Here is a 230686-nt window from a genome sequence, read left to right on the forward strand (position 1 = left end):
CTTCCAAATCATTGGCGATCCGCTAGCGGATCAGTTCGTTTTGCTGGGAATGCTGATTGAAAAGATGCGCCGTTCGCTTGCGGTCATCCACATAAGGGACACTGATCTCGGATTGCAGATCATCGACGATACCGTCCGCGGCAGAATCGAATGGGATGGCAGCGACGATTCACGTATGCCATGTGTCGTCATAGACGGTCGCCGCGTTGAGTGGGACGAGCTCGGGCACATGCTGATGACATTTGAAGGGTGGCAGTTTAAGCTTGAAGTGCACGATCCGAGTGACGAGATGTGAGGTCTGATTGGCGGCTTCATGTAAGCACCGAAAACGTAAGCTGGAGCGACACCGTCGAAAACAGGGGAAAAGGGTGTGCGCTAAGAAAACTCGGCGTGACAACGACTTTCCCCAAAAGCTGGCCCATCATGAACTATCGCGTCAGCTACGAGCACAACTTGGAAAGCGCGCCCTACGATTACATCGCCCGTGTTCCGTCACGGGCGGTCGAAGAGGTTCCCGCGAATCTTCCGGCCGCCCTGCTTCCCGAGTACGTCACCGATTTCATCCTGAAACACTCCACGCGCATCGGCAAACTCCGGCATCTGCGAATTCGCTAACTCCATGCTGTCCCTCGATCCCGACATGGAGGTCGCCGAGAGCAGGGCGTTCAGAGTCATGATGACGAGAATGGCTTATTTCCTGTACGGCGAGGCCGATGTCAGGGCACCCTCGCCTATAATGCCAACACTGATAGTGATTTCGCGAAGGAGCCCTACTTTATGAGTCGAACACACGGGCGATACTCGGGACCTCGAGACAAAGGTCAGCGCCAATCGCGCCAACCTTCAAACACGACATCCCACCGATCAAACAAGCCGTACGTAAAAGCTCCATCTACGCGAGACCCGGCCCAGACGGCATCCATTTTCAAAACTCGTTCGTTTAAGTTGTTGGTAGATGCCGTGGGTGAGGAGAACGTCGCGCTGGGCCTCGATTCCAACTTAACACGCGTGGCTGAGCTGCTAAACGGCGAGAGATTTACGCCCGAGACAGCCTTTCACATCGAAACCACGCTTGGGCTACAGGATGGATTTTTCGATCAGCCCAATCCTGTCCTCTCGCCTGAGACGATTGCTCGCTTAAAGTCGCCGCTTGATTTCATTCACGCGAACGCTGAACCGGAATTTGCGTACGAGCAAGTATTGAAGTCAGCGCCTGCCACACAGGTGAATCACCGCCCTACCCTTACCGATAGTTTGCCCAGAGAGCCTGAGATGCCAAAGAAGACAATTGTCGCCTCGCCAAGGGCCGTCGCGAAAAGCAACACCACAGCGGTGAAGCCTACCACGACAACCCCACCGCAACCGACACCTGCGAAAGTCAAAGCGTCTTCTAAATCAGGGGCTCAGCAAGCGTTGCCTTTGAACGACGTCGCAGCTTTGGAAAAAATCCGCCGCGCTAATCTGCACGTGCTGACGACCCGCAAAGGATCGAAGGTGCGGCTCGGCGTAGTAATGGACATTAGCGCTTCCAACATGGCCAATCGTTATTATGGACAGAAACGTTTAGACGATGCCGAAGCAAACCGGTTCACCGAACGCCTTGGTTTGCCGACTGGCTGGCTGGACATTCCGCGCACGGTAACGGACATCCCCGAGTCCGTGTCGGATTTGCTCGCCAATCCGTTCTCTTCCCATGCATCCGCTCAGCAAAAGACGCCGCCCGCGAGTGAGTTAAAAGCACCGGTCGCGAAGAAGCCTACGGTTACGAAGACAAAAACTATGGGTGCTCGACTCGCCCTACCCCCTGATGCAGATGCCACAGGCGGTCCAACAGATCTTGCCGCCCAGACGCATGCGGTCATTGAGCAACAAGCTGAAGCACTCCTGTCCACGGACGATGCGTCAATTCGGAAACCCGCCCATAACGACGTTTCGTTCCCTGCCGCCCGTCAGCAGTTGGAGCCGGCCTTCGGGACGCAAGTCATCATGGAACCGCCCTCCCTCACTTCAGCAACAAGCTTGGACGATTTGCTCGGTATTGCACCGATAGCAGAGGCGCTGATAAAGACGCTCGCGGGTAAAGCACGCACTGGTCGCCTAGACGAAATGAAAGCCTTACAACTACTGCAACAAATCGTGTCGCTCTGATTAGAAATAATGCGGCCATTGACATCATCGGCCGGACGTTCGGTTGGCTCCCCATTTTTCGCATGCCGATTGCCAACTCTGCCTCGCTGCAGAGCGCATGGAGCGGTCGATCATTTCCAGTGGAGAACGATCGTCGTCCTCCCGCCGCGAGGCTCGGCACGAAATTGTCCTTGTTTCGGTATGCTGCATGGACCACGCGTGTGCACAAGGCGCATGTCTCATCCCTAGCAGATGGGCCAATAACAGGGTTCGGAAAGCGCCTGAGCATAGCGCAGCTACCGTGCTATCGAGGACGGCAGTCGCCGGCTACAAGCAAGTCGAACGCTTCGCGCGCGTCTTTGAGCTCCTGCATCGCTGCCGAGAAACGGGCTAACTCAAGGAGCGATGGCTGCTGAGCATCGTGCTCGCAATAGCGGCGCTCTAATGCGGCGGACGCGGCCTGCACCTCGCGCGCTGCCCCGGCTACTCGTTCAAGTGCCTGAGCTTCCGGTGAGCGCCGACGTTCAGTATTAGGTTCTTCGCGTTCTAACGGGACCATGGTTTCTTGAAGTAGTCGTCCATGAAGATTATCGGCAACATGTCAGTAACAGACTACAGGACGACTATCGCTCGAAGTCACTGGCCGTCAGTTTCAAAGAGTCGGTCTTGGCTCGCATTGCTCTGCGCACTGCCAACGCAAAGATGCGGTTGCGTCCGTCTGCGAATGCCTTGCGCACACGAGCTTCGTTGGCATCCGGTGGCAGCCAAAAGAACTGTTCCAATGCATCTCGCGTTAGCAAACAACGAACTTCTCGACCGCCGACGAAAATCGGAAACTCGACCGCGGCCCCATCGGTGGCGAGGACAATTTCGGCAACGCTTAATGTGTCCATCTTTCACCCCTGCTTCATTCGCTGAAAAACCGGCCCTCGCGGAAATGAGGTCCATTTTGGCCTCGCCGCGTCGGATTTAACAAGAAACCTAGGTGCTTTGCAATTCAATGAGAAGAACTGTTGGTCCACACAGCGCATTTTGCCATTAATGACCCGCCTGTGAGCCCCCAGAGAATGCATCTCACGGTTCGCGCGGGGGAGTTTCGCTCAAATACGGCAAAGCCGTCGCGACCGGATAAGCGGCTGTGCTGGGAGAGCCGTCCGGAGGCGCCGGTCGCCCACGACGAGCAGATCTCTGTCTAAGCATGCCGGATTTCGCGCGGCGAACGCCGACCACCAACTCAAGTTGTTTGAACTACTGTCCGCTGCAGCCCTCTTATTTGTCATCCACCGACGGAGGCGCGATTGAACCGAATAAAGGTTGGCACCCGGGTAAAGCTGACCAAAAACCGTATCCTGCAGCTGGAGAGCAGCTCTGCGAAGCGATACCGAGAGCGCGTGGGAACAGTTATCGGCTATCGCCCTGGTGCTGCTGGCCCGCTTGTCGAGTTGGACGCTGATGAGGAAAGGCGTAGCGAGATACTGCAGGATGTCGCGCACGCATACTTGGAGGTCTTGCAGGCACAGCTGTGTCAAAAGTCTTGGCCGTCATGAAGCGTGGTCATCCCTAGCCTGCCAATGGTTGGTACGAAGATATGAACAATTTGAAGCAAACAGACCTCGGTACACCTCGCAAAGGCCGACGGATGCGATGAGCAGCTACTCACATACTGCTCACTTGCTCGAACGTGATTCGTGCCTCATACGTAAGTTAAGCCGACATCGCCGCTGCGACGCGAGGCCGAAATTAGAAGGCGTATGATCGGCGGCGATTTCCAATAAAGAGCGACCTGCCATGGCTGAAGTGAGTTGGTTTAACCAGATAGACCGCGAGTGGGCAGCACTAAGACGGCACGACCCGGCTCTCGACATCGAGAAGTTTTATCGACATGTCTTGTCGGCCTATAAGGCTGGATTTGCACCTTTTGAATCCATCGCGTCTACTGCGAATGCGTTGCTGGTGTCGGCACTCCCAGGCGCGGTATATCTCGGGCGCAAGATGCTGGACCAAGTGGGCGTCGACAAACATCCGGCCTTGCGAGTCGCGTACGCGCTATCGCTGCTCAGTGGCACCGGCGGCGAGGCCGACTACGCACTGGGTCATCGCGTGTTGACGGATGTGCTGAAGGACGAACACGCTCCGGACAAATTAAAGGGCCTAGCTGCTGCCGCTCTTGGAGACAGCGCGCGATTGGGACGCGGAGAAGAAGTTGACCTTGAGCTTGCCAAAGCTCAATACGAGATAGCATTTGAATTCGGCATACGAGATGCCGCCCACACCCTCGGGCTTTACTGGGAGCACTGTTGGAGCGGCGCGGCACCCGGCGACGTTCTACCGGACCTGACCCGCGCAGTGCAGTGGTACAAACGCGGTGGCGCAGCTAGTCCGAGGTGCGTGGCCCGACTTGAATCCCTGGGCACCAAGTAGCGCGGCGGATTCACGGGCTGCGGACCTATTCATCGTCGCCCGTGAAGACCAGCGCCGAGAGCGACAGCTTCCCAGAGTCGAAGTAGGCTGATGGACGTGAGATTTGGTCATGATGCTATTCCTTGGTTCCGCTGAACCGTGCGTGGATGACGTTGTTTCCACTTAGCCCCACGCGAGTTCGCTTGCAAGAGAGATCTCGGTGCTCCCGAAATAACAGCAGCCCAATTCTGAACACCGTCAGCGTGACGGCGACGACTGAAGCGACCAGCACCGTTGTGTGTGGCGCATCGGTTCGGTTGTCCAGCGCTTGTTGCTTTTCCTGTTCGGCCTTTTCTTGTTTCGCCGTAAGCGCCTCAGGAGGGCCGTTGTAGATTTGTGTACGGACGCGAGAGATGATGTCGCGTCAGTGTCCTCATCCTGTACGGGCACCCGCGGTCAATCGATGAACTTTGGGCTTGGCAAGAAGGCTCACCGCTTTGCAGCGACGTTCCATGGCAGCAATTCGTCGACGCGATTAATAGGATGATCGGCAATGCGGCTGAGCACGTGGCACAGATAAGCGCGCGGTTCGATGTCGTTCAGTTTGCAGGTCGCAATGAGCGAATACATTGCCGCCGCGCGATCACCCCCGCTGTCCGACCCAGCGAAGAGGAAATTGCGGCGACCGAGGGCGACACAGCGCAACGCATTTTCAGCTACGTTGTTGTCTATTTCCACGGTCCCATCGCTGCAATACAGCTTCAGCGCGTCCCACTGATTCAAGGAGTAGTTGATTGCCTTGGCCGTTTCCGATTTGCGCGACAAGGTTTGGAGCTTTGCTCGAAGCCAGGCTTCATGGATGTCGAGCAAAGGTTGTGCTTTCTCCTGGCGCACGCGTAAGCGTTCTTCGGGAGGCTTGCCGCGAATGCCTGCTTCGATGGCATAGAGTTCGCCGATTCGCTTGAGCGCTTCGGTGGTCGTTTCCGACGGTGTTCGCTCGTGGATTTCGTAGAATTTGCGTCTCGCGTGAGCATGACATGCCGCCTCGCGAACATGACCGCCTTCTAGCGTCGCGTGATATCCGGCGTAAGCATCAGCCTGAAGAATGCCTTTGAAGTTACGCAGATGTTGCTCGGGGTGTTCTCCTCGTCTATTTGGCGAGTATCCGAACCACGCAGCGGGTGGCTCCAACGACCCGGATCGGCTGTCATCGCGCACATAGACCCAAAGCCGTGCAGTCCTCGTTTTTTTATGCCCCGGTGCGAGCACGGGGATCGGCGTGTCGTCTGCATGCAGCTTGGCGCTACTCATCGTATAGCGTCGCAGCGCCTGGACCAGCGGATCAAGCAATGCCTCGCACATGCCTACCCACCGGCCCATGCTCGCGGTGTCGAGCGTGACATTCTCGCGCGCCGCGATGGCCGATTGCCGGTAAAGCGGTAAGTGATCGCCGTACTTGCCAACCAGCATATCGGCCAACAAACTCGGATGGGCAATGCCGCGTTGGATGGGTTGGCTCGGCGCTGCAGGCTGTACGATGCAACGACAGCATGTACAGATCTTCTTGCGACGAATCGTACGGATGACTTTGAAGGTGGCCATGATGCGCCCGAGTTGCTCGGAGACATCTTCGCCCAGCGGCTGCATCTCGGCGCCACACTTGGGGCACGCGAGATCGGGCTCGAGAACGTTCTCTTCGCGCTGCAAGTGGTCAGGGAAGGGTTCACGCGGGGCACGCTCGCGCGGCGTCGAGCTGCTTTTATCGCTGTTCTGAGGTTGAGCCCGAGCCGCGAGCATCTCGGCGGCGCCTCGGCTTGCGCTCAGATCCTCCAGGCGAGTCTCAAGCTCTTCAATGACTCGGCCCAGCTTCTCGGACTTACTGCCGAATTGCATGCGCTTGTACTTATCGATCTGCGCCTTGAGCTTCTCGATTTCCAGATCGCGCTCAGCCATGTCCTGTTGCATTTGCGAGATCGACGCGCGTGCCTCAAGCAACATGGCTTTGAGTGCATCGACATCATCAGGGAGATCGGCGCCGTTCGACATAGGCGCAGTTTACGAGTATGCCGCGCGGTTTACAACATCGACAACGGGGCGGTGCGACGGGGCTGTCTCCAATCGATGCCTTCAAGGAGCATCGACAGTTGTGCGGCGCTCAGATGGACTTTGCCGCTGTGGGCCTGCGGCCAGACGAAACGGCCACGTTCGAGCCGCCTGGCCAGCAGCCAGAGCCCGTCCTCGGTTGCCCAAAGGATCTTCACCAGGTCGCCGCGGCGGCCTCGAAAGATGAAAACGTTGCCGCCCAGCGGGTTCTCCTCAAGCGCCGTCTGCACCTTTGCGCAAAGCCCCTGAAACCCGCATCGCATATCGGTGACGCCCGCCGCCAGCCAGATGCGTGTGCCTGCCGGAAGGCTGATCACGATCGTAGGCTCCCCAACACGGTTCGCAACGTATCGGCATCGACCACGCCGTCGACTCTGACCACGCAACGGCCAATATGAATCTCGATCGTACCGGCAGGAGCTACCGGCTTTACGCCCTCCGACTCCGCCGGCAATGTCGGCGCAACGACCGCCGGCGCTTCATTCAACACAACAACCGGAATGAGCGCAGCAGACTCAGTCTGCTGCCGGGCTCGATATCGCCGTCGCCATGCGAACAGCATGTTCGCATTGATCCCGTGCTCTCGCGCCAGCTTTGCAACTGACACCCCTGGCTCGCAGGCGGCCGCGGCGAGGCGCTCTCGAAGCACGGGGTCGTAGTTTGGGCGCCCCTTTCGGCTGCCCGCCTTCTTCTCTTCGGACTGTGACAAAGTGATGCCCATCAAATTGGAATGATGGACACCACTTTGATGTCGCTCCGAGTCACCGTCTATGACGGTCTATTCGAGGCCCTTACGTTTCGCCTCGTTCTCTTTTGCCTTCACGCCGCGCTGGTGGTAGTCCTTTCGGTCGTAAAAGTATTCGGCCTTTGAGGTGCGAAATTTCAATACGACGAGATAGGCGCTTAGCATCACACCAAGAATGAGGGTCAACGCGAGTGCGTACTCGATCGCCGTATAAACTGGTCCCGACAACAAAGCCCCTTGGGTGTTTGGCTTTACGAGTAGTTCCGGAAAAACCTTCGCGAGAATGGCCGGGACCGAAAAGCAAAACGCAAAGATAGCGGTGCGATCGATGTCTTGTTTGAGAGCTTTCACGCGCAGCTTGAACTTCTTATCATCGAACAAGGGACTGTCAAGGTTTTTGAGATCCAGTCCGTTCAACGTTGTGTTGATCCATGCCAACAGGCTGCCGATCACAAGGGCCGCGATTGTCAGACACGCGAAGAGTAGCTGGTCATCTCTGTCCGAAAATCTAAAATATATGCCGATCCACACGGCACCTCGCAGTGCGCCGTACCATATCGCCGTCATCACCAACGAACCGAGAATGATGCGTGCCTTGCTCGGCTTCTGCCAGTGCTCGGGAAACTCTTTTTTGACTACATTTTTCATTTTTTTCCTGGCCGTTGTGCCGGCGTGGCCGGCTTTTCCGGTTCGTCTATCGGACTTCAGCCCAGGTAAGTTAGCCGTGCCTCAGATGGGGTCTGGCGAAATCTTCCAACGCTTGGATCGCAGTCAGTATGTCGTTCGTCAATTTGTTATCTGCCGAGTTGCGAGTTCCGAAAACTTCCGATCTGACCTTTTTCGAGAACTCACGGTCAACTTTAAAATTCTCACCTTCACTTACGCAGTTGTCGATATAGCTTTCGATCGCCGCGTAGAGGATGGACACGCAACACGACAACTGCTGTGTCGCTTCGCGCGCATCCGCTCCCCAAATTGCTTCCACTTCAAGGCTGCGAGTATCGAACTCTTTTAAAGACGTGGCGACATGCGACCAACGATGTTTGAATACATGGTTCCAGGCATTCGCTTCGTCCTTCGTGGACGGATTGACGCCGCCCTGCTTATATCCTGCCGGGAATTCCGCTGCGACCACGAGCGAAGCGCGACAGTTGAACAGAGCCTCTCGAAGTGAATAGGAGGCACGCATCAGCGCTAGTGCAGCCTCGAATTTGGTTCTTCCGCCAAGCTCGCGGAGCCAGTTATTCAGCCCCTTTCGAGCGACGAGCGCCGTGATAACCCCCGCTACCGCGAGCGCCACATCCTTGACCATGCCCACGACTAGGCCAATCTCAACTAGTGCCATGACAACTCATCAATAGTCTCTTTTCCTGTGTGCCGGCACTGACCAGCGCTTCCGACCACACTCCGCGGAGACCCGAAGGCAAGCGGTCGAGGCCGCTGATCCCTTGGGCGTGTTAAACGGCTATCTCCGCCAGTGCCTTATCCATGCTAAAAATTTTTGTCGAACCGGATGCTGTGACCACCGCAAACGCCTTGGTTTGGGCGTAGGTGCCGTGAGATCGTTGCTCGTTGTCCCATTCCGTTGTTACATCAACTGCATGTTCAGCCGGCCATGCCGTCGCCGCGCAGTAACGCCCATAGATATCCAGCACGTCCGACCTTTCAGGCTCCGAGAGCCGAGTGCCTGGCGGAGTAGCTTCCCGCACCTTGCTAAAGTGTTCTTTCGCGGCCTTGAGTGTCCCGAAAACAGTGCCGCTCGAGACCGTCACTTGCTTTGCCATTTCGACCCCAATCTACTGTGACATGATAATTGCGGCCCGGTCGGCCGTTACCCTTTCCGTGCTCAGTTGTCGATGATCTCGACCACTTGGTCGAGATCACGATGCAGGCCCTTTTGGTAAGTCTGCCAGGCTCGACGTCCAGCGTGTCGGCATCAGTGACCGAAGTTTTTCGACGTAGACGATCATTTCATCAAGCCACTCGACAAGTTCGGAGAATCGCACTTCATGCTCGGCAATGCGGAGTCGGTCGATGGTTCTGACAGTCTGACCAGGTTGCGTCGGATCGTTGAGTGCGAATTCCGCGCCCGTTGGTTGGATCATGTAGGGCAGATCATCGGTCAACTCGTCGGTGATCAGTCGCTCCTCTATGTGCTGCATTGTGTCACGCATGACCTTGAGCCTGTCCTTCACCGCTTTCGTGGCGAAAACAGGTTTGCAAGAGTTAATCACCGCGCGAGCTTCGGGCGACAGTTCAACACACCGGCGAAACCGAACAAATGCACGCACTGCTAGGTAAACGCCGGTGATACACGACTCGAACCGCGCGATGCTACGGTAGATCTCGCCGAGGTGCATCGCGCGGCTCGCTCGGAAGGCGCCACGAAGGTGCTGTGCAGCAGCTAGATAGTCCTCCCGCGCGGAAAACACACAGCGAACAAACGTCGAGGAGAGCGTGATGACCTTCGTGGAGTCCGAAAAATGACCAACGACGAGCTGGGCTCCCCAGTATCCGAGAAAGGGATTCGTGGGTGCGGGTACATCCGGGATGCTGAACTCGATGATCATGGTCAGGGCGTTGAAGAAGTGGCCAATGCGTTTGCCTTGTTTCGCGCGCGCGAAAACCAAATCACGCGGACGCCACATGCCGGCAAAATGTACTTCGACATATTTGCGTTTCCTATGCAATACCAAAGTCAGGCATTGCTTTGTTGAAGAGTACAGGCTCTGACGAATTCCCTGCCCAATACAGTGGTTCTGACATATTTGTGATTTTCAGGACCACCGTGGGTCTGTCCGAGACTGATGCAGCCGAGCCGAGCAAGAAGAGAAAGCGCCAAGGTGACTTCCTCAGTCGGTTCCGGAAGATCTTTTCCCTGAATGGAAATCGTTCCGTACTCCACGCGCTCAGGAAGCCGACCGGTGTACACGCCGAGGTTCTGTGACCCGCTGAAATCTAGCGAATAGATTTTCTCTAACACTATTGCCTCAGGAGCGGAAAGTTGCTCAAGAATTCCAATATAGGCGCGATGCATACCGACGTGGCTCGCCGAATTGGCGGCATTGACCAGCAAGTTTGCCCACAGCTCCCTCAATTCTGCGACGTCTTCAAGCGACGCCGCTTCAAGAAGTGGGATTGCAAATTTAAGAGGTACGTCGCGGGTCGGTTTCTGAATGCCAAGAAGGGCTAACTTCTGATCAGCGCGCGTCATCAAGTCGAGTTGATTTGACCACCGATAAAAGAGAAGTCTATCGTGAACAATTCCGGATACAGTGTCCAACGGTGCACCGATGAAACGTGACAAAAATGCACCCAGCTTTTCCACTGCCTGCACAGTGATCGCAGTTGTCTTGGCAACTTCTTGTGTCGCCTTCGCTACTTCTGTTGTCGTATCCATTGGGCTTGTTAAAGTTGTAATCAAAAAACAATAAATATCGAAGACGTCTTATCTACAACGGCAAATTTCTCCCGTCTCAGCTTTCTGACGCCGCGCTGCGGAAATCCTTGTGAACATCATCTAATACCGTCTTTTGCTCTGTCATTCATAAGACGCTGCCGATTCGCTCTATGGTCCCGAACTGGACCTCGAATACGTGCTCCTGATCTAACGGCACTTCAATTGGTAGAGAGGGCAATCCGTGATCACGCATCCAAGCGAATCGATGACGACCGTCCGTGAAGATCGGCACACCGTCCTCGTCCAGCGACAATACCGGTACATCCACGAAGGTTGCTCCCTCTAACCACCGACCAAACTTCGCGTATCGATCGCCATGCAGTGAGCCACGGCCAGTTTCGCCAACATACTCCTCGCTGTCACGCCATGCGATGTCGAGTGCAGCGATAGAAATCCAGACCAAGGCGTCGGGCTCTACGTCGTTCCATCCGTCGCCCAAGGTGTGTCGTCGCCACACCGGCGCCTCCAGCCATCTCATCCAACCTCCGAGGCTTTTCCTAGCTCAGCCGCATCGCCTACGATCCGCTCAAACGTCTCTTGCCCAAGTTCATCAACGGTCGTCACCAGGTCAAACATTCGAGTGTCCCACATGGCGAACGCTTCGCTGCAAGCATGATACGGGTTGATGGGCTCGGCACCCGATTTCAGCGCCTCGGAGTACGCATCGTCTGCTGCGCGGGAAACGGCTAGATATTCACGAACATTTTGCATGCTCTTTTCCCGAGCCGTCTACTGGACCGCCGGAGGTGTCCAACCCGCCCTCAGCGCCAAGATCTGCCACTGCGGCTCTTGCTCCTCGGACATCTGCTTGCAGTAGGTCCAGATTTGAACGATTCTTTCTGCAAACTGCTTTCGTTGCAGGTCGTGTCCGGCCTTGAAGTTGGCCGCCAGAGTGAGGAGTCGATTTTTCCCACTTAGCTTCGGGCCAAAGAGTGAACGTATGTGACTAGCGAGACCGGCGGCCGCCGTCTTCAATTTTTCGTCCTCTGAATCGATCGCAATCTGCCCCAATTTATTGAGGGTAGACGTGATCGACGCTTCCGCATCCATGATTTTCATCATGTCGGCGTATTCTTTTTTGTCATCCGTTTTGCTCATGGATTTTTCCCTGTCGCGCGACCGAGGCCGCTTTTCCGTTACGTTACATTACGTTTTCCAGCCAGTCGCGATATATCCAAGCCTGATTCGGCTGGTCTGTCGCAGATCTAGCGTTGCTTACCTCTTGCTCGAACGCAACCACAACTTCATCGTTACCTTCGTCCCAAACGACCTTACCCTGAAGTCCGAGCGGGCTTGCTTCGTCGTCGCCCAGCATGGATTCATGGCGGACGACTCTTACAGCCATTCCTTTCATGGAAGCAACACGCTTCATCGTCTTTCCGATCCGTGCTTGCTAGGTGCATCGCTAGCGGCGAGTAGCGCGTGGAACGCAGCATCGAAGCCAGGAATATCGCTCGAAATGCTCAGAAGTGCGTCGCTTGCGTGCGCTTCGTACCAGCTGACAGACTTCGTTGCGCCCTCGTAGAAGCTCGCGTTTCCGATTCGAACTGTTCTACTGAGTTTGAATTTCCACTCGCTGGTTCGGGTCCGCGCTGAACTCTCGCCGTTTGAGCAGTGGGTCCCCGGACGACAAGCAATAGAACTCGATCTCTGCCTCCCCGCAACCGCCGTGCAGGGCACATTCACTAGATTGCTCATGTTGCAGCAATATCTCCTTGCCTTGTGATGAGCAAAAGCTGTTCGCTTCCTTCAGCGCTTGGCCCTTTGCCGAAGCAGGTCCGCCCAACGGGACGCGGGTAGAAATCGTGTAAGTGTCCGGCTCAATCTTTATCGGTCCCGTATCTGTGCAGCCGGCCAGCAGGAATGCGAAGCTGAACAACGCAAAAACTTTTGTGAGCACATGGACATCTTTCGCTCTTGGACTTCTGGCACGCCAGATCGGTTTTTTCTATATCTAAAAGGGCCGCTAGACTAGCCCGCCAACACACCGCGCAGCGGGGACGCTGCTGCGGTGAAGGCATATTGGTTCCTTCCCATCGCAAAATCGACCGGCGTCGTTACCGCGGCCGGTTCCTCCGGCTGGCGCGGTTCGAGGAAGGAGCGTCACCTGGCGTCGGTGTCAACCGACCATCCAACCAATCATAGAGTTCTTGCAACGAGCTCAGCGTAATGCCAATCGTCTCACCCTGCGAATCCCTCCCACGCGCAAGTAGCTCAAGCGAGGTCACGGCGCCTTGAGACACCGTTGTAAGCAGCCAATCGACGTACGTCTTGAAGTCGGCTTTGCTGATGGCGCGTGCGGGCGGCGGCGGTGCGGTCGCAAAAAACTCCTGCGCGAACGCATCGACGCTCACTTCGTTCGTGTTATCGACGTTCACTTGTACCAGCCCACATCCGGAACCGAGAACCTGCTGATTGCAAATCCGATGGCGGTAAATGTCGGTGCGCAATTTCGCGCTGGAACTGTCCCGCCACGCGATGAAATGGCAGCGATCGTGGAGTGCTCGCATGGGAGGATTGGAAGCTAATCCCTTGCACAATTCGAGTACTCTGTCACGTTTCTTTGCCTCGGTGGATAATTGGCGCTCGCTACTCTTGAACTCAACCAACGAGAAGAAGTGGTAGTTCGTCAGTAGTTGATCGGCGAGTGCGCTCCGATCTTGGCCATCGAGAGGAAAGCGCTGAAACGCGTAGCCTTGCTGCGACGCCACATCGTAGAGTGTCTCACCGAATAGTTTGATGACAGAGTCTTCATGTTGCATCCCGCTTGTTTTCCTCTAGTCCGTCTGGTTTCGCAAGAGTATATTTCGTCTATTTTTTCCGAGGTCAAACCTCAGAGCTGGTCGAAGCAGCGCTAGGAAAAAACAGCGTGACTTTCGAGCCCTCGTAAAAATTCAACGCCATGACGACTGCACAGCTCGGATCGGGGTTCTCGCGGTACCTATATAAGAACACTCCTGGGTTTTCCCCGAGTGGCTCTATATCCGCCACGGTTTGGTCAATCATGCATTCGACCGAATGGGCGAAATCGTTGTCGTCCTTGTCGGCTGCGTCGAGGCCAATAATGAAATGAGGGATCGCTTGGACGGTTCCGACCCAGTGCCGGTCGAAGTGGCGGAAGTAGAGCGCCCTCCCCATCAGTTCAAGGCAGCCCTGAACTCTCGGCATATCGACCGGCACAGCTATGGTTCTGTCGGTCGTGTCGGCGGCCAAATTTTCAAGGTACACGGCAACCTGTCGCTCAAGCATCCGATTCATCAGGGCGGGTTTGCGCTCTATTCCCGACATCACTTTCTTGCTGAAATGCGCGTGTGCGATCTTATTGTTTGCGGCATTCATGACGAGCACGAGCCGTAGGTATTCGTCATCAGTTGACTTTACCGTGTTGTGTTTCTCGCACGATGGAACCGTAATCAACGACTTACGAAGGTCCGTGCCAGGCGGCAAATGTTTTACCTCCGGAAAGAAGCACCGCGGGGGTACGTGTTCGTCTGTCGTGGGCGCCGAGTCACAGGCATAACAGGTAGACAAAGCACTGGCAAACATACAAATCTCCGATTCCTGTTGCGATTCTCGACGTTTGTCATCGCGTTTTGCTACGGTAAGGTCTCGCTCGCCGCGTTTTCCCCGTGCTGCCCGCGCGCAGCGCGCGAGCGCTTTTCCGGTTCCTTGCTATTCGGCCGGCAACGTCGCCAATGCGACCAATTTTACCGCGAGGGAAATCGCCGCATTGACTGCCGTGGTTTCGAAGGCGGTCAACGGCAAATCGGCGGCCTCCACTTCGGTGATGTTTCGCAAGCCGTGCGTACGGACGTGCCGGCCGAGTGCGGCCCACGACCCGCCAGCGGCAAAGGCTTCCGGGACGACGTCATACAGCAGTTCGGCGGCAGCGCCAAGCGCGCGGCATTCCTGGTCGCGACGCGTGCCGGCTGCGAGCGCGGGTGAAAGGCGCAGGTCAAAGCCATGGTTCTTCAGGCGCATGAGTGCGCTTTGGATAATGTCGACTTGCATGGTGTGTCTCTTTGGTTCGGAGGATAAGTCTTCCAACGTTGCGCCGTGATCGGCAATATTTCGCGGTTTTCCTGATCGCCAGCGCGGGGGTGCCGCTACTTCTTGGCCACTCCCTGCGCCGTAGCGGCCTTCGCCTTTAACTGCTGCGCGGCGCTGCCAATGCGCCGTTGTACGTCTTGCGGCTGCTCGTAGTACCAGCCCCAAGCTGTAGCCCAATCATCAAATTCCCGTACGCCTGCTGCGGAGTACGCCAAGTTCCGGGTCAAGAGATCGGCCATCCGCTCTCCAAAGGCTCGCTGACTGTCCTCGTCAATCGCGCACAAACGGTCTATCTCGCCGCGGGCTTGCTGAGTCGTGGTAAATCTCCCGGAGGTCGCAACGCCGTCCCGGAGCACCATGTAACACCCATCTCTCATTCCGACTGAGTATTCATGATCGGGCATCATGCGGCCGCCGTATTCAACTTCGCTGCATAGCCCTGCCACGCAGCGATGGTCCACTGGCGTTCCCCTAAGCGCGTGAGTGCATATGTGCCCATCTGTGATTTCCTGTTCGCCGGTATCACCGGCTTTTCCGCGTTCAATAGGCCGGATTAGGCACAAGCCAACCGATGTCGAAGCGATGACCGTTCTGAATTGCTTGATCCACGTACGACTTTACAGTCCCAATCGCCGTGTGAATCGCGGCAAGGACGGTGCTCTCGTACGACAGGGAGGTGATGTACGGCGACATCTGATCGGGTGTCCGGGCGCGATGGCTGGTTTCGAAGCTGTACGGCCGGCCTTCCGCGATATCGGTTCGTTCCACCTTGATGCCAAGCGGATACCCCTGCGCTGTAGTTGTGAGCAGCGTCAACTTCACTTCGAACACCAGTCGAGACGACTCAACGCCGGCGAGGCTCGCTAGATCGCTCCGCAAAAATTCAAGCGCATCCGCGATCGAGGTGTCGATACGGCCTAGTTGTACTGCGGGCACTTTGTTTTCTATTGCCGACATTGCCTGCTTTCCCTACACAGTGATAACGAGATCGGTGTACTTCGACAGATGACCATCCGACGTGACCAACCGCAACGGCTCCGACAATGCCTGCGCAACCAGAAGCCGGTCAAACGGGTCGCGATGAATGTCAGGCAGATTGCGAACCAATGCAGCGTGAACGGCCCGCACCGGCAGCTCCATGAATCCGCTGGCTTCAATCTCCGAGACAAGCATGTCGACGTCGGCCTCAAGCTTGCCGAGCCCGACCTTGATCGAAGCCTCCCAGATGCTCGCGCTGCTTACATATACTTCGTCAGCTTCCAGAATCAGCTTGCGCGCCGCTTTGGTCAGCTTGCGATCATCCATGACCGACCAGAGATAGACGTGTGTATCGAGAAGCAGGCGCATCAACGACCCTCGAATGCCGCAATCACATCGTCGGGGAGCGGGGCATCGAAATCGTCCGCGATACGGACCTTGCCCTTGAGACCGCCGAAACGGCGCGTGACCTTCGCCCGCTCCATCGGCACCAGTCGGGCGGCCGGCTTGCCGGCCTTAGCGATGACGATCTCCTCACCGCTCGCTGCGGCATCCACCAGCCGCGAAAACTGGGTTTTCGCCTCGTGAATATTGACTGTCTGCATAATCGCTCCTAGTGGACTAAGCCCATATTAGTCCACTAAGCCACGCTGGTCAAGTGGCAGGCTCCCGCCACATGAATTACGGCAGAGAAGCGCTATTGTTTGAATTTTTGCCCCGACCCGGAATGCGCACGCATGCTCAGCGTATTCCGAGGAAGTTTGAGGCTATCGGGCTCAAAACGCGCGTGTGCAACCCGTGCCAGTTCGTGCCCTCGGAAAATGATGAAATTACAGACGTAAAAAACCCCGCCTCCTGGAGTCTGAAGGCGGGCTGTGGATTGCGGCTCGATTACATGTCCGGCGATGGGCTTTCCAGCTTCCCAGCTGGGACATGTTCCTCGCCATCGACTTCGGCCAAGTGCGGCTCATCGTTCATGCTTACTTCGCAGACAATGATCTGCCCGGGAATCTCACCAAGGTTTCACGCTGGAACTTTACGAACGCTGTTTTCTGATCCGCGCTCATCGGAGAGAGCTCTCACGCAGATGGCGGCGAGCGAAGGAGCGACTGACGACCCAACCAGTCCGGCGCTATTCGTGACGGCCACAGGGGCAGCACCACGGATCGATACCCGTGAGCGAACAACCGCCCGAGGCCTCAATTTCTTCCCACGCGGCATTCAGTTCCTCGGCCGTCGCATAGTCGTGTGACTTCGCAATTTCGATCGCAAGCCCTTGATACTCTAACTCGACCTCATCAAGCCTCGCGTCGACCATCCCTGAAAAACGCTTCACGAAAAGTTCGTAGACCTGTCCGCAGCCTCTGTTTGCCTCATCGGCCATCGCACTGATCCACTCCGTGAGACCTTCGCGCGTACGCAGCTTCAGGAGTTTCAGGCGTACGGCCTTGAACCCGGTCTCCCACTCGCACGTGAGTTGTGGAACGTCAGCCACTAATCGCGGCAGCTCCAGATTCTCGCGCGCGGCGACCTCGCCGCAACGCCTTGCCAATTTGAACGCCCATCCAAGGTTCCGTTCTGCGCCCTTCTCGTTGCCGGCCACCACGCTGACCCTGTGGTGCGCCCAGTAGACTCTCGCCTCGAGAGCAATCGAGTACATTTCGCCAGCCATTGGGTTACTCCATCATCTCGTATTTTTGCCGCTCGAGCGTTCGTGCATATGTCCTTCTCATGTCGCGATTCCTCTGCTATTTAACACTGCCCGGGGCGTACCTGACTTTGTGCGATTGTCGCGACGATACGTGCCGCAGATCGACCAAGACTGCGCATTCTGGCTCGCCGGTTGACCGATCAATGTGTAGCGCTGATCAGACCGTTTTCAGTTCTCAGTTCCTTCAGCTCTTCGATGATCGCCATGGTCCGCTTTGCCCGGGCCTCGTAATCACTCTTTTGCTGCGCATCGCGCTGAAACTTTAGGAACGCCGCTTTCTGGTCAGCGTTCATCGGCGAGATCCGCTTCAATGTATTGTCTATCGATTGCGACGCTTGGGTCGTTGGGTTGTATGCCTGTTGAACTGAACTGATGATCGCAAACGACACTGACGACGTGACCTGATCCGCCATCACATCCATCAACTGGTTGTAGATCTGGATCGCGTCGTTCTGGTTCAGGCCGGTAAGCTCCATCATCATCCGCTGCATGTTTACACCCAAAACATTGACGAACTGCTGCTGAGTCGAAGTCAAGGCCGTCCCAGTGTTGTAGTCGTAGATAATGGACCCGGACTGAATCGTCGTAATGATGTTGCCCGGCTGACTGGATGTACCACCGGGTGCTGCCGGCTGTACACCCGCGAGCTGATCGATCAGATACCGGCGGATCCCCTGATAGGTAAAGCTGGTCTGCGTCACCTGCTGGCAGCCCTCATCATTGGCCTGGAAGTCGTTGCATAGATAGACCTGCCTGGGCTTGGCTGGATCGAACCCTTCCTTAAGGTCTTCCCAGGTCAATGACGCCGGAAATACCTTGTCGTCAATTGGCGATTTCGAAACCGGACTGTTGTTGGTGTCGGGACGCACCTCAGTTCCGAACAGGCTCATGATTAGTTCCATGCCCGGTTCCTGCCCGCCGAGCGCACCAAGGTCCATCGTGTTTGCTGCCCCCGTCGCGAACATCGTATTGAAAAACGTGTTTCGGTACCCAGTCGTATCGTTTTGCATCGCACCGCGATTGACGTTTGGACCGCCGGAGAAGGCCGCATTCAGTCCGGCGTACATATCCGTGTACCAGCCCTTCGCCACGGCAGCCTGGTTTTCGACGTCCTTTGCAAACGACCCACCCACTTCACCATCGAGGCCGGTCGCGCTGATCGCGCTTCCGATAACGGCCTTGCTTACCGCACATGAATTGATCTGCCCGTTGTTTAGCATGTCCGCATAGTGCTTCATGGCAGCCATAATTGAGTAGCAGTCGTCGCAGACGGCCTTGATTGCCAACTGCATGAGGTATCCAGGTGCTGCCTGAATAATGCTGCGCACGAGCGACTCGAGCTGCGCGCCGGATAACATTGAAAAGCTGCCAAAAAATGCGTCGATGCCTGAACAGCCAGCCGCAAGCCGCGGCGGATCGATGTGCACAAGCTGGTAGTTTTGCACCGGGGCGCGCATGTAATAGGACGGCCCATATACACCCATGCCATTCTGTCCAGTGATCGCCCCACCAGCTGACGAGTTCCACATCGAGTTCAGCGACGAATTTACGTCCGCGTGGACAGCGGAGCAAAAGAAAGAGAGAAGCCCTGCAGCTACAAGAATAGTGCGCCGAAGTTTCATTACTGGTGCTCCCCTGTACCCTGAACTACGCTTGGCATACGGCGGCCAACCGCTTCCCGCATTAGCTTGACGAGCTCCGCTGGGTCATCGGTGTTGGCGGCTGCAGCCTCGTTCTTCATCCTATCCAGATCCGCCGGACTGATGATTCCCCGCTTTTCAAGTTGCGCGGCATCCATCAAGTCCCGCGGAACCAGTTGGGCGTCGATCGCGGCCTCGACGATCTTGCGCTGCAGCTCATCCTGCGCCATTGCGCCGTGCGCCACGATCATCACCGTCGAAGGCGGTACAACGAGCACCACCGCCGGCGTCAATTTCAGTTCGAACGACCGGAACGTGCCGTGATTGCGGTCGACCACCATTGCCTCAGGCCGCATCCCCTGCAACGGCGCCCCGTCTTCGGAGATGTACCTAACGGGGAAGTGGTATTTGTCAGTAAGTGCCTTCACAGTCGGCAACTCGTCCTGACAGAAACCGCACCGCGAATCGAAGAAGAACCACAGGCCTGCGTGTGCGGACAGATCGGTCAGGATCTCTTCCCGAGCGCGATCGACGTGCCATAGCGCGTTGCTGCGCGCGGCCGCCGCTGTCGGGAACCTGACTTCTTCGTTGAGGTATGGATCCTCTGCAGCCACTTTCGAACCGACGTCGGCGAAGTTCTGGCTCATGTCGAGCATCATTCGCTGAGCCCACATGTACGCCTGCAGGTTCTCCTCGGTCGGGTGGTTCATCGCGTTCAGCTTCAGTATTTGCATCTTTTGGCTCAGCCACTCGACTGAAAAAGGCTCCGGACTCGACGGCGCTGACGCGGGCGCCGGAGCTGCCGGGACCGGGGCAACCGCGACATGGCTTGCCGGCGCAACCTCTACTACATCGGCCGGCGCCGGCGCGCGGCCGTCGTCGTAAAAAAACCATCCCTGGCTCTTTCCCTCGTAGAAACCGTCTGCCCGCGCGGCTGGCCCCGCGAGGATTCCTCCCGCCACGGACAGTGCGACACAGACCAGAATCTTTCGCGTTCGACTTGGCGACATTGGTGATTGACCATTAAATCAACAATCTGAATACGGTTATAGTAACTCTGTTGAGAGACTGTTTTTTATCCGCATTTCCTGGATACGGCCTGATCGTTGCGTTTCAGGGGCCGACTCTTTCATGCCAACGGGGTTCTACACATGTCAAAAATCCTCCGCGTCGCGCTCGGACTCATGGTCGCTTCGCTCCTGATGAATGCTTCCTTTGTCCCACTGTTCCGGCACATCGTCGTTGACTCTGCGGCGGCTGTGTTTGTGGAAGCGATCCGGGCCTTATCGACGAACATCGCCCAAAGTACCGGCGCTGAAACACTCATCCCAATTACGGTGACCCTGTTCTACGTCGGACTCGCCCTGCTCATCGTTGAGGCGGCGCACATGGCCGTTTCGTCAACGGGCCAATATGTCCGCCACGTTGTGTCGTCCGTGCACTCGCGGGTCTTCCCGGGAAGGTCGATGTAATGCTTTGCGCACGTTCTTGACACTCTGAAAAATCATGCGACTGCCGATTTTCTGGACACGTTGGCTCGTCTTCGTAGCCGTCCTGTTTGCCGGGACGCCTGCCGCATTCGCGCAGTCTGACGCCGACGTCGGCGCCTGTTTTATCGCATCGGGAGCGAAATACAGCATTGACTCGCGCCTGTTGTGGGCCATTGCAGAGACGGAATCGAGCGGTCGCCCCGACGCGAGGAATCTCGGCCATTTTTCGCGTACGGGCACGATTGATATTGGCCTTATGCAGATAAATTCGTCCTGGCTGCCGACACTCGCACGTTTTGGCATTACGCGCGATCGCTTGCTCGACGATCCCTGCCTGAATATCGATGTCGGGGCGTGGATTCTGGCGCGAACCATCCGGCAGCAGGGTGCTAGCTGGAACGCCGTCGGTGCATACAACAGCGCCTGCACCCAACTCAAGGGGGAAGCCTGTACCGACGCCCGCCAGGAGTACGTGCGCAAGGTCTGGAGCTGGTACCAGGGTACCCCTCCCCCTCGCCTGGGTTCGGTACGACGACCTTCACAGCCAAACTCCGGGCCTCGGCAGCCAGCGGGCGCGGCTCCGGGCACCGTCATTGTTTTTACTACTGAGGACGGAACCGAATGAAGACGGTCATCTCCTATGCGGCCGGCGCCGCGCTGGTTGGATGGGTCACCTATGTCATGGTGTCTACAGACCCTGCGGTACGTGTCAGCCGAACCTGCATGCCTCTGGGCGCGAGCGTACGACTATTTGGTGCGGTAATAGGGATGCTCGATGAAGATACCGGACGCGATGTGCGTGACGACGCTTTGCCCATGATCGAGGCATGCCGCTCATCGGTCTGGTCGTGGGCTTACGACGGAAAGCCCCTGCCCCGGTTCAACGACGTCGATCCGGTCTTTGGGGACTATCGACCACGCGGCAGCACGACGGTAGACACGACCGCCCAGGATCCGCAGCCTTTGGCGACCGACCACCGCCATCGCGGTGGCGACACCTCCGCAGCCTCCGGAACCGCGGCGCAGGGAAGTGCCGACGACGGAGACAAGCTGTGAATGCGCCAGACGTGGTCGCAGCCACGCAACCTGACTTCGCGTCGTTGCTAGTCTCGTCCACCGGCTTTCTTCATAACGGTCTCGACCGGTTTATCAGCACCTCGAGCGGTGATGGGAAGCTCGTCGAGTTTCTGAACTATCTGTTTCCGACCGCTTGCCGGGAGGGTGCGTCCGACATCCACATGCGACATCACCAAAACGGCTTTCAGGTGCGAATTCGAACCGACGGCGTGCTTCGCGAGCGGTTCCTTCTGAATAGCAACGCAGCGCGGGAGATCAACGTCAAGATCCGTTCGCGCTGCAACCTCGAGGTATCCGACACTGAGTCACCGCTCGACGGGAAGTTCACTGTCGCCGTCGACGGACGCCGCGTGGATATCCGGGTCTCCATTCTCCCAAGTGACCTTGGACAGTCGATTGTCTGCCGGATTCTTGACGAGGCCAACGCTGCGAGAAAGATTGCAGACATCTGGATGCCGTCCAAGCTTCGTGCAGCGCTGATGGAAGCGCTCGAGGAAGAAGAAGGTCTCATCCTCAACGTCGGTCCGACCGGTTCCGGCAAGACGACAACCTTATATGCCTGCCTCGATCATCTAAACGAGCCGGACATCCACATCATGACCGCCGAGGACCCGATCGAATACACGCTCAGAGGAGCTACACAGATCGCCGTCACCGCTCACCGTACTTTCGCCAGGATTCTACGAGCGATGTTGCGTCAGGATTTTGAAGCCGGACTAATAGGCGAAATCCGCGATGGAGAAACCGCCGGCGTGACGCTGACCGCTGCAAACACGGGGCACCTGATGCTGTCCACGCTTCACACGCGCAATGCGCTTTCAACGATCACCCGCTTCCTCGACCTGGGCGTCAAAGCATATGAAATCGCAGACGCGATTCGTCTCGTCACCGCCCAGCGTCTTCCGCGCATGTTGTGCCCGAACTGTTCGACCCTGCACGTACCGACCGACGAACAGATCAAGAGGATAAAGACGAAGCATGGCGGCTCCCGTATTGAATTCGACCGTCCCTTCTATGCGGCGAACCCAAGCGGCTGTGAACATTGCAGGGATGGCTACAAAGGGCGGATTCCGATCATGGAGATGCTCGTCGGCACCGATTCGCTACGTGTGGCCATCGAACGTGGTGATCGCGAAGCGATGCGCGAAGAGGCGTTCGCGCAACCACAATACGCGCCCCTTCTCCAGGCCGGAATCGACATGAGCTCGCAGCGGCTTGTCGACTTCAGGACAGCACTTAAATTCGCCCAGTGAGCATTCCATGGCAAACCGACGACACTTTCTCCTTTCGGTCGCCTCCACGGGAATCGCCAGCCTGACTGGCATCGGCGCTCGGCCGGTCAACGCACGGGCCGTTGATGTCGACGGAACCGTTCCTGGCCTTCCAACCAGTTCGAGCCTCGTGGGCCAGGACAACGGCAAGATCAACATCAAGCCCTATCTCGAAATAGGCGACTTTGCAGAAGACCGCAACAGGGTGTTCTTGTTCTTTCTTTACACCTGCCCATTCTGCGCCCAATACGCAGAGTCATTCGAGGCATGGGGTAGAACGATTCCCAAACCGGTACTCTTTGTCCCGGTCCCGCTGATGATCGATGATCCAACGGACCTGTCTGCCGCAGCGGCATATTACGTCGCACGCAGTCTCATCCCCGATCGAATGGCCGAGTTCGAGGCACGTGCGTATGACCTCGGACAACGACGCGATCCGATGCCCACCGCCAAGGATTTTCCTCAGATTCTCTACGGCATGGGTCTGCGACGCGACGTGGTTCTTTCCGCGTTGCATTCGCCCGAAACGCGGGACCGACTGCTGCGGGCGGCCGCGCTCGCGCGCCGGTATCGTGTAAGCGCCACTCCAGATTTTGGCGTCGGCGGCCGCTACACGACCAACGCGAACTACACGGGCGGGAACTATGGAACGCTCGTCCAGCTGCTCAACGGCCTGATCTCCATGGCAATGAACTCATGAGCCGCCGCGACTTCCTCGCCGGGTGTATCGCGGCGCTTCTCGCGCCGGTGACAGCACCCACTTCAGCAAGCGCAGCGCCGACTCCGATGAAACTCGACGGCGCTGCGCATAGCCTCCAGGTTCAGCTCGACACGAGCGCGCTCAAGTACATCGTAGATGAACCGTCCCTGGGCAGGACTCCCCTCTGGTTCATCCTGGACTCAGGATGCGACATTTGCAGGAATGCCTTTTCTGACCTGCGCACCCATGCGGCCATTCACGATCGCACTCTCTCATCGTTTGAGCTTCGGTTCGTGCCCGTGGGCGACACGCCTGACTCTGCCGCGGCAGCCGCTCGCGCGTTTGCGGCCAACAGCATGGAAGGTTTCTTCGTTCAAAGCTGGAGCGTTCCCGTCACTCCGCTCGCGAAGCACGCGCAACACGAAAACACCTTGGCCACGCGGTCGCTACCCGGCTACCCCGCGTTCGTTATCGAAGATCAACCTGTCAAACTAGGATACGGCGGATGGGCAGAATTTGCCGAATGGCTTGCGCCCTGATCGCCTCCTGCGCGCTGTCCTCGCATGTTGAAGCGATATCGCGCGAGCAACCGCAAACGCCACAAGCAGATTCGCACGCAGCTGCCGCGGACTCAGCAAGCGCGCCCTGGGAGTTCACGCCGGGCCCGACGCCAGCGCGGTGCGACAGTTGGCAGGTTCGTAGCCCCTTCCGCGCTGCGTTCCTATCCACGCTCTCGCTAAGCGCCTGGCCCCTGCATTTTGGCGCATGCACGCCCGTATCCTCCATTGCCGAGGACGGGTGGACTCCAGCAACGCTTCGACTCGTTTTTCCGCATGCGAAGAACGCATTTATTCACCTCAGGATAATTATTTACCTCATGGAGATTTTGCTACTCTGGCGAATCATCAAGCCATTGCGGGCAATACGGAATTTGCGCGGGAGCAGATCTTGAGGGGCTTTTACAAACAGGCAAATGCGCGGATGAAGCACATGCAGCGCGCCATTTCGTCATCCAGTCGCAACCTCCTCGCGGCGGTCGCGACAACATGGCTGCTCGGAGGGTGCGCGCCGGAGCATGCGCCCGAGCCGTATGTCGCCAAACGCGGCTGGCTGGGCGTTGAAACGCGTTCGACCGGTTCAGATTACGCGAGCCTCGGTACGGCGCAGGAGCCCGTTATCACGGCTCAACCCGTCAAACCGGTTCCGCCGGATGGGTGGGAGATCGATCAGCCCGAACCCATGGTTGTTTCCGCGCCGCTCGATCTTGACGACGAGCCCGTGCTCAAGACAGCACCGATAGTCACCAAACACAGTCGTTCGCGGCACAAGGTGAAGCCGGCGCTGACGAAATCCGTCGCGCCGCTTTGTCGTCCATCAAATTCCAGGAGTGCACCGTGATCGAGCGCGACATCCCTCAGATGATCGATAACCCACCGCAGATCGTGTTCTGGGAGACCGACGACCTGTTGCCCGTGCTGCTCGCAATGGGCTTCGGCGTAATTATGAACGGCTTCACGACCTCCGTTCTCGCCGGACTTGCGCTCAGCGTCGTCTACATACGCTACAAGCGCAACATGCTGCCGGGCACACTTCACCACATGGGTTACTGGTACGGCCTCATGTCTCTCAACAGAATCTTTACCAATGGGCTGGCCAGGGAATTCATCCAATGAAGATGCCTCGCCTCTTTCAAACCTGGGACGGCACGCGCAACGCGAACTACTGGCTCGCCGCCTCGATTGGCGGGCTCGTTCTGGCCAACCTGGTGCTCACATTCAAGATCGCGTCTATGCATGAGCGACTCGTGGAACAGCCGCCCAACATGACTGCCGAATACTCCGTTGCCTGGGATAGTGCGTCATCCAACTTCTATGAGTCGTGGGGTCTGTACGTCGCGAGTGCCGTTGGATCGGTGACGCCGCAAACCGCACATTTCGTCGCGGACCATCTGGCATTCATCGTTGATGCGACGATTTACCCGGCTGTGCGCGACCAGATCTATGCGATCGCCGATGATCCGGCGTACACGACGAGCGGCGCCTTGAACGTATTCGTCCCTCATAACACGGCCTGGGAGGCGTCCACCCACAAGGTGTTCATCGAAGGAACGCTCAACACGACTGCGTATAAGAGCACGGCTCAACCCGTGGCTCAACTACCTGTTACCTACGAGTTGACCATGCACATGGTTGCGGGTCTGCCGAAAATCACGGGTTTCACTTCGTACGTGGGTCCCGCCCGCACTCTGCAATGGCAGAAAACTCATCCGGCAGCTACGTCGAACACAACAGTCAGAGATCGTCTGCATCCCAATATCGCACCTCAGGCCGATGACATCCGGGGCGCTCTTGAAAGCGGACAGGGTCGCGTAAATCCGACCGAAGGCCCAGGCACCGCGCCAAGTCACCGTACCGGCACTAACGCGGGTATCTCCCAGCCGGTTCCGGCAGGTGGGCTTCCGGCGGCTAGTCGCGACTCGGGGCCTGCACCTGCGTTACCCGTCACGCCGACTGGGCGCGATCCTGCCAACGAATCAACCGGAAGCCTATAAGGGATCGACCGTGCATACGCTATCCCCATCTATCAAGCAGCCTGTCGGTCGTCGGCGCATAAGGAGCTTCCGGCGCGTGCCCGTGGCCCGGGCCATCGCCTTGCTCACTATCGCTCTCGCCGCGACCTCCGCTACAGTATTCGCGCAGGACAGTGGCGTTGTGCAGAACGTTCACATCGAGATGGATCCACCGGCCGGGACAACACCTGACATGTCTGCCCAACCCGCCGCCGCTACGGCTGCGGTGCAGCCACGCCAGGCCGCAGTCGCTCCGGGCAATCAGACGTTGCCGCCCATACTCACGCGAGCCGACATCTCCCGGCTTGTGAATTCCCTCAAGAGCGGCCAAACGAGCGACGCGCCGACCTACGGCCTCGGTCCTGGCGAAGAAGTCGTGCAGAGTCCAGCGCGGGCCGCCCCGACGGTTCCGACAGTCAATCTCCCGCCGCAAACCCCGCGCGTTGTGCCACATGGGCACTTTCCTGCACCGCCAAATCCGACGGTGGATCAGATGCCGGGGGAGGACCCTGCCGTACTGCACGTACGGCACGGCGTGACCGCGGACTTTCAGGTCTCAAGCACGCAGCCAAACATGGTGGTAACGCCCTTCACGACCCCGAAGGTCATCGCCAAGAAAGTTGGGGGTGAGGATCCTTCAGGCTCACGGGTCCTGGGTACGGATGTTTTCTTTTCGCCGAAGGAAGAGACCACCGTTTTCGTAAAGGATGCTGCGGTAGCAAACTCGCCCGTTGTGTCCCTTCACCTGCTGCCCGCGAAGATCGCCGGCCGTTCCGTCACGCTTGTACTCGATGGCGCCATTCCCGAGAGAAGCAACATCCCTCAATCCGCAGGCGAAGACTCGAGCTATGTTGGTGGCATCACGGCCGCCATGAAACAGGCGGTACTTGGCCAGATACCGGACGGCTACACGCAGGCGCCGCTCGATGCGCCGATGGCCATCTCGGGACCCATCAAGGCCAGCCCTGTCGGCCGGTATGCAGGCTCTGACGCAGACATTTATCGATACCGCCTGACCAACGCAGGAACGGAATCCGTCACGCTGTCTGAAGAGGCGTTTGGCAGCGAGCACGTGCTTGCGGTCACCATCTTTCCGAACCTCGCGGTGCGCCCAGGCGAAACCACGGATGTGTTCATCATGTTCGCCAAACAGGTGATGTGATCATGTTCGACCAGCTCAAACGCAACTGGGCGCTGATGACGCCTGCCCGCCAGAAGCGCGCTGTTGTAGTCGGCACGATCCTCGCGTTCGGTGCGGGCGCGTGGATATTCAGCGTCAAGACGACGCCTCCGAAGCCGCCCAGCGACAAACTCAGCGTGAACGTGGTTGCCCCACCTCAGCGGAATACGGATCTTACCGATGTTAATGCGACCGTTACGGCGATCCAGCGTCAGCTATTGGACATGGACCATCGCCTCCAGTCGCAACAGAATGAGACGGAGCACCGGTTCAGCGCGCTCGAGACGCAGCAACGCGACAATCCCACCAGTTCAGGCGGTCCTGGAGCGTTGACGCACGGCCAGAGCGCGGGCGCTGCTGGAACGAATTCCCAGCTTCCGACTCCAGGAAGCGGCGACGGAATTTCACCTCCTGGATCATCGCCGTTTCCTGGCTCCGGGCAGCCTCGTCTGAACAGCCCATTGCCCGGCGCTGGGCCCGTCGCAGCCTCGCCGATCAGCCCGCCACATGGCAACGGTGATGGCGCGACCGGCTCGAACGACGATCAGCCGGACGGCATTGAAGTCGTGGGGGACACGACCGACACTCCGGCCGCCTCTTCGTCTGCGAGCGGGGCCAGCGTGTCGAAATCCGGAAACACAAAGGCTACTGACGGCCCGCAGATGTTCCTGCCGATGGGAAGCATCACGAGCGGCCTCGCAATCAACGGCGGAGATTTTCCGACGACCCGGGCATCACAGCGAGATCCGGTCCCGATGCTCATTCGGCTCGACAAAGACGCCATCCTCCCCGGCAAGCAACGCGCGTCCGTCAAGGATTGCTTCCTCATGGTCTCCGGGACAGGAGACCTGTCTACTGCCCGGGCCAATCTGCGAGCCGAACGTATGTCTTGCGTACTGAAGGGGGGGCGCGTTGTCGAAGTGGCTGTTGACGGTTACGTCGTCGGTGAAGACGGGAAACCGGGCCTGCGCGGAACCCTTGATGCCAAAGACGGCGCCTTCATTGCAAACGCCATTCGCGTCGCGCTGATAGGTTCGGTCGGCGAAGGCGTTGCGACCTATGTCGCAACCGAAGCATCGGACATCCATAGCAGTGGTGTGAATGTCCAACTTGGAAGCAACAGTAACAACGGCCAGCAAATAGCTGCTCCGATCGGTCAAGCCTTCGCGAACGCCGCCCAGCACTACACCGACCTTGCAAAGGAGATTGTCCCCGTCGTCGAAATCAATCCCCTGCGACAGGTCGATGTGATCCTAACCAAAGGCGTAAGCCTTCCCATTTAAGGACGAAGCGTGCGCTTCCAATCAATTTTGGCCGCCGCGTTGACGGCGACGGCACTGTCCGGCTGTGCATCGATGTTCGGCATCGGCTCCTCTTCACCGTCCTGCCCGGGCGGTCAGGGAATAGGGTGCGTATCCGCGCGCGAAGCTTATTCGATGTCTAACAACCCTGCGGCCGTCGAGGCGGCCGAAGCCAAGGGCTCAGGCAAGGACGTACGCCAAGGTCTCCTTGACCCGCAACCGGTGTCAGCCATTCAGGTCAGCCTGCCCGAACCCGTCCAGCAGTCTATGCCCGTGATGGAACCGGCAAAAATCATGCGACTGTGGATCAACACGTGGCAGGACGATCAGCAGCAACTCCATTTCCCAAGCATCGTCTTCATCGAAGTGACGCCCCGCCGCTGGTCCATTGGCAATAACTCGAACACCTCTCAGGCGAAGACGCTCGTGCCCTACCGGATCGACCCGAGCCCGAATACGGGCGCAGTACTCGTGACCTCTGGGCCTGGTGGAAGCCGGCCTACCCCCGCACGCCCTGTTGCTCGTGCGCAGTCACAGAGTCAGTTGCCAACTACCAACACGAGTAACTGATTTTTAGAAATCTCATAACATACTATTAAATCACAAGGCGATTATCAATTATCATTCGAACCACTTTGAACCTTGCACGGAGCCGAGATGGCCAATCTGAAGGAACGCTGGGCAGATCCGAAATCCCGCAAAAAGCTGTTACTGCAGATTGTCGTAATTCTCGCGGTGTGCCTGGTGGCAGTCCACGCGTTCGCCGGCAGCGACTCGACTTTCGATACGGTCGTCCAGTGGTTGACAGGCGTTCTCAGTGGTTCGGGCGGGAAAATGCTGGCCCTGTTGGGGATTGCGATCGCACTGATTTCTGCGGTTGCCCGCGGGTCGCTCGGCGGCGTGCTGCTGGGTCTCGGCATCACGCTAACCGCTATCTACGGCCCGACCATTCTCACTGGCATGTTCTCGGCCATCTTCTAGCTAGTCCTCGTGACGGATTGCTCCCCGCAATCCGGTCTCTTAACCGCCCATCGGGCGGTTTTTTTTTACCTGAGATTTACCCTTAGTCACAAATAATTATCGTATTGCGATTGGTGATACGCTCGACAAACACATTCGGCAACCTTGACTCAAACTGGACTTCTGATGGGTGCTACCGACCGTATAACTGAAATGCTTGATCGCAACCGACCGGGAGACGCTTTTACCTGTCTTGCTGCCGACGACAATATGTTCTTCTTCGAAGAGGGTGCGCTCGGCGCACTTCTACAGGGTGACTTCATTACTGGTGCGGACATCAACATCCAGAAGATGCTTGAGAACGTGCTCGGCGAACATTACCCGCCTGGCACGTTCATTCAGGACATCCAGATGGCTGTCCCGGATCTGGACGACCAGCTTTCCCCGTACCGGGAAGCGCGTGTACATAGCCCATACGGCAACCGCGTAGCAAAAGTCGCGTGCGATGATCGCGCAAATTTTATCGCTGCTGCTGCCCACCAGCGACTCGCACCGACCTTGACCACACGCGTGCTCGATGCCCGCCACTATGTGGCAATGAAGATCCCGACGCGAGGCATACCCTTCCCCAAGGCATCCGAGATAGCAGAGTTCCGCGAGCTGCGTGACCGCGTGCAGGCGATGTACGAGGCAGCGAAGCTTCCTGTCGAGCCGATCGGTCCCGACGAGTATCTGGCAGTCCTGCGTCGCTACTTCGACATGTATGGAAAGTGGAATCGCTCGTACGATGAAGATAAAACCATTCGTGATCAGATCTTCACTCCCAGCCAGCGTATCAAACAGCTGAAGTCTACGATTCGTGCCGACTCTCCAACCAGCGCGGGGCACGTCCATATCGGATTGATGACGACGGCGAAATACCCCAAAAAAGCCAGCCTGTATCTCATGGACCTGCTGCGCGGAACGCCCGATGGAACCGGCACGCAAATCAGCATGCCATTTGTTCTAACCACAACCGTCCACGTCCCTGAGCAAAGCAAAAAGATTGGTGGAGTGCGAACAAAGTCAGTGCTCATAACTCAGCAGGCGTTCGGCCCCCTACTCAAGTGGGTGCCGCTTCTTGCCGCGAAGAAAAAAGGTTTCGATACTCTGATATCGGCGCTCGACTCCGGGGCCAATGCCGTTGAAGTCAATACCACGCTCGCGCTCTTTAATCGCTCAGCGCGGGATATCAATCGTATGGCGGCGCGACTCAAGTCGTATTTTTCTGGGAAGGACATGCAGATGTCCCTCGAAAAACACATCACGTGGCCGAATTTCTACAACACCCTACCTCTATGCCCTAGCGCTAGGAGCATTGAACGAACGCGCCGGTTCTTCACGATGGGTTCGGTCCATGCGGCGCAGTTCCTGCCCGTGATCGACGAGTGGCGAGGTTACGGTAACGCGATGCTTCTGACCACTCGCCGCGGCCGCCCGTTTGGCTATGACCTTTTTCACGGTCGTAACTCGAACTTCAACTGGCTGCTGACGGCCGACGCCGGCGCGGGAAAGTCGTTTGCCGTGCAGCGCATGTTGCAGGATTACCTCGCGCTCGGCGCGATCGTTCGGATTCTGGACATCCGTCGTTCACACGGAAAGTTCACCAAGGCTCATCACGGCGACTACATCGAATTTACGGACAAGACCCGCGATAGCCTCAACCCTTTTACGAACGTCACTGACATTGACGAAAGTATCGGCGTGCTGCAGGCCCTCCTCTGCAAGATGGCCAATCCGAACGAGCCCACCCGTTCGTCTGAGGCCGTCCGGATCATGTCCTCTATCAAGAGCGTGTGGGCATCGTACGGGCCCGCCATGGAGGTCACTCAGGTCTACCAGTACCTCATGAACCAGGCAAATGACGAAATCAGCCGTGAACTTGCACGCAAGCTCTACCCGTTCACCACTGAAGGTCCTTACGGCGCATGGTTCTCTGGCCCGAACACGCTGCATGCCGACGCGCAGCTGGTCACATTCGAGCTTTTCGAACTGCGATCGCAACCTCACCTGCAACAGGTCATCCAGCAGCTGCTGATGATCCGCTGCGAACAGGACATGTATGCGACGAAGGGGAGCGCGCAGCAAAAAATCCTCGTGATTGAGGAAGGCGGCGACATCATGCCCGACGAACCCTTCGCTCGCTTCATCGCCCAGCTGTACGCGAAGGTCCGCAAAGAAACCGGGTCGATTGGGTTGATTCTTCAGAACCTCACGCAGCTCTACAACAGTCCGCATGGCCCGACCATCGCCGGCACTGCCGCGACGAAATTCATCATGCAGCAGGCATCTGAGTCCATCAACCTGGCTCGCAAAAACGGGTGGATGGATATCGGCGAAGCGGAGGCCGACCTGCTGCGCAGTGTTCACACTATCAAGGGTCGCGGTGGATATTCCGAGATCTACTTCCGGACCGAGAGCGGCTCGGGGATCGCAAGACTTGTTGAATCGCGATTTAACCAGGTGCTCTTCTCATCGGAAGGCGCCGAGAAACACGTGATCCTCGCCGCAGCAGACCGCGGCGACGACGTCATCGAAGCTGTTCATGAATTCATTCGCGGAGAAAGCGCATGAGCGAGAGCTCGCCTAGCCCCGACGTGCCTCAGAACCCGCCCCGGTCCGAACCTACCCTCGGCACGCCGACGTCGAACGATACCCAGCGTGCCCACGACGGTCCCATCGATTCGCGGGCGTCGGGTACGGGCGCCATCGCTGATACCGCGGCTGCGGCCGCCCCATCGGTGCGCGCTGGTCTTTGGGGCATGCTCCGGCTGGTCGCGACCGTCGCGCTGGTATGTACAGGTTTGCTGTTTGGAGGCCGCGCGCTGGTCGCACATATGCCGTCCATTTCGCCACTCGCCTGGTTCAAGTCCTCGACGCCAAATACGGGAAGTGCCACCTGCTACCGCACGATTGATATGAGTCGCCTTACGTCGCTGATGGTGGCAGACCTCTTGACCCGCTCCAACGGAAAATCTGCCGCTGAGGCGCAGGTTTTCTACCGTAGCCAGCTGCAGAAAATGGATGCGACTATCAGCGCGCTTGCCGATAGCTGCCTCTTGGTCCGTCGGGAGGCCATTGTCGCTGCGCCTGCGGGAATTGACGTTAGCGCGCAGGTAGCCGGCGAGCTCGGTCTTGACTGGTCGCGTGCGCAGAAAATCGTTGCGCCCGACGCGCTCCCCGGCGCGACGCCGGCTGCCGCACCGGATAGCGCCACAAGCTCCGTCGGGAGCAATCCCACAAGTCCCTCCATTGGAAGCCCGGCACTTGATAACTAGATTGCCCGCCCGTAACGCTACGCTCATTGCGGCAATACTGGCGTTCGTTCCAGTCGCACTCTTTGGGGCGCGGCCGTCCGCCGATCTGCTGCACCGTCACGGCTACATATTTTTCGACCGTGAAGAAACCGGTTGCCTTCCGTGGGAATGGTACTGGGGAAGCATCGATACAGGTGTGATCCGGCGCGGGGATCTCGTCACCTTCCGAAACGAACAGGCATCCCTGTTTCCGCGGGGTGCACTCATGACCAAGATTGTTGCCGGTGTGCCCGGTGACACGGTGGTGATCGGTCAAGGGGTCATCAGCATTAACGGCCAGATCCTTGGCACGCTCGCGCGGGGTGCGCAGCACTTCTTCAAGCCCGTCAACACGTGGGACACCCGGTACCGCATCCCTGCCGGCCAGTACTTCGTGTTCGGATCCGAATACCGTTCATATGACTCCCGTTACTGGGGACCGATTCGTCATGATCAAATCGTCACTAAAGATACGTTGCTGGATTAGGCAAATCTCAGCGCTGCTCGCTGGAGTCACAGTCATTGCGCAGCTCGCACATGCGCAGTCCGCGGTGACCGGCGCGAACATTCGCGCCGGCGTAGGGGCGACCAGCAACGTTCTGGCGATCGTCCGTGAACAGAACCAGCAGATCCGAGCCGGCGCGCTCAAGGCGCAGTCCGTGTTCGGAGGTCCGACGACGCATGACAACGGGAAAAATCCGGCGACCGAAGCGGTTCTCAAAGCCAAGACTGCGGTCTTCATTTCGATGTCAATGCCCGATCGTGAACTCTCAGCCCTGCTGGACGAAGGCCGCGGGCGGCGTGACGTTGTGTTCTTTCTGCGTGGTCTGGAAGGCAACAACGGGCGCAAGACCAACGAACACATCAAGGCCGTGACGGACTTCAAAAATCGCCTACGCGAGGGCCAGCCTGTCGTTGCAGTTCTTCCCCAGGCATTCGCAAGGTGGGACGTGACGCGAGTGCCCGTCGTGATGCACGAATCAGTTGTTGATCACAAGTGGTATCGCGTCGACGGAGCAATCTCCATCGAATCTGCAACCCGCGATATCGACGCCGGCGTTAAATCTCGCGCTACCGGTATGACGTGGCCCGTGAGCGAGCAGGATCTCGCCGACGTATTCCGCGACCGCATGCAGCACTACGACTGGAAGGCATGGCAAGGTCGAACGGCTGCAAACATGAAGCGCCAGATGAATCTGGGGACCCCGCTTCCGCTCGCACAGCGTGACACACGGTATACCGTTGACCTGAGCGTCACGTTCCCTCAAGACATCCGAGACCAGAAAGGCAATCTGATCATAGCCAAGGGGACACGCTACAACCCACTCGCCAAGTCGGGACTGCCTGGAAGTGCGATTGTCATTATCGACCCAGCCGACGAGCGACAAATCGCGATGGCCCGCACATGGATGCAGCGCTACCCCCACGGACGGTTGCTCGTCACGCACTTCGACGAGGAGGGCCTGAGCACGCTTGTTCAGCAAACCGGGATCAAGCCCATGATGCTCGACAAGATTATTGTCAAGCGCTTCCAGCTCCAGGCCGCTCCAAGTCTGCTGACGGCTGAAAACGGCTTGCTTGTCGTGCAGACGTTCTCACCCCGAGTCGAAGGAGGCATGTAGGCCATGACGCACTTTCTCCGGCTTCTCGCGTTCGTCATCCCATTCTTGCTGCATCCGGCCAGCGTCCAGGCGCAAAGCGTCGCCATGGGTTGCAACGTTGCGTCTCCTTCAGACCTTTACACGAACTTTTGTTACGACTCAATGTTCCCGTTAGTCATAGCGGGCGTAGACGTCATTCCGCCAAACGATGTTGACGCGCCTTATGATGCCGTCCGCCAGACAATCTGCTGGTGCGATGGACCGTTTGATATCCAGATTCCCGGATACCCAGAGGGCACGTGGGTACCTATTTCTGTTATTGAGACCACACGCTCGCCCGGATGCTCGCCGATGCTCGGAGGCCTGAATCTCGGGAGCACACTAGGTGCCGGTCGACGCACGGGTGGCTCCGGAGGAACAGCAGAGTCCGGGTCATTGGCCGAAGGCGGCTTTCGGCAATTCAACCTCTACGACTTCCCTCTGTCCTCTATATTCGCGACCATAGTTGGATCGGGAAGTGCCGATCTCGGAATAAGCGATGACTCGTATATGTCGTCGCTGTTTCTTCCTTTCTGGGACGACGAAGCACTTTCTAATCTGCTGTTTCCTGAAGCGGCTGCTTTCGAAAATCCTGTCGCGATGATCGCCGCGCCGCTTGATTGCGCGGCGGAAATGGCATCGGGCCTCGCAAGTATTGCCGGCGCCGCCGACGACGCAATGTTCTGGTGGATGGGGTGCTGGGGAGCGACATACCCGCTAACCGGCAACTTCGGCAACAAGGACGTCACTACCGGATCGTCGCTTGTTGCTGCCAAGGTCATGTACACGATGAATGCCATGGCAAGGTACGGCGCCGTCAATTCGAAGTACGGCATGACGACTGTCGGGGAAGCGGTGGTGAGCGGCGCCTGCAGTCCCGTTCCTATGCCCGTCATGAACAAGAGCGAATTCAAGATGACGATGATGTTCCCGGTCAGCGAGGCCGGTAACTCGGTCGGGACTGACAGCGATCCTTCCTTGAACGCAGGCTCGATCAATCCGGTCTCGTTCCTTGAAAACCGGTGTGCCCACAGTGTTGGTTCATCTGAATACCTCTGGGGGTTGGGTCGAAAGGTGCCCGGAACCGGTGAGGACGAAGCGTATCTCGTTTGGCGATGGGTAGACCATTGCGAAGAGTGACGGTGACAACAAAGGACATCACATGCGAAAAAAGCTAATCTGGGTGACGCTATTTTCCGGCCTGCCAGTCGCGGCAACACCGGAAAGCGCGGTAGCACAGGTATCAGACGGGTTTTCGGCCGCCGCCGGCGCGTCCGCGTCTGTGACGTCGCAGGCGAGCGGAGCGGGTCAACTGGTCTCCTCCGCCGGTAGCACTCCGGGGAGTACTACCGGTCTTGTCGGCAGCTCGCTGGGCGGTGCGAACGCTGGCAGTACCGGAATGACGAACGCGCCACTCACTTCACCGTATACATCGCAGCAGGAAACAAGTGCCATGCAAAGCGGCGCGGTAAGCGCGGCGAATGCGCTCTCATCCATGGGCCTCCCCGCTGGTTCAACCGTTACACCATGCGCAGCCTGGATTCAGGCCATGCAATCATATGCGACGTCCTACTCCAATGGGGGAGCGGTCAACCCCAAGGCCGCTCAACAGTCATTTCCGAGCATGGCCCAGCTCTGCGCGCCCGCCTCCGATGGCAGCGGCGGAGGTGGTGGTGGGGGGGCATCGGACGGCGCTGACGGTGCAGGTGGTAGCGACGGAGGAAGTGGTGATGGCGACTGAAATGACGGCGATCCAAACGAAGCGGAGATCAGCCCTCTTCACGATTGTCACTCTCCTTGCCATTCCCGCAGGCGCTCGCGCGCAGCTCGCACCCTTTAGCCTCTTCGACAACGGTGAGAAGCGCGCGTACAACCTCTATCGTGCAGCTGCTGCCGGCAGCAACGCCGCTTTCGAAGAGTTGCGTCAACGCGGCAACAACGGGGATCGCTGGGCAGCGTTCCAGTTCGGGTACCTGCACCACGTTGGCAAGGCGCCTGGTGTCGGCAAAGATCTAGCGATTGCGATGAAGGCTTACGGTATCGCGTGCCGCACTGCCGCGGACAAGACGGCCATCACTGGAAACACCCTCGCGGCCTACAACATGGGCCTCATCTACCTGTACGGGGACAATGGCATCTCACCCGACCCCGCGACCGCAGTGAAATGGTTCACCGCGTCGGCAGGGGATGATCAGCACGCGTTTGTCCCGGCTGCCATGAATCTTGCAAACGTCTACGAGCATGGATACCTGAACGTTCAACGAGACCTCGACGAAGCCGCTCGCTGGTACCGCGCTGCGGCCGCGGGCCAGGAGCCCTATGCACTTTACAAGTTTGGCCTTTGCCTGTTGCGTGGGATTGGGATGCAAGCCAACCAGGTCGAAGCGAACCTCAAGCTCACAGCCGCAGCGGATCTGTGGAGCCGGGAGGCGATGTACACCTTGGCCGTTATCCAGAGTTCAGATCCCAACTCTCTGCTCGATCGAAACCCTGTCACTGCAGCACGGTGGCTTCTGATTGCTTCCGAGGGCTACCCTTCGTACGCCCGCGCTGCCCAGGCTGCGATGAATGGGCTCAACCCGAACCAGCAGGATACCGCCCGGCAGAGCGCCCGCTTGTGGTTACAAAGTCACGCCCGTGTGCCGGAACGGGTCGACTATCGGGCGCCCATGAATACTGAACCAAAGTACGGCCTCGGGACCGTTCCTTCCTGACCGGATCGGCCCGCAGGCAAGGCTTTTCCCATAACTCACTGCCGCGCCATACACGATGCGACATACCGGCCACGATACGCGTCTATCGCCTGATCACCCGATCGACGACTTCCTGCGCTCGATCGCCCGTTATGTCCGGGCCACAACGTTCGGCGTTCCGCGGATCATTGTCGACACAGCCGGCAACGTCAGACTCGACGTCCATACGACAGAAACGGTCGCGGACCTCGCCTCACGCGTTGAGCGCTCGCTGCCTCCTCACTCAAGCTGTCTTGAGCACGGGCTGGCTCGCATCATCGCGGTTCGGGACGCGTCCCGGAACCTCAATGCTGTCGCCCGCGAGGCCCTGATCCACTACGCCTGCGCCGGAGACAACGCCCTCGAGAAGATGGAGCTCGCCTGCTCACGACTTCCACGCGAGAACGGGGCATAGCCGGGCTCGCCGTTAGAACCCTGGAGCAAATACACAAATGGAAAAGATCGAAATCTCCGGCCATGTCAGCCTGGATTCTGGCACGGGCCAGTTGACGCAGCGTACATCGATGCGTCCGCCCGGTGTACTGCACGTGGCACTTGGCCGGCTACCCCGGTCGGCGTGGACAGGTCAGTCGCCGGAGCTGGCCCGGGCATGGCTTCAATGTCCACGCGTAAGAGCGATGACCATGCGACACGCCTTCGCGTATAGCTGCGACGCGGACGATCTGATGATGAACATGTGGCTCATTCTCACGGAGAAGCTGCTCGCGAACCTCGACGAGCCCGCAAACGTGTACTCCCTCGTGTTTGCGACGGCGGAGAACTGTGCTCGCACCTTGCGCAACGCGCAGCGGGAAGTATTATTGGACGACGGTGATGATGAGGACCACTCAGATGCGGTAAGCCGCATCCCGGACGAGGCCACGATCGCCTCACCCGCGACGGGCAATCATGTCGAGATCAGCCTCGATCAGGAAAGCGCAAAGCGCGCGCTGGCCGAAAAAATCAAACGATTGGGCTGGCCTCAGGCGATTCCTCGCAGTGATTCCGGTTATCGTCGCGCCGGACGACCACTTGGTTCGAGAAATAAAATTGACCCGTATAATTCGCGAAAATCCTCAGGCGATTCCACCATGAAAACGCAACTGTCCCCCTACCTGACTACCGAGAAACCCCGCTTCATTGACGAAGCGCACTCGATTGAAATCGAGCGGGAGATGGCCGACGCGAAGACTTCCCCAGACCCGGCCGTTCGGGAGCTCCAACCGACCGCCCGCGAATTGCTGGAGATTCGCCTCGAGCTCGGCATGACGAACCGAAGTTTCGCACAGGCCCTCGAGGCGTCGACGACCGTGGTGTCCGCGCTGCTCTCCGGTAACGTATATCGGCACGAACAGGCGCAGGGTCTGCTCGCGCGTGCGCAGGCCCTTCGCGCCCAGTTACTCAAAAAGCGGGATACTGCCTTTCTGATCACGAATGACATGCAAACGATCGTTCAGAATTGGCGCAAGCGCCTGCGACTCAAGTCATCGCCCGAAAAGGCGGCTCGAGAGATTGCGGTCCTGTGCACTGCGAATATGCCCGAAGGCCAGGCCGTTAGTGAGTCGACGATGTACCGCTGGTGGCAGCAGAATCGCAAACCGGTTGACCTGGAAACGCTGGTCTCAATCCACCGGGTTGTGCTGCAGCTTGAGAAGCAGGGCACAAACTCAGGTAAGGCGCGCGGCGGCTAAGATCGGCGCCGCCGGCGCTCATCGTTGTCATGCGCCGCCACGCGGCGCGTCGCGCAGGATCTGATAGCACACACCGACGACCAGCACGCCATCTATCACACCTTGCCTGATGGCCTCGTCCATATCTTCAAAGGTATAGGAAAGCTTCGAGCGCGTGGCCATGTAGGCTTTCACGTCGGCCGTGCGGCACATTACCTTGTTACCCGGGCTATCATCATCGGCGGCAAGTTCGCGGTGCACGAGCTCCCCTTTCGATATTCCCGTCCATAGCATCGAACGGACAGCTTTTGAGAGGGTGCGTGGCGACAAGGATTGCTTGCCCGACGTCGACGCCGGCGCCGGGTCGGCAGAAGGGGGGGCTGAATTCTCGCCATCCTGCGTTACATTTTCTCCATTATCAACGGGCGCCGATAGCGACTCAGATGAATCCGGTGCTGGGTCAGCCCCGGGGCTTGACTCGCCGATATCCGGTTCGTCCCACGGTGTTTCCTCGTCGTCCCAAGGCGTGCCGCCGTCGCCGCTGTCAGAATTCACTTCCGAAGTCGACTTCCCGTCGGCTGGCGCCGAGGGCGCCGTTGACTCCTTCGCACGCCGAATCGCCTCCTGCGCTTGAAGAGCGGCGCCAAGCGGGTCGAACCCACCGGGCATTTCCTCGCCTGCATCCCCCGCGGGTGCCGAGTCAGTAACTTCAGGCTGAAGTTCAGCACCGAGCGCAAGATCAGCGATAGTGGTGCGATCGGCGCCTCCCGCCTTGCGAACGCCGCCCATACCCAGCCTCGACTTGCCGATTACGGGCACCTTGTCGAAATCCGCTAACTGGCCGAGCGCAGGGAAAAGGGTGTCGGCCCTGATGACAATGACCGAGCCCAACCGGAACGCCGGCGCGCCCCGCTCTTCTCCGCTTTTAGGCACCTTGCGCTCGCGGTCCGCCCAGTAGCTTTTCGCCGCGAAAAACTGGACGTTATAGAGTGCCGTCGAGGGACTGCGTTCGCGATCCGTGAACAGCACGCCACGATCGTTGAAAAGCATCAACACCTTTTTCGAGACCGCGGATACGTCGTTCCTGAGTTCCTGAATGGTGTTGGTGACACGCGCTTCGGCGCTGACAGCGTCAATGAAATCCTTCTCGACGAGGTAGACAAGATTCGCGCCACTAGCCGGGTCGCGATACTTGAAGCCGATGTTCCCGGAGCCCGTTCGACCGTTGATCGTGCCAACGCGCGTCAGAACGGATTCGACCGCCTTCCAGAGATCCTTGCCTTCAATTGTTTCAACAAACTGGCTCTCGCCGCCCAGCTCGCCTTTTGCCGCCGCAGCATTCAGGCCCGCTTCGCGCTTGGACGAGAGAACATCCGCTCGGATCAGCAGCTCGAGCATCGCGTGATTGCGATCGGACAGGACCTCGAACCCATCGAGAGTGGGCATGTCCTGGGGATGGTGGTAATGCCCAACTACAAGCGATAGCGTATCGCGGTCATCGTCAGGCAGATCCCAGAATTCCGGCATCCGCGCGAGTATGCGCGAGCCCGTCAGATCGTGGTCACGACGGCAACCGGTCAGCGCACCACTGTCATCGTACTCGTAGCATTCGATCTTCCCGATATCGTGCGCGAGTCCCACCAGGGCGATAAGCGGGTCGGCGCCGTCGAACTGATACGCTGGTTCTTTGAGCTTTAACGTGATTTTGAAGTCAGGCAGCTTGATTGTGCCGTTGTAGGTGTGCGACGGAGCCAGCTTCACCATGTACCAGCAAACCAGCAGGCTATGAACGAGCAGATTGCGACCGCCGTGGCCTCCTGGAACGTGGGTCGCTGGCAGCGCGCGGTGTTGTGCCATGACCCGCTCCAGCGCGTACATGAGCCTGCTGTGCTCCGGCGCACTCGAGTCGAAATGCGTGTGCCACTGATTCAGGAAGCCGGTTGAACCGTCTTCGCTAATCTCGCGGACTGCCGCGACGTCATGCTCTGCAAGCGACTTGTCGTCGCGCGGCAACTCGCCGAGATGAATCGGTATGGGTCCGATCGTAATGCTGACACCCCGCTCGATCCTTCCCTTCAGCGCTTTTTGCACCTGGCGCCTGTCGAACCAGATCGAATACGTGGTGACCGCCGAGCCTGCGGCAATACCGGCTGCAACGGAAACGATGACTGCGAGAGAATATTCCCAGCCCATCGTCGCGCCGTGCAACACCATATCTCTCAAGCTCCAGCCGGCGTGCCACAGCGTCAGCAGACACCACCAGAAGATCGAGACAAACGCGGTAGCCTTGATGATGGGCTGCTGACGCGATATCACGGCTTATCCATCCAGTAGAAGTACTTGCACTCGGGGAAATGAGTGCAACCGGCATATGGGCGGTCACTCGCGCGCGCGGAGCGGAGTGTGAGCTTACCTTTCTGGCAACCCGGACACGTTGATCCGATAGGTCCGCCGGTTACTTTCGCCGGCGTCGACGATGCGGGTTTTTCCGCGACGGCGACGGTTCCGGACTTCGCCAACGTCTCGGTGGCTCCTGTCGGAGGTTTTGGCCGAGCCGGCGGCAAGGTCAGCCGTTCGACCTCAGAACGGGTTGCTTTTCCCGCGACGTCGGCCGTTCTGACGCCCGGCTTGCCGTTATCGTCGGGCAACGTCGCCTTGCACGTCGGGTAGGCCGTACAACCCCAGAAGGGGCCGTTTGCGCCTTTTCGTTGCATGAGCGCTTTGCCGCACTTTGGGCACGGAAATGTGACCCCCTTCGCTGTCGCGGTCACTTTCCCCGGTGCCTCACGGGATGTCCGTGCCTCGCCCGGCCGCCCGTCAGCGTCCGGAAGAGTCGTCTTGCACTTGGGGTAACCGCTGCAGCCCCAGAAAGCCCCATTCTGGGTTGTGCGCCTGATCATGGGCTTGCGGCAAGTCGGACAAGCGAAGGTCTCGCCGGTTGGTGAAGTCGAAGTAGGCGCGGCCTGCTGCGCGCCGGGTTTGCCATCGACGTCCTGACGGGTTGCCGAACACGCGGGGAAGCCTGTGCATCCCCAGAAATGGCCCCTGTTTCCCTTTGCCTCGCGCCGCATCATGGGCTTGCCGCATGCTTCACACGTTGCGGCGGGCGGTACCTGTAGACTACGGTTGACGATATCGACCGTCAGGCGTTTGATTCCATCGAGAAATTCCGACCCCTTCGCCTGCCCCTCCTCGATACGCTTCAGGTGCGCCTCCCAATCTCCCGTGAGCTCCGGCGAAAGCAGCACTTTTGCATCAAGCCGTGTGAGCAGCGCCTTCAGCTCGAAGGCCTTTGCTGTGGGAACGAGGTTGCGCTGCTCTCTCGTCATGTACTGCTCCTCGAGCAGTTTCTCGATCGTCGCCGCACGCGTGGCCGGAGTGCCCAGTCCTTTCTTGGCCATCGCTTCGCGCAGCGCATCGTCAGCCACGTCCTTTCCTGCATGCTCCATGGCGGAGAGTAGCGTTGCCTCGTTGAACCGAGGTGGCGCCTTTGTTTCTCCCTTGCTGATTTTCATGGACTCGGTCTTGCCTCGCTCACCTGCGCCCAGTGCTGGTAGCTTGGCCTCCGCGTCGCCGTCGGTACCCTTCTTGGCCTTCTTCGCAGGGGCGTCCCCATACACGGCTTGCCATCCCTGTGCGACAAGCACTTTGCCGCGTGCGACGAATCGGTCATCGCCAATCCACGCTGTACGCAGCGTCACTGCGAATTCCGCATCTGGATGAAAGACGGCGAGCAGTCGCCTTGCAACCAGATCGTAGATTTTCGCCTCGTCTGCCGACAAACCCTGTGGATTGGATCCAGTGGGAACGATGGCAAAGTGGTCGGAGATCTTGCTGTTATCAAAGACCTTTTTTGTCGGCCTGATCCACCCGTTATCGAGCACCCGCCGCGCAGCTTCTGCATATCCTTGCGTCGCAAGGGCCTCGACGGTCCGGGTTACAGTCGGCACATAGTCTTCCGGTAACGCCTGCGAATCCGTGCGAGGATAGGTCAGAACCTTGTGGGTCTGATAGAGGGCCTGCGCGATTTTCAGCGTGTTGTGAGCAGAGAGGCCAAAACGTTGGTTCGCTTCGCGTTGCAACGTTGTCAGGTCGAAGAGCACCGGTGCGGCCGAGCGGCTTGGAGTTGTGTGTTCTTCGATTCGATCCGGATTGCGTCCAGTGCAGCGGGACAGAATCGCCTCCGCCTTTCCCCGTTCCCACAACCTCTCTGCCGGCGCGCCAGGCTTAACCAATTCCGCAGGGCAGTGCCACGTTGCGTCATACGCTCCGGCCGCAAGCGTGAAACGCGCCTGAACCTCGAAGTATTCTTGTGCCACAAAAGCGCGGATCGCTTCTTCGCGCGCCACGACGATCATGAGGGTCGGCGTCTGCACCCTGCCAGCAGTGGTTTGCTCGCCGCGTATACGCGAACAGCTGCGGGTGACATTGATCCCAACGATCCAGTCGCTCTCATTGCGCTTTCGGGCAGCGTCGGCGAGTGGCCGCATCTGCGCGTCACTGCGCAGGTTTTTGCTGGCCTGGAGAATGGCTCCAGGCGTCATTGACTGAAGCCACATCCGCTTTAGCGTTTTGGATGTGCGAGCGTATTCCACAATCAGCCGGAATATCTCCTCTCCTTCGCGACCAGCGTCACACGCATTGATCACCGTGTCGACATCCGGTCGCTTCATCAGCGTAATCAGCTTGTTCAACTGGTTCTGCGCCTTATCCCGGACCTCGAACGCAAAGCGTTCCGGAATGACCGGGAGCTGGCTCGCAATTTCGGGTGGCGCAGTCAGCCCCAGAAGGTGCCCGACCGCATTGGAGATCACCAGGGAGTCGTTTTCCCAATGGTCCCCGACAACCCGTACATTGAGCGCCTTGGCGATGTCCTTCGCGACCGACGGCTTCTCCGCGATGATCAGGGATTTCATGGCTTACTCCCCAAGAATCATCTTCCGGTCTTCTGGATTATCACGGCACATTTGCTGGTGTTCTGCGGAAAGGGTCGCCCACAGAGGATGGCTTTCGAGGTCTAGCGTCGCTACGTCAACTTCGCGTTTTGCTGGCGTCACTCCAGTGGTCGTTGACGCTTCTGACGCAGTGGAAGTCGGCGCCGCGGGAGTTTGCTTCGCGGGGCGTTCTGCGCGCTTCGCACCGCGCTTGAAGCGCTGATGCATCTCGATCATCCAGGATGGGTATTTGTCTACGGGACCCCCGATATAAACGATGTCGATCGCAGTCGGCAGTGATGGTTCCATGATCTGAATGAACGGAACGCGGCGCACCTTAGGCTTACCGTCGACCAGTTCACCTTCGATCTCGACAGGCTTTACCCGGTATTTGCCCTCGGCGTAGATCATGTCGCCGGGCTTGATGTACGAAGCAACTGTCTCGGCGAGCTTCCCATAGTATTTGACGGGAATCACGTTTTCCTCCTCGGTGTCCTGTCGCAAAAGAATCGTACAGGCCCCAGACTGAACGACCTCGCCACCCGGATCCACTTCCGTCTTTCGAACGCTGATGCCCACCACCATGCCTGCAATCTTCACCTGATTGCACGCATTGCTCGCGCGGTAGCCGCTACCGTAGGGGCGGAAGTCTTTGTCCTCAGGCGCGCGTTCTGGAACGACCTTCTCAAACGCGCTTTTGTTCGGTAGCTCGAGGACGTTCGGCCGTTCAAACGAACGGGCGTACACGCGAAGGCCCGGCTCTCCGCTCTCTTCCGTGTGAGATTGAACCTGGCAGATCATCTTTACCGCCTCACGCACCTTGAACGGTCTCGGTAGCCGGATTCCGGGTGGCACCGTCACGGGAACGAGGAGATTCAGGTTATTCGTCAGCTGAATCCAGATCGTTGCTCCCTCGAGCGAATGAATGTGACCCGTGAGGTAGACAACGTTCTTGAAGCCCCGGAAGTACTGGTGTTTTGCAGGTACTGACCGTGCGGCAACAGACAGTAATGTGATGGACTTTTCGGTCATGGAAAGCTCCCATTTGAGGAACTCCCATCCTAGTTTAAAATCTCCGCAAGAAATAATTTTGGCCAGACTACGAAAAATTTGCCGAAGATTCCGGCTTTTGGCCTGCTAGAACCTACCAGGCGGAACCTGCAACAGATTTTAGAAAGCAATTGTGAGATTTTCGTAAATTGAGTATATAAGTGATCGACCTCACAAGTGATCGACCTCAACTTTTACTTTCGTCCCCAGGACATAAAACATGGATCACCCTTACCTCGAGAAGCAGCGTCAACTCATCGTCCAGGTCAAGACGATGATGGCTCGCCATAACATTGATGCCCGAAGACTCTCGGAGATTCTTGGACTGTCCTACTCGCACGTGGTAGGTATTCTTGCTGGAGACCGATGGCTAGGAGGAGGAGACAAAAGCAATGTAGAGAAGTTTGCCAAGTTCCTTGGAGTGCCAGTCCTGACAATCCTGGTCTGGTGCAATTACATCACTGCGCAAGACTGCGTGGTCTCTCACGGCGTAAAGGAATCTCTGGCCTTAGCGCTTAGAAAGCTGGAACTCGATCCATCTGCAAACGTTCTTGTGCCCAGCCCTGATGACTGGAACGAAACACCAGAAAGCGTTCAATTGGCCTTCGTGATGATGTACGAACTGTACGCGAAGCGGACTCTGCTCGAGCACGCACACATGGAGCTGCCGGAGAACGCTTTTAATAAACCGATCCCGAAGCCCTAATAACTGCGTGTCCATTGCCCGTCGCGCGAAACTACGGCCGCCCGGTAGTCGTATGACCGAACAGTAGAGGCGGCCCGCTGTATTCCGCATACAGACACTAGACGACTGGATCGACCCGTTGCAAGACCACTTCAGTGCCGGCCACGCAGACGGCACAGAGACAGAGGTCTGGCCTAATTCATCCCATCAGTTGATTGACAAGGTCTTTCATACTGATTGGGGTCCGCCCTATCGCTCATACGTGATGTAAAAGCCGTGGATGTAAATACTTCGAATTGAAAGCATTGCGTTCATGTCGCCAACACTGAAACCGCCTTCTCCATCCCAGCCGACCAAGACACTACGCGAGCTGCTTGCCTACAACGTACGGGCTTGTCGCGTCGCAGCGGGTGTCTCACAGGAACAGCTTGGTTTCGCTGCAAACCTCGACCGCACATTTATCAGTCAGGTGGAGCGAGCTCGAATCAATGTCTCGATCGACAACATAGAGAAGATCGCAATCGCGCTGAACGTCGACGCGGCCACGCTGCTCCAGCGCCCTGAGGCCATTTCGCGAGCTCGCAAAGCGTCGGAACACGGTTAGTCGCAGTGTGCTATTGGACTGCGGCGTGCTCCAGAATGATGTGTCAGTACGGTTGCGTAGGCATCCAGTGCTCGCAGACGGTGACGAAGCGGGGAGCCGTTGACAAGGGTGAGGTCGGAGGTGATGCTGACCGGAACTCGCACCCCAGACTGCCCACCCCTAACCCCGCCCACAGGCGGGGAAGTCCTTGCCGCCGGACGGGCTCGGTGGCTGGCATCGAACAGCTATGCCAGCCACATGCCCTTGAGCGTCAATGGTCAGATGGGCGCGTCAATGGTTCGCTGCGCCGGACGTTCCGTCCGCCATTGACCCGCCCATCTGACCATGAAAGGTGAATGCAGCTGACGAGAAAAAGCCCGCGTCTCGGGGAGATCGCGGGCATTGTGTTGTGGTGGTAAGGCTGTCGCCTACGCTCCGGAAATTGCAGCATCAAGTACTGCTGGCGTGATGTCCATCAGCTCCAATCTACGACAGATCTCTGCATAGTCTGGGTCGACCTTCATACTCGTGAGTCCCCTGTCCTGCAACTCATGGAAAGCCTGATACCCGCTGTCCCGTCGCTGGATCAGGAGCCCTTCTGCATTGCGGGAAACAACTACCACACCGCCGACTGCTGAGGTACGGTAGAAGATTCCGTAGATCTCATCCGTCAGTGGGAATCGCCCTTCCGAAGGTTCAAAGAAGCAGTAATATCGCTGCAGTGCGAGTAGCCAGGGGGTGTCGGCCGGCGCTTGCAGCATACAGATCCGACTGAGTGCGCCTCCTGAGACGCGAAACCCTTTTGACTCGAGTGCACGACAGCGCTCCGCAAGCTCGAGCGCGTCGCGTCTGCTCTCGGCAGGATCGCTGTGCGAGTAATGCTCGATCTGCCTGCCCTTCCAGAACACGTACCCTTGATGATCACGAGTCAGATGCTCTATGCCGTGAAACCAGTGACGCGTGGTTGCATACGCTCCCGAAATTACCGAGCTATGGAGCTTTTCGAAAAGATCCCTGCCCGCCTCGTTCAACGCACCGTTTACCGCCTGTTCGACGAGTTTGAGGTCTCTCGCCTCCAACGTGTCGCCATCGCGGGTTCGCTGAAGAATCTCGATTGCTTTGTCTGCAACTTCAACCTGTACGCTTTCCATCATTCGATCTCCTGAAAGTAAGTCCGCGGCTGCGGACAATGAACTGAGCCCAGGAGATGTGAGGACAAAAAAAACCGCGCTTCGAAAGGAAGCGCGGTTCGTGGTTTGCAATCGCTAGGTTCCGTCACTCTCGGCTGCATCGGTAAGATCCGACCATTCCTTCGCAAGATGTGCGATCGGATCATCTGGCTCGTCGACCATCTCACCATCCGCGACGCGAATCAGCAAATGTCCCTCGCCGAGCATTGCGCCCGGGTCGTACTCCATGCGACACCCTGCCGCTGCGAGCTCCTGCGCGATTGCTTCCCGGCGATCGATCGCATCGACTCGTGATGCGGTGGCTTTTGATGGATGAGGTGAAGCGTCCGCCGCTCTCCTGGCAACCAGGGCAGCGGTGCTGCGCACGAAATGGTGCGAATCATCTAACAGCGCGCGCTGTGCATCGGCGTTGCAACGCGTGAAGAGCAGATCTGCGACAAGGGCGCGGGCGCCCCAATCCAGACCATGGAGATGCGTTGGCGAGATCTCGGGCAACAGTGCCAAGTGCCTTACTTCCATTTCACGCAGCTCGTACAGCTTCTCGACGAACTCCGCTGGCATGCTGCCCTTTCTAGGGTATCGGTCGCGCAGCGCCTGGGACGAAAGCACTACGTCTGAGTTCAACCCTCCGTCGACCGAACCTGCTATTACAATCGCTACCCCGCTCGCCCGAATGTTCGTTTCGCTGCTCATTGAGAAATCTCCTTGTGTAAGCCCGTGCTACCGGGCGATGAACTAAGCACAAGGAATGTCGCGACAAAGAAAAGTCGCGTTGAGTTTTTTGTGGCGGCGCATATCCGAACGCCATGTATATGATTGCGCTCACGCACGCTGGACGAACCTGTCTGGTATGGCGGAAAGGCGGGCGACCGGAGCGCTTCTACGGAGAAAAACAGATATGCTTGAAGGTGTAATGTGGTTGTTCATCAACCTCGTGCTTCCAGTCATCGCACCCATTTTGGGTATGTGGCTGGAAATCGTGTCCGCGCGTAACATTCGGGACGACGCTGAGAGGTTGGACGCGCTCAGAAGACGCCGGATCGTCATGCTGTTCAAGGACGGGCAGCTTGGATGGGTCGGCCTGCTGATGTGCTTTGCGGCCGTCTCCGATACACTCGACGGCATCAGAAAGCATGGACTGCCCAATTGGGCACCGGTGGTTTTCGTTGCGTTGCTCGGACTGGTTTACACGAGCGGGTATTTCGCGACGAAAGGTGCGGTGGATACGGCTGACGCGCTGGACGGCTTTGCCTGGCGGACTTTCGCCAAGGACTATCCGACCGCGTTTTATACTATAATATTCACTGTGTTTTCTGCCGCATTATTTGGTTACGCCCACTTCTGGGCTCAATGAGGATCCGACTATGACTACCATCGCACATCGCCTTTTTCCTCGCGCGCATGGCAAGGAAGCCATGTTGTCGCTGTCCGCAGTCATTGCCGGCGCCGTCGGGTCCATAGCAACGATCGTCTTGATCGTCGGCGACGCCCTGAAGCTCTGGCACTAAAACCGCGTCGCAGCCCCTATGGGTTGCTAAGCCAAGCTATACCAAAAAGCCGCCCCATGCACGGGGTGGCTTTTTTTTGTCGTACACCTCGATACCGCGCTGATAAAGCCATTTGGGGCTGTCTTCAGGATCCGGACGAAGACGTACGTCAGCCGCCCGCAAAGCCTTACTGGGGAAAGATCAGACCTTCCACAGAAACGGGAATCATGTCGCCAGCACGTGCGAAGTTAAGTCTTTGATTTCATTGATTGTGCACCGCAGCCATCGTACGAAAAAAATCCGAATCGTGAAGTCATCCCCGCAACAACATCCTTTTCCTTGGAGTCGCGACCTTCGAAACAAGCCGAGAACACTTTGCGCCTTGCGTTTCGCCAGACCAACGATAGACACGCTGCGCATCGCCTATACTGTATATCCATACAGCTTTTGTGATGCAGAATCATGTCGCTCAAAATCGAGGATTTCGAGCCCGTCTCCAATGGAGACCTGCGTGATCTATGGCGGATTTGTCGCGATCCAGCCCTTCGTCGGCTAATCCTAGAGGTGGTGCGCTACCGGCGCGTCATAGATAGAGCGCATGCTGAGGCCCTGGAAATTCATTACGGCCTGGAAGCAAATAACCAGGGGAAAATTGTTGGTGCTGCGAAGTCGCTATTAGCTCGCCTACAAGACGAGCACGTCCGACTCGGATCACAAGGTGGCATCATGATCAAATTGCCGACGGATGGTCAATATGCCGGTAAGCGTTGGTGAACCAAGGATGTGCCGCACAACCGTAGCTCTACAGGAGCGATTCGTTCACCTCAGACTTCGGTTTCGGGCGCCGCGGTGGAATCGGCGCCGGCGCGGCGGCCATCTCGTTAGCGGGAAACAGGTTTAGGAACGAACGCGCCTCGTCCGTTGTGCGGCAGCCAAGCCAGTCTTGGTATTGCTCAGGCCGCAAGATGATCACCGATCGCTTCTCGGCCCCCGGCTTATGAAAGCGCCGCATGAGCGCATGGTTCTCGGCATTGACGGTAAGCATCGTTTCTCAATAGCGGTAACCGTTACCAGGAGCCGTCCAACCGAAGCGCAATAGTGCGGTCCGGCGGCGCATCGGCATACGAAGCGTCGGCCTGTCTGGTCCACTGCGCCCCTTCATAAGACGGCCATCGCCGCGCCGTCGTGATCGGCGCTTAACGACCCGGAAGAGACCTTCAGGTCGATTCGAAGCAGCCACTCAAATTGCCGACGCAACACGCGAAGTTAAAACTCGCTTCGGTAAGCAAAAAGCCCCGGAAGCCCACCGGTCATTACGAACAGGATATTTTGACCGGCAACGTAGTTTCCGGAGGTGGCGCTTTCCACGAGACCCGCGAAGGCCTTTCCACCATATACGGGATCAAGCAACAGGCCTTCCGTCGATGCCAGCAGGCGAACAGCGGCGCGCATGCTGTCGGTTGGGATTCCGTAGCCGGATCCGAGTTGCGCTTCGTCAATCGAGATCGCAGTGCTATCAACGCGCAGATCTGTACCTATGAGTCGAGCGGTTTGATTTGCTTTATCGAGTGTGGCGGAATGAGCCTGTTCGGCCCGCCCATATACAGTGAACGCAGTGATAAGCGACGGATTCAAGTTCAATGCGACAAACCCGGCGACGAGCCCAGCGTGCATTCCGCCGCTTCCGTTGGGAACGACGATGCGATCGAAGACCAAACCAACTGCGTTCGATTGGGCCATGATTTCAGCCGCGCAATCCGCATACCCCAAACAGCCGACGGGACTTGAGCCGCCGAGCGGGCATACATACACGTTTCGACCTTGCGCTCGCAGCTCGTTCGCGCGTTCTTCGGCGAATTGCAATGCGTTTGCCGAACCCGGCAAATCATGCACGCGCGCATCAAACAGGCTATCAAGCAGGATATTGCCGTTGTCGATATAGTCGGTGTCGAAACGCGGCACCGCTCTAGTCAGAACAAGTTCGCAATTGAGACCGACACGTGCCGCTGCCGCGGCCGTCAGGCGGGCGTGGTTCGACTGTCTTGCCCCGACAGTGATTATCGTGTCCGCGCCGCTTGCGATTGCTTCCCCGATCAGGAACTCGAGCTTTCGCAACTTGTTACCGCCGCCGCCTAAGCCGTTCAAATCCTCTCTCTTAACGAAAATGTTGATGCCACCAAGGCGGGCACTCAGGCGAGGAAGGTGCTGGATGGGGGTCGGCCCCTCAAGAAGAATACGACGCGGGAATTTCGAAAGATCAAGCTGGGATATTGATGCGATGGTCATTGGCTTCGGCGATTGGATGAATTCCACAGCGCGATTACTCGCGGTCGTATCTGCACTGACTCTAATGATATCGGAAGAGCCGTGGCGTTTGAGTATGGGCGCGCAACGATCGCGAGCCCCCTCTTCGATCCGATGGTCAACGATTTACGCAGCGACGCCGAACGGCCGCTAGTGGCCGATCGGCGCCTGATGCCAGTAGCATAGATTGACCGGATCGCACGCGGCCACGATCGGCAACACGCGACCCGCAACAGTCAGTCGCATTTTCAGAGAGCGGACACTCAGCGAGCGCGCCCAATCGTGTGCCCTACACCAAGACGCCAGCATGAACAGCAACAAAGAAGCACGCGCGGCAAGTTCGAGGGTTCACAGCGGGGGGCGATTCAGGGCGACCCAATGCTGAACAGACGGCCTTTGCCACTGATGCGCAGCGTAGTCAGCCAACCTTCCCGGTACCGTATCACCATTCAGAACGAGCCGGTTCAGCATGAGAGCAAGCTCTGCGTCTGCGATGCACCACTCGCCGAAGAGGTTTGGCGAGTGGTCGGTAAGCAATAGCTCGCAAGCAGAAAACAGTTTTCCTGCAGCCGTACGTGCTGCAGCAGATAGGGGCGCCGCGGAAGCGCCGTAAAATACCACCTCAGTGGAGCGCTCTTGCCGGATGGGCATGAGATCGCTTCGCAGCCACGCTTGGACTTGGCGTGCGCGAGCGCGACTGATCGCATCTTTTGGGTATAACAAGGTGCCCGGAAAGACCTCGTCGAGATACTCAGTTATTGCTGACGACTCGGACAAAGCGAAACTGCCGTGAATCAGCGCAGGTACACGCTGCGTGAGCGAACTCGCTGCATACCCAGGTTCGAGGTTTGCATTGTTGGCCAGGTCGATGGTTACAAGCTCAAACGACAATCCCTTTTCGTGAAGTGCCACGAAGGCCGACATCGCATATGGACTTGCGAATTGAGTATCGGCGTAGAGACGCAGATTCGTCGATGGCAAAGTGGGCTCCTGTTTGTTTACGCAAAGAAAACGATTTTTAACGATCTGGGTGACTGTGTCGAACGTCTCAAAGTGGCCGTACCTCGCCTGTAAAAGGATGTATTGGCTCCGCCCCGCCCCGTCGACTAGTCGTCGTTCAGACGCGCATACAGTTGGAAATTTCCCGGTGTGCCACGGACCATGCGAAACGAGCGAAGCAGCCCCTCGTGCCGATACCGGCATTTCTGCAGTACGCGTGCTGAACTCACGTTCGTCTCGAGGACAGTTCCTTGAACTCGGACGAATCCGAATGCCGAGAACGACCATTGCGTTACGCTTGAACATACCGCACTCGCAATTCCTTTTCCCCAATAGTCGGGCGCGAGATCGTAAGCGATTTCCGCAGTACGGTTGACATCGGAGACGGTGTGAAACCCTATCGTGCCGATCAGTTCGCCAGAAACGTCACTGATGATCGCCAGCCGCCTGATTGAGGTCGGCAATTCAGAATCAAGCGCGTCAAACATGGGAAGAAGGTCATTTTCTGACTGTAGGTTCCAGCTAGTGTGTCGAACAACATCGTGATTCGACAGATACGCGTACCAAAACGGCAAATCACGTCGTTCGAGCTGACGAAGCGAGAGACCAGGATAGCCGGACGGAGGAGCGCTTAGAATTTTCATTGTGTTGTGTACCCGGAGTAGGCGGTGCGCACAAAGCCTGGAGCCGCTGGCGGCACTCTGCGAGAGATTCTAGCCGATCATCCTTTTTCAAATGGCCAATCAGATTTGTCGACAATCCTGGCCGCCGCTCCCAAGGTCCGAAAGTGGCCGGTCCTTGCCGGATGGCGGTCGGCGCTTCCCGACCCTGAACTGCCCTTCGATATGCTCCGGAACGGACACTCGCTCGATGTTTCTCTTCCCCTGCGTCTTCGGCACTACGCCGATGGGATGCCTGCTCATACAGACTGCTCCGGCGCGGCGCCTCGACCCCGATACTTCATCACGCGCTGAAACATATCGCTGGGAGTAGCGTCGAGAATGGGCGACTTTGAGCTTTTGCGAGGGCGTCATGCAAACCGATGTTGTCGAACTACCGGTCCTGTACTTCGGAACTCCCGTGGCATTAATTTCCAGTGTGAATCCCGACGGCGCGACCAACCTGAGTCCCATTTCGTCATACTGGGCGCTATCGGACACAATCATGATCGGGTTGAGTACAGCAGGCCGATGCTATAGCAATATTCTCCAGCGCCCGGAAGCGGTGCTCAACTTGCCCGATGCTTCATTGTGGAAGAACGTCGAGGCCATTGCGGCGACCACGGGCTCCGAAGTTGTGCCGGACAACAAAAAACAGATGGGCTATCGATTTGAGCGTGACAAGTTTCGATGCGCAGATTTGAATACGAAAGCAAGTGAATGTATCGTGCCCGATCGGGTTGCGGAATGTCCGATTCAGATCGAAGCGAGGGTTGTTCGCATGCACAGGATTGGGAGCGACGATGATGCTATGGTTGCCGCAGAATTGAAGGCTCTGCGAATCCATGTTCATACTGAGCTGCTGGCGCCAACCCGCCGGATCGATGTGGAACGATGGAAACCATTGCATTATGTATTTCGACACTACTACGCGTTGGGCGGCTGTCTCGGCACGAATTTTAGGGCGTAACAGACCAGATCCCGAGGCGTTGTCGAGGTCTGACCGTAGATAGCCGGTCGCACGCAGGTATGGCCGCACGCGTAGTTGTTGCCACCGATTGTCAACGAAGTAGGCATGGACGCCGAACATCTCAAACTGGCCGGTCGCTGTCGAATTCACGACGAGTCAGTTGCAATCGGATCGACTTTGGCTGCCGAAAGCGGGCAGCCAGCCCGATTGACCCCAGAAGACGCGTTCATTAAACTGAGATCCCTTTCGCGCCTTGCGCACAAGCGGACCTGTCATGCCTAGCCTCGCAACTCTCGGACTCTTTTCAGCGGCCTGTCTCGCGCTCACTATGACTCCCGGTCCGGATATGCTGCTCATAGCGTCGAGAAGCGTTACTCAAGGACGATCTGCTGGTTTCGCATCGCTTGCCGGGATTCAGGTTGGGACTTATTGCCACGCTATGCTGGCTGCGTTTGGCCTGTCCCAGTTATTCCTCGCGGTTCCCGTCGCCTATGATGTCGTCCGGTTCGCGGGTGCCGTCTATCTGCTCTATCTCGCATGGAAGACCCTCCGCGCGTCCCCCATGCCGATCTCACCTACCGCTGGCGGTACCCGTTCTCCTGTTGGGAAGATATTCGGGCAGGGATTGCTAACCAATCTGCTGAATCCGAAGATGGCATTGTTCGTCCTTGCACTCTTCCCGCAATTTTTGCGTCCGCAAGATGGCCCAGTGGCCTTTCAGATTTTGACACTCGCCACCGTGCTCAACTTCATCGGTCTGATCGTGAACGGAGCGGTCATACTTTCTGCAAGTCAACTTAGCCGCCGGTGGGCGGCTCGACGCCGTCCGTCTCGAACCCCGCAATACCTGCTTGCTTCGGTTTTCGCTGGATTGGCGGCGAGACTTGCTGTCGCCAGCCAGAACTGAACATCCCATGGAAAGGCAGGCGTCGTTACAAAATTGTCGGCGATCTAGGACTTTCGATCGAACGGCTCAAATTGGCCGCGCTGAGACGGATACACAGTTCAGGCTGTGCCGGTTCGGGCTGCCGTTTCAGGCGAGAAGCCGCGACTTTTGAATAGCTGCTCTGATGCATCGTTCCCAACGGTGATCATCGCGCAGCATTCGAGATAACCGAGCGCCCCGAGCGACAACAGTGCTGCGTCCACCAACCTTCCACCGTCACCCGTTCGTTTGTACGAAGGTGCGGTCGCCACCACGGCAATTACTGGACAGCCATACGGTTTGTAATTGCAAACGAGGCATGCGGATCGAAGACCGTCAGTTTCTTCAATCGCCCACGATGCCGCCGGAATCCATTCCCCGTACCGACCGGCGACAATCGCGGTTGCCTTTGATTCGTATCGGGTCATAGCCTGACCAGCATCATCGATTGTTCCGAGAAACGCGCCAAAAAGAAGCGCGCCTAGCGAGGGTACGTCTTCCCGCGTTACGTTGCGAAGATTGGCAGGTATCACGCCCGCGCCAGACTTGGCCAACAGCGTCCGCTTCCAGAGTCGCGCGTTGCGCCCAGGTGTCTCATCCGGCATGCCGTGTCCTTCTCATCAACAGGAAAGCCTCATTGTTCGCGAAACGGAGATCGATTGTCGACTATGAAGGCTGCTTATTCGAGTGTCTCTTGCTGGCCGAACCCTACCTCATGCAATCAGCATGCTCGGCGTGTCAGATACTAAACCATTCGATTCTCGGGAGGTGCCGGCGACAGGCGCTGCATGATTGATTCGACGGCTTGCTCGACCGAAACCTTTGCGGTGTCGACGACGAGGTGCACTGCCTCCCATGGTTCGTATTGACGTTCAAGCACGCTCTTCCATGTCGGCAACTGAAAGCCTGGGATATCAGCCTTTCGCCCCTCGACCCTGTGACGGTGCATCGCGACGTCCGAACAAATCAACTCGATCTCGAAAATCTGCACACCTGCATCAAACGCCACATTTCTCCAGGCGCTACGCGTAATGTGCAAGGAATTGACCGAGTCCGCGACGACGGTCAACCCGAGCCGTAAGTTATCGCCCGCAACGGCATATGCGGCTAGGTAGCCGGCAGGTCCAATGTCCGCCTGCCCGTCCCCAGACGCGATGAATGCCTGTTCCAACGTGTCGATACGCAGATAAACTGCGGCGAGCTTGCGTGCGAGTGTTTGCGCTACCGTTGTCTTTCCGGTTCCCGGTAGTCCTCCGAAGGCAATCAACATCCCAATGCTCCCTGAGCGATTTGTGTCTAATTGTCGCGGATTCCGGAGGCGACCTTGACTGGTCGATGTTGGCCGCGTAGCTCCGCACCGCCTTGGACGTACATCGACCTTTCCGCACATTTTAGATGGCCCGAAAGCAACGGTTGTTTCCTTTGATCAGTGTTGAACTGTGCCTCATCAACATTCAGGGGGCCGTCGGAGCGTCACGACGTTTCCACTGGCCATAGCCTGCTGCATCTGAAGCTCTCTTCGTAGAGCTTCGTTGACTGAAGCCAGCGTGCGCACTTGCTGCCGCCAGCCTTCGATCTCGATTCGCAGTTCCTTGATCTTCCTCCGCTCTAGCTCCAGGACAGTGAGCAGGTCGTCAGGATGCCGGCGCGGGGGCTTGCCTGCCAGCCCCCGCACCTCTTGCGCGAAGTCGGGGTACTTGTTGTGAAGTAGAGCAGCTGATACGCCCGCCTCTCTAGCCACTGCGGCAATCGATGGCGTTGCACCCGTGGCCTGAAGGCGCCCAAGCGCTGCGCGCAGTTCGAGTGCGGTCTGTTGACGGTTTCGCTGCCTGGGCGTGTCGCCCGATTCACTCTTTGATGTTTGCTTTGTACCCATCCGGGTCGCCATAAAGTTTCACTCCTAGATCGCTCAACACCTCTCTAGACTTCCGCAGATCGCGCTGAACACGGCACATCGCTCCGGCGCCGAGATCATTCGCCTCGGTCAGGAGCTCCTCCTGATGCGCGTAGATCTCCGACCATGCCAGTGCGAACGCGCTATCGATGACCGCGTCGTTGCAGGACGTACAACGTGTGGGCTCGTACAACCCTTGGCCACCGCACCCTTCGTCCTGCGCCAGGCACCACGAGTGACCGGTGCTTCGGATGCTAATCCAATCAGCGGTCTCTTCGATGAGCGCCTTCCGGTTTGGATAGTTGTGTGCGCGTATCGCTGCAATCCGTCGGCCGCCGCCACCTGAGAGCGGCACGTCTTCGCTCATCCACCCTTGGATAAGTTCGACCTTGTGGGTGTCGATTTCTTCGAGCAACTCGTCGTAGAGCGTCTCGTCCTGCATCGGGTTTGCGGCGTAGAGCTGTGTCATCTCAATGCTGGAATGCTTGAACTGCTCCTTAAGGAACAACAGGTTGCCGAGGCGATGACGCACGAACGTCCACGCATATACCCGCCGCAGTTGATGCGGCGCGAGCGCCCAGTCAATGCCAGCCGAACGGGCAAATACACGCATGCACCCGCGGCAGGCGACTCCTGAGATCGCCCGCACGGAGTCGTCATGGCTCCCACGCCCCAAAAACAGTCGCCGACGGTCGGCCCGGGCTTCGCTGATACGCCTCAGCCGGTCGTGTCGATCCGAGGGACATGTGTCGGCTTCCCATAAGGCAAGGCGCTGCTCCAGCAGCCGTCGTAGCGGCGCAGACCAGCGCTCCATGACTTGCAGAATCCGATGGCCGATCGAAGGCATCAGATACTGGACTCGGCCCTTCTTCGTCTTGTGCTCGATGCTGACGACCCAGTGGTACGTGATGCCGTCCTTGTGCTCCGTGCTTCCTGCGCCAAGCTCGATACCTACGATCTCCTCACATCGCATCCCTGTCAAGACTCCGAGCATGAAGAAACAGGCGTGACGCAGCAATATAACCTCAGGATCCTTGTACGCGGATCGCATCCCCGTGTCACGCTCGTCGAGCAACACATCAGCGCGATCGAGCAGCCGCTCGGCATGCAAATACAGCGTCTGTAGAACAAGTGGCGGAATCAATGGCGTCTTGCCGGACTGGCGAGCCGCCTTCCCAGTCCAGCCAGCCACGGCAGCAGCTGACAACCCTGGCCAAGGTGGAAAAGCAAGGCGGTCCGCGTGCTGGTCGCCAAAGCGGTAAAGAAGCTCAACGGCTAGTAAGTTATGGGCGAGAGTCCCAGCCTTCACTCGGTCGACCGTCTTCCGCTCATGCACGAAGTTCGACAGATGGATCTGCTGCACCTGCGACAGCGAAAGTATCCCGAGTCGCTCCAAGTAGCCGAAAAAGACCGCGAGATGCCATACGCTTGAGGCCATGGTTCTAGCAGTCGGTCTCGGCCGTCCAGGCAAACCGACGCGCCAGTACCGGTAGATCACCGCCTTGCTTACCTCACGGAAGTCTGCTGGCACGCACGACCAGTCAATACGCTTGTGGCTTGGAGTCACGTTCGATTGCGTAAAGAATGGCCACAGCTCCCATACATCGTCGCCGAAGCGGCTCAGCGCATGCCGTTCGCCCGAGTCGTCGATCACTTCGCTAATGATAATCGAAGCACAGGGCTCGCTGCCCGTCTCACCGATGCTGAGAGGCTGCTGGGTCAGGACAGACAAGTCTCTACGTGCCATCAACAACCCCCGCCTCATTTGCCGCGCCGCGGCGGCGCCAAAACTTCAGCGGATCGCATCGTGCCCATTCCTTTGCTTCGCGCACCAGTGCGTGATCGAACTTGTCCAGTGTGAAGGAGTCGATCTGGGTCATTACCGACGCGAAGTGTTCGGTCCAGTCACGAGATCGAAGCGACTGTCTCTCGCCGTCCAGGAACCAGTAGAAGCTGAAGAGCCGGTGCAGGTCCTCTCTTGAACCTACGATCGCGTAGCTCCGACAGCCGAAGCAGCTCAAGAAGTCCATGCAGTGCGTGCCGTCCCTGGGTGCCCGGTCGCCGTGCCTGCTGTCCTTGCAGCGGCCGACTGGCGTTCGCTCGAAATCTTCCCCGGGAGCGCGAGTTCCGGCGCTCTTGCACTCAGTATCCGTGTCTGCCGTCCGATACGCGTCAGGCAGTGCCTCGCCCACGATCGTCGCGTTGGCACGCATCTCTGGTGTCACAGCTAGATAGCTCTGGTCCGCGACCTTCGGGTCGTGCCCCATGATCGCGGACACCGTGAAGAGGTCACCGTTGCTCAGCCGCCAAAGTCGGTTCTCCATGGTCTTACGCAGCCGCGACATCGTGAGCTCCAGCGGCTTGCCGTCGTCCCCTACGAGGCTGTGTCGTTGGACGAATCCGTGAATGTTGTATTTCAGCGCGGGCTCGGTGAGTCGGGTCAGTTTGCCGCGATGGGCCATGGCTTGTGCTCGGTATAGCCATACTGCGTCCCTGAGTTCGGGCGGAGCAACCGCTGCCAGTGGTTCATTGCGCTTCAATAGATACTCTAACAATGCCACGCCATCCATGGGAATCGATCTCGGCGCCAGGTCGGTTCGTGTGTAGCGCAATGACTTGATCTGAGTGGCATTTCCGCGTCGCTTGAAGGTCTCGAGAAGGCGCATTCGCGGCATGAACGGATGCGGCTTCAAGCAATCGCGCCGGAGCTCGAGCAACGGCGTCGTGTTCAGCCCCGTTCGAAGTGCCAACGCGAGCGCATAAACTGCCAGCATCTGGCCATCGGACGCTCCGAATGAGCCGGTGTGCGCGGCCACAATGTCGGTGCGTAGTGCGTCGGCAAGCCGGGCTCGTTCGCCCGACGAAAGGGGAGCTTGCCCCTGCTTGACACGGTTGATACCAGGAAACGGATTGCGGGGGAAAACGGCCGTTCCGGCGGGAATCAAGCCGCGGTCCATTAGCCCCAGTAGCACCGACTTGGTCATTGCGTACACGTTCTTCTGCGAGGACTGGCCCAACCTTGGGTGCTCCCGCAGCCAAGTGACGAAAAGTTCGATGTGCCGCAGATCGACATCGAGTGGACCATCCCGGAAGCCCGAACTGGTGAGGAACTCGAAGAAGTATGCAAGACCGCCTTTGGCGTAGGACACCACCGTACTAGCCGCGACGGACTTACCCCGCAAGAAGACCCTCAATTGCTGAGCGCAAGCCCACACCCAGGCATCAATGCCATGGCCCAGCCAGCGGCCCAAATCGATGACTCCTGCGCCGGATGGGTTCTTTGGGACGACAATCACGACGTTCAGTTCTTCGGAGCGGTCCGGCTCCGTCCATACGATTACCGGAGCGGCTGCCTTGAAACTCTTGCGCTTGCCTGCCATGTCATGCCACCTGGCCGGAAAAGAGGGCGTCCAGTTCCTCTTCATGCTGCAAGACGAGTTGCGCGTCGAGCTGATTGACAAGGTGCAGGTACACCGATGTTGTGGTGACGCTGCTATGCCCCATCCGGTCACGAACATACAGCAGAGGTTCTCCGGCAAAACCCATCTTCCTGAGTCGCATCAGGGTGTAGGTACCGAAGGTGTGACGCAGCATATGCGGCCGCACCCGAAATCCAACCCGCCGTTCCAGCGCAGCAAAGATGTCGGTAAATGAGGTGTCGCCGTACTGTTGACCGCTCTCCGTGAGGAAGAGTGACGATTGCCGGTGGCTGGCGTTGAGCACGCGTTCGCGCTTCTGTCGATGGCGCGCCGCATACCACCACAGATCGTCCATCAGGCGGTACGGCACGTCGATATCGCGTGGCTTATTGTACTTGAGCTTCATATCGGTCGGACTCAACGAGATACGAATCATGCGACCCGGTGTAAGGTCACGGCGCCTGGACGGATTGAAGACGTACTTCAGCGGAAAGGTTCGGCACTCGACCTGCCGCAGGCCGCTGCGCACCATGAGTTCGAACATCAGCTTGTGCGTTTCGTTGTTGAGCGCGCGCATGCAGACCGCGACCTGTTCAGCGGTCAGGAATTTTATGGAGGCTCGCTTCTGGGGGAGAAGCGCGCTCGGCGTGACGGCCCGGCCCTCCGAGATATCGACATGTGCCAGAAGCCCGGGCGCACGCGACGTCGAAACGCACAGGTATCGGAAGGGCAGCGCTTCGATGTGCCCGTGTCCGAGTGCCCATTGGTAGAACCGAACAATCAGACGCAATCGAGAATTGACAGTGTTTGAGTCCAGACCAAGTTCGCCCTTCGACCAGTCGCGGTACCAGTCCACCACGCTTGGCATGCTGAGCGCTGGCGGAGCGCGCCAATCAAGTCCATTCGCGGAGATGAAGGCAAAAAAGTCATAGAGGTCACGGCCGTACTTGGTCCATGTGAGAGGGCTTTGTACGCGCCCTGTCGTGGTCAACACGTCCCAGAGAAACGTTTGGGCAGGCTCGACAGCGGTGCCATCGTCATTTATGAGTAGCGGAAAGCCAGCGAACGAGCGCCCCTGCACCACGCAGTGATGGTCGGCGAGGACGAGCCTCACAGACCGCGCTCCTTCAGGACGGTCGCAGCGCGTCTGAACCCGTAGCCTGTGAGGTGCATCGTAAGGTCCACGGCGCCGCCACCGCCACACTGCGCACGACTGCCCCAAAACTTGGGGCCAGTCAACAATAGTTCGAACTCACGCCCTCGGACATTGGCATGCCAACGTCGCGTGGCAGCGTCCTTGGCCGGCACGAAGGAGGCGTCAGGCTTCGCGTGTTCTGCAAGGATGCGAAGCACCGTAGCAGCGTCGAGTTGACGCCACCGCTGCAGAGTCAAGTTATCCACAGGCATTGCCCCTCCCCCGGACCCCTTCCCGCTACTCGCCTCGATGAGGCAATAGGGAAAGGCAAAACCACTTTACACCAAACGGTTCCGCCAGGTAACTGTTTGCACCCCTAAGAACATCGAAAACGACAACGAAGGGCCGTCTGGATCGTTCCAAGCGCGCCACAGGCCGGCGAGAGCGAGTGGCTGGCCAGAGCCCAAGCCGATCCGCCAGCGCACCGGCGATCCGGTCTCGTAGTTCGGCTCGTAAAAACTGCGACACGGGATCAGGCAGAGCTGGAGATTCTTCCATGCTCCGCTGAAGCTGCGCTTCTCCCCGATCGACTCAGCGCGTGCATTCATCGTGTCGAAAAGCTTCACACCCTTGGGAATGTGCTTGCGCGGCACAATGCCGAAGGTGGCAGGATCGGTCAGCCGCTTACCGCCGTCCATGCGCAGGATGGGCGCCGCGTAGTCTTTCCACGTCTCAGGTGGATAATCAAAGGTCGGACGCGGAAATTCGCTGAATGCCTCGAAATCGATTTCTTTAGATGGATCGTAGTTTGCGCACATGGGCCACCTCCTGCCTTAATGATAGCGCTGAGTTAGGCCGTTTTTCGGAGAGACATCATGGACCCGACAGACCTTCCGGACGCAACCCTCGACTGCTGGGTCGAACGAGCGGAACTGCTCCGTTTAAACCCGCGCGCGTCCGCGGCCGATATCGACAGCATTTCCCACTGGCCGCGATACACACTGAATCCTGAATTGGCGGAGCCAATCATCGAGCGCGCACAGATCGTCATCGATGAGATCGATGATCCGGGGCGCGGAATTGTTTTTTTTGCATGCCGGCCGCATGCCGAGCCAGTTTCGATCTTCGTAGACCACCGCGAGTTCCATGGCGATACCTACCTCGACGCGGCCATGATCTGCTACATCGCGTCGGTCTTTGGGCCAGAAGTTGAATATCAACTGCTCTGGGATGACGGAACATCGCGCTATGAGCCGTATGAATAGATTCGCAGCAGGCTTTGTGGCAAGAAGATTGGTTGATTCGCCGCCGCGCGCGGCAGGGAGATAAGCATGACGCACGAAGAATTCGGGGCACACGTCGCCATGTTGCTGCGTGATCAGCCGCGCGGTACAACTGCAGATCTGACTGACTTTGCGGTTGCCTACTGGGACGGCGAGCGAGTGCGCTACGTGTTCCTTCACGAAGACGGCCAAGACGCGCTCGACGAAGAATTCGACCTGACTGATTATCTACTCGATCAGTGGGAAGCAGACTTCGCTGTCTGGTTCGCGGAACCGCGGTATTCGTTGCGCCCAGAGTTGCTTCATTGGCTCAAGGCTGGCGCATAGGCACGCTTCCGATGCGGCCTCCGTGCAACTCGGTTATAGATCGGATCGCTATTACGGGTACCTTCAGGATTTGGTCTTTTTCATACGATAGCAGCAGTGCACTGCTGCATTGTTGGCAGGCAATGGTCGGAAACCTGCGGGATGCCCTGCGCCAACCAGACGGGCCGCATTTCTGTGCCAGTGGTTTGTTTCGGAACGCGAATGAGGCACATAGCGCGTCGGGCACGCGCTTTTCGACGAGACGGAAAAGACCGCCACAAATGAAAACGCCCCTGAAACTCGTGGACTATCAGGGGCATTACGTCACACGTCACTTCGTTATTGCGTCAAACCCGACCCATCTGCACCATTATCTTGCGACTCAGGAATCGCCCGTTCGGCCCAACAGCCAGGCGGCCATCGCGCAGCTTCTTATAGCGGCGCTGGTGCCCCGCGAACATGCTTTGGTCCACCGCGCTCAACTCTTTTTCCGACTCGACCTCGACCGCTATCTCGGTGTGCAGAATCGCGGCAGCTCGCGTGATGGCACGCGCCAGCAGCTCGCTGGTTGACGCTGATACCAGGAGCGGGGAATTGAAAGTCACCGATTTTGCGCGACAGCTTCTCGCGATAGAAAGTACGAGTTTGGCCTGGTCGCGGAACGAGGCGCGATCGCTGATCTCCAGGTGCGTGGCAGGAAGGTGCACGCGCAGCTCGCGCCCATACACGGACGAAATCAGCATCGACGCGCCTCGACGCAGCCGCGTGTACATGCTCCAAATCGCAATTGGCAGAAGGCCAACAAGGACAATTACGAATCCGCTTGTTGGATGCAGATAGAAAGCAACGGCGACAGCCGACGCAGCGCACAGGACGACCACCGGCGCGTTGTAGCGCGCGAGAAGGATGAACATGGCGCGCTGCAGCCGCGTCGAGAAAAACCAGTTTGCGACAGGTCCTGTCAGGTCGTACCCAATCTTCAAAATATGCGCAGCGAGCGATGCCAACGCCAATCCAACTGACCGAAGGCAGTCCTGCGCGTACGACGTCCCTAGTGCCATTTCATTTTCCTCATTTCGTCAACAAAAAACCCGAGTAACGCTCGTCGGTATATCGGCACGCCGACTGGAATTCTTTAGCTCAACAGGCGAGCACGATTGCCTGCCACGCTCGCGGAGCGGATGGCGCCCAGTGCGCCGCCGAGATGGCTCTGGCTAGTTTTGGTGCGCCAGGCGCCGAGACCGATCCCCTCCCGATGTATCTGACGGGTAACGGAACCGGCCTGACATCGTGCCTTGCGTCGGCATTCTCGACGCTCGACACTTCACGCGCTATGCTTGGCCTTTATGCTGGTCGCTGAGATAACAGCAGTCTTACCTTTCTGCTAACGGCATACACTATGACGCGCATGATTCAAATAAGTCCGGGCGTTGCGTTCGCCGCCGTCGTGCTTTCCCCGGAATGGAACGGTATTGCGACCGGCGACTTTAGGCCCGCTCCAGCTCAGGCAAGCAACTCAGCACCCGCAGGTGCCTCGACGATGGTCAGCACGATGGACTCGACCCGCGATATCGAGCAACTCGACTTGCTCTAGTCGCCAATCGGAATTGCGCATCGCGATAGCGTTAGGCCTCAGTCCTATGCGAATCGGTATAAGCCGCGCGCTAATCCCAACAACAGATGACAGATACTGATGCCGACGCCTATGAGTTACCAACCCTGCCCCGCTATCGCTCGTGGGCAGAACGCGAAGCGGCACAACGTGCGACACGAGACGCTGAGCGTGATGAGCTCGCCCAACGCATTCAAGCGTCCCGCGCCAGTCAGAACAGATATGAGCGAGAAGGCTCTCAACGCAGGCAACTCGCCGACATCCAGGTATTCCGCGCCCTGATGTTGGACGTCCTCGAACACCCACTCGCCAAAACGAAATCGCCTCGATCAGGCTCATTTGCTTCGTTCAAAAGCGTCTGCTCGCTGATTAAGCAACGTAGCGGCGAGGATCCAAGTTTTCTGTCGCCGGGCTTGAGTCAAAGCCTGCCATTCTTCTACAAAATGGTATCGACACCCGCCGCCTGGATCGCGATCGCGGATCGGCTCGCCGACCATACAAGGGCCGGCCTCACGCGGGAAATGACGGCGCTCGGACCCTTCGCGGGATTGAGAGTCAGTATCCGTTCCATACTGGTGAATACGGGCATCCAGAACGTCGTTCAGCTACGTGGTGCAATCGCCTCCAGCTCGATCGTCCTCGAACACGACATTTCGAGCAATGGATTAACGCGCCGACGCTGGGGCGAATTGCTCAAATGGCTCGACCGGCAACCGTAGTTAAAGCGGCGACCAGGGAGGTCGCCAAGAAACGGACGAAATCGCACGCCACGCGTCTATTAGGGGGCGTTTGACGAGAGGGGCGATAAAGTACCTGAGCGGCGCGTCACAACACCGACCAGAAATAGGCGAGATGGGCGATGGGGCCGCCGGTCTCCGCGGCTATCGGCGGCGGATGCATTTCGCCGATGTGCTTCTCGAAGACGAAACCGACGGGAGAGAAGACGACGCGCTCAATGTAGGCGATTCGTACCCCGCCCGGACGCTTTTTGGCCTGCTCGTAGCGCTGGCGGACCTGATCCATCAGATGTGTGCGTACCTGATCACGATCGCGCAAATCAACGCGCTTCGCGGTGTCCATTGAGAACGTGATGTCCTGTTCTTTCTCCGCGGCCGACTTCATCACGGCGTTGACCGCGGTCTCCAGATTCAATGGATCGAATCCGACTGTCAAGGCGCCTCGCTTCTCATCTAACGCATCTGCGCGAAGCCATCCCGGAAACTGTTTCTCCACCGATGTCCGTGCGATATGGAATGCCTCGTCGTCGCGATAACCGAGCTGGTACAAGCGCTCGCGTAGCTGTTCAAGGTCCAGCGACATCGGGGGCCGTTCAGCCTCCGGCTGATCCAGCGCGCTCTTGAGCGAGGCGTGGGTCCGAAATCCTAGCCCGAAGGCCAGTGCTTCAGACAGGTGGGACGATTTAACTCGGGGAAATCCGTCGACAAGGGCGCGTTTCAGCGCATCAAGTGACGGCGCACTAAGAAGAGGGGCAGTCATACGGCACTCCAAGCTATTCGATCGACGGTTCCCGATTACACATCGATCCGGAATGGAGTCCGCTCGATTACATGGAAGCTTGGTCTGCTTTAACCCGGGAACAGGTTCGGCCCAGACGCCACCGAAGATATTAAACGACCGAGGTGGGCGAAGCAAGCCTGTCTAGGGGGCCCCGCGGATTCGCGGCTATCTTATCGGTCGCCATATGCAGCGCGTCGCACGCCGTCTTCGCGATCTTTCCTAGCAGCTTGCGTTCGACCCCCGACCCGCGTAGACCTCACAAATTCCGCCACCGTTGCGACGGTAAATCTGTCACTCGCTACGATGCGATTTTGGCCCTTCTGCCTGGTCACGGTTCCCAACGCGGTGAACCAACAACTCCATTCTCAATGGCTTGCGCAATGCAAACAACGATAGTTGGCAACTGGTCCCGACACGCCTCAATTTTCTCGAGGACCCTTCGTTTGTCATCCGCATCAAGCCGGATACGGCTCATTCCCAATGCAAGGACAAACTCCGAGAGCGCCTCGCCCATTTGGTCTTTCGCTCCTTCGATAATCTTGAGCAACAAGTCGCACAACTGATTGCTAAAGCTCTCGGTGTGCGTGGCCACGTAGATCAGCTCGTCACCGCTACTTGCCCTCAATATTGCCGCCTGGATAACACCGTCATTGAAGCGAGCAAAATTGTCTGGTGAGAGAACCCTGCGCTCATACTCGCTGCAGCGAAGTCGGTCCGGACCTTCTGAATGACGAAGGTTATCCCTATGAATCAAAGCCGGCAAGGCGCTGCTTTGCTGGACTGCTTCGTATGAGCTTATCTAATCGGCGGCTCGCTTCAACAATTGCTTGCAGACGGGTTTCCCGCAGTTGTCGGTCGTGCTCGTTCACGATAACCGTAAGTGCTTCGACCAGAGGTTGCGGAAAAAGCCACTCACCCGAATCGCGACCATGATCGAGTAGATCTGAAACTTGACGCTCGACGCTATCGAGAAATTTGATTTCAAGCAGGCCGTGTCCCGCTTGCGTTAGAAATCCAGTTAGTAGTGTCACTTGAGCCAGGCAATGGGCCGACGCACGATTCCCGGCCCCATGTCGGATCGTTTCGAGCGCCAGCCGAAACTGAAGACTAATCTGATTGACGGAAGACTGATCCATCGGCAGGAACAAAGCTTTCAGGTGCCTCGACATCGCGGGCATCGGTTTTTCCTTTTTTCGTTTCTTCGACGTTGCCATCCGTAAGTCCAATTTTCTTTGTCGAGAAGCAGGCCGTCGACGCGTTCCTGCAGTTACTCCACGGAGAGCGCCAGTGCATTCAAAAATAAAAACAAGCTTTCCAAGATTACATCAATGGATCCGTTGCTACATGTAGCACGGACACAGTGAGGTTGTTGTACGGCTAGCGTACGTCTCCTGAAGGCCCCTGGACTTGAAGGCTTCGACCGTCCTTCGATTACTTGCCGCCCTTCGCAACCAGTGCTCGGCGATACTGGTCATTGTCGAGAAGCAGGTGGTCTACGCGCTCCTGCAGCTGTTTTACGTGCCGACGCAAGGCGTCCGCCTCGGCGGTCGCCTGCAGGTGAACGGAGTCGTTTTGGAGTTTTAGGAACTGCTCAGTCCCGCGTAGTTGCTCCGCGACTTTCGCCAACGCTCTCGCGCCGCTCGACGACTCAGCGATCGTGGCATGCAACTCTACAAGCAGATGCGCGATGCGCGTCTCGGCGATCGATGCGTGCGCTTCTGCCTGACCTAGTTCGCGCCTGAGCCGTCCGTTGTCTTCCTCGAGGCGGCGCACGCGTGCGTGTGCGTCCTCCAAAGCCGTCTGGGTCAATCTCGCGTGAATCGCCTCGTCGCCTGCCGGCATCGTGCTGGGTCCGTCGCTAGGCGACGGCCTGGTCGCCAACAGTTGGGCGAGCAGCTCGTGCACGGGTCCAAGTGCGTCCCGGACAACCGGCTCCACCGCGCGACGCAGCGTGTGCACGTCGAAACTCGGTGCCTCAGAATTGTCGCCGGCGGGCAACGTACCCGGCGTCAGTGCCTGCGCGCGATCGATCGCCTTCTGAATCGTAGTCGTTCCTGGACGACGTGTGACAACAGTGACGCCCAATAAACGGACGTAGGTCGACACGCCATACAGCCTTCCGGTGACGAGGCGGATCTCGTCAATCACCGCGTCCAGAAAGCGCGCGTTGTCCTGCGGAAACTGCCGGTCATAACGCTCGATCCCGCTCATGATCAAGCGCAGTTGCGTATCGTCCCATTGAATGCGCGGGCGGCCCACCGTTACTCCTGCCGCTCGATGCCGGCTGCATCGAAGGTCGATGTTGCATTGCCGAGATTCAGCGCCTCGTCGGTCTGGAGTTTGGCCAACATGGCTTGCGGTATCTCGATGCCGAACGACCGCGCCTTCTTCGCGAAATACTTGAGCTGCCCTGCCAGGCCTGCACTCTCGTCGGATAGGTTGCTGTACAGCGGCTCATCGTCGTCGCTGTCGTCAAAATCGATCACCATGAAGTGGTACTGCAATCGAGCGTCCCAGCCCATCTGGACTGTCACAGGGCGATCGGCAATGGTGGTTTTCAGAGAACGTTGGGTCATGGGAATAACTGATTTTCGGTTCCGGATAGGTCATCTGCCGTGTTCACTCGGTGCCCTCGCCCTTCGGCATTTCGCCCGTGCGAAGCAGATTCGCGAAGCGCCGGTCGATGTCGTTCGGCCTCCAACGCATACGCAGTCGTGCCAGTGGTCGTGGCCAACGGTTAAAGACCAGACGATCGAGAAAATACGTGGCCAGCTCTGCGTGCTCCGTGCAGTAGTTCCACGCTCGCACTGCCCGCGTCGCATGAAACTGGATCATCGCTTCCAGATGCGCGTGTTCTTCTCGAAACGCCTGCGTCAGCGGTTCCCCTGACCGGAGCGACTCCGCACGCACCTTCTGCCCCACCCGAAAAACCTTGTCGACCTCCTCGAAGGACCCGAGTGCACGTTCGAACGCGCGATGCGTCATCTGGCACTGGAAAAGATGGCTGTACAGCCGCACATCAATGTCGGATACCTGCCCGATCATTGGCGTGTAGAGGGCGGTCACGTTAGGGCGCTTCTCTATAGGTGTCGGCACAGCGTGGGTTGCCGCTCTTATCCGTCACGGCCCACTTGTCCAGATACCCGGTGAACGCCAGCTGCGCCGCCGTTAGCTGCTGAACTTCGGGAAGCACCATTGCGCCGCCCTGGGCAATCTGATAGAAGGGGTGACACACGATGCTGTTCATCGTCCCCGCCCCGCCCGTCCGATCACGTCGCGGGTGTACTGTGCAGCGAGATCCGCCTGCAACTCTGTCCACTTGCCGAGCAAGGTCGGATCGTGCAGCAGAAAAAGTGGGCGCGTCATCCAGTTCGGCCGCATTTCACCATCCTCCCGGCTCCAGCCCGTTTCGAACACGCGCAGATCCTCGTCCTCACTGATTCCCTCGTTGACCAGGTCTTCGAACGAGTTCAGATTGAACAGAGACGGTTCGTCGTCAGGCTCCCGACCGAGAAGGACAATGGCCTTGTGCAACAGATATTTCGCCTCCGCCCGCGAGCCCGCCAGGATGAAAGCGTGCACGCTTTCACCTTCGATCGTCTCCCACACAATCCGGTAAAGCCGGCTGCGACAGTCCGCGCTGAGTATCGATAGGCTCACGACTTCCCCTTTAAAAAAGACTGCCCTGCCGCGGATCGCGCGCAGGCGGCTTCGACGCCTTCGCCGGCCGCGCCGACACGCGCAGCTGCCTGACGCGCCGCAGATGCGCGACAAGCTGGACCGACATGCCCTCGGCCGTCAGCGTCAGGCTGAAGTGGCCGGTTTCGCCGGGCGCACCCGCGCCCGGATTGTTCGCTATGGCGCGCAGCGACGGGTGCAGTGCTTGGCGCCGAGCACGGGAGATCAGCTGCGCGCGGCTCATGCCGGGCCAGCAGTCAGCGACGAACCGCTTGACCACTGGCGGCAACGACTCGGGAGCGAGTTCCAGCGGCAGGGCCAGCACCATGAGTTCAAGCGTATTGGCCATGTTTTTCGCCGCGTGTGGGCGAGACGACGGAGTCGCTAGCGAATCTGGATGTCATGGTTGCCACGTACGATCAGAACGTCCGGTTTGATATCGCCCAGTTCCAGCAAGTGCGAGGCAGGCAAGATCTCAATGTCCTTGACCGTCATGTGATCGGGAATCTTTCCGTCGAGCGAGACCAGCGCCTCGAGTTCGACCTGCTCGTCGGAGACCACTGTGCCGATGCCAATATCGAGGCGCTGGTCCTGGGCGTCCCGATCGAAGTACCTGAAGGTGCTAGTTACCTTCAGATGAGCGGTATAGGTCACATGGATGACCAATACACCGTCGGTGAAGTCGACCGCCGAAAAGTATCTCGCCGCAATCCTGGTGTCCGGCAGCGCGATGCGCTGCAATGACCACTGGGCCCTGTCCTGCTCAAAATCGTAGGGCGAGGAGGCGTACACCCCGAAGGACAGCTTTTCGGCCAACTGCTCGCGCGTAATCTGCTCAAGCGCCTGCGTCAGCCCAATCGGGTCACCCTCCCCCAGCAGCTCCCCGACACGCCGGCAGGCGTACCGCGCCGTGTGCTGCTGGAATGCGCCTAGCGCCTCCGTTAGATCCTTGACGACCACGATTCGCGCTGACTGCGCACCATAGCGTTGCCAGTCGCCGTCGGCCGAGACAGCCAATACCTTCGTGTTCTGCTGCTCGGCCCAGCGCTCCAGCGTGAGCAGCGCAATTGCGTCGGGGAACTCGTGCTTCTTGTCGCCGCTGGCCGAGAACGGAGGCTTCGCGTCGAAGTAGCGCAGCATCACCTCGTCAAGGCTTACGTGCTCGCCCGAACGCAGCACGTCGGCGCCGGTTTGCCCGATCCAGTCCTGCAGGCGCTGATGCGCGACACTATCGGCCGTCGCAGGGGCCGCAACTGCATCCAGCAATGTGTCGACGACGCTTCCGCCCTCGAGCTGCTCGAGCAGTCCGGCGTTACGTGCGAGCCGAACCGCCCGCTGTAGTGCACCCTGCGCTTCTTTCGCTGCAGCCAGCAGATGCGCCTCGACTTCGCGGGCGATGACATCCGGCAACAGCACCCGGATCGCGCCGTCGTGGAACTGCGCGACCCGCCGGAGAAGACCGGTTTCAAGGCGAAGCTGCTGTGCGTCGAACACCGAGGTGTCGAGGACGATGGCTTCGAAGTCGCCTTGCTGGATGTCATCCTGCATCGCCTGGTCCATGGAAGCGTCGCTATCGGTCGTAGAGGGTGTGGCAAGTGTGCCACGTTGATGGGTATTTTTAAACCGATAAAAATACTCCTTATTTCCTCTACTGAACATTACCCCTAGAATGTTCAGTAGCTATGAATTGCATCGGCAAGAGTTATATATTGCAACTAACGATCGGCAAAACTTCACTCCACGTCCAACACCGCTGCCAGTGCGGAACGCTCACTAAAATTTGCTAATCAAGATCGGTTCGGGCAAGCGCGGAGCCGTTGGCGGATTGCTCCGAACGGTGCGATGGGTCGGCAGCCTTGGGAGCAATGTTGGTGTTGTGGGTAATACTGGACTGGTTACTGCTCGCGGGTGTGGCAAGACGGGGTTGAAGGCGGATAAAAGATCGACAGATAGTTAGTTGCATTAACGATTTTCATCGTTGAACCACCGCTAGGGATTGATGCCTGGCGTTTCGAGGTAACAGCCAACGCCCTCTTTGGTCGAATCCGACAGCTGCGAGCTATCGCGTTTTAATATACGTGGCGTGCAACCCAGGATGCAGATCGCGCAGCGCCTTGCGCCGATCGACCAGGTCATGCTGGCTACTCTGTCGTTTGAAGTCAAGGATCTGCGGCAGAAGACGCGTCGCCCGTTCTGGAGACGTTTGTCGTGACGGTTGTGCTTCACGAATCCGCGACGCCAAGGCTGCCTTTTCGACGTTGTAAACGCCAGGCGCTGACGGAGTGCTCCGCTTGGCGCGAACCACTTGCGATTCGTTGACGTACACGCTCGACCTTATGGAATCAGTCCTCGCCTTCGCCGGTGGCCAACCAATCGTCGGCAGACACGGATGTCCGTCCGCGGTGTCCGTTTTCGATCGTCACGATCAGTTGTGCGGCCGTGCCACGCAGACGGCCCTCTCCGAGGAACCGGGACTCGATGTGCCCGCGTTTCATCGACAAGGCCACGACCACGTCGTCTGCAACGGCGCTAAGGCGGTATTCGTCGTCTTCAATGCATTCGAAAAATCGCCACTGCACACTCGAGATCCCCGGTAGGACGAATTTCAGATGAGGAGTCGAGATCTGATCGCCGTCTCGCAATGATAGGAGTCCCTCTGGAGCGCGCGACCGGTCAGCCGAGTGCAGCGAGAGTATGACGGCACTATTCAGTACCACCATCGTGCGGAGGTGAAGGGCTGCGTAGGCCTCGACTGGTCCCAGTCGCACATATGTGCTTTCGCGATGAGGAAATGACACGTTATAAAGCGCCGATGGACAAGGCGAAAAATAATAAGCTCCCGCACCGATCTTTGAAAGCCATCGCCGCTATCGCCCGATGGCTCGGGTGTGAGCCGAGACGTTCGCCCCCCGGTCGCGTTGATGCTCCTGGTTCCGACGATCTGTATGCGCCGGCGACCGCCGCAAAACGAACCGCTTCCCAAAGCAAGGGCGGTCTACACCGATGAGTTACCCAGTATGCATCGCGCGGTTTTCCTAGATCGGGTGATCGGGCAGCCACATCAACGCACCGTCGCCCTGATTCCCCGCAATGGCAGTTCAACTCCTACCGTCCTCATCGATAGCAACACAACCCGGTTGCCAATGCTCTGGATTGCGCAGTGTGTTGAACCAGCTCTGCACGTCACCTTCGAACAGCACGATCACGCCACCCGGCCGACATAGCCATTTTCTTCGCGCCAACGGCGAGCAACAGCAATGAGTTTCATAAGTCTTTTCCTACTCGTGGTCCCGAAGATCGGCCAACGACTTTTCGAGTGTATCCACTGCGTCCAAATGCAGTTGCACGAGGGCGTCATTTAACGGCTCGCCTGACGGCATTTTGCGCGACTCGGCTGAGTCACGTAGCACGTTAATCGCAGCCCTCAGTGCGAGTGCTGGGGTCAATTTGGACATGGTTTGCTTTTCCGGCGAGTGGTCAGTCGACTTTGACGACTTCGAGCTCGTACTCTGCGATCCAGTCGGAACCCGCACCACCGTCGCTGGTCACGACGCCGTTATCGAGTTGGTTGCGGATCTGTTCCTCAAACTCCTCGAGCGAGGAGCATTCCATTTCTTCGAGTTCCGCATCCGAAACTTCAATCCTGATGATCACGTGGCTCTCCTATGCGCCGGCTCGACCGGCTTTTCCTGTCTCTCAGTACATCGTGATCTGGCCTGTCGAGGGATCAATCACAGCGACGCTGTCGAACGACTGGCCGGATACCTCTTGCTGATAGAAGATGGTGCCCGCCAAATCTTTGAATTTCTGTTCCCAAGGATCTTGTAGATCCGCGTCGGCTGATTGGTCCGACGAACGTGGACATCATATCCGGGCGGAAGCATGCGCCTAAGTCGCATCGTGATGAGTCAATTCTAACAACCCTCGGTACGCGTCAGCTTCTTTCGCTGGTACCGCTTGACCCATTTTCTCGTTTCTGCCGATCTGTTGTCGGGTAAGGCCCCATCGCTCCGCGAGCTGGGTCTGAGACATCACAACCTTTTTGCGCACGGCTTGCACGTCTTGGGGTGCACTCAGGATACGGGCTTTTTCGTACTTCAGCGGTCCGGAAAGCCTTGTCCGATAGGGCCTCTCTCCCACTATGTGTACCGATCACCAACGCTGCCGGAGCTCATGACGACAAGTCGTTGATTTTATTGATTGTGCAGTGCGGCTAACGTACGATTTATTCCGTTTCCTGACGGCACCCCTTATTGGTCGATTGACGTTGTCTTCCAAACCTCGTTTGCTAGTCGAACAAGCATATCTTGGCGATCTTCTATTGCCTTCGCATCCCATGTGTCGAATGCCGCAAGCTTTTCGTTGATTCGGGTGATCGATGTGTTCTGCCCGACCTTACTGAGGCCAGCAAGGCTGCGGGTAAGATAGTTACCAGACTCTTGGTAGATTGCCTTTTTCGCCGCGAAGAAATCGTTGCTAGCCACTATGTTGATAGGTTTTTCAAGCAAGGTAAGGTTGCCAAGCTTCGCTGTGTAGAGGTGATACCCTTGGTCAGGATTTGCTTTGGTCCACGACTCGATCAGTTCCGCTGCCGGCGTTTGAGGCAGGATATGTTCTATCTCCAGGCCAATGTATGGTGCCAAGCTCTGCGGACCTTTCGTCCCCTGGAAGGCCATCTCAACATACTGCGTAACCTTAGCAACGAGGTAGCGGGACCTATATTGCTGCATGGAATGAAGTGTGAAGCGCTTCAGCGCGTCGTTAAGCTCGGCCGCCTTGCTTTGCATGTTGGTCTCGAAACGCTCAGCGACGAACGAATTCAATCCCGCCTTCTGGGAAGCCAGGTCCGTGACGGCACAAATTGCCCGAAGCTCGTCCGCCCATAACGAAAAGCTGCGTTCAAGATCCTTTGTAGGCGTCTTCGTGAAGATGTAGTAGAACAGAAAGCTTTCAAGCTGTTTGACGAAGTGGTCAAACAGTGCCTTGGGGAGACCAGATGCCGCAAGCAGCAGCACATAGTGCAAGCTGAAGGCGCCGCCTGTGAGCCGCTTCAGATTCTCCATGGGCACGCTTGGCTTGCGGTCATTGCCTTGGCCGTTGCTGAACGCAATGTAGTTCTCCACGCTGACGATGACTTTCCGCACGAAGTCAAATGGCTGCGCTGCGTAGCCACACAGGCCAGCATTCTCTTTATCGACAAACCAGTCATAGATTTCGTCCTCGCGCACTACGGCATCATTGCGGGAATTCTTGATAACATAGTTCGCCATGAGGAAGTAGCGAAGGAACCGAAGGGGCTTTTCCTTTGCCTGCTCCAACGGCTTTGTTATCTTCTTCCACTCGTCTTTAAGGCGCGTGAACTCGTCCTGTCTGACCTGGGTAAACAGAAGGTTCTTGAGGAGGTCCATCGGGTTGAGACCGACGCCTCGCTCATTAATCGTCTCGAAAATCTTCAGCGCGCTACTGACATCAGTTGAGATCTGAATGAAGACGACATTGTTTGCCAGGTATCCCCAATACTTTTTGAGTTCCGCGGTGTCTGGGTAGTTGTCTTTTAGATAGTTGTAGATAGTGCTATAGGCACCTATCAAGTTCTCTAGCGAGCCGAAGCTTGGGATCGTAGAGGCTTGGATTGCGGCCCTGACTGTTTGCGGGTCCGCGTCCATTTCCACGAGCTTGTGCATCACATCGCCTGCATGCTCATATCTAGGCTCAAGCTTGAGCTTTGTGCGTATGTCACCCTTCGTATCGGTATAGCTCATCGATACGAGATTGGTAAGCAGTTGTTTGTATTGCCCGTCCGGTCTGAACAAATTCTTGAGCGCGCAGAGCAGCAGGAAAAAGGTGGTAAGCCGCTGCTGTCCGTCGATAACCTCGTAGTGGTCTACCTCGTGGCTCGGTGACACCAGTACGGTCCCCACGAAATACGGACGCGACAACCCAGCGTCGATCTGCTCGTTGATGTCGTCGAGCAACTGTGTGACTTCCTTGTCGGTCCAAACATACTCGCGCTGATAGTCGGGAACGATGTAATAGGTGTCTCTGAAAGCGGTGTTTATAGTGTGCTGTTGGTTCTCAATGCGTGCCATGGTTCTTTATTCTGTCAAAGTGTCTGTGTGTTTGCGGGATGCTATAGCAACAATATTTTCCAAATTGGCCGCAATCAGATACCGTGGCTTGTTCCGCTGCACTTGGGGTAGCTTCAGAACTCGGAAATTAAAGCACGGTAACACAGCTTGGTTGAGCAGATGAAGCAGGTGGCCGCCGCGCTCGCAGGCAATCTGATTTAGCCAGCCAGAGCGCAATCGTCAAGACGTGATGCCGTTAGGCGCTCGGCCACGCGGGGCGGCGTCGACGAGATGCCTGCCGCTAAAAAGCGTCAGTGAAAAGGGAAGCGAACTCGAACGCCCTCCTCACGCATCAGCGCCGAAGTGCACCGCTACAAATCCAACCTAAGCAGTCGCTCCTGCGCCGGCGAGCCACGTAGGCTTTCGCGCAACCATGGCCTGATTTGAACTTCATCGGGTGGCTGAGTAGTTGTAGTCACAATGTACTGAAACAAAGCCGGCCCTGGGGCCTCCAATCCTTTGGCTAGAGCGAATAATCGGTGGTAGACGCTCAAACCGAGATCGGCTTCTCGTGGGCTATCGTGCAGCAAAAAGGCCGGAAGTCGAGTGCCGCCTTCAATGCTCATGCACATTACGGCCAGATCGAATGCGATGACCTTGAGTGAATCAATCGCCGCGGTCGAGCGTTCCCCTCCCAACTCCACGACCAGCTTCAACCCGTTGCCATCGAGAGAGACCTTGCCGTGCGCCATGGGGCCGACAATTTCACGGATCACCCCATCAAAGAAACGTGACAGTCGGTCAAATACTTCGCGCTGCGCCTCCCGGAACGTGCCCGTCAACTCTCGCTTCTCTTCCACCTCCGCCGCATGGGAACCGGCTTGCGCCTCTTCGAGGTCTAGCTCGCTCAACATTCCGTCGAGACGCTTCACATCGTCAATAACTCGACGCGCCTTGAACCAAGCACCGGAACGGGCATCGTGGAAGCGCTGGGCTGCCCTGACTCGTGCACGCTGTGCGTCCCGAGCTACACGCGCCGGCACCAAAGCCTGCAACGTTGATGCGACACTGTCGTTTATTTCCTTACGGCGCCGCTCTTCGGTGGCGATCTCGTCGATATGGCACTGACGCCGATCGCGAATTGCCTGGAGGTCGGGCAGTTTGTGAGACATCCCACAGCCCTCGGCGAGCGCACGGTCAATCGGGACTTCGCAAAAGGGGCAGATGGGCGTCGCTGACTTGGCGACTTGGGCGGAGATGCCCGGCATTTCTCCCCTCATCCGCCGCACCAGCATATCGATCTCTGGAAGTTGAGCTTGTGCTACCGCCAGGTGTTGTTCGAGAGCAGAGACAAGTTGGCGTTGCTCGTCGTACTCCGCACGGAGCGCTTCCAGGTCACCCGCGTCCCAGGACGGGCTCACTCTTGCCAGCCGCGCCACGTTCTGCGTCGCTGCCTTGCGCAACGCCTCGATCGAAAGCCGTCCCTTCGGAAGATCGTCTGGACTCAGCCCCACAGCAGTCGCGACCTCAGCGCGGAGTCGATCACTCGCCCATTTTCGGCGGGCAACATCTTGGCTAGAGGCCTTGTAACGCTCATCAAGCGCAGATATCTCGGCCCGCAGTTGCAGCTCCTCGGCAACGATGGCACCGACAAAGGCCCGCAACGCGTCTAGGTGCTTTGCGGCCGACATCGAGCGTGTCGGCGATCCCGAATCGGAATCCGCGGATCGCCACTCCAACACACGGTCGAAACGGCACTCCTGGTCGCGCGTGAGCAATGCCAATGCAACGCGCCAGGCGTCGAGCCGATGCTCGCCTGGAATCAGCGCGGCGACGCCTGGGGTCACGATCTGCCGCTCGACGACTTCGAGCAATGGCTCGATCCCGGTTGCAGGTATGTTCCCCGCCAATAGCTCCTCTGGCGACGCGTCGGGAACAGCGTAGTGAGGCCGGCCTGCACCGAGCGGCCTCAGTATTCCCCAAAGTGCACCATCTACCAGCACTTCGGCAGACACCCACCCTTCAGGAAGGGCTGTGGCGATCCGCAATCGCTGCTCGTCCGGAGCGTAGCGGTCCTCGCCCAGACAGAACCGTAGTAGGCGGCAGAACAGCGTCTTGCCACTGCCATGCCCCAGGTAGTCCGTGTCGCCGCTATTTGATTGGTCACTGGGATCCGGGGACCAGATGATGTTGAGACCCGGCCGCAGCTCGATATCCCGGAGGCGCGTGTCCGAATCACTCCAGATTGTGAGCCGGCGTACCCATAGCCGAGGCTGGGTACGGCCGGACTCCGGCTGAACCGTCAGCGCAGCATGGCCGAACAGGTCAGGCTGCCTTGGCATCAACAAACTCCCGAAGATCAGATGGCAGTGACAGAAGCATGGAGTCGGCACCGCGCGCGCGGAGCATGCGGACAGCCATCGCTGCACGACCGTCGGGCCACCCAGCCGTCTCGAACTCGCCCAACGTCACCCCAGGCCCCCAAGTTCTGGCGACAGCGTCCTCGATCAGTCCACCGCTTCCCCGCAGCTGGGTAACGGCGCGGCCCCAAGCCCCATCGGTTTGCGGCCCGAGCTGCGCTACACCTGCCGGCAACGCTTGGGCTTCAGCTCCCACGAGGCGCAACCATTGTCGCCCTTCATCGGCAGCGAGCAATGGCATCATCAGACGAGGCTCCATGCACATGAACGCGATCAGGCGCACTTCCCGCGCGGGGATCGGCTTCCCCAATGTCTTGAGCACGGCAACCAAGCTGGCCAGTTCGTCATTTGATCGATCGGTGCCGTATCGAGCCCAGGCGCCGTCCGGAAGCGCCGCCATCTCGACGCTGGAAGTCGCAAATGGCGCAGCTTCGATCGGCGCGTGCACCACGAAATCAGTGTCGAACAGTGGCAAACTCGAATCCGCTGGCTGCTTGCCGACGCGCGGCTTCCGCTCAACAGCTGCGGACACTATGCGCCGCTCGGCCTCTAGCTTCGCTCGGTCGTGGTTCAGTGCGAGTAGTCGCTTGAGCACGTCCTTGCGCGCGGATGGGGTGATGGTGTAACGGACGCGGTCGTTTTCAGGGAGAGTTTCTACTTCGACGAAGTCGTGACTGAGAACAATGTCCGTCCAGCCGTAGGCGTCGCGCACGGCGGTGTCAAGCTGCACATGCAGCCGACGCAGTTCAAGCAGGCCTTCATAGCCGGCCTGGGCAACGGACTCGGGCTTCTTGCTGACCTTGACCACCATCGCTAGATTCAGGTCACGAGCGTGGAAGAGGTTGTAGATGTCGGTAAGTCCTAACCACAACTCCTGCATCAACGCACGGCGGTGTTCGTGATAATGCTCGCCGATCACGGCCAGCTCGGGCTGAGCGACCTGCCAAAGGTCGCCGGGGACGGCGAAAGTTTCGAAACAGTCCGACGGCGAGTAGCGCAGCCGTGTTTCCAACGCCCCGCTGTACTTGCGAGCCCAGACGTCGTGCAGGGTGGATTGCACGACCGCGTAGAGGTCCCACCGATCCGTAGTGAAGACGTATAGCGCGTCCGAGAAAACGCGGTCCGACGGTGACGCGGAGAAGTTGAGATGCTTCGTTGTGCGCGCTGCTACAAAGCACCGCTCAAGGCCATTCAGTCGGCTATATAGACCGGTAGCCCGCTCAGCGTACTGCCACCAACGCTCGCGACGCGACGCGCGCTTGTCGCTGGCCCTGACGGGCTTAACTAACTGCTCGACGCGCTCGAAGGCCGCACCAAAAGTCCTCGCCTTGTCCTCGGACCAGTCGAAGAAATTAATGATTTGTCTACCGGGTGACTGGTCGGGGCTATTGTTAATCTCTTGCCCATTGATGATCGGCCTGATGACCTCGGCCGTACGGCCGTTCGATTTGATCAACGAAGCAGCTTCGGTTGGAGTCAGAAGAAAGCCGTCCCCAAGGAAGATGGTTCCTTGGAACATCGTCTGTTCGTTTTGGGCAAGACCGACTGGATCGCCGGCGTCCTGCGCGTCCTCCAGAAATGCGTTTATGTGGGAGACGGGCTTGCCGTCCAGGAATCGCTGCGCCTGCCAGTTTCCCTTGTTGATCGATAGTAGAGACACGACCAATTTCGCTCGCCCTGGCCATTTAATACCGCGCACAGCGAAGTTAATCACGCCGCCTCCTGCGACGACTTGCTCCAGGCCATCCTTTCGAACGTCGCCATCCTTGATCGAGTTGGTTGTCAAGAACGCCATGAATCCACCCGGGCGCAAAAGATTGAAGATCCGTCGAACGAAATAGACGACCAAGTCGCTCAGTCCGGCCGGGTCAAACTGCCATTTCACATATTCGCAGAACGGGTGCCCATAACTCCCGCTCAGGTCCTGGCCGCCAAGATACGGCGGGTTGCCAAGGATGCAGTCAAATCCCCCCCGAGAAATCACCTCGGGAAATTCCAGAAACCAATGAAAGAACCGCTTTCGCTCCGCCATCGCCCAAGCAAGCGCCGCGGGGTGATCCAACGGCTTTCGCTCGCCTCGCCAGTACCGACGAAACTCGGCCTCGGTGACATGCTGTCCCGGCCGATCGACCTCCTTGGGCATATAGAACTGTGCAATCGGAATCGCCGCCAATTGCTCCATCAGCATCGCGTCAGCGGACTGCGTAAGGTCCACAAAGCGCTGCTTCTTGTCCTCGATCTGCTCAGGCGTTTGCTCAGGCAGTGCGTCTAGCGCATGCCAAGCCTCCAGCGCTTCGCCAAGCTGACGCTCGATCTCTGGCGAAAACTTCAGCGTCGTCTGGCCTGTGCGCTCGGCCTTGTTTCGCTTGCGCAGTGCGGCCGCAAGGTTTTTATCATCGCCTGGCATCGTAACGAAAGCCTCGTCAGGTACGCCGCGTTCGATGTCCTCACGACGTGCGTAACCCACGATAGCATTGCCGCACTTGATGCGATGGTCCAGAAAGTTCAGCGGCTCGCCGGGGTTATGCGCCTCCAGCCACAGCGCCACCTTGCACAGCTCCACCGCTAGAGGGTTCAAATCCACCCCATAGATGCAATGGCGGATTACGTCGCGGATGGCTGTGCGGAAGGCGCTGGGCGATGGCTGGTCTTCACCGGTGCGGACAATCGCCAGCTCAATAGCGATGCGCCGCGCAGAAGCCAGCAGGATGTGCCCAGAGCCGCAGGCCACGTCGACCACGCGCAGATCGAGCAGCGCCTCGGCGGGGTTCCTCTCCTTCAACTTTTGCGCGATCAGGTAGTCAAGGGAGTGCTTGATGAGTGGCTGAACCAGCTCGTCGGGTGTGTAGTGCGACCCGGTATTGGCACGCTCGTCTCCTTTGCGGAAATGAAACTCGGTGCGCGGACCATCGTGCATGAAGGTGGGTTCGTATTCGAGCAGCCCCTCGTAAACGGAACCAAATTCCTCGACATTGAGAGCGCCATAGTTGACACGGATAAGCTGGCCATTGTCGGGATGGGTATAAAGATTGAGCGCGCGCAGCGCGGTGAGCAGCACGTCGTTGCCCAGCGTACAGCTTGCCAACGGCCCGATGGCTTGCGGACTGAAAAGGTCACCGGCCAGAGGGGCCAGGCCAATTTTCGAGCCGGGGCCACCAGCTTCGAATAGACGAAACGTGCCGAACAGTGCGGGCCAGAGGTCAGCATGGCGGCGGTCGGCAAGGTGACGCTTCTCGCTCATTCGGCGGAGGCGCATGAGACTGTAAAACTGCTCATACAGATTGCGGTGCCTAGGGTTCGCGTTGGAGGGAAAAACGAGCCCCCGCTCCTCGATCACCATCAGGAACAGCAGTCGGTAGATTAGGCGCAGCAGATGCTTGTAGAAATCCTCCGCGCTCAGCCGGCTACCGGCAATTTCCTGGCGAAGCGCTTCGTTGTCGCGGTGCTGCAAGAAGCCGTTTGCCAACCCCGTGATAGCCTGTTCCACCGCCTTGCTCAGCCCCTCGCGAATACGCGAGCCAGCGTCGAGTGAGTCCTGATGATAGCGCTCGATCCAGCTCTGCGCCGCGTCGTCGCGGCTAGCGGGCAGTCGCGAAGCGTGCAGCAGCCGGTACAGCAAGGCGAAGTCGGCAAACAGCCCGTCCGTGAAGATGCGGTCAAGGTCGAACTCAAGGTAGGTGAGCTTGATCAGACGTGAGCTATCGCGAAGCAAGCGCAATATCCGGCCATTGGTGACCAGGCCGTAAAGCTCGTCGGATAGATTCAGGTACTCCTGCACCATCGCATGTGCCGACATACGCAAAGCACCGCTGCGCTGCTCGGCCTTACGGTCCAAGCCCGCGAGGTCGCGGTAGCCGCTGATGTGCACCACCGTCTGGCCGCGATTGGCCACACGGTGCGACAGCGGATAACTCTTTCCGTTGACCTCACTGCTCTTGGCTTGGTAGTCGAGCTGATAGCCCAGGAGGCCGAGCAAGGGCAGCACCCATTGCTGGCGAGTCTCTGTGGTGGCAAGGCTGCCTTCACGCAGAGACTCCAGCTTGCGTTGAAATATGCGCCAGTAGTCTTGAGCATCGGCCCAGGCTCGGGCGATCTCGTCTTTGACCTTGTTGGTGCCATCGAGGCCGAAATCGGCAGGACGTTGACCCGCCAAATCGTCGAGGCGGTCGAGGATGTCGGGCGAGAGGATTGCACCTTCGATGCGGATGCTGGGGTAGATCATTGTGGTCCCTCCGGCAGCAACACATATACACCCAGTAAATCCATCGGAAGCACGGGGTACACGACCTGAAAGCGCTGCTTTTCCATGAGAGAGCTAAAGCGCTCGTGCGCGTCTACGAGGCGCTTCGATTGTTGCTCGGCGACTTGCTCGAACGCGTCGCCCAGTTGAGCAAGCAGCATGAGCTCGTTGTCCAGAAAGCTGGCACGGGCTTGAGGCGACAGGTCGGACGATGCGGCAGCTTCGGTGATCAACGTCTTGGCGGCCGCGTGATCCAAGTATTCGCGCTGCTCCTGCGGCGTGCCACGCCAGCCCCATAGCAGCATCTCTTCCGCCACAATCTGTTGGTGGCTCTTCGTCTGCTCGATGACATTGCGACAGCGGAACAGCAGCAAGGTAGTCTTGGTTTGTACAGTGCGAGTGCGGATTACAGCAGCTCGTGCCGCTCGCTTGTCTTGACGGTTAACCGTGTTAGCCATCACTGCCTGGCAAAGCTGCTCCACGAAGCGGTGATTGCGACCGATGTAGTGGAAGCCCTCGGGCGTGGGCGATTGGAAGCTGGCCAACAGGGTTTCGCCGGCAGGGAGCAGCTCGCGCAGTTGCGCCGGCATGTTCGCTGTAACGACCCGGTAGCCTTTGCCCTGCGGCACCATTTGCACGCCCAGCAGGTTGTTGAGTACGCTGGTCACGAACGACTCCACGGCCTTAGGGTCGCCGATCGCTTCGTCAACCTCGCGAAGATCGGCCTCGATCTCGTGCGCTTTGATCGCGTGCTGAGCGAAGATGCTACGCGACGCTTTCTCACGGGCGGCGGCTTGGTCCAGCTTGTGGGTGACGGCGGCCTTGGCCGTGGCGGCCTCCTCGAAGTCGCTGAAGTCAAACAGAACGCCCTGCGCGTTTCGCTGGGTGCTGATCGTCCGCCTGGGGTTGAGCAGCAGCGCCTGCGTAATGGTGTCGATGATGCTTTGCGAGTCCTCCGGAAACGGCACGTTGATACCGGTGGCACGCTTGATTTCCTTCACTTTGCGTAACAAGACATCTAGCACGACGCCATCGATCGGGTTGTCGGCGCCGTAGAGCATGCACGCCTTGACGATAGGTGCCTGTTGGCCAAAACGATCAACACGCCCCTCTCGCTGTTCGAGCCGGTTCGGATTCCACGGCAAGTCGTAGTGCAGGACGGCTGTGAACTGCTCCTGCAGATTGATGCCTTCGCTGAGACAGTCTGTGGCGATCAGGACCCGCAGCTTTGAGCGCCCCATTTCTTCAATGCGCTGCCTGCGCAGGTCGTCGGGGAGTTCGCTGGTGATGACTTGGATATCGAGTCTGGGGTACTTCTTGCGCAGCGCGGGGGCTAGCCACTCACCAACGTACTGCGCGGTGGCTATGTAGCGACAGAAGATGACCGGGCACAGCGCCGGTGATTCTGCAAGCCACTCGCTGATTTGACGCTCAGTGGTGGCAAGCTTTTGATCATGCGTACTTCCTGCCAACTCGCCAAGGCGCTGGGCAAAGTCGCGCAGCTGCCGGCGCTGGTGCTCCGACCAGTCCACGCGCTCGATGACCTGCGTCGGCGCGTTATCCCCCTCGTGGCCAAACTCGGTGTCACCGACAGGATTCAGGATGTCTTCCTGTTCAGCCTTGGCGTCATCGGCTATCGCGGCCTTGGCGAGACCCGACATGCGCGTGTTGAGCATCTCCACGCCCGCAGCAGGGCTGGACATCACGCCGCGAAGCAGTGCGAGTGCGGTCCAGTACTGCACCCGTTGCTCGCGCTTGCCCTCGGCAGGGGCGATGAGCTTACGCGAGAACTCAATGAGTTCATTGAACAGCGCCGCGTATCCAGGCGCCAGCGGATAGTTCAGTTCGAACGCGTCACGCTGCGGGAATGGCGTGTCCTCGCCCAGCCACTTTTCAACGTCGCCGCGCTTGCGCTGAACAAAGTGCTTGGCCAGCTCTCGCCGCTGCACCTGGCTGGCGGACGGGAGGTCCATGGTTTCAAATTCGGGCCGGATGAGACCCAGTAATGACTGGAATTCCTCGGCCTTGCCGCTGTGCGGGGTTGCGGTGAGAAGGATAAGCTGCTGATTCGGCTTGCGCGCAATTCGGCTGACGAGGTGATAGCGCTGCTGCTGGCTAGCCGAGGCGCCGGCCGGGCGAGCGCAAGTGTGCGCCTCATCGACGATGACCAGCTCCGGACATTGCTCGATGAATACATCGCGCCGCGTATCGGACTTGATGAAGTCAATACTGATGACCTGGTAGGGGTAATAGTCGTAGACACTGGTGTCGCCATGGATCTGCCGATCGAGTCGGGCCTGGGTGTTGGAGCGGATAATCACTGCCTCGATGTCTAGCTTGGCGCGGATTTCAGCCTGCCACTGCTCGCACAGGTGAGGCAGACAGATCACAGCAAAGCGCCTGATTTTGCGGCGTTCGATCAGTTCGCGGACGATTAGAAGTGATTCAATCGTCTTGCCGACGCCCACATCATCCGCAATCAATAAGCGAGTAGGCTCCTCCCGCAAGGCCATGACGAGCGGAACCATCTGGTACGACCGCGGCCGAAACGACAATTTCGCTAGGCACCTGAACGGGCCGGCGCCATTTCGAAACGCCAGGCGCGCGGCGTCATAGAGGACCCGGGCGGTGGAGAAGTCACCCAGATCTTCGGAGGTTGGCGGGGCGAAGCGGGCGTCAGATGGCTGGTCACCGCCTAGCGGAAGGTAGAGGCCGGTGATCTCGTCATCCGAGCCACCTAAGGGTCTCAGGATGAGTAGGTCTTCCTCGTCGGAAGGCAGCACTACCCAGTCGCGTCCGCGCAACGACACCAGCTTTCCAGGTTGGAGTGAGACGGTCATCTGACCTTCTTGAAAATGTCCGGCCGAGCCGCGACTTTGGCGGCAAGGTCGTCCTTATAGTAATAGACCCAGACCTCATCCCCTTTGGCTATGATCGCCTGCCGCTTGGCGGCATCGTCAGCCTGAACGGTAGCATCGTCGTGAGGGGTACCATCACAGAATACCCAGACGCGTGGCTCGTAGTGGAAGTCAGGCTGCACATAAATACCATCGACCCGCTTCTGTGCTGCATCGGGCAGGCGCAGGCCATGGCCATACAGATGCTCGATGAATTTGCGCTCCGTCGACGAGCTCGGATCCAGGTGCTTCAGCATGCTTTGGTAGTGCTCTTCGTAGCTGCCGTATCCTGAATTGGCCTGAATCTCGAGGGTACAAGCGGCCAACTTCGACAGCGCATCCTTGATGAGGTGGCGGTCGATGATCTGATGATCGCGCTGATTGTAGTAACTCAGCAGATCGTCGTAGGACGCCGGCCCGAGGTACTTGGGGTCGTCAAAACGGCATAGGTTTCTAGCGAGGTTAACTACGGTCTGGAAGGCACTCACGTCCTCAACAAAACGTGAAAGTATGCCGAGACTGCCTTCAGCGGCCTCATAGAGCAAGATATTCGGCGCGCTGGGCTCACCGATTGCAATAACACCGATTTCGCTTGACTCGACTTGAAAGACTTGTTCGATGGCCCGTTTGAGAGCGTACTGAAGCGTTACCACACCTTCCGACTTCAGACCTAGAGCCTGAATCGGAACTATGTAGAGAGCGTCCGCCAAATTTGATGTCCAAAGCTTGACACGTCGAAACTCTTCCCGGCTTTGTGCCTCATCTTCGGGCATTGAGCTACGCCACTCGCCTGTAGTCAGGCCAATCGGAAACCCATCTGCCTGCTGAGCGCGCCACTTTTCGTTGACATGCACGAGACGCGCCGCAGGAACGTAAATGAGGTTCATCAACGGTTCACCATTAGCCTTGATCGCTGCCCGCTTGACGCGGTCTGTGTTGCCACCGTCGATGCTAAAGTAGGTTTGAATTGCGAAACCACGGGAGGTGCGCTCCTCTTCCTCGCACGAAATTCGGTCCACCTCCTCGGCGCGCGACTCGGCCATCTCCATAAGGTGATGGAGATGGATTTTGTTAGCGTTGTCTGACAGGCTCACGCCCGAGAATGGACAATGTTCGAGTTGCAGTTGCTCGCCCGTTAAGAAATATCCCGCCTTCGTGCTGACCTTCGCCTCGATAAGCACCGAGTCTGCGTCCTGCACAACCAGTTGTGAAACGCGGTACTTTCGGCCGCGGTGATAGATGATGTTGAGCGGGCCAAATTCTCTCAGTGCAATGGATCGCGGACGCGAGATGAATTCACCGGACGTGTCCGTAGTAGGAAGGAATACACGGATCGGTAGGCGCGTGAAGTTGTAGCCCGGCAGAAAACCCTCGGAAGCTAGGTATCGATATGGGTAGAACTCAGAAAGCTCCGAGGAGCCGCCGCCCTGGTTGCGGAGGAGATCCAACTGGCGGGTGGCCTGATCCTGGCTGCGCTTGTACTTTCGGTACTCGTCGCTGCTGAGACCAAGCGTGCCGCTCTGGATCTTTTGGGTCGCTCTGTCCAGCGTCGTTCGCGCGGAGCGGTAAAGCGCCCGCCAACGGTCAATTGATTTGTCCAGATGCGCAGCAAGGCCGGTCAGTGTCTGTTCGATCCAAGTGTCGTTAAACCAATGCCCGGCCCGTGCTTCTAGATCCGCAGAGATATCCTTAATGGCGCGCTGAAACGTTGCACGCAAGCGATCACGCGTGGCCGGACCAAGTTCCAGGCCGGCATACATTGAAGGGAGCAACGGCAATTCACGCTGCTCTTCGTCGATAAAGCGGGTGACCGAGGGGCGATTGCCAGCATGGTTTTCGAGCCCGGGAAGACCTACTTCGGAGATCGCCAGTGCATTGAGGTGAGTTTGAAGCAGTTCGCGATTTGCGAGGTCGAGCCGCGGCGGCTGAACAGCACCAGCCACAAGATCCTGCTGATGCTGGAAATAGTGACGATCGTGTGGTGAATATGTCGAACAGTACGTGAAAATCAGCGCCCCCTGTCCTCCGCGGCCAGCGCGCCCGGCACGTTGCGCATAGTTGGCGGGGTTCGGTGGCGCATTACGAAGGTGGACGACGCTCAAACCACCGATATCGATCCCAAGCTCCATCGTTGGTGAACAGTACAGCGCACTGATCGATTGGCTTCGAATGCGTGAATCGTCCAGCACCTTCTTGTTTTGATCCAGATACCAGTCGGCTCGGAACCGATCTTCCCGGTCGCGGCGCTCGTCGACTCCGAGCTGACCTGTATGGTCCTCAGCGCGAAGCCGTTTTGCGCGAGCGAAGTTGCGCTGGTATAGGCCCTGGAAGAACAGATTCGGCTGTGGCGCTTGGCCCTTGTAACTGCGCCTCTTGATAAGATCAGCCTTGACCGTCTTCAAATCGCCAGCCAGCCAGACGAGCTTTTCGATCCGCAAGCGGTAGAGCTGCACATTGTCGCTCGTCTCGCCCTTGCCATGCTGCGAAACAAGGTAGTCTGCACCTTCCAGTTTCTGCATCAGAAGCCGAATGAAGGCAATGTAGTGATCACCGCGGAGATCGACGTCAATGCTCTGCTGTTTGATGAACAGCTTGATAAATTTACCTAGGCCGCTAGCGGGACCCATGCTCTTGGACGACACCTTTGCACCGCGATGCAACGTCTCGAAGCGCATGTAGAACGGTTCACGAATGTTTTCATTCGGGTCGAGTGTCCACGGTAATCTAAGTCGCTCGCGAAACAGCTTCTCGTTCTCACGGATCTTGGCTTGCGTCAGGTAGTTTTCACTGTGGACAGCATATTCGAGGCGGAAAAAGTCGAGGATGGTCGCTATGAATGCCGCTCGATCCCCCGGTGAAAGTTCGTCCAACACGGGTACCTTGTCCCAGTACTTGTCGTTGTCTGCAACCTCGGGAAGGTCTGTGTACCCGATGTTGAGCAGAGCACATTGCTCAAGATTCGGTAACACGATTCGCCAGCTCCGGCGCAAGTCCGCCAATGCGCGGTACAACAAATACGTCTGAAAGGCCTCCTCATAGCTTCGCCTAACGTGAGCGAGCTCCGGCTCCTCGTTTTTATTGGCGTACTCAACGAACGGGAGTCCGAGCGCTTCAAAGACCGCTGCCCCCAAACGCTCGAAGGTGAGGCCCTTTTCTCCGGCTCGCGACAAAGCCTGATAAATACCAGCTCGCAGGCGAATCACCTCGACGAAGTCGTTAAAGTGTCCCGCTTGCAGTGCGGCGTCCTGCCGGTTATCAGTGAAGCTGATCAGCTTCTGATCGCGGACGGCATATCCCGCATCGCTGAGCCTGTTGAGAATCGAGAACGTTGTTATCGTGGTAGAGGTACTGCGCCCCTCGCTGCCCAACTTGGTGAGCTTCGTTCCTTCGTTCGTTTTGGTGTCGTAGAACACACCAGCGGTGGGGTCGAATAGCAGTGGGGCTCGCATGAACCATCCCCACCACCGCAGCGGCTCTGTTTCTGAGCAACGACCTGTTTCATCGAAGCCCAATCGAACCGGAAACTGCGCCCGTTTGCGCGTGTCGGGTGCCGTCTTACTGCGGTTCAGCCAAGAGTCTGGCAAGAAGGCTAGGTCATCGCGTTCGTCCCAGACGTCGTCGCCGACGATCAAGTATCCATCACTCGCGACCTCGTCGTCCTCCGACGATGCTCGGAACTCCCTTGGTTCAAGCCGATCGCCAACCCGCGTGACACAGATGAAGGCATACCCACTGATACGGCTAAAAACGTTCGGATAGATTGGCTTTTTCTCCTTCTCGTCGACCTTATAGACGCCAGGTTCCAGCGTGATGAAACGATGCTCGTCCTGATCAAGTGTTGTGTATACCGAACCCGTCTGAGAAATGAACTGATGCAACTTAAACGGAAGCACCGTATAGCGCTGTCCGTCGGCTTGCAGTCCCTCATTGACGTTGCTAATCCACTGCAAGAGCGAACTAACCGCTGATCCTGCCTCCACAGGCGACACATCCGCATCTTGTACCAACTCGTCGACAACCTCTGAAATCCGTCTAGGCTGACCTCGAACCAAATCGGCACCAACCTCGGCAAGCGCTACTTTGTTCTCAAGCCAGACAGCCAAAGGATGGCTTTTCAATGAGGCAAGCGGCGCGCCGACGTCTAGCGGCCCAGCGATGGCTTGAGCGAGTCGTTCTCTATCCGGTATCTCTCCACTCGGGGCCAGCGATCGTGCAAGCGACTCACCAATGATTTGCGACGGTTCGAATGTGCGGCCGAAGAGCTGAGTAGCGACCGCTGCGATGCGGCTCTTCTGGCTCGCGACGCTACCGCCCGATGCCATCGTTGCTGAGGTGCCGATGCACACAGCGCGACGTTCACATTGAGCCTGAATTCGGCGAATGAGCATCGCGACGTCGGCACCTTGCCGGCCGCGATAGGTGTGGAGTTCATCGAAGACCAGGAATCGCAGGTTGGCGTAGATACCGTCCCGGATTGGCCTCTCGGCAGTGCGAGTCAGCAGCAGCTCCAGCATCATGTAGTTTGTGAGCAGAACCTGTGGCGGGTGCTCACGCATCGCGCTGCGCGTGTTCTCGTTTTCCTGACCTGTATATTGACCAAACGAAATCGGGAACGGCCTGCCGGTACTCTTTATGTAGTTCTGCTCATAACGCTTAAATTCCTCGAATTGCGAATTGATGAGAGCATTCATCGGGTAGACGACAACAGCGCACACCCCGCTTTCGCTTGGCCGCTCAAGAAGATCGTGGAATATCGATCCGATGTAGGTCAGCGATTTGCCGGATCCGGTTCCGGACGTAACGATAAAGTCCTTACCCTTGCTACCCAGCTCAATGGCATCGAGCTGATGTTTGTACAAAAGGTAATCCTTGAAGATATCGGACAAGGCAGGGTGCAGCGCACCCTTTGCCGCCTGCTCGGCGACACTACCGACCATCTGAAAAGCCGGATTAAATTGGAGCAGCGGCTCCGGCCACAGTCGTCCGTCCGAAAGCTTCGATTCGACCTCAGACAGGATCTGTGGATCCTGTATGTTCAGGAAGCTGCGGATATAGCTCGCATAGTCGGAAATGATTTGACCATGTGTCTCAAGAACGTGCATGCGGTGCCCCTAGTTTATTCGCGTGTAGAGCGCTAACCATTCGTGAATGATTCTTCATTCGATCGTCAGATCGTAGTTTTTGGCGAACATCAACCAACGCGACCAAGAAGTTGATCGATGATATCGCTCGCTTGACGCTGCCGCAGCGCCCTCGCCTCGCGCTGCTCGAGTTCATCGCCTTCGCCGATTTCGAACCTTGCCACCGACACTGGGCCGTCCTTGCGATAACCCTCGATCTTGTCGTCGTGCGAGAAGCGATTGCGCAGAATCGACAGCGCCGACTGAATCACGGCACCATGCTTGCCATCGCGCTCAATACGAAAACTTTCCGCAACAGCAACGAGGCCCTCGGGTGCATGTTCGATGCAATAGATGAGATCGTGGGCATCCTTGCGTTCGTTGCGCTGATCGAAAGCAAAAGCCTTCAGGCAGGTAAAACTGACGAGATTGGCATGCTTGACCTTCTCGGTCGCGATGCCGTTATCGCCCAGAAGTTCGGCCTGGATCTCGGTTACTTGGTGAAGGTCGAAAACGATGGACGAATGCGGGATGTTCAGCGCTGAAATCGTGCCCTCGGTGGGCAGCGCCTGAACCTTGCCGCCGGCGATATCGGGTGCATCGGCGAGCAGTTCGAGCACCATGAGCGCACCGTGTTCAGTGCGGGCTTGCCAGCGCCACGAGAGCTTTTGATGCTTGTCGTTTTCGGCGCGCTCAAAGCCCATTTTCTTGAAATTGTCCTCCAGCGTGTGATACGCGTCGGTGTCCGCCAAGATCTGCAGGTCGATGACAACGTCCACATCGAGTGTGCCCGCATGCGCGGGAACAACGGGTGGTCGTGCCGGCACCAGATAGCGTGGCGTGAGGCCGCCAACCAGGTAGACCGAGTCCTTCCAGGGCCCCAACCCACGCAGCAGCGTCACAAGGACACGCTCGCAATCGAGTGTGTATTGGTCGCTGTAGCCGTCAAACGTTGCAGGCTTGGCCATCAAAATCCGATCCTCTCTCTGCGTAGGTGCTCTGCCATTTCCTTGGCGCGACCTTCGCCGCGCAGCAGATCAAGGTAGACCTGAATCGGGCTGGCAAGCCAGATGCCGCCAACACACTCACGAAGCAGCAGCTCACCCGGTGATTTCGCTTCGATGATCGCCAGGTTTGCCCCTTCGCTGACGACGCGTGCGCCGAGTTCGCCAATAGCAGCGCTAGCGACAGGGCCGGCCAACATCCGACAGCGGACCTGGGAAACGCTTGAGAGAAACGGAGCGTAGCGCTGCGCTGCAGCTTCATGGCTGATTGCGTACTCGACATTGTGGGCGGTAAAGACTTGGCCGACGTGCTCAAGCAGGTTGCCCGCCGTCATTGCGGGCACGTAATAACGCTGTAGTGTCGCGGGGCGGATCGACGGGAGCTGCTTCACCCAGGCATCCAACAACGCGGCCGGCTCCTTGAGGTGTCGTTCCTTGCTAGGACCTTGTCCGCGCGAGGCCAACCAGTCGAAGCGCTCCAGTTCCGTCAATACCTGCGAGGCGGTTGCAGGTGACACCTGCGCTCGTTCAGCGAGTTCCTTTCCGCCGAACCACTCCTGATGGTGAACCAGCAGCGTATGCAACACCTGTGCGCTGCGCCCGGAAAACAACGCCCGCACAGACTTGGACAGGGCCTTCGGCGGTGGCCTGTCGATGTAGAGATATGCGCCATGGGCGGATAGAAATAGACTGCCACCGCTGTCGTAATACCCTACCCGCTCAGTCCTGAGCAACTCCTTGCCCCCCGGAGATATGAACTCCGCGACCAACAGCAACATGGGTTTGTCCCCGCCTATGCCTGCCTGCCTCGTGGGACCAAAGTCTTTGAGCTGCCATAAGACCTGACGTACATCCCTAGGATAGGCGGTCTTTTTTGCCACAATCAGCAAAACGAATGACTTGTCTGCGATATGGAGGGTGATCCGAGCGTCATGACGCCTGTCACCGTCCAAGCCGACCGCCTCCCTACAATCTAGCTCAGCGCGCACGTCCGGCAGCGCTCGAAGAGTTTCGAGAAGCTGTTCGATAAGTGATCGTTCGGTCGTACTTGAGGTATGCATCTTGGCTTTGGAAGACCTGCTTTACTGAACAGTGAATATCGCTATTCTATCGAATATTTGCCATAATTGCATTATTTACTGCACAGTAAATCTGAGATTGAGCATCACGGGGATGCACTCAGGCTTGCGCTGGATGCCGACCTCCCACAAAGGATGCCGATGTTGTTCCACGATGTTCCAAAAATCTCTTGACTCATCAAATTAACGCGGCTACATTCGTTTGCCACAACACGGAACAACAAGAATGGATCGATGGCTTACACAGCTTCTCTGGCGACGACCCCCGGTCGCCCGGGCTACAACATCAGTTTTCGACACCCCTGCCGGCTCGACTCAAAGGGAAAGCCCGGCCTGAAAATGCGCCGCGGCCTCGGCACCGACGACAAGACCACGGGCGAAGAACTGGTCGCGCAGATGAACGCGCTGCTTAAGGACGAGGCTTGGTGGACCATCGCCCGCTATCAGGACGCCTTGCAGGCCTTCGACAAGCGCATCGTCGACGCCTTCTACGACAGCATCCAGGCTGGCGTGCGTGACTCCTACGAGATCCGCAACGGCGTCATTTCTATGCCTGGCAAGGCGGATGGCTACGCCAAGGCGCTTTTCGTGGGTACCACCGGCGCAGGCAAAACATCGCTGCTGCGCCACCTGATCGGCTCGGACCCCGACCAGGACCGTTTCCCGTCGACCTCGACGGCCAAAACAACGGTGTCCGACATCGAGGTGATCCCCGCCGCAGGCGACTACAGGGCTGTCGTCACATTTTTTTCCGAGACGGTAATCCAGGCCAACATCGAGGACTGTGTTGGCAACGCCTGCTCCGCTGTCTGGGAGCGCCTGCCAGAAGACAAGATCGCTGATCGCTTCCTGCACCACCCAGACCAGCGCTTCCGCCTCAGCTACCTGTTGGGCTCCTGGAAGAAAGACAAACCCGCCGAACAAGCTACCGACGACTGGGATTTCGGCGAGCCCGATCAGGCCGCCGCCGCTGCGGCAACCAGCGATGAGGCTATCTCCACGGCGGATGCCGAAAAACTGCAGGCCAAGCTCGAAGGCTATGTCGCGCGCATCACCGCGCTGGCCAAGGCGAAGGGCGAAGTGGTCGCCAAAGAGCTGTTACCCGATCCCTACTCCGCTTCGGTCGAAGACCGCGAAGCCGCGCTGGAAATCTTCCAAGGCGAGCTGTTCGCGGACGAGGGCTTCCATGAAATCGTCCATGACGTGATAGACGATGCCCTACACCGCTTCGACCTGCTCGACAGTGGCGAACTGACGCATCGCAGCAGCAGCTCGAAGTGGCCGCTCATGTGGGCTTACGAGACTGACGATCGCACGGAGTTCCTGCGCCAGGTGCGCTGGTTTTCGAGCAACTTTGCCCCCTCCTTCGGTAAGCTGCTGACGCCACTGGTCGATGGCATCCGCGTCATCGGGCCGTTGTTCCCGGTTTTTACCGACCACCAGGCCAAGCTCGTGCTACTCGACGGCCAGGGCCTCGGTCACACGCCCGATTCATCTACCAGCGTGACCACGCATATCACCCGGCGCTTTTCTGACGTGGATGCGATCCTTCTTGTCGACAACGCCGAGCAGCCGGTGCAGGCGGCGGCACAGTCTGTGCTGCGCGCGGTCGCATCGAGCGGCAACTACAGCAAGCTGCTCATCGCCTTCACGCACTTCGACCAGGTTAAGGGACTGAACCTGCCGAGCTATGCCTACAAGCGAACTCACGTCCTGGCGTCGGTTCACAACTACCTGTCGAAGCTGAAGGAGGTCCTAAACGGGCCCATCGTGGCCGCCATGGAACGTACGATCGACGATCAGTGTTTTATGCTCGGTGCGCTCGATGGCCCCCTCAATGGGTTGCCTGCAGGCGTCCGCGCCCAATTGAAAGCCTTGATCGCCTTTGTTGAAAGGTCCGTCGAGCCGCCGCCAATTCCCGACGCGCAGCCCACCTACGACCCCTCAGGCCTGGGCTTCGCCGTGCAGCGCGCGGCCGACAGCTTCCAGAAAGCATGGGCGGCCCGCCTCGGTCTGGTGGTCGGCGCCACGCTGCCGGCGGAACACTGGAGCCGGATCAAGGCGCTCAACCGTCAGATCTCGAACGAATCCAGCGTCGAGTACGACTCCCTGCGGCCTGTCGCTGATCTGGTCGGCCGCATCACCGAAGAGGTGGCCAACTTCCTCGACAACCCGGTCGCTTGGACGCGGCCGCCTGTCGATGACGACGAGGCCCAGCAGGCAATCGCGCCAATTCGACAGGTGGTTTTCAGCGGACTGCACGGACTGGCCCTGCATCGTCTGGTCGATAAGCATCTTGCCGACTGGCGTCGCGGAATGGAGCACAAGGGCAAAGGGTCAGCCGCCCGCCGCGCCGTCGATATTCGGGGCATCTATGAACTGGCGGCGCCCATTCCGGGCACTGTGAATTCGGGCCCTGCCCTGGAGTTCATGCGGGGGGTTCGGGACCTCGTCCGGGCTGCCGTAGAAGAGAACGGCGGCACGATGCGGTCGTAGTTCTGCAACGGGGTTGCCACTTCACCCGTTGGATGCGGTATTGGAAGATGAGCGAACTGGAAGTGTGTGCTGTACGCAGAACGCCTCGTCTTTACGTGGACGACTGTCGCATCCTGAAACGGATAGGACCTATATGGACGAACAACCGCAGCCTCAAACGTGCCGCATCCTCGCTCTGGATGGCGGTGGGGCAAAGGGCTTCTACAGTATCGGCATCCTGAAACAGCTCGAAGCTTTGCTCGGAGGCAAGCCGCTGAGTGAACAGTTCGACTTGATCTTTGGGACCAGCACCGGGGCCATCATCGCGGCACTCCTGGCCCTGGGCAAAACGGTTGATGAGATTCATGCGCTCTACCGCACGCACGTCCCGCAGATCATGGGTTTGCGCTTCAGCGGATCTCGCACCAGAGCCCTTGAAAAGCTCGCTGTTGATGTTTTCGGCGATCAGAAGTTCGAAGCGGTTCAAACAGGTATTGGTGTCGTCGCTTCGCGGTGGCGCGAAGAACGACCAATGATCTTCAAGGCGAGCGTGGCACAGGCGCATGGGATGCATGCCACGTTCCAGCCCGGATTCGGTTGCACCATCGCGGACGCGGTGGTGGCGTCGTGCTCCGCCTATCCCTTCTTCAACCGAAAGATAATCACTACGTCGGATGGCAGTGAGATCGAACTCCTAGACGGCGGCTACTGCGCAAACAACCCCACGCTGTACGCGATAGCCGATGCGGTAATGGCGCTCAAGATGTCCCGCGAACAACTCCGGGTTGTGAGCATTGGCGTGGGCGTCTACCCCGAACCTCCGAGGTACTGGCACAAGTGGTTGATATCGAAGTTCTTTCTCGTTCGACTGTTGCAGAAAACCCTAGACATCAACACTCACTCCATGGAGACACTCGCCAAGCTTCTGTTCAAAGACGTGCCAATGGTGCGCATCAACGACACGTATAGCACCCCGGACATGGCGACTGATCTCATGGAACACGATCCAAAAAAATTGAACGTCCTATACCAGCGCGGCGGTCAGTCGTTCAGCAAACACGAAGACGAACTCAAGAAACTACTGATGTAGGGGAAACAACAGATGGCCATCCCAGAAGACCAGTTGACGCAATGGGCCCAGATCGGAGCGCAAGTTACCTCCAAGGACACTTACGCGACGATCAAGCTAGCGCTGGAAAGCAGCGGGGCTGGATACAAGGATATGAACTACAAGATTTTTCTGCAGGGGTCATACCGCAACGACACTAACATTCTTAAGGAAAGCGATGTCGATGTCGTCATCATGCTCGAATCAGTTTTTTATTACGACATCATTCCGCTTTCCGAGCCGGAGAAGGCCGCATTCTCTGCCGTTCATCCCGCCGCGGCATACACAGCGAAGGCCTTTCGCGCTCATGTGATGGAGGTGTTGATTGAACGCTTCCGCGATGACGCCGTGCCCGGCACCAAGGCCATCGCGATCCAACCGTTTCACAACCGGCGGAAGGCCGACGTGTTGATCGCCGTCCAGCACAAGAAATACCGCCGATTCACGGCAATCGGGAATGACGAGCAAGTGACCGGCATCTGCTTTTTCAAATCAGATGGCACCAAAATCGTGAACTACCCGAAACTGCATCGGGAGAACCTTGCGGCGAAGAACCAGCAAACGAACGAGTGGATGAAGCACATCATCCGCATCTTCAAGAACGCCCGACAAAAAATGTGTGAGCAAGGGGTCTTGGAACGAGGCCAGGCACCTTCGTACTACCTTGAGGGCCTGTTGTACAACGTTCCGGTGGATCGATTCGGAAACACGTATGACGACTCGGTGGTCAAGTGCATCAACTGGCTGCTCCAAGCGGACCGCTCAACCTTTCTGTGCGCCAATCGACAGTACAGATTGCTCGACGACACGCCCGACGTGTCTTGGAATACGAAAGACTGCAACGCCTTCCTGAGCGGCTTCGTTCAACTGTGGAATGGATGGTAAGTCTACGCCGAGAACCACCGGTTTCGATTCTTCGACCGGCATCTCTTTATGCGCTATGGGCAGGATCTACTGTCCACGTTGCTGAGACCATGACGAGGTTGGCAGCTTAAGCCGGTTGGCTGCTCCTATTGCTCCCCGAACCCCAGCTTAGGCGGCGAACTTCGCCCGAGCCAGGGTTGCACGCGCGCTACTCAGAAAGGCTGTCCTGACGTCGTCCGCGGACAGCGGATTCTTCAGGCCGTCGCTGCCGTTCGGGTAGACGTCGCCGAGCCACACCCCGTCGATGAGCTTGCCGTTGCCGAGATCCGCCCAGTTGGCCTTTTCCGAATCTACCCGATGGAACGGGCGGTCGGGCAACCTGAATACGAACGGCGAGCCGCCCCAGAAAGCCTGCACGCGGCTGCTCGCAACCAGCCGCACGCGCCACACACCGTCGTTGTACCCGAATGGACGGAACACGTCGCAACGCAGATCCGGCGCGACTGCGAGCAGGATGGCGCGCGCGAGATTCGCCTTGACCCAGGCTTTGCAGCGGCGATCGTCGTTTTGGTGTTGCGCGTCGTAGATGTAGAGTGCGCCGCGCCACTGGCCGTCGACGAGCTGGGCCGTCAACAAGCGCCCGTCACGGCTGCGTGCCGGCGAGGCCACTCGCGCACGGTGCGTGTGCGCCGAGTCGATGCGGTACGGCTCATTGCCGCTTGCGAAAATCTGCTCCGGTAGATCGAAGGTCCGCGTCCGCCGGGTCACATCCTGGCCGACGCCGGAAAGCTCGGCGTCCAGGTCATATGCGAGATCGAGAAACCGTTCAGGTTGGACGGCACGCCGCGCGACCCCGATCGTCAAACGGGCCCCACCGAAGAGGACGTCGACCGCCGCCGCGGTTGCCGGATCGGTCAACTCCGCCAACCGGTCGATGCATGCCTGGCGATCAAAGCTCAATGGATCGAGCGGCTGCTGTTCGTGGCGGTTTCGCAGAGCGGCATACGTACGCGTGTCGTAGCCGGCTGAGACCGCTTCGATCAAGTGCCCGTGACGGATCGGAAAAAGGTCGGCGATGGACTGGCTGAACGCGCAAAGTTGCGTGTCCACGATGGACTTCAGATTGGAGGACTTCATGTCCGCTCCCCAAGTTACTGGTCTGGTTCGCCGATTACGCACAGACCACCCTTGGGAGGGAAGCTTGGCGAGAGATTTCGCCGCACGAGGCAGCGTCTGATTCGAGCCGGCGACAGCTCCGGAACAGCACCGTGGCGACCCTGACGGGTGGCCAGCCCGTAGAGTAGACGGACCGTTGCTGGGTTGTCAATCACGCGCCCGCGCACTGCGCCCTCCTCGCACGCTCGCGTCGAGCCATCGATGGAGACGTGGCGACGCCAACCGCTTCGGCCGCGCCTCCCCTGCCCCCTCGCCACCGCCTGCGTTTTTTGCCGGCGAAAGCATGTCGTCTTCGGCCCGGCATAAAAATCGCGACATCTGATAACTGGAGTTATCAGGCCTGAAAGCGGTAGTTCTAAAGCCGGCTAGCGACTCAAACCGGCGTTCAGAGCAGGCTTGTGGCGCGGCAAGTTTTGAACACGGTTACTGCACATCTTACTATTTCCTAACAACGCACCAGCCTGCGAGAGGTCAGCCCGCAACCGACGCAAGGCGAGAAGCACGCGAATGTCCCCAGACGCAGACCACGCATTCTCAGCCGGGTGCAACATCCACCGCGAGCATGCGCGGCGAGCAGGTACGCGAACCGCGGTTCACGTGTCCCGAGTTTGTTCGCCAAGCGCGTTGACTAGGAGGCCTCATCGGGCCCGAAAACTAGTTACGGCGAGGAAAAATCAAGGTTTTTTCGTGCGCGGCGATTTGCGTACCGGCGCACTGTCTGCGCGCACGCCGGCGGTCTGCTTGGTCTTCGGCACCTTCTGCTTCGCGTTGGCATTCGCCAGCGATACCGCCAGTTGGTCTCGCTGATCACGCGCCTTCGCCGCTTCATCGATATAACGCGCGTTCTCGGTACGCAGCGCATCCAGCTTACCCTCGAGCACACCGACTTGCTGACGCAGATTACCGACTTGAGCCTGCAGTTTCTCCACGTCGTCGCGATGCCGGACACTGCCCTGCTCCGTTTTACGGGTAGCCGTGTCCAGTTCCTTCTGCAAGCGCCCGGTCGCTTGCCGCTCACGATCGATTTCCAATAGCGCCCGGGTCTCGGCGGCTTTGAGCCGCTCCTGCGCCAACCTGCCGTCGGCCCGCAGCTTGTCCAGTTCCGAGGCGAAATCCCGCCGGGCGGTCTCAAGCGCCTGCAGTAGTTGCTGCTCGCCCTGTTGCGCAAGGCCTAGCTGGTCCTGCAGTGTCGATGCTGCTGCAACCGAGACGACCAGCGCCTGGTCCAGTTCTGTGATGCGATTCTGCGCGCCCTCCAACGCGGCTGCACTGCCCGTCAGCTCCTGACGCAGCTGGTCGCGCTCGGCCTCGGCCCGAGTCTGCTGAGCCTGCGCGTCCGCGACCGATCGTTGTGCCTCGAGCTGCGCGGTGGCCAGTTGGTCTTGCGCCATATCGACCGCCCTCATCCAGAGCGCGGCCGCCAGTTCCCCGGTCGCGGACTGCAGCTCCACCGGCAGGTCGGGATGCTCGATGCGCACCCGGCTTTTTTCACGAAGGGTCGCCCAGAAGCGCGTCAGCGCCTCGGCCGGCGCGCTCATGCTGCCCTTCTTCACCAGTTGATAGAGCCGGTTCGCCGTGGGGGTGATGCCATGCCGGAAAAACAGCAGCACGCAGACCTCGCGATACAGGTCCTGGGTGCGCGGAAACTGCGCGCGCAGCTGGTCGATTTCCGCCTGCAGTTGCGCCTCCAGGGCGGGCGAAGCATCCATGGCGAGTAGTTCCAGGCGATTGATGTGTTGATAATATAACGTATAACGTTGCTTATCTTGAACGAGAAACTCTAATTTAGACATTATGACTATAATGTCGAGTAAAATGACGCTTTGTGTGAATTGACTACGTCCACCGTTGGTTAAAGCAAATTTGTGTCCATTCTTAAACTCATTTTGTTCTCAGCCCCCTGGGTTGAAATCGTCGTGCCGATGCACCCGGCGGCCGGTGTTGGGCTCAACCGTCGATCAGCCCGGCAACCATACAAAATTGCTTAAAGTGTCAGCCGAAGGAACAATTTTGGTTAAAACTTTTTAAAGCAATTTTGTTCCCAATGATCGACGTTGCCGCCAACTTGCCATTGCTTGATGGGAACAAAATTACTTAAACCGACGTCTCACCCCATATGTCGTTTCCTGAGCCCCTCCGCGTGTCCGACGGCACCCTGGTGCCGATCGAGAACTTGTATCTCCCACCAGAGCTCGACGGCAGCCTCGGCACGAACCGCGCGCTCGGCGCCCGGCCTCAAATTGCGGCCCAAAACGACGTCGACGCGATCCGGGCGTGGCTCGCGCGCTTCGTGGACACGAAGGCGACCTTTGATACCTATCGAAAGGAGTCCGAACGGCTGTTGCTATGGTCGACCACCGAACTGCGCAAGCCGCTCTCCTCTCTCACACACGAAGACCTCCTTCTCTACCGGCGGTTTCTGGCGGACCCGCAACCGGCGCAACGCTGGGTCATGACCGGACGCAAAGTGGCCCGCGCCGACCGATCCTGGCGGCCGTTCGCGGGACCCCTCTCCCCCGCGAGCGAGCGACAAGCGTTTGTGATTCTGAATACGCTGTTCGCGTGGCTGGTCAACGCGGGCTATCTGGCCGGCAATCCCCTGTCTCTATCGCGTCAGCGTGCGCGTAAGGCGAAGCCGCGCGTGACGCGCTTCCTCGAGGACGATCTTTGGCAGGCCGTCAAAACCTCAATCGACGCGATGCCCCGTGACACCGCACGGGAGCAGGAGCACTACGCACGCGTGCGCTGGCTGATCTCGATCCTGTATCTGATGGGTCTGCGTATCTCGGAAGTCGTGAGCAATCCAATGGGGGGCTTTTTTAGACGGCGGGACCGCGAAGGCCAGGACCGATGGTGGCTGGCGATCACTGGCAAGGGCGACAAGGAACGTTTGCTGCCGGCGACGACCGAACTGATGATGGAGCTGACACGCTATCGCCGACACTATGGCCTTGCTCCCCTGCCCTATGGTGGTGAAACGACACCCCTGCTGTTGCCGATCGGTGGCACACCCCGGACTATGACACGTGGCGCCGTGCACCTGATCATTAAGCAGGTGTTCGACAATGCGATCGACCATCTACAGTCAACGGGGGCAGCGCATGAGCGCGCAACAGAACGGTTGCGCCAAGCGTCGGCCCATTGGCTGCGGCACACAGCGGGCTCGCACATGATGGATGGGCAAGTTGACCTTCGATACGTGCGTGACAACCTAGGGCATGAATCGATCTCAACAACCAGCCAGTACCTGCATGCGGACGACGATGATCGGCACCGTGCAACAGAGGCGGGACTGAGACTCAACTGGTAGCAAGATGACTAGCATTCGAAGCTCGGCATAAGCAGGCCTGTGACCAGTAGACAACGAGAGCCTTCGTATTCAAAGGTCGATGTGGCAGATTGCGCACGAAGTAGCGCTACGGCTGATGTCCCAGGGGCGCCCGCGCTATTACACCTTTTCTTAGGGGATATGTGCTAACACGCTTCCTTGCATCGACAACCCTTCGTTCGGGCCAGCAGGCAGCGCTTATGGCAGACCTGTTGTCGCTGCTCGATGCGCTTCAGGTTGAACAGGTCGTGCTGGGCGGTTATGACTGGGGCGGCCGGGCAGCATGCGTCGTGGCGTCGCTGTACCCCTCGAGAGCGCGAGGGCTGGTTTCGGTCAACGGCTACAACGTCCAGAATAAAGCCACCGACATGCGGCCAGCCAGCCCGGAAAAGGGACATCAACTCTGGTACCAATATTATTCTCATAGTGAGCGCGGCCGGGCGAGACTGACTGAAAACCGGCGCGCGTTCTTTCACCTCTTATGGTCTTTATGGGGTGCCCTCAAGAAACGGACTTTTGCGTACTACTACAAGGGCTCCCCGTTGAGCACAAGCTCAAACGCGGTTTTCTGTTGTTGACGAACTGTATTGCTTTGCCAGAGCGAAGTGAGAAGGTGAAGGACTGCGGTACTACAAACGGTCATGTTGGGCTCATTGCCCGGACCCTGATGAAAGACGCACGCGAGGGCCTCGTTCGCTAAACGGGATTGAAATCCCCGTACTTTTTCCAGGCATACCCCGCGCGGGTCCAACCCGCTTCACATCCACGATGGCAGTGCAAAGTGATCTTTTCTATACGCTCATGGTTCCCGCCGTGATGCTCTAAAAGACTGATCGATGTTGCCGCACAGCGTTCATACGCCGGCTGGTTCTGATGGTTCATGCCTGAAGGCGTCGCCGTACTTCAGAATCGCCCAGGCCATCCTGGCATTCTTGGCGGCGATCGCGACGGCTGCTCGCCAGTAACCGCGGCGTTCGACTAAGTTCCGCACCCAACGACTGAAGCGGTCCTGCTTGTCGCCCAGACTCGCCATTACTGCGCGAGCTCCGAGCACCAGCAGGCTGCGCAGATAGGCATCTCCAGCCTTGGTGATGCTTCCTAGGCGCTCCTTGCCGCCGCTGCTGTACTGCCCGGGCGTCAACCCAAGCCAGGCAGCTACTTGCCGACCATTTCTGAAGTCGCGTCCCGCACCCATGCTGGCAATCAATGCGCTCGCCGTAGTCGGTCCGATTCCCCTCAGTTGCATTAGTCTTCGGCTTCGCTCGTCTTCGCGGGCGATCTCGCCAATTGCCCGGTCGTATTCGACCAGTCGGTCCTCGATGTTGCCGGCGTGTTCCAGCAGATCGCTCATGCATCGTTTCGCCCAGCCAGGCAAGCCGTCCAGATGCGGGACAATCTCTCTTCGCAGTCGTTCTGGACTCAGCGGTAACACCACGCCGAATTCAGAGAGCAAGCCGCGTAATCTGTTGTAAGTCGCCGTACGTTCCTCGACAAAACCCTGCCGCGTGCGATGAAGACAAAGCGTCGCTTGCTGGTGCACATCTTTGAGCGGCACGAAGCGCATGTTGGGCCGCGTCACGGCCTCGCAAATCGCGGCGGCGTCTGCAGCGTCATTCTTGCCGCGCTTGCCGGACATCCTGTACGGCGCGACCAGCTTCGGCGCAATTAGTTTTACCGTGTGACCGAACTGCTGAAATAACCGGGCCCAGTGATGCGCTCCTGAGCAGGCTTCCATACCGATCAAGCAAGGAGGCAACTGCGCGATCAGCGCCACCAGCTGATCACGTGCAACCTTCGGCTTGACCAGCGCTGCTTTGCCGGCCTCGTTGACCCCGTGAACAGCAAACACTGTCTTGGCGAGATCGATTCCGACGGTGATAATTGACATGGACTTCCCCTCTTGTGGTTTTGATGCAGTCGCGAAACTCCATCATGGCACCTTGATGCCGACTTGCGGCTTTCGCCGCAGCCTCGGGACGGGGAAGTCCCTTTCATTCGCTAAGACCGAACGGCCCTTACGCGTCGAGCAGCGGCCATTCACGCGGTTCCAACGAACTTCTAAAATTGGCCGAACCTGGTCCGACGTTGGCCTGGCGGAGTGGGCTGCCATTGATCGGTCCGCGTCGAGCAGAAGTCGACCCGAAAGCGACGTACGCTCAGCCTAACTGAGCAGCCGGTTTTCGCGTGCCACAGTCGCTCAATACTCTGATCTCCCGCCGATAGACCTGCATCCGGTTGCGCAACGAAATCAATTCGACAATACTTGAAATATCGAATCCAATGCTCTATCGTTCCGTGCATGGACTCTAATCTCGTTGTACGCGCCCTGAGCGCGCTCGCCCATGAATCGCGCCTCGCGATCTTCCGCATGCTGGTCGTCGCCGGGACGGACGGCATGGCCGCTGGTGAAATCGCGAAGCAGCTCGGGCTTTCCCCTTCCAGCCTGTCATTTCACCTCAAGGATCTGTCACATGCAGACCTGATGAAGCCACGGCAAGAAAGCCGTTTCATCATCTACACGGCGAATTTTGACGCGATGACGGGTCTGATCGGCTTCCTGACGGAGAACTGCTGCGCCGGCGCGACCTGTGCCGCGAGCGATCTCCCCAACTGTTGCGGAGATACACCATGAAGCGCATGCATATCCATGTCGCGGTCGAAGACCTCAACGACAGCATTCGGTTCTACAGCGCCATGTTCGGCAACGTCGAGCCCACGGTCCTCAAGGGCGACTACTGCAAATGGGAGCTGACCGATCCGGCAGTGAATTTTGCGATCTCGCGACGTGGGGTGCAGCCAGGCGTCGACCACATCGGCATCCAGGTTGAAACCGACGCGGAGCTGGCTGAGATGAATGCGCGCTTCACTGCGGCGAAGCTACCGGCACAGCAGCAGACGGAGACAACCTGTTGTTACGCCAAGTCTGATAAGGCGTGGACAATCGATCCGCAGGGTGTCGCGTGGGAGACGTTCAGATCCCTCGAAGCTGCTCCGGTCTACGGTAAGTCCCACGATCGAGCGCAAGCACAAGCGCAATCAACGGCGGCATGCTGCTCGCCTGCTGAATCCATCGTGACGATCCGGAGTCGCACGTGAGCGATAAACCTTACTCGATTCTCATTCTCTGCACGGGGAATAGCTCGCGCAGCATCATGGCCGAGGCGCTGGTCAACGTCCTGGGGAAAGGGAAGTTTTGGGCGTACAGCGCCGGTAGCCATCCCTCCGGAGCGATCAATCCGTTTGCCATTGAAAGATGCGAGGCGCTCAGCTACGACACGTCCGGGCTGCGAAGCAAGAGCTGGGATGAGTTCGCAACGCCTGACGCTCCACACATGGATTTTGTGATCACGGTCTGCGACCAAGCGGCGGGCGAAGTCTGCCCGATCTGGCCGGGCACACCGATGACAGCGCATTGGGGTTTTGAAGATCCGGCCGCGTTCGAGGGCAGCGATGAAGACAAGCGCAAGGTATTCACCAAGGTATATCGACAAATCATGAGCCGTGTGAGCCAGTTCGTGAACCTGCCGCTCCATGTGCTTGACAGCAACGCGATTCAGCACGAAATGCGCGCGATCGGTGAAAGGCCTGCAGAGGAATCAAATGAGCAGCACTGACACGGCAGTTGGCGGCCATCGGCCGGCGATCGGATTTTTTGAGCGCTATCTGACGGTCTGGGTTGCCCTTTGCATCGTGGGCGGCATTCTGCTCGGGCAGGTGGCGCCCCAGCTCTTCCAGGCAATCGGCCGCATGGAAGTGGCACAGGTCAATCTCCCGGTCGGCGTGCTCATCTGGGTGATGATCATTCCGATGCTGGTCAAGATTGATTTTGCCGCGATGACCCAGGTCAAGAGTCAGTGGCGTGGTATTGGCGTCACGCTCTTTGTGAACTGGTTCGTCAAACCGTTCTCGATGGCGTTACTCGGCTGGATCTTCATCCGCCATGTGTTCGCGCCGTGGCTTCCCTCGGATCAACTCGACAGCTACATCGCCGGCTTGATCCTGCTGGCCGCAGCCCCTTGCACAGCAATGGTGTTCGTCTGGTCGCAGCTCTGCAAGGGCGATCCGTATTTCACGCTATCGCAAGTGGCGCTATGGAGCCGCGAGCGGACTACTCTCGATGCCCTCGAATATTGCCAAGGGCATTGCGCCGATTTCCGCCGCTGCGATCTGGACGGTCGGCGGAAACTATCTCCCTGTCGAATGGACCGTGTTGCTGGTGTCGCTGGTTTCAGCCGTTGCGTTCATCCTGGCGACACGTCTCGCCTCCAGAGAAAAGTTCGACGACCGTCAAGTCAATTTCGAGTGAGCATACTGCTATGCAGATACGAATGGCCGATGAGGCCGACCTGTGCGAGATCCAAAGTCTTTTACGCGCGAATGACTTGCCTGTAGAAGATATTTCGAAAACGCTCATCAAAGGATTTCTGGTTGCAGAAGGTGCAAGCGGATCGGTTATCGGCATCGGCGGACTTGAACAGCTCGGCTCTAGCGTGCTGTTGAGATCACTGGCTGTCGCACCGGAGGCACGCGGAATAGGAATCGCACGTGCACTGGTAGCACGCCTCGAAGACAACGCACGCTCATGCGGGCGACAGGATGTTTGGCTACTGACAACGACGGCGGAGCGATTTTTCGAGCGAGCCGGTTACGAGCGGGTGAACCGCGAAGACGTCCCCAGCGAAGTGCGGTTATGCAGGCAATTCGCGGCGCTGTGTCCGTCGACGGCCTCCTGCATGCGAAAGCGGATCAACACGGTATCCTCCGCACCCATCGTCGAGAGGCTGGCATCAAACTGATTTCCGACGCTCGACGCCAGTTCGTCACCGGCTCTTGGCCGAATTTCGCCCTCCGGCGCTGCCTACCAGGATCGCACAAACGATCATTTGAGCAACGTCGCCGCGTGATGGATAAGAAGGCTTGCGAAGGTTGCGCAAACCAGTTGCGTTATCAAACTCAACGGCAACAGCTTTGCGCACCGTTGAAGACGGCACGCGCCTATCTTAACGTGCGCAAGTTTCCGGATATTGAGACGACCCCTACTTCTCGTGGAGTTGTCGTATGGACTGCGGCGAGACAAGCGCGCGAAGTCGTTGATCTATATGATTGTGCGGCTCGGCTATCGTACGTTTTCATCCGAATGTTGAGTGCACCCCGTAAAGGTCACGGCGCTACCATCGCCGTGCTGGTCGCCCGTGGGAGGCACGCTGCTCCATCGACACGTCGGGTCATTCACACTGTATCTTGGCCTGTCGTCGGAAACGGTCGTTAATCACCAGATGGCGTCGGTGATCCGCCATATTCTTCCACCCTCGGGTTTCTTCGAGAGTGCGAAAGCATCCGACGCATAATTTAGTCTTGCCATCGAACGCGCATACGTCGATGCAAGGTGATTTGACTGCCATGGCTCAGGCCGCCGAATGAGCGGGCTGCACTTCAACGGTGACATGCGATAGTCCCTTGAAGCGCTTAAGAGCCGCGTGATAAAAGCACGAGTCGTGCTGCGACTCATCGGTGGCAATCGATACCACCGCGCTCATATGGCCGGGTCCCACTCGCCACACATGCAGGTCAACCACCTTGTCGCCACGGTCCTCGATGGCATGCCGCACATTCTCTGCTAAGCGCCGGTCGGAGCTCATGTCGAGCAGGATCGCACCAGTGTCTCGGATCAGACCGTACGACCAGTTTGCAATCACCAGCGCGCCGATGACACCAGCGAGCGGATCCATCCAAAGCCAGCCAAACGCGCGAGCCAGTACAAGACCGATGATAGCCAGCACAGAAACCGCCGCATCCGCGATCACGTGAATGTACGCAGATCTGATGTTGTGGTCGCGAGTCGCTACTTCATGCGGGTCGTCGTGGTGCTCGTGTTCCTCGAATTCGATTTCGTGCTCGCCATCCTGCAACTGCACGATAGCTTTGAATGCGTGCGGCTCAGGAATGTCTTGTTTCGATTCCAGATAGCCGCCACGGTCTGCCAATTCAAACACCTGCCGAGTACCGTCTGGCCGGATGGTCGTGACGAACACGGCTGTCGGGTCCAGTCGTGATTGCTCGGTGGCCGGAGTGATCCGGAAAACCGGCGGCACGCCATCCTCAAAGATGGAAACGCCGAACACACCGGCTGGAGAAAAGATCTTTTGACCTTCTTCTTCATGAGCGTGCTCATCGTGACCATGTCCGTGACCGTGGTCGTGTCCATGACTGTGTCCGTGACCGCCACCGCTTAAAAGCCACACGCTCGCGACGTTGACAAGCAGGCCGAGCACGGCAATAGGAATCGCTTCACCGAAATGAATAGGTACCGGAGACAGAAAACGAGAAATGGCCTCGTAACCAATCAGCAGCGCAATCATCGCCAGAACGATGGCGCTCGTAAATCCCGCGAGGTCACCAAGCTTGCCCGTGCCGAATACAAAACGGGAGTCGGTCGCGTGCTTGCGTGCATAAGTATAGGCCAGCGCTGCAATGAGCATGGCACCCGCGTGCGTCGACATGTGCAGGCCGTCGGCGACCAACGCCAACGATCCGAACATACTACCGCCGACAATCTCGAGCAGCATCATCGCGCTGCATAACCAGATAACAGCCCAGGTTTTTCGTTCGTTGCTTTCATGGCCTGCGCCAAGAAAGATGTGGTCATGTCCCGCGCCGAACGCGGCGTTTTTGAAATCACTCATTTTTCGCTCTACTTGAAATAGCTGTGGACGACTTCGATGAGCTGCTCGGTCGCGCTGCCAGCGAGCTGTTCGTCAGTGTCGGCATCGACGAGGTGGGAACGGATGTGGTCTTCGAGCACGACGGCTAGCAGTCCGTTCATCGCCCCGCGACAGCTCGTGATTTGCTGGAGCACGTCAGAACAGCCTCGCTCTTCTTCTAGTGCACGCTCGATGGCTTCGACCTGTCCCTTGATGCGACGGACTCTGTTGAGAAGCTTCTGCTTCTCACGAATTGTGTGACTCATGAACGACTCCTCATATACCGTAGGGGAGTATATATCATGATCAAATTTCCATATAGGGAGGAGGGGTATATGCGAACCACCACCAGATCGGGCGGCATAGGCGCAAAAGGTCCGCCGCCGAGCTTCCAGACACTGCTCGCGGGGAATTCGGCCGGGGGGCGTGAGTTTTTCTGGCCGGTGGCTTCGGACACGACAGAATCAAGGCTGTCGAGGGCTACGTGAGAAACGCAGCGCACAGATGCTGCCAGCACCACGCGACCATCATCGCGACGAGATTCGTTGGTCGTCGTGTGCTATGACGATCGCCTAGAAGCTGGCACGTAACGGGGGTCAGTGCCGAAGCTATCGGTATTTGGCGTTAGGCCAGGTCAGAGGCCTTAAATCGTTCACGGTAGTAACCTGGACTCGTACCGAGTCGCGTTCTGAAGTGATTGCGCAGGGTCGCGGCGGCGCCGAAACCAACTGCTGACGCGATCTCATCGACCGACAGAGTCGACTCTTCGAGCAGTTCACGGGCACGTGCCAAGCGTTCACCCAGAAGCCACTCTCCGGGTGGCATTCCCATCGTGCTGACAAAATGCCGCTGGAAACTTCGCCCGCTCATTGCGGTGGCGGCAGCCATGCGTGTGATTGACCAGTCCTCGGCTAACCCACCACGAACCGCGTCGACCAGCGGCGTTAGCGTCGACCCGCTGCGGCGCTGAACGGGTTCTTCGACATACTGCGCCTGACCGCCTTCGCGATGTGGCGGCATGACGAGGCGTCGGGCGACTTGATTGGCGGCCCGAGGGCCCAAGTCACGTCGGATCAGATGCAAACACAGATCAATTCCCGCTGCGCTGCCCGCCGACGTTAGAACGTCGCCCGCGTCGACATAGAGAACGTCGGGTTCGACAGAGATTGAAGGATATCGCTCTGCTAAGCCTGCGGCGTGACGCCAGTGCGTCGTCGCGCGCTTACCGTCGAGCAGACCGGCAGCGGCCAATACGAAGGCGCCAGTGCAAATCGACATCACGCGTGCACCGCGCTTGTTTGCTTTTCTTAAGGCGAGGCAAAGTTCATCCGGCACCGGTTCCGCGATGCCGCGCCACCCGGGAATGATGATCGTTTTCGCTTTGGACAAAAGCTCGAGTCCGCCGTCTGCCTGGACATGAATGCCGCCGGCTCCGCGCAATGCCCCCGGCTCTGCGGCCGCGATCGCGAATCGATACCAAACATCGCCCATCTCTGGCCTCGGAAGTCCGAACACCTCGACGGCGCACCCATATTCAAAGAGGCTCAAGCCATCGTAGACAACGACCACGACCAAGCCCGCATCAGTCTGACGAGTAATTTTCACTTTGGCATCATCCGGACGTTAATAGGCATTCGCGCCACTGGTGCCTGCATTTTGCACTATTTACTCTACGGGTCAATAAGTCGTCTTGATGAAATTTCGCGTCCTGTGCGAGTGGAGTGGTTGCATGAAAGTAAAGATCATCACGAAAACTGAGTTGGCTGTCGGCATCGCCTCGTTCGAGCTTGCGGATCCAAACGGAGCGCCTCTGCCGGCTTTCACCGCTGGCGCCCATATTGATGTGTTCGTCGGCAACGGATTGGTACGGCAGTACTCGTTGTGCAACGACCCGAGCGAGACCTTTCGGTATCTGATCTGCGTGTTGCGCGATCCGAAGACAAGGGGAGGATCGAGTGCGATGCATGAACTCAAAGAAGGGGCGACGCTTGAAGTAAGCGAGCCCAGAAATCATTTTTCGCTGGAACCGTCCGCGAGACATTCAATATTGCTCGCAGGTGGCATTGGCGTAACACCGATCCTGTCGATGGCCTTGTGGCTAGCAAGAAAAGGCGCGTCTTTCGAAGTGCACTACTGCACCCGTAGTCCAGCACACACGGCATTTCACGAGCGATTCCTCCAGCCCGACCTGCGCGATCAGGCCCGTGTTTATTTTGACGACAGCCCGGCCTGCGATCGATTGCAGGCGCTACGAATCTTGGCAACGCCTCACCCCGCGAAACACGTCTACGTCTGCGGTCCGTCTGGGTTTATCGAGTCCGCTGCCAGCGCAGCAATGGCAGCGGAGTGGAATGAGGCGAACGTACATCGTGAACATTTTGCCGCTCAGCCGGCGCTCTCCGGGAAGGCCGGTTCGTTCGCACTTCGGCTCGCGAAGAGCGATAGGGTGATCGAAGTCGACCCGAACGAACGAGTGATTGATGCGCTTGCGCGAGCCGGGGTCAAGGTTCCGATCTCTTGCGAAGAGGCTGTGTGCGGAACGTGCCTGACTGGCGTACTCGGAGGCGAGCCGGATCACCGCGACAGCTATCTGACTGCTCGCGAACGGAAGATGAACGACCGTTTTCTGCCGTGTTGCTCACGTTCCAAAACACCCATGCTTGTTCTCGATCTTTGACCTTTTGCTGCTGTCATCTACTGCAGTTAGCGCACCAAGGCGGACGCTGCGATCTCCCGTTGCCGTCGTAACGCCGCCAGTCCCGCACTTTGGCAAGATCAGGACGGTAATAGTCATTTGCGCCACTGGCACGGACTTTTTGCGTTGCTTAACCTGTGTGTCAGGTCGTCATATAGCCACCACGCAGTGTCTGGCAGGCATGTCTTTTTAAGGGAGCTTTCAAATGAGCACAGCAGCAAGTCCAGCGGCGCGTCCGAAATCGCGCATGACGCCGCTTCGATGGCTCGTCGTGGGCCATCGATGGGTCGGTATCGTCCTGTGCCTGTTTTTCTCGATGTGGTTCGCCACTGGCGCTGTGATGATGTTCGTCCCATACCCGTTTCTAGGTGACGGTGCGCGCATCGCCCATATCGAACCGCTGCGTGCAGATCAGATCAGTGTCGCGCCGTCAGCCGCAGTCACGGAGGCGGGCATTGTCAGTCCGAGTCGTATCCGTTTGCTCGAAGTCGCGGGACAGGCTCTCTATGTGGTGAATCCGCCTAAGGGTCCCCAGGTAGTGGTGTCAGCGACAACGGGCAAGCGAGTCGATGGCGTAACCTCAGCCCAAGCACAGGTAGTCGGAGAACATTTCGCGCAAACCCCCGTCAAGGACGTCTCCGAACCCTTCGACTACGACCAATGGGTCGTGCATCACCGGTTTGATCGCTATCGTCCGTTGTACCGTGTAGACCTCGCCGACGACGCCGGGACGCAGCTGTATGTTTCTGAGCGGTCGGGCGAAGTCATTCAACGTTCTACACATTTCGAGCGCTCATGGAATTACGTGGGTGCTGTCCTTCACTGGATCTATCCCACCGTGCTTCGCAAGAGCTGGGTCACGTGGGACCGCACGGTGTGGTGGCTCTCCCTCGTCGGGGTGGCCGTTACGATCGCAGGTATCTGGTTGGGCATCGTTCGCTGGAGAAATCAGGTGAAGTCAGGCCGAGGCGGGATGAGCCCCTACCGCGGTTGGATGAAGTGGCACCACATTGGCGGAATCGTCGTGGCCGGGTTCGTTTTTACGTGGATATTCAGTGGTTGGTTGTCGATGGATCATGGCCGGCTGTTCTCGACAGGAGACATGAGCGACGCGGAAGCGTCGGCCTACACCGGCATTTCACCTCGCGATGCAGCCAAAGCCGTCACACCCGATCTATTGCGGCGCATGCTGCCGGCTTCCGAACTTGAAGTCACGGCGCTTGCCGGCAAAGCTTATGTTGTGGCTCGCGGAGCAGGTTCCGAGCCGAAAGTCCTCGCGGTGGGTTCCGCCACGCCTGCGAGCGCGTTTGCCGACGCGGACATTTGGGCCGCAGTGCGGGCCGCATGGCCCGGGATCAAGGTCGACGCGCCCACGCCGATTCCTCTTGACGACACCTACGCTCGATTGCGCAGCACCGACGGAATCGGTGGGGACGGCGTACGCGTCGTGGTGCACGACGACAGCAACTCGGACGTGTACGTGAACCCCGTCACGGGCAAGGTCATCGAGGTAATGGATACGAGTCGCCGGGCTTATCGCTGGCTCTATTTCGGTCTACATACTCTGGACTTCCCGTTCCTATCCAGCAACGTGATCTGGAAGCCGCTGATGCTGATCCTGCTCGCGCTTGGGTTCGCATTCTGTGTCACCGGCGTCGCCATCGGATGGAAGCGTCTTGTGCGCAAGTTCTCGTTTCGCCGGGCATAGCGCCCGCGTGTCCTAAACACGGATGACCATGCGGGGAGCAAGGTGGCCGCATGCATCAAAAGTCTTCAACCCGTAGTGAGAGAGAAAGTGAAAGACAAATTATTCATGCTTCGTCCCGGCTTTTTTCAGGGATCTGAGGGTCCGTTCTATTGCGGCGACTCCGTCGCTGTCGAAGGTCTGCTCGGATTCTTTCCGCATCTTCGCAGTGAGATCGAAGTCGAGTATATCGATGCGCCTCGCCCGCGCGCTGCCATTGTCGAGATGATCGGGCAGGAGAATCAGTCGGCGCCCGTCCTGGTTCTGGCTGAGGGTAGAAAACCCGTCGACGAAGGAGTGCAAGTGCACCTCTACGGAAATACCCGCTTTATCGATTCCCCGGACCATATCCGTCGTTACTTGTCATCTCAGTACGGTGTCGCCCGACCGGCCTGACAACTTTTCTCATCAATCTTTAAAGGCCTCTCATGCAAACCCGGCACCTCCTGGCAGTTGCCGCACTTGGCGGCATCGCAAGTTCGGCACATGCGCAAAGCAGCGTCACGTTGTACGGCATCATCGATAACGGTATCGCCTATGTGAACAATATTGGTGGAGCACATTCCGTGCAGGCATCGACTGCAAATCTGTATGGCAATCGATTTGGCCTGAAGGGTGCAGAGGACCTTGGACAGGGTTTGAAAGCTGTGTTCACCCTGGAGGGGGGATTTAATGGGTTCAGCGGGCGTTCGGGTCAGGGCAGCCGCGAGTTTGGCCGGCAAGCTTACGTTGGTTTGTCTGACGCTCGCTACGGAACATTGACGCTCGGCCGTCAGTACGATCCTTTGGTCGACACCGTTGCCAACTTCTCAGCGCAAAACGAGTGGGCGACCGACTATGCAGCCCATCCCGGCGACGCGGATAACCTTGACGGGTCGTTCCGAATCAACAACGCGGCGAAATATGTAAGCCCGACATACGCGGGCTTGCAGTTTGAGGCGTTGTACGGACTCAGCAACCAGGCAAGTGCGGGGAACGGCACCGGGTTTTCAAACAACCGCGCTTATGCCGCATCGGCCTCTTACGCGAATGGTCCGTTGAATCTCGCGTTAGGCTATCTCAAGCTCAACAATCCGGGTGCGGCGAACAATACAGGTGGCGCAGTTAGTGGCGATTACGGTGGCACTCTCTACGTGAGTCCGCAATCTGGGGCTGCCGCTTCTTCGGATGCGGTTATCGCCGCTGGTGGCACATACGCAATTGGCAAAGCAACACTCGGCGCTGTCTATTCGAACGTCAAACTCTCGTACTTCGATCAGACAAGCCTGCACCTGGACAACTATGAGATCAACGGCCAGTACCAACTGACGCCGGCCTTGCTGCTCGGGATCGCATACACCTACACGGACGGCAAAAGCAATCTGCACTCGGGCACCCAGCGCCCGCGTTACCATCAAGTGGAACTCGGTACCAATTATTCTCTCTCCAGGCGAACTTCGGTATATCTCGTCGGCATATACCAACAAGCCGCCGGAGATGCAAAGAACGCAGAGATTGCCGAGTTAGACCAGGCGTCGTCCACAAACAAACAGATCCTCATTGTGGCCGGACTCAAGCATAGCTTCTAGAAAATCCGGTTTCTATAAATTTGGAGGTCGGTAACAGCTGCAATCGAAGCGCTATACGATTATCAAGTCAAAGCATGATCCTTAGTAGTTAAGTATAACTAATGATACTGATTTGTTTCGTGCAGCCTGAAATGACGTAGCGGCTTGACCCGATCGTCTCCCAACTACCGCGCTAAATCGATATGAAAACCGTGATGCACACTCGTTTGCGCAAGGCCGGCGTTGCCTACCTTCCACTTCTGCTGTTCTTTCAGAGCGTTACAGCAGTGGAAGCGAAAGATACGAATACGTTGCACGTTGCTTTGGCGCAGGAGGCCGGTAGCCTCGACCTGCTTCAAAACGAGTCGGCGTTGAGCTCATACGGCCTGGTGTTCGACGGCCTCGTGCATTACGGAAAGGGTGGGAAGCTTGAGCCCGATCTAGCGGAGAAGTGGGATGTGTCACCTGATGGGAAAACCATAACGTTCCAGTTGCGAAAAGACGTACGGTTCAGTGACGGCACGCCATTTGACGCCAAGATAGCCCAATGGAATTTGGCGCGGTGGATTGGCAAAACCGACTTCTCATGGATCGGCGTTTCGGAAAACTTCGAGCGCATGGAGGTAACCGGTCCATACACACTCAAGCTTTTTCTAAAAGCTCCGGCGCCGGTCGCCTTGGCTGAACTTTCCATTGTGCGTCCAGTGCGCTTTATCTCGCCCAAGGCGGTAGATGCGAAGGGGCAGCAGATCGCGCCGGTAGGCACCGGTGCGTGGAAGGTGGTCCAGAACGATAAGAGCCAGACGGTGCTTGTCCGAAACGACTATTACTGGGGTCCAAAACCGTCGTTCAGCCGGATAGAGCTGTTGGTGGTTCCCGACGAGCTTTCGCGGGTAAATGCGTTGCGTGCGGAGGATCTCGATGTAATCGGCGGTGAATGGGTTGCGCCTCTTCTTCCGAATCGGGCGAAGGCTTTGGCGAGCGACCCGGGAGTCGGTGTGTTTGCTGCTCCTGGTGTGTCAACGGTCTTGCTGGGGTACAACAACGCTCGCGGTCCTCTCGCGGACGCCAATGTCCGGCGAGCGATCAGTCTTGGACTTGACCGCGCCTCGATCGCAAAAATTCTTTATCAAGGCTATGCAGATCCTGCGAGCAATCTCTTCCCAGCGACCATTCCGGATGCTGGCAAGCGTGAACCTGTGGTCGTAAGGGACGTCGCCGCGGCCAACAAGTTGCTTGATCAGTCCGGTTGGATCAAAACAGGGACGGTGAGGCGGAAGGACGGAAAAGATCTGACACTAAATCTGCTCGCATCGGATCAGGTTTTGCCAGGGGCTCGCCGACTTTCCGAACTGATCCTCGGCCAGCTTGCCGACCTGGGCATTACGGTAAACGTCTCTTCACTGGATGACGCGACCTACCACGATCGCCGGCAGAAATTCGACTACGACCTGGCCTTCTTCAGCACCTATGCAGCGCCGTACGATCCTCAGGGTTCGCTTTCCACTATGTTTGTTTCGACCGCAGACAGCGGTCCAGACGGAAAGATATTCGTGTCGAAGGAACTCGATGGCGTCATCAACGCGGCCCTGTCGGCAACGGGAGAGGATAGAAAGGCCAAAGTGCAGAAGGTCTATGACTGGATGAATCAGAACGCAGCCATTTGTCCGCTCGTTTATCCGCAACGGCTGTGGGCCTATAACAAACGCGTTAAAGGCTTCGCTTTGCCGCCCACGGAGTACGACATGCCGGTGTCCAACCTGTCTCTTACTCCGTGAGGCGCAGCACCATGGATATCGAGGAAGGTCGACACGATGCTTAAGCTATTTTACCGGCGGCTCGCGCTGGCAATTTGCCTTGTCGGTGTCGCGAGCGCGCTGACCTTCGCGTTAATTGCAACGGCTCCCGGCAATGCTGCTAACTTCCTCGCGGAGCGAGCCGCGGGTCCTAAGGCGACTCACGAGTTGGTCCAGAAGATCGAGCATGACCTCGGTCTGAACGACCCGCTGTATATCCGTTTTTTTCACTGGGTGGGAAACGTGGCCGATGGGCGGTTGGGCGAATCCCTGCGCACGGGGCACCCGATTACGGAAGAGTTTGCACAAAGGCTTCCAACGACGATTCGGCTTCTGCTGGGTGGAGGGGTAATCGCTTTCTTCATGCCTTTACTGATAGGCGTGGCTGGAGCGTTAAGCGACGGCGGTGTCCTTGATCGGAGCTTGCGGGTGCTCGCGATTGTCGGCGCGTCGGCGCCAAATTTCTTCGTTGGCGCTCTGCTCGTGCTTTTGTTTTCCGTGAAGCTGCATTGGCTACCCGCCTTTGGAACCTCCGGATTGCTGTCTTGGGTGATGCCGTGGGTCACGGTAGGCCTTTTCCCGACGTGCGTTCTGAGTCGCGTGGTCCGCGTAACGCTGCAAGAGCTTATGTATCGCCCATTTGCCACAACCGGTTTCGCCAAAGGTTACGGCCGCATGGGAGTGCTTGTATACGAGGCCTTGCCGAACCTCGCGGTGCCTTTTCTCACAACGTTCGGTGCGCAGTTCGCGTTGATGATCATTGGTGCAATTGTCGTTGAATCAGTTTTTGCGTGGCAGGGCATTGGTGCGTTCTTCATCGACTCTATTCGTTTCAGGGACTTCCCCGCGATGCAGGCGATTTTGATGACTTTTGTCGTGTTTTTCGTATTCGTGAATCTATTGGTCGATATGGTCTGTATGTTGATCGACCCACGCATTCGCCGGTCGCAATTCGAGAGTGCGTGAAATGATCAATCGACTTAGGGAACGGCTTGGTGGTATCAGCCCTTATGCCTTGATACCGGTCCTGCTGTTTGTGTTGGTTGCGGTCTTCGCACCGGTACTGGCGCCGTACGCTCCAGGCACGCAGGTGATCACCGACGCCATGCAAGGACCGAGCGTCGCGCATTGGCTTGGCACGGACTATTTGGGACGCGATCTCTTGAGCCGTCTCATCTGGGCGGCTCGCGTCTCGCTGGCTGCGATGACCATCGTACTGGTCTCAGCTTTGGCAATCGGCATTCTGATCGGATCTATCGCCGGTTACGTGGGTGGCAAGATAGACCTCATCCTGATCAGTGTCATCGACATCATGCTCAGCTTGCCAAGCTTGATCATTGCGTTAGCGCTGATTGGCATCGTTGGGCCCGGTTACTGGTCGATGATCGCGGCACTCACACTCGCCTGGTGGGCGAACTACGCACGGATGAGTCGTGCAGTCGTAGCAAGCGAAGTCCATCAACCGCACATCGAAGCCTGCAGGGTCATTGGTGCCAGTCATTGGTGGGTTTTCACGCGGCATATTCTGCCGTCTGTACTGGGCGTAGTGCTTGTCTATGCGAGCGCCGACGCAGGTGCTCTGGTCCTGTCCATCGCTACCCTTAGCTTCCTAGGGCTCGGCGTTACGCCCCCGACTCCAGAGTGGGGCCAGATGTTGGTCGATGGCATGAGTTACCTCGAAGAGGCACCAAGCATGGTTCTGCTTCCGGGTCTTGCGTTGACGCTCGTTGTGGTCAGTTTCAATGTACTTGGTGAGGCGATCGCTTTGAAGAAGTTGCCGCGAGCGATAAAAGGACGTGTCTTGTCAAAGCGCATACGAGCCAGAGCGGATGAAGAGAAGACGATTAAGCGGGGTGTCCAGTAATGCCAATGACGATTGACGAGCCGCGCTCCCAGCCGATCTACGAGGTTGATCGACTGATCGTCGACCTATATACGGACAAGAGAACGATCCGCGCCGTAGATGACTGTTCCTTTTCAATTAAGCCTGGCGAAACACTGGCGATTGTTGGCGAGAGCGGAAGCGGTAAGACCGTGATGACGCTCGGTCCGTTGGGACTGCTCCCTGAAGGGATCGCGGTTCATTTTCGCGGTAAGGCGCTCACGGGCCGAGGCGATCTTCTTGCTGTGAGCGGGCGGCATCGGTCGGCGGTTAGAGGAAACGACTTTGGGGTAGTTTTTCAGGATCCATTGAGTGCGCTCAACCCGATGCGGCGCATCGGTCCGCAATTGGCCGAGCAGGCCCGGCGCTTCGCCGGCCTCTCTGCTGTCGCCGCAAAGACGGATGCCATATTGAATCTTCGGCGGGTTGGCATCGCCGATCCGGAGGACAGGTACTGGCGTTATCCGCATGAATTCTCGGGCGGCATGCGCCAGCGCGCCATGATCGCATTAGCGCTGGCGTCCCGACCGAAGATACTCCTTGCCGATGAACCAACGACCGCGCTGGATGCGACAGTCCAGGCTCAGATCCTCGCGCTGCTCAAGCAGATCCAGGCAGAGGATGGTCTGGCAATCATTCTTATCACCCACGACATCGGTGTAGTGGCAGGCACGGCGGATCGAGTCGCCGTCATGTATGCGGGGCGCATTGTCGAAGAAGGAGCGGTCGCAGACGTACTCAAAACGCCCATCCACCCCTATACACAGGGCCTGCTTTCTTCTGTCCCCGACCTTGATACGCCAATCGGCGAGCGCCTGACTGAGATCCCCGGAGCGCCGCCTGACCTTTCGAGCCTGGCGGCTGGATGTCGGTTTGCGTCGCGTTGCTTCGCTGTCACGCCTTCATGCGATCTGACTCGTCCGTCTTTAGCGTCCGTATCGTCGGTTACGCCCACACACAAAGTTGCGTGTTTCGTGATGCAGTCAAGCTGCGAGGAGACGATCAGATGAATGCGTCAGCGGCTATTAGTGTGAAGCAGCTTCAAGTGCACTTCGCGAGTTCCAGGGGCACCCCGGTACGCGCCGTGGACGGTGTAGATATGGAAATACAGCAGGGCAAGCTTCACGGCATAGTCGGCGAATCTGGCTGCGGCAAAACTTCTCTTGCGCGCGCGATTGCCGGGCTTCAGCGGCCAACAGGCGGCAGCGTGACGTTCGATGGCCGGAAGCTCGATGACTGGCACCGGGAGCGTCTTGCTTTCAGCCGGCACGTCCAGTTCATCTTCCAGGATCCGTTGGCATCGCTAAGCCGGCGACAAACGATCTCGCAATCTCTTGAAGAGCCCCTGAAAATTCACGGTTTGGGAACTGCCTCTGAGCGCCGCGAACGAATCCTGGAATTGCTTCAACTCGTGAGCTTGCCGGAGACATGCCTGGATCGGCTACCTCGCGCGTTGTCGGGTGGTCAGCGGCAGCGCGTGGCAATCGCTCGCGCGTTGGCGCTCGATCCTCGTATCCTCATCTGCGACGAGCCATTGAGCGCGCTCGACGTTTCGATTCGGGCGCAGATTCTCAACCTCTTCGCAGATTTGCAGAAGAAGCTGGATCTTTCAATCGTGTTGATTGCGCATGATCTGGCGATCATTCGCTTGGTGTGTACTCGAGTGAGCGTGATGTATCTTGGCAAAATCGTTGAGACAGGCCCTACGTCCGAACTCTTTGCGCGGCCGCGCCATCCCTATACGCGCGCTTTGCTGGATGCAGTCCCGTCGATCGATCCGGAGATCGAACGTTCGCGTCATGTTCAATTACTTTCTGGTGACCCGCCGAGCCCCAGTTCGCCGCCCGCAGGCTGTCGGTTCCACACGCGCTGCGCCTTTTCAGCGCCGGTCTGCGAAATGGAAGAGCCGATACTGAGGCTGGTTGATGAACGAACCAAGGTGGCCTGTCACCTAGCTTAACAAGCTTACCCATGCCCTCGGAGAAAGCGATCGTTGAAGAATTCGACGAATGCGTCGTATGTGCACCGCGCCAATGTCAGCGCAAACGTGCACTCCGAGAGTGGGCGCGATGTTCTCTGAGAGCCGCTCGCTCAAGCTGGGCCAGTGCCGCAACGAAGAACGGATGACGGCGGCCCGATGTCCTCACGAAGAAGTTCTACCGACGCCGACCGAAGGAAAGGCGTCATTCCTTTCATGGTAGGTGTCAGGTTGATGTATGCCCTATCCTGACGTCAGGTATGACTGTCAGAACCGTCAGGATAGGGCCGATTAATCGATTATTTGACGGTCTCCTCGGGAAGTCATAGATTTCAATCTGACATCTTTACCGGAAGTCGGTCATGAACGGCCAGCGCGTCGGGTATGTCCGGGTGAGCACCTTCGAGCAGAACGCCGTGCGACAGCTCGACGGAATTGAGCTTGACCGGACCTTCACTGAGAAGGCCCCGGGAAAGGACACGAGGCGGCCGCAACTCGACGCGTTGCTGACCCTCGCGCGCAACGGCGACACGGTGGTCGTGCATAGCATGGACCGGCTTGCCCGAAATCTGGACGATCTTCGCCATATCGTCCAGGTGCTGACCACACGCGGGATGCGTATCGAGTTCGCGAAGGAATGTCTGACGTTCACGGGCGAGGATTCGCCGATGGCGAATTTGATGCTGTCGGTGATGGGGGCCTTCGCTGAATTCGAGCGCGCGCTGATTCGTGAGCGCCAGCGTGAGGGCATCGCCTTGGCAAAGCAACGCGGCGCCTATCGCGGTCGTAAGCCGGCATTGTCCGACGCCCAGGTCTCCGACCTCCGCAGTCGCGTAGACGACGGTGAACGTAAAGCTCATATCCTTTGTGAATTCGGAATTAGCCGCGAAACCCTACACCTATATCTGCGCTCGACGAGGTGAATCTTGCCCCGCCGAGAACTACTTACCCCTGACCAGCGATTCCAGCTATTTGCGTTCCCCGCGGATGAAAGTGAGTTGATCCGCTTGGCCTCGTCGTCGACGGAGGACTTCACCTTTGTTCGACGACATCGAGGCGGCCTAAACCGTCTCGGGGTATCGCGGTGTTAATGGTCTACCTGCGTTATCCAAGTGGGTGCTGGGACCTGCTTAGAGGCAGCATGCGCCGAGAACACCTGCAGAAACTTCTCGTTAGGTTGGACCTAGTGCAATTCAGTCGGAAGGACTATCGTGCGCTGGTCGAGTTGCTGCTACCTGTTGCGATGTAAATTACCCAAGGAGTTGTGCTTGCGCAGACCGCGGTTGACGAACTTGGGCGTAGGCATGTGCTGTTGCCGCCGGTTCCTGCACTCGAAAAACTATGCGCGGCCGTGGCAACACGTGCACAACGCAAAGTGCACCGTCTGTTGACCGCACCGTTAACCGATGAGCAACGCTCGGCGCTCGACCAACTTCTGTTGCCGCTCACCGATCGCCCGTCAGTAAGCTGGCCTGGCTAAGGCAATTGCCGGGAGAGCCCAGCGCGAAGCCGTTCTCGCACATATTGAGCGATTGCAGGTAATCCGATCGCTCGGTCTGCTGGAGGGAGTTGGTCGCAAGATCCATCAGAACCGCCTGCTGCGCTCGAGTTGCCGGGATCATTCGCGAATTCGTCGATGGGCTTGATCGTGCCAGCGGAGAGGCAATGACGATCACGTTGCTAATGAACGTGAAGGAAGGTCTTGCGGAGGAGTTTGTTAGCGGACTGCCCGCGCTAATTCGCGAAACTTCATCTTCGCCGGGTGCCAGATCGGTTCCCTCGTTTCGCAATGGCGAAAGTGCAAACGCAATCCTGTCTATCGAGGAGTGGGAAAGCGAAGAGGCGTTCAGAAAATACATCACGTGGCGGACCGAGCGTGGTGATATGGAAAGGCTCGGACAAATGATGTCTCTGCCCCCTGAGATTGCTACGTGGTCCACAGCAACGCGGGCCCTGAGTTAATACTCGAACGTACAATGGCGCCGATTGTTTCCTGTTCCAAAGTACGCGGCAACTCGACCGACCACCGCTGTTCCCATCCGCTACGGGCTTCGCTAACAAATAGGAACGCGGTTGCCGGACTTAAGCCTTTCCGCTCACGCGGTCGATTTCCTTGAGAAGATCAGCCAGCGATTGCCTGCATTCCACAGCGTCCGGAGTACCCGCGCGCAGTGCCGACAATGCGCGATCGATTGCTTTATCGATGACATGCCAGTCTGCTGCAGCGCGCGGCTTCAGGGAGGGCTCCGCCTCATCCCAAGAGGTTTCGAGATCCTTGATGCGTGTCTTCGCGCCGGCGAGATTGCCCCTGTTCACCAGGGCCGAGGTATCGGCGACAATCGCCCGGAAGGGTGACAGATCGCCGAACTTCGATGCCGTCGCCGCGTTAGCCGATGAAATGATCTGATCTGAAGGGAAGACGTGTCCGGTTGCGACTACCGTGACGCCAAGCGCTGCGGCCAGAAGGGCGCGGGAAAGGGTAATTCTGTTCATTGGATTGTCTCCTGTGCAGGTGATCCGCTCAGACCGCGAGCGAATGGTTTTTAGGAATCATGCTGCGTCGAATGGACCGTCTGACGGTGTCGTTCGGCCCGATCGGTTCCGGCCCACGCTCACGAGCGAGACCAGAGCGACGATAACCACCAGGAACACCACGCTGGTCGTCACGTTGCCGAATCCCAGGCCTCCATAGGTCCGTGCCTGTGATAGCAGGTCACCCAGCGATGCACCCAACGGGCGCGTCAGGATGTAGGCTACCCAGAACGTCAACACGGCATCGGCGCCGAGATAAAACGCAACCGTGGCGATGGCAATGAGCGCCCCGAACGCGACCACGCCAACCCTGAATCCAAGGCCGAGCGCTTCGGTTGCCAGGTCACCTGCGGCCGTGCCCAACGCGAACGTGGTCAGGATGGCAGCCCAGTAGAAGAGCTCGCGCCGCCTGGTAACAATCGTGTGGATAGACAGCGTCCGCTCGCAGCGGTACCAGATCGCAAAAATCGCGGCCAGAGCGATGGCGAAAACAGTTGTGCTGACGTAAAGACTGATCCCGAGTCCGTCGGTGAGGGCATCGGTGATCTGTGTCCCCACTACGCTCACGAGTACCACGCACAGCCAGTAGATCCATGGCACGTACTCGCGCGAGCGAAGCTGCAGCATCAGCGCGATGACCAGTAACGTGCCCATGATCGCGCCCGTTATGGCGGTGCCGAGACCCACGTGGACCGCCAGATAATCGGCACCGGTTTCGCCAACTGTCGTCGACATGATTTTGATAATCCAGAAAGCGAGGGTCACCTCCGGGACCTTGTTGAGCATGTCGGAAACATGTCTGCTAGTAACGTTACTCACGCTCTTTCTCCATTGGTGCCCTACGACTGCGGTTATCCGGTTGCCGGGCCTGAAGCGCCCGGCTTTTGAGTACTACGTCGCGGACCACTATATGCAAGGAAACCTTATGGAAACCTTAACGCGCGGGCTGCCGTGTCGAACCCATCAACGTCAGGTCATAAGACCGCTGGTTCGCAATGACCGGCGGCGCGTCTCTTCCGCAGTAGAAAATCCTGTTGTTTGCCGGCCACAAAATCGCAGTGCTAATGCTCGATAGGCGCGCCGGTCAAGCGTCGCCCTCCGGTGCTCGGTCGTCCTCTTTCCAAAGGAAAGTCATCATGCGGTACACCCTCTTCGAGCAACGTAAAGACGAACTGATTCTGGTCGCCCGTTTATTGCTGATGATCCTGTTCGTGATCTTCGGGTGGACCAAGCTGACACGTTTCTCGAGCACGGTCGGCTACATGGTCTCCGAAAGGCGCGCCGTTTCCCACGGTCCCCGCTATCATCGCGATCGTCATGGAGTTTTTTGCCGGTATTGCGATCGTGATCGAGAATGTGCAAGAGTTGGGGAGGTAGATTTCGTTAGGTATCCATGTCTCACGGCATAATTGTGCAGTTCGAAGCACGCTATAACCTGGAACCACTGCGCATCAATGATGGCCGAACCCGGTGCGATTTTGGAACGGTGTCGCCGACGTACCGGAGGTCGACATGCTGTTACCCGACACCCCACCATACGACTTATCGTCGGGCTGTTGCGCATGAATCTTCTCTTCGGCTGCCTGGATACCGACTGGATAGTTCGATTCCTTTCGCCCGGGGTGATAACCCGCGTTTTCCACCTGAATGAGGTCGGCCTTGACTTGCGCGCGGGTGACCGGTGCCTGCGAGGCTTGCGCGAATGACAAAGTCGTCACGCATAGGGCAGCGGTGGCAACGAGCGTACTGAGAATTGGTTTCATAATATAGGATTCCTTAATATTAGCTAGGTAACGATTCAATTCATCGAGTCGCATTATCTATGCGAATACAGCGAGTTGTTCTCGACGAACGGAATCACGCCCTTGGGCGAATGCGAATAGCTTGACTGCGACAAACCGAAGGTCGTCGATCCATAGCTGTTCTTGTCTGTAGCGGCCGCTGAACGGTCATAGTTAGCGACCGCACTTTGCGACTGGATTGCCGGTTGGGCCGGCACGGAGCTGGCCTCCTGAGCGTGAGCCGCAACCGACACCAGAATCGTGGAACCAACCAGCAATGCGGAAAGTAGGGTTTTCATTGCAATTCTCCTTGAATTAAAATCGCGGTGATCGCGATGCGTGAGTTTCATACTACTCAGTCGCGCTTATCGGATGCTTAAGGAGAATAGTCACGTCGCAAACAACCGGCCGTCTCTTACCCTACTAATGGAACTGGACTCAAGGCCGGACACCTGAACGGGGTGCTCTGTTATCAAGCAGTTATGTAATCTTCGAAATAAGTATTCCTATCAACTTCACATCGAAGCGCCCCGAGTACCTTGCCATGACAGAACCTCTTTCCGTACCCCTGCTTCATAACTCGGTGATCCGTTCGGTAATTGATTCCGCCGTCGCCTTAGGGTCCTCACGTGTCGGTAACTTTCGCAAGAGCGGGATCCATGCTATGGGGTTCGCCGCGCCGTGCAATTAGTTACATTTGTTCTACGAGCAAACGGTCAACCCCCGTCACTCAGGGTACGTTATCAGAGACAGTCCGCATTAATCTGCGGTCGCACACTAAAGGATTTAAACAATGAAAAAAATTATCGCTGCTCTCGCCTCCGCCCTTCTCGTGTCGACCGCTTTCGCACAAACGGCGGCGCAGGAATCTGCAACAACTGAAACCGGTAGGGCCCAGTTAAAAGCAAACGATAAAAAGGTCGACGCGCAAAAAACGGCGAACGAAAAGAAAACAGACGCGTCAGAGGATGCTACGAAGGCCCAGGCGGCTGCTAATGAAGACAAGGCTTCAGCGCAAGCCGATGCCAACAAGGACGCAGCGAAGGTAGCGAGGGCGGACACCCCTAAGCAAGCCTCCGCCGCTCGGGCCGTCGCAATGAAATCGCAGCACAAAGCGAACAAGAAAAAGAGCGAAGCGCAGGCCAAAGCAAATGTGAAGAAACAGGATGCGAACAAGGACGCTTCTGTCGCACAAGCCAAGGCCGACAAGGAAAAGGTTGAGGCGCAAGGCGATGCAAACAAAGCAGCCGCAGACTCGAAGGTTGACGCAGCCAAGAAGTAACTGATCATGACAGGGGGCGTTCAATGTGGATGCCTACTGCCCGAACTCAAGAACTCGGGTGGTTCACGCTCCGGAGTCGTCCTTTAATGCGGTTTCAACAATCCGTTCGCATACTTTCGAGACCACCATGAAAATAAGATTTACGCTGGTTTTTGCGGGTTTGGCACTTACGTTGGCGGCGAGTCAATCGCAGGCTTCTGGATGTCTCAAAGGCGCAGCAGTCGGTGGCGTCGGTGGGCACTTTGTTGGCAGGGGTCACGCGGTATTGGGTGCTGCGGGTGGGTGCTTGGTCGGTCGGCACATAGCCAACAAAAAAGCGAAGGAAGATGCGGCGGCGAACAAAAATGCACAAGTGGCATCCCACCCGACACCCGGCGGCTAGACACCTTCTTTCAGAGAGTTGAAGCATGAAAACAAAAGCTATCGCGCTGCTCATGGTCGCAGCCTTAACCGGTGCACCAGCAGCGGCTGTATTCGCTCAGGAATGGCATCCGGCCTCGGCGGGTGGCCCCGATAATCATGGCCGACCCGACGATCAAGGTCGGTATGGCGATCAAGGTCATCCTGGCGATCGGGGCAAGTATGGGGATCAAAGTCACCCTACCGATAACAGCCGATACAGCGATCAAGATCGCCACGATCACGGTTGGCACGGCAGTGAACAGGCCGATAATCGCCGCGGCGGCCCCATCCCGCATCGGGATTGGCACAGGGGAGATCGGTTGCCCAATGAATATCGCGATCGAAACTACGTTGTGGATGATTGGCGCGGGCATGGCCTTCATCAGCCTCCGCGTGGGTATCACTGGGTTGGCGTCGATGGAGACTATGTCCTCGCGGCGGTAGCGACCGGCGTCATCGCAAACATCTTGCTCTCACCGCAGCGGTAGCTTCGCTAGGGCGGCGGCGAGTCCTCGGCTCCTTCGAGGCCGCCCTCTCTTACTGCAGCACATCTTCGCATTGCACGTTGTTGCCTCCTGCGTGTATGGCAGGTTTCGTAGCCGCTGAGAATGGTGAGTCGAGCATAACCGGGTGTTTTCCCCGCAGGTCGAGCCGAGTCGACCGATCGAATTAGAGCGTGTTCGAGTGTTTCACACGAGACGCTTCGTTGTGGCAAGCACATCCGTTGTGGCAAGCACATCGTTAATCCGCGGGCTCAATATAGTCCGCTTACGACTGACACGAGAGAGTGATTTATGAAAAAAACTATTGCGTTAATGTTGTTGGCCATTTGTCTTGGAAGCGCGCTGGGCGGCTGCATCTTTTTACCTGAAGGCGGCTACCACGATCACGACCATGGGCATGACCACGATCACGACCGGTATTAACTGCCTCTGACGCGCTCGCGCATTCATCTGCTCAACGGTAGCATGACAAGGAAAATTATGAGCATCTCACTCAACCGCAGGTTCGCGATGACACTGGTTGCCGGTCTCGGCGTAGGCTTGTCGTCCGTCGCGCTCGCACACGTCGATGTTGGAGTGAACATTGGAGTTCCCGGTGCTGTCTATGCACCTGAGCCCGTCTACGCTCCGCCCCAACAGGTGTATGTCCAGCCTCCACCCGCCATTGTCATTGGCCCTGGCTGGTATGGAGACAGGTACTACGACGGGCGTCGTTATTGGGAGCGTCGGGAGTGGGAAGAACGCCACGGGCGTGAACGCGAATGGCATGACGCGTGCGACTACCGCGGCGGCCATCGAGATGATTGGGGCCACGACCGTGAACACGGTGAACAGCGAGGCGACTGGCACCACGACCATGAAAACGACGGCGGGCGCGGTGACCATTGACACGCGCGGCATGAGTTCTTGCGTTCGACCTGCCAGAACCCCGCACACTTGTTCTCTCGTCTTACTGGATAGAGTTTCCCACAGTAAGACGATTGGCGCCGTCAAACGACTTCAAACGACGCATGATCGGCCATTCATTTCTTCGGCGCGACTGTCTACAACTGGCAAGTGGTCGGCGCGGTAGGGTGTCTAAGGCACTCGGCCTCTATGCGGCTATTCGCGTGGATGGCGTGCCGTGCTCGGTGACGATTTCAACGGTCGGTTCGAGCGCCGCAAGTGAGCGCGACAAGGTGGCAACGCGTTTTGTCTGGGAGACCAGCAAGTCGTATCGTGTCTCGACGGAGGCAAGCCGCCTGCTCCAGTAGGCCAAGTCCAGGCCTCGTACCGCGGTGGCCACAGATCGACGCCCGGCAATGGCAAGCACCGCCTCCAGATGACTGAGTTCGGAATCGGCCAGCTGCGCCGGCCACTTTTTAGCGTTCGATAGCACCGCCGTCGCCATAGTTTTCTTCTTCATGTTTTTCTCGATACCCCACGCCGGGTATCGAGACACCGCAACCGCTGTGCCACACGCTGCATTGCGCAACGGAAAAGTGCTGCGTTTCCCTGAAAAGCGCATTTTTTGTGAGAAGATTTTTTGGAAAACGTTTGCGCTCAGAACACGAAATCGCGGTTGGCTTCGTGGTATCTACTGACTCAACAAACGTCTCAATGTTAGCGGGGTTTGAGCGTGAGACATTTCCAATTGGGTCAGCTCTTGTACACGCGCCGATTTTTGACAAATTTCCAAGGACAGCCACCAGTCGAGTTCGGTGACCGTCGCGCTGCGGCGTCGAGGACACGCGCACCTATTCCAGCTATGGGCAACCGGGCTACGGTCAGCCGTTCCCTAAGTCTGTGCTAAGGAACTTGTTTTATTAATAAGCCGCTCGGGGTCTGTACGCTCTGCGGAGCGCAGCGTATGCACATTGGGTACGCGGTTACCAAACGCAGTGTCGCCTAATAACGACCGTCCTTTGGGAGGATTCGCTAAGCTGGGCGTTCAGGTGATTTACTCACACCAAAATCGTTATATAAAAAGAGACTGAGTTCTCGATCTTTTCCGGGGAACTATGCTTGAAGACCTAATCGACGACGACTTCTGGGCGCTTATTGAACCATTGATTCCTGCGCGATCGCTGCCCGAGCGCCGCAGCGCCGGGCGTCCCCGAGCACCGGACCGTGCCGTATTCTCCGGCATTGTGTTTGTGCTGCGATCGGGTATTTCGTGGACTCTGCTTCCTAAGAAACTCGGCTATGGAGCTGGCCAAGTTTGCTGCCGGCGATTGGCCGAGTGGCAGGAGGAAGGAGTGTGGCCAAGTCTTCAAAGATTGCTCGTAGACGAATTGCAGCGTCGCGGCAATGCTGATGCGGCAAATGCGATTGTGGACAGTTTGTCGGTTCGTGCCGTGCTGTCAGGCGACAAATCTGCAGGGACCCTACGAGCTAGCAAGCTTGTTGGCAAAGCCAGTGTCGACAGAAAACGAGCGACGTTCCGAGTTTGATTAGCGATTAAAGGGCCAACCTCGTTTCGTCATGGAGCCAGACTCGCATATCTCGATGGCTGAGCCAAAAGCGACTCTGCGTTTCGCCCGCAGGCGCGGGTGCTGACAAGCAGGATAAAAGTCACGGGATGATTGCACACCTTCCACGATCGACATGGAGAACAACTCAAAGCATGCCATCTTCTTTCATTGAGGTCGTCATCGGGGTGTAGCGCCAAGCCTTCAGCCGCAAAGCGGTGCGCCTTCGATTGCGTGTCGGTGGCTTCGTCGGTTGCAATCACGAAGGCGGTTTTCGAGCCGTCAGATACGCTATCCGGTCTGCGGTAACGAACTGCCGGGCCTCCACCCTTGGGCGAAAGATTGTCTCGAACAAGTCCCGCTCTTCTGTCGAGAAGCGTTCCGTGAGAATGCGACTGAGCGACGGTGCCCAGGGGTGAGGCGAACTGCCAAGAAATACCTCCCACGAATGCACCGTCGACGGGAGGACATTGACGTGAAACTCCATGTGGATGTCGATGAACCCCACATCCAGCGCGAAGCGAACCAAATCGCGTTCACTAAAATTGGTGATGGGATTGCTGGCAATTTTTTCTTCAGTGTCGGGAAACTGGGCACCTTTCCAACGACTTAGAAGGGGAAAGAATCGATCATCCAATCCCGGGGGCTGTGCGTCTACCAATTGTCTTAGCGAGGCAGCCTCAAACGCATCGTCGCGAAGGATGGGTTCGCCGATCGACAGTCGTCCTCCAGGCTTAAGAACACGGCGGAACTCACGAAGCGCTTCCACCTTGTCGGGCACGTAGGCAAGCACAGCGCGCGTGGTAACAACGTCGACAGATGCGTCGTCCACGTCCTTTAGCGCACCGGCTGAACATTCGATAAATCTACACTGGCTTTGAACGCTCCTTTGAATCGCCAACGCTTCGGCATGACGCAGTAACGGCGCCGATATATCCGTGAGGATAACGCGAAGTGACGGGCCGATAGCGTCGATGGCCCGAAAAGCTATCAGCCCGTCGCCAGTCCCGATGTCGACTAGCGTCATGCCAGTAGAAAGCCGGGCACCGTCCAGAACTCGATCCGCGATTGGGTCAATTGCGGCGCGCAGAATCTGTTCGTGCTCGGGATCGTTACCGAAGCGCGTGTGCAAGAGCCATTCAGACCAGACATCAATTTGAGATTCGTTTGGCCCGGTGTTCATTTGTTGCAGGCACCTCAGGGCAGAAATGAGAGACGAGACCGCCAGCCGCATAGGTACGTTGAGCTTGGAGCAAAATACCGGGCTCGAATCAGAAACCTCTGCGGATTTAAACACGCAGTAAGCGAATAGAGGATAAGGCCAGTGTCTTAGTTGAAGCTTAGGAAGGTCCGGTCCCCAGCTCGAGTTGCGGATTTCCGTCCATCAGGCAGGCTGCTATCCGTTCAGGCGCCCGCAACTCTTGCAACAACGCACCCTCCACATCCTAAGTATCGAGAGCCTGTTGGCACGGCAACTGAACCCGCGCTTGAACGCTGAACAAGTCAAGCGGTTCGATGAAGCGGACGGGCGCGCGCTGAGCTTGCCGCCGCACGTCGAGCCCGCGCTGATGGCCAGCTTGGCGGTGATGCATACGCTGCGCGGCGATATTACTGCACTCGCGGCGATCCTCCATCGGGAAGCCTAGCTACCTCCTGAGTTGAGATCTTGAAAGACCACGCCCGGCATCGGAAATGCGCTCGCCGCGACGACCATTCTCGAGACCAGCACCATCAGGTGGTTTGCGGCTATTTCAGTTCCTATTGCCGATGTGTTGGCGCGAGCGGATCTCGAACGGCAAGAAAAAAAACGAAGACAATTCAAAGAACGGCAACAAGTATCTCGCCTGTGCGTTCATCGAAGCTGCAGCAGTGGCGTTGCGCTGCAGCACGCCGGCGAGACGCTTCTACGAACGCAAGACGGCTAAGCGCTTGCCCGTTGTCCCGATGAAAGCGCTCGCGCCCAACCTTGCACGTGCTACCTACTACATGATGCGCATCGGCAAGCATTTTCTCAGGCGGGCTTCTTGCTGTTCTTCTCCAACATCATTGACTAACGCTTATCGCTGAGCACAAACATGCGCCTGCTAAATCGTCTCGCTGCTTCAATGGTTTTGCCGCTCGCCGCCTGCGCGGTTGGACCGTCAAGTTCAAGCGATACCGGTTTCGGGGCATCGCCCGCCATGCCGGCTCCAGAATCGATGTTGATTCCAATGGTCAACATCGCGCCCGTTCGGGCGCGCCCCGCCGGTTTCATGCCGATCGCTCCCAACGGCTTTTCCGTCACTGAGTTCGCCGGCGACCTGGCGCACCCGCGGTGGCTTTACACGTTGCCTAACGGTGACGTACTGGTGGCGGAAAGCGATGCACCCAAAGAGCACGACGAAGGAAGTGGCATATTCGGCTGGATCAGACGGCAGGTCATGAAGCGCGCAGGCGCGGGTGTGACGAGTCCAGATCGCATCGCGCTGTTACGCGACGCGAACGGCAGTGGCGTCGCCCAGATGCAATCCGTGTTTCTCCGCGGCCTGCACTCGCCGTTTGGAATGGCGCTCATTGGCAATAAACTCTACGTTGCCGATACGGACGCTCTGCTGCGTTTCGACTACGCTATGGGCGCCACGCAGATCACCAGCCCTGGACTTAAGGTTGCCGATTTGCCAGCCGGCCCGATCAATCATCACTGGACAAAAAATATCCTCGCGGATCACTCAGGCAAGCATCTATACATCACTGTGGGATCAAATAGCAACGCGGGAGAAAATGGCATCGCCGCCGAAGAAGGCCGCGCACGGATCCTTGAGTTTGACGTGGACACGGGTCGCTTGCGGCCCTATGCGACAGGATTGCGCAATGCCAACGGCCTTTCGTGGCAACCGGACAGCGGGGCGCTGTGGACGGCAGTCAACGAGCGGGACGATCTCGGTAACAACCTTGTACCGGATTACATGACCGCAGTGAAAGATGGAGCGTTCTATGGCTTTCCCTACAGCTATTACGGCCAGCACGTCGACACGCGAGTCAAACCTCAACGCCCCGACTTGGTCGCCACGGCCATCGCACCGGACTATGCCCTTGGCAATCATACCGCTTCGCTAGGTCTTGTCTTTTACGATCGAATGCTGTTCCCAACGCACTATCGGGGCGGCGCATTTGTCGGCCAGCATGGATCATGGAACCGCAAGCCGCGCACCGGCTACAAGGTGGTGTTCGTGCCATTTGTCGATGGAAAGCCTAGTGGTGCCCCTGAGGATTTTCTGAGCGGCTTTCTGACGGCGGATGGCCACGCTGTGGGGCGACCCGTTGGCGTCGCGCTGGATGCGCACGGCGCCTTGCTCGTGGCGGACGACGTAGGTAACGCTGTCTGGCGAGTCGCGCCGCGTAGCAACATCAACTCGGCGCACATCTTGTCGACGGGCAAATGACCCCGCGCTCGGGTTCATTCGGCTCGAAGACCAGTAGCCGGAGCTGCCACGGGGGTCACTTTTAGGTCGGCATCTACAGTGGAACAACATCGACAGCGCCAAATAAGGCGCACGGTCTGTATCGTATTCCGCTAGACGGCATTGTTTTCCCGAAGCCCCGTGCCGATAGCCAGGACGCACAGCGTCAACAAACAAAAACCCGCTCCGGCGTAGAAAGTTGCCGCCGCACCCATGCGGTCCCACAGTTCGCCTGCAACGACGCTTGCAATCAATATCGCTAGGCCGCTCATCAGGTTGAAGAAGCCGAATGCAGTGCCTTTCAGGTTCGCAGGGGCCGAATGAGCAACCATGGTTGCGAGAAGACCTTGCGTCAACCCCATGTGCAAGCCCCACAGCGTGACACCCAGTAATATGACTGACCAATGGCTGCCGTGCGCCAGCACGACATCCGCAGCAATGAGCACCACAAGACCGATAGCGAGCAGTTTGGTGTGACTCATGGAATCAGCCAATTTCCCAAATGGATAAGCCGACGCTGCATATACCAGGTTCATCGCCACCATGACAAGCGGCACTAGCGCCACTGGGACGCCGCCCTGCATCGCGCGCAGGACAAGGAATGCTTCACTAAACCGTGCGAGCGCGAACGCGGCACCGATGAACACCACCCACCAGTACTGACGAGTCAACTGCTTCAGGTTGTCGAGCTTTAGCGGGTTGACGCGCTTTGCGGTCGTATGATGCGTCGGTTCCTTGATACCGATTATCAGCAGAGCCACCGCAATGAGGCCGGGAATCACGGCGACCCAGAACACGAGACGAAAGTTGTCGGCCCACAGCAGCATCAATACGACTGCAAGCAACGGCCCGAGGAATGCGCCGACGGTGTCGAGTGACTGGCGAAGGCCGTATGCGGCGCCTCGCAGATGGGAAGGCGTGATATCGGCCACGAGCGCATCGCGCGGCGCCCCTCTCACACCCTTTCCGATTCGGTCCGCAACGCGTGCGGTCAGGACGAAGCCAGCGGTTGGCGCGAGCGCGAACAGGGGCTTGCTTAACGCGCCCATGCCGTAACCGATGACTGCGAGCCATTTCCGATTGCCGAGGTAGTCGCTCAGCACACCGGAAAAAGTTTTCACGATGGGCGTCGTCGCCTCCGCTACGCCTTCAATCAGGCCCACCATCATGGCGCTCGCACCCAGGCTCGTCACCAGGAACATCGGCAGCAAGCTGTGAATGATTTCCCACGATATGTCCATGAACATGCTGACGAACCCGAGCATCCATATGCCACGGGGAATTTGGCTGAGCGTGCCAGTGTGAAGCTTGGAATCGGTCTGCATCTTTTCTCGGTTCTGGGATTGTCCGGTTCGACGGCAGCGTAGTCGCACGCCAGAGTAAACCTGGTGTGAAACGTCGCCAATGATATTAGGCGATGCTCCTCGTTAGACAAAAATCTAGGATACCTTATGGCTCTGCTTCTCGCGCCTGTACACATAAAGAGCAGGCAGCAGGTTTGTACTGAGCAAACCACTCCAGACAAGCCCACCCAGCGTAACGATGGCTAACCCTTGCTCGGGAGCCGCGCCCTGGCCGAAGCCGAGTGCGGTCGGCAGCAAGCCCAATGATGCAGTTAAAACCGTCAGGAGAATCGGCCTGAAGCGAACTTCAACCGCGTCGCGCACGGCGTCGACCACAGATAGTCCCTGCGCTTCGTTTCGCTTCACCAATTGCAGCAACACAATGCCATGGTTCAAGCTCACCCCAATCAGGGTGAGGAAGGCAATCAAGCCTATGGCGTTAAGGCCGACACCGCTGACCACCAAGGCGATTGCTCCTCCTGAGAACGCCAGTGGCATTTGCAGCAACAGCAGGCCCGGCACCAGTAGACCGTCGAATTGCAGCGTCAGGATGCCCAGCATAAGCACCAGCGCAACAATTGCCGCCACGCCTACATTTAGCGCGGCGCGTTCGAGTTGCGGGTACAGGCCGCCGAACTTTACTTCGTAGCCTGCCGGCAAGGAGAGCGTCGAGAGTGCTTGTTTGGAAGCTGAAATCACCTGTCCGAGCGGGGCGGTGGGCATCGCGAGAATCTCGATCGCGCGTAGCCCGTTCAGATGCCTGATGACATTGGGCCCAGTCGCCATATGGACGTCGGCCACGTCGCTCAAGGCAACCCACCCGCTGGCCATGACCGGAATCCGCTTGAGCTGTTCGACGGACAAGTGCGTCGGGTCGGCCAGTCTCACAAATACGTCAAGGTGACCATTGCCTTCCGGAACCGTAGAAACTGTCTGACCGGCCAGCAAGACGTGCAACTGTGAGAACAGCTGTGCGGGCGTGATGCCATGGAGCGCAAGACCGCTCGGCCTGGGCGTGATTTGCAACTCGGTAATGGGATAGCCGTCGTTGTTGAAGACGTCGGAGAGGTTGGGCACACCAGACAGCCGACGCGTGACTTCTGATGAGACCGACCGCAGGGTTGTGACGGAATCGCCGTACACATCAATGACGAATGGCTGGGGCAATCCGGAAAGCGTTTCACCCACACGCTCGAGAGTCGGCGTTCCAATCGCGGTCTGTACGGCAGGAAGCTTCGAAGCTTCCAGTACCTGCTGACCGATTTTGTCGAGACTGCTCGCATTGACATTCGGCTTCAGCGCAATCTGAATCTCCCCAGCGTACGCGGGCTCCGTGTACGAAGTCCCTGATGCAGAGCCCACGCGCGAAAACACATGCGCCACGGCTTCGAGCCCGAGCAATCGCTGAGCGATGCGGTCTGCTGCATCTTGAGCATCATGCAAGGACGTTCCCGGCGGCAAGGTAAAACTCTCGAGCAGCACTGCCTCGTTCGGGAGCGGCAGGAAATCCACCGGAACCAGCACAAGTCCAGCAATCGAGAGCGCGAAGATAGCCACGCAGGTCCAGAGCGAAACCTGTGGGCGACGCAGAGCAAATTCGAATAGGCGCAAGTTCTGGCTCTTGAGCCACCCGACCGCGCGCGAGCCCGACGTTGCGCGCTTCTCGACGCGAGGCCCGATGAATCCCAGCGCGAGCGGAATCAGGCTTAGCGAAATGAGCAGCGACGCAATCAGGCTCACCGTCATTGCCAGAGAGAACGGCACAAAGAACAGTCCCGCCAGACCGCCAACGAATGCAAGCGGCAGGAACACTGCGACGGTTGTTATCGTCCCGGAGATGTCAGGACCCGCAATATCACGCAAGCCGCGCGCAACGCCCTCCCATCGACCGTCACCGGCCTCCCAACGATGGTAGATGCTCTCCAGCACAATGATGGCATCGTCGGCGAGTAAGCCCACTGCTACCGATAAGGCGCCGAACGTCAGCAAATTCAGTGTTTGCCCCGCCAGATAAAGCCCTGCGATACCCAGCAAAAGCGAGAGCGGAATGCTCAACGCGAGCGCCCATATCCCGCGACTCGCTCCGAGCATCCAGAACAGGACCGTAACGGCAAGTACAGCGCCAATGGCGAGATTCCTGCTCAAATCGGCGGCGACCACACCGACGATGTGTCCCTGGCTGTAGATGCGCACGAAGCGCGCCCCACCGGGCAACTGAGGCTCGAGTTCATGCAGCGCCTTGTCGACCTCGTCGACGACCGGCATTGTCGAGGCACCCGGCTGCTTAAACACAATCAATGCGACGGTCGGCTTGTTGTCGAGCTTGACCGAATGATGCGATGGGGGCGCTAAACGCACGATGTCGGCAAGCGCTCGCAGGGGGACGGCGCCACCGGTAACCGGCACAGTTACCCCGCCGTAGTCGGCAGGATTCGTAGGAAGGTTTCTCCCCTCGATGAAGACATCCTGGTGGCCCGCCTCGAGGTATCCGCTTGGCACCATTGCCGCATTGGACTCTAGCGATGCGGCGAGTGCCGTTGCGGACACGTTGAAACGCTGCAGTGCCGCGAGGTGCGGACGTATCCAAATTACGTCCGCACCAGGACCCGATACCGAGACTCGCTGCACTCCCGCAATGGCACGAATACGCGGAGCGAGGTTTGATTCGATGACCCGCTGTACTTGAGAAGCATCCATGCCGTCTGGAATCTGAACGGCATAGTCGGCCACTTCATTTATCGCGTTGCCGGAAATTTCGGTCGAGAGGCTTGCCCCTTTCGGCAGCGAGGCAGCTATGCGTCCGACAACGCCATTGACTTCCTGCAATGCGCTTGCCGCTACCGTGCCTTCCGTGAAACGCGCTTCAATCTTGACTGAACCTTGACCAACGACCGTGCGTACGTCACTGAGCGACTGGAGCGAAGTCAACTCGGCCTCAATGGGCTTCGCTATCAAACCCTCCAGGTCGAGGGTCGTTGCACCAGGCAATTGGGCAATGATGCTCACCTGGGGCAGGTTGAATTGCGGCAGGACCTCGGCGTGAATATTGACCAGTGCGTACACGCCATAACCAATCAGTGCGGCGTAAAGCATGACCCAGAGAAGCGGCCGCTTGACGATGTTGTCGAGCGCATTGTTTCCGTCAAAAGTCATCAGTCGGCTTGTTGGTAGTGTGTTGCAAAGTCTTTATGGAAGAGAAGATAAGCGTCCTGCGTTACTACCCGCTCGCCCGGCGAAAGGCCCTTCTCAATTGCCGTCCATCCGCCGTTCGCTGGCCCCGGAATCACCGACCGACGCTGATTTCCGGCCTTGTCGTGAAGCAACACCCACCATCGACCACCATCGAGCACAAGCGCCGATGTAGGCACGGCGAGCCGCATATCCTCCGATACGGTTAAAGACACGGAGCCGACCGCTCCCGCAACAACGTGGCCTCCTGACGAAGGACTTAACCAGACGTCCATCTGGCCGGTCGAAGTGACGCTCGGGGTCACGCGCTGCACGACCACGGCTACCGGCGAGGAAGCCCCTTCCGACACGAATGTGCCCCTCTGTCCAACCGTGACCAACCCCGCATCGCCTCCATACAGGTTTGTCACCACATAGAGTCCCCTCGACGGCGCCATGGTTACGAGGGGTTGGCCCGCACTGACATATTGTCCATCTGCAGCCCCGACCGCCATCACCGTCCCGGCCTCTGGTGAAACAATCGTGACAAGCCCGCTATAGCTTCGAGCGGCGGTCTGCGCGGCGATCAATTGTTGGCGCGCCATCTCGAGTTCGCCGTTGGTCCGTGCGAGCGCGTCGCGCGTGCTGAGTTGCTCGTCGAACTTCTGACGTTCAATCGCGGCGCTTTGTGTTGCAGTGGACACTCGCACTTGAGCGGAAGTCACTTCACCGGCGAGTCGCGCTCGCTCTCCAGATACTGTTGGGCCGCTCAAACGAGCGACCGATTGACCGGAGCGGACTTCTTCGCCGGGTAGAACGCGCAGACCGGAGACGACGCCCGGGGCAGGAGCGCTCAACACCGCATTGGCTACGGCTTGCACGCGCGCGGGCGCGGATACGGTGGCTACGATGCGCTTCTGCGTCGCGGGCATCGTTACGACGTCTTCGGCAGAGACGCGAATGTCGACGGCTGCAGTCGCACCGACCAGAACTACAATGGCGAACAACCGAGCGGGTTTCATAGAGGACCTACTGAAGCGGCTGGTGGTCAATGGCACTCACCCCGATTAGGGTGCACAGCTCAACCTGTTGTTGAAAGACCGCGTTGGCGAGCTTTGCTGTCGCGATGCGTTGGAGCAGCAGTCTCGACTCTTGGTCTGCAAACACCGGTAATGTCATGTCGCCAGCATCGTGTTCAGCGCGGGCCGCCGTCACCGACGCTTGGAGCACGGTCTCCAGGGAACGAGCGCTCCTAAGTTGGTTATCGAGGAGGTTCAGTTGGGAGCTGATGCCATTGACAGCAGCGTAAGCATCACGAAGTCGCTGCGTGTATTCCTCGTAAAGACTCCCGCGCGTCGCCTTTTCGAGCGCAATGCTTCCACGGTTGCCGTTAAATAAGGGCAGCGTTACGGAGACGGTCAGTCCTGAGGTGTAGATACGAGACGTGTCTCTTCCTCGCGTAACACCGATGTCCAGCCGCGGGAATTGCCCGAGAAGCGCTTCGCGATATCGCTCGTCCTGTTCAACGTAAGCCGCCCTTAGCGCCAGAAGGTCCGGTCGGCGCCGTCCGAGTTCGGCGAGCCCGCGCGAAACAGCTTCTGGCGGGACACCATCAGGCTCATCTGACAGGGACACCAGTGTCAACTGTGTCTCCGGGCGCAGGCCGAGCAGCCTCGTGAGTTCCTGACCCGATTTGAGATGTTCTTGCTGAAGCGTATCGAGCTGCTGCACGCTCTCATGGTAGGCTGACTCAGCCAGCACCGTAGTGTCTCGTGTCACGTGGCCACGTCCAAGCGCGGCTCGCATCCTTTCTGCGACGTCCTTCTGACGGGCCGACAGCAGACCCACCTCGTTTTCGACCCGCTCGAGGCCGACATTGGTCACATATAGCGCGTACGCATGATTGGCGACCTGCCATTTGATCCAGTCAAGGGCTAGCTGCTGCTTTTCAACGGCGACTTCGGCAGCGTGTTTCTTCGCAGGTAGCGCGACAAGTGCAGACATTTCATAGCTGAGTCCGACCATAAAACCAGGGATGTAGCCGGCCGCCCCAGGGCGGTCCATGCTGAAGCTAAGCGTTGGGTCTGGTGGCAGACCATCCGCATACGCTTTAGCAGACGCTATCGCGAGATCCTGTTTACCTCGAAGGACATCTGGACTATTCGCCAGGGCCAGCCGGACTACTTCGTCTAGGGTCAGCGGCCTTTCCGATACCGCTAGCTCATCTGACCATTGAACCGACTCCGGAAGCGCTCTGGGAGCGTACGCCTGGCATCCGCTCATCAACAGAGCCGATGTCAGAAGCAAGAAACCCGCGGGCGAAAATGAACAGCATCGTATCCCCCCGGTTGCGGGAAACAATCTTTCCAACCTACTATGAGATTCAAGGTGGGACACGCAGTACATCCGCCGAGGACAATGCACGCGAGCCTAGTCCTCGAAACTTAGCTTTGACTTACGGCCGACAGAGAATCCGGTGAGACGCATGAGAATACTTCTCGTAGAAGACGACGAAATGATTGGTAGTGCAATTGTTCAGGCGCTGAAAGATGCGGCTTATGCTGTGGACTGGGTAAATGACGGGGAATCGGCGAGCGGTGCGTTGATGAGCAAAGAGCACGATGCCGTCTTGTTGGACCTCAATCTGCCAAAGCGGGACGGTCTCGATGTCCTTCGCTCCTTGAGAGCCGAGAAAAATAAAGCGCCCGTTATTATCCTGACCGCACGCGACGCTCTCGCCGACAGGATTGCCGGTCTCGACGCTGGCGCTGACGACTATGTGAGCAAGCCGTTTGAGATTAGCGAACTACTCGCGCGGTTGCGTGCGGTTTCGCGCAGGCTGGGTGACCATGGCGACAACGCGATGCGGAGCGGAAAACTCATGGTCGACGCGGCAACCCACATGGCGGTCTACGGAGATACCGAGTGCAGGCTCACCGGTCGTGAGTTTGCCTTAATGGGAGCTTTGCTAAATCGTCCGGGCACGGTTCTATCGCGAAGTCAGTTGGAGCAAAAAGTTTATCCGTGGGAAGCACAGGTCGAAAGCAATGCTATCGAGGTTTTGATACACGGAATTCGCAAAAAGCTCGGCTCATCAGTAATTCGCAATATACGAGGTGTGGGATGGCTGGTGGACAAAGAAGACAATCACTAAGCTTGCAACTATCGGCTGGGATTGGCGCAGTAATTGTCGCAGTAGGTATTGTTGCCTGCGGGCTCTCCTTCGCCTTCGCGTTTCAGGAAGCCAGAGCTCTTCAGGATGGTCAACTCAGTCAAATAGCTGCCCTCATCGACAACCGCACCCTGACTTTCTCAGGCTCACAAGCGTCCCTCCGGAGCCCGCTCGACGCTGATGTCAGGGTGGTTATAAGTAGGCTAACCGAGGGGAGCTCACGTGTTGTGCCGACCGCCACGCCAGCCGTTGACCCTAAATTAGCGGACGGCTTTCACGATTTTCGCAGCGAAGAAAGGGACTGGCGCGTTAACATTCGAACACTTCAAACCGGGGCGCGAATCGCGGTTGCAGAACCTTCCACGTTGCGTGATGAGATCGCGCGCGACGGGGCGATGAGAACGCTCGTTCCCGTCCTGCTTCTGCTTCCGGTGCTCATGCTCGTCGTCATGGTGATAGTCCGCTCGAAGCTATCGCCGCTTACACGACTTGCAACTGTCGTTGACCAGCAAACCCATGCATCGCTCGAACCGCTGCCGGACGCGAACATCGCCAAGGAAATCTTGCCCTTCGTGAACTCGATAAACAGTCTTATCGAGCGGTTAAGAGATGCCATCGGCCACCAGCGCCGATTTGTCGCCAGTGCCGCACACGAGCTACGTTCACCGCTCGCTGCGCTATCACTTCAGGCTGGCAATCTCGAGAGCACGATTACATCGCCGGATGCGCGCCAAAGGCTCTTGGCGTTTCAATCCGGGTTGCGTCGTACGCATCGATTGGTGGAACAGTTACTCGCGTTGGCGAGGTCCGAACAGGGCGCACTGGAACAGCCGACCGTCGCGTCGCCCCGTGGCTTGGTGACCGACGCTATCAATGCGAATATCTCGCTCGCCCGTGCGAAAGATATTGACTTGGGCGTAGAGCGCATCGATGACGCCGATATCGTCATCGAGATAACTTCTGTTTCCGTGGTCCTGAGGAACTTAATTGACAACGCCGTGCGATACACGCCGACCGGTGGAAAGGTGGACGTCTCCGTGATTCGCTCAGGTGCGGACGTGACATTTGAAATCGTCGACTCTGGTCCAGGCATTCCGAATGATCAACTCAAGCGCGTGTTGGAGCCGTTCTATCGGCTGAATGCTTTCGGTACATCAGGAAGCGGGTTGGGTCTTTGCATTGTGTCGGAGATTGCGCGGCGCTCGGGTGGGCAATTGATACTTGAGAATATCGACGGTGGATTTCGTGCGCGCTATTTTCAGCCTCTCAGGTCAAGTCCGTGACTGATACCGCGATGCCCCCCGGAATTTTCGCGACCGATGTTGCTCGCTCCGGCTAAACAGTTTCGACTGTTCCCGTTACCTGTCCACCGGCAGGACACGCATAACGCACGACGAAGGAGAAATTCGGATGGAGCATGCATATGTCCACTTGTTGCACGTGCTCGCCGGGCATCCGGGTTGGACGCTTGCGGTCGTCTTCCTAGCTGCATTTCTCGAAGCCATTGCCGTTATTGGAACCTTCATACCGGGCAGCACCGCGATGTTCCTAGCTGGTGCGCTTGTTGGCACGGGGTCCCTGAATCTCGGCTGGTTATTCGCATGCGCCATCGCTGGCGCGGTAGGAGGCGACGGCCTCAGCTATTGGCTGGGTCGCCGTTACAAGGCTACGATTGTCCAGTTGTGGCCCTTCCGCACTCATCCGCAGGTACTCGACGCAGGGCAAAAGTTCTTCGCAAAACATGGCGCGAAAAGTATCGTGTTCGCGCGCTTCATCGGTCCGCTGCGGGCGATTGTCCCTGTAGTTGCGGGCATGTTGGGCATGTCACCGCTTCGTTTCTATTCTGTCAACGTCCTGTCGGCCCTACTCTGGGCACCTGCACACATTCTGCCGGGGGTGGTTTTCGGAGCATCCGTCCAGGTAGCGGGCGCGGTGTCATTCCGTCTCGTGATCATGCTCATGCTCTTGGCGGGCATCGTATGGTTGACTGCTCGCGTCGTGCGATTCGCTCTGTCGCATGCTGCGAGTTGGGCGAGGCAGGCACGTCTCGCCCTGTCTTCTTGGGCTCGTCGCCGCAAAGGGATAGTCGGCCGTATTGCACTGCGGACGTTTAACCCCGACCGACCTGCTATCGGCGTAATTGTCTCGGCGTCAGTGCTGGTGGTCGCCTCGGCGTGGGTGTTCTTCGGCGTTTTACAAGACGTAGTCAGCGGTGACCCGCTGCTGCGAGTTGACGCGTCCGTCTACCACTTTATGCAATCGATACGCACGCCATGGGGCGATATCGTGTTGTCTGATTGTGCAACCTTAGGCAGCGTAGGCACTTTGGTGGCGCTCGCGGTAACGGCGGCACTGTGGATGCTGTGGGAACGGCATTGGCGTGCTCTCGGCTACTGGTTAAGTGCAATATTTTTTTCACAACTGCTCGTGTTTGCTATCCAGTTCGGCGTACATCGCGTTCCGCCAGGTTCGCTCCCATCAGACACGTATGCGTTCCCTAGCAATCATGTTGCGGCCGTGGTCATTGTGTACGGTTTTCTCGTGTTTTTTGTCGCGCGAAGGGTTGGCTCATTGACAAGTCTCATCATCGCAACGACAAGCGCTGTCATCGTCGTCGTAGTCGCGCTCACTGGACTGTACTTCGGTCGCTTCTGGTTTTCCGACGCTATCGCAGGCGCTGCGCTCGCAGCAGTCTGGGTCTCGATTGTTGCGTTGACGGTCGCGTGGCAGCAACCGACAGCGCCTGCCTCACGCGGATTCTTACCGGCCACGATGCTTGCGGTTCTATGTTGCAGCGTTGTCCTTCAAATCATGGGCAACCAGCCGCCGGGGCATGTAGATGGCATGCGGAGGGCAACGTTGGTGTTGGGTACGCAAATGCAATGGACGAACTCGCTATGGAAGCGGCTACCGTGCTATCGCTCCGATATGGATGGCGACCAAAAAGAGCCGTTGTCCATCCAGTGGTCCACGGGTCTCGCGACGCTGGTAAGCCAACTGCGCTCGCAGGGCTGGATCGAAGGTATCGACCTTTCCACGCACAGTCTGCTTTCCCTGGCTTCACCCCACGCGTCTGCCATGGCGCTGCCGGTGTTGCCTCGACTAAATAACGGGGTGCTGTCGTCGTTGGTATTCGTTCGCCCAGGCGCGACGCGCGATGAGCGAGACGTGCTGCGCTTTTGGCCGAGCGGGTATGTGATAGACGATGGAAACAATGGACCGACCACGCCTCTTTGGCTCGGGTCACTCGTACGTGAACGACTGTTCCGCGCGTCTTGGCCCATCAACATTCTGCACACCGATGTCGAGACACAAGCCGACCTCAAACTTCTAGGAAAATTGCTCACGGGGTCTCGGGTACAGGTTGCAGTCATCCAAGACTGCCAAGGGATTCCGGTAACGCTACTTTCTTCGCCTACCGAATGAAGACAAGACAGTGCTTCGTTACTCAGGTGCCGCGCCGGTTAAGCCAGTTTGTTATTTTGTCCGATTGCGGCTGTTGTCGGCTCCGTTGAACCTGACCATACTTCAAACGGTTTCCTCAAACAAAATTAGACTTGAGTGGCCAACGCGAGGCCGCTCACACGCACACGTAGGCCTTTGCGATCAGTACGGTTCTGTATTTCAAAGGATGCGCCGTGCTTTGCGGCTATCTTAGCTGCAATCGCCAAGCCTAGCCCGCTCCCTTGCCCGGTCGTGTTCGCGGCGCGATAAAAGCGATCCAGAACGCGCTCTAACTCGCTTGGTGGAATTCCCGGGCCATCGTCGATTACCTCGACCGCAGCCGTGCCCGAATTTACAATAACCCGCACATCCACTCGCCCACCAGCACCCGCGTAGCGAAGCGCGTTGTCGACTAGATTGGTAAGCAGCGTGGTCAGTGAATTTTCGTCACCACGAATAATTATTCTATCGTTCGGCCGCGCTACGCCGACGCATTCCAATCCGAGATCGATTTTCCTGTCCTCCGCCAAAATTGACAGTTCGCCGATCACGTGCGACGCGATGATTGCCAGATCAACCGTTCCCTCTCGCGCGGTAAACTCCGCGTCCTCTCGCGCTAGCGCGAGAAGCTGTTGCACCAAGTGAATTGCGCGGTTTACTCGCTCCTCTAGCCGCTGAAGCCAGGAAGGATCCGACGACACGGCTCCATCGCGCCGAGCGGCCTGAATCTGAAGTTTGAGTGCTGTTAGCGGCGTTCGCAACTCATGCGCGGCGTCAGCGACGAACACGCGCTGACTTTGTAGCGCTCCCCGTAACCGTATGAGCATCCCGTTCAAGGCGTCGACGAGCGGCTGGACCTCGGTCGGCACCGCACTATCCTTTTCAATCGGTTGCAATGTTTCGACGGAGCGTGCAGCGAGGGTCTTTGATAGAGTATTCACGGGGCGCAGAGCCCGTCTCACGATAAGTAGGACGAAGGCTATCTCAAAAGGAAGCACGGCCAACAAGGGCCACAGCGTTCGAGAAGCAAGCTTCAATGCCAGCTCATCCCGGACAAAAGTCGGTTGCGCAAGCTGCACAAATCGAGACGATTGTTGTACCCCAAACACGCGAAAGTGCTTCTCGCCGATTTCTATCGAGTGAAAGCCGGTTTTCTGCAATGGAAACTGTGCGCTTGGAACCGAACGGTAGATTTCTTTCCCTTGTGTATCCCAGATTTGGATGACGACTCGCTCGTCATCCAGCCCTTCGACGTCTTTGTCCGGCTGGGTTACCAATTCAGTGGCAGCAACCGACGGCGGCAGAGAGAGTGCGATGGAGCGAAGTTCGTAGTCGAAAAGTTCATTTGCTTCTTCCAACGCACTTCGGAAAATCCCATACCCGGCGATCAACGTCGCTAGGCCAAGGACTAAAACGAGTCCCACCAAGAGTTGCGCGCGCACTGATTTCAATCTGACCTCGCTCGGCGTCGCCGCCCACATTGAGAGCCAACCTCACACTCATCCCGATTTCCACGGCGTCTCGTACATTGCCCTACAGCGTAGCTATCCAATCAAGCCTATCGATAACAACGCTTTTCTGCGGAGGCTCTTTTACTCTCGTTCGTCGGACAACATTTGATTGAACAGTCGATTAAGCGCAGACCCGATTGTTTCGCTGTGCACCACTGTTCGCCGGGGTATGACCTGGTCCTTGCATTACCGACAGCCTGTGGCCCCACAAGAACCAACATCCAATCCGACTAAGCAATCGAGAGCGATTTGTGGCGAGGCCGAGCATCGAAGTTGCACGTGGAATCCACCTAGTCACAACATTCGTCGGAGAATTGCGCCCTTAAACGAGAACTGATGCGTGAGTGCGCCAACAATATGCAACCCAATCAGTATTAGCAGAACGATAGCGCTCGCGCTATGCCATTCTCCAATCGAAGCGCCCAGGGACTCGGGTGTTGCTATCTGGGGTAGAGGCCAAACACCAGCGATCTGAACCAGCCACGCGCGGCCGTTTGCGTTAAGCCACCCAAGTACGGGAACCACCACGAGCAAAGCGTACAGCGCAATGTGAACGGTGCGCGCCGCTACGCGGAGCATTTGAGACTGGTCGATGTGACCGGGATTTTTGCGAATCAGGGACCAAACGAAACGTATCAGAATCACCACGAGCAGCGAAGTGCCGACGCCGATATGCCAAGCAACAAGACCCTCTGGGCTTTTGACCGAATCCGCGTCTGGCATCAACCACCCGAGAGCGAATTGAGCAATGAGCAGCGTAAGCGTGAGCCAATGCAGAAACCGAGAAATGCCGTCATAACGAGCGGTTGGTGCGTCAATGAGAATCTGATTCGAGGTCGCCATCTACTGTCCAGGATGTCAGTGCTAAATGTGAATAGATGTCTTGCGCTACGCGACGTAGCGCCGTAAAAAAAAGCACGATCCAGAAAGCCTTTGATCATGCGAATGTGGCTCATCGCTTTCGACAATGCTGCGTCGGAGACTCTCGCATGTATCCGGTTGGGCAGCCTCGCGTTCCCGATGATGATTGCCGACTTTGCCGCGCATGCTAGAACAAGCAGTCTTAAGAAATGCTTAAGTCAAAATTATTCCTGCACATCTTAAGGCGATATTTCTTAAGGGATGCTTAGGTCAAGCTGGGATATCTGAGCATAGCGGGGATTGATCAAATCCACGACCATCTCGTTCGCGTCGGTATTTAGCAACGTTTGTTTCGGTGAGTTTTTTTTCGGTCGCCGTCGGGCTATCCTCGGCGCGTCAACACTGCGACATGTCAATTTACCTGACCGACTTTACCCGGAGACCATGCCATGAAACGAACCGTCCTTGCTGCATTGTCAGTTGGCGCACTTGGCCTTAGCGTGCAGGCTCATGCACAGAGTTCAGTGACGCTCTACGGTCTTATCGATGAGGGCTTCAACTTCACCAACAATGCAGCCGGCCATCGTGGCTATCAGATGGTCAGTGGCGACACCGTCGGGAGTCGCTGGGGGCTGAAAGGCAGCGAAGATCTTGGTGGCAGTCTGAAAGCTATTTTCCAATTGGAAAACGGCTTTAACACAAACAATGGCGCGCTCGGGCAAGGTGGCCTGATGTTCGGCCGCCAAGCTTACGTCGGTCTGTCATCGAGTCAATACGGTACGTTAACCATGGGCCGTCAATACGATCCGACCGTTGACATGTGGAGTGGTTTCACCGCTGCAGGCAACTGGGAAGGTGACTTGGGATCGCATCCGTACGACAACGACAACGCCGACTGGGACTATCGTATCCAGAACTCAGTCAAGTATGTGTCCCCGACAGTTGCAGGCTTTACCGGCGAAGCGTTGTACGGATTCAGCAATCAAGCCGGTGGTTTTGCGCAGAATCGCATATACAGCGCGGCCGTCCAATATCAAATGGGCCCGCTGTCTGCCGCGGTTGCATATCTGAAAGCCAACAACGGTGGCTTGACCGCCGGGGGCGCGGCGCCCAGCGCGACCGTGGTGTTCACTGGCAAGTCGCAGCAAAATATCGACGCTGGCGTTTCCTACAAGTTTACCGATAAGGCGATCCTTTCATTTGCCTATTCGCACGTCGACGTCTACGATCCGACGAGCAATGCGTATTTCACTAATCAGCCAGCCGCAGGTTCCCAAAAGTCCTGGAAATTCGACAACTTCGAAATCAATGGCCAGTATTTCTTCAAACCTGACTTCTGGCTGGGTGCGGCCTACACGTACACGCGAGCTCACGTTGCGACCGTGACGGGAAGCTCCGAGCCGAATTGGAATCAGATCTCCCTGATGCTTGATTATGACCTCAGCACGCGCACGTCGGTGTACGTGCAAGGGGCTTATCAGCACGCCGACGGCAAGACTGGCGGAGACTTCGATGTTGCGAACATCGTCGGTTCGCCGGGCCAGTCGTCGACGGGCAACCAGATGGTATATCGGGTGGCCATGACGCATCGCTTCTAAGCGACGCGATTCTCTTAGCATTACAAAGAGCAACGGCCGCCACCCTGGCCCACGCTTTTTGTAAGCGGCCGGTCGCCTCATTTGATGAAGGTTCGGGGATCAGGCTGCAGGCCTCGTACGCAAACAACGCAACAGACAACCACGACAGCTTGCAGGCAACTGAAGATTTTGGATAATGCAGGTGACAACCATTTCGAGATTTATGCGTGAACGCACGGCAACAATACGTCCCTGCTCATCAAGCATTTTCCCCGGTGGCAAATTGAGCCGATATGCTCGGCGCTTAGCGCATTTCGACGCGAGTCGAGCGTGTCCTTTGATGCGAGACGTTTGGACGACGAGTGGTGCTAGTTCTTGCGCACGAGTGTCAGGCAGCGGCAACTCCTATAGGTAGCGTTGAGCAAGGCGTAAGTGTCGACACCGGTCATTCGAACGGTCCAGCGACGGGCGAACACATCGCGGCGGTTGCTCGCGCAACACCTAGCAACTCTAAAACGTGCCCCTCTCGCTGAACGGAGCGAGCCGCGTACGAATACTCGAGACCGATTGAACTCGTCCAAGGCATCTTTTGCGTTACAGTGCGCTGAATTCTTACTATTTTCATTCCACAGACGACGATGACGACCGACATGAATCGCAATGAAACCGCCATCTCGAACACCGGATCGCGCAAAGACCGACGTGCTGCGCCAAAAATCATCACACAGATGTTCGAGCAAGCCGGAGTCAAGGTGAACGGCCCTGCGCCGTGGGACATTCAGATCCTCGACAACGCCTTCTTTCGAAAGATGTTCTCTACATGGGAACTGGGGATCGGCGAGTCGTACATGGACGGCGACTGGGATTGCGACCGGTTGGACCAGTTTTTCCATCGGGTAGCGAGCATCGACCTCGAACAAACGGTAGTCGGTCCGGCGAAGATTAGGTTCATTGTTGAAATGGTGCGTCAAAAGCTGATGAATCTGCAGAGCAAACGTCGTGCATTTCAAGTGGGTGAGCGGCACTACGACATAGGTAACGACATTTTTGAAAGCATGCTGGACTCCAACATGATGTATTCGTGTGGCTACTGGGAGCGGGCTCACACGCTCGAAGACGCGCAATTGCACAAGCTCCAGTTGATATGCCGGAAACTGGAGCTCAAACCCGGCGAGCGTGTCCTGGATATCGGATGCGGCTGGGGTGGCCTGGCTCGATATGCTGCCAAGGAATACGGCGTCGAGGTGGTGGGCATTACCGTCTCGAAGGAACAACAGAAACTCGCTCAGAAACGATGCGCCGGACTACCTGTCACGATTGAGCTTACCGACTATCGGGATCTCACGGGGCAGTTCGACAAGGTCGTTTCAGTAGGAATGTTTGAGCACGTCGGACCGAAAAATTACACTACCTACTTCAATATTGTGAGCGATCTGTTGCGCCCAGATGGCTTATTTTTATTGCACACGATCGGCAACTTCGTGACTGAGAAGAAGACAGACGCCTGGATCGACAAATATATTTTCCCGAACGGCCATTTACCCTCGGCCAAACAAATCGTGACCGCTTTGGAAGGTAGATTTCTCATTGAGGATTGGCATAATTTCGGCCGAGACTACGACAAAACGTTGATGGCTTGGTCTGAGAAATTCGACGAAGAATGGCCTCGCCTGCAGAGTCGGTACGACGAGCGATTCTATCGAATGTGGAAATATTTCCTCTTGTCGTCCGCCGGTTTTTTTCGATCAGGCCAAGGCCAGTTGTGGCAGTTGGTGTTGAGCAAGCGCGGACGGAGCGATGCTTACCGATCCGTCCGACTATAGGCTATAACGTGGCCATGAACGCCCCTACGTTGAGCGGTCAATGACGTCTATCGAAACGGTGAGGCCCCATGATACCGTATGCGATCGGAGAGCGGGTCGCTCTGAGCGCAGGGCTACAATTGCTACATTTGCTGCACGGTTTGTGACTCAGGTGATTCAACATTTCTTGCGTTTGGCTAACGGTTCTCTCAAAGGATGGCGAGTGTTGCACCGCAGCCTCCGCAGGATTCCTTTCCGTTTGACTCGGCCCGCAAGCCCGACGGCATCTGTGTGCATTGCTATCCTGTGACGTTGACCAGGCCAGAACGTCCCGGCGGTTAATCGATAACAAAGACTAGATTGTCAAGTCCGCGATTCAGAAGCAAGAGGTACCAGAGGTGAATCTCGATGCTCGCCGAGTACGGTAACCTCCTCTCTGCGTGCAAGCAACCCCGTCGACAATACTCCGAACCTTGGCAGCGTTTCGGGCAGCTCAACCATGATCTCCCTCGATTATCTTTCGGGCGCGGTTGAGCATAAGCTTGAACGCTAAATTCTTCCATTTTCTACTCACAACTGATTGGTTGCTGCAAGCCGAAGCTGCGACTAGAGGAAGCGTTGCAAGGCGCCGTCGGAACGAGGTGCCGCGTATGTCAGGGATGCGCGCAACTGCATGGTCATGACGCGGTTCAGCGTGCTCGTCGCCTCACGCCATTCCCGCTTACCGCCCCTCACTGAACACATCCCTTCTGGATAACTATCGCGGGTAGTCGCTCTTAGTGACTTACTTCGCCACGAAGACGCTTCGCATTGACGCCATATAGTGCCCTGGTTCGTTGCAGAACACGATATAGCGGCCCTTCGCGAGCACCATTCTTGTCGTAACCGTTTCGCCCGGCGCTAAATCTTCGACTCCTTCCATAGCGCCTAGTTTCGCCTCATTGACCTGTTGCGTCTTCGGTTCGTAGGGTAAGGCGTCCAACTTGGTTGTCCATGGAACAATCATGAACTCGTGCTTTAGGCTCGACGATTGATTTTGAACTACAAATTCGACGGGACCGGCCGCTACCGTTGATGTACTGAGATTGAGCGACATTTTACCGTTGCTTCCGTCCGACAATTTAACCTCTACCTGGACCGGCTCTGCGGCAATCGCAAGCGACGCGGTATGAGCGAATGCAAAAATAACTATCCAGCGTGGGAACGACAGCTTATTCATTTAACACCTCCTGAGCGCAGTTGCGATGCAGTGTTGGCGCTTGCGTGTGCTGAGACGTCCGTCCTCTTCGACATAACGGCCGTTACGCCTACTCCGCAGAGCATCAATGTCCGTGATACCCGTGAGTGCCAACGGTGCACGTGTGATCGGCGGTTTACCTGGCGGTGCAAGGGTCTGCCGTATCAGTGCAGCCGGCCTAGTAACGCGGCGTCAACGCATTCAGTCTGAGCGTCCGAAGCTTAAGAGTCCCTGAGCAAAGTATCTATACGCAACGCTTTATGTGATTTTTCGAGAGCTATTGCGCGAATTCGTGTTCGCCTCCTCTTAAAGAACGCTCCCGATCGTGTGGACGGAAGAAGTTATCGCCTCCGGTCCCGTCGGCTCTTCAAAGCGATCGAAACCAAACCGGTCACAGCCTCGCGTCGCTCTTGGCGCCCCGAGCGGAAGCAAATCAGTCGTTGCTAGATCACTCATGACTCAAACCGCTCAGAGGACGTTGGCGCAGCGTTTGAGACCGCGTTACAACGAGATTGAACACGCGCCCGACGGTTGTCGTAGTGTTCATGGACGACCCTAACGAGTAAAACGCAAGCGCCACGTTATCGGAGTTGGTGGGGGTCGCGTCGATTTTTTGTCGCAAGCTCGCCCGCGTCGGATTGTTCCCGGGTCACGGCGGCTTGCAGCCACCCTCAAGTAATCAGCATTGTCGCCGCATTGATCCTAGGCCACTGTAACGACGCAGCCAATTAGATATCCTTGAGGATGACGACACAGTGAGCGGCGCGCCGATTGGCGTCGCCCTACTTCCGCTCGACAATTTCCTAACCACCCTTTCGGCTCAGCGCGCCTTAAGCATCACCGCTCGACAATGATTTCTCGCGCGGTACATTACCGCGTCATCGTAAGGAGAATTATCATGCGTCAGGTTTCTCACATTGCGGTCGCACTTATGCTTTGCGGAACAGCGGTCGGCAACGTATTCGCCGATTCGGCAACAAGCTATACGACGACGGTCCACTTGCGAGACGGCAAGCAGGTCACGTGCGCAGTCAACGAGCCGACATTCGCTCAACAGGCCACCATGCAGACACTCAACAGACGCGATCGCAACGAAGCCGAAGTTACTGCGACCGCTCGCTTGCGTCGCCTGCCCAATAACAGGAATAGTTATCCAACCCCGATCAGCGCTCCAAGGGTCCAATGCTCGTGAATGTGATGCGCACGACCCGATGGAAGTATCCGACCAATTGTCGGTTGATGGTGGCCATGATAGTGAATGTACAGAGTGGGGCAAATCCTTGTTCGTATTTTTGCGTCTCGCGTATTTGTCGAGCAGCGTGGACAACTCGCTCAAGTGCTCGCGACTATCCTGATGCGAAGAGACACAACCGTATGGGATACTTATCACCTGGTCTGCGGGCTTATTCATGCCGATGCGAAATTTCTATGTCTCGCAGCCTGGATCATTGGGGAGTTCCCAAATAGATCACGCGGCCTGTCACCCGCAATAAATCGTCACAACCAACGCAGACGATAGCCGACGCCACGTATGGTTACGATCTGGTCCGCTCCAATCTTGCGACGCAGGCTATGCACATGCACCTCGATGGTGTTGCTGCTTACCTCTTCTCCGCAGCCGTATAGCTTCTTTTCCAATTCTGCGCGGCGGAAAACGCGCGCAGGTTCCTCGATTAAGGCCTGTAAGAGATCGAACTCTCGTGGGGCAAGGTACAGCAACTGACCGCTCTTTTGCACCTCGTGCGCCGCGGGATCTAGGGTCAGCTCGCCGTGCGTATAAACCAACTGCCTGTGACCTATGCGTCGCCGCAATGAGGTCCGAACGCGAGCAGCAAGTTCGTCGAGATCGAACGGCTTCATAAGATAATCGTCCGCGCCGGCGTCCAGACCGCGAATACGATCACGAACCCCGTCGTAAGCAGTCAGAATAATGATAGCTGCTGCGCCACCGGCCTTGCGATAGCGAGTGAGAACGTCGAGACCGTCCCGTTGAGGTAGCTCAAGGTCCAAGAGAACCAAATCGTATGCCCCGTCTCCCAGTGATAAATCCGCAGTTCGCCCGTCTTCCGCCCAATCGATTGCATAGCCAACGCGGCGCATAGCCCCCAGGACCGTCTGCGCAATTATCCCATCATCTTCGACTAGTAATAAGCGCATCTCACCCTCTCGGAATTTTTAAAATCAATTCTCGCAGACGTCAGCTTAGGAGCTCCTTAAGCTGGTTGACGGAATAAGCGCGCAAGGTGGTAAGGCCTCGGGAGTAAGTGTCGCTTTTGCGGCGTGAATAGGCCTGAATCAAGCCGCTTCGCCTACGCCCTCTCTCGCTGCACGCTGGGGAAGCACGAGCAGGCAGGCAACGATGAAGGCCAGCAGTATAAGAGAAGCGAATAGTCGGTTCAGGTGAAGACCACCTTCCGCCAACGGCTTGTCAAGCAGATCTCCAAGAGTTGCACCGAGCGGCCGCGTCAAAATGAAGGCCGCCCAAAACAGCAGCGTTCGCGAGATTTTCTTCCAGAAATAGAGCGCGGCCACTATGACCAAGCCTGTTGCGAAGACCAGCGCGCCGTATTCATAGCCGAGCCCAAGACCGCCGCGATCAGTATCGGCCATCCAGTCGCCAAGTGCCGTACCGAGCGTCTGCGAACACATGATGGTGCACCAGTACAACCACTCCACCCTGGTCGTGGTGACACTCTGAACGGACACACTTCCTTCGACCCAGTACCAGATTGCGAGGCTGGCGATAAGCAACCCGAAGACGACCGTTACGCCACCCGGATAGCCAAGTCCCATTGACCGGTCGGCGAAGTCGGCTATCGTCGTCCCGAGCGTCGTCGTCGCAACGATAGTTGCCCAGTACAGGAACGGTTGAAACTTTTCTGCCTTGATCTGGGCATATACGAAACCGATAAAGACGACAGCAAAAATCGCTGTGCCAATCAGATAGCCGAGTTTCAGGGACATCGTGACCCAGTCACCGCCCGTCTCACCCAGCGTCGTGGCGGCAACCTTAATGATCCAGAAGCCAAACGTCACTTCGGGAATCTTGCTGAAAGCGTGCGCGGCAGTGCCGCGTGCGTCATTTTTCATGTTTGCTTTTTCTCGCAGATATCAGGAACGTGTTGACGCAACGGTTGTAGCCGACCTTAACGCCGCACCGGTACGGAAAGTAGCGGCCGCAGTAGTCTACGATTCCATGATGGATTTGCCAGGCTTTAGATCGGATGCGGCACTGCGCCTGCACCGCTGCCAAAAGCCCAGGTCAGACCGAGCGCTGAACCAACTATGTAGGTCGCGCGCAATTCAAAAATAGTGTGCTCTCGCAGTTGTTTGCGAAAGCACACCTGTTTTTACCCTACCGTGCGTAGAGGACTGTTCGCAAAAAGCCCTAGGGTATTAGTGGTGGCCGTAAAGCGGTTCCCAGTTCGCAGATGCGGAATGGTGGCCCGATTGCGCTGTGCCACCCGCCACCCCACCCACCCCTGTGGTGGCGGCTTGCCCCGCGTCGTTCCGGGCAGCAACACGGGCTTCGGCAGCCTGGATGTCAGCTGGATAGGCGTTGTCGCGTTTTGCCGGGTTGTAGCCGGCCTTTTCCAGCTGAACCAGTTCGGCACGCACCTGAGCACGGGTCACCGGCGCGTTCGACTGTTGAGCAACTGCGGCGACCGGAGCCGCCAGCACGGCGGCTACAAAAAAGGCTTGACAGAGAATCTTCATGATTTGATACCTCCACTATTTCTACCGTCACGAACAGCCCTGTTCGCAACCGGTGATTACACAGTAAGGTACCTACGCTTAACGCATGATTAAGCGATTGTCGTGAGCGAGAAAAACGAGCTGGCGCCGCCTTCTTTTCACAAAGGTTGCGGTCTTGTACGTTTGCAACTGTCCATTACCAAGGAAAACCGTGGAAGGAACACGCAAAGAGATCGCTTCGGGTTCTTGCTGACATCCCGTCTGGGCGCTTCATTCCGATGACGAATCGCGAGTTTTGCGTTGAGCGTTAACCTGATCTTAGGAGCCGCGCGCTTCGTAGATTGAACGCGGCTCCATTGTGCGCGCGACAATCGTTGCAGTCGCTACAGCAAGGAGAAGCTGCACGATGAATTATCGGTCGCGTGCAGTCAGTTCCATTCTCAGGACGATGGTAGAAATTGTGCCTTGTGCGCTCGCCGCAATATCGGCTGCAGCCACGACCACTGCGAAAAGTTTCGACGGCACCGCAAGCCACAACCAGGGCTCGAACTCGTTGAGTTCGTGCGCAATCAGCCGCATGCCGAGCTACGCCAGTTGCCAGCTCTCCATCGCGTATTCTCTGCGAGCGTGAGACGGGGCCGACCAGCTTAGCCTGCAAAACCGTGAGGTGACCGACGTCTCCGCATCCGGGTACTAGCCGCGAGGGTGACAAACACACATACGGAATACCTTTGATTTAATGGGATGCTTCTACTGGGCCGCCTCGCAAACGCGCGCAAGCTTAAGAGGGCTCCGATCCGGGAAACGACATCGAAATACAGGCGCCCCAAAAATGGCGCATATCAAGCGGCGAGCTGTACAGGCCGTGCAGCATCAGGACCGCACGGTCGCTGCCGGGGGTAAAAGGTCGAAGCGTTCAACGCAGGCGTTTCCTTTGTCACGCTAATCAATCCTGCGCAAGATCAGGAACTCACCGGCGTGCGTGGTAAAACGCTCGCAGATGCATTCCACAAGTTTATGCATGCCGTCGCCCGAAGCAATGCGCACGCGATGTCGCCCTGGCTGCAAACCACGCTGCATCCGTTTGATATCGTCGGGATGGGCATTGGCAAATAGCCGCCCAGGCGCCACTTCGTTGGCGCCGTGCTCCGCGCTGCGCTCAACCGCCTGCAACAGGATGATGGCGTCGTGGTAGTGCGGCAGATGCCGCACTAGCCGATGCGTTTCGTCCACCGCCCGGCGCGACAGAGCACGTTCGTTGTCGGCGCGCAGCAGCATTTCATAGCGAGAGAGCGCCACTGCCGCGATCAGTTCTGTACTGAATTGCGAGCGCCGCAGCCGTTCAATGAGGATGATGGTGGACAGCGTGACGAGCGGGTAAGAAATCGCCAGCATGATGTCAGCGCGATCGATGACTGCAATCTGGCCGTAAGGTGGCACAAACAGGAAATCGGCAATGCCCAGTCCAAGCAACATTACCGTTAGCGAAGGGATGAGGCCAAAGAAGTATTCGACCATGGCCGCCGCTATACAGAAGGCGACGCCCGGCATGACGGGGCCCAGGAACGGGTGCAAGGCGAGCCTGACCCCGCTTGCGACACAAAGCGCGAGCGCGCTCATCAACCACACTCGCTTGCCTCGCGGCGCCCAGCGGCGAACGTTTTGAATATTCATTACCGCGGGTTTTAGGCGAACCATCGAGTAGGTCATGGACTATTACAGTAGTTACATCAGTGTCTCATGAGCTTGCTTGAGCGATGCTTACGCAAGCTCATCACCGAGTAATTGATAAAACAAGGTTTCCCCAGCTAAGCATATGTTAAGTATCACTGTGTATTCTGGAGACATGCATCGCTCGCTTCAGCGTCCGAATTTCACTCCTTTCGCGATGTAAATCCGGTTCTCCGGACACGCCGGACGACCGCTTGTTCCTGGAGAAAGCATCATGAAAACACTCGTATTGTCGCTGCTCGCGGTCTCGGCCCTGACTCTTCCCCTCGCCTCATTCGCGCAGACTGCGAACGACTCTGTTACCCGTGCGCAAGTACGCTCCGATTTGATCCAGGCGGAACCACAGGGCACGGTGCCGCCGTCGAAGACGAAATATCCGGCTGGTCAGGATACCAGTCAGAATATGACTCGCCAGGCAAATCAACAAAACGGCGACGCAAACACCGCTTATGGCCCTTCGACCTACGGATCGGGCCAGTCAAGCGCACGCGGCGTCATGCCGCGCCCGCAAGAATCCCTCTACTCGCACCATTAATTGAGATCTTGCTTGTGCGGTATCAGATTCCCGCTTTTCAAGCGGTTTGCGTAGTTCACTGACAGGGGCGCTTTTTAGCGCCCCTGTTCATTCACCCATTCACCGTTCATCGATCCATCAGCGCCGCCGGTTTATCAACAACTTCAGCACCAGCGGCAATTTCACGATCAAACTGGAGATGATCGCGACCGCCAGCAGTTACATCGAAGGAGCGATTGATTCTAGGTAGCCCGTACTTAAGGAACGCTTAAGCACCTGCCGCGGAAAATTCATGCTAGATACTTTTTGGTAGGACCTGGGAGAGTTGACGATGCGGCTATTACTGGTGGAAGACGACGAGATGATTGCCGAGACCGTGCTCGACTCCATGCGCCGGCTGGGCTACGCAATCGATTGGGCGGCGGACGGACGCGCCGCCGATCTGTCGCTTGGCAATGGGGTGTACGACCTCGTATTGCTCGACCTCGGTTTGCCGAAACGCGATGGCATCCAGGTGTTGAACACGTACCGCAAGGCAGGCGGTGCGGCGTCAGTCATCATCCTGACTGCGCGCGATGCCGTGGACGACCGCGTTCGCGGGCTGGATGCGGGCGCCGACGATTACCTCATGAAACCCTTCGATCTCGACGAACTGGCCGCACGCGTGCGCGCGGCGCTACGACGTCGTACCGGACAAAAACAGCCCATCTATACGCATGGCGAACTGGCGCTCGATCCCGCGTCGCACGAGGTTAGCAAGGCCGGTGTACCGCTGCCGCTGGTGCCGCGCGAGTTCGCCTTGCTTCAGGTGCTGATCGAGGAGCCGACGCGCGTATTCAGGCGTGCGGAACTGGAGGAGAAGCTGTACGGATGGGGTGAGGAAGTGGGCAGCAATACCATTGAGGTGCATGTCCACAGCCTCAGGCGCAAGATTGGCGCCGAGCAGATATTGACGATCCGTGGCGTGGGCTACCGGCTCAAGGGACTCGAATGACATCCATCCGCCGCTGGCTGCTCCGCTCGCTGATCTTTAGACTGGCCGCGACGTCGCTGGCGACGGTTTATGGCATCTTTCACACCGCGCGCCGCGAAGCGAGCGAGTTGTTCGACTACGAGCTGCGCACCGTCGCGCTGTCGTTGCTGGCTAATATTGCTATCGCCGATGCTGCCGAGCGGCGCACCCACGACATCAAGGGCATAGCCGACGCCCGGATTGCAATCGATATCCGGGACAAACAGGTGGCACAATCGTTCTCCGTTCGCGAGGATCTTGCGCTGCGGCTTGCCTGGCGCACGTTGTGGCCGCTCGCCATGGTGGTGCCGGTGACCGTTGCGCTAGTATTGTTTTCGTGGCCCGCGGACTTGGGCCGATCGGTGGATTGTCGCGGGCGCTATCGCCGCTGTCGCTCGACTCGCTTGAGCGGTTGCAGGCTGGTGCACGGGTACCGGTGGAGATCCGTCCACTGGTTAATTTTCGAGCATTTGTACGCGATGCCGCGGCGAGGACTGTGCAAGCTATCCGCAGGTTCGGCCCAGGAACGCGGTGTTCTGCTCCTCGTTACCAATCAAGCACCGGTTGTCGACTTGGTCAAACCGCCCGGAACTGATCGGCCGATTCTACCGCCTAACGACTATTGGTATTGACGAGAGAAGAAGCGTCCTTCACCCCCCGCAGTGCCACGAAAGTCAAATTACAATCGAGCAGGAGATACCGTGGAATCAACACGCATCTACGGCGACTTCGAAGTCGCCGCAAAGATTGTGGCGCCGCCGACAGTCGACGGTACTCTTAACATCTGGGTTGATGTGTCAGTCACGCATGCGGTTTCGGGGGTAGTGGTTTACGCGCGAGTCGAGCCGTATCTACGAATTTGCGGCGGGCCCTTCTGGGATGAGCAGGCGCTCGATGCGGCGGCGACAGAGGCGTGTGCATTCGTCGAACGGCGGCCCAAAGGTATTCAGGAAAAAGGTGGGCGCGCGTAGGTTCACGCTTTGGAAAGTTATTGTCTGTGCTCCAATGCCTGCCGATGTGAGAGCAAGAATGGACCGTCTGTTCGAAAGAAACCGAACTCATGTGTTTTCCGAATCTATCGAACATGTGGTCTCGAGGAGACCGTACTTCAACCGAAAGGTGAAGGCTTGGCTGCTGTGCTCCGTCGTCTCCGAGGTAACGGCTTCATTGATGGCCAGCGATTGATACGAAAGCTCCTCCGCTTCGCGCACCCTTCGTGAGGCCATATGTGCTGCACCATCTGCGGAGTGTCACCAGAGCGGCCAACGGGAGGGTAAATAAATGACTGATACCGAATTATCCCTATGTATTACTTAATAAGTGTACTGTAATATCGTATTATAACTTCCTGGCCCCAAAGCGTGCCTGCACTTGGCCAAGAAGCTTTACCGACCAACGCGAGCGATCGGCGGCGACACTACGCAGTTCGTGTACGGATGACGTACGTACCCATAGTTCTCGCTTCCGATCACTCTCTTTGGCCCGGCCGCAAAAGCCGGGCCTTTTTTTGATCTCAACGTTGTCGGGGGTGTCAGCTTGCCGCGCTCTTTGCATTTCTCTCTTGCTCTCACAATGCCTCACCAGCTTAAAAATCAGCATGCCGACGAGCATGGCGACAAAAAAGATGAAGGCGCTGCTCTTCGCCGCGCCCACAGCAGCTACCGCGGCGCTTTTGCTCTGCAAGGAGAGGTTCCTCGATCCGCAGACTCGCATCAAATCGAGAGCGTGCAAAAGCTGGGGAGGCTCGCCGAGACAGCCAATAATGCTTTCTGCGCGGCAACCGTTTCGTGTGGAGTACGCTGATCGATATCACAACGGTGGGAGAAAGCCATGCGGTTGATCATCGAAGCAAGGTTGGCCGATGGAGACAGCGACACGGTCAATGACGGCGACGGAGTTTTGGCCGTGATTGAGCGCCGGGACTGCAGTCTTGACCAACTGGGTCTGACACTCGCCGAAGGACGATCGCTGCTAGCCATGGTGCAGGCCGAGTTGATTTCGAAACAGGTGCAATGGTGGCTCTCGGGCCAGACCCAGTGCCGGCTCTGCGGTGCTCCCTACGCCACAAGGATAGTCGCTCGACGGTGCTACGCACTGTGTACGGCAAAGTGATCGTGAAGAGTCCGCGACTCTGGTCGTGTGCTTGCGAGCAGACTGCGCAGACGCCACGGCGTGTCGTGCATCCTTTGTCCAAAATGCTAACTAGGCGCGTCACGCCCGAGCTGGAATACCTTCAGGCAAAGTGGGCGGCCCATCTGCCATACCGACAGGCCACGACGATGCTCAAGGAAGTGCTGCCGCTAAACAAGGGCATTTCGTTCAGCGGCGCCCGGAACCGGATTCACACCCTTGGAAAACTGCTCGACGCTGATATCGAGCGCGATATCGCGAAGCTGCCGCAACCCGCGACAGATGTACAGGTTCGCGAATCCAGCCATGTCGCCGCCGTGAGCGTTGATTCGGCGTGGCTGCGAAGTTGCGACCAGTTGAGAAGCCCTGGCGGCCACGTGAGCATCGTGGCCGGGCGAGCGACGTTCACCGACGGTCCTCCAAAGCTGTACGCCTAAGTGCATAAAGAGGTCAAGTCGGCCGCAGCGCGACTCGATCAGTTTCTCAGCCAAAACGGCGTGGCAAGCGACGAGCGCGTGACCGTAATCAGCGACGACACAGGAGAATTTGCGAAGACTGTCGAGGGCAGTCAGCTTGCTCGCGGCCGGATTCTCGACTGGTTCCACATCGCGATGAAATTCCAGGCGGCGCAGCGCTCCGTGTTCGGCAGCAAGATGATCGACTCGATGGAGCGCGAGTCGGTGGAGACGGAAATCATCCACGCCAAGTGGTTGGTCTGGCATGGCAAGGGCAACAAGGCGTTGGAGCGGATCAGGGCACTGGACAGTCGGCTTCTGGCAAGGGAGGGATACGAATTCAACACGCTGTGGTGGAATCTGAACACGGTCTCCAGTTACCTGAAAAACAACGGGCGCACGTTGGTCAATTACGGCTCTAGGCATCGCAAGGGCCTACCTATCAGCAGCAGCATAGCCGAGTCCGCGGTGAACCAGGTCGTCAGCCACCGCATGGCCAAGAAGCAGCAGATGCACTGGACCGACGAAGGGGCACATTGCATGGCGCAAGTCAGGGTCGCGATTTTCAATCAGGAATTCTCGCCCCATCGCGTCTCGGAGCTGGAGATAGCCGCATCGCTTCACGGCAAATGCATCTGGGCAGCGTCGACAAGCCGGCACCGACCAACGAACAGAGCAGGCTGTGCAACCTTGCACTAAGCCGTGGCGACCTGACGAAACCGATCGCCCCTACTTTTGCACGCTCTCCCCTCCTGCGTCCACAGCTCCCAGCTGCCGCCATGTCGCCAGCTCGGCACGGCGGCGTAATCTTAGGCGGTCAGCACGGGCACAACTGCCTCGACCTCGGGCCGAAGCGTGAGCGATCCATCCCACACCAGCGGTGTGCCGCAGCGTCCGTCGCGATGGCTTGACGGGGCGTCTGTCCTCTTAGTCGTGAATCCCGCTCATCCTGACAGCATGCGAGTGCAGGCTCTGCCGACATTGATGGGGGTGTCGGAAGACGACTCGTTTTCAGTTGTTCTCGAATGTCCGCTTTGCGGCGTCAATTTGAAGCAGTCGACGGGCAGGTATTGGCCGGTTGTACCCACTGACCTATGCCGCCACGGAGCTGTCGCTGGCACAGGGAGAATGTTTTCGACTGGCAGCTTACAGCGAAAGAACAAAGGACAGCGACCCGCAACCCACCGACGGGCTCAGTTAGTTCGGCGGCTCCGCGTTATCAAGGCCCGGGCAAGAACTCGACGTCTCCGTACCAGGCGCGTGTCGTAGTACCGGTATTGTCGGTATCGGTCAGCAGCCCGTAGCCGCTAATTCGTCCAGGTGGTTCGTGAAAGACCCGTTCGTAGTCTTGCACGATATTGCGGCGCAGGCTTTGCCACTGACCCGCATCGCCGGACAGACCAGAGACTACGATCATCTGTACGCGGCCCGTGTGAGGGTTGGCAATGACGGTGCCCGGCGCGGCCGTGGTCGACCAGACATACATCAGCGTGGCATAGGGTAGCTCTTCGCCACCCAGGCGCTTTGCTAGGTCCATCTTGGCCCGGTCGAAAAACGATAGCTTGCTTTTGTCGCCGTCAAATGAGAACACCAGTCGCGCTGGCGCGTCTTCCTTCGATCCGACGCGGTTGTCGGCGCCCTCGATCGGTCTTTCTGCTTTCCAGCGCCATGCCACGACGGGTGTGCGGACGAGGTCGATATTACCCTCGTGCATCAGCGCAGAAGCAGAACGGTTTGCGTCCGCCTGCAGGACGGTGGTGTGGCCGTCGCGAACGAGCGTGTATTGCGTCATGGGCTTACCGTGCACGACCGGCAGGTTCTTCCAGCCTGCGGGCAGTGGCGCGCCGGGCTCGATCGTGGAAAAGGAAATACCCGGCTTTTCGTCCTGGGCAAGGAGGGCTGGCGGCAACAGAAGGAGCGCAATGCACACGGCGACCCAGACTGGCCGGGCTGTTCGTTTCCGTGCTCGATGGATCGAGGGAAGATGCATGGCTGGTCGCACTCGTCTTTTGGCTAGCGTCCATAGTAGTCGGCTCAGCTAACGGAATTTCAGCGGGCCTTTACGCCGGCGGTGGATCTGGTGCAAATAGCGGTAGTAGTCGAGGAAGTTGCTTTTGATAGGATGCTTATTGGGCTGAGAGGACCGCATCCCAAGCAGTCCGTGTGGCGGTGTCTTTGAGGTCGAGCGACGGGAGTTTGAACTGGCCTTTGCGAATGCGATGGATCAGCTCGATACCTGAGATCGTGGTCGCGGCGCTCCTAAACCGCTTGAAGCCAAGCATGACCTTCGTCCGGGACTTGACGTTTCGATGGTCTTGCTCGATCAGGTTATTCAGATACTTCGAGGATCTGACTTCCTTGCCGGCGGGCAGCAAGCCGTCAGCCTTCATCTCGCGCACGGCCCGGTGCGAGGCCGCGTAGCCATCGAGTGTGATGGTTTTCGGTTGCTGCCCCTGATGCTTGATGGCCTTCTTGAAAAAGGCTTTTGCCGCTGCTACGTCGCGTTTGGCGCGCAGCATGAAGTCTACCGTCTGGCCGGCCCTATCCACGGCCCGATAGAGGTAGACCCACTTACCGCCGATCTTCAGGTACGTTTCGTCGACATGCCACGACTGTCCTGTGGGCGTGCCAAACCGGTTCCAGCGTTTGACGAATTCGAGCGTATAACGCTGCACCCAACGCAGGATCGTCGTGTGTGCGAGTGACACACCCCGCTCAGCCATCATCTCGACAAGATCCCGCAGGCTAAGCTTGTAGCGCAAGTACCAGCGAACACACAGAAGGATGATCTCGCGATCAAAATGTCGCCCATCGAACAGCTTACCCAGGCTCTTTAGCTTACTCATCATCGGTCATCAGGTCGTGTAGTCCGACGACTCTAACCCATTCACTGCCTCCATTTGCACCAGAACCGTGAAATCCAGAATGGAAAGCAGATGGGTTTCAGCCTGCAGTCGCTGCGCAAGCGCAGCGTAACGCACGCCGCCCCGCGGGGGTCGCATCATAGCAAAAAAGAATCGTGTTAAACGGAACCATCGTCCCCACCATCCCGGTCGCTATTGTCCCTGTGGCGAAATCCAAGCCGCCAGATAGACTTGGCCCACATGAACGCGTCCGATGTTGACCCATCTATCCAGGTCTAGGTAAACAACAGGACCGCTTCGATCAGCCCAAGACCTAGTAGCGCACCCACCGTCGCACCCAACAGCTTCGGAGGCCAAAGCTCGAGACGTAGTGCAGTGAGCAGGCTATCTGTGAAAATTATCCCAAGCAACGACAAGGTAATGATCAGATAACTGATTCCAATATCGCCTTTAATGAACACGATGCCCTCCTCCATCCGAAGGAGCTGCCACACGAGACGAAGTTTCCCCGCGACTCGGAGGTTAACCCGCGAATCGGCCGGTCTGCCGCTGCCTCGCCTATGCTTCCAATCCCTTCTCTTTGCGGCCGGGTCCTGGAGTCACGCCGTCAGACACTTACTCCATTATTGTATGTCACGCGGTGACATACAATAATGGGTGAAGCGCGGCTGAGCAAATGCTTTTGTCGGATGGTCGCCCCGCGCATGGACTCATTCGCCTCGGGGTTTGTCCCAGCTTCCGCTTTAAGTTTCGCTTAAGCCCATCACCCTACATTCGATCGTGATCGAATGTAGGGTGATGGGTGGAGATGCAACCCTTCGCCACCGTGAAAGTGTGTGCTCGTGCGTTCCACGGAGAACTCGCAGACGTGTGCGCTGAATTCAGAGTCGCGCCAACGCTTGCGTAAGGTCCGGTTGGTGGCGCGCAGTCAACTGCGGCTATGCGGATGAACTTCCTTACCATTCCCGCATACCGTCCTCGAACGCCTTCAGAGCACCTCTGAAGAACCGGCAGGACGATCTGTTCCCACTATGTCCGTGCGCGGCGACGGCGACCGTCAGCGAATCTTTACCTGGTAGCGCCCCCACGACATTTTGGCCAGTCGTTTAGCAGCGGAAGGTGCTACCCCGAGGCGTCACCCATAGACACTAACTCCCGACTGAAAGCAGATGCAACCACCCGCTCCCTTCCCGCACAGCGCTCCAGGCGAAACTCCAACTTAACAACAGTCATCGAGGTAAGGAATGAAAAGGCTGCTGAGTCCCCACGAGATTGCGATGTTGTTTGTATTACTCACCTCTCCAGCCGTAGTTGATTTCGCCGACCCCGACGTCGCAAGCCTCCAGCGAGAGAGCCTGGTGGAGTTGGTCGCAACAGCATCTGATACCACCGAGCTCAAACTCACCTCGGAGGGTGCGGAGTTGATCAAGCGGTTCGAGTCGTTGAAATATGGAGCTTAGGTTGACAATGGCAAGGTTGCATCTGCCTTTTGTAGAGTCGAGGCCGATCTCGCAGGTTTTGATCTACCGATTGCCGACTTTCGACCAGAACGGGCGCCGCTCTATCGGTCGCATCTGGACGATGAGCGACATGTCCTGGTTCAACTGACACGCCGCAAGCAGGGGCTGTTTGTGCCGAAAGGCAATCCGAAGGGAATCGCCGGACCCGCTGATCTCGCGCGCTGATGTTCGCTTCGATGTGACATTAGCATGGGAACATAGATACTTCTGCGTTAGACGATAGCCATAAGTCGCACCGGTTGCTGACCGGCAGTCGTTCGTCCGTCGCTGCGCGACTGCGTATTTTTGCAGAAACCAGGAAAGCCACATGTCGACCACAAACACACTCACGCTTTCATCGGAAGTTGCGCGATTTTTTTCGGACAATCCGACTCGACGTTATTTCGTGAAAGTGCTTGATAGCAGCGCAGGCAGCGGCTCTTGTAAGCTCTTCATCGTTCCCAACGAGCCTTCCGTGCATTACGGAGTCGCGATCGACTGGCACGTTGAGCAGGATCAGACATCACTGACTGAGTTGACTCACTGGTTTAACTTTGATCCCTATGCAGAGATCCTGACTGAGGCGTTACTGCCCAGCCGCGTCCAGGCGCCGAGCGATGATATGAACTTCACGCGGGAAGAATCGCGCTTCCTCATTAAAAGTCGGCTGCCGAGGCACTGAACGGCATCAGCGAAGCCCTTAGTAGGTTGTATGTGCCGATTTGGGATTTTCTCGTTGCAGCGACTTGGCGATCGAATTGTCAAGGTCGCGCCAGCCACCATCGCCGGACATCACGATCGCCAGCGTGTCGCTTGACCGTGCAGCAGGCAATTCGAACTGCGGCAAGTCCGATACATCGTCGCGATACGTCTCGTATTGTCCGACGTGTGGTCCCACCAGCGCCAGCAGGGCGTCGCTGGCGGACGTATGGGCAGCGAACCGCTCCACTTTCGTTGGCCGCCCGCCAGGCGCTGCCCCGGCACGTTCCGTCGCGCTGATACCACGCGCCCAGAAACCCGGTAGCCCCGGACCGCGGCTTAGCGTCGGGTCTGGTGGACAAGGTTTGAAGCGCGGGTCGAGGGTCGCCGCCGGATCGAACGATGCGGCCCCCACCATGTCCCGCCGCAGATGCGATAGACCAACGAATCGAGGAATGGCAGTTTGACTACAACTGGCGCCGCTTGCACGGCTCACTCGACGGCAAGACGTCCGTCGATCGTATCGCGGAGCTGAGCGAGATCACACCTCTCGCGGAGGAGGTTGCAAGCGCCTGCGACGAACTGAATGAGCGAATCCGGTATCGCGAATGGTGAATCGACAAGATCCTTGCCGAACATCACAGGCGTGTGTCGGAACTCGCGGCTCCTATGGCAGCCGCGAGTTCCGACACTTCAAGAAAACGGACCTGAAAAAAAGTGAAACGATGTCTGTGAATCGCACAGATATGGGCTGCCTCGGCTCGCGCATCAGTCCGCATCCATCTTTGTAATGGGTACTGCCCGCCTTCAATGCTTGAGGCAGGTGTCGGCATTCTTCCAGGTGCAGGTGTCGAGGCCGGTGTGGATGATCGGCTTCACCGACTTTCCTTCTGCGAGGTCGCGCATGACCATCGCTGCCCGATAGCCCATTTCCTCCGGCCGCTGGCCGACAAGGACATTGACCTTGTGCTCCTTGAGGGCTTGCAGTTCAGGTCCGAGCGTATCGGCCGAGACGACGACGAACTTTCCGCTCTGGATTTTATCCATGATCGGCGCGACGACCTGCGAATAGGCCTGCGGAGCAAACAGCGGCCAGCCGCCCTCAAGCACGAAGGCATCGAGACCGGTGGCATTTGCGGTTAGCGTGTCCTGCATCATCTGGTTCGCCTTGGCGGCGTCGTCATTCACGTAGAGCGGGCAGGCGCTGATCTCCTTCCAGCCGTTTTCTCCTGCAAGCTTCGCGATTCCCTTCTTGCCGGAGAGTACGTCGCGCGTACCCTGGGCGCGCTGGTTGATATTCTCGGCCGCGGGATTTCCCATGACGAGGCAGATATTGCCGCCCTTCGGCATCAGCAACTTCAACTGCTCGCCGAGCTTGACGCCCAGCTCGTAATTGTCGGTGCCGACGTAGCTCTTGCGCAGCGAGGCATCCTTCGGCAACAAATCGGCATCCGCGGTGATGACTGGAATCGTCACATGGCGGCGGCGCAACTCTTCGGCTACGGCCGGGGCATTCGCGGGTGAGATCGCCATTCCCGCCACGCCCTTGGTCAGCAGGTCGTCGATGATCTGCACTTCTGCGCTTTCGTCTGCGGCCGTCGCGGGGCCGGTGTAGTAACAGGTATAGCCTTGTTTATTGAGCTCCTTGTTCGCCCGCTCGCATCCCTGATGCATGAGGTCGAAGTACGGGTTGTCGAGTCCCTTCACCACCAGCGCCAGGGTCTTATCGGCTGCGAAGGTGGGAGAGGTCAGCATTGCGAGCCCTCCGATCGCAGCAACACACATCCAAACTTTCTTCATTATTGCCTCCGTGGCGACCGGAGTTAGCGCTTTAGCGCTTATTCCGGTCGCATACAAAGTTGTCCCATACAAAGTCATCGGCGCCGGCTCTGCGGTGCCCATGTCTGCTCGCACAATTTTCGTAATAATCGCAAGGAAAGGTGGTGTCCGAGCCTTAACCTTCCCGCGGAACCTCGCGTTTCTTGTGAACCCTTGCGTCCGGCAGTTCCGCGTTTCGTCCGGCCGCCCCCCAGGCATCGGTCGCATCGCGGCCGGTGCGCCCGAAGACATTTCAATCTCCTTGCCGCTCGCCGCCGAGCCGGTTGAAGAGCACGGCGATGATGATGAAGGTACCCACGACCGTACCCTGCCAGAACGAGTCGACGCCGAGCAGGATCAGGCTGTTGCGGATGACTTCGATAAGTGCGGCGCCAACGACGGTCCCGAAGGCGCTGCCGATGCCGCCCGTGAGATTGGTGCCGCCGATCACGGTTGCGGCGATCACACGCAATTCGTCGCCCGTGCCAAGGCCCGTCGTCACCGCGCCGAGCCAGCCGACTTCGAGGATCGCCGCGACGCCCGCCATGAGGCCCGCGAGCACATAGACGGAGCAGATGATGCGACGCACCGGAACGCCGGTGAGATTCGCCGCATGGCGGTTGCCGCCGACTGCGAAGACGTAGCGGCCCCAGCGAGTGCAGGCAAACGCAAACCAGAAAATCACGGCAAGGACGATCAGGAACCACACCGGATTGGCGAGGCCGAAGGTCTTGCCGCCGCCGAGCGCAAGGAGCTTGGCTCCGTCGGGACCGAAATCGAAAATGGTCCGACTGCCGGAGAACACCAGCGCGAGACTACGGCCGACACTCAGCATGCCGAGCGTCACGACGAAAGGCTGCATGTCAAGATAGGCGATGAGCAGGCCGTTCACGAGGCCGACGAGCCCCGCGGTCAAAAGCCCCATCCCGATGCCGACCCAGATCGGATAGCCGGCGTTCATGACCACCGAGAGGACGATACCGCTCAAGCCGATAGTCGAGCCGACCGAAATATCGATGCCGCCCGTGACGATCACGGCCATCATGCCGAGCGCGACGATTGCGACGAAGGCGAAGTTGCGCGTGACGTTGAAAAGGTTCTGCTGCGTCGCAAAGGTCGAGGTCACGAACGAGAGCAGGACGCAGGCGACAATAGTTGCAAGCACTACCCAGAAGACCTGGCTCGCGAGAAGCCCCGTCCAGCGGGTATGGGTCTTCGCAGTTTGCGGATCATCAAGCAATATCGGCGTTGGGGTGGGCCTTTGCGGCGCATCGTTCAATTTCGGTCTCCTGTTGGTCGCACTTAGCGCTTTAGCGTTTAGTGCGACCCCATGCATAGTCGTGCGAGGCAGATTCAGGCGGCGGTGATAGCTCCGGTGATCAGGCCTGTTACTTCTTCCGCAGAGGACGCTTCGATCTTCTTGTCCGCGACCTTGCGCCCACGCCGCATAACGACCACGCGGTGGGCGATGCCGAAAACGTCAGGCATGCGGTGGCTGACGAGAATGACTGCGATTCCATGTTCGGACAGGCGCTTGATGAGGCCGAGCACCTCCGCCACTTGCCGGACGCTGATCGATGCCGTGGGCTCGTCCATGATGACGAGCCGCGCCTCGGAGAGGCGCGTGCGAGCGATCGCCACGGCCTGTCGCTGACCTCCGGACATCTGTCGGACGAGGTCCCGCGGACGCGTCTCGGATTTCAGTTCTTTGAATAGCTCGCCGGCGCGCCGATACATGGTCGCGTGATCGAGAATCCGGATGGGTCCGAAACCGATCCGTGGCTCACGGCCGAGGAAAACATTTGCGGCCGCCGTGAGGTTGTTGCAGAGGGCGAGTTCCTGATAGACGACTTCGATCCCCTGAGCGCGGGCGTCGACCGGCTTGCTGAAATGCACCTTTTTACCACCGATGAGGATTTCGCCGTGCGAGGGGGGAAAGTTCCCGGCAATGACCTTCACCAGCGTCGTTTTTCCGGCCCCATTATCTCCCATGAGCCCGACCACCTCGCCCGGCTCAAGACTGAACGTCACGTCGGTCAGGGCGTGAATGGCGCCGAAGTGTTTGGAAACACCTCTGAGCTCTAAAAGACTCATGGACTGTCGCGCTCGCTCCAGTGGGGTCACCCATTTCTTCGGCCGGACGACCGATAGACATGCTAGCTAATTTTTTATAGCACAACGGTGCCTTTTAGCAAGGCTCCTTCGGTTACCCGATTCATCTGCGGCCCAATGGGGTCAGCACGCGTAGTGATCAGAACAGATCGCCGCTCATCCAGTCGGCGATGACGCCGACCACTTGGCGTCTATATCGCTGCTGATCTCCGCGACCCGGGCGGAAGCGGCGGCGATCCTCGGGGCGTCATGAAATGCAACCGCCCGCACGCGTCGAAGACGGTTTTGTGGCTTCGATCCCTGAGCTGTTCTGCTCAGCCGCGTGCTCGTACAACAACAGGCTTCCTTCTCGGCGACTACGCGCACACGAAATGTCATGAGCGATTCGTCGACGCCTTGAAAACCCAACCGAAGGATTGAACCTCGGACTTGTGCAGCGCCGCCAGCCTTGTCAAACAGCGCTCTCCTTTCGTGAGCAGGTGCACCTCAACCTGGCGGTGATCATTTTCGCTGGGCTTTCGTGTAACCAAGCCGGCGGCTTCGCAACGGGACACGAGGGCAACGGTGCCGTGCGGCGCCGCCTGCAGGCGTTCCGCCAATTCACCGACCGTCGCCCAGCCCCGCCCAGGGAAGCCCTTGACGTGGAGCAGCAACATATATTGCAAAGGCGTGATTCCCTCCGCTTGCACGATCTTCTCGGAAAAATGAACGAAGCGTCGCAACTGATAGCGAAACTCAGACAACTCTTCCAACTCCTGCTTCGTCAAAGCGTCACCCACCGGGCGTTTCCTGGTGTCCGTCATCCAGTCTCCCTGAAAATACGGTCGGCATTGGAAATGTATCACCCCATGATCTATCACGAAACGTGATTGACTACGCTGCCACACAATCTTTCTGAAAGGAACGATTGTGTGGCACGGCATGTGCAAAGAGCAACCGATCCGTGGGTGTTTTCCCGTATCCCCCGTGATTGCAGCGACGCGTAGGAGTCCGTCTGAAACGTATGTGTCAGATCGGGGTTGCGCTCGCAATCCGGCCGGCCGGTAAGCGAGCCAAAGGAACAACACTGGACAGGACGACCCGTTGTGGGAAATGAGGCGTGAAGCACCATCTGATAGCGTTATCCGCGGTCCTGCCTGCGTCAGTTGCGTGCACCTCCGCTATGCGTACCTCGAATGCAGCGTAGACGCCGCGATGATTGACCCAACAGTTTTAAGTCCACCATGCATGGCAAACGACGTGGTAACCGGAAAGTCCGATCGGAGACTTTGCCTTATCCTGCTGCCAGTTCGTCATCTTCGCGACTTCGATCGCATCTGCGGCAACGTACGAAGATGTCTATTGCAAGCGCTACTTTGCCTCGCAAAATCCATGGCTCCCGAACTTCCAATTGGAGCGACGTTGAGAGGTCAGCTTCCAAGCTTCGCGATTATCTTCTGCTCCCAGATTTCGCGGCGTTATTCTGACTCGCGCACCGACACCGCTGCGGTGCCGACCGTTCGCTTATCCCAGCAGTCACTGAATGCAAATGTGACTGAGATCGACAGTCCGCCGATACACGTTCCTGTCCATCCAAGGCACGAATGTGTACTCGCAGTACGCATTGCTCCCGATCAGAATCCAGTTATGCAGAACGTCTGACATGACATCACCCCGAACGACGCTCCCGATGCCGAAAGCGAACCATGCGCATATCGTTAGGCATAAGCGGTTGCATTTGCCGGGATCGAGATTTGGGCCGCGGACGTTTGCGATCCTGGGTATGTAACACTTGTTTCGCGTAGGAACGCTTCTCAGACACGCGACCGGTGACGCGGTCCCTCTACGATTTCAATGTAGGCGGGACGAATTAAGAGCAGCTTAAAGTGCGACTGAGAACAATTTGGACCGACGCCCTCAATAGCCAAAAGGACACTTCTCCTACCAACGATGCTTACTCAAGACCACTTTCAAGCCATTGTCCTCGCCGCACCGTTCCTTGCATTTACGGCAAGCACTTCGCTCGGAAATTCGGCATTCTCGCGGGCGCACCGGATTGTGGTGCTCCCTGCCCCATACGCCGTGAGATAGCGATAGATGCCCGGCATCGCGAGCCACGTGCGCGAAGCGGTGTTTTGACGGCCACGTGATGTCATCTGGACTGGGCGGCGACGCTCTTGATTTCTCAAGCCGCCGGCTAATTCGCATCAGCGGTCACCCTTCCGTTTGAAAGGGCGTTATTGCAATAATCGGCCGCAGGGGCAAGCTTTCGCCCGCAATCCTAAATTCAAGAGATACGCACGGACTGGAGGCGTGCAAGTGTCGCCACGTGGTTCACGATGCCAATATGGATTGTGACCTCCATCGCTTGCGAACCGATTCAGCATGCTGAAAGACGATTCCCGTGAGCGTCTTGTATCGGTACATCGTATTCTGAACGAGCGAACGTTGGTGATAGTCACTGCGCTGCTTCCATTCGCCTCGCCCTCCTCGCGCGATGTCGTCGATCGACCTCATTGCGCCAGCTTGTGCCGGGCATACCCTCAGGCCAAGGCTTCGCTTGCGACGGCTGCGCTAGTTGCAATTGATCAGACAGATGTCGAGTTCGGCGTGCAAGCGGGACTAACTCAGCTTGGCCTGAATTTCACTGCAGCAGCGAACGGTTAAACAGACGTGCTTAAGTCCAATCATCTTCTCTTCGGATTTCGAGTCGTGTCAAACTACGGCGGCAAACCGCATCGTGCTCAGAGAACCAGCCGGCTTCGTGCGCTGGGACTGGGCATGGCGCGTTGGGCATGAACTTTTCGGGTATGGATGGCATCGAAACTTTATTGAACAGCATCTTCCTGTCAAAGACTTTAACCAATACTTACAAAACGCACTTGTCCGCGCTAAGATCGCGGAATGCCTCCGCCGGCATACGCGTTGCGCCCGAGCCGGCATTACGTCACGGAAAGGAATTCCCTCGATGTCCACCTCCCGTCGTCAATTCATGATGATTGCCGCATCGCTCGCTTCAACAGCTGTGCTTTCAAAGGAGTCACGGGCGGATGCCGCTGTGCTCACAGAGAGTGATTCCACTGCCCAGGCCCTCGGTTATAAAACAGATGCTTCCAAATAGACGAGACCAAATATCCGAAGTACCAGACCGGTCAGGTTTGCGGAAATTGTCAGCTCTATCAAGGCAAGCCCGGGAGCGCCCAGGGTCCGTGCCCGATCTACAGCGGCAAGCTGGTTGATGCAAAGGGATGGTGTAGCGCATACGTGAGAAAGACGTGAGCCTATTCCGTTCACTATCCACTGTAATCCGGTCGATGCAGATCGTGCGAATGATGATCTTGCGCGCGAGCTGAGAACATCAGACGCGCGACCCTGGTGTATCTGGATTTCGATCTTTTGTACCAAATGCGGATTGTCATTCGTGACGTCAACGTTCAAGCGCCTTTATTCGTTAAAAGTATTCCTAAGCGAGTCCGCCTCTAGTCGCAGGAGCGAGATCATGATTAAGATCGGTGTCTGCGTTGCGGTGCTCATGGTGGGTATCCTTGCTGGATGTCATCCGAGTGTAAAGCCGAACCAGGAAGCGACTGCCACTCAGGGCAACTCCGCAAATAGCCAGGCGGCAAACGTTGCACCAGTGGCGGTCGAAGAACTTAACAATCCCAATGATCCGCTCGCCAAGCGTAGCGTCTACTTCGATTTTGATAGCAACAGCGTCAAGAACGATTATCAGGCGCTCCTTGAAGCCCATGCGAAATACCTGAGAACCCATCCCAGTCGTCGCCTACTGATTCAGGGCAACACCGACGAACGGGGAACAAGTGAATACAACCTCGCCCTTGGTGAAAGGCGCTCGGAAGTCGTTCTCCACGACCTTGAAACCCTTGGTGTGCCAGGCTCTCAGCTGGAAGCGGTTAGTTTAGGAAAAGAAAAACCGATCGCCATGGGTCACGACGATGCATCGTGGGCGCAGAACCGTCGCGCGGATCTGGTCTATCAATAAGCTCAGGCTTCTTTTACAGCCCAATGAAACACGCTTGCACGTCCATGTCCTCGGCCCAGTGAACTGGACACGATGCTCCCAAGGCTGCTGCGTCGATTCAAGATGCCATCACCGGGTGCTTACTGTGCGACTGCGAGACTGGCCGCCTTCGTCTCGTTGGCCGTAGCGTCAGTCTAGGTTACGCGACGCGCGTCAATACACCAGGGCTCGGCCGCCGTCCAACTTGGTATCCTAGTGCGCTGGCACGCGCCACTGGCGAAATAACGCAGGCGGCGGAAGTGTTCGCTGCGGCAGTCACATCGTCTAGAAAAGTAGAGAAACAAATGGCGAATAATGATCAAGAAGAGATGTACGAGAAATTGATGGCCGCGAACCTGGCTCGCACAGTGCATTTCATCAAATTCGCGGAGACGAAGAACGCAGCGTTGCTTACGTTCTGCTCAGCTTGGATGCTGGGCGTACCGAGCCTTCTGTCTTCAGGCAAGGCGATTCCGCTTTTTGTTGATAGCGGCTTTCGGCTGTCCTTCATCTTCTTCGCCTTAGGAGCGTACGTCGCGATTACATCTTTCCTAGCCCGGCTGTCGCTTCGCCAAGGTAATTGGGAAGACGTAGAAGCTGCCGGTGAATTAAACGCGAGATCCTTATCTGGACGCTCAGCCGGACAACCGCAATGCTAGTGCCTTCGATCTTTCGCACGCGATGCCGTGGCGATCCAAGTGTAAGCTGGACTAATGCACTAACCTAGGGCACGTTGCATTGCTTTCTGACAAGGAGGAATGTTATTGATGGTTAGATTACTGACAGTACGCGCCGGGGCTATTGCATTTTGCTTGCTCATTCTCAGTTATGGCGTTCGTGGGTTGGCCGACCATGAGCACTTGCACACTCCCTACGTGGTTTATTCGATAGTGGGCATCTTCTTGGGAACGGCGCTGACGCCGTCGCTAAGCCGTAAGACCTAAATTGCTGCACCCCAGCGTGAAAATATGAATGCATTGTGCCTTCGCACCCTAATTGGTCGCAGGCAGGTGTCGCATCTCATATTCGCAGGTTGGGGATGTCCACCTACACCACTTCGGGCTTGATTCTATAACGTGGCGCGATTGCTGATCGGGTTCGAGCGCATCACTATCGCCCGCGAGGCTTTCGAGATGGTGAAAGTCGGTGGGAGGACCAATCGCAAACGGAGTTCGACTTCGCTTCATGCCGTTTAACCCTTCTCGTGACGCCGGCTCATCCAGATAAAAACCGGTATCGCGCTTGCCTGTGTAATCACACAAAACGCCACGGATCAGATCACCGAGCGATCGTAGATCCAGCCATGATGCGCTTCCCGCAATCCCGTAGAGGCCGTATACGGCAGTGAACGGACCGAATGCCGATGCTCTTTTCGACTGCACCATTATCGGCGAGACCGCAGCAGGAATGATCGATTCATGCATGCCCGTGCCCCACAGCGTGGCGCCGAGAAACATGAGGCGAGCGAAGCACCTGTTGATCGACGCCGGAGCGGATCCGTCGATTCCAGATTCGGTAGGTCGCGACAGTGTAGCGATCGCTCGGGAACCGAAAACTGTTGGAAGAAATTATGGAACAGATGGTGCCGCTACAGCAACGCACGCTACAGGGCCGTGCTCAAAGGTACACCTGGATCCGTCGCTAATGGCTGTGTTAGGGAACCGCCATCGTCGCTATACAGGATTGGACGGCGACCGTCCAAAGAAGCGCTCACTTAACTTCCTTCGTCGAAAGGAGATTGTCATAGAAGCGCAACTTCATCCCGCTCACACGCGCGCGCCATTCAACACGAAGCTCGCCGCGAGATCGCGGCGCTGGCTCTTACGCGAACACGGCGCCGCGCGGCGCCGAAGCCGGCGCGAACAGTACGCCGCCGCTAAGGTCGGCGTCGTCCACCTGGAAGGCCGCGGCCGCGCGTTGCAGGCTCATCGCCTGCTCCTTCAGCGACTGCGCCGCGGCCGCGGCCTGCTCGACGAGTGCCGCGTTCTGCTGCGTCATGCTGTCCATCTGTGTGACCGCGAGATTCACCTGGTCAATTCCCGCACTCTGCTCTGCCGCCGCCGCGGCGATCTCCTGCACGACGCCAGTCACTCGCATGATCGCGTCGCGCGCTTCGTCGATCGTCGATCCGGTGTTCTCGACCAGCGTCGCGCCGCTGCCGACGCCGTTCACGGCATGACTAATCAGCTCGCGGATTTCCTTCGCCGCGGTCGCGCTACGCTGCGCGAGGCTGCGCACCTCGCTCGCGACGACCGCGAAGCCGCGACCCTGCTCGCCCGCGCGTGCCGCTTCGACAGCCGCATTCAGCGCGAGGATGTTGGTCTGGAACGCGATGCCCTCAATCGTCGCGATGATCTCGACCATGCGGCCCGATTCGCTCGAGATGCCCTTCATCGCTGCAACGGCCTGCGTGATCATGTCGCTGCCGCGGTTCGCGATATTCGCGGCACCGGCCGCAAGCTCGCTCGCGGTGCGTGCGTTGTCCGCAGTCTGGCGGACCATCGCCGTCATCTGCTCCATGCTCGACGCCGTTTCCTGCAACGCCGCCGCCTGGCTCTCGGTGCGCGACGAAAGGTCGGCATTGCCGTTCGCGATCTCGCTCGCGCCGCACGAGACGTTGTCGGACGCGTGCTTGATCTGGCAGATGGTGCCGGTCAGCGCATCGCGCATTCGCTGCATCACGTGCAGCAGGCTCGACGTATCGCCGTCGCGCGTGTGGATCGCCACCGTCAGGTCGCCCGATGCGATTGCGTCCGCCACGCTGACCGCGTAGGCCGGATCGCCGCCGACCGTGCGCACGATGCTGCGGTTCGTCACCGTGACGAGTGCCACGAGTACCACCGACACCGCCACGAAGATCGCGCCGATCAGCCACAGCGACGCCATGAACGCAGCGTCGATGTCGTCGACGTAGGCGCCGGTCGCGATGATCCAGTCCCACGGCGCATAGCGCACCACGTAGCCGATCTTGCCGACCGCCTGCGCAGACGCCGCGCCCGGATGCGGGAACACGTAGTCGACGAAGCCACCGTCCGGCGCCTGTGCGACTGACGCGAACGTCACGTAGTGGTGACGGCCGTCGGCATCTGCGTTGGCCGCGAGATCCTTACCCTCGAGTGCCGGCTTGATTGGATGCATTACCATCTGTGGCTTCGAGTTAATCACGAGAAAATAGCCGTCTTCCCCATAGCGGATGCCGCGCAGGCGTTCGAGCGCCTGCTTGCGGGCATCCGCCTCCGGCAGCGCGCCGCTCTGCGCCAGGGCCGCATACTCCGTCACGATGCTGAGCCCGACGTGCGCCACGTTCGTGAGGTCGTGCTTACGTTCCTCGATGCGTGTCTCGCGCGACTGCCACGCCGCCGACACCGAGACGGTGAGCAACGCGACGAGGCTGATAATCAGCGGCAGCCACAGCTTCTGCGTAAAACTGAGTTTGTGCATCCTGAGTCCTATTGCAAACGGATGAAGATCGAGCTGGGTTGCCATGCGAAGCGGCGCGTCAATGGGCGCGCCGGATGGTGCCGGGGGACTGTCCGGCGCCCAAGTGTGGTTCCTGCTCGAGTTATCGGCAGATGCGAGCTAAAGTTTCGTCCTGTGAAACCCTCGGTCACCACGCTCGCCGCCGCCAGCGAAAAATCGATGCTCGGCCAACCCCCGTGGGCGCTGTCCAAGACTTGCCTCTGATACTTTCGGTTCATTCCGTGCCTCGCGGTTTCACCGATCAGGGGCGTAACCGGCGCAGCTGCAAGCTGCCCCCTCGAAATCAACGAATCGAAGGCGCAATAAAAGCCCATTCTCCGCAGCCCGCGCTGTCGACGCCCTCTACCGAACCCGCGACAAACCCGTCGACGGATATTCGGATGAATCGTTTGTTCTCCGCTCGTGCACTGCGAGAACTGGCAGGGCTGCCAGCGCCTCGCTCGGCGGAGCTTGATTGATACGGCCTGGACACCGGCGAAGCGCCAGCCTCCCCACGACGCGGCCCGACGCGCCAGCGCTACACGAGATGATCGGCGAGGAGCGCACCGGCGCGCTGGACGCGCATTTCGTGCAGCTTACAGCTACCGCGAACCTGGCTATCAACGGCATCGGGCCTCGGGAGCGAGAGGATGGAACACACACGGACAAACCGCGATGCATCCCAACCGGCTGTTCATGCCGGACACCAGGGGCCCTCCACTTGATAGCCCTTCCCCGGACCGCCGGCTTCCCGCATTGCGGACTGACTTTGATGTTGTAGAAGAATCCGGAAGACGAGCCCATGTGTTATCAGCAGTAGCGGTACAACGAGAGCCGGAATGAAGTAGGCGGCGCTCTACTGCCCCGCCATGAGCCCGGCGATCGGCCTGGTGAACGGTTCGAGAGATCGGCTGAGCCCCAGAGGATGAAGATCCATGCGATGACAGTGCCAGCTCCGCGTGGCAGCGATACAAACGAGAGCAACGCGAGTGCCGCCGAGACGAGGTCCCCGTAGGCGGCGGAATACGCGAAGGCAGATGGCAGCTCGGGCGACACGACGCCTGGGACGAGGAATGCCAACCCAATGAAGTGGAAGCTGTGCAGGATTTGAAGCGGCCGCAGCGCTTCGACCCGTCGCAGGAAGCGTAGTTTTGGTCAACGCGAAGACCAAACGAAATTCGGCTATTTCTGCCTTTTCCCTGATGACTCGCAGCTTGCCGCGGTAAAGCACTTGGCGCGATCGGTCTTGTCCTGATAGGACAGTGGCTGTTGGCCACCGTACCCCATACGATTGCCGGTGTGCCGGTGATCCTGTTCGTTTATTTTCTCGGCTTCAATCTTCTTGAGGCTTCGCTGATGTCGAAACTGGCGCCGGGCACGCGCGAGGGCGCGTCGACCGGAGTGGACAACACCACGCAGTCAATTGGACTGGTGCTGGGCCGGATAGTGGGCAGCTGGATGCTCAAGGTAGAAGGGCAAAGCGCAGCCTTGTTCGCCTGTGCGGGGCTGGTGTTGTGCTGGCTTGTAATCACCGCGAAGGTGACACCCCCACAGGAAGGCACAGTAGGTCTCAGCCGGCGGCGTACAGGATCTCGCGCAAGAACTGACGCAGTCCCGTCTCCATGCGGGAAATCGGGATTCAGTCGTACTACGTCGAACCCCGTCACCGGGTCGGTCGCAAAATTCCCGCAGTCGGCCGACTTTTCGGTCACAGACCCTTCGTATTGAGTCCCTCGGGATGGGTTCCGTCAATGATCGATCTCCCCTCCGCGAAACCGGCCTGTTCGGCCGCTTCGGCAGTAAGCAGATCGGCGAACGGATGGACAAAGCTCACCTTCCGCGGCGCATAACGAACGTCGGCGCCGGGGCGGGCGACGTATCCCGTATAGGCAAATGGGATGTTCGGCGGGTGAGGTGAATACTCGGGAACGGCGATGACGCGAATGGTGAAACCGTTGTACTCCTCAAACTGCTCCTGTCCCTCAGCCATGTCAATCTCCATCGTCATATGCATGGAAGCGCCGTGCCCGGCTCACCTCCAGTTTTGTCGTACCAGTCAATAGAACAAACATCCGGACAGGAGATTTTATCGGCTCAGTTCGGGAACGGGGAAATGCCTCCTGAATCGTGTGATTCGACAAGGTGTTCATCACTTGCGAGTGAGGCACGACGAATTCCCGCTCTCATGATCGTTAGCTGCCGGGCCAACCGCACATGAGAGAGGGTGGCGACCCCAAGCGCGACACCACGGTGGCGCTGCGGTTCCTGTCGGGCGATGCCGTACACACCTTACGGTCGCCTCACTCTATCCTAATTATCACATGCGACGTTGCGCTTACCGTGCGTCGGCATCGGCGCTTCGGGGCGCCGGGGGAAACCTTGTCATCCGACGCGATGCGAACCACGCAGGAGTTCGCCATGCCTGAAATGCTTGCCGCCGATTCGCTGCGACGTCGCCTCGAACTATCGCTCGTGTGCGCGGTGCTATTGGTCGGTGCGCTAGGAACGCTCGGCACCTTTCTGGTTGTTCGCGGTCTCGAGACAGCTTCCGATCCGGGGCTTTCGTATGCCGCATCGCCGCTTGCCCAGCCCGCGGTTCACGCAACAGCGACGACGAGATTGTCATCCGCTATTCCAAAAGAACCGATCGTCGAAATCTGGAGTCCGGGAAGCGGCGCGCGCCCCGACATCACGAGTCATACCGACGTAGTTCTTCCGAGAGCGAAACCAGGGTTCACGACGATGCGCTCCGCAGGCCGGCAATGGGATGTACTTGCCTTTGGCACCCGAAACGACTTTGTCCAAATCGCCGAGCCGCACGGTGCGCGCGCTCGGGAAGCAGCCCGCTTGACCTTCTTGGGTCTGGCGCCGCTTTTCGCCCTGCTCTCGATGCTGGCTGTAACTATCGCGATTCTGGCTCGCCGAAACCTGCACGCGATCGATCGGCTCGGCCGCCGGGTTGCCGAAATTGATCCCGGCGACCCGAAACCACTCGATTGCGCGGTAACACCAGCGGAGTTGCGACCGTTCCTCGGCTCGATCGATCAAATGCCGAAGCGGCGATCCGTATGCGGGGAGGCGGAGCGAATATTTGTCGCCAACGCCGCGCACGCCCTGCGTACCCCGGTCGCGGCCATTCAATTGCAGGTTGCCAATCTGCACGATGCTCCAGTTGAGCAGCATAGCGAGCGTTTGGAAGAGTTGCAGCGCGGAATCATCCGGGTGGCTTCGCTCACCACGCAGCTCCTGGGCCTGGCCCACGCAGACACAGGACCTGCAGCCAAGGCGCTGGCCGACGTGTCGCTGCCTCGAGCCGTCTCCGATGTCATTGGCGAACTCCTTCCCTTAGCGATCCTTCGCGGCGTGGATCTCGGCGCGGTCGCGCTGCAACCGGTGGTGGTCCCGGCCGCGGAAGACGACCTCCAGATCCTCCTCAAGAACGTGATCGACAACGCCATACGCTATAGCCCGGCCGGCGCCCGCGTCGACATCGGCGTCTATCGCCAGGGCGATGTTGCGGTCGTGGAGATCGTCGACGATGGGCCTGGAATTCCCGAAGCGGAACTGGAAAGGATGTTTGAAAGATTTCAGCGCGGCGCAGCCGCTCGGGAACCGGGCAGCGGCTTGGGACTTTCAATCGCGAAAGCTGTGGCTGCGAATTACGGCGGCCACGTCACGCTGTCGAACCGGGTGGATGAAACAACAGGAGTTGTCGCGCGTATCGAGCTGCCCTTGCGGCCGTGAAGCACCTGAAATACATCACCATGTGACATATAAAGAGCGGCCGTTCAAAATGCTGTCGTATGGTCGCTTATACTTTGTTACGTATCCGCCGTTCCTTGAGATCAAGCATGCGGTGACAGCGGGTGCTGAAGCGTCGTAACGTGCAAAGCTCTTCGGCTTGTGCCGCTACCACTATCTTCTGCATTTCATGCAATACGTGTTTCCCTTCAGCCAGTGATAAACCGATCTTTGCGGGTTCAAGGTCTCGATAGGGGTGCTCAAGCTTCAAAATTCCGAAGGTTTCGGTTTCCCCACAGTCTGTGGCGACCTCGATGCGAATGGCGATTTTCATCGCCACCTCCAGCGGCCCTGATTTCGCAAATTTAGGCGTTCTTCGCTAATACCCCAAGGTTTTTAACGCTCCCCAGGAAAGGTATCGCCCGTTTCCCAACGATGGAACGACGGTGCGTGCCTAGAAGGTCATGTGGCAACGCGGCGAAGAATTACGCGACGCCGATGCTGGCCGAGGAACCGGCACTCGCTCGCTATGCTGTTCGATTGATTCCTGGCGCTGGCTACTCGATCGGATAGTGACGGGCGTCTCAGTTTGATGGAAAAGACAAATTCTATTTTCTCGTGAGCGGATATTTACGGAAGGTTGATCACCGGGCGATCAAACGCCGAACCGGGCCCATGATGCGCTTCAAGGATTCCGGTGTGCCCGCATTATCCCCTCAGGGATTGAGACAATGCACAAAATAAAAAAAGAACCGGTGACGGACGACAGTGTCACCCGAACAACTGACGCTCTGTTTGATTCTCTGATGGCGTACGAAATCCTTACCCTAGTAGAAGAGTTTTTCGCGTTGTCGACCTTATTGCGGCACAACCGTTGTGGCCGACTCATGTACCAACCTGCACCTCGCAATGGCATGCACTCGCCGGACATCAAAATTGGACTCGCCGAGAAAGTGCAAAGCGGGCGAAGATCGTACGGCCGGCGGTATTCCTCAACGCAGCATGGGACAGGACGACGACGCGTAACTTGGGGGTGGAAGACCTAGCCTGGGAGTCCAGCATATGCCAAGGCGTCGCTTAGCTGATCCGCTCTCGCTGTCGCCTCACGTCCACGATGAATCGAAGTCGCCTGTCCACCGGTCAAAACATCGTCCGGATTCCAGTCGCTACGATGTAGTTGTTTGACTCTGATCCGATAAACGCTGCGCCGTTAAATTTAGAAAACATAAATCCGGCGTAGACATCAGTACGACGCGTAAAGCTATAGTCAGCAAGTACCGAGTATTGAAGCTGATTGCCACCGGCAACACCCGTCGACTGAATCGTTTGCGTATCGTAGACGCCTGCAGCGACATCAAAGGCTGGTGTGAACTTGTAATCACCGCCGCCGAAATAGACGTTGGTCTTCGTCGGATGAACGGTATTGGTCAATGTCCCAGAAAAACCGAAGTAGTCAGTCGTACTACCGGCAGCAGCAGGGTCCGATGGAGCCTTGAGTTCGTAATGCTCATAGCCAGCCTTGATTGTCGCAGCGCCAAATGCGTACTTGGCGGCGATCATGACGTCTTCGTCGTTGTTCAGCGTCAGCGTCCCTACGCTCGTACCGATTAGGGCACTGCCCACCGGATTCGCGCCGACCAATGCGCCCGAATGAACCGCATCGCGGGCACTGTAGTAAGTCGCCTGAACGCCGAAACCGCGGTCTTCATAGCCCAAATTTGCTCCGAAGGTCGACCCCGCTCTAAAATTGCCTGCGACTCCGCCTAAGCTGTATGAAAGGCCATAGTTGATCGGGCCCGTGTGGTTCGTATATTTGATGTTGTTGTCGGTGCGTGAGCCCTCCGTAATGCCACCAGCTGAGTACGAGCCAGAAAAGCCGAGCGGGGAAAATAGCTGTGCCGCAAGCACCGGGTCATAGTTCACGATTGTGTCGTAGCCGAGCGTCGTTGTTCGGCCGAATGCCACGGATCCGTACTGATCCTGCTTCAATCCCACAAAAGCGCCCCGGTTAAAGAGTTGGCCGTTCAATGCCGACGCAACTCCAACAGTCTTGTTAGAACCCGCTATCGAACCGGCCGCATTATTGAGGTTCCCCGATGGAACATTGATCCCAGACTCCAAGCCAAAGAAAGCATGCAAGCCCGCGCCCAGATTTTCGGTTCCGCGGATGCCCCAGCGCGAATCGGATATCCCGCCGTTAAACATTCCGATTACCGAATGGTTGAAGGCCGTGCTAACTTTGCTCACGGGATTAACCGTAGCGGGGAATAGCGCGCTGCCATTCGCGCTATGCTCAACTGCACCGACTGCCACATCCATGATGCCGTAGAGAGTGACGCTGTCCCCCTCGTCGGCGTGAGCGAAGCCAAAAAATGCACTAAGAATCGCCGATGCGAGCAAACGTTTCTGCATGGTTTTCATATTTAGGTCTCTTTAATGTCCGAGCACAAATTCATTGCTTCATGCAGCGTCAGGCAATAAATGAGGCTTGCGTTGGTTAAGTCAGTTCAACATTTTCTATACAAATGCGGCCGATGCCGGATCTTTTCGTTCTTTTCGCCCCACCTTCTCAACACAGTGAGACGTACTCATTCCCGAGAGTCAGCAGAGAACGCACGTGAATATAGCGACACGGCGCCTTAGTGCACGCGCAAATCTGCCTTTCAGAAAATGTGTTGGAACGGGGCCAACACTGACACGAAATTGACCAATTTCAACGTTAAAGAGCAGGCGCTCATTCGATGGTAGCCGTGACGATGCGCTTACGTTTTATTCAAATTGGGGGGCAGTGACCAAGGAACACTGCGATTCGATCACCCAGCGACCCGGTTCATCGGGCGAATCGACCAGACGCTTACGATCGAACGCAAGTGAGATGACACCCGATCAGCAGCAGAGGCTCGTGACCGAAGAAAGTTGACCGAGCGCGCACGATATCGAGTACATGTATCTCAAACACATACGCGAAGGCTGCCGCTGACCGCATTCAAACAGCCCATTGCACTGTCTTCTTGGGCAGTAGTCACTGTCGATTTGATGTGTATAGAATGGCGCTCGGGCCGCCTCTGATAATTCCTGCGAGCACACTATTCGCTCTTCTACCTTTGGACGGAGCAACCGGCTTTTTCCACGATATCTTCGCTGGCGCCCAAGACAGCTCTATTCAATTCGTGCAGATATACGTCTGCGAGGCCAACGCGACTGATGCTTATCCATGTCTCGTGGCATTGCTTAACACCCCTACTTTCGCTCAGGATGTGGACGACTACGGCGCACTTACGGCTTTGCGTACTTGCACCGTCAGTGTCCACACCGCAGGGCATGTCCAACTGTCTTGGCGTAAGGCCAGTTGTCCCATGCACGCTTACATTAAAGGAGGAAGCGTCAGATGCTCCCACGAGACTCCCAGCTTCGTCAAACTTCCGTCCATTCAGAATCGGAGCATGGGGCTACGGTCAAATAGCGCAGTGGTCCGAATGAGCTCGTTCAATACGCTGCGGGATCGATGCTTCCGCGATCAACGGTCAAGTTGATCAAAACGCCAGGGACGAGATAGAGATGTCGAAGAATTTTGGAATGCATTCCAGACCAAAAAATCCCTATCGGAGAATTGTCTCTCTCTATAAGGATCGCCACGGCTTGCGACTGTAGAAAAGCACATCCGATCCGCGATGGCTGCGCTTATTTCGACTCTGTCGGCGGCGGACCGCCATCGGTTTGGGGTGCACAGTCTCTCCGATACTCTGCTTGCAACTTGCCTTCGGCACTCATCAAGTCGGTCGGATAATCGTTGTCGTCGGCTGTCGGGTCGTATCCCACCGCCTCCAATTCGGCTAGCTCCTGGATCAACTGAGCATGCGTGATCTCGCCGCGGGGCTGCCTGAATGGGTAGTCGTTGCATTGTTGTGGCGTAAGCGACGGGCTTGCGATCACTGCACCGCTCGCAAACAGCAGCGAAGATAGAATAGTTGTTCTAAAGAATTTCATATCAGTTTTCCTAAGTGACTCGTTGATCTTTTCTATTGCCTCGGAAAGCAGGAAATATCGCTGAACGCCTATGTCACGAAGGATAGCAACTGCGGACCTCTGATTCACTTTCATGAAAATGAAGAGTTTTTTATCCGCTGCGGAAGTGCTTTTCCAGCGATCTTGGCCTCAGAAATCCGGACGTGCGGTCAGCTAGGAGAAACCCGCTCACAAGAATCAGCAGAGCTACCGCGGGACGCTGGTCCAACCGATCCCTTTCAGTTCAGGCCTAGCTCAGAAGAAACCGATCGACCCGTTTATTCCGGTAGGCGTATCAGGGACTCACGACGCGGTCAACTTTCAATGATCCGTTTCTAGAGCACTTGCTGGACCGCACGCACCCCACAACCACCCTGCGATCGAGCGGCCCTGTCGCAATGCATGCATGCCTGAATCTTACTCATGGGTATGAAACCGCGCCTATCAATGGTCCCCGCCAGAACGGATATTATTGCCTAGTCCTTGGGTGAAACCGCTAGCGTGTCTCTGGATTCACGCTTGTAGAGCGTTACGCTATCAGGAGTCGCACCCATATACCGTTAATCTCGTCCAGGCGCGTTGGCTGCTAGGCATTCGACATTCCCCTGGAAACCACGCACCTCAAGCCGCCGTCGATGTCAGTCCTGTTGATATATTTAAAAAAAGAGCCCGCTGCGAACAGCGGGCAATCGCCTTCGTGAAAACGTCAGGGTAAATGGAATCTGGTCGAGGCTATCTAAGCGAGCCGGAACAAGCGTGACATTGCCACCCGTTACCACTCACTTGTGCAAACCTGCGACTGCCGACGCCGACAACCATGCTCGTGCAATATCACCAAGCTCATTCAAGCCGTTCCACCTCCCGACGAGCCTCGATAAGGTGTTGAACGTTGGCCGCATTCGTAATACATCTTTCAGCTAGGCGCCCGAACGGAGATTTTGTTTGTCACGGACGTCACGCCTTCCACGTTTTGTGCCGCTTCAGTTGCTAAGTCGATCTGGGCCTGGTTCACCGCCGAGCCTGTCAACGTGATAGCGCCACCAACAGCCTTGACGTAGATGTGAGTCGGATCAAGACCTTTTTTCTTGGAAAGTGCGCCGTGAACCTTCCTCGCGAGCGCCCGATTTAAGGCCTTAGTAGAAGGAGCCGCCGCTGTAGATGGAGTCTCCGACGTGCCGCTGTCAGCTGCATATGCATTCAGCGTGAATAGCACAGCAGCGATGCAGCCCAAGGCCTTCACGATTTCCATTGATTTCATCAATCTTCTCCTCCGTTGCATTAGAAAAATGTGCTTACCTAAACTCGAGCGTTTCATTCTGCTTGCCTTAGAATCGGCCGCCCGGTTCGGAAATCGACGTGAATTTGCGCATCGATCTCGTGTAGATGGGGCGCAGGCCATCATTAACTTATCAATTGCTCCTTTAGTGCAATGCACTCATGACCTAGCGTGCCCCGCCTACTCAAATGACGCACATTAAAACGTTGTGGTCGGCATCGACTGATGCCGATAACCTCCCAGAGGACGTTCATCCTCTAAATTTGTCGCAACTACTTGCCGTCAGTGAAACATATTTCGGAGCTAAAACCGAGTCCGCAAGAAGAGGGGAGACAGCATCGCCCACTCTGTGAAGCAAAAGACATGACGGCAACATCCCAACGCTCAAATACGGGGAAGTATTAAGTTGCACGTAAACTTCTCTTGGGCCGTTCGCGCGGCAAGACAGATTTAGAAATTAGTCATGATGCCTGCAAACACGCCCACCTGCCCGTGACCATAGTTCGGGTTAGTTGTGCTGTTTGCAGTTGCGGGATCGTTGTTTGCGTTCGCGCCGTACGGATCGCTGTAGCCGTCACCCAGCCCGATATTCGATGTCGAGCTATTGTGAATATAGCCGACCTCTGAGTACAGAAAAGTCCTCCTCGAGAGATTGTATTGTCCCGCCAAGGTGTACATCGTCGCATTGCCGTTACCGTTGTTCGCATTCGCGTGATAAACGGCAGCTGTGACGCTCGCAGCAGGCGAGAATTGCCACGCGGCCCCAGCGAACTCATGATCGACCGCCGTCGGCAAAGAGGTGCCCCCAGGCAGGGCAGTTGGCGTTGCAGTGCCGTAATACCCGGCGTTCGAGGCGTTGGGTGCGCTCAAGTGCTGATAACCTGCATATAGCTTCACTGGCCCAAGGGTAACGTTGCCACCTGCCAAGGCGGAGCGCGATGCGAGATACACGTTACTGAACTGGCCGTTTTGATCTCGGATCTCATCGTAGATAGCCTGCAACTCGAAAATCGACGCGTTGTACTGTGCCTTGATCCCGCCAGACCGTCCTTGTGCACTTCCCAGCCCAGTCGACGTACCCAACTGACCTGGCGCGCTGCCTGGACTTCCCGCATTCCACGTGTAACTGTTGGTCAGATCGTACTGCCCTTTGATGCTCAATCCGCCGAAGGTTGGCGAGGTATATTCAAGGCCATTGCCTGCTTGAGACCAGTTGCGACCCCGCACCAAGGTTGAGATTGCGAAAGCCTGCATGAGTTGCGGATCGACGTCGAAGCTGTCTTGCTGGATTTCACCCGCACCCAAATTGCCCATCTTGAACGTTCCGAACGTCTGGTTCGACAGGCCAACGGTCGCGGCCCGACCAAACAGTGAACCGTTTCCATACGATCCATTTTGCGTGTCTATGCCCATTTCCAATTGAAAGATTGCGTGCGTACCGCCACCAAGATCCTCGGCGCCCTTAACGCCGAATTCCGACTGACCAAAATCCCCGCTTTCCGCGCTATACGTGTGGCCGTGCGGAAGACCGGACTCGTACTGCAACCCGTTATCAAGCCGACCATATATAGTGACGCTGCTTTGGGCTTGCGCGATGCTAGCCAATCCAGCCAACAAAGTTGCTAGGATAGTTCGTTTCACTACGGTCTCCTAAAAGATTGAATAAACTACGTCCGGGGTACGACCCATCTGAAGTGACGCCGGAAAGAGCTTTCTGATTTCTCCCGACACACATCGGTAGTGAGTATAGTTTTCATAGAGCGCCGTTCAGATACCGGGCCGCCTTCGGACAAACACCAGTGCGAATTGAATTGCAAACATTTTTTCGACACTGTAGACGGAAGGTGCGAGCTAATTCTGAAAGAATTCTAAAAAACGAAACCCAGTCGGATCAGGCAGTTGCGATATATCTATCGACGCAAATTACAATTATTAATTAATCGATACAAAACTAAAATGTTTTTTAAATTAAAAATCGGAATAATCGTTAAAAATCAACGTTCTTGTTGAAAGAATAGAGTTTTAGTGCTGCGATTTTTTTTGTGCACCGTTGCTTAACCGCAACCTTGGCTTACCCGTCGCTCTGGGCCTGCGGGTGCAGTGGGCCGTCTAACTCGACGTGATGCGCGCCCGACGGCAATGTGAATCACATCGATTGCTCTTCGATCCGGAGTTCATACCCGGTGCAAAGCAAGCTGCCTTAGCTCGGTTCTGAGCATGCTATCCGGGCGATAAAGACAAGCGGCAGTGACCGAGTAAAATGGTCCCAATTATGAACATTCGAAGATAGAAAAAATTGCGCAAGTTGTAATATGAATCACGATGTAAAGCACGATAATAATGACAAAAATTACTTTTACTTCACAATTTCCAGACCAAAATAAACGATGAAAATAGTTTTTATCAAAACTGTTCATATGGCCTAGTTTTTGGACTAGATTCTTGCATCTAGACATAACACGCGCCCACCAACTCGCTCTCAGCGCACCCATCATTTACTCGCATGGTCGATCGCGGGTTTATTCGATCTCTATTCTATTTTAGAGAATCAGTTTTAGCCATTCAATCTTGGTTTTGTAGAGGATAATGAAGGCCCGTGCATTCACTGAAGTTTCGGTTTTCGCCCTTACGATACCGGGCGGCGCCGTAGGCCCAATCAAAGCGGTTGTTCTGCAAACTTTCTTTCAGTTGGCGGGGAAATTTTATCATTTCGATTTTATGCCTCTTATGCCTTTATTCTTAGTGGAAGCGGGGAGCTGCTATTTTTCAAATTCATCAGGCGGCTGTTTTCGTTGATGAAATAAATATTTCATTAGCAATATTGATAAGCAACTGGATGCGGAGATGCCCCATCGTTTCTGGCGCGCACCACCGGAACATCATGGCCACTCTGAGCAAGTTTTAGGCAGGAATTGAATCAACCTTCCGATTATCGACCTCCGTTCAAAATCAGGGAGCTAACGCTGTCAGATCTGGATACCCCTCAAAATTCGATGAATGATCTTTATCATCGTTTAATGAAGATGACTACTTCGCTGAGGTTGCAGCGGACCACGAACCGTAACCTGCTCAAAATTTCTCGGAGATCAAGTTTCAAGATAAGCGTCCGGAAGGAGGTTCCGAACTCCTCTCCGACGGCTGGGCAGAGGTCCGACTCGACACATTCCTCTTTCATGCCACGGCTGAGCCAATAGGTAGTTTGCTTATCCGATCTCCTCCAATCCCCATGAGGATGACATTCTTAGCGAACATCTCTGAGACACCTGGGAGCATCTCGCCAATCCCACAGATTGGTTTTGGTGGTTCAGTACCCTACGACATCTTCATACTGCCTCGAGTGGCAAGGCCTGATGAGTTTTGCTGGTAAGAGCTGTAGCGTCCGACCTAGCGGAAGTTGTCGGCGAGCGCTAACGATATGCGACAGTTAATGCATTCGAATCTGCCAGCACAAATAGTCGAGTAACGTTGGTTTTTGCGGTAGTCATCTTGGACGGGAAGTAGGTGCAAGGGCTCCCGCAGCCGACAAAATTGGTTTAATCCGACTCTAGTACCTAATGTAAAAGCGTAAAAATGTCGTAAGCCCGAGAATCGAATGAAATCGACAAAACCGTTCGTTGAATCGGATCAATGCGGCACTATAAATAGTCGTGAAAGCAAAAAAGTTTCGACCCGCTGTGCTCCATTCCCCGCCTTCGAGCGGCCGATTGCGTACTGCCCTTGCCGCTTCTAACGACATCTCCATTCTATGCACGACTAGGGAAATCCCGAATGAAAAGTTGTACACATTTAACCGTCTCAATAAGCTATCTGAATTTTAGTTCCGTTCACGGCACAATTATCAACCATACAACACTTTTTCCGAAAAATAGAATTGCGTTTTAATTTTATTAAAAAAACATATATTACAACGCATTCCATACGGAATGCCCACGACTGATCGCGCACCGGACGATCACCGCTATAACACTTATTGCGCACGCTCTTTATGAGCGACGCCATATACAGAGGAGACCTATATGAAAATCAGAAAAATGCACATATTCGCATCGTCGATCTTAGGATTGTGCGTCGGTGCGGCGCACGCGGACGACGGGAATAGCGTGACTTTATACGGCATCATGGATGTTGCAATCGGCGACGTTCAACATAGTCCGAACGGAAACGCGCTCTTTCCTGCGACAATTAACCCCGTGAGCAAGGTCAGCACGAAGTTCAACAATAACGTCGTTGGTATGTTTAACGGAGGCATGTCTGACTCGCGTTGGGGTATCCGCGGTAAAGAGGACCTCGGCGCTGGACTCCATGCCTTCTTTGGCTTGGAATCCGGATTTAATGTTCCCTCTGGCAATCTTAATAACACCGCTGGGTCGATCGCCGGTACGAACAATTCGGTTGGAGCTGCCTCAGCGCTAAACGGACAATTATTTAACCGCGGAGCGTTCGTCGGGTTGCGGAAAGACCAGTATGGATCGCTGGCCTTTGGTCGCACCACGACACTCGGATTCGATACGATCGTCAATTATGACCCGGTTTTCGCGGCACAGCTGTTTTCCCCAATCGGCTTCTCAGGGTCATACTCCGCCGGTGGGATCACAGAAGGTTCTCGCACTGATAATAATATCAAGTACACGAATACCACCGGTCCAATCAACTATGGCGCGTCCTATAGTTTAGGCGGCGTCGCCGGTAACTTCAGGGCGGGGTCAACCTTCGGAGCTAACGTCGGGTATGAAGCTCATAATTTAGGTATTCAGGCGACATATTACAGCGCCCGCGACGAACTACATTCTGGAGCGCTCGTGGGCGCGAACGCCGTCGGGAGCGCTTTGATCGGAACGAACGTCGGTGCGCTGACGCTAAACAATGACGAGGATGTGATGATCGCAGCCAAATACACAATTGGAGATGGAACAATTAAAGGGGGATACGAACACTACGAGCTTAAAGCGCCATCGGATCCAGTCGGAGCGGGCGCCACCGCGGACTACTTTGGCTACAGCGGAACGGTGACAAATACAGTGCACCCGACGAAGGTCAATGTGTACTTCGCCGGCGGAGACTACAAATTCACCCCTAGCTTTGATGTGGGCGTCGGTGTCTACGATACTCAGACCATGCAGTCCTCAGCCGTCGCGGGGGGCAACCAATGGCAATACTCAATGCTAGCGGTCTATAGTCTGACGCGCCGTACGGATGTGTACGCCGGCTTTATGTATTCAAAGTTTAACGGTGCAGCGTTTATCGGCTCGGAACCGACCAATTACATCATTGCGAGCGGGATCCGCACGTTGTTTTAACTTTTGTCCGTGCGGTGTCGGTGGGATGCAACGAGACCGTACGAAACGCGTGCATGCGTGAATGTGAGTGAATCGGAATTGGCTCGACATCAATCTCGCGCCGGTAATACAGCGGTCCAAGCCGACATACTCCGCGATCATTCCAATCATGTAGCGTTGACAACACGGTAACCCGGGCGCCCCGGGCGTTTGCTATCGCACCTTCGCTATCGCATCGCACGGTCCCAATTCGATTTAGCCGTCTGCATGTACGTTCGCGGCGCGAATCTGAGTGGGATTGGTTTCATCCCCTAAATGCTACACCGACACCAGCGACGCCGATGGTGGGAAGTTTAGAAGCCACCCGTCGGGTACCCACGCCCAATGCTCATTGCTGATTGCTGGATCGAAAATCTCAAGGTCAAACCAACCTTCTAACGCTGAATTTGAAATCCCGAACAAAGGCAAATCATTTCGGTGCCAGGGAGAGCCTGTTGACGCTAGAAATAGTGACGTCGGCAAACTTATCATTATCGAGCAAATGATGAAGCGTCAGCCGTGCCTTTGCGATCAAATACGCGGGCATCGACTGCATTTGCACGTCATGCAAAGTCACGACTTGCTCGAGACACCAACTATCGTTTTGGTCGATCCGCCAAACGCCGTCGCGCTTAGCACTGGCCACGCTTCTCCTCAGTACGTCCTGGGTAGTATTGAATGCTCGAAGCTTAAGCTCACCCAGCGGCTCCTCATGTAACAAGTAAGCCAAGTACATCACTCCGAGCAGGTGCGTCGCGATAACGAATGACCCCTTCCCCTCTCGCATTGCCACTAGACCCAGGTGGGCTCGAAGCGACATCGTCTGAGCGCTAATAGCCGGCACCGGCAATAACATGACACGGGGAATATGCGGGTCAGCCCGACCACTTCCTTTCAGCTTCTTCGCCATCTGATCAAACTCTCAGGATTAGTACCCCAATCATTCATTGGGCTTTTCGTTCGCCATAGTTGAGTGGGTATAGATTTTTGGTAGCTTGAGAGGTCGAAAGATAGCTAAAATCATATCCTATGGTACGTGTTGCACGGGGTCGTATTCTTGGGCACGGCCATGATACTAGTGGCCATGGTGCGTGCCCGTCACGGTACATCGCAGGCGGAAAAACCCGTCGCGAGCAACACAGTTCCTCGCGGGTTCCCATTGTCAAATCGAGCGAACGTCGGACCGTGCTCTGTGCCGCGATACCAAGTCATCGCCTTCCTATTTGCTACAGACGGTGTTATTCGTCGATTTTATTTCGAACATGAGCTCACCTCCACTCCGGAAGTCCGAGACGCTTCGCTCTTGGTTGAACGCAATCTACTGGATGACATTTGACGTACGCTCTCCACGTGCACATGCGGAAACCGTCTCAATGAACCTCTTAAGGCTGGCTCTCGGTATGGCGAACCCGGCCCAACCGAACCCGGTGTGCCGCATGAAAACGACAGCACCATCGAGTAAGGGGTTTCCTTCCGTGTGCCAAATTGGATTGGTTTCGATCACGTACTTGTGTGACTTACTAATCGACGTAGGCACCGCGGGTTGCAACTTCGTGCGGTAACTACTCAAATTTTCGATCAAAGCATCAATCTCAGATGGATCGAGCAGTACCTGACTCTCTTCCATTGACACTAGCAACGAATGTGCACCGTATTGGTTAAGCAACTCAAGCTTCAGCACGGCTGCATCCTCCATCTCGTTAGGTCAAGCGATGAGACTTAATATGAAGTGCCGGGAAAGAACTAATCGTCGTCGAGACCGTTCAAGGCTCGGTAATGGCATGCCTCCCGAGGTCCGACCCAGCTCTTCTCCCGAAAATACCTCTACCCCGCACATGTCATGAATTGCACGAAAACGTGCAGCGTCCTAATTTGCGAGGCCAACGGGACTGAGTGGCGCGTTCGCGTAGCTAGAAAGCTCTTCGCAAAGCTTTACAGCTTTGCGTCGCGATATGGCGAAACCTGCCCATCCGATTCCTGTATCCCTCAGAAATACGACTACGGCGTCGGAGGTGGGATGTGGCTCTGCGTACCAACTGGGATCGACTTCGATCGCGTACTGATGTGTTCGAGAAACTTTGCCTGGAACAGCAGGCAGCATTGCGGCCCTAAATGCACCCAATTGCTCAATTAGCGAATCGATATCATCCGCATCTAGGTGCACGAGGTGCGAACCGACCTCAAGACGGACAACTTGTGCATCACCTTCTTTGACTAGCTGGGTTCTCATTTGGCGCCGCATTGTTAACCTCCGCGTTCAACTACGAAGAATTATGATGCCTTTCGCATCTGCTTTTCTTAAAAAAACAATGCTTAAAGATTAAAGCTGATACATCTTTGGGATTGCAAATCCAGTAGAGCAACTGTCGACTACTTTCGAGTACTTCACAGGCATCACACCTCGATACCTATGAAGTATTCATTGGAGAGCGATGGCGCAATCACGGCACGCTTCATACTCCCCGGGGGATTTCTCCAACCTTATGGCATGTCAGAACCGGTGACGCATGCCGACCGTCACAGCAACCTGCTTATTTGTCGATGACTGGTCCAAACCGTTGATACTCGCGTCGCCGAGCAGCGTGCCATCCCCACCGGCGGCGTGCTGATATACGCCTTCCAAATAGACATCAGTGCGCTTGCTCAAGTCGTAGTCTGCCTGCAGAGTGACCTGGTGATACTTGGGTTTGGCATTCGCCGTCGCCGAGTCGAAAGCACCATCCGTAAATGTGTAGGCACCTGCGAGACTCAAAGCCGGCGTAAGGGCGTAACGCCCGTTCACCTCATAGTTGTCTAAGCGCAGGCTGTTGCCTGCCAACGAGCCATATCCATCGCCTACATTTACCGCGCCCAGGCCATCGAGCTTGGTGTGCGTCCAGACAAACCCCACGACCGCCGGCCCGAACGCGTAGTTCGCACCCGCGCCAAAGACACGCTGGCGTGCTGCAATAAAGTTCGCCGTATTGTCCGTGCTGCTCACTGCTCCCGCGGGATTCGCGCCCGTCAGCCCCCCTCCTGGATTGTTAATCTGCAGGAAGGCCGCCGCAACGTTCAACGGTCCGTTGGCATAAGAAGCGCCAAGACTGTAGGCCCGGTTGTCAGAGAAGCTACCTGCAGAGTTGGAGAAGCCATACAAGCCCCCGACCTTAAAACCGGCGTAATTCGCGCTCTCGAATTTCACGGCATTGCTGATACTGAAGCTCTCCGCGAGATTGTCGTTGTCGAACGGGTGAGCGGCTAGGTTATTACCATAGCCAGCGCCCGCCTCCGCGATAGGAGACAGATAGTCCACCATGAAGTCGTATTGCTTACCGACCGTGACCGTCCCGTAGGTGTTATTTTGCAAGCCGACCCATGCTTGGCGACCAAAGATTTCGTTGGATTGCGTAAATGCTCCGTTGTTCAGGTTAAATCCGTTCTCCAATTTAAAGATCGCATGCATCCCGCCGCCAAGGTCTTCGCTGCCCTTCAAGCCCCACAGTGTTTGGCTGAGGTCGCCGCTGCCCATGCCGAAAACCCGGCCCGAATTGGTAGATCCCGGTACTTGCTGACTGCTTGAATAGATCAGGCCAGCGTCGAGCACGCCATACATGGTTACGCTACTTTGAGCCTGAGCCGTCGTAGCCGCGAACAAACCCGAAACCGTTGCTGCCAAAAGCAATTTCTTCATTTTCAACTCCATAAAATCTCACGCCGCGATGCGGCGTGATTTAAGCAATGGTGTTCTACGGGGTGGCGAGCCGCACGTTGACGCCCGCCAGCGGTATCCCGTGGACCGAAGTCTACGAACCCTTTGCCGTTGAGTAAGTGCGAAAAAATTGGAAAGCGTATTTTCAAAAATTGAAAGAAGCACAACGAATGAACATCCCTGCCCCGCCAGTAATGGTTTTCACCGATTTAAATCCATTGGGTGTGTCGGGCCAAAGACCTGTTGCGAACGTCGTTGATCCGCAACACCACGTTCGGTCTTTCTGCGAGCGCTTGTCCGGGACCAAAGCGAATGGGAAAAGTTCACCCCAATCTGCGGTGGCTAGAAAATGACGCTTTGTCTGCATAGGCAGTCCCAGTGGACGCATGCTTGCGAAACGAGAAAGAAAGACTCATATCAGAATGTTAAAAAAGACTTAATGCGTCTGATCGTGAGCTTTTTTTCCCTACCTGTGATCATTACCTCGTTCCTTTCTGGGCGACCGATCATGAATCAACTTCAAGCTATGCGGGTATTCACTCGTGTAGTCGATTTGGCAAGTTTCGGACTTGCCGCGAAACAACTTGGAATGTCGGCAGCGGCGGTCACTCGGAGCGTTAGTACGCTTGAGGCACATCTGAACATGCGCCTATTGAACCGTACGACGCGCAACGTTTCTCTCACTGAACAAGGTGAGGATTACGTTGGAATTTGCAGAACTATCATCGATCAACTAGACGATATGGAGTCTTCGCTAGTCCGGTCTACGCGCGACATGAGCGGAACATTACGTATTGCCGCATCGACCGTATTCGCGAATACGGGGCTTACCGGGCTACTAGCGACCTACCGCAACATGCATCCCCAGATCGGCTTTGACGTGACCACGTGTGACACCACCATCAACATGGTCGAGGGCGGCTTCGATGTCGGATTTTCGACCCAGCGGTCTCTAAGTAACTCAACGCTTGTATGCCGCAAACTCACAGCATTCGCCGAAATCGCCGTCGCCTCACCTAACTATCTTGCAAAGTGTGGTTCTCCTGCAAGTGTCTCGGCCCTGAATACGCATAACCTTTTGTCCGCGGCTGATGGCGGTGCTCGGATGTGGGAATTCTCCGACGGACGTGATGTGCAGCGAGTTTCGGCCGGTGGCGCACTTCACGCAACCAGCAGCGAAACCATTAGGGCTGCCGCGCTGGCTGACATGGGTATTGCCCTCTTGCCCGTGCCGCTCGTAAAAGATGATCTTGAGGCAGGTCGGTTGTTGCCCATACTTGGTCAGTACCTAATCACGAGTGGTGCTAGGCCCTTGTCGATCGTATACGCGGGAAGGAACTTTCTCTCTGCCAAAGTTAGGAATTTCATCGACTACACGGTCAGTCAATATCGCGCTCCCGAGGAGGCGGTGATGTTGCGCGTTGTAGCATAGTTCAACCCATTATCAGGAAACGTCACTATGCCAAAAGTGCTCTCTGTCGAAGACGACGAACTGATGCTTGACGAGATTGTCGGAGCCTTGTCCGAGCCGGGCTACGAAATTGATATGGCTCGTTCTGGACGTGAAGGCATCGCAAAGGTCATGACAGGCGACTACGAATTAATAACGCTTGATCGGATGCTTCCCGACCTTGACGGCCTATCTATACTTACCACTATGCGCAGCGTCGGCATAGATACACCTGTATTGGTCATCAGTTCGATGTCCGATGTCGACGAACGAGTACGCGGACTACGAGCGGGTGGCGACGATTATTTGACAAAACCGTTCTCTCCAGCCGAACTACTTGCACGTGTGGAGGTTCTGCTTCGACGCAAATCGCCGCTTCGGGTCGAAGAGACAAGCTTACGCGTTGGCGCACTTCAACTCGATTTAATCAAACGAACGGCAACTTTTGGCAAGCAAGAACTCAGCTTGCAGGCAACCGAATTTCGTGTACTTGAGTTTCTGATGCGCCACCCTGGACAGGTCTTGACGCGCACGATGATATTCGAGGGAGTATGGGGATGCCGATTTGATCCGGGAACCAATCTGATCGATGTCCACGTGGGCCGATTGAGGAAGAAGGTCGAATCGCTGACGGTGCGACCGATGATCCGAACCATACGTGGATCGGGTTACCTCTTCAACTGAGCCAGTGATTAGAGAATCGGGAGATTATGCTCACCGCTGCGTCCAATAAGTTAGGTCGCTCTTGGCACAACGCCGTCAGTTTCGTTCACAAAGTCGAGTCAATGATCTATGGCGTTTGGGTCACAGCTAAACTCGCTAAAGACCGTCGAATGGCGCGCGCGCAACCTAAAACATTCTTCATGCTTAGGTATCTTGATCGATACTCCCGCTCGCTTATTCTATCTCTACCGAGTCGCGAAGCTGGCTGCGTCTCGCAGTTCGGTCAACTGTGCTCGGCCTCTATCAAGGAGCTCTCATGAAAACGACCCTTATCGCCGCCCTGTTTTTGTTTGTTGCAAGCAACTCGGCATCCGCCCAGACTGCGCCCAGCTCGATGAATCCCGGAACAACCGGCGACTCTGCAGCAAGCCCCATTCAGATGGGCTCGACCGACCAGGGTACCTGGACGCCCCCGTACGGCCAGGCTATTGCGCCCAAGACACGCGCGCAGGTCTACCAGGAACTGGTCGAGGCGGAACAAGACGGGCAGCTCGCCTATTTGAACAGCACGTTGTATGCCCATCACTAAGCAATAGATCGAGATCCCACTCGTGTAAATCCGCATTCCGGGCCTTTTTTTAAAGCATGGGCATGCGGAATGCAAGCCGCAGTTTTGTGGCCAAACCGCGCGATGGACAAATGTGCCCGGATCGGAAATGCTGCATACGCGGCGAACCGGGCATGCCGGGCAACGATCGCGGAACGAAAAACTCTCCCCCACGATTGGTTTTTTTGCCGGACAAACGTGTGCGATTTATCGGCTAACTAATCATTGCTCGGAAAAGCGAGAAGATTGTTGGCTTTCTTCGCGCACGTAGCTGCACGCTGGATTTCTATGCATGTTAGGTCGGTTCGATTCAAAAACGTCTATCGTTTCAGTCGCCCCCTCCGTGCTGACGCCTGCTCAGCTGATGCATCGCGATCGCGTTGAATAAGTGAACAGTGGAGCTCGTTACTTCAGCCGAAACGACATGCTATGAGCCGTTCAGCGACCGCTCAAGAGAATCGCTCGTCCCGGCATTCCCTCCAACCACTTTCGCCATCGCTGGAACTGACCTCGAGAACGACAAGGTCTGGATGAATGAAAAAGTCTTCACCCTCCCGAGCTCGTAATATTCGAAAATGTTCACTACTCTTGGCTATATCCAACCGGTTTCTTGACCTTATAGGCTGGTAGGAGCGAGTTAACTTCTGTGTACCAGATACTTCGGAGAACGTACATGAATACTCTCTGCAAATCACTTCTATTTGGTGTTTTAGCAATTGCGAGCACAGCGGCTGTAGCGGCACCCCAGCTAACGCCACAACAATGCAACGACTATCCGTTCAAACAACCGGTGGGGGAGATCACCCACGCTCAGTTGGCCCAAGAACTGGCTGAGCTTGAGGCAGTCGGCTATCGTCCCGGCGTCGATGACCCGCACTATCCACGGCTAATAAACCGCGCCGAACATAAACTACGGCAAGAATATCGTCGAGATTGCATGGCTCCTGCGCATTCCTAAGTGCGGGGCTCTCGGTTTCGTCACGCCAATAGGCAGCCAGCGCGCTAGAAAACGACACCTCGCGTGACGTACGCTCCCCAAGGGAGTGCGCGCACAAAATCGGGCAAATGTTGATGCCCCAATGCATACGCCATGCAGCTGTTTCATTGGAGCAAATGACAAGCCAATATTGTGCCGTGCGCAGTGATCTTATGGAATACCTATGACGATAGTTCGTTACAACATAGTCCTGTTTTCGTTGCAACACTCGCAAGCTCAATGACGCTTGTGGCAAAGGCCAAACGCCGCCGCAATGCAATGACGACCGGCCCTGGCAGCCAACCGGTGAAATTAACCACGCTCAGTCGATTCGAGAACCAGCAGAGTTTGATGGAGCGGGCCATCTGCTCGCTGTTGGCGATGCAGACAATGATCAACAAAATCAACCTTTCCTGAATGGAAACTACGTTGAGCGCTTAGAAGGTACAGGGACCCTATTTGTTACCGTATCTATAGAATGAGGTGACCGCTATAATTCCCATGGCTTTCGTAGTCGGGCAGATTTAGGAGCGGTAGCTGCGTAGGATGCAATTTCGTCCCTGACCGTTTAAGTGGTGGATTCATCTCGCATCATGCCGTTCAAAGCATTTGAGATCGATTGGACGCGTGGACAATCCAGACGACCGCATAAATCTACATCAGGCGCAATGATGTCGACGATAGGAATCATGCCAGAATCAATAGGATCGGATATTTTCGCCAATAATGAATACAAAGATTCGGCCCGCTGACGCGGCTGAGACAAACGTTCGATTCACAGCTAGGCGTTGGCTTATCAGTCTGTGCGCCGTTCTTATAATCTGCGCGGGCGATACGTTTTATCATGTCACCCGCAACAAAGCTCACCAGCTTAAGACCAACGAGACAGCGCAGCGCTGCATTGATGCCGCGCTCGCGAAAGCTTACCGTTATTCCCCGTCGGTACAGAACACGCACGCCGTTATAGAGGGCGAGATCGAGAGATTGGACGACATCGGAGAATCCCATGTTTGCCTAGTTGCGATTGTAAGCCGGAACGATCAGAAGATCTTCCGCTTCGGCGTATTGTTGGCCCCCCACGGAGAAACGATCGTGAGCTTACTTGAGTGAAAAGGCCTGCATTCAAGAACGTCGACTCTTACTAAAGATACCGTCAAGATTGGTGTCTCGATGAACGTAAGCGCGGATTCACCCTCGCCAACACGCCAGTGAGTGGATAGGCACGACGCCTGCCGCGACAGTTGCGGTGCTACACCCGAGCCAATGTTTGGTTAAAAACACGGCTTGGCTCAAGGTTCCATCGAAACTCAATCATTCGTGCCCTCGTGTATAAAGTGGACCGAAGTGAAGCAAAAGGACGATGTAAATACCTGAACATGAATGCGGCGGAGTTCATGACACTGGAGATGCGACGGGTGAAGGATCGAGCGCGCATAGCCGGGGAAATGGGGAACCAGCGACCTCAAACATCTAATGCTAAGTCGGCACACGCTCAGCGTCAGAAGTTCGCCACACGCCGCTTCGACGATTGATTTCATCGAGTTGGCGCATTGTTAGTCTGTTGACTGTATAACCACCTTGTAGCGTTCATCTAGAGCACCTCAATTACGCGTGCCCGCTAGGCGATCATTGCATTCGCGTCGTCCCGAAATACATTCACAGCTCCAGCCTGTTGCGGTTGTCAATCAGGCTGACGCAACTGCAAGCAGTCCCTCTTGTACTCCGCCTGCAGGGTCGCCTCGGCCTGTTGGAGATCGTTTGGATAGTAGGCGTTGTCGTCTCGACCGGAATAGCCTGCAGCCTGTAGTTCGGCCAGCTCCTGCATCAACTGTGCGTGTGTCACCTCGCCCACCGGCCGCTTGAATGGATAGTCATCGCATTGTTGCGGGGTAAGGTGCGCATCTGCAAAGGCGCTTCCGTTAGCAAACAGGAGAATGGACGAAACCGCGAGGCATTGCAAAGTGTTCATGATACTGTCCTAGGTAGTTTGTTGGTTGCCGACCGGCGAGTAAGAAGCGCACTCGAAGCAGCTTGCTAAGTCGGCCGATTAGTCAGAATACCTCTGGCCAAACACCGATTTGCTTTCGGATGAGTGAAGTTTTTTTTAATAGAATTCCACCAGCGAGGCATCTGCCAAAAGCAAATAAAAAGCCCGGACCTGTTGTTGGGCTCCGGGCTTTAATACAACATCGAATGACGCTGCAGGGTTTGACTTACGAATTAGAAGCGATGCGTCATAGCGACGCGGTAGAGCACTTGGTTTGCGGTTGAAGATATGCCAGCCGACGCAGGAGTTTGGGCAAAATCGAAATCGGTGCCCGTATTCGCGCTCACAACGTGCTGATAGGCGCCCTGGATGTAGACCGATGTACGTGGGCTTAGGTCATAGTCGAGCATGAGCGATACTTGATGGTACTTCGGACTGAAGTTTCCCACGCTGGAATCGAGTTGAGCTCGGGTATAGGTATACGCTCCGCCGAGCCAGAAGTCAGGCTGGAAGTAATATTGCGCGTTAACCTCAAAATTGTCGAACTTCCATGAATTCCAGTCGCCGCCGGCCGGTTGGGTGGCATTCGCAGTGAAGTAAGCGCTGCCGGTCGGATCGTAGACGTCTGTGTGTGAGTAGGCGAAGCCTACCGTCATTTTCTGGAATTTGTAAGACACTCCCGCATCGATGTCTTGTTGCGACGAGCCGGTAAAGAGACTACCGCTCGTTACAGCGCCCGAGGAGTTGAGGCCCGGGTTGTCAATCTTCATGTAAGCGACCGCCGCCGTCAAACCACCCATTTGATATTGCCCGGCCGCGCTGTAAAGGCGATTGTCTGCGAAGCCCGTGCTATTGCTGAAACCGTACATCGCTTCGCCGGAAAAGCCGCGAAACGTGGGGCTCACATACTTGATGGAGTTGTTAACGCGGAAATCCCAGTCCGAGTTATCGTTATCGAACGGATGCGCCGCAAAATCTCCGGCCCAGTTACCGGCAGCGGTCAAGTCGCTGAACATGTCGATCGTAGGATCATACTGGCGACCGAACGTGACCGTACCATAGTCTTTAGACGAAAGTCCGACGTAGGCTTGGCGACCGAACTCGAGACCACCCTGTCCGAGAGCCCCCGTGTTGGTATTAAAACCATTCTCGAGACGAAAGACAGCACTGTAGCCCCCGCCAAGATCTTCATTTCCTTTCACGCCCCAACGACTGCCGACGACATCGCCGCTAACCATCTGATAAGCGCTATGCCCACGGGCGTTATTGGTAAAGTCGATGCCATCATCGATCAAGCCATAGAGCGTGACACTGCTTTGGGCGTGCGCGACGCCGCAGATGAGTAACGCAGGGATCCATGCACCCCAGTAAGCTTTCATTTTTTTCACCGAAATAGGATGTGGTTGAACGTGTTTGCCGCTCCCATATCTGTCGTGGGAGAAAGCAGTGAAGCGCACTTCTAGAGCGCGGTCAGAGTGTACGTAGCTGAATTTCACACAGGCATCAAAAATATCCACAAATCTATCTTTCAGAAAATGAAATTACGGAACAGGCCGTTTATTCCTATATTGTGCTAATCAACTTATTCAGAAGATTGAAGAGAAGCGAGCCACCTAAGCACATCGCGCCGGAAGCACCTCTCAAACAGGGTCAACCTCAAACCTTTACTGCCCGGATGTCTGTGCGGAATGCGTACTGCTTGCTCGCTTTTCTATGGCTTTGGTGCGGATTAGCGTTGGATCTAGGCGATGTTTACCACAGGCCCTTCGCTGTTGACGTCAAGACCGAGTTAGCCGCCTCGAAGTCACGGGCCGCGGCCATTTGGATGTCCAACAGACCGCACTTTCTCAAGTTTTACGAGCTTCCGATTGTATTGATGTCCGAATTGACGCGCTACGCGGCCAGTGATGCGGCTTGACAGGTTATACTGTTCTGTTTCGATATTATTCTTGGGATTACATACAATATTGCCCTTCACACTCCAAAGGCGTGTGCCCCTGAAAACCTCGGGATATCGAATGGCTCAAGATCTCGCACGCTCGCATAGCACTTACGTAATGCGGTCATCAGCTTGTAAAGCACCACACTCACCGGATCGCGAAATGCCGCCATCCATACCCGGCGGGTGGATAATGCATCAGCGTAGCGTGATGAAGCGAGCGCGCTTCAGCGAATCCCTTCGTGTGATATTTCCGCTACCGCTTCCTAGTTCGCTAATCCGCCAAGCGTACCAGCGAACGAACCGAACGGATCCGACGACGCGATCGCCGAGGGTTGCTATCGGGGATAGATATTTTAATGGCATTGTGAACTATTTTTAAATGCAGTGAAGATGGAGTGAGTCGGCAACACTACTACTCTTGGCAAAAAAACAACGTTGGCGTGGTACTTTGGGGCTAGTGGTAACCCAAGTGTGACCGTGAAATCATTCAAGAAAATTTGCAAAATACTTTTTCAAATTTCGATATCTATGCGTTATGACGCGGAGCATCGAAACGTTCCACGTGTTACTAACCGTCGAACTTCATCCCACTGTTTATCAGATCAAGCAATAGCCTGCCCTTGGTAACGTCTCCGAAAGGCAAAACCCCGGATACGGATCACCACGGACAACGAAGTGAAACCTCAACTAAATAAATAGTGAGGGCGCGGGCGACCCGGCCGATGCGCATCGCGCATCGGCTAGACCATAAAAAACTCTTAATCCGTCAGGCGTTGCTATTTTAGACGTCGTCGTTGAACATGCGACGCTTATCTAGTGAAGAATCCGATATGAATCAATTTCAGTCCATGCGCGTCTTGATCCGTGTTGTCGCCTTTCCCAGGCTCGAACTCGCCTCGAGACAAACGGGTATGTCGTCTTCCACGGCGAGACCAAGAGTTTCCATGTTCGAAGCACATTCTGCGACCCAGACACTGGCTTGGCGGCCCGGACACGTCTCGCTGACCGATGTGATCCAACAATGTCTTGAGGCCTGCTGGTCGCTCATCGGGCAACCCGCAACGCGAATTCCCAATCGGGCTTACCCCAATGGCGAACTGCTTGACTTCGCGAGCATCTCGTCAACGACGATGAAGTTTGTGGCCCTGCTCTCGAACGGTTCGACGTCGCCAATAAATCGGGCGTGGTGTCAATTCTGGACTCCAGGCGCAACCATCCGTCCGCCGCGGTAGACGCCCTTTCACATTTTGGCAATCTTGAACCGCGCACGCGGGGCCACGCTATGTCTTCCGGCCTCCACAACAACTAACTTCATGGAATAAAAAGATCATGCAGAAAATGGCGTCGGTAGACCGAGACGATCCAATCATTCTAGAACCTTTCACCTCCCGATTAGCCAAGGGGAAATGGTCACTCAAGAGTCCTGACCGCGGCCACCGTCGCAAAGCAAAGAGATAGTCGAGTATAGCCATCCATCACTTATCTTGTTGCTCGCGCAGCGCAGTTTTACGCAGATTTTGTCCGGATTTTCCGACCGTACCCTATGAACGCTCTTGTCCTAGTCGCGCTACGCCGACCTTTGACCTTCGTGGTGATGAGCATCCTGATCGTGCTTTTTGGCGGTATGGCAGTGTTCAAGACCCCGACGGATATTTTTCCAAACATCCGGATCCCGGTGGTCGCCGTCGTGTGGACTTATAACGGTCTCTCGCCACAGGACATGTCCGGCCGTGTTATCTACTATTACGAGCGAGCTCTAACCTCGACGGTTGAGAACATCGAGCATATCGAAAGCCAATCGCTCTATGGGCGGGGCATCGTGAAGATATTCTTCCAGCCCGGCACAAACGTGGCTGCTGCGCAAGCACAGATCACGGCGGCCTCTCAAACCGTTCTCAAGCAAATGCCAGCCGGTATAACGCCACCGCAGGTTCTCTCCTACAACGCGTCTTCCGTTCCGGTGTTGGACCTTCAGGTTTCCGCTGCGGGTATGACTGCCTCACAAGTCTACGACATGGCATCCAACCTGATCCGCCCGCAACTCGTTGCAGTACCCGGTGCAGCGATCCCTACGCCCTATGGAGGCGCATCGCTGAACGTCGAGATCGATCTTGACCAGACCAAGCTGTTGGCACATGGGCTGTCGGCCTCCGATGTTGCACATACGCTGAGTTCGCAGAACGTCGTGCTTCCGGCGGGCGACCAGAAGATCGGTGGTCTCGACTTCATGGTCGAGACCAACGCAAGTCCTATCGCAGTGGCGACCTTCAATAACCTTCCGATCAAGATCGTCGGTGGCGCTACCGTCTATCTGCGCGACGTCGCCTACGTGCATCGCGGCTCGCCACCCCAGATCAATGCGGTTCTGGTGAAGGGCAAACAAGCCGTGCTGATCCAGATTCTGAAGAGCGGTGATGCATCGACCCTCGAAGTGGTCGACGGAATCAAAAAAGCGCTTCCGGGTATCATCCGTACTCTCCCCCCAGGAGTGAAGATCACGACACTAAACGACGCTTCGGGGTTCGTTCGTGATTCGGTGGATGAGGTCGTGCAGGAGATGATCACAGCGGCCATTTTGACCGGGTTGACCGTGCTGCTCTTTCTTGGCAGTTGGCGCTCGACGCTTATCGTCGCTACGTCGATCCCGCTCTCGATTCTGTGTTCGGTGCTAGTGCTCTCATGGCTTGGTCAGACCATCAACGTGATGACTCTGGGCGGTCTGGCGCTAGCTGTCGGTATTCTTGTAGACGATGCGACGGTTATGATCGAAAACATCGACTCGCATCTCGAAGCAGGGGCAGAACTTGAGCCTGGAATCATTGCCGCTGCCAACCAGATCGTTGTCCCTACTTTCGTGGCGACCCTGTGTATCTGCATCGTGTGGTTACCGCTATTCCAGCTTGGCGGGATTGCGGGTTATCTCTTTCTTCCGCTAGCAGAAGCGATCATCTTCGCAATGATTGCCTCCTTCATCCTCTCGCGCACGCTGGTGCCGACAATGGCCGCTTATTTACTCCGGGGCCAGGTCGAGGAACACAAGCATGGTCGCAGGGCCAACCCGGGTTTCTTTACACGATTTCAAAGGGGCTTCGAGCACCGGTTTTCCGACTTTCGCGACAGCTACCGGATTGTATTGACTCGGGTCGTAGCCAAGCGCCAACTCTTTATCCTCGTGTTCGCCGCCGCCTCGTTCGGCTCATTGGGTTTGATTGGCTTTCTCGGGCGAGATTTTTTCCCAAGCATCAAATCCGGCGAGATTGACCTGCACATGCGCGCGCCGGTCGGTACTCGGCTAGAGGATGCATCCAAAATCGCCGTTCTCGTTAATGGCTCGATCCGGCAGATCCTGCAGGGTCAAGTGAGCAATGTTTTAGACAACTGTGGTCTGCCCGCGAGCGGCATCAACGAAGCGTACAACGCTACCGGCACAATCGGCCCGCAAGACTGCGACATCACAATCAGCTTGAAGAATGATCGGTCGCCGGTTGACGACTATCGATTCAAGCTGCGCCGGCAACTTCCTAAGCTGTATCCAGGTACCACCTTCACTTTCCTGCCGGGCGACATAACGGCAAAAATCCTCAATTTCGGTCTGCCGGCCCCGATTGATGTGCAGATCTCAGGTCGTGGGCAAACCGCCAACTTCGCGTACGCACAAGCCATGGCAGCACGCATACGACGCATCCCCGGTAGTGCCGACGTCAATATTCAGCAGACTTTCAATGAGCCGACACTAAAGATTGCGGTGTCTCGATCCTTTGCTTTAGGTACTGGCTTGACGGAATCCGATATCGCCAACAATGCACTGTCGACCTTGTCCGGCAGCGGCCAAACCGCACCCACCTACTGGCTCGACACGAGCTCCGGTGTGTCGCATCTTGTCAATATGCAGACGCCGCAAAACCAGCTCACGTCGATGAACAACCTAGAAACAATACCGATAGACAAGGGTGATGGCGACCCCACCGGCGATGGAACTCAACTTTTAGGGGCACTCAGCCGAATCACCCAGACGGGCACACCGTTGCTTGCCTCGCACTACAGCATCCTGCCGGCGATCGACATTTTCGTAAGCAACCAGGGGCGCGATCTTGGAGCGGTGAGCGACGCTGTCGGACGGGTTGTCGCGGACATGGCCCATGACGTTCCGCAAGGCGCTACGGTGCACCTGCGCGGCCAAGCGCGGACGATGAGCAGCGCCTACATCCAATTGATAAGCGGCCTTGCTCTTTCGATTCTGCTCGTCTATCTGGTCATTGTCGTCAATTTCCAGTCCTGGCTTGACCCCTTCATCATCATCACCGCCTTGCCTGCAGCCCTGGCCGGAATCGTATGGAGTCTGTTTCTTACCCACACGACCTTATCTGTACCGGCACTCACGGGGGCGATCATGTGCATGGGCACTGCAACCGCCAACTCGATCCTAGTGGTCTCTTTTGCCCGAGACCATTTGGCTGAGCATGGCAATCCCGTCGCCGCCGCGATCGAGGCTGGTTTCAGCCGTATTCGTCCGGTCATGATGACAGCTCTTGCAATGATGATTGGCATGCTGCCCATGTCATTCAGCAACACCCAGAATGCGCCACTAGGCCGCGCTGTGATTGGTGGCCTGCTGATTGCAACGTTCGCAACCTTGCTGTTCGTGCCTTGCGTATTCGCTCTTTTGCATCGCGACAAGAACAAAGACATGGAATCACACGTATGACCACCCGCCGAAACACTCCCCTCTCGCGCCGTACTCGAAGCCGACTGTTGATGACGATTGCCGTTCTGATCGTTGTTGGACTGGTGGTCCTCGGCATTGTCCAGCGACGCAATGCCGTCGCCAATCTGCGCGACATCGCTGACGAGGATTCCCTACCTCAGGTGCAGGTGATCTCCCCTACGCCAGGACCGGCAACACGCACCATGACGCTGCCCGGAACCATCAAAGCCTGGTATTCAGCGCCGATCTACGCACAGGTCTCGGGCTATGTGCTCAAGTGGTACAAGGATTATGGGGCTCCAGTGCGAGCTGGCGATTTGCTCGCCACTATTGATGCACCCGCTGTAGACGAACAGTACGAGAGCGCGCTGGCGAATCTCGACGTAGCACAGACCAACTATAAGCTAGCGGTGGTGACCGCCAAACGTTGGACGGCGCTCGCGGGCACAGAGGCTGTGTCGCAGCAGGAAGTCGACGTGCAAGTGGCCGGCGCTGCCGCGCAACAAGCCCAGGCACGCGCAGCACAGCATCAGGTTGCGCGCTACAAGGTTCTGGAAGGGTTCAAAAGGATCGTTGCACCGTTCGACGGGATTGTCACGTCACGCAATACCGACGTGGGTAACTACGTCAACGCTGCCGGCGGCGACGTCGGCGCGCGAGGTGCCTCGGATGAGTTGTTCAGTGTCTCTGACATTCACGAGATGCGCGTGTTTGTATCGGTGCCGCAGGACTATTCCGCCATGCTTAAACCGAATCTGACAGCGACCCTCTCGTTGCCTCAATATCCTGATCGGAAATTCAAGGCAGTCTATGAGACCACCGCTAATGCCTTCAACCCTCAAACGCGTACGGTGGTGACCGAACTCTTGGTACCCAACCCCGATCATCTTATCTGGCCCGGAACGTATGCCGATGTCAATTTCGTCGTCCCGTTAGATCCCAACGTGCTTGTGGTCCCGGAGCAGGCACTGCTATTCCGCGCACAAGGCATGCAAATCGCACTAGTCGGCCCGGGAGACAAGGTGCATCTTCAGAACGTCCGGCTCGGCCTCAATCTCGGTCAAACAGTGCAGGTCACGTCCGGCTTGAAGCGCAGCGACCGGTTGATCATCAATCCCTCGGCTGGCGTCCTGGAAGGCCAGCAGGTGCGGATTGTGCCGGGTGTACCCGGGATTGCACCTGAGGCGCAGTTCCGCGTAGATGGGAACGAATCAAAGAACCTAAGCTCAGCACAGCGCGCGAAGGTTGAAGCTGCACGTAACGACGACTCGGACAAGTAATGCTCAGCGCCCGACCTACCGGATACATTGCCTGTCTCGCACTAACGCTGCTTTCCGCCTGCGATCTGGCGCCTATCTATTCGCCGCCAAACATGATCCTGCCTGCCCAGTATCAAGGCTCCGGGCCCTTTGTCGTCGCGCAGCCGCAAGATCAGCTCGCGCGAGGTCCTTGGTGGCGGGTATTTGGCAACACAGAACTGGATCGTCTCGAGGCACAGCTTGATGCCGCCAACCCCAACCTGCAGGCGGCCGAAGAAACCTATACACAGGCCCGGGATATTGTCGGCGAAATACGATCGGGCCTTTATCCGCAACTGAACGCCCAGGCATTCGTCAGCGAGAACAAGGAATCCGCTCATACCCTGTTCCACAGTGGAACCGGCCCGATCCAATCTCAGTCGAACGGCTACGGCGCAGTGGCTTCGTGGGAGCCCGACTTCTGGAGCGAAATCCGCAACCGGACCAATCTTGCCCAGCAGGATGCGCAAGCTACAGCCGCGCAGGTTGCATCGGCACGACTAAGCTTGGAAATGGAACTCGCCAACGACTATATAGCGATCCACGGTCTCGATGCGCAGCATGCCGTCTACTTGCAGACGATTACGTTTTATGAGAAAGCCGTCTCGATCACGCAATTGCGCTTTGCTGGCAAGATCTCCTCGGGCCTGGACGTTGCTCGCGCCGAGAACCAGCTTGCCTCCGCGCAGGCCTTCGACACCGAGGTGCAAGCACAACGGGCACTGCTAGAGCATGCCATCGCGGCCCTGGCTGGCGTCAATCCTAGTACTTTCAAGCTGCCAGTGATCGCGGATGCCCAAATCACCATTCCCACGATCCCGGTCGACGCGCCTTCCGCGCTGCTACAAAGACGCCCTGATGTCGCGCAAGCGGAGCGTGCGATGGCAGCGGAAAATTCATCCATTGGCGTCTCGCGGGCCGCGTTTTATCCGAACGTCCACCTTAACGCGAATGCCGGATTCGAGGATACCGGATTTGGCCTTGCCTCACTGCCGAACGCCCTTTGGGCCTTTGGCGCATCCGCTGTGTTGCCACTGTTCGAGGGTGGCCTGCGAAAGACAGAATTGCAGCAGAGCTGGTCTCAGTTTTACCAAGCGACGGACAATTATCGCGCGACTTTATTGCAAGCCTTCGAGCAGGTTGAAGACAATTTGACATTGACCGGCAAGCTCTCGACCGAAGCCACTCAGCAGGAAGCCGCGCTGAAAGCAGCGGTCAGAGCGCAAAATATGGCTCTCAGCTTATACACGGATGGGTTGGATAACTATCTGAATGTTACCGTTGCCCAGATCGCTGCGCTGACCGCGCAAATTGCCGAAGTGCAGGTGCAGACTCGACGTCTACAAACAGCAGTTACCCTCATCGGGGCCTTTGGTGGTGGCTGGAGTACCGCCGATTTGCCTACCGCAGAACAGACCCTGCCCTTCAATCCGCTTAGCCCGCACGACGCCCCTGGCGACGTGCATGAGCCGCATTAGATCATTTCACAAAATCTGGGGATGGGCTGCAAAATGGCATTCAGGGATATTCTGGTTCACGTGGATGCGAGCGAGACCGGCAGGATGCGATTGCGCCTCGCCGTCGACCTCGCGACAAGACATGGCGCACGGCTGACCGCTCTACATATCCGGCAATACAGCATTGCCCAGCAGCGCAGGCTTAAGGCGTCGGAGTTGGGACTGGTACCGGGCAAGAAAACGGATCGACTAAACCACCTGATCAGGGGCGAAATCGACACCAGTATTGACGACCTGCACAAGCTACTGCAGCAACTAGAGCAGGACCGTGCAGTCGACGTAAAATGGGTCGGTATTGAGGGCCAAGCACATAAGCTGGTTCCCCAATATTCGCGCTATGCCGATCTAACGATCGTGGGCCACGACTCATCCGAGAATGCGGACCTACCGGATGAGTATTCGTTTGCCGAAACCATGATTTTTACTTCCGGGCGACCACTGCTCATTATCCCCTCGGAGGCGGCGACGGCTGTGAAGCCCCAGTTGGGGCAACATATCGCGATCGCTTGGAATGGCAGTCGTGCATCCGCACGGGCATTGTCCGACGCCCTCCCACTAATTGAACAAGCCGAGCGCACGAGCGTGCTGCTCGTCGATCCGCATCCACGCGGGCACCCAAACAGCTTGCCAACCGCCTCTATTCTCGAGCATATCGGTCGCCATACTGCGAACCCGCATCTTCAGTCGCTTCAAGCGACAGACCTCTCCACTGCCGACATGCTGCAGTCGGCGGCGCTCTCACTCGGAGCCGATATACTGGTGGCTGGCGCCCACGGTCGACCGGGACTATGGGAGAAGATGCTCGGTGGGGTCACTCGTGACCTTCTAGCCCGAATGCGCCTACCGCTCCTGATGTCATATTGATCAATCTGCCTGTTCACGTCGCGCGATGAGGAGAAAGGTTCGACTGTCGGGCACGTCCAACCCTCCGCCGTCATCCCCTACATGCATCGTTCGTCCATACCTGATTCCGTACCGTTGCAGTGGGATTGAGCTCCAAGTATTATGCGCCGCTGGCAAATCGTGGCTGAACTTACACGTCGCGATGCAAGGAACTCGTCTTTCGGGACGAGCCGCGTTTGATCGTGACGACGAACGCCCTCGGATGCCCAATCTTCCCCAATTACCTTCAAGAACGGAGTATCAATAGTGCGGATGCGACTCGGATTGCGAATTCGGCATATAGCTCTGCGCCTGAAAAACAGATTGATAGTTTTTCCCAGAAGGCGTGCTGTTGGCTCGATTTCATGCGCAGAATCTTGGCGATCCATTTGGCGCGGCCGCACAAATCCGAGCGTTTATAGAGCATCCGCGTCGTCGCCGATGAATGATTCTTCATGTTCATGAAACGACAATCACGTTCATGCGCATATATCATCGGGACATCTAATGTTGCCATTCTGAGTCGCAGATCTTTGCTTGACTCGCGCGAATAGTTCGCCGTCGTCAGCAATCTTTTTTTTCCGTTACTTGTGCCTCCCGGCCTCGTGGTGTCGCTTCTTCATGCTCAGTAGAAAGCTGCTCACAATATTTTCGTAAGCAGAAGCGACCGTACACGATGCACAGAATAACAATGCAACTACTGTTGAGCCAATGGGCACCAAACGCAGAAGAATCGCGATGAGCTCACCCAACTCATCGCGCAGCGGTTCATTTATATCACTCGGGCGCGGATGGCACACGACGACTTTCAGATGGCTAACGGTGTACGCCGTTGTGTTTACCATATCGATCATGTCGCTGCTTGCTTTCGTCGAGCAGTCCGTTACCCGTGCCATGGAAAACGAAGCGGACAGCGGCGTTCGCTGGCAACTTCGTTATTTCGATTCGATTACCGACGCAGATCTCGCGAGTGCTATCGATAAGCGCGTACAGCATGAACAGCACCGGTCGAACTATTACGGCCTATTCGCCGCCGATGGGCGTCGGCTCGCCGGAGACATTGTGACATTGCCGTCGCGCCTTTCGATCACACAAACCGGAGAGTCACGCAACGATGCAATCGGGCAGACCGTGTCGCTCGCTCACAATCCTTCGATGCCGACAGTGCGCGCGTTAGCTGAACGCCGGGCAAGCGGCGTTCAGCTAGTCATAGGCCGGAGCGTAGCCGATATTATTGATATCAAGGATGAACTGATCAAGGCGCTCGTGTGGGGAGGCCTGTCTTGCGCGGCCGCGAGTCTCGTGACCGGATTGTTACTGAGCATACGCCAAATAAAACGCGTTCAGGCCATTCAACGCGTGACGACGCAAATCGCCCAAGGCGATATCAAACAACGCTTGCCAATCAACGGTGGGGACGAACTCACGTTGCTCTCGCATCTTGTTAATTACATGCTCGATGAGGTGGAGCGGCTGATGACCGAAGTAAAGACTGCATGCGACGGAATCGCGCACGATTTGCGAACGCCACTTGCACACGTTCGCACGCTGTTGACAAACATCGCGGACCGCGCGAGCGTCATCGGCGACAACCAGGTGCAAGACCTCGCCAAGGAGGCATCTCTCGAAGCCGATTCGCTTCTGGGCCGCTTTCGAGCCCTTCTGCGGATGTCGGAGATTGGTGCACTCAAACGACGCGAAGGCTTCCGGTCACTCTCTTTGCCGACACTTATCTTCGAGCTATGTGAACTATACGAGCCTTTAGCCGAGGAGATGTCTATTCGCCTCAGATGGAACGCGGAGTCGATGGAACCCATCTATGGCGACCGAGATTTGCTATTCGAAGCGTTCAGCAACCTGCTTGATAACTCGATTAAGTTCACACCCGCAGGAGGTGACGTGAGCGTTGAGCTAACATCTTCGACATTAGGTCCGCGGTTAGTTGTGCTCGACAATGGGCCGGGAATTGCGGAAAACGAACGCGAAGCCGTGCTGCAAAGATTCTATCGAGCCGAGAAGACGCGGCATGTGCCAGGTTCGGGTCTTGGCCTCGGTATCGTTTCGGCGGTCATGCGCATGCACGACTTTGGGTTAAATATTTGCAGCGCAAACCCGGGGGCAGTCTTCGTTGTGGAGTGTTGGCCTCACTCTTTGCAATAGGAACGGTCTCGCGATGCGCGTGCTACTGATATCTCCACCGGAGAGGGAGGCGAGGTACTTTCACAAGGCGCTCGGAGAGAGTGCCCACAGCGTGCGGGCTGCGGATGATCTCCGATTTGGCTTGTCGCTCGCTTCGAGGGAAGAGTTCGATGCGGTGGTCATTGCGGCGATTGGCCCAATACCTGTAGCAACTTTGCTCGAGGTAATTCCAGCCTTCGCTCGTCTTCCTGGTCCACCAGCCATTATTGTCGTACGCACACATGCTACGTCACAAGAGCGTAGCCTGATGTTACGCGCAGGGGCGGACGCATGTTTCGTGCAGCCGTATTCGTTTATCGAGATCCATGAACGGATGCTAACGCTGCGCCACACATCATCGCCTATGAACGACTCGCGTTCTGCAGTGGCCGCGTTAAAAATCGATTCGCTTACACACGAGCTGATCGAGGGGAGCAGGCGACTACTTCTCACCAAACGCGAATACCTGCTCGTAGAATGCCTCTTACGTCACAAAAACGCGCCCGTAGCGCGGGACCAGTTGATTGAGTATGCGTGGCCCGAAAAGGAAGATGCGGACCCTGCCAGTGTGAACCTGCTTGTATCGCGTTTGAGGCAAAAGCTAAAGGTCCAGGGGTTTGAAACGAGGATCCTAACGGTCAGCAGATATGGCTACCAACTCAATACAGATCGGGCCTCTGCATCGAGCTAATGAGCTTTGGCATTAGTGGCGTACTCAAGCGGACACACTCATTAATTGAAAGACTTGCCTCAGGTTCCGGCGAAAGAACACGCAGTGGCGGTTCTTTGCGTGCATCTCCCTCGCACCGGGCCTCTTACGGCAAGCTAACGAGATCGTGGGATCCTGCCGCTAAGTAATATTCGCATATTTCACAATTGTGTATCGTCGAAACGAGGGTTTTCCCTATCTTGAATCTAATCTATGCTCCTTCCATTCGCTTCTCATACAGCCTGTGTGAGTGAAGCAAAATCGCTTCTGGAGGTAGATGATTATGAGATCTTTAATCAAAGCTGTTGTGTTAACCATTGCGATCGCCGCTCCGGTTGCATCCTTCGCGCAATCGAAGCAATCACCTGTGACACGCGCACAAGTGCGCGCTGAACTTGTTCAGCTTGAGTCGGTTGGGTACAAGCCAGCTGCCGGTCGGGATCCGTACTATCCGGCCGATGCACAGATCGCGGAAGCACGCGTGGCCGCTCAAAACGAGCCGATACAAGCGGGAGTCGCCGAAACCAGCTACGGTACGTCCTCAAGCGGTTCGTCACAGTCGGGGCCCGCAACGCCAGCCGGCCGGTCGCCGTCGCAATCCATCTACTTTACTGGTCGATAGTCGACGCCAGGCACGGCAGTAGCACGCACGGAAAGCATAGCTGAAGGCTCGCGCCGTGCTCATTAGGTGGGACGCGGCGCGGCATCCTGAAGAGGTTTCTGTGCCGGACTGTCTGTGACGCCGGGGGAGTGCGAAGGCTGTTTTAGCGATCGCAATGGTTTCACATTAATGCGTCCGGAAAAGATCTTGCGCTCGACGTCAGCTCGATAGGGCGCATATTGGACACAGTGCGCGGTTGGCTTTCCCCGTCACTCTTTCATTCCCGTCGGTGCGCCGCGCGGCGTGCTTTGGGGGGGTATCCTCTGCTCTCGCGGCCGCGGCGGCGGCGGCGAGCACTGACCTTCTGATGTGACGGCATTCGCGCCCGCGGCGAGTTTCATCGTTTCTGCACCGCTTGCGGGGTTGGACCTTTGCGTGACGATTCGAGGGCTCAAGCTGCCGTTGTTCGCGCTGTTTTGAGCTAGTGCACCCGTGCTTCCGAGTGCACCGAGTAAGTACAACCCTATCACCGATATTTTCACGATTGCCTTCCGTCCGGGGACCGTTGGGGCCGATATCATACGATTCCATAGAAGAAGCAGCGCTTATGCTCCTACCCACGCGGGGGCGTGAGCCGGCATATCGTTCACCCGTTTGTGCCTGACGCCGCGCTCCGCCGCATTACGATTTGTTCCGCGCGATTTCATCGAGCGCGTCAGACAAGCGACAGATTCGAAGTCGCATCTCCCGCTTCGACGCTCCGGATGTACCACGGAAATCACGCTCTCTCAGATCACGCGTATTTTGCCAATTTCCGCCCGATCAAATTGCGCGACAAAACTCGCGGCCTCGCGGCTAGCTTGCCGGCTTTGTCTGCGTCACGTCTGGCACCGGCATTATCGATACCGACGAAACCGGACCCTTGCTGTTCGCGCTCGAGTTGTAATACGGAGTTGCATCGGGCTGACGTGGTGGGTCGCCCGCGTGCTCGATCCACCCCCCACCGAGGGATCTGTACAGGCCAACCAGGTTCGTTGCGCGCTGATATCGCGCCGTGATCAACAACTGCTGAGCCGTGTACAAATTAGTCTGCGCTGTCAGCACAGCAAGATAGCTGTCGACGCCATTGGTAAATCGCAATTCCGCTAACTGCAACTCGCGTCTTTGCGAATACACGTAGCGTTCCAGCGACCTGATCTGGTCGTCGTAGGTCCCGCGCGCGGCCAAACCATCGGCTACTTCCCGGAACGCCGTTTGGATCGCTTTCTCATAGTTCGCTATCTCGATGCGTTTCTGTACCTCTGCCAAATCCAGATTCGCGATATTCGTACCACCCTCGAAAATCGGTAGCGAAATCTGAGGGGCAAATGACCATGCTGCCGTCCCGGACTTAAACAATCCACCCAACGAAGTCGAGAGCGTACCGAAACTGCCTGTCAACGAAATCTTTGGAAAAAATGCCGCCCGCGCTGCTCCGATGTTCGCATTCGCCCCACGCAGCGTCTGCTCGGCCGCTACGATGTCCGGACGCCGCGTCAGCAAGTCAGAAGGCAAGCCCGCGGGGATATCGGCAAGCATGTCCTGATTATCGAGCGCTACGCCCGGCGGCAGGTCGGCCGGCAACTGCTCGCCGACGAGCAGCACCAGAGCATTCTCGTCCTGGGCCTGCGCCCGCATTTGTGATTGCAAGTTTGCCGAGACTTGCTCTAGGATGCCTTCCGACTGCCTCACATCGAGTTCCGTACCCACGCCGTTATCGAACTCCAGTTTAGTAAGCCGAAACGACTCCTGCGCCGTTTTTAGCGTGTTACGTGTGACGGTGAGTTGGTCGCCGTCGGCGAGCATCGACAAGTACTGGTTCGCGACCTGAGACACCAGCGCTATCTCCGCTGCCTTACGCGTTTCCGCCAGCGCAAAATATTGCGCGAGCGCCTGATCCTTCAAGCTGCGGATCCGGCCGAAGAAGTCGATTTCCCACGACGCATTCACGCCCACCGAATACTCGTTAACGATCGTACCGGGGAAGAACGAAAGGTCTCTCGGCGTGCGTTGCTTGCTCTGAGACCCTACCGCGTTGAGCGACGGAAAGAGGCTTGCGCGCGTAATCTGGTACTGCGAGCGCGCCGCCTCCACGTTCAGCATCGACACGCGCAGGTCGCGGTTGTTCTTAAGTGCCATTGCGATGATTTGCTGCAAGCGTGCATCGGCGAAGAAATCCCGCCAGCCGACATCAGGTGCTGGAGTGCTCTGTGCCGTGCGTCCAACTGACGCCTGCGAAGACGAGGCCGCCTGCTTGTCATAAACACCGCCCGTCGGAAACGACTGACTGACCGGGGCCGCCGGACGCTCGTATTTCGGCTGCAAGGTGCAACCGGCTCCAAGGATTGCAACGACCATCGCAGTCAAGGAAGGATGTCGCATCTCAATGCTCTCCCCGCATCTGGACCTGAATCGGCGAACCGCTGCTATTCCCATGTCCGTCATTTCCACGGCCACTTACATTCAGGCCCCGCGGCGCACCCTTACTCTTCGATATCTTGTCGACCCCGATCAAGAACGACGGGATCGTGAAAATCTTGAACCGCATTCCCGTCAGCATCGCGCCAATCGCGGTCATGCGGACCGTATGCGGGGTGGCTGAACCGCCACCGCTCCTACGGGAGCGCTGCAACATCCCAGCAAAGAGCAACTCGCCCGACACACCGTACGCAACGGGCACTCTAGTCAGCGACAGCTGCCAATAAGCCGCTCCTCGAGAGCCGCTCGACGCTGCCGCCGGCACGATCCTGTTCACACCGGCGCAGCGGCGAAACAATTCAACACCCCAAAATCTCCTGTTCATCGCCCGTGCCCACCACCGCGGCCGCCATGCCCCGCGCTTTGGATAGCGCCATTGGCATGTCCGCGCCCAGTCCAACGACCATGGCTATGGCTATAGCTATGCCAACCATTCTTACCATGCCGATAACTGGTGGCATCCCATCCCTGGCTTCCCCCCCAAAGACCAAATCCCGGATACGCGGTCTGGGAATCGATCGCATACGGATCGACATACTCATTAGGTACACTGAATGAATATTCGGATTCGAGATATTCCTCGTATCCATGATCTGGTGCGGTAGCACAACCGGTTAAAGCCCCTACAATTCCTAACATGACAACAATGCTAAGCACGGTCCTTTCGTCCAAAATGATCGCCAAAACAGACGTACCTCGTTCAATTCCGAGTGCATCCAACGTGGATGGCCTAGTTGCAACTTAGACGTTGTTGGACTCATTAAGCTGCTCGGCATACCAAAGATGGCCCTAGTTGTGTTGAGCATTTGCATATACGTCGACGATATCAAATGTTGTTCGCCATTTTTCTAACTTGAGCAACTGCTGGCATCCATCCGATCGAGTAGCAAGTACGGTTTCGCGGACGTCACGGCAAGTGCAGTAGAAGCGAGGCCAACAGCGCGCGTAGGAGCGTCGCGACAAATCAGAATCATGAGGAGCCTCCCAACCTACGAAAGCTGACGGACAGAAGCGCGAAGCCGTCTAAAACGCATCGGCAACAACTTCCATAACAAAGATCTGAGAGATGTAGCGACGGCAGAAGCAGACCACCAGCAACGTCGCTTTTCAAAGCGCTTCCATCTGGAAACAATGCATCGATTCAATACTCTGCGAAGTCAGTGTAACCTTGATATCAACCGAAGAAGCTGACGCTAGTTCGGCAACGTTTTACCGCTGAAGAGTCATCACATCTGTATAGCTAACCGCAATCTGCAGTACCGCTAGAGAGGAGGATCAGCCACATCTTTTCGGCGTCAGTTCTGGTGCCACGACCACGATGGCATTGAAGACTGCCAACAAGACGATCGCAGCAGTATTGCGACTGCAGCTTCACGCCACATCACTCAATTTCAAGCGGGAGCAATGTGAAACTCCTCATCAGGTGAAAATCTTTAAACTACAAAGACCACGAGTGATTGCTCGAAAGACGCTGCGCCATCGAACTGCCCTAGTATAGTTGGCATCAGTTTGAAAGATGTTTCACGATGGTGAAGCTTGCTTCATCTCCCGTATACGAAACGTAACGTGCGTAGAGGCCTAGATTTGAGAAGCCTTAGTTTCGATAATTTGAAGACTGAGATCGGCTCAAGAAAAGTGGACATCACCATTCGGTAAAATTGAAAGAATCGAGGTACAGACGAACCAGTTCTCCAAAGCGCTGTACGCGGAGGACTTGCAAGTTCAGAGTGACGACCAATTTGACGCACAACCTGCCGGTAGCGCCGAATTACTGGATCAACACTTCAGTGCCAACGCGCCGGATCAAACGTAGTGTTACCAGAGTATCTGCACCCCGACTGATGACGGCCGGCTGCTTATGACTTGGACCGCAGGCACGGCAAGTCAGCACTAGCCATAGATGATCGCAGCGGCCTTCGTACCGGAGACAGAGTCTGAGAAGAGCCAGTATTTTTTGTCATGAAAAGATTTGCAAAACAGCTTATCACTTTACATACTTGAAGGTTGATGGATAGGCCGCGTCGGCCGCGGCTTAGGTTAGGGCATCGTGGAAATCACGCTACTCAACTGCACTTCGCAAGGTCAAGGGCTTCGGCAGGAACCGACGCTCCAAGGCAACTCGACATCGTCAAGACGAAGCCTGCAGAAAAGCATAGCTCCATCTGGTTTGACAAGAGCGTTCATGCTAGGCTTCTTCTATACTAGCCATGGAGGTCTCTATGTCCGACGCCGTGTTTTCCGAGGAAGGTGACTATTTTACGTTTTCACGTGTATTCGAAAAAGAACCCGGACTTTTCGAAGCCTCTATTCTTTTTGAGCGCAAAAGTGATCATGTACATGTGCGCGTACCAGCGATGCGCCACAAGCTAACAACGACATTCAGCGACCGGAATGAAGCGATGCAGGCAGCGTTGAATTACGCTCGAGAACATGCCAAAAGCAAGGACGTAGGCGTCTAAACGCATCACCGTACCCTTGTGCAACCCGATTTCTGTGATGCCAGACTCCGATTCCCGTGGCGATCTAGCACGATCGATCCAACATCCAGGGCCGCTTTCCCTCGTTTTAAATCTTGGTTGCTAGCAGCAACGTGGCAGATCACCAACTATTAGTATAGCAAATTGTAGTACTACGAAATTACAGAGTTCGACGAGAAAAACGGATCATCGTCGAACTCTCCGACAGGCGCTACGCCGCTCGGTCAGCATCGTAGCTTCGGATCCGCATCCCGGATCTCCGCGCAAGTTCCGCTTACCGTTATTCCGAAGCAAGACACTATTGGACTCGTGGGCATTGCCCGTGCGAGGCGAAGCGCCCACAGCTGGTAATGCCGCCAAGTTACTGGTTGCAGATCTGATGAATGACGCATCCCTGCGGATGTGCCAGGCCGCCAGTAATCGACAACATTGCCATCCGTGCCTGATTGTCGTCCTCTCTGATCCTCCCGCGCATCCCGGCCTTCGACAAAGGTGGCCGGTGTGCGGAATAAATCCGGCGATAAGGAGCAGAGTCCCAAAACAAAGTTTCTTCGAATCGAACACTGGATATCCTTTGCCGTTGTCTTTGTGCTTGTCCGCGGAAACGCCTTATTTAAAAGGATCTTGCGATCAAGTTCGACACATACGACATAGTGGGGACTTCCAGTGCATCCCCCAAAGCGTCGCGTCCGAGTGGTCGATCCAGAGATGCTCGATTGAATTGAAATTCTATTCGGGTAATCCTTCGATTCAAGCGGTCCGCCTGAGCCCAGCTGACTGGCGATAAGCGGTGTTTCAATGCCAAACATGCTCGTGAAGCGACGGATGATTAAGAATTTTAAGGGGCAGGAAGCAACTGCTATTAACCATCTGATTACGCTGCGTTGTTGCGACATATCACGATCTCCTGATTCGATCTTGCGAAGCACCGCACGCTCGCACCTGCGCGATGACCCGATAGCAAGCGGCTAGTGAACAGACCTCTATCTGTCGGGACCCGTGTTTGAGATATCGCGGATCCTCACTGAGATAGTCGTTTAGACTGCATCTCTCAAGGCAGTTCTCCTAAAAATCGGACAACTCCGCCATCGATATTTAACGGTTCAATAATCGTCTGCTACCATGATCAGCAGCTTGAACCTGAGCGCGTCGGGATGCCATTCCATTGCAATGACAATTGTTTTATTTATGGAACAATCCACTGCGGCCGTCAACACGAGAACCACTGAGACGCACACACATCGCCCCCGGAGGAACATAGTCACGGGCCCAAGAAAAATCTCATTGAATATGAATTTCATAAAGAATACAGGAGATCACATACCGTCGAGTCTGTTCGCCATGTGTGCAACGGCCGCGCAGTCTGCTGCCCGACGGAACATCGGCGAGCACACAACCGCAAGGCCAACTCTAGTTCAGACGACCGAGAGCTGTCCGGAAACCAGCGCACAAGTGCGGACGGTAATTCAGGCACAGAACGATGGTTAGCTCGCTTACTTGAAGAAGACGGCGCTCCACCATCAATGCTTGAATCAAGGAAACGATAACTGAAGCAGCGAAACCGATTTCATCGTCGGGAACTTGACGCCCCGCAAGATTGCGAAAATGCGAACACTGGCCCGGTAAAAAAAGGGCTACGGCCTTTTCGAATTTCCGCTGCAGGCCCGCGACCCGATGTTCCGGCGACGTCGAAACATCACTTCGCGAGAGGTTATTCGAGGGTATGTGGCCAGCACTCAACGGTGATCGCCGCACCGGGATTCGCGCTACCGATCCTCACGCCGAAGTCATGCATCCGGATGATCGCCGACACGATACCTAGACCTAGTCCAACACCGGCCAAATGCCGAGCCACCTCACCCCGGTAAAAGCGTTGAAAAACGGCGGTGCGCTCACGCTCGGGAATTCCTGGCCCATTGTCCGACACGACGAGCGAGGTACCAACAGCGCTGGATTCGAGCTCGACGCGAACGGTGCCCCCTTTGGGAGCAAACTTGATTGCATTGTCGAGTAGGTTGCTGAACGCCTCAAACAGCAATGCGCGATCCCCGTGGACAGGTAACTCCATATTCATACTGCTTTCGAGGCTTATGAGCTTCTCCTCCGCAAGTGGCCGATAGAGATCACATAGTTCATCGACAAGACCCTGCAAGCTCAACATGTCGAACCCGCCTCGTCGATGTAGCGCTCCGATCTCTGAAATCCGCAACATAGCTCGGAATCGATCAAGCAACGAATCAGTCTCGAGACGTGCTTGAGCGAACATGCGTGCCACGTCTTCATCTCCCAGGTCCTGCGCTCGAACAGCGATGTTGCCGAGCAAAGTACGCACGTGTGCGAGCGGCGTGCGCAAATCGTGTGCAATACCATCGCAGACGCCTTTGACCTCGTGCATAAGTCGCTCGACCTCGTCCAGCATGTGATTAACCAAATGGGAGAGCATGTCGAGTTCGTCCCGACCTCCCACTGGCAGTCGCAGCCTCAGGTCGCCTCGTGCGATCTGCAAGGTGGCGTGCTGTATGTCTGTTATTCGACGCATTTGTCGCAGGCTCAACACTAGACCGGTTGCCAAGCTGGCCACGAGACAGAGGATGCCGCCGAGGAGCAAAGCCTTGATCAGCTCCGCACGAATGTGCCGGACTTCGGCAAGGTTCCGGGCCACTACCAATTTCGTTCCATCAAACCGGCGCTCGGCGATGGCACGCACGACCGAAGTTGATGCGCCCTGCCCAAGCGTCAACGTGCGGCCTTCGAATAGGCTATGGACTTGCGCTGCACTGTCGAGCTTAAGGCCATCAGGGAAGGAGGATATGTTGCCAGCGAGGTACCGACCGTCAGAAGCGAACAGGCCATAGTAGTCGGAGTGCAACTGCTCTCGCCCGATTCTCTGCGCCACGACCATGGAGACGTCCGTATCATCCAGCGAGTCGAAATAGCGTAGTTGCCAACGAATCCCAATGTCCGCCTCCTGTTCCATCGCGTGAGTCGCCGACACTTCTATGCAACCCAACAGCGACATGCTCGACAAGATAAAAATGACCGCATATATCGATAGCCAACGAAATGTCGAGGTGTGCCAACGACGCCCCAACCGGGAAGAGGGAACGGAATCCTTCAAGTCTGTTGCAATCATTGGGTCCTCGATTTCGATGCATTCGGCGAAAGCGCCGCCAACGTCAGGTCTGCAGCGGTCGTCTGCGAGATTGGTAGCGTCGATATGTACAAGGCTACAGCGTACACAGCATGAAGCTGGATCGGGCCGATCACGGCCTTGGGTCGATGTGACGTCTGCCGTGATCCTATCCAACTTCTGCGCACAATGTCCGGCGACACGGCTGTAAAAAACTCATGAAAATGAAGATTGATTTAAGCCAGTTTGCATGACGGGACCACGATGCTTTTCACCGCAAGAACAAGCGATACTTGCGCTTCGCCCTCATCGAAGGCGACTTGCTATTCCTAATACTGATCCCACACCCACAAGCTGGAAACACTCTAACGAACTCAGCTATCGGCATGCTTACGCAAGCTCATAAGCAGCAGTAAAGCGCTCTTTTAAAAAAGAACTCTTAACGAAAATGAACTGCCCTTGTTTCGTCCCTCCGATTATGCGTTAGCTCAAACCTGACGGGCTCGTCAAGTTGGGCCAACGTCACGCCATGCGTGTCTTTGCTCACGTAAACGACCTCGCAAGGTTGGGCCCTGCCATTTGGTTGCTTGAGACATTTGCTGCCACAACCACCCCGAAGCATCAACCTGCTAGAACCGCCTCTTGGCGTGAGGCTATTCGCCGTTCCACGCGAATGCTATACCTTTCGGAATCGCACAGTACATAACTCGAAGTGTGCAGCACGATTGTCCGAAAACTCGGTGCGCTCGAGTGCAGCCTGACAAGCGAACGCGCGAGTCAGTTGGAAAATTCAGCATTTTCGCCGCTACCACGTTCGCAGCGAGCTCCGGGTCTTGCTTCGGCCCTCTTGCTGCCATCGGTGGCGCCCCATGACCCCGTTCCTTAACCCTGGCATTGTGAAAAACGTTTCATTATTGCGTGCCCGTTTCGACACCGTTTGAGCGCTAATGTATCCAAGACATTGGGCGGTGTATAAAGCGCCGCGTCACAGACAATCTGCTAATTCAGCTCTGAGGAGAACATATTGCAAAAACTATCTGCAATCCATACACGCAGGCGCAACATACTTTGTTGCGTCGCAATCGTCTTTCTAGTGTCGGGTTGCGCTTCCATGAATGGAAACTCAACGGACCCTAACCAGTGTGTCGGCCCACCAGGTTTCTGTACGCCGTATTTCGGATCGTGACCCGCGTGAGGCCGGCTGAAAAAAGTGGACACCTCCATTCCGTAAAATTAATAAATGGAGACGCGGATGATCCGCATCCCCAAGGCTGTGTGCACGAAGGAGTTGCGTGAAGAGTAGTAGAGCTGGCAATGACCGAAGACATCGGCATGTCCGAACCCGCGCGCTGACTGCCAATACCGATGAAGACTTTGGCGAACTGCATGCGTGCAGCAAAGGCTCGCAAGCTGAAGAGCGTTGGGCAGTATCGGAAGCCCCTGACGGAGGTCGAAGTTGAGGCTGGACTCGGCTAGGTCAAGCGGGAATCAGTCGAAGTGAAAATGCGGTGCGATTTGCTAAACAAATTCCTGACGTACTTCGCGAAGGAGCCATGGGGAAAGCCGGCGTGATTGTAATAGCGCTATAAGCGCCCGACTGGCGCAGTATTGTGCGTGATCGCGTTTGTCGCCGATCAGCCAACGAAGCCGATCCACAACGTTGCGAATCGGTGATCGAAAGCCAGCGCAAGCTGGGGCGTGCCAGCCGCGCCTGGGTTGCAAGGGAAAAATCTCGGATGAATGGAACATGGCTGATCAAGGAACGTTTATGCCAAGATGTACCCGGAGCCCCGAACCGTCTGGATGAGCGCCTTGGTGCCCTGCTGATCAATCTTTCTGCGGAGGCGCCCCATGTGAACGTCGATCAGATTCGTACCCGGGTCGAAGTGGTATCCCCAGACCACTTCAAACAGCATCGTCCGCGTGATCGTCTGACCAGAATGCCTGACCATGAATTCAAGGATGCGGTATTCAGTTGGCAACAATGCAACTTCCACTTCATTGCGAGTGACCTTGCGGGATACCAGATCGACCTTTAGCGGACCCGCCTCAAGAACCGTTGTGTGGTTCGGCAAGTGATTAAGTCGTCGGCGCAACAGCACGCCCACACGCGCAGCGAGCTCCTCAGGATCGAAGGGCTTAGTAAGATAATCATCACCTCCGGCTCGCAGACCGCGTATTCGTTCGTCAACGTCTCCGAGCGCGCTAAGCATCAGCACAGGTACTTGGATACCGGCGGCACGGATGGCGGTAAGAATCGTAAGGCCATCCAATCCCGGAAGCATCCTGTCCAGCGTGATTATGTCGTGTTCGCCTCCCATCGCCCGGACAAGGCCATCGTGGCCATTGCTGACGCACTCAACGGCGAATCCACCTCTCTCGAGCTCCGCGACAATTTCGTTCGCGCTCACTGGGTCGTCTTCTATAGTCAATACGCGCGCTTTGGTCATTTCCCCCGCTCCCTCGATTGCGCCGACAGAAAGGGAGACGCCGTTCCCAACCACTGTGCAGAAACGATGTCGCGTGCGGGCCGTCGGCAGGACGCCACATACAGGCTACAAGAATGAAGTCGATAACCGACCTGTGGGGGCCGCAGGCTTAAACACGGAGGATGCGTACCAACATGATCAGCATGTCGGCCGAAACGTCGAAGATCAAAACCGGCATTCAAAAAACGCGCGTACCGGTCGATATGGTCAGGTGACATCTTCCCTGCCTGTCTCATTTATCAACTCGAAAGCAGTATGAAGGTGAATCTGCAACAACCTTACGATATTGTCGGCAGCTTCACCAAAGCATTTTCATGAAACTTTATTTAAGTTACTGATTTGACGATGGAGGCTTCGTCCTGACGACTGAAGTGTCTGCGGACGAACAGGCTTAAATCACCGATAATTTTCTCGGAGGTTTTAGTAGTGTTGGTAGATTTCGATGCCTGCGTGACTAAAGAATGATCAGCAATCTTTGGCCGTGGATTGCGTATGCGGCGTACTGACAGGATTGCAGCGGACTGCGAAAACGCTTCCCTTGGCTTGAGTCGCGCGCCTGCCTCCATCCTGTTGCCAGGTTCGTTGGCCTCTTCATACGTCCAACGTCCAGCGCAAATGGAGACCGGAACAAGCGCAGCGGACTAACGCGCGACTGGCACCCCACGGAATCCAAGTTTACAACTTGAATTAAAACTCCTCAGAGGTGATGAGCCCCGGTCGAGCTCACCCTCGGTGAGCCGATGAAACCGCCAACATGAACAAAAATTCACTTAAAGGTAGCAGTGGCCTAAAATATCAACTGAGTCGTCAAGGAGTTTGATATGCCTCAGTCAATGATTGGCTTCGTGGTGGGCCTGGCAGTACTTTTGGTGATCGCCCTCGTGCCTGGGCGCCGTTATCGGCAAGGAGGCTCCCGAGAGCCTCTTGGAGGACGGAGCGACGCTGAAGGATCAACCGATGCGAAACGTTGAAATTTTCATGAATAGCTAGGAACCGCTGAGAGATTCGCCGGTTGCGTCGATGTTCGTGGGCCTGTAAGGACGCACCTTGAGCGAGACGAATGGTTCTCTATCGCGGTAGGGAAAAGCGGGGGAAAATCGGGACGACGCGAATACATCATGGACTTGCGCGTCTGCAGGGCAGTTCGCTGCGTATGTACCCTGTAACTAGCGCGATCGCCATCATCCTAACGAATTGCTTCATTTTCACTTCATAGACTGGATTGCGAAGCCAACTTGGCCCTCCGGCCACCGGCCCCACAGTCGCTGCATACGCAACGTAGCTTTATTGAACAGATGCTTTTTTGTGATTCTACGCTCTGCAGCCGGATCGTAATGGCCAGGTCTTTTTGAGCGGCGTTGGTGAAGAATGAGCGAGGGGCTGTAGAACGGGCGCCGCCCAGCAATTTCCGACCGGCCCGTCGCTCTGTCCAGCTGTCTGCACGAGACGCTCCGCATCGAACTATCAGCGGAGTATCAGACGAGAAACCGGATGCGTCATCATGCTTCGCGGCGCGGTGTGACCAGACCGCTTTACAACGAAGCAAGACAATGCGTCAGGGAAACGATTTTGCCCATCTACCTCGGCCTTTCAATGAGTGGCCTGATCAATTTGAACGATACCGGTCGAGATCGATCGAATCGCGCAAAGCTAACCGAACCGCAAATTTCATATTCGTGATCGACGACTGCCTCTTTTGTATGCTGGCCGCCTATGTTCACGAGCCATGGGCAGCCAGCTACAATTTTAGGAGTCCGATGACCGTGCAGCTCCTGAAGTCACTCACGCCGGCACTGCACTCTTGCTCGATAGCAACGGCCACTCCGCAATCCTATTTTCAACAGCACGCTGACAATAGCTGCAGTGTGGCGAATGGTCATTCCCCGAAAACATTGGTTTGCCAATGAAACGTCAAACCAAATTATGCGGAAAGCGCGTAGCAGAAGTATTCAGCCGGTTAGCCCTCTCCGAGGGCTGATACGGGGAAATGCCGCTCTGGCTCAATTGAACTGACGCTCTGGCCTAGTGATGAGGATACAGCAGACGAGGTGCCCGGTATTTCAGCTTTGGAGTAGAAGTCTCATAGGACCCTCCATAAGAAAATCCGTAACCAGAGCTTGCGCCCCCGGAAAGTGTGCTTTTCGGTTGCAATGTTCTAAAAGGTCTGAGAGAGAGAAAACAGCACCTAAGCCCATGTCCGCCACTTTTGTGAACGTGCGGCGGGTAGCTGGAAGACGCCGGCGATTGATCGAGCTCCACAGCTAACGCTAGCGGTATCGGTGCAGCAACCACTGCAGCTGCAATCAGCAAGGCTCTCACAGTATCTCCTGTCACATAACCCGTTGGTACGAACCAACACGTGGTCAGACTAAGTGTGGCATCAGCGATGGTATCGGAAGCCAGTTGGGCCTCGAAAAGCACTGGCCTTCTACCCGAAGTCTAGCGTTGCGAAAAACTCAGGGACATTGGGTTTCTCCCGGTATGGTCAGAGAAACGACAAACCCCCGCGGCTAGGGACTGACCTCTCGAACACACTGCTTCTAATCTTGAAATCCACTCATGTCTGCTGCAGCCCGGAACAAGGGGTGCATCGATCAGGCTTCCCCCCGCTCGTCCTGCCCAATCAACACGCTCGCGGACGATGCGAACATATAACGCGGCACGTCCAGGTTTTGCGGTGCCGGTTTGTTCATAAACACACGGCCCGCCAAGTCATACGTCGAGCCATGGCATGGGCACAGGAAGCCTCCGGTCCAGTTGTCAGGTAGATTGGCTTGTGGACCCTCTTCAAATCGCGGTCTGGGTGTGCACCCAAGATGCGTACAAACGCCGACGACGACAAGAAGATTCTGGTGATTCTCACGCGAGCGGTATTCATTCCTGCAGTAGTCCGGCAACGGCATGGAGAACGGATGGCGAGTAGAAGGGTCTGCGACCAGTGGGTTCGCCTTGACCACATCTGCCAGCATTCTTCGTGTCCGATTGACGAGAAACACCGGCATTCCGCGCCAGGAAACCGTCATCATCTCACCCGGTCTCAGCGAGCTGATGTCCGCCGTGACTGGTGCGCCCGCTGCTCTGGCTTTGTCAGATGGCGCGAACGACTCCACAAACGGCACAAGCGTAGCAACACCACCGATGCCTCCTGCGACCGATGTTGCAATCAACCATTTGCGACGGCTACCGTCCACGCGATCTGTCTGGTCGGCTCTCAATTCGCGCTCCAATCATTCAAGGCCATGTCTATTTGATAGTGATTCTTTCGAGGGGTTCTGCGCCCTAACAGAACATTTTTAGTAATCCAACCGAGGCCACATCATCGACTGTCGGTGTCGCACATCGCTGGACAGGTATATCTGCGAGATAGTCGTTCCCGGAGTTCGTCTTCCCGACAAACTCGAAAACAAGCGGATAGCTACGCATTGCGCCCATGACTGCCGCGGACTGATCGCTTCCCACACCTCCGGACAAGTAACTCATGTGACCCGCGTGCTGCACTGGCGGAAGGCTCGCCGGTACAGCCACCGCAACCTGTGTGCCTCCGGCGAGCACTAGAATCGCGAAAATCAATCGCAATATTGAACATGACTTCATGTTGACCTCCCTCGATAGTATCGAAATGCGGGAGCATCCGGCGCAGCTGCACCTATCCTAATTCGATCGCCACGAAAATCGGATGACCATCACGCTGAACCAGCAGCCTAACGTTGTTACCGGCGTTGTTGAGTTCTTCCTGCGACTGAGCTGCGCTTGACATCGGTGCATTGCCGATCCGCGAGATGATGTCTCCCGGTTGAATACCAGCCAGCGCCGCAGGGCCTGAGCTCTGCTCAACGCGCACACCGCCGGTCACCCCAGCCTTTCGTTGCACTTCGGATGCCAGACTGCACGCCGTCAAGCCAATCTGAGCATCCGTGGTCCGAGTGGGCACGTCCGAGGCAAACGCGTAGCGCCGCATAGACTCCAGTGCGACCGAAGCCTCATGGTTCTCATGGTCCCGCCAATATCCAACGCTCGCCACGGACCCCGGGCGCAAGGCCGCTATGGCCATCGGCAATTGCGTTGAGTCGGCGATCGTTACACCGTTCACCTGCAGGATGATGTCTCCGGCACGCAAGCCAGATTTGGCCGGTGGACCGTTCTCGTCGACTGAACTGATAAGCGCGCCGACCGGCTCGGCCATCCAAAAGGAATGTGCGAGAGCGGCGGTCACCTCCTGAATAGTCACGCCCAGGTGGCCAGGTTCGACTTTCTCATGAAGCTTCAATTGCTGCTCGATGCTCATTGCGACATCAATCGGAATCGCGAATGAAGGACCCTGAAAAGCACGGTGAACGGGCGCTTGGATCCCGATGACATCGCCGTTCAAATCGAACAGCGGCCCACCGGATTCACCCGCGTTAAGGGTCAGGTTAGTTTGAATCAGCGGGATATAGCTTTCGTCCGGAACTAATCGCGATTTGCTGCTGATAATGCCGGCGGTAACCGTATTTTTAAAACCATAAGGTAAACCGATCGATACGGCCCATTGACCTACCTTCGCTTCCGACGGTGTCCCGATTGTCACCGCCAGTAGGCCGTGTGCATCGACTTTCAGCAGCGCAACATCGCTTTGCGGGTCTATGCCAACGATGGTGGCCTTGAATTCGCGGCGATCGGTCAGCTTGACCGTGACTTGCATCGCGTCTGCGACCACTTTGGCGTCGGTAAGGATGTATCCATCAGGGCTGGTGATGAAGCCGGAGCCAAGGTTTCTCGAGGGCAAGATGCCACTAGCGTATGGGTTAGGCAAAAATTGTCTGAAGAACTGGGCGAACGGGTCATGTTCACTCGACGCGGGTGGCCAAAGCGGCATCAGACCAGCAACAGTGCTTCCGCGAGCCGCACTGATGTTGACCGCGGTGGACCCATCGCGCCGCGCAAGCTTTGAGAAGTCCGTGGCAATTCCTATGGACAGCATGTGGGGTACTGTTGGCGTGGCGCTGACGCGCGTCGCTCGCGGCACCGGCGATGAATAGTTCGACCGGGTCATGCACGCGACAAACAAAGCCGCCACTAGAGACGCCTCGACCCGCGCGCGTAGCAGATTCCCGATTCGCATAGCCTTGCTCCAACCGACGTGGAACAGAGCGCCATCTCACGACAGTCGCGCGTGAGACACGCGTACATATGTCACCACGACGATTGGAGCCTAGGACGATCGGCTTAAGGAATACTTAAAGTTCTGCGCAGAGGAGCTTAGGATTGTTAAGTCAGTATTGAACCACGTGGCCACCGTCCTCGATAGCCGACGCGGAGAGTCCCGAATTCGACAAGACTTGATCCTTCCGATCACTTCGCGCACTCGTGTAGTGCACTTGCCTTGTGGTGAGACGGTACTCACGCTTGAATACGCCGCAAACTTCGGCATGGTTCGTTCGCCTCTTGCAATGAGTCGGGACGCCCTGCGCCGCCGAAGGTGCGAGGTATGCGCGATGGGCAAAGACGGCGTAGGGAGACCGCACGATCTGTGAACGTGCCGAATTCAATGGTTATCGTCTCGAGCGCAAGCCCATATTGGTGCAAGCCCCAAGCACGATCATGCAGTGCTCAGAATATTCACGGCCAAAATGGTGACGGGTTGAGGAGCACCGGGCAGTTCAAGCAGGCAGCCGAATCCGCATCTGAATCGCAGGCTGGGGTTCACTTGCGAGACAGGAAGGATATTTTTGCATTGACCTGGAACCATATTTTCGCACTGAGGTAACGGCGCAATAAGGCTCTCAGCGTCTCGAAAAAACGCACGTGGAAACATATTTCTGCATTCTGTCGAAACTGGCAGTATATCTTTGCAGTTTGTTTCGCCTGGGTCCGAGAGGCATGCGCGGCCCTTGTTCATTGGGCAATGCTGCGTTGATCCGGGGCCGTCAATCTGGTTATCGGACAGGCGAACATAAGACCCTCTTCTCAAGCTGCAACCAGAGATGGGTGCTGTGCACATCCCATTGCAAGACTAAGTGAACTTTAGCTTCATGTCATTTATGACTCTCTTTAATTCAGCATTCGCTTAAGATAAACCACATAGCCTTTAACCACTCCAGACCAGAACGACGCTGTATGCGAGACGCGAACCTGGCAGTGGACGAACAGCACCGGCAACGCTCAAGG

General features: G+C 57.0%; 208 protein-coding genes and 11 pseudogenes. 105 read left to right on the plus strand and 114 right to left on the minus strand.

The window, feature by feature from the left end; all coding sequences use genetic code 11:
* The 3 genes from ACSQ8V_RS37930 to ACSQ8V_RS37940 form a co-directional block, all read left to right on the plus strand.
* Positions 1-295: DUF7713 domain-containing protein (locus ACSQ8V_RS37930; protein WP_436209273.1), on the plus strand; the 295-nt coding region annotated here is incomplete at its 5' end.
* A 128-nt stretch (positions 296-423) separates the two neighbouring features.
* Entirely contained in the window at positions 424-615 is a 192-nt protein-coding gene (locus tag ACSQ8V_RS37935; RefSeq protein ID WP_436209274.1) for a hypothetical protein, read from the plus strand.
* Positions 616-960: 345 nt separating this feature from the next.
* A complete protein-coding gene (locus tag ACSQ8V_RS37940) occupies positions 961-2148 on the plus strand; it encodes a hypothetical protein (protein ID WP_436209275.1) in 1188 nt (395 codons plus the stop codon).
* Positions 2149-2750: 602 nt separating this feature from the next.
* Here ACSQ8V_RS37940 and ACSQ8V_RS37945 read toward each other — a convergent pair.
* On the minus strand, positions 2751-3020 hold the full coding sequence (locus tag ACSQ8V_RS37945) for a DUF1488 family protein (RefSeq protein ID WP_436209276.1): 270 nt from the start codon (positions 3018-3020) through the stop codon (positions 2751-2753).
* Between the two features lie 895 nt (positions 3021-3915).
* Between ACSQ8V_RS37945 and ACSQ8V_RS37950 the strand changes: the two genes are divergently transcribed.
* Positions 3916-4548: a sel1 repeat family protein gene (locus ACSQ8V_RS37950; RefSeq protein ID WP_436209277.1), complete on the plus strand. Its 633-nt coding sequence runs from the start codon at positions 3916-3918 to the stop codon at positions 4546-4548.
* 468 nt (positions 4549-5016) lie between these two features.
* Here the strand turns inward: ACSQ8V_RS37950 and tnpC are convergent, their stop codons facing one another.
* The 23 genes from tnpC to ACSQ8V_RS38065 form a co-directional block, all read right to left on the minus strand.
* On the minus strand, positions 5017-6573 hold the full coding sequence (gene tnpC / locus ACSQ8V_RS37955) for an IS66 family transposase (protein ID WP_436209278.1): 1557 nt from the start codon (positions 6571-6573) through the stop codon (positions 5017-5019).
* Positions 6574-6602: 29 nt separating this feature from the next.
* The gene (gene tnpB, locus ACSQ8V_RS37960; RefSeq protein ID WP_436209279.1) at positions 6603-6947 is read right to left on the minus strand and encodes an IS66 family insertion sequence element accessory protein TnpB; all 345 of its coding nucleotides are present in this window, start codon (positions 6945-6947) and stop codon (positions 6603-6605) included.
* Positions 6944-7351, minus strand: a complete 408-nt coding sequence (tnpA, locus tag ACSQ8V_RS37965; RefSeq protein WP_436209280.1) for an IS66-like element accessory protein TnpA — start codon at positions 7349-7351, stop codon at positions 6944-6946. Before tnpA ends, tnpB begins: the two co-directional genes overlap by 4 nt.
* Before the next feature lie 57 nt (positions 7352-7408).
* Complete coding sequence (locus ACSQ8V_RS37970) at positions 7409-8023, minus strand: hypothetical protein (RefSeq protein WP_436209281.1); 615 nt, start codon at positions 8021-8023, stop codon at positions 7409-7411.
* A gap of 70 nt (positions 8024-8093) precedes the next feature.
* Positions 8094-8720, minus strand: coding sequence for a hypothetical protein (locus ACSQ8V_RS37975; protein WP_436209282.1), 627 nt, complete (start codon positions 8718-8720; stop codon positions 8094-8096).
* Between the two features lie 112 nt (positions 8721-8832).
* Positions 8833-9159: a hypothetical protein gene (locus ACSQ8V_RS37980; RefSeq protein ID WP_436209283.1), complete on the minus strand. Its 327-nt coding sequence runs from the start codon at positions 9157-9159 to the stop codon at positions 8833-8835.
* A 96-nt stretch (positions 9160-9255) separates the two neighbouring features.
* The gene (locus ACSQ8V_RS37985; RefSeq protein ID WP_436209284.1) at positions 9256-10065 is read right to left on the minus strand and encodes a hypothetical protein; all 810 of its coding nucleotides are present in this window, start codon (positions 10063-10065) and stop codon (positions 9256-9258) included.
* 8 nt (positions 10066-10073) lie between these two features.
* Positions 10074-10775 carry an Abi-alpha family protein gene (locus tag ACSQ8V_RS37990; protein ID WP_436209285.1) on the minus strand — a complete coding sequence of 234 codons (702 nt, stop codon included), beginning with the start codon at positions 10773-10775 and terminating at the stop codon, positions 10074-10076.
* Positions 10776-10920: 145 nt separating this feature from the next.
* Positions 10921-11313 carry a hypothetical protein gene (locus tag ACSQ8V_RS37995; protein WP_436209286.1) on the minus strand — a complete coding sequence of 131 codons (393 nt, stop codon included), beginning with the start codon at positions 11311-11313 and terminating at the stop codon, positions 10921-10923.
* Positions 11310-11546, minus strand: coding sequence for a hypothetical protein (locus ACSQ8V_RS38000; RefSeq protein ID WP_436209287.1), 237 nt, complete (start codon positions 11544-11546; stop codon positions 11310-11312). The genes ACSQ8V_RS37995 and ACSQ8V_RS38000 overlap by 4 nt, the downstream gene beginning before the upstream one ends.
* Before the next feature lie 18 nt (positions 11547-11564).
* Complete coding sequence (locus ACSQ8V_RS38005) at positions 11565-11933, minus strand: hypothetical protein (RefSeq protein ID WP_436209288.1); 369 nt, start codon at positions 11931-11933, stop codon at positions 11565-11567.
* A 43-nt stretch (positions 11934-11976) separates the two neighbouring features.
* Positions 11977-12207: a hypothetical protein gene (locus ACSQ8V_RS38010; RefSeq protein ID WP_436209289.1), complete on the minus strand. Its 231-nt coding sequence runs from the start codon at positions 12205-12207 to the stop codon at positions 11977-11979.
* A 180-nt stretch (positions 12208-12387) separates the two neighbouring features.
* Positions 12388-12735 (minus strand): hypothetical protein, encoded by a 348-nt coding sequence (locus tag ACSQ8V_RS38015; RefSeq protein WP_436209290.1) that lies wholly within the window; start codon positions 12733-12735, stop codon positions 12388-12390.
* 157 nt (positions 12736-12892) lie between these two features.
* On the minus strand, positions 12893-13597 hold the full coding sequence (locus ACSQ8V_RS38020; protein ID WP_436209291.1) for a hypothetical protein: 705 nt from the start codon (positions 13595-13597) through the stop codon (positions 12893-12895).
* A gap of 64 nt (positions 13598-13661) precedes the next feature.
* A complete protein-coding gene (locus tag ACSQ8V_RS38025) occupies positions 13662-14174 on the minus strand; it encodes a hypothetical protein (protein ID WP_436209292.1) in 513 nt (170 codons plus the stop codon).
* 333 nt (positions 14175-14507) lie between these two features.
* Positions 14508-14846, minus strand: a complete 339-nt coding sequence (locus tag ACSQ8V_RS38030) for a hypothetical protein (RefSeq protein WP_436209293.1) — start codon at positions 14844-14846, stop codon at positions 14508-14510.
* A 95-nt stretch (positions 14847-14941) separates the two neighbouring features.
* Positions 14942-15112: a hypothetical protein gene (locus tag ACSQ8V_RS38035; protein ID WP_436209294.1), complete on the minus strand. Its 171-nt coding sequence runs from the start codon at positions 15110-15112 to the stop codon at positions 14942-14944.
* A 313-nt stretch (positions 15113-15425) separates the two neighbouring features.
* Positions 15426-15842: a hypothetical protein gene (locus ACSQ8V_RS38040; RefSeq protein ID WP_436209295.1), complete on the minus strand. Its 417-nt coding sequence runs from the start codon at positions 15840-15842 to the stop codon at positions 15426-15428.
* A 12-nt stretch (positions 15843-15854) separates the two neighbouring features.
* Positions 15855-16232, minus strand: coding sequence for a type II toxin-antitoxin system VapC family toxin (locus ACSQ8V_RS38045; protein WP_436209296.1), 378 nt, complete (start codon positions 16230-16232; stop codon positions 15855-15857).
* Positions 16232-16468, minus strand: a complete 237-nt coding sequence (locus ACSQ8V_RS38050) for a type II toxin-antitoxin system Phd/YefM family antitoxin (protein WP_025602117.1) — start codon at positions 16466-16468, stop codon at positions 16232-16234. The genes ACSQ8V_RS38045 and ACSQ8V_RS38050 overlap by 1 nt, the downstream gene beginning before the upstream one ends.
* Before the next feature lie 527 nt (positions 16469-16995).
* Positions 16996-17535, minus strand: coding sequence for a hypothetical protein (locus ACSQ8V_RS38055; RefSeq protein ID WP_436209297.1), 540 nt, complete (start codon positions 17533-17535; stop codon positions 16996-16998).
* Positions 17536-17714: 179 nt separating this feature from the next.
* Entirely contained in the window at positions 17715-19196 is a 1482-nt protein-coding gene (locus tag ACSQ8V_RS38060; protein WP_436209298.1) for a conjugal transfer protein TraH, read from the minus strand.
* On the minus strand, positions 19196-20224 hold the full coding sequence (locus tag ACSQ8V_RS38065; protein ID WP_436209299.1) for a conjugal transfer protein TraF: 1029 nt from the start codon (positions 20222-20224) through the stop codon (positions 19196-19198). Before ACSQ8V_RS38065 ends, ACSQ8V_RS38060 begins: the two co-directional genes overlap by 1 nt.
* A gap of 141 nt (positions 20225-20365) precedes the next feature.
* Between ACSQ8V_RS38065 and ACSQ8V_RS38070 the strand changes: the two genes are divergently transcribed.
* The 22 genes from ACSQ8V_RS38070 (at position 20366) to ACSQ8V_RS38175 (ending at position 39160) form a co-directional block, all read left to right on the plus strand.
* The gene (locus ACSQ8V_RS38070) at positions 20366-20686 is read left to right on the plus strand and encodes a hypothetical protein (RefSeq protein WP_436209300.1); all 321 of its coding nucleotides are present in this window, start codon (positions 20366-20368) and stop codon (positions 20684-20686) included.
* 34 nt (positions 20687-20720) lie between these two features.
* Positions 20721-21329, plus strand: a complete 609-nt coding sequence (locus ACSQ8V_RS38075; protein ID WP_436209301.1) for a lytic transglycosylase domain-containing protein — start codon at positions 20721-20723, stop codon at positions 21327-21329.
* Positions 21326-21760, plus strand: coding sequence for a hypothetical protein (locus ACSQ8V_RS38080; protein ID WP_436209302.1), 435 nt, complete (start codon positions 21326-21328; stop codon positions 21758-21760). Before ACSQ8V_RS38075 ends, ACSQ8V_RS38080 begins: the two co-directional genes overlap by 4 nt.
* Before the next feature lie 11 nt (positions 21761-21771).
* Positions 21772-23034, plus strand: coding sequence for a GspE/PulE family protein (locus tag ACSQ8V_RS38085; RefSeq protein WP_436209566.1), 1263 nt, complete (start codon positions 21772-21774; stop codon positions 23032-23034).
* A gap of 7 nt (positions 23035-23041) precedes the next feature.
* Positions 23042-23752, plus strand: coding sequence for a disulfide oxidoreductase (locus tag ACSQ8V_RS38090; RefSeq protein ID WP_436209303.1), 711 nt, complete (start codon positions 23042-23044; stop codon positions 23750-23752).
* A complete protein-coding gene (locus ACSQ8V_RS38095; protein WP_436209304.1) occupies positions 23749-24291 on the plus strand; it encodes a hypothetical protein in 543 nt (180 codons plus the stop codon). The genes ACSQ8V_RS38090 and ACSQ8V_RS38095 overlap by 4 nt, the downstream gene beginning before the upstream one ends.
* 451 nt (positions 24292-24742) lie before the next feature.
* Positions 24743-25150, plus strand: coding sequence for a hypothetical protein (locus tag ACSQ8V_RS38100; protein ID WP_436209305.1), 408 nt, complete (start codon positions 24743-24745; stop codon positions 25148-25150).
* The gene (gene traL, locus ACSQ8V_RS38105; RefSeq protein WP_165989604.1) at positions 25147-25425 is read left to right on the plus strand and encodes a type IV conjugative transfer system protein TraL; all 279 of its coding nucleotides are present in this window, start codon (positions 25147-25149) and stop codon (positions 25423-25425) included. Before ACSQ8V_RS38100 ends, traL begins: the two co-directional genes overlap by 4 nt.
* On the plus strand, positions 25422-26303 hold the full coding sequence (locus ACSQ8V_RS38110) for a TraE/TraK family type IV conjugative transfer system protein (RefSeq protein WP_436209306.1): 882 nt from the start codon (positions 25422-25424) through the stop codon (positions 26301-26303). The genes traL and ACSQ8V_RS38110 overlap by 4 nt, the downstream gene beginning before the upstream one ends.
* A 76-nt stretch (positions 26304-26379) precedes the next feature.
* Entirely contained in the window at positions 26380-27483 is a 1104-nt protein-coding gene (locus ACSQ8V_RS38115) for a hypothetical protein (RefSeq protein ID WP_436209307.1), read from the plus strand.
* Between the two features lie 2 nt (positions 27484-27485).
* Positions 27486-28784, plus strand: coding sequence for a TrbI/VirB10 family protein (locus ACSQ8V_RS38120; protein WP_436209308.1), 1299 nt, complete (start codon positions 27486-27488; stop codon positions 28782-28784).
* Between the two features lie 153 nt (positions 28785-28937).
* Positions 28938-29372: a TraV family lipoprotein gene (locus ACSQ8V_RS38125; protein WP_436209309.1), complete on the plus strand. Its 435-nt coding sequence runs from the start codon at positions 28938-28940 to the stop codon at positions 29370-29372.
* Between the two features lie 87 nt (positions 29373-29459).
* Positions 29460-29783, plus strand: coding sequence for a TrbC/VirB2 family protein (locus ACSQ8V_RS38130; protein ID WP_051888007.1), 324 nt, complete (start codon positions 29460-29462; stop codon positions 29781-29783).
* Between the two features lie 165 nt (positions 29784-29948).
* Complete coding sequence (locus ACSQ8V_RS38135; protein ID WP_436209310.1) at positions 29949-32375, plus strand: TraC family protein; 2427 nt, start codon at positions 29949-29951, stop codon at positions 32373-32375.
* A complete protein-coding gene (locus tag ACSQ8V_RS38140; protein ID WP_436209311.1) occupies positions 32372-33079 on the plus strand; it encodes a hypothetical protein in 708 nt (235 codons plus the stop codon). Before ACSQ8V_RS38135 ends, ACSQ8V_RS38140 begins: the two co-directional genes overlap by 4 nt.
* Entirely contained in the window at positions 33069-33584 is a 516-nt protein-coding gene (lepB, locus tag ACSQ8V_RS38145; protein ID WP_436209312.1) for a signal peptidase I, read from the plus strand. The genes ACSQ8V_RS38140 and lepB overlap by 11 nt, the downstream gene beginning before the upstream one ends.
* A complete protein-coding gene (locus tag ACSQ8V_RS38150) occupies positions 33547-34719 on the plus strand; it encodes a TrbC family F-type conjugative pilus assembly protein (protein ID WP_436209313.1) in 1173 nt (390 codons plus the stop codon). The genes lepB and ACSQ8V_RS38150 overlap by 38 nt, the downstream gene beginning before the upstream one ends.
* A 3-nt stretch (positions 34720-34722) precedes the next feature.
* Positions 34723-35877, plus strand: a complete 1155-nt coding sequence (locus ACSQ8V_RS38155) for a TraU family protein (protein WP_436209314.1) — start codon at positions 34723-34725, stop codon at positions 35875-35877.
* Between the two features lie 22 nt (positions 35878-35899).
* Positions 35900-36478: a hypothetical protein gene (locus tag ACSQ8V_RS38160; RefSeq protein WP_436209315.1), complete on the plus strand. Its 579-nt coding sequence runs from the start codon at positions 35900-35902 to the stop codon at positions 36476-36478.
* Entirely contained in the window at positions 36468-37451 is a 984-nt protein-coding gene (locus tag ACSQ8V_RS38165) for a tetratricopeptide repeat protein (RefSeq protein WP_436209316.1), read from the plus strand. Before ACSQ8V_RS38160 ends, ACSQ8V_RS38165 begins: the two co-directional genes overlap by 11 nt.
* A gap of 55 nt (positions 37452-37506) precedes the next feature.
* Positions 37507-37884: a hypothetical protein gene (locus ACSQ8V_RS38170; protein WP_436209317.1), complete on the plus strand. Its 378-nt coding sequence runs from the start codon at positions 37507-37509 to the stop codon at positions 37882-37884.
* 37 nt (positions 37885-37921) lie between these two features.
* Positions 37922-39160: a hypothetical protein gene (locus ACSQ8V_RS38175; protein ID WP_436209318.1), complete on the plus strand. Its 1239-nt coding sequence runs from the start codon at positions 37922-37924 to the stop codon at positions 39158-39160.
* Between the two features lie 27 nt (positions 39161-39187).
* On the opposite strand, the gene ACSQ8V_RS38180 is transcribed toward ACSQ8V_RS38175, so the two are convergent.
* From ACSQ8V_RS38180 to ACSQ8V_RS38190, 3 genes are read right to left on the minus strand one after another with little or no spacing between them, the layout of a single operon-like run.
* The gene (locus ACSQ8V_RS38180; RefSeq protein ID WP_436209319.1) at positions 39188-41455 is read right to left on the minus strand and encodes a hypothetical protein; all 2268 of its coding nucleotides are present in this window, start codon (positions 41453-41455) and stop codon (positions 39188-39190) included.
* Positions 41452-44055 (minus strand): DNA topoisomerase, encoded by a 2604-nt coding sequence (locus tag ACSQ8V_RS38185; protein ID WP_436209320.1) that lies wholly within the window; start codon positions 44053-44055, stop codon positions 41452-41454. The genes ACSQ8V_RS38180 and ACSQ8V_RS38185 overlap by 4 nt, the downstream gene beginning before the upstream one ends.
* 3 nt (positions 44056-44058) lie before the next feature.
* Positions 44059-45105 carry a hypothetical protein gene (locus ACSQ8V_RS38190; protein WP_436209321.1) on the minus strand — a complete coding sequence of 349 codons (1047 nt, stop codon included), beginning with the start codon at positions 45103-45105 and terminating at the stop codon, positions 44059-44061.
* A gap of 238 nt (positions 45106-45343) precedes the next feature.
* Between ACSQ8V_RS38190 and ACSQ8V_RS38195 the strand changes: the two genes are divergently transcribed.
* Both ACSQ8V_RS38195 and ACSQ8V_RS38200 read left to right on the plus strand, forming a co-directional pair.
* Positions 45344-45829 carry a helix-turn-helix domain-containing protein gene (locus ACSQ8V_RS38195; RefSeq protein ID WP_165989573.1) on the plus strand — a complete coding sequence of 162 codons (486 nt, stop codon included), beginning with the start codon at positions 45344-45346 and terminating at the stop codon, positions 45827-45829.
* Between the two features lie 292 nt (positions 45830-46121).
* A complete protein-coding gene (locus tag ACSQ8V_RS38200) occupies positions 46122-46412 on the plus strand; it encodes a helix-turn-helix domain-containing protein (protein WP_436209322.1) in 291 nt (96 codons plus the stop codon).
* 407 nt (positions 46413-46819) lie between these two features.
* Here ACSQ8V_RS38200 and ACSQ8V_RS38205 read toward each other — a convergent pair whose 3' ends face one another.
* Together ACSQ8V_RS38205 and ACSQ8V_RS38210 are read right to left on the minus strand one after the other, a co-directional pair.
* Positions 46820-47545, minus strand: a complete 726-nt coding sequence (locus ACSQ8V_RS38205) for a hypothetical protein (protein ID WP_436209323.1) — start codon at positions 47543-47545, stop codon at positions 46820-46822.
* A 111-nt stretch (positions 47546-47656) separates the two neighbouring features.
* Positions 47657-48274: a hypothetical protein gene (locus ACSQ8V_RS38210; protein WP_436209324.1), complete on the minus strand. Its 618-nt coding sequence runs from the start codon at positions 48272-48274 to the stop codon at positions 47657-47659.
* A 220-nt stretch (positions 48275-48494) separates the two neighbouring features.
* Between ACSQ8V_RS38210 and ACSQ8V_RS38215 the strand changes: the two genes are divergently transcribed.
* From ACSQ8V_RS38215 to ACSQ8V_RS38225, 3 genes are all read left to right on the plus strand, one after another.
* Positions 48495-48935 (plus strand): hypothetical protein, encoded by a 441-nt coding sequence (locus ACSQ8V_RS38215; RefSeq protein WP_436209325.1) that lies wholly within the window; start codon positions 48495-48497, stop codon positions 48933-48935.
* A gap of 10 nt (positions 48936-48945) precedes the next feature.
* On the plus strand, positions 48946-49089 hold the full coding sequence (locus tag ACSQ8V_RS38220) for a hypothetical protein (protein WP_165989563.1): 144 nt from the start codon (positions 48946-48948) through the stop codon (positions 49087-49089).
* 441 nt (positions 49090-49530) lie between these two features.
* A complete protein-coding gene (locus ACSQ8V_RS38225) occupies positions 49531-49842 on the plus strand; it encodes a hypothetical protein (RefSeq protein WP_436209326.1) in 312 nt (103 codons plus the stop codon).
* A 28-nt stretch (positions 49843-49870) separates the two neighbouring features.
* Here ACSQ8V_RS38225 and ACSQ8V_RS38230 read toward each other — a convergent pair whose 3' ends face one another.
* The 4 genes from ACSQ8V_RS38230 to ACSQ8V_RS38245 all read right to left on the minus strand — a co-directional run bounded on the left by ACSQ8V_RS38230 (position 49871) and on the right by ACSQ8V_RS38245 (position 53015).
* Complete coding sequence (locus ACSQ8V_RS38230) at positions 49871-50113, minus strand: hypothetical protein (RefSeq protein WP_436209327.1); 243 nt, start codon at positions 50111-50113, stop codon at positions 49871-49873.
* Positions 50114-50334: 221 nt separating this feature from the next.
* Positions 50335-51354: a D-cysteine desulfhydrase family protein gene (locus ACSQ8V_RS38235; RefSeq protein ID WP_436209328.1), complete on the minus strand. Its 1020-nt coding sequence runs from the start codon at positions 51352-51354 to the stop codon at positions 50335-50337.
* Between the two features lie 366 nt (positions 51355-51720).
* Positions 51721-52353 carry a glutathione transferase gene (gene yfcF / locus ACSQ8V_RS38240; protein ID WP_436209329.1) on the minus strand — a complete coding sequence of 211 codons (633 nt, stop codon included), beginning with the start codon at positions 52351-52353 and terminating at the stop codon, positions 51721-51723.
* 125 nt (positions 52354-52478) lie between these two features.
* Positions 52479-53015: a GNAT family N-acetyltransferase gene (locus ACSQ8V_RS38245; protein ID WP_436209330.1), complete on the minus strand. Its 537-nt coding sequence runs from the start codon at positions 53013-53015 to the stop codon at positions 52479-52481.
* Between the two features lie 388 nt (positions 53016-53403).
* Here ACSQ8V_RS38245 and ACSQ8V_RS38250 point away from each other — a divergent pair, with 388 nt between their 5' ends.
* Both ACSQ8V_RS38250 and ACSQ8V_RS38255 read left to right on the plus strand, forming a co-directional pair.
* A complete protein-coding gene (locus tag ACSQ8V_RS38250) occupies positions 53404-54000 on the plus strand; it encodes a flavin reductase family protein (protein WP_436209331.1) in 597 nt (198 codons plus the stop codon).
* Positions 54001-54274: 274 nt separating this feature from the next.
* Entirely contained in the window at positions 54275-54907 is a 633-nt protein-coding gene (locus tag ACSQ8V_RS38255) for a LysE family translocator (RefSeq protein ID WP_436209332.1), read from the plus strand.
* Between the two features lie 763 nt (positions 54908-55670).
* Here ACSQ8V_RS38255 and ACSQ8V_RS38260 read toward each other — a convergent pair.
* From ACSQ8V_RS38260 to ACSQ8V_RS38285, 6 genes are all read right to left on the minus strand, one after another.
* Complete coding sequence (locus ACSQ8V_RS38260) at positions 55671-56195, minus strand: AAA family ATPase (protein ID WP_436209333.1); 525 nt, start codon at positions 56193-56195, stop codon at positions 55671-55673.
* A gap of 177 nt (positions 56196-56372) precedes the next feature.
* Positions 56373-56801, minus strand: a complete 429-nt coding sequence (locus ACSQ8V_RS38265; protein ID WP_436209334.1) for a TetR family transcriptional regulator — start codon at positions 56799-56801, stop codon at positions 56373-56375.
* Positions 56773-58551: a tyrosine-type recombinase/integrase gene (locus ACSQ8V_RS38270; protein ID WP_436209335.1), complete on the minus strand. Its 1779-nt coding sequence runs from the start codon at positions 58549-58551 to the stop codon at positions 56773-56775. Before ACSQ8V_RS38270 ends, ACSQ8V_RS38265 begins: the two co-directional genes overlap by 29 nt.
* Before the next feature lie 4 nt (positions 58552-58555).
* Entirely contained in the window at positions 58556-60199 is a 1644-nt protein-coding gene (locus ACSQ8V_RS38275) for a hypothetical protein (protein WP_436209336.1), read from the minus strand.
* 1 nt (position 60200) lies between these two features.
* Positions 60201-61352: a tyrosine-type recombinase/integrase gene (locus tag ACSQ8V_RS38280; RefSeq protein WP_436209337.1), complete on the minus strand. Its 1152-nt coding sequence runs from the start codon at positions 61350-61352 to the stop codon at positions 60201-60203.
* 359 nt (positions 61353-61711) lie between these two features.
* Positions 61712-62191, minus strand: a complete 480-nt coding sequence (locus ACSQ8V_RS38285; RefSeq protein WP_436209338.1) for an SOS response-associated peptidase family protein — start codon at positions 62189-62191, stop codon at positions 61712-61714.
* A 57-nt stretch (positions 62192-62248) separates the two neighbouring features.
* On the opposite strand from ACSQ8V_RS38285, the gene ACSQ8V_RS38290 reads away from it, so the two are divergent.
* On the plus strand, positions 62249-62638 hold the full coding sequence (locus ACSQ8V_RS38290) for a phage protein NinX family protein (protein WP_436209339.1): 390 nt from the start codon (positions 62249-62251) through the stop codon (positions 62636-62638).
* Between the two features lie 66 nt (positions 62639-62704).
* Positions 62705-62983, plus strand: coding sequence for a hypothetical protein (locus ACSQ8V_RS38295; RefSeq protein WP_436209340.1), 279 nt, complete (start codon positions 62705-62707; stop codon positions 62981-62983).
* Between the two features lie 326 nt (positions 62984-63309).
* Here ACSQ8V_RS38295 and ACSQ8V_RS38300 read toward each other — a convergent pair whose 3' ends face one another.
* Positions 63310-64023, minus strand: a complete 714-nt coding sequence (locus ACSQ8V_RS38300; protein WP_165989554.1) for a hypothetical protein — start codon at positions 64021-64023, stop codon at positions 63310-63312.
* Between the two features lie 347 nt (positions 64024-64370).
* Here ACSQ8V_RS38300 and ACSQ8V_RS38305 point away from each other — a divergent pair, with 347 nt between their 5' ends.
* Positions 64371-64556: a hypothetical protein gene (locus ACSQ8V_RS38305; RefSeq protein WP_436209341.1), complete on the plus strand. Its 186-nt coding sequence runs from the start codon at positions 64371-64373 to the stop codon at positions 64554-64556.
* 86 nt (positions 64557-64642) lie between these two features.
* Positions 64643-65293 carry a hypothetical protein gene (locus tag ACSQ8V_RS38310; protein ID WP_436209342.1) on the plus strand — a complete coding sequence of 217 codons (651 nt, stop codon included), beginning with the start codon at positions 64643-64645 and terminating at the stop codon, positions 65291-65293.
* A gap of 106 nt (positions 65294-65399) precedes the next feature.
* On the opposite strand, the gene ACSQ8V_RS38315 is transcribed toward ACSQ8V_RS38310, so the two are convergent.
* The 19 genes from ACSQ8V_RS38315 to ACSQ8V_RS38405 all read right to left on the minus strand — a co-directional run bounded on the left by ACSQ8V_RS38315 (position 65400) and on the right by ACSQ8V_RS38405 (position 92298).
* A complete protein-coding gene (locus ACSQ8V_RS38315) occupies positions 65400-66071 on the minus strand; it encodes a hypothetical protein (RefSeq protein ID WP_436209343.1) in 672 nt (223 codons plus the stop codon).
* A 349-nt stretch (positions 66072-66420) separates the two neighbouring features.
* Positions 66421-66855 (minus strand): hypothetical protein, encoded by a 435-nt coding sequence (locus ACSQ8V_RS38320; protein WP_436209344.1) that lies wholly within the window; start codon positions 66853-66855, stop codon positions 66421-66423.
* Positions 66836-67306 carry a Fis family transcriptional regulator gene (locus ACSQ8V_RS38325; RefSeq protein ID WP_436209345.1) on the minus strand — a complete coding sequence of 157 codons (471 nt, stop codon included), beginning with the start codon at positions 67304-67306 and terminating at the stop codon, positions 66836-66838. Before ACSQ8V_RS38325 ends, ACSQ8V_RS38320 begins: the two co-directional genes overlap by 20 nt.
* Positions 67307-67523: 217 nt before the next feature.
* A complete protein-coding gene (locus ACSQ8V_RS38330; RefSeq protein WP_436209346.1) occupies positions 67524-68351 on the minus strand; it encodes a hypothetical protein in 828 nt (275 codons plus the stop codon).
* A gap of 2 nt (positions 68352-68353) precedes the next feature.
* A complete protein-coding gene (locus tag ACSQ8V_RS38335) occupies positions 68354-68668 on the minus strand; it encodes a hypothetical protein (RefSeq protein WP_436209347.1) in 315 nt (104 codons plus the stop codon).
* Between the two features lie 43 nt (positions 68669-68711).
* Positions 68712-69158 carry a hypothetical protein gene (locus ACSQ8V_RS38340; protein ID WP_165989539.1) on the minus strand — a complete coding sequence of 149 codons (447 nt, stop codon included), beginning with the start codon at positions 69156-69158 and terminating at the stop codon, positions 68712-68714.
* A gap of 1 nt (position 69159) precedes the next feature.
* Positions 69160-69339, minus strand: a complete 180-nt coding sequence (locus ACSQ8V_RS38345) for a hypothetical protein (protein WP_165989538.1) — start codon at positions 69337-69339, stop codon at positions 69160-69162.
* Entirely contained in the window at positions 69336-69752 is a 417-nt protein-coding gene (locus ACSQ8V_RS38350; RefSeq protein WP_436209348.1) for a hypothetical protein, read from the minus strand. Before ACSQ8V_RS38350 ends, ACSQ8V_RS38345 begins: the two co-directional genes overlap by 4 nt.
* 10 nt (positions 69753-69762) lie before the next feature.
* Positions 69763-70119 (minus strand): hypothetical protein, encoded by a 357-nt coding sequence (locus ACSQ8V_RS38355; protein ID WP_165989534.1) that lies wholly within the window; start codon positions 70117-70119, stop codon positions 69763-69765.
* 35 nt (positions 70120-70154) lie between these two features.
* Positions 70155-71330 (minus strand): PIN domain-containing protein, encoded by a 1176-nt coding sequence (locus tag ACSQ8V_RS38360; protein ID WP_436209349.1) that lies wholly within the window; start codon positions 71328-71330, stop codon positions 70155-70157.
* A gap of 782 nt (positions 71331-72112) precedes the next feature.
* The gene (locus ACSQ8V_RS38365; RefSeq protein WP_165989530.1) at positions 72113-72349 is read right to left on the minus strand and encodes a hypothetical protein; all 237 of its coding nucleotides are present in this window, start codon (positions 72347-72349) and stop codon (positions 72113-72115) included.
* Positions 72350-73247: 898 nt separating this feature from the next.
* Complete coding sequence (locus ACSQ8V_RS38370; RefSeq protein WP_436209350.1) at positions 73248-73424, minus strand: hypothetical protein; 177 nt, start codon at positions 73422-73424, stop codon at positions 73248-73250.
* A 596-nt stretch (positions 73425-74020) separates the two neighbouring features.
* The gene (locus ACSQ8V_RS38375) at positions 74021-75859 is read right to left on the minus strand and encodes a DUF262 domain-containing protein (protein WP_436209351.1); all 1839 of its coding nucleotides are present in this window, start codon (positions 75857-75859) and stop codon (positions 74021-74023) included.
* A gap of 350 nt (positions 75860-76209) precedes the next feature.
* On the minus strand, positions 76210-78180 hold the full coding sequence (locus ACSQ8V_RS38380; protein ID WP_436209352.1) for a chromosome segregation protein SMC: 1971 nt from the start codon (positions 78178-78180) through the stop codon (positions 76210-76212).
* Entirely contained in the window at positions 78164-82480 is a 4317-nt protein-coding gene (locus tag ACSQ8V_RS38385) for an Eco57I restriction-modification methylase domain-containing protein (RefSeq protein WP_436209353.1), read from the minus strand. The genes ACSQ8V_RS38380 and ACSQ8V_RS38385 overlap by 17 nt, the downstream gene beginning before the upstream one ends.
* Positions 82477-85338 carry a helicase-related protein gene (locus tag ACSQ8V_RS38390; RefSeq protein ID WP_165989522.1) on the minus strand — a complete coding sequence of 954 codons (2862 nt, stop codon included), beginning with the start codon at positions 85336-85338 and terminating at the stop codon, positions 82477-82479. Before ACSQ8V_RS38390 ends, ACSQ8V_RS38385 begins: the two co-directional genes overlap by 4 nt.
* Positions 85335-90497: a DEAD/DEAH box helicase gene (locus ACSQ8V_RS38395; RefSeq protein WP_436209354.1), complete on the minus strand. Its 5163-nt coding sequence runs from the start codon at positions 90495-90497 to the stop codon at positions 85335-85337. The genes ACSQ8V_RS38390 and ACSQ8V_RS38395 overlap by 4 nt, the downstream gene beginning before the upstream one ends.
* A gap of 89 nt (positions 90498-90586) precedes the next feature.
* Complete coding sequence (locus tag ACSQ8V_RS38400; RefSeq protein ID WP_165989518.1) at positions 90587-91483, minus strand: antitoxin; 897 nt, start codon at positions 91481-91483, stop codon at positions 90587-90589.
* Positions 91483-92298: a hypothetical protein gene (locus tag ACSQ8V_RS38405; RefSeq protein WP_436209355.1), complete on the minus strand. Its 816-nt coding sequence runs from the start codon at positions 92296-92298 to the stop codon at positions 91483-91485. Before ACSQ8V_RS38405 ends, ACSQ8V_RS38400 begins: the two co-directional genes overlap by 1 nt.
* A 534-nt stretch (positions 92299-92832) precedes the next feature.
* Between ACSQ8V_RS38405 and ACSQ8V_RS38410 the strand changes: the two genes are divergently transcribed.
* The 3 genes from ACSQ8V_RS38410 to ACSQ8V_RS38420 all read left to right on the plus strand — a co-directional run bounded on the left by ACSQ8V_RS38410 (position 92833) and on the right by ACSQ8V_RS38420 (position 97066).
* Complete coding sequence (locus tag ACSQ8V_RS38410) at positions 92833-95094, plus strand: hypothetical protein (RefSeq protein WP_436209356.1); 2262 nt, start codon at positions 92833-92835, stop codon at positions 95092-95094.
* A gap of 133 nt (positions 95095-95227) precedes the next feature.
* Positions 95228-96163, plus strand: coding sequence for a patatin-like phospholipase family protein (locus ACSQ8V_RS38415; RefSeq protein ID WP_165989513.1), 936 nt, complete (start codon positions 95228-95230; stop codon positions 96161-96163).
* Between the two features lie 12 nt (positions 96164-96175).
* Positions 96176-97066 carry a nucleotidyltransferase domain-containing protein gene (locus ACSQ8V_RS38420; RefSeq protein WP_436209357.1) on the plus strand — a complete coding sequence of 297 codons (891 nt, stop codon included), beginning with the start codon at positions 96176-96178 and terminating at the stop codon, positions 97064-97066.
* A gap of 147 nt (positions 97067-97213) precedes the next feature.
* Here the strand turns inward: ACSQ8V_RS38420 and ACSQ8V_RS38425 are convergent, their stop codons facing one another.
* A complete protein-coding gene (locus ACSQ8V_RS38425) occupies positions 97214-98182 on the minus strand; it encodes a hypothetical protein (protein ID WP_436209358.1) in 969 nt (322 codons plus the stop codon).
* Between the two features lie 713 nt (positions 98183-98895).
* A complete protein-coding gene (locus ACSQ8V_RS38430; RefSeq protein WP_436209359.1) occupies positions 98896-99930 on the minus strand; it encodes a DNA-binding protein in 1035 nt (344 codons plus the stop codon).
* A 407-nt stretch (positions 99931-100337) separates the two neighbouring features.
* On the opposite strand from ACSQ8V_RS38430, the gene ACSQ8V_RS38435 reads away from it, so the two are divergent.
* Both ACSQ8V_RS38435 and ACSQ8V_RS38440 read left to right on the plus strand, forming a co-directional pair.
* The gene (locus ACSQ8V_RS38435) at positions 100338-101531 is read left to right on the plus strand and encodes a tyrosine-type recombinase/integrase (RefSeq protein WP_436209360.1); all 1194 of its coding nucleotides are present in this window, start codon (positions 100338-100340) and stop codon (positions 101529-101531) included.
* Positions 101532-101653: 122 nt separating this feature from the next.
* Positions 101654-102127: pseudogene (locus tag ACSQ8V_RS38440) on the plus strand (alpha/beta fold hydrolase); the annotation flags it as partial.
* A 275-nt stretch (positions 102128-102402) separates the two neighbouring features.
* Here the strand turns inward: ACSQ8V_RS38440 and ACSQ8V_RS38445 are convergent.
* A complete protein-coding gene (locus tag ACSQ8V_RS38445; protein WP_436209361.1) occupies positions 102403-103437 on the minus strand; it encodes an IS110 family transposase in 1035 nt (344 codons plus the stop codon).
* Positions 103438-103848: 411 nt separating this feature from the next.
* Here ACSQ8V_RS38445 and ACSQ8V_RS38450 point away from each other — a divergent pair, with 411 nt between their 5' ends.
* From ACSQ8V_RS38450 to arsN2, 6 genes and pseudogenes are all read left to right on the plus strand, one after another.
* Positions 103849-104181 carry an ArsR/SmtB family transcription factor gene (locus ACSQ8V_RS38450; RefSeq protein ID WP_436209362.1) on the plus strand — a complete coding sequence of 111 codons (333 nt, stop codon included), beginning with the start codon at positions 103849-103851 and terminating at the stop codon, positions 104179-104181.
* Positions 104178-104645, plus strand: coding sequence for an ArsI/CadI family heavy metal resistance metalloenzyme (locus tag ACSQ8V_RS38455; protein ID WP_436209363.1), 468 nt, complete (start codon positions 104178-104180; stop codon positions 104643-104645). Before ACSQ8V_RS38450 ends, ACSQ8V_RS38455 begins: the two co-directional genes overlap by 4 nt.
* Positions 104642-105163, plus strand: coding sequence for an arsenate reductase ArsC (locus ACSQ8V_RS38460; protein ID WP_436209364.1), 522 nt, complete (start codon positions 104642-104644; stop codon positions 105161-105163). The genes ACSQ8V_RS38455 and ACSQ8V_RS38460 overlap by 4 nt, the downstream gene beginning before the upstream one ends.
* Positions 105150-105641 (plus strand): annotated as a pseudogene (locus ACSQ8V_RS38465) (arsenic resistance protein); the annotation flags it as partial. The gene ACSQ8V_RS38460 and the pseudogene ACSQ8V_RS38465, both read left to right, overlap by 14 nt.
* Positions 105640-105855, plus strand: a pseudogene (locus ACSQ8V_RS38470) (MFS transporter); the annotation flags it as partial. The pseudogenes ACSQ8V_RS38465 and ACSQ8V_RS38470, both read left to right, overlap by 2 nt.
* Positions 105856-105877: 22 nt before the next feature.
* Positions 105878-106345, plus strand: a complete 468-nt coding sequence (gene arsN2, locus ACSQ8V_RS38475) for an arsenic resistance N-acetyltransferase ArsN2 (RefSeq protein WP_436209365.1) — start codon at positions 105878-105880, stop codon at positions 106343-106345.
* Between the two features lie 429 nt (positions 106346-106774).
* Here arsN2 and ACSQ8V_RS38480 read toward each other — a convergent pair whose 3' ends face one another.
* From ACSQ8V_RS38480 to ftrA, 4 genes are all read right to left on the minus strand, one after another.
* Positions 106775-106951, minus strand: a complete 177-nt coding sequence (locus ACSQ8V_RS38480; RefSeq protein WP_436209366.1) for a DUF1289 domain-containing protein — start codon at positions 106949-106951, stop codon at positions 106775-106777.
* 3 nt (positions 106952-106954) lie between these two features.
* Complete coding sequence (gene dmeF / locus ACSQ8V_RS38485; RefSeq protein WP_436209367.1) at positions 106955-108232, minus strand: CDF family Co(II)/Ni(II) efflux transporter DmeF; 1278 nt, start codon at positions 108230-108232, stop codon at positions 106955-106957.
* An 8-nt stretch (positions 108233-108240) separates the two neighbouring features.
* Complete coding sequence (locus ACSQ8V_RS38490) at positions 108241-108516, minus strand: metal/formaldehyde-sensitive transcriptional repressor (protein ID WP_436209368.1); 276 nt, start codon at positions 108514-108516, stop codon at positions 108241-108243.
* A 358-nt stretch (positions 108517-108874) separates the two neighbouring features.
* A complete protein-coding gene (ftrA, locus tag ACSQ8V_RS38495; RefSeq protein ID WP_436209369.1) occupies positions 108875-109855 on the minus strand; it encodes a transcriptional regulator FtrA in 981 nt (326 codons plus the stop codon).
* 124 nt (positions 109856-109979) lie between these two features.
* Between ftrA and ACSQ8V_RS38500 the strand changes: the two genes are divergently transcribed.
* The 10 genes from ACSQ8V_RS38500 to ACSQ8V_RS38545 all read left to right on the plus strand — a co-directional run bounded on the left by ACSQ8V_RS38500 (position 109980) and on the right by ACSQ8V_RS38545 (position 120815).
* The gene (locus tag ACSQ8V_RS38500) at positions 109980-110927 is read left to right on the plus strand and encodes a PDR/VanB family oxidoreductase (RefSeq protein ID WP_436209370.1); all 948 of its coding nucleotides are present in this window, start codon (positions 109980-109982) and stop codon (positions 110925-110927) included.
* Between the two features lie 223 nt (positions 110928-111150).
* Complete coding sequence (locus ACSQ8V_RS38505) at positions 111151-112653, plus strand: PepSY domain-containing protein (RefSeq protein WP_436209371.1); 1503 nt, start codon at positions 111151-111153, stop codon at positions 112651-112653.
* Between the two features lie 87 nt (positions 112654-112740).
* Positions 112741-113085, plus strand: coding sequence for a DUF3088 domain-containing protein (locus tag ACSQ8V_RS38510; RefSeq protein ID WP_436209372.1), 345 nt, complete (start codon positions 112741-112743; stop codon positions 113083-113085).
* A 32-nt stretch (positions 113086-113117) separates the two neighbouring features.
* Positions 113118-114257, plus strand: a complete 1140-nt coding sequence (locus ACSQ8V_RS38515) for a porin (protein WP_436209373.1) — start codon at positions 113118-113120, stop codon at positions 114255-114257.
* A 182-nt stretch (positions 114258-114439) separates the two neighbouring features.
* A complete protein-coding gene (locus ACSQ8V_RS38520; RefSeq protein ID WP_436209374.1) occupies positions 114440-116014 on the plus strand; it encodes a nickel ABC transporter substrate-binding protein in 1575 nt (524 codons plus the stop codon).
* Between the two features lie 36 nt (positions 116015-116050).
* A complete protein-coding gene (locus ACSQ8V_RS38525; protein ID WP_436209375.1) occupies positions 116051-116998 on the plus strand; it encodes an ABC transporter permease in 948 nt (315 codons plus the stop codon).
* A 1-nt stretch (position 116999) separates the two neighbouring features.
* The gene (locus ACSQ8V_RS38530) at positions 117000-117896 is read left to right on the plus strand and encodes an ABC transporter permease (protein ID WP_436209376.1); all 897 of its coding nucleotides are present in this window, start codon (positions 117000-117002) and stop codon (positions 117894-117896) included.
* Positions 117896-118924 carry an ABC transporter ATP-binding protein gene (locus ACSQ8V_RS38535; protein WP_436209377.1) on the plus strand — a complete coding sequence of 343 codons (1029 nt, stop codon included), beginning with the start codon at positions 117896-117898 and terminating at the stop codon, positions 118922-118924. The genes ACSQ8V_RS38530 and ACSQ8V_RS38535 overlap by 1 nt, the downstream gene beginning before the upstream one ends.
* Entirely contained in the window at positions 118921-119874 is a 954-nt protein-coding gene (locus ACSQ8V_RS38540) for an ABC transporter ATP-binding protein (protein ID WP_436209378.1), read from the plus strand. Before ACSQ8V_RS38535 ends, ACSQ8V_RS38540 begins: the two co-directional genes overlap by 4 nt.
* A gap of 380 nt (positions 119875-120254) precedes the next feature.
* Positions 120255-120815, plus strand: coding sequence for a recombinase family protein (locus ACSQ8V_RS38545; RefSeq protein WP_436209379.1), 561 nt, complete (start codon positions 120255-120257; stop codon positions 120813-120815).
* Between the two features lie 522 nt (positions 120816-121337).
* Here the strand turns inward: ACSQ8V_RS38545 and ACSQ8V_RS38550 are convergent.
* Complete coding sequence (locus ACSQ8V_RS38550; RefSeq protein WP_436209380.1) at positions 121338-121478, minus strand: hypothetical protein; 141 nt, start codon at positions 121476-121478, stop codon at positions 121338-121340.
* 79 nt (positions 121479-121557) lie between these two features.
* On the opposite strand from ACSQ8V_RS38550, the gene ACSQ8V_RS38555 reads away from it, so the two are divergent.
* Positions 121558-121854 carry a putative quinol monooxygenase gene (locus ACSQ8V_RS38555; RefSeq protein ID WP_436209381.1) on the plus strand — a complete coding sequence of 99 codons (297 nt, stop codon included), beginning with the start codon at positions 121558-121560 and terminating at the stop codon, positions 121852-121854.
* Between the two features lie 120 nt (positions 121855-121974).
* On the opposite strand, the gene ACSQ8V_RS38560 is transcribed toward ACSQ8V_RS38555, so the two are convergent.
* Entirely contained in the window at positions 121975-122385 is a 411-nt protein-coding gene (locus tag ACSQ8V_RS38560; protein ID WP_436209382.1) for a histidine kinase, read from the minus strand.
* A 57-nt stretch (positions 122386-122442) separates the two neighbouring features.
* On the minus strand, positions 122443-123210 hold the full coding sequence (locus ACSQ8V_RS38565; protein ID WP_436209567.1) for a COG4705 family protein: 768 nt from the start codon (positions 123208-123210) through the stop codon (positions 122443-122445).
* A gap of 413 nt (positions 123211-123623) precedes the next feature.
* Here ACSQ8V_RS38565 and ACSQ8V_RS38570 point away from each other — a divergent pair, with 413 nt between their 5' ends.
* Positions 123624-123833 (plus strand): hypothetical protein, encoded by a 210-nt coding sequence (locus ACSQ8V_RS38570; protein WP_436209568.1) that lies wholly within the window; start codon positions 123624-123626, stop codon positions 123831-123833.
* A gap of 42 nt (positions 123834-123875) precedes the next feature.
* Here ACSQ8V_RS38570 and ACSQ8V_RS38575 read toward each other — a convergent pair whose 3' ends face one another.
* Both ACSQ8V_RS38575 and ACSQ8V_RS38580 read right to left on the minus strand, forming a co-directional pair.
* Positions 123876-124187 (minus strand): DUF4148 domain-containing protein, encoded by a 312-nt coding sequence (locus ACSQ8V_RS38575; protein WP_436209383.1) that lies wholly within the window; start codon positions 124185-124187, stop codon positions 123876-123878.
* A gap of 53 nt (positions 124188-124240) precedes the next feature.
* Positions 124241-124504 carry a hypothetical protein gene (locus ACSQ8V_RS38580; protein WP_436209384.1) on the minus strand — a complete coding sequence of 88 codons (264 nt, stop codon included), beginning with the start codon at positions 124502-124504 and terminating at the stop codon, positions 124241-124243.
* Positions 124505-124998: 494 nt separating this feature from the next.
* Here ACSQ8V_RS38580 and ACSQ8V_RS38585 point away from each other — a divergent pair, with 494 nt between their 5' ends.
* From ACSQ8V_RS38585 to ACSQ8V_RS38600, 4 genes are all read left to right on the plus strand, one after another.
* On the plus strand, positions 124999-125487 hold the full coding sequence (locus tag ACSQ8V_RS38585; protein ID WP_436209385.1) for a hypothetical protein: 489 nt from the start codon (positions 124999-125001) through the stop codon (positions 125485-125487).
* A gap of 407 nt (positions 125488-125894) precedes the next feature.
* Complete coding sequence (locus ACSQ8V_RS38590; RefSeq protein ID WP_436209386.1) at positions 125895-126377, plus strand: RcnB family protein; 483 nt, start codon at positions 125895-125897, stop codon at positions 126375-126377.
* A 306-nt stretch (positions 126378-126683) separates the two neighbouring features.
* Complete coding sequence (locus tag ACSQ8V_RS38595; RefSeq protein WP_436209387.1) at positions 126684-126815, plus strand: hypothetical protein; 132 nt, start codon at positions 126684-126686, stop codon at positions 126813-126815.
* A 57-nt stretch (positions 126816-126872) separates the two neighbouring features.
* Positions 126873-127280: a PXPV repeat protein gene (locus ACSQ8V_RS38600; protein WP_436209388.1), complete on the plus strand. Its 408-nt coding sequence runs from the start codon at positions 126873-126875 to the stop codon at positions 127278-127280.
* A gap of 205 nt (positions 127281-127485) precedes the next feature.
* On the opposite strand, the gene ACSQ8V_RS38605 is transcribed toward ACSQ8V_RS38600, so the two are convergent.
* Complete coding sequence (locus ACSQ8V_RS38605; RefSeq protein WP_436209389.1) at positions 127486-127797, minus strand: hypothetical protein; 312 nt, start codon at positions 127795-127797, stop codon at positions 127486-127488.
* Between the two features lie 595 nt (positions 127798-128392).
* Between ACSQ8V_RS38605 and ACSQ8V_RS38610 the strand changes: the two genes are divergently transcribed.
* Complete coding sequence (locus ACSQ8V_RS38610) at positions 128393-128824, plus strand: transposase (RefSeq protein ID WP_436209390.1); 432 nt, start codon at positions 128393-128395, stop codon at positions 128822-128824.
* Positions 128825-129101: 277 nt separating this feature from the next.
* On the opposite strand, the gene ACSQ8V_RS38615 is transcribed toward ACSQ8V_RS38610, so the two are convergent.
* Complete coding sequence (locus ACSQ8V_RS38615) at positions 129102-130025, minus strand: class I SAM-dependent methyltransferase (RefSeq protein ID WP_436209391.1); 924 nt, start codon at positions 130023-130025, stop codon at positions 129102-129104.
* A 238-nt stretch (positions 130026-130263) separates the two neighbouring features.
* On the opposite strand from ACSQ8V_RS38615, the gene ACSQ8V_RS38620 reads away from it, so the two are divergent.
* Genes ACSQ8V_RS38620 through ACSQ8V_RS38630 form a run of 3 tightly spaced genes read left to right on the plus strand, consistent with a single transcriptional unit; the run spans position 130264 to position 132264 of the window.
* Positions 130264-130488 carry a hypothetical protein gene (locus tag ACSQ8V_RS38620; RefSeq protein ID WP_436209392.1) on the plus strand — a complete coding sequence of 75 codons (225 nt, stop codon included), beginning with the start codon at positions 130264-130266 and terminating at the stop codon, positions 130486-130488.
* 46 nt (positions 130489-130534) lie between these two features.
* Positions 130535-130909 (plus strand): transposase, encoded by a 375-nt coding sequence (locus tag ACSQ8V_RS38625; protein WP_436209393.1) that lies wholly within the window; start codon positions 130535-130537, stop codon positions 130907-130909.
* Between the two features lie 8 nt (positions 130910-130917).
* Positions 130918-132264 carry a PQQ-dependent sugar dehydrogenase gene (locus ACSQ8V_RS38630; protein ID WP_436209394.1) on the plus strand — a complete coding sequence of 449 codons (1347 nt, stop codon included), beginning with the start codon at positions 130918-130920 and terminating at the stop codon, positions 132262-132264.
* Positions 132265-132395: 131 nt separating this feature from the next.
* On the opposite strand, the gene ACSQ8V_RS38635 is transcribed toward ACSQ8V_RS38630, so the two are convergent.
* The 4 genes from ACSQ8V_RS38635 to ACSQ8V_RS38650 form a co-directional block, all read right to left on the minus strand.
* Entirely contained in the window at positions 132396-133607 is a 1212-nt protein-coding gene (locus ACSQ8V_RS38635) for an MFS transporter (RefSeq protein WP_436209395.1), read from the minus strand.
* Positions 133608-133721: 114 nt separating this feature from the next.
* The gene (locus ACSQ8V_RS38640) at positions 133722-136778 is read right to left on the minus strand and encodes an efflux RND transporter permease subunit (protein ID WP_436209396.1); all 3057 of its coding nucleotides are present in this window, start codon (positions 136776-136778) and stop codon (positions 133722-133724) included.
* Positions 136778-137815 carry an efflux RND transporter periplasmic adaptor subunit gene (locus ACSQ8V_RS38645; RefSeq protein WP_436209397.1) on the minus strand — a complete coding sequence of 346 codons (1038 nt, stop codon included), beginning with the start codon at positions 137813-137815 and terminating at the stop codon, positions 136778-136780. The genes ACSQ8V_RS38640 and ACSQ8V_RS38645 overlap by 1 nt, the downstream gene beginning before the upstream one ends.
* Before the next feature lie 7 nt (positions 137816-137822).
* A complete protein-coding gene (locus ACSQ8V_RS38650; RefSeq protein ID WP_436209398.1) occupies positions 137823-138797 on the minus strand; it encodes a TolC family protein in 975 nt (324 codons plus the stop codon).
* Between the two features lie 481 nt (positions 138798-139278).
* Between ACSQ8V_RS38650 and ACSQ8V_RS38655 the strand changes: the two genes are divergently transcribed.
* The 3 genes from ACSQ8V_RS38655 to ACSQ8V_RS38665 all read left to right on the plus strand — a co-directional run bounded on the left by ACSQ8V_RS38655 (position 139279) and on the right by ACSQ8V_RS38665 (position 143391).
* A complete protein-coding gene (locus ACSQ8V_RS38655; protein WP_436209399.1) occupies positions 139279-139947 on the plus strand; it encodes a response regulator in 669 nt (222 codons plus the stop codon).
* On the plus strand, positions 139917-141248 hold the full coding sequence (locus ACSQ8V_RS38660) for a sensor histidine kinase (RefSeq protein ID WP_436209400.1): 1332 nt from the start codon (positions 139917-139919) through the stop codon (positions 141246-141248). Before ACSQ8V_RS38655 ends, ACSQ8V_RS38660 begins: the two co-directional genes overlap by 31 nt.
* A 127-nt stretch (positions 141249-141375) precedes the next feature.
* Positions 141376-143391, plus strand: coding sequence for a VTT domain-containing protein (locus tag ACSQ8V_RS38665; RefSeq protein WP_436209401.1), 2016 nt, complete (start codon positions 141376-141378; stop codon positions 143389-143391).
* Between the two features lie 125 nt (positions 143392-143516).
* On the opposite strand, the gene ACSQ8V_RS38670 is transcribed toward ACSQ8V_RS38665, so the two are convergent.
* The gene (locus ACSQ8V_RS38670; RefSeq protein WP_436209569.1) at positions 143517-144851 is read right to left on the minus strand and encodes an ATP-binding protein; all 1335 of its coding nucleotides are present in this window, start codon (positions 144849-144851) and stop codon (positions 143517-143519) included.
* A 363-nt stretch (positions 144852-145214) separates the two neighbouring features.
* Complete coding sequence (locus tag ACSQ8V_RS38675; RefSeq protein ID WP_436209402.1) at positions 145215-145763, minus strand: cytochrome b; 549 nt, start codon at positions 145761-145763, stop codon at positions 145215-145217.
* 467 nt (positions 145764-146230) lie between these two features.
* Between ACSQ8V_RS38675 and ACSQ8V_RS38680 the strand changes: the two genes are divergently transcribed.
* Together ACSQ8V_RS38680 and cfa are read left to right on the plus strand one after the other, a co-directional pair.
* Entirely contained in the window at positions 146231-147379 is a 1149-nt protein-coding gene (locus ACSQ8V_RS38680; RefSeq protein WP_436209403.1) for a porin, read from the plus strand.
* A 617-nt stretch (positions 147380-147996) separates the two neighbouring features.
* Complete coding sequence (gene cfa, locus ACSQ8V_RS38685) at positions 147997-149181, plus strand: cyclopropane fatty acyl phospholipid synthase (RefSeq protein WP_436209404.1); 1185 nt, start codon at positions 147997-147999, stop codon at positions 149179-149181.
* A 763-nt stretch (positions 149182-149944) separates the two neighbouring features.
* Here cfa and ACSQ8V_RS38690 read toward each other — a convergent pair.
* The 6 genes from ACSQ8V_RS38690 to ACSQ8V_RS38715 all read right to left on the minus strand — a co-directional run bounded on the left by ACSQ8V_RS38690 (position 149945) and on the right by ACSQ8V_RS38715 (position 155767).
* Positions 149945-150379 (minus strand): plastocyanin/azurin family copper-binding protein, encoded by a 435-nt coding sequence (locus ACSQ8V_RS38690; protein WP_436209405.1) that lies wholly within the window; start codon positions 150377-150379, stop codon positions 149945-149947.
* A 1515-nt stretch (positions 150380-151894) separates the two neighbouring features.
* Complete coding sequence (locus ACSQ8V_RS38695) at positions 151895-152554, minus strand: response regulator (protein WP_436209406.1); 660 nt, start codon at positions 152552-152554, stop codon at positions 151895-151897.
* Between the two features lie 138 nt (positions 152555-152692).
* A complete protein-coding gene (locus tag ACSQ8V_RS38700; RefSeq protein ID WP_436209407.1) occupies positions 152693-153487 on the minus strand; it encodes a COG4705 family protein in 795 nt (264 codons plus the stop codon).
* 306 nt (positions 153488-153793) lie between these two features.
* The gene (locus ACSQ8V_RS38705; protein WP_436209408.1) at positions 153794-154114 is read right to left on the minus strand and encodes a DUF4148 domain-containing protein; all 321 of its coding nucleotides are present in this window, start codon (positions 154112-154114) and stop codon (positions 153794-153796) included.
* 390 nt (positions 154115-154504) lie between these two features.
* Complete coding sequence (locus ACSQ8V_RS38710; protein ID WP_436209409.1) at positions 154505-154672, minus strand: hypothetical protein; 168 nt, start codon at positions 154670-154672, stop codon at positions 154505-154507.
* Positions 154673-155035: 363 nt separating this feature from the next.
* Positions 155036-155767 carry a DUF4118 domain-containing protein gene (locus tag ACSQ8V_RS38715; RefSeq protein ID WP_436209410.1) on the minus strand — a complete coding sequence of 244 codons (732 nt, stop codon included), beginning with the start codon at positions 155765-155767 and terminating at the stop codon, positions 155036-155038.
* Between the two features lie 271 nt (positions 155768-156038).
* Here ACSQ8V_RS38715 and ACSQ8V_RS38720 point away from each other — a divergent pair, with 271 nt between their 5' ends.
* The 4 genes and pseudogenes from ACSQ8V_RS38720 (at position 156039) to ACSQ8V_RS38735 (ending at position 158321) form a co-directional block, all read left to right on the plus strand.
* The gene (locus tag ACSQ8V_RS38720; RefSeq protein ID WP_436209411.1) at positions 156039-156359 is read left to right on the plus strand and encodes a DUF4148 domain-containing protein; all 321 of its coding nucleotides are present in this window, start codon (positions 156039-156041) and stop codon (positions 156357-156359) included.
* 310 nt (positions 156360-156669) lie between these two features.
* Positions 156670-157332 carry a response regulator gene (locus ACSQ8V_RS38725; RefSeq protein ID WP_436209412.1) on the plus strand — a complete coding sequence of 221 codons (663 nt, stop codon included), beginning with the start codon at positions 156670-156672 and terminating at the stop codon, positions 157330-157332.
* Positions 157329-157810, plus strand: a pseudogene (locus tag ACSQ8V_RS38730) (two-component sensor histidine kinase); the annotation flags it as partial. The gene ACSQ8V_RS38725 and the pseudogene ACSQ8V_RS38730, both read left to right, overlap by 4 nt.
* 241 nt (positions 157811-158051) lie before the next feature.
* Positions 158052-158321 carry a hypothetical protein gene (locus ACSQ8V_RS38735; RefSeq protein ID WP_436209413.1) on the plus strand — a complete coding sequence of 90 codons (270 nt, stop codon included), beginning with the start codon at positions 158052-158054 and terminating at the stop codon, positions 158319-158321.
* A 367-nt stretch (positions 158322-158688) separates the two neighbouring features.
* Here the strand turns inward: ACSQ8V_RS38735 and ACSQ8V_RS38740 are convergent, their stop codons facing one another.
* A complete protein-coding gene (locus tag ACSQ8V_RS38740; protein ID WP_436209414.1) occupies positions 158689-159033 on the minus strand; it encodes a hypothetical protein in 345 nt (114 codons plus the stop codon).
* 596 nt (positions 159034-159629) lie between these two features.
* Here ACSQ8V_RS38740 and ACSQ8V_RS38745 point away from each other — a divergent pair.
* Both ACSQ8V_RS38745 and ACSQ8V_RS38750 read left to right on the plus strand, forming a co-directional pair.
* On the plus strand, positions 159630-159917 hold the full coding sequence (locus ACSQ8V_RS38745; RefSeq protein WP_436209415.1) for a hypothetical protein: 288 nt from the start codon (positions 159630-159632) through the stop codon (positions 159915-159917).
* 60 nt (positions 159918-159977) lie between these two features.
* Positions 159978-160634, plus strand: a complete 657-nt coding sequence (locus tag ACSQ8V_RS38750; RefSeq protein ID WP_436209416.1) for a hypothetical protein — start codon at positions 159978-159980, stop codon at positions 160632-160634.
* A 520-nt stretch (positions 160635-161154) separates the two neighbouring features.
* Here ACSQ8V_RS38750 and ACSQ8V_RS38755 read toward each other — a convergent pair.
* The 4 genes from ACSQ8V_RS38755 to ACSQ8V_RS38770 form a co-directional block, all read right to left on the minus strand.
* The gene (locus ACSQ8V_RS38755; RefSeq protein ID WP_436209417.1) at positions 161155-161925 is read right to left on the minus strand and encodes a DUF3047 domain-containing protein; all 771 of its coding nucleotides are present in this window, start codon (positions 161923-161925) and stop codon (positions 161155-161157) included.
* A gap of 136 nt (positions 161926-162061) precedes the next feature.
* Complete coding sequence (locus ACSQ8V_RS38760) at positions 162062-162781, minus strand: IS6 family transposase (protein ID WP_436209570.1); 720 nt, start codon at positions 162779-162781, stop codon at positions 162062-162064.
* A 9-nt stretch (positions 162782-162790) separates the two neighbouring features.
* The gene (locus ACSQ8V_RS38765) at positions 162791-162940 is read right to left on the minus strand and encodes a hypothetical protein (protein WP_436209418.1); all 150 of its coding nucleotides are present in this window, start codon (positions 162938-162940) and stop codon (positions 162791-162793) included.
* Positions 162941-163074: 134 nt separating this feature from the next.
* The gene (locus ACSQ8V_RS38770) at positions 163075-163260 is read right to left on the minus strand and encodes a hypothetical protein (protein WP_436209419.1); all 186 of its coding nucleotides are present in this window, start codon (positions 163258-163260) and stop codon (positions 163075-163077) included.
* A 783-nt stretch (positions 163261-164043) separates the two neighbouring features.
* Here ACSQ8V_RS38770 and ACSQ8V_RS38775 point away from each other — a divergent pair.
* From ACSQ8V_RS38775 to ACSQ8V_RS38785, 3 genes and pseudogenes are all read left to right on the plus strand, one after another.
* A complete protein-coding gene (locus ACSQ8V_RS38775; RefSeq protein WP_436209420.1) occupies positions 164044-164259 on the plus strand; it encodes a hypothetical protein in 216 nt (71 codons plus the stop codon).
* Between the two features lie 3 nt (positions 164260-164262).
* Positions 164263-164481 (plus strand): annotated as a pseudogene (locus ACSQ8V_RS38780) (substrate-binding domain-containing protein); the annotation flags it as partial.
* 145 nt (positions 164482-164626) lie between these two features.
* The gene (locus tag ACSQ8V_RS38785; RefSeq protein ID WP_436209421.1) at positions 164627-164980 is read left to right on the plus strand and encodes a hypothetical protein; all 354 of its coding nucleotides are present in this window, start codon (positions 164627-164629) and stop codon (positions 164978-164980) included.
* An 18-nt stretch (positions 164981-164998) separates the two neighbouring features.
* Here the strand turns inward: ACSQ8V_RS38785 and ACSQ8V_RS38790 are convergent, their stop codons facing one another.
* Positions 164999-165415 (minus strand): AcvB/VirJ family lysyl-phosphatidylglycerol hydrolase, encoded by a 417-nt coding sequence (locus ACSQ8V_RS38790; RefSeq protein ID WP_436209422.1) that lies wholly within the window; start codon positions 165413-165415, stop codon positions 164999-165001.
* Positions 165416-165417: 2 nt separating this feature from the next.
* Between ACSQ8V_RS38790 and ACSQ8V_RS38795 the strand changes: the two are divergent.
* A pseudogene (locus tag ACSQ8V_RS38795) lies at positions 165418-165708 on the plus strand (IS481 family transposase); the annotation flags it as partial.
* Positions 165709-165804: 96 nt separating this feature from the next.
* On the opposite strand, the gene ACSQ8V_RS38800 reads toward ACSQ8V_RS38795, so the two are convergent.
* The 4 genes from ACSQ8V_RS38800 to ACSQ8V_RS38815 form a co-directional block, all read right to left on the minus strand.
* Positions 165805-166797, minus strand: coding sequence for a sugar-binding protein (locus ACSQ8V_RS38800; RefSeq protein WP_436209423.1), 993 nt, complete (start codon positions 166795-166797; stop codon positions 165805-165807).
* Positions 166798-167068: 271 nt separating this feature from the next.
* Positions 167069-168094: an ABC transporter permease gene (locus ACSQ8V_RS38805; protein WP_436209424.1), complete on the minus strand. Its 1026-nt coding sequence runs from the start codon at positions 168092-168094 to the stop codon at positions 167069-167071.
* 74 nt (positions 168095-168168) lie between these two features.
* Positions 168169-168909 (minus strand): ATP-binding cassette domain-containing protein, encoded by a 741-nt coding sequence (locus ACSQ8V_RS38810; RefSeq protein ID WP_121946982.1) that lies wholly within the window; start codon positions 168907-168909, stop codon positions 168169-168171.
* A 392-nt stretch (positions 168910-169301) separates the two neighbouring features.
* The gene (locus ACSQ8V_RS38815) at positions 169302-169730 is read right to left on the minus strand and encodes a MarR family winged helix-turn-helix transcriptional regulator (RefSeq protein WP_436209425.1); all 429 of its coding nucleotides are present in this window, start codon (positions 169728-169730) and stop codon (positions 169302-169304) included.
* Positions 169731-171291: 1561 nt separating this feature from the next.
* Here ACSQ8V_RS38815 and ACSQ8V_RS38820 point away from each other — a divergent pair.
* The 4 genes and pseudogenes from ACSQ8V_RS38820 (at position 171292) to ACSQ8V_RS38835 (ending at position 173586) form a co-directional block, all read left to right on the plus strand.
* Positions 171292-171573, plus strand: a complete 282-nt coding sequence (locus ACSQ8V_RS38820) for a hypothetical protein (RefSeq protein ID WP_436209426.1) — start codon at positions 171292-171294, stop codon at positions 171571-171573.
* Positions 171574-171874: 301 nt separating this feature from the next.
* Positions 171875-172185, plus strand: a pseudogene (locus ACSQ8V_RS38825) (high-potential iron-sulfur protein).
* A gap of 220 nt (positions 172186-172405) precedes the next feature.
* Positions 172406-172909, plus strand: coding sequence for a peptidoglycan-associated lipoprotein Pal (gene pal / locus ACSQ8V_RS38830; protein WP_436209427.1), 504 nt, complete (start codon positions 172406-172408; stop codon positions 172907-172909).
* A 323-nt stretch (positions 172910-173232) separates the two neighbouring features.
* On the plus strand, positions 173233-173586 hold the full coding sequence (locus ACSQ8V_RS38835) for a hypothetical protein (protein WP_436209428.1): 354 nt from the start codon (positions 173233-173235) through the stop codon (positions 173584-173586).
* 333 nt (positions 173587-173919) lie between these two features.
* On the opposite strand, the gene ACSQ8V_RS38840 is transcribed toward ACSQ8V_RS38835, so the two are convergent.
* The gene (locus tag ACSQ8V_RS38840; RefSeq protein ID WP_436209429.1) at positions 173920-174384 is read right to left on the minus strand and encodes a hypothetical protein; all 465 of its coding nucleotides are present in this window, start codon (positions 174382-174384) and stop codon (positions 173920-173922) included.
* Positions 174385-174748: 364 nt separating this feature from the next.
* Entirely contained in the window at positions 174749-176368 is a 1620-nt protein-coding gene (locus ACSQ8V_RS38845) for a methyl-accepting chemotaxis protein (RefSeq protein WP_436209571.1), read from the minus strand.
* A 1224-nt stretch (positions 176369-177592) separates the two neighbouring features.
* On the opposite strand from ACSQ8V_RS38845, the pseudogene ACSQ8V_RS38850 reads away from it, so the two are divergent.
* A pseudogene (locus ACSQ8V_RS38850) lies at positions 177593-177937 on the plus strand (MFS transporter); the annotation flags it as partial.
* Between the two features lie 157 nt (positions 177938-178094).
* Here the strand turns inward: ACSQ8V_RS38850 and ACSQ8V_RS38855 are convergent.
* Positions 178095-178376 carry a hypothetical protein gene (locus tag ACSQ8V_RS38855; RefSeq protein WP_436209430.1) on the minus strand — a complete coding sequence of 94 codons (282 nt, stop codon included), beginning with the start codon at positions 178374-178376 and terminating at the stop codon, positions 178095-178097.
* Between the two features lie 752 nt (positions 178377-179128).
* Here ACSQ8V_RS38855 and ACSQ8V_RS38860 point away from each other — a divergent pair.
* Entirely contained in the window at positions 179129-180130 is a 1002-nt protein-coding gene (locus ACSQ8V_RS38860; protein WP_436209431.1) for a sensor histidine kinase, read from the plus strand.
* Between the two features lie 79 nt (positions 180131-180209).
* Here the strand turns inward: ACSQ8V_RS38860 and ACSQ8V_RS38865 are convergent.
* Positions 180210-180461: pseudogene (locus ACSQ8V_RS38865) on the minus strand (ISKra4-like element ISBte2 family transposase); the annotation flags it as partial.
* 308 nt (positions 180462-180769) lie between these two features.
* Here ACSQ8V_RS38865 and ACSQ8V_RS38870 point away from each other — a divergent pair.
* Positions 180770-180939 (plus strand): annotated as a pseudogene (locus tag ACSQ8V_RS38870) (IS6 family transposase); the annotation flags it as partial.
* A 328-nt stretch (positions 180940-181267) separates the two neighbouring features.
* Here ACSQ8V_RS38870 and ACSQ8V_RS38875 read toward each other — a convergent pair.
* The 4 genes from ACSQ8V_RS38875 to ACSQ8V_RS38890 form a co-directional block, all read right to left on the minus strand.
* On the minus strand, positions 181268-182548 hold the full coding sequence (locus ACSQ8V_RS38875; RefSeq protein ID WP_436209432.1) for a porin: 1281 nt from the start codon (positions 182546-182548) through the stop codon (positions 181268-181270).
* 1260 nt (positions 182549-183808) lie between these two features.
* Positions 183809-184114 (minus strand): DUF4148 domain-containing protein, encoded by a 306-nt coding sequence (locus tag ACSQ8V_RS38880; protein ID WP_436209433.1) that lies wholly within the window; start codon positions 184112-184114, stop codon positions 183809-183811.
* A gap of 931 nt (positions 184115-185045) precedes the next feature.
* Complete coding sequence (locus tag ACSQ8V_RS38885) at positions 185046-185390, minus strand: BON domain-containing protein (RefSeq protein WP_436209434.1); 345 nt, start codon at positions 185388-185390, stop codon at positions 185046-185048.
* 468 nt (positions 185391-185858) lie between these two features.
* The gene (locus ACSQ8V_RS38890; protein ID WP_436186699.1) at positions 185859-187049 is read right to left on the minus strand and encodes a porin; all 1191 of its coding nucleotides are present in this window, start codon (positions 187047-187049) and stop codon (positions 185859-185861) included.
* A gap of 2375 nt (positions 187050-189424) precedes the next feature.
* On the opposite strand from ACSQ8V_RS38890, the gene ACSQ8V_RS38895 reads away from it, so the two are divergent.
* Positions 189425-190705, plus strand: a complete 1281-nt coding sequence (locus tag ACSQ8V_RS38895; protein WP_436209435.1) for a porin — start codon at positions 189425-189427, stop codon at positions 190703-190705.
* Positions 190706-191153: 448 nt separating this feature from the next.
* Here the strand turns inward: ACSQ8V_RS38895 and ACSQ8V_RS38900 are convergent, their stop codons facing one another.
* Together ACSQ8V_RS38900 and ACSQ8V_RS38905 are read right to left on the minus strand one after the other, a co-directional pair.
* Positions 191154-191633: a hypothetical protein gene (locus ACSQ8V_RS38900; RefSeq protein WP_436209436.1), complete on the minus strand. Its 480-nt coding sequence runs from the start codon at positions 191631-191633 to the stop codon at positions 191154-191156.
* 1581 nt (positions 191634-193214) lie between these two features.
* Entirely contained in the window at positions 193215-194393 is a 1179-nt protein-coding gene (locus ACSQ8V_RS38905) for a porin (protein WP_436209437.1), read from the minus strand.
* Positions 194394-194850: 457 nt separating this feature from the next.
* Here ACSQ8V_RS38905 and ACSQ8V_RS38910 point away from each other — a divergent pair, with 457 nt between their 5' ends.
* From ACSQ8V_RS38910 to ACSQ8V_RS38930, 5 genes are all read left to right on the plus strand, one after another.
* The gene (locus tag ACSQ8V_RS38910; protein WP_436209438.1) at positions 194851-195843 is read left to right on the plus strand and encodes a LysR family transcriptional regulator; all 993 of its coding nucleotides are present in this window, start codon (positions 194851-194853) and stop codon (positions 195841-195843) included.
* Between the two features lie 27 nt (positions 195844-195870).
* Positions 195871-196545, plus strand: a complete 675-nt coding sequence (locus ACSQ8V_RS38915; RefSeq protein ID WP_436186704.1) for a response regulator transcription factor — start codon at positions 195871-195873, stop codon at positions 196543-196545.
* A gap of 295 nt (positions 196546-196840) precedes the next feature.
* Positions 196841-197113 (plus strand): DUF4148 domain-containing protein, encoded by a 273-nt coding sequence (locus ACSQ8V_RS38920; protein ID WP_436209439.1) that lies wholly within the window; start codon positions 196841-196843, stop codon positions 197111-197113.
* A 691-nt stretch (positions 197114-197804) separates the two neighbouring features.
* Complete coding sequence (locus tag ACSQ8V_RS38925) at positions 197805-198089, plus strand: DUF4148 domain-containing protein (RefSeq protein ID WP_436186708.1); 285 nt, start codon at positions 197805-197807, stop codon at positions 198087-198089.
* Between the two features lie 258 nt (positions 198090-198347).
* Positions 198348-198524, plus strand: a complete 177-nt coding sequence (locus ACSQ8V_RS38930) for a hypothetical protein (protein WP_436209440.1) — start codon at positions 198348-198350, stop codon at positions 198522-198524.
* 270 nt (positions 198525-198794) lie between these two features.
* Here ACSQ8V_RS38930 and ACSQ8V_RS38935 read toward each other — a convergent pair whose 3' ends face one another.
* The 3 genes from ACSQ8V_RS38935 to ACSQ8V_RS38945 all read right to left on the minus strand — a co-directional run bounded on the left by ACSQ8V_RS38935 (position 198795) and on the right by ACSQ8V_RS38945 (position 201473).
* Positions 198795-199115 (minus strand): hypothetical protein, encoded by a 321-nt coding sequence (locus ACSQ8V_RS38935; RefSeq protein ID WP_436209441.1) that lies wholly within the window; start codon positions 199113-199115, stop codon positions 198795-198797.
* A 673-nt stretch (positions 199116-199788) separates the two neighbouring features.
* Positions 199789-200076, minus strand: a complete 288-nt coding sequence (locus ACSQ8V_RS38940; RefSeq protein ID WP_436186711.1) for a DUF4148 domain-containing protein — start codon at positions 200074-200076, stop codon at positions 199789-199791.
* Between the two features lie 251 nt (positions 200077-200327).
* Positions 200328-201473, minus strand: coding sequence for a porin (locus ACSQ8V_RS38945; RefSeq protein ID WP_436186712.1), 1146 nt, complete (start codon positions 201471-201473; stop codon positions 200328-200330).
* Positions 201474-203579: 2106 nt separating this feature from the next.
* On the opposite strand from ACSQ8V_RS38945, the gene ACSQ8V_RS38950 reads away from it, so the two are divergent.
* From ACSQ8V_RS38950 to ACSQ8V_RS38965, 4 genes are read left to right on the plus strand one after another with little or no spacing between them, the layout of a single operon-like run.
* Positions 203580-206741, plus strand: coding sequence for an efflux RND transporter permease subunit (locus ACSQ8V_RS38950; protein ID WP_436209442.1), 3162 nt, complete (start codon positions 203580-203582; stop codon positions 206739-206741).
* A 50-nt stretch (positions 206742-206791) separates the two neighbouring features.
* Positions 206792-208021 (plus strand): efflux RND transporter periplasmic adaptor subunit, encoded by a 1230-nt coding sequence (locus tag ACSQ8V_RS38955; protein ID WP_436186714.1) that lies wholly within the window; start codon positions 206792-206794, stop codon positions 208019-208021.
* Positions 208021-209517, plus strand: a complete 1497-nt coding sequence (locus tag ACSQ8V_RS38960; RefSeq protein ID WP_436209443.1) for an efflux transporter outer membrane subunit — start codon at positions 208021-208023, stop codon at positions 209515-209517. Before ACSQ8V_RS38955 ends, ACSQ8V_RS38960 begins: the two co-directional genes overlap by 1 nt.
* 33 nt (positions 209518-209550) lie before the next feature.
* Positions 209551-210420: a universal stress protein gene (locus ACSQ8V_RS38965; protein WP_436209444.1), complete on the plus strand. Its 870-nt coding sequence runs from the start codon at positions 209551-209553 to the stop codon at positions 210418-210420.
* Between the two features lie 265 nt (positions 210421-210685).
* On the opposite strand, the gene ACSQ8V_RS38970 is transcribed toward ACSQ8V_RS38965, so the two are convergent.
* Positions 210686-210901: a hypothetical protein gene (locus ACSQ8V_RS38970; RefSeq protein WP_436209445.1), complete on the minus strand. Its 216-nt coding sequence runs from the start codon at positions 210899-210901 to the stop codon at positions 210686-210688.
* A gap of 275 nt (positions 210902-211176) precedes the next feature.
* On the opposite strand from ACSQ8V_RS38970, the gene ACSQ8V_RS38975 reads away from it, so the two are divergent.
* From ACSQ8V_RS38975 to ACSQ8V_RS38985, 3 genes are all read left to right on the plus strand, one after another.
* Positions 211177-212598, plus strand: coding sequence for an ATP-binding protein (locus ACSQ8V_RS38975; RefSeq protein WP_436209446.1), 1422 nt, complete (start codon positions 211177-211179; stop codon positions 212596-212598).
* 382 nt (positions 212599-212980) lie between these two features.
* On the plus strand, positions 212981-213307 hold the full coding sequence (locus tag ACSQ8V_RS38980) for a winged helix-turn-helix domain-containing protein (RefSeq protein ID WP_436209572.1): 327 nt from the start codon (positions 212981-212983) through the stop codon (positions 213305-213307).
* A gap of 301 nt (positions 213308-213608) precedes the next feature.
* A complete protein-coding gene (locus ACSQ8V_RS38985; protein WP_436186719.1) occupies positions 213609-213947 on the plus strand; it encodes a DUF4148 domain-containing protein in 339 nt (112 codons plus the stop codon).
* An 834-nt stretch (positions 213948-214781) separates the two neighbouring features.
* Here the strand turns inward: ACSQ8V_RS38985 and ACSQ8V_RS38990 are convergent.
* Positions 214782-216347 carry an efflux transporter outer membrane subunit gene (locus ACSQ8V_RS38990; protein WP_436209447.1) on the minus strand — a complete coding sequence of 522 codons (1566 nt, stop codon included), beginning with the start codon at positions 216345-216347 and terminating at the stop codon, positions 214782-214784.
* Positions 216348-218662: 2315 nt separating this feature from the next.
* Here ACSQ8V_RS38990 and ACSQ8V_RS38995 point away from each other — a divergent pair.
* A complete protein-coding gene (locus ACSQ8V_RS38995; protein WP_436186722.1) occupies positions 218663-218902 on the plus strand; it encodes a hypothetical protein in 240 nt (79 codons plus the stop codon).
* 1729 nt (positions 218903-220631) lie between these two features.
* Here the strand turns inward: ACSQ8V_RS38995 and ACSQ8V_RS39000 are convergent.
* Positions 220632-222053: a sensor histidine kinase gene (locus tag ACSQ8V_RS39000; RefSeq protein ID WP_436209448.1), complete on the minus strand. Its 1422-nt coding sequence runs from the start codon at positions 222051-222053 to the stop codon at positions 220632-220634.
* A gap of 1249 nt (positions 222054-223302) precedes the next feature.
* On the opposite strand from ACSQ8V_RS39000, the pseudogene ACSQ8V_RS39005 reads away from it, so the two are divergent.
* A pseudogene (locus ACSQ8V_RS39005) lies at positions 223303-223624 on the plus strand (IS3-like element ISBvi4 family transposase); the annotation flags it as partial.
* A gap of 192 nt (positions 223625-223816) precedes the next feature.
* Here the strand turns inward: ACSQ8V_RS39005 and ACSQ8V_RS39010 are convergent.
* The 3 genes from ACSQ8V_RS39010 to ACSQ8V_RS39020 form a co-directional block, all read right to left on the minus strand.
* Complete coding sequence (locus ACSQ8V_RS39010) at positions 223817-224500, minus strand: response regulator transcription factor (RefSeq protein ID WP_436186724.1); 684 nt, start codon at positions 224498-224500, stop codon at positions 223817-223819.
* 2633 nt (positions 224501-227133) lie between these two features.
* A complete protein-coding gene (petA, locus tag ACSQ8V_RS39015) occupies positions 227134-227754 on the minus strand; it encodes a ubiquinol-cytochrome c reductase iron-sulfur subunit (RefSeq protein ID WP_436209449.1) in 621 nt (206 codons plus the stop codon).
* 431 nt (positions 227755-228185) lie between these two features.
* On the minus strand, positions 228186-229640 hold the full coding sequence (locus ACSQ8V_RS39020) for a trypsin-like peptidase domain-containing protein (protein WP_436209450.1): 1455 nt from the start codon (positions 229638-229640) through the stop codon (positions 228186-228188).
* Positions 229641-230686 lie beyond the last annotated feature (1046 nt).

This window comes from Caballeronia sp. LjRoot31 (assembly GCF_964253885.1).
Lineage (GTDB): Bacteria > Pseudomonadota > Gammaproteobacteria > Burkholderiales > Burkholderiaceae > Caballeronia.

Coding starts and splice junctions, on each gene's coding strand:
- ACSQ8V_RS37935 (WP_436209274.1), top strand. CDS start 424: ATGAACTATCGCGTCAGCTACGAGCACAACTTGGAAAGCGCGCCCTAC.
- ACSQ8V_RS37945 (WP_436209276.1), bottom strand. CDS start 3,020: ATGGACACATTAAGCGTTGCCGAAATTGTCCTCGCCACCGATGGGGCC.
- ACSQ8V_RS37950 (WP_436209277.1), top strand. CDS start 3,916: ATGGCTGAAGTGAGTTGGTTTAACCAGATAGACCGCGAGTGGGCAGCA.
- tnpC (WP_436209278.1), bottom strand. CDS start 6,573: ATGTCGAACGGCGCCGATCTCCCTGATGATGTCGATGCACTCAAAGCC.
- tnpA (WP_436209280.1), bottom strand. CDS start 7,351: ATGGGCATCACTTTGTCACAGTCCGAAGAGAAGAAGGCGGGCAGCCGA.
- ACSQ8V_RS37970 (WP_436209281.1), bottom strand. CDS start 8,023: ATGAAAAATGTAGTCAAAAAAGAGTTTCCCGAGCACTGGCAGAAGCCG.
- ACSQ8V_RS37975 (WP_436209282.1), bottom strand. CDS start 8,720: ATGGCACTAGTTGAGATTGGCCTAGTCGTGGGCATGGTCAAGGATGTG.
- ACSQ8V_RS37980 (WP_436209283.1), bottom strand. CDS start 9,159: ATGGCAAAGCAAGTGACGGTCTCGAGCGGCACTGTTTTCGGGACACTC.
- ACSQ8V_RS37990 (WP_436209285.1), bottom strand. CDS start 10,775: ATGGATACGACAACAGAAGTAGCGAAGGCGACACAAGAAGTTGCCAAG.
- ACSQ8V_RS37995 (WP_436209286.1), bottom strand. CDS start 11,313: ATGAGATGGCTGGAGGCGCCGGTGTGGCGACGACACACCTTGGGCGAC.
- ACSQ8V_RS38000 (WP_436209287.1), bottom strand. CDS start 11,546: ATGCAAAATGTTCGTGAATATCTAGCCGTTTCCCGCGCAGCAGACGAT.
- ACSQ8V_RS38005 (WP_436209288.1), bottom strand. CDS start 11,933: ATGAGCAAAACGGATGACAAAAAAGAATACGCCGACATGATGAAAATC.
- ACSQ8V_RS38010 (WP_436209289.1), bottom strand. CDS start 12,207: ATGAAGCGTGTTGCTTCCATGAAAGGAATGGCTGTAAGAGTCGTCCGC.
- ACSQ8V_RS38020 (WP_436209291.1), bottom strand. CDS start 13,597: ATGCAACATGAAGACTCTGTCATCAAACTATTCGGTGAGACACTCTAC.
- ACSQ8V_RS38025 (WP_436209292.1), bottom strand. CDS start 14,174: ATGAATGCCGCAAACAATAAGATCGCACACGCGCATTTCAGCAAGAAA.
- ACSQ8V_RS38030 (WP_436209293.1), bottom strand. CDS start 14,846: ATGCAAGTCGACATTATCCAAAGCGCACTCATGCGCCTGAAGAACCAT.
- ACSQ8V_RS38040 (WP_436209295.1), bottom strand. CDS start 15,842: ATGTCGGCAATAGAAAACAAAGTGCCCGCAGTACAACTAGGCCGTATC.
- ACSQ8V_RS38045 (WP_436209296.1), bottom strand. CDS start 16,232: ATGCGCCTGCTTCTCGATACACACGTCTATCTCTGGTCGGTCATGGAT.
- ACSQ8V_RS38050 (WP_025602117.1), bottom strand. CDS start 16,468: ATGCAGACAGTCAATATTCACGAGGCGAAAACCCAGTTTTCGCGGCTG.
- ACSQ8V_RS38055 (WP_436209297.1), bottom strand. CDS start 17,535: ATGGCTGGCGAAATGTACTCGATTGCTCTCGAGGCGAGAGTCTACTGG.
- ACSQ8V_RS38060 (WP_436209298.1), bottom strand. CDS start 19,196: ATGAAACTTCGGCGCACTATTCTTGTAGCTGCAGGGCTTCTCTCTTTC.
- ACSQ8V_RS38065 (WP_436209299.1), bottom strand. CDS start 20,224: ATGTCGCCAAGTCGAACGCGAAAGATTCTGGTCTGTGTCGCACTGTCC.
- ACSQ8V_RS38070 (WP_436209300.1), top strand. CDS start 20,366: ATGTCAAAAATCCTCCGCGTCGCGCTCGGACTCATGGTCGCTTCGCTC.
- ACSQ8V_RS38075 (WP_436209301.1), top strand. CDS start 20,721: ATGCGACTGCCGATTTTCTGGACACGTTGGCTCGTCTTCGTAGCCGTC.
- ACSQ8V_RS38080 (WP_436209302.1), top strand. CDS start 21,326: ATGAAGACGGTCATCTCCTATGCGGCCGGCGCCGCGCTGGTTGGATGG.
- ACSQ8V_RS38090 (WP_436209303.1), top strand. CDS start 23,042: ATGGCAAACCGACGACACTTTCTCCTTTCGGTCGCCTCCACGGGAATC.
- ACSQ8V_RS38095 (WP_436209304.1), top strand. CDS start 23,749: ATGAGCCGCCGCGACTTCCTCGCCGGGTGTATCGCGGCGCTTCTCGCG.
- ACSQ8V_RS38100 (WP_436209305.1), top strand. CDS start 24,743: ATGCAGCGCGCCATTTCGTCATCCAGTCGCAACCTCCTCGCGGCGGTC.
- ACSQ8V_RS38110 (WP_436209306.1), top strand. CDS start 25,422: ATGAAGATGCCTCGCCTCTTTCAAACCTGGGACGGCACGCGCAACGCG.
- ACSQ8V_RS38120 (WP_436209308.1), top strand. CDS start 27,486: ATGTTCGACCAGCTCAAACGCAACTGGGCGCTGATGACGCCTGCCCGC.
- ACSQ8V_RS38125 (WP_436209309.1), top strand. CDS start 28,938: ATGTCTAACAACCCTGCGGCCGTCGAGGCGGCCGAAGCCAAGGGCTCA.
- ACSQ8V_RS38130 (WP_051888007.1), top strand. CDS start 29,460: ATGGCCAATCTGAAGGAACGCTGGGCAGATCCGAAATCCCGCAAAAAG.
- ACSQ8V_RS38135 (WP_436209310.1), top strand. CDS start 29,949: ATGGGTGCTACCGACCGTATAACTGAAATGCTTGATCGCAACCGACCG.
- ACSQ8V_RS38140 (WP_436209311.1), top strand. CDS start 32,372: ATGAGCGAGAGCTCGCCTAGCCCCGACGTGCCTCAGAACCCGCCCCGG.
- ACSQ8V_RS38150 (WP_436209313.1), top strand. CDS start 33,547: ATGATCAAATCGTCACTAAAGATACGTTGCTGGATTAGGCAAATCTCA.
- ACSQ8V_RS38155 (WP_436209314.1), top strand. CDS start 34,723: ATGACGCACTTTCTCCGGCTTCTCGCGTTCGTCATCCCATTCTTGCTG.
- ACSQ8V_RS38160 (WP_436209315.1), top strand. CDS start 35,900: ATGCGAAAAAAGCTAATCTGGGTGACGCTATTTTCCGGCCTGCCAGTC.
- ACSQ8V_RS38165 (WP_436209316.1), top strand. CDS start 36,468: ATGGCGACTGAAATGACGGCGATCCAAACGAAGCGGAGATCAGCCCTC.
- ACSQ8V_RS38170 (WP_436209317.1), top strand. CDS start 37,507: ATGCGACATACCGGCCACGATACGCGTCTATCGCCTGATCACCCGATC.
- ACSQ8V_RS38175 (WP_436209318.1), top strand. CDS start 37,922: ATGGAAAAGATCGAAATCTCCGGCCATGTCAGCCTGGATTCTGGCACG.
- ACSQ8V_RS38185 (WP_436209320.1), bottom strand. CDS start 44,055: ATGAAATCCCTGATCATCGCGGAGAAGCCGTCGGTCGCGAAGGACATC.
- ACSQ8V_RS38190 (WP_436209321.1), bottom strand. CDS start 45,105: ATGACCGAAAAGTCCATCACATTACTGTCTGTTGCCGCACGGTCAGTA.
- ACSQ8V_RS38195 (WP_165989573.1), top strand. CDS start 45,344: ATGGATCACCCTTACCTCGAGAAGCAGCGTCAACTCATCGTCCAGGTC.
- ACSQ8V_RS38200 (WP_436209322.1), top strand. CDS start 46,122: ATGTCGCCAACACTGAAACCGCCTTCTCCATCCCAGCCGACCAAGACA.
- ACSQ8V_RS38205 (WP_436209323.1), bottom strand. CDS start 47,545: ATGATGGAAAGCGTACAGGTTGAAGTTGCAGACAAAGCAATCGAGATT.
- ACSQ8V_RS38210 (WP_436209324.1), bottom strand. CDS start 48,274: ATGAGCAGCGAAACGAACATTCGGGCGAGCGGGGTAGCGATTGTAATA.
- ACSQ8V_RS38215 (WP_436209325.1), top strand. CDS start 48,495: ATGTGGTTGTTCATCAACCTCGTGCTTCCAGTCATCGCACCCATTTTG.
- ACSQ8V_RS38220 (WP_165989563.1), top strand. CDS start 48,946: ATGACTACCATCGCACATCGCCTTTTTCCTCGCGCGCATGGCAAGGAA.
- ACSQ8V_RS38225 (WP_436209326.1), top strand. CDS start 49,531: ATGTCGCTCAAAATCGAGGATTTCGAGCCCGTCTCCAATGGAGACCTG.
- ACSQ8V_RS38230 (WP_436209327.1), bottom strand. CDS start 50,113: ATGCTTACCGTCAATGCCGAGAACCATGCGCTCATGCGGCGCTTTCAT.
- ACSQ8V_RS38235 (WP_436209328.1), bottom strand. CDS start 51,354: ATGACCATCGCATCAATATCCCAGCTTGATCTTTCGAAATTCCCGCGT.
- ACSQ8V_RS38245 (WP_436209330.1), bottom strand. CDS start 53,015: ATGAAAATTCTAAGCGCTCCTCCGTCCGGCTATCCTGGTCTCTCGCTT.
- ACSQ8V_RS38250 (WP_436209331.1), top strand. CDS start 53,404: ATGCAAACCGATGTTGTCGAACTACCGGTCCTGTACTTCGGAACTCCC.
- ACSQ8V_RS38255 (WP_436209332.1), top strand. CDS start 54,275: ATGCCTAGCCTCGCAACTCTCGGACTCTTTTCAGCGGCCTGTCTCGCG.
- ACSQ8V_RS38260 (WP_436209333.1), bottom strand. CDS start 56,195: ATGTTGATTGCCTTCGGAGGACTACCGGGAACCGGAAAGACAACGGTA.
- ACSQ8V_RS38265 (WP_436209334.1), bottom strand. CDS start 56,801: ATGGGTACAAAGCAAACATCAAAGAGTGAATCGGGCGACACGCCCAGG.
- ACSQ8V_RS38275 (WP_436209336.1), bottom strand. CDS start 60,199: ATGGCAGGCAAGCGCAAGAGTTTCAAGGCAGCCGCTCCGGTAATCGTA.
- ACSQ8V_RS38285 (WP_436209338.1), bottom strand. CDS start 62,191: ATGTGCGCAAACTACGATCCATCTAAAGAAATCGATTTCGAGGCATTC.
- ACSQ8V_RS38290 (WP_436209339.1), top strand. CDS start 62,249: ATGGACCCGACAGACCTTCCGGACGCAACCCTCGACTGCTGGGTCGAA.
- ACSQ8V_RS38295 (WP_436209340.1), top strand. CDS start 62,705: ATGACGCACGAAGAATTCGGGGCACACGTCGCCATGTTGCTGCGTGAT.
- ACSQ8V_RS38300 (WP_165989554.1), bottom strand. CDS start 64,023: ATGGCACTAGGGACGTCGTACGCGCAGGACTGCCTTCGGTCAGTTGGA.
- ACSQ8V_RS38305 (WP_436209341.1), top strand. CDS start 64,371: ATGATTCAAATAAGTCCGGGCGTTGCGTTCGCCGCCGTCGTGCTTTCC.
- ACSQ8V_RS38310 (WP_436209342.1), top strand. CDS start 64,643: ATGACAGATACTGATGCCGACGCCTATGAGTTACCAACCCTGCCCCGC.
- ACSQ8V_RS38315 (WP_436209343.1), bottom strand. CDS start 66,071: ATGACTGCCCCTCTTCTTAGTGCGCCGTCACTTGATGCGCTGAAACGC.
- ACSQ8V_RS38325 (WP_436209345.1), bottom strand. CDS start 67,306: ATGGCAACGTCGAAGAAACGAAAAAAGGAAAAACCGATGCCCGCGATG.
- ACSQ8V_RS38335 (WP_436209347.1), bottom strand. CDS start 68,668: ATGACCCAACGTTCTCTGAAAACCACCATTGCCGATCGCCCTGTGACA.
- ACSQ8V_RS38345 (WP_165989538.1), bottom strand. CDS start 69,339: ATGAACAGCATCGTGTGTCACCCCTTCTATCAGATTGCCCAGGGCGGC.
- ACSQ8V_RS38355 (WP_165989534.1), bottom strand. CDS start 70,119: ATGGCCAATACGCTTGAACTCATGGTGCTGGCCCTGCCGCTGGAACTC.
- ACSQ8V_RS38360 (WP_436209349.1), bottom strand. CDS start 71,330: ATGGACCAGGCGATGCAGGATGACATCCAGCAAGGCGACTTCGAAGCC.
- ACSQ8V_RS38375 (WP_436209351.1), bottom strand. CDS start 75,859: ATGGCACGCATTGAGAACCAACAGCACACTATAAACACCGCTTTCAGA.
- ACSQ8V_RS38380 (WP_436209352.1), bottom strand. CDS start 78,180: ATGCCAAGGCAGCCTGACCTGTTCGGCCATGCTGCGCTGACGGTTCAG.
- ACSQ8V_RS38385 (WP_436209353.1), bottom strand. CDS start 82,480: ATGATCTACCCCAGCATCCGCATCGAAGGTGCAATCCTCTCGCCCGAC.
- ACSQ8V_RS38390 (WP_165989522.1), bottom strand. CDS start 85,338: ATGACCGTCTCACTCCAACCTGGAAAGCTGGTGTCGTTGCGCGGACGC.
- ACSQ8V_RS38395 (WP_436209354.1), bottom strand. CDS start 90,497: ATGCACGTTCTTGAGACACATGGTCAAATCATTTCCGACTATGCGAGC.
- ACSQ8V_RS38400 (WP_165989518.1), bottom strand. CDS start 91,483: ATGGCCAAGCCTGCAACGTTTGACGGCTACAGCGACCAATACACACTC.
- ACSQ8V_RS38405 (WP_436209355.1), bottom strand. CDS start 92,298: ATGTTGCTGTTGGTCGCGGAGTTCATATCTCCGGGGGGCAAGGAGTTG.
- ACSQ8V_RS38410 (WP_436209356.1), top strand. CDS start 92,833: ATGGCTTACACAGCTTCTCTGGCGACGACCCCCGGTCGCCCGGGCTAC.
- ACSQ8V_RS38415 (WP_165989513.1), top strand. CDS start 95,228: ATGGACGAACAACCGCAGCCTCAAACGTGCCGCATCCTCGCTCTGGAT.
- ACSQ8V_RS38420 (WP_436209357.1), top strand. CDS start 96,176: ATGGCCATCCCAGAAGACCAGTTGACGCAATGGGCCCAGATCGGAGCG.
- ACSQ8V_RS38425 (WP_436209358.1), bottom strand. CDS start 98,182: ATGAAGTCCTCCAATCTGAAGTCCATCGTGGACACGCAACTTTGCGCG.
- ACSQ8V_RS38430 (WP_436209359.1), bottom strand. CDS start 99,930: ATGGATGCTTCGCCCGCCCTGGAGGCGCAACTGCAGGCGGAAATCGAC.
- ACSQ8V_RS38435 (WP_436209360.1), top strand. CDS start 100,338: ATGTCGTTTCCTGAGCCCCTCCGCGTGTCCGACGGCACCCTGGTGCCG.
- ACSQ8V_RS38445 (WP_436209361.1), bottom strand. CDS start 103,437: ATGTCAATTATCACCGTCGGAATCGATCTCGCCAAGACAGTGTTTGCT.
- ACSQ8V_RS38450 (WP_436209362.1), top strand. CDS start 103,849: ATGGACTCTAATCTCGTTGTACGCGCCCTGAGCGCGCTCGCCCATGAA.
- ACSQ8V_RS38455 (WP_436209363.1), top strand. CDS start 104,178: ATGAAGCGCATGCATATCCATGTCGCGGTCGAAGACCTCAACGACAGC.
- arsN2 (WP_436209365.1), top strand. CDS start 105,878: ATGGCCGATGAGGCCGACCTGTGCGAGATCCAAAGTCTTTTACGCGCG.
- ACSQ8V_RS38480 (WP_436209366.1), bottom strand. CDS start 106,951: ATGGCAGTCAAATCACCTTGCATCGACGTATGCGCGTTCGATGGCAAG.
- dmeF (WP_436209367.1), bottom strand. CDS start 108,232: ATGAGTGATTTCAAAAACGCCGCGTTCGGCGCGGGACATGACCACATC.
- ACSQ8V_RS38490 (WP_436209368.1), bottom strand. CDS start 108,516: ATGAGTCACACAATTCGTGAGAAGCAGAAGCTTCTCAACAGAGTCCGT.
- ACSQ8V_RS38500 (WP_436209370.1), top strand. CDS start 109,980: ATGAAAGTAAAGATCATCACGAAAACTGAGTTGGCTGTCGGCATCGCC.
- ACSQ8V_RS38505 (WP_436209371.1), top strand. CDS start 111,151: ATGAGCACAGCAGCAAGTCCAGCGGCGCGTCCGAAATCGCGCATGACG.
- ACSQ8V_RS38515 (WP_436209373.1), top strand. CDS start 113,118: ATGCAAACCCGGCACCTCCTGGCAGTTGCCGCACTTGGCGGCATCGCA.
- ACSQ8V_RS38520 (WP_436209374.1), top strand. CDS start 114,440: ATGAAAACCGTGATGCACACTCGTTTGCGCAAGGCCGGCGTTGCCTAC.
- ACSQ8V_RS38525 (WP_436209375.1), top strand. CDS start 116,051: ATGCTTAAGCTATTTTACCGGCGGCTCGCGCTGGCAATTTGCCTTGTC.
- ACSQ8V_RS38530 (WP_436209376.1), top strand. CDS start 117,000: ATGATCAATCGACTTAGGGAACGGCTTGGTGGTATCAGCCCTTATGCC.
- ACSQ8V_RS38535 (WP_436209377.1), top strand. CDS start 117,896: ATGCCAATGACGATTGACGAGCCGCGCTCCCAGCCGATCTACGAGGTT.
- ACSQ8V_RS38540 (WP_436209378.1), top strand. CDS start 118,921: ATGAATGCGTCAGCGGCTATTAGTGTGAAGCAGCTTCAAGTGCACTTC.
- ACSQ8V_RS38545 (WP_436209379.1), top strand. CDS start 120,255: ATGAACGGCCAGCGCGTCGGGTATGTCCGGGTGAGCACCTTCGAGCAG.
- ACSQ8V_RS38550 (WP_436209380.1), bottom strand. CDS start 121,478: ATGGATCTTGCGACCAACTCCCTCCAGCAGACCGAGCGATCGGATTAC.
- ACSQ8V_RS38555 (WP_436209381.1), top strand. CDS start 121,558: ATGACGATCACGTTGCTAATGAACGTGAAGGAAGGTCTTGCGGAGGAG.
- ACSQ8V_RS38560 (WP_436209382.1), bottom strand. CDS start 122,385: ATGAACAGAATTACCCTTTCCCGCGCCCTTCTGGCCGCAGCGCTTGGC.
- ACSQ8V_RS38565 (WP_436209567.1), bottom strand. CDS start 123,210: ATGCTCAACAAGGTCCCGGAGGTGACCCTCGCTTTCTGGATTATCAAA.
- ACSQ8V_RS38570 (WP_436209568.1), top strand. CDS start 123,624: ATGATCCTGTTCGTGATCTTCGGGTGGACCAAGCTGACACGTTTCTCG.
- ACSQ8V_RS38575 (WP_436209383.1), bottom strand. CDS start 124,187: ATGAAACCAATTCTCAGTACGCTCGTTGCCACCGCTGCCCTATGCGTG.
- ACSQ8V_RS38580 (WP_436209384.1), bottom strand. CDS start 124,504: ATGAAAACCCTACTTTCCGCATTGCTGGTTGGTTCCACGATTCTGGTG.
- ACSQ8V_RS38585 (WP_436209385.1), top strand. CDS start 124,999: ATGAAAAAAATTATCGCTGCTCTCGCCTCCGCCCTTCTCGTGTCGACC.
- ACSQ8V_RS38590 (WP_436209386.1), top strand. CDS start 125,895: ATGAAAACAAAAGCTATCGCGCTGCTCATGGTCGCAGCCTTAACCGGT.
- ACSQ8V_RS38595 (WP_436209387.1), top strand. CDS start 126,684: ATGAAAAAAACTATTGCGTTAATGTTGTTGGCCATTTGTCTTGGAAGC.
- ACSQ8V_RS38600 (WP_436209388.1), top strand. CDS start 126,873: ATGAGCATCTCACTCAACCGCAGGTTCGCGATGACACTGGTTGCCGGT.
- ACSQ8V_RS38605 (WP_436209389.1), bottom strand. CDS start 127,797: ATGAAGAAGAAAACTATGGCGACGGCGGTGCTATCGAACGCTAAAAAG.
- ACSQ8V_RS38610 (WP_436209390.1), top strand. CDS start 128,393: ATGCTTGAAGACCTAATCGACGACGACTTCTGGGCGCTTATTGAACCA.
- ACSQ8V_RS38615 (WP_436209391.1), bottom strand. CDS start 130,025: ATGAACACCGGGCCAAACGAATCTCAAATTGATGTCTGGTCTGAATGG.
- ACSQ8V_RS38625 (WP_436209393.1), top strand. CDS start 130,535: ATGCGCTCGCCGCGACGACCATTCTCGAGACCAGCACCATCAGGTGGT.
- ACSQ8V_RS38630 (WP_436209394.1), top strand. CDS start 130,918: ATGCGCCTGCTAAATCGTCTCGCTGCTTCAATGGTTTTGCCGCTCGCC.
- ACSQ8V_RS38635 (WP_436209395.1), bottom strand. CDS start 133,607: ATGCAGACCGATTCCAAGCTTCACACTGGCACGCTCAGCCAAATTCCC.
- ACSQ8V_RS38640 (WP_436209396.1), bottom strand. CDS start 136,778: ATGACTTTTGACGGAAACAATGCGCTCGACAACATCGTCAAGCGGCCG.
- ACSQ8V_RS38645 (WP_436209397.1), bottom strand. CDS start 137,815: ATGAAACCCGCTCGGTTGTTCGCCATTGTAGTTCTGGTCGGTGCGACT.
- ACSQ8V_RS38650 (WP_436209398.1), bottom strand. CDS start 138,797: ATGTCTGCACTTGTCGCGCTACCTGCGAAGAAACACGCTGCCGAAGTC.
- ACSQ8V_RS38655 (WP_436209399.1), top strand. CDS start 139,279: ATGAGAATACTTCTCGTAGAAGACGACGAAATGATTGGTAGTGCAATT.
- ACSQ8V_RS38660 (WP_436209400.1), top strand. CDS start 139,917: ATGGCTGGTGGACAAAGAAGACAATCACTAAGCTTGCAACTATCGGCT.
- ACSQ8V_RS38665 (WP_436209401.1), top strand. CDS start 141,376: ATGGAGCATGCATATGTCCACTTGTTGCACGTGCTCGCCGGGCATCCG.
- ACSQ8V_RS38675 (WP_436209402.1), bottom strand. CDS start 145,763: ATGGCGACCTCGAATCAGATTCTCATTGACGCACCAACCGCTCGTTAT.
- ACSQ8V_RS38680 (WP_436209403.1), top strand. CDS start 146,231: ATGAAACGAACCGTCCTTGCTGCATTGTCAGTTGGCGCACTTGGCCTT.
- cfa (WP_436209404.1), top strand. CDS start 147,997: ATGACGACCGACATGAATCGCAATGAAACCGCCATCTCGAACACCGGA.
- ACSQ8V_RS38690 (WP_436209405.1), bottom strand. CDS start 150,379: ATGAATAAGCTGTCGTTCCCACGCTGGATAGTTATTTTTGCATTCGCT.
- ACSQ8V_RS38695 (WP_436209406.1), bottom strand. CDS start 152,554: ATGCGCTTATTACTAGTCGAAGATGATGGGATAATTGCGCAGACGGTC.
- ACSQ8V_RS38700 (WP_436209407.1), bottom strand. CDS start 153,487: ATGAAAAATGACGCACGCGGCACTGCCGCGCACGCTTTCAGCAAGATT.
- ACSQ8V_RS38705 (WP_436209408.1), bottom strand. CDS start 154,114: ATGAAGATTCTCTGTCAAGCCTTTTTTGTAGCCGCCGTGCTGGCGGCT.
- ACSQ8V_RS38710 (WP_436209409.1), bottom strand. CDS start 154,672: ATGCGGCTGATTGCGCACGAACTCAACGAGTTCGAGCCCTGGTTGTGG.
- ACSQ8V_RS38715 (WP_436209410.1), bottom strand. CDS start 155,767: ATGAATATTCAAAACGTTCGCCGCTGGGCGCCGCGAGGCAAGCGAGTG.
- ACSQ8V_RS38720 (WP_436209411.1), top strand. CDS start 156,039: ATGAAAACACTCGTATTGTCGCTGCTCGCGGTCTCGGCCCTGACTCTT.
- ACSQ8V_RS38725 (WP_436209412.1), top strand. CDS start 156,670: ATGCGGCTATTACTGGTGGAAGACGACGAGATGATTGCCGAGACCGTG.
- ACSQ8V_RS38745 (WP_436209415.1), top strand. CDS start 159,630: ATGCTCAAGGAAGTGCTGCCGCTAAACAAGGGCATTTCGTTCAGCGGC.
- ACSQ8V_RS38755 (WP_436209417.1), bottom strand. CDS start 161,925: ATGCATCTTCCCTCGATCCATCGAGCACGGAAACGAACAGCCCGGCCA.
- ACSQ8V_RS38760 (WP_436209570.1), bottom strand. CDS start 162,781: ATGAGTAAGCTAAAGAGCCTGGGTAAGCTGTTCGATGGGCGACATTTT.
- ACSQ8V_RS38765 (WP_436209418.1), bottom strand. CDS start 162,940: ATGATGCGACCCCCGCGGGGCGGCGTGCGTTACGCTGCGCTTGCGCAG.
- ACSQ8V_RS38775 (WP_436209420.1), top strand. CDS start 164,044: ATGAAAAGGCTGCTGAGTCCCCACGAGATTGCGATGTTGTTTGTATTA.
- ACSQ8V_RS38785 (WP_436209421.1), top strand. CDS start 164,627: ATGTCGACCACAAACACACTCACGCTTTCATCGGAAGTTGCGCGATTT.
- ACSQ8V_RS38790 (WP_436209422.1), bottom strand. CDS start 165,415: ATGGTGGGGGCCGCATCGTTCGATCCGGCGGCGACCCTCGACCCGCGC.
- ACSQ8V_RS38800 (WP_436209423.1), bottom strand. CDS start 166,797: ATGAAGAAAGTTTGGATGTGTGTTGCTGCGATCGGAGGGCTCGCAATG.
- ACSQ8V_RS38810 (WP_121946982.1), bottom strand. CDS start 168,909: ATGAGTCTTTTAGAGCTCAGAGGTGTTTCCAAACACTTCGGCGCCATT.
- ACSQ8V_RS38815 (WP_436209425.1), bottom strand. CDS start 169,730: ATGACGGACACCAGGAAACGCCCGGTGGGTGACGCTTTGACGAAGCAG.
- ACSQ8V_RS38820 (WP_436209426.1), top strand. CDS start 171,292: ATGCTGAAAGACGATTCCCGTGAGCGTCTTGTATCGGTACATCGTATT.
- pal (WP_436209427.1), top strand. CDS start 172,406: ATGATTAAGATCGGTGTCTGCGTTGCGGTGCTCATGGTGGGTATCCTT.
- ACSQ8V_RS38835 (WP_436209428.1), top strand. CDS start 173,233: ATGGCGAATAATGATCAAGAAGAGATGTACGAGAAATTGATGGCCGCG.
- ACSQ8V_RS38840 (WP_436209429.1), bottom strand. CDS start 174,384: ATGTTTCTCGGCGCCACGCTGTGGGGCACGGGCATGCATGAATCGATC.
- ACSQ8V_RS38845 (WP_436209571.1), bottom strand. CDS start 176,368: ATGCACAAACTCAGTTTTACGCAGAAGCTGTGGCTGCCGCTGATTATC.
- ACSQ8V_RS38855 (WP_436209430.1), bottom strand. CDS start 178,376: ATGGCTGAGGGACAGGAGCAGTTTGAGGAGTACAACGGTTTCACCATT.
- ACSQ8V_RS38860 (WP_436209431.1), top strand. CDS start 179,129: ATGCGCTCCGCAGGCCGGCAATGGGATGTACTTGCCTTTGGCACCCGA.
- ACSQ8V_RS38875 (WP_436209432.1), bottom strand. CDS start 182,548: ATGAAAACCATGCAGAAACGTTTGCTCGCATCGGCGATTCTTAGTGCA.
- ACSQ8V_RS38880 (WP_436209433.1), bottom strand. CDS start 184,114: ATGAAATTCTTTAGAACAACTATTCTATCTTCGCTGCTGTTTGCGAGC.
- ACSQ8V_RS38885 (WP_436209434.1), bottom strand. CDS start 185,390: ATGAAATCAATGGAAATCGTGAAGGCCTTGGGCTGCATCGCTGCTGTG.
- ACSQ8V_RS38895 (WP_436209435.1), top strand. CDS start 189,425: ATGAAAATCAGAAAAATGCACATATTCGCATCGTCGATCTTAGGATTG.
- ACSQ8V_RS38900 (WP_436209436.1), bottom strand. CDS start 191,633: ATGGCGAAGAAGCTGAAAGGAAGTGGTCGGGCTGACCCGCATATTCCC.
- ACSQ8V_RS38905 (WP_436209437.1), bottom strand. CDS start 194,393: ATGAAGAAATTGCTTTTGGCAGCAACGGTTTCGGGTTTGTTCGCGGCT.
- ACSQ8V_RS38910 (WP_436209438.1), top strand. CDS start 194,851: ATGCGTCTGATCGTGAGCTTTTTTTCCCTACCTGTGATCATTACCTCG.
- ACSQ8V_RS38915 (WP_436186704.1), top strand. CDS start 195,871: ATGCCAAAAGTGCTCTCTGTCGAAGACGACGAACTGATGCTTGACGAG.
- ACSQ8V_RS38920 (WP_436209439.1), top strand. CDS start 196,841: ATGAAAACGACCCTTATCGCCGCCCTGTTTTTGTTTGTTGCAAGCAAC.
- ACSQ8V_RS38925 (WP_436186708.1), top strand. CDS start 197,805: ATGAATACTCTCTGCAAATCACTTCTATTTGGTGTTTTAGCAATTGCG.
- ACSQ8V_RS38930 (WP_436209440.1), top strand. CDS start 198,348: ATGACGCTTGTGGCAAAGGCCAAACGCCGCCGCAATGCAATGACGACC.
- ACSQ8V_RS38935 (WP_436209441.1), bottom strand. CDS start 199,115: ATGGGATTCTCCGATGTCGTCCAATCTCTCGATCTCGCCCTCTATAAC.
- ACSQ8V_RS38940 (WP_436186711.1), bottom strand. CDS start 200,076: ATGAACACTTTGCAATGCCTCGCGGTTTCGTCCATTCTCCTGTTTGCT.
- ACSQ8V_RS38945 (WP_436186712.1), bottom strand. CDS start 201,473: ATGAAAGCTTACTGGGGTGCATGGATCCCTGCGTTACTCATCTGCGGC.
- ACSQ8V_RS38950 (WP_436209442.1), top strand. CDS start 203,580: ATGAACGCTCTTGTCCTAGTCGCGCTACGCCGACCTTTGACCTTCGTG.
- ACSQ8V_RS38955 (WP_436186714.1), top strand. CDS start 206,792: ATGACGATTGCCGTTCTGATCGTTGTTGGACTGGTGGTCCTCGGCATT.
- ACSQ8V_RS38960 (WP_436209443.1), top strand. CDS start 208,021: ATGCTCAGCGCCCGACCTACCGGATACATTGCCTGTCTCGCACTAACG.
- ACSQ8V_RS38965 (WP_436209444.1), top strand. CDS start 209,551: ATGGCATTCAGGGATATTCTGGTTCACGTGGATGCGAGCGAGACCGGC.
- ACSQ8V_RS38970 (WP_436209445.1), bottom strand. CDS start 210,901: ATGAACATGAAGAATCATTCATCGGCGACGACGCGGATGCTCTATAAA.
- ACSQ8V_RS38975 (WP_436209446.1), top strand. CDS start 211,177: ATGAGCTCACCCAACTCATCGCGCAGCGGTTCATTTATATCACTCGGG.
- ACSQ8V_RS38980 (WP_436209572.1), top strand. CDS start 212,981: ATGAACGACTCGCGTTCTGCAGTGGCCGCGTTAAAAATCGATTCGCTT.
- ACSQ8V_RS38985 (WP_436186719.1), top strand. CDS start 213,609: ATGAGATCTTTAATCAAAGCTGTTGTGTTAACCATTGCGATCGCCGCT.
- ACSQ8V_RS38990 (WP_436209447.1), bottom strand. CDS start 216,347: ATGCGACATCCTTCCTTGACTGCGATGGTCGTTGCAATCCTTGGAGCC.
- ACSQ8V_RS38995 (WP_436186722.1), top strand. CDS start 218,663: ATGTCCGACGCCGTGTTTTCCGAGGAAGGTGACTATTTTACGTTTTCA.
- ACSQ8V_RS39000 (WP_436209448.1), bottom strand. CDS start 222,053: ATGATTGCAACAGACTTGAAGGATTCCGTTCCCTCTTCCCGGTTGGGG.
- ACSQ8V_RS39010 (WP_436186724.1), bottom strand. CDS start 224,500: ATGACCAAAGCGCGCGTATTGACTATAGAAGACGACCCAGTGAGCGCG.
- ACSQ8V_RS39020 (WP_436209450.1), bottom strand. CDS start 229,640: ATGCGAATCGGGAATCTGCTACGCGCGCGGGTCGAGGCGTCTCTAGTG.